This window comes from Cyclobacteriaceae bacterium (assembly GCA_025808415.1).
Taxonomy (GTDB): domain Bacteria; phylum Bacteroidota; class Bacteroidia; order Cytophagales; family Cyclobacteriaceae; genus UBA2336.
In genome coordinates this window covers 690,001-920,686 of the sequence record CP075525.1, presented here as the reverse complement: position 1 = coordinate 920,686, position 230,686 = coordinate 690,001, and the positions used below count along the sequence as shown (strand labels likewise).

The window sequence follows — 230,686 nt, the reverse complement described above, 5'->3', positions numbered from 1 at the left end:
AATTGGAAGGATTTATGTTTTAACCAATTGTTTATTTAATGAACTATGAATTAAAAAATTTGCCTGAGCGTACCAAAAAGCCCAGGCAATATGGCTTTACAATGGCCATGGATAAAGGACTGAGCATTCGTGAAGCCGAAGATTTTGTAAGCACTTGCGTTGATCACGTTGATATTGTAAAACTGGGTTGGGCCACTTCGTTTGTTACACCAAACCTGAAAGAAAAACTAAAGGTTTACAAAGATGCGGGAATCCCTACTTATTTTGGGGGCACTCTTTTTGAAGCGTTTATCATTCGCGATCAATTTGATGATTACCGCAAAGTGTTAGATAAATACGACATGGCCTTTGCTGAAGTATCCGATGGTTCAATTGATTTGGACCACGATAAAAAGTGTGACTACATCAGCAAGCTATCCGAGCAAGTTACCGTGCTTTCAGAGGTGGGCTCAAAAGATGCCGATAAGATTATTCCACCTTACATGTGGATTGACCTGATGCAAAAAGAATTGGATGCAGGTGCGTGGAAAGTTATTGGTGAAGCCCGTGAAAGTGGTAACGTTGGCCTGTTCCGCTCTAGCGGTGAGGTGCGTTCGGGTTTGGTTCAGGAAATTCTTACAAAAATTCCTTTTGAAAAAATAATTTGGGAAGCTCCGCAGAAAGCACAGCAAGTTTGGTTCATTAAACTTTTAGGCGCAAATGTAAACCTGGGCAACATTGCCCCAAACGAAGTCATCCCGCTGGAAACCATCCGGCTTGGCTTACGGGGTGATACATTTTTGCATTTCTTAGGCATTGAACGAAAGGTAGACAAGAAAACTCCCCCGTTTTACGTAGACTAATCTTGAGGCGACCTAAAGATTATATACTGCTTTATTTAAAAGGGTTAGCCATGGGCGGTGCCGATGTCATACCCGGTGTGTCAGGTGGGACCATTGCTTTCATAACCGGCATTTATGAGGAGCTATTAAGCTCCATTCGCTCGGTTGATGTTGAGGCATTCACCCTGTTGCGCACATTCCGGTTCGCAGATTTCTGGAAAAAAATAAACGGCACATTTCTTATTGTGTTGTTTGCCGGTATTTTAACAAGCCTGCTATCATTGGCTAAACTTATGCATTGGCTGCTGGCCAATTACCCCATTCAGGTGTGGTCATTTTTCTTTGGGCTTATACTTATTTCCTCTCCCCTCATTCTGCGTGAAATAAAAAAATGGCATGGTGGAATCATTTTTACTTTTATTTCGGGCATTGCGATAGCGTATACCATAACCATCCTTTCGCCTGCGCAAACACCCGATGATTTATGGTTCATTTTTATTGCAGGGGCTTTGGCAATTTGCGCCATGATCCTTCCGGGAATATCAGGTGCATTTATCCTTTTGCTGTTAAGCAAATATGAGTACATGATACAAGCCATCACAAAAATAAATATACCTGTAATTTTAGTGTTTGCTGTTGGTTGTGTATTAGGGCTGATCAGTTTCTCACGTTTACTAACATGGATACTGACGCATCATCGAAATCTTGCCCTGGCTCTATTGGGTGGCTTTATGCTAGGCTCGCTAAACAAAGTATGGCCGTGGAAAGAGGTTACTGCCTTTAGGTTAGACAGTGCCGGAAAGCAAGTTCCGGCATTTGACAAAAGTGTATTACCTTGGGACTTTCTTGCAAAAACCGGAAACGACCCTCAGATTATCCAGGCTATTGTAATGATGGCACTTGGAGTTTTTATAGTAGTATTGATTGAAAAGATTGCTGTCAGACTAAAAACAAAAATCTAAATGGAAAAAATCTATGGGCTTATTGGCGCTACCGTTAGCCACTCCTTCTCCAAATCCTATTTCGATGAAAAATTCTTTCGCGATGGCCTTCGCGATTATCATTACGAACTATTTCCGCTGGAAAAAATACAGGAAATTGAAATGCTGCTGGCCAATACAAAAGGATTAAGCGGACTAAACGTAACGTTGCCCTACAAAGAACAAATACTTCAATACCTTGATGAAGTTGACCCGGCCGCCAAAGAGATCGGGGCCGTAAATGTTGTAAAGGTTGAAAACGGCAAGCTGAAAGGATATAATACCGATTCGGTTGCATTTTTAGAAACCCTTGAAAAATGGCTTCCGAAAAACAAAACAATAAAAGCCCTGGTGTTAGGCTCCGGTGGCTCATCAAAAGCCGTACGTCAGGCACTGACTAAGCTAAACATCGAATTCAACGTTGTTTCACGCGCTAAAGGGAAGGGTAACCTTACCTACGATGAACTGAAAACAAATAGCAACCTTGTAAAAGAATCGTTGCTTGTTATCAACACAACCCCGCTGGGCATGTATCCGCAAACGGAATTGTACCCGCCCATTCCCTATGAATGCCTGACCAAAAACCACTACGTGTACGACTTGATATACAACCCGGCACGTACCATGTTTTTGCAAAAAGCCGAAATGCGCGGGGCAACCATTAAAAATGGTTTGGAAATGTTACATGTACAGGCCGAAAAATCGTGGCAGATCTGGAATAACTAACCGTTATTTGTTGTTGGCTTGTTGTTCAGCCTTATATTTTTTCGAGCAACTAACAACGAATAACCAACAACAACATTGGACTTTATCCTCACCAGCGATTACGTTCCCACAGGCGACCAGCCCAAGGCTATACAACAATTAGTCGAAGGCCTTCAACGGGGCGAATTACATCAAACCTTACTGGGGGTTACCGGATCGGGAAAAACATTTACCATGGCCAATGTGGTGGCCCAGGTGCAAAAGCCTACGTTGGTACTGAGCCACAATAAAACCCTGGCCGCCCAACTTTATGGCGAATTCAAAAATTTCTTTCCCGATAATGCCGTAGAGTACTTTATTTCCTATTACGATTACTACCAGCCCGAAGCCTACATTCCCTCCTCCAATCTCTACATTGAAAAAGATTTGTCGATCAATGAAGAAATTGAAAAGCTAAGATTAAGTGCAACCTCTTCCTTACTTACCGGCAGAAGAGACGTGCTCGTAGTGGCTTCGGTTTCGTGCATTTATGGTATCGGCAACCCGGATGAGTTTGGGAAAAATGTTATTAAGCTGAAAGTAAACGAAACCATCGCACGCAATCGCTTGCTGTTTGCCTTGGTGGATATTTTATATCATCGAACAGAAGCCGATTTTAAGCGCGGCACCTTTCGGGTGAAAGGTGATACAGTAGATATTTTCCTGGCGTATGCCGACTATGCCATCCGAATTTACTTTTGGGGCGATGAAATCGAATCCATTCAACGGATTGATCCCGTTACCGGAAAGAAAATTTCAGATGAGAAAATTGTAACCATCTTTCCGGCCAATCTCTTCGTAACCGGAAAAGATTCCCTGCAACAAGCCATTCGCGAAATTCAGGATGACATGGTTATACAGGTGGAAATGTTTGAATCAGAGAAACGTCACCTCGAAGCTAAACGATTAAAAGAGCGCACTGAGTTTGATCTTGAAATGTTACGCGAGCTCGGGTATTGTTCAGGGGTTGAAAACTACTCGCGCTACTTCGATCGCAGAAAACCCGGGGCACGGCCCTTTTGTTTGCTGGATTACTTCCCGGACGATTACCTTATTATTATTGATGAAAGTCACGTTACCGTACCGCAAATACGCGCCATGTGGGGGGGTGACCGGTCAAGAAAAGTGAATCTGGTAGACTATGGCTTTCGGTTACCCTCAGCATTAGACAATCGCCCGCTTACCTTCAACGAGTTTGAGTCAATAGTAAACCAGGTGATTTACGTAAGTGCCACCCCTGCCGAATATGAATTACGGAAATCAGAGGGCGTTGTTGTAGAGCAACTCATTCGACCAACAGGCCTGCTCGATCCGGAAATTGACATCAGGCCAAGCCGTAACCAGATTGATGACCTCTTTGAAGAAATCGATGAGCGGGTAAAAAGCCGTGAGCGGGTACTTGTTACCACACTTACAAAACGCATGGCAGAAGAACTGACCAAATTTATGGAGCGTGCTGCCATTAAATGCCGCTACATCCATTCTGAGGTTGATACACTGGAACGGGTAGGGATTTTACGCGAACTAAGGCTCGGTGTTTTTGATGTATTGGTAGGCGTCAACCTTTTAAGAGAAGGCCTTGACTTACCGGAAGTTTCTCTTGTAGCCATTTTGGATGCTGACAAAGAAGGTTTCCTGCGCAACCAACGTTCGCTGGTACAAACCATCGGCCGGGCAGCCCGAAACGTAAATGGTCGGGTAATTATGTATGCCGATACCGTTACGGAATCGATGCAACAAGCCATTGATGAAACTAATCGCAGAAGAAAAATTCAGGCCGATTATAATAAAGCTAATGGCATTGTTCCTACCACCATCATCCGCTCGAAAGAATCCATTCTAAACCAGACCAAAGTTGCTGATTCGAAAAGGTCGACTAAAAAATACTATGTTGAAAATGAAGAGGTGAGTTTGGCAGCCGATCCGGTAGCGGCTTACTTAAGTAAAGATGAGTTGGTTAAAATGGCTGATCGAACACGCAAAGCCATGGAAAAGGCTGCCAAAGAACTGGAGTTTATGGAAGCCGCCCGCTTGCGTGACGAATACCTCGCCCTGCAAAAACTGATTGACGATAAAAAGTGATTGGGATAGTTATATTTGAAAAATTTTAATCGATGATGAAGCGTATATTTTTTCTTTTCCTTATTGGTCTTTCTGGTTCACTCTATGCACAAAGTTCACAGGATTTTATGATCGGTGGCGGACTCGACTTTCTAAAAACCGATAACCAGGACCTATTTAAAAAGGCCCAAATTGGTTTTGAGGCCAACTACTTCGTTATCCGGAAATTTACCGTTACAGCCGGGGTTGAGTTATGGACAGACCGGGAATCAAGTTTTGTATTTGGTTCACGCTGGTACCTGGCAGATAAATTCTTTACGCGCTTTCGTGGATTAATAGGCCAAAACGACTTCTCCATCGGGGCCGGTGGCGCACTACCCTTTCAAAAAAACTGGCGCTTTGAACTGATTGGGGATTTCTATTTTAAAGGTGAGTTTGCCGTACGCACAGGAGTAGCCTACGTATTTTAAACCATATCGTGGAACTTAACTCTTAGTCTCAGAATTTATACCGTAAAGCTAAGCCAGGGGTGTTCGATGCAGGCACTACAATCAATTCATTGTAACGATCTATCCCCTTGCGCAGTTGGTGATGGGCAAAAAGATCAAGGGTGATATCCAACCCAAACGCAGCCACCAGGAGCGATAAAAAAGTATTGGGATTAAAGCTTGTCCCTGATGAATAGGTACCACTAAGGATATAGATTAACGGGGCAAAAGCAAGAAGCCCCCCGACATCGCTAAGCCGGGTAAAGTTTTTATAACGCCTGTTTATTTCTTCATCGTTAAGGCTCTGCAACGGTACCTGCAGGGCAAAAGGTGTTCGCACACGGTTCATATCATAATAGTACCTGAGGCCTTGCTTATAGATGGGCTTAAGTTCAACTGTTTTTAACCGCTGCGCATAGAGTGACGAACAGGCTAAAACCAGCATGCAGGTAAAAATTCGGGCATTCATAGTAATAGGTTTAAAATCTAACTGCCTTTAAATAAAAAATTCCCGATTTGTCAATCGGGAATTTAAAATACCAAGTAAAATCCAATTATAAAACCAAAACCTACAAGATCTTGAAAACCCCTGAGGTTTACTTGGTAGCTGCAAATCTTTTTGCCACTTCAGTCCATGAAACTACGTTCCACCAGGCAGCGATATAATCAGGCCTGCGGTTTTGGTAATTCAGATAATAGGCATGCTCCCACACATCGCAACCAAGAATAGGGGTGCCTTTTACCTCGGCTACATCCATTAAGGGATTGTCTTGATTTGGTGTTGATGTGATTTGCAGTTTACCTGTGCCATCCACAATCAACCAGGCCCAGCCCGAACCAAAACGTCCGGCACCAGCCGCAGCAAATTTGGTTTTAAATTCATCAAAATTTCCAAACGCAGCGTTTATAGCATCGGCCAACGCTCCTGTTGGTGCGCCTCCTGCATTCGGGCTCATAATCGTCCAGAACAAGCTGTGATTATAATGACCACCACCATTGTTGCGAACAGCCATCGGGTACTTTGAAATATTTTTACAGATTTCTTCAATGCTCAAATTTTCTTCCGGCTTACCGGCCACAGCATTGTTGAGGTTGGTTACATAGGCATTGTGATGCTTGCCGTGGTGTATTTCCATGGTGCGCGCATCAATGTGGGGTTCAAGGGCATTAAAAGCATACGGCAAATTGGGCAATGTAAACGGCATATTTAAAATGGTTTAATTGTTAAACATGTAAAGATGTCAAATATACAACTCAAACAACGGGGGATGAAATACTGTTCAGGAGAATTTTAATAGCCGCAAGCTGCTAGTTTCTAGCCAATAGCTTAGGGCTAACAGCTCGCGACTCGAGGCTATTCTACTCTCTAATTCTCTTGAAAAATTTATCAATTAGTTCCTTCGCCTCAACAGCAAACACCCCGCTAACCACTTCTGTTTTAGGATGTAGCACCTGTTGCCTAATCAGGCTATACCCACGTTGAACATCAGATGCCCCGTACACCAATTTACCAAGCTGTACCCAGGCTAATGCGCCTCCACACATCACACAAGGTTCAAGTGTAACATACAGTGTACATTCATTCAGGTATTTTGATCCGAGGTAGTTTGCAGCAGCTGTTGTCGCCAGCATTTCGGCATGGGCCGTAGCATCGGTAAGTTTTTCGGTTTGGTTATGTGCACGTGCAATAATCCTGTTTTTAGCAACCACTACTGCACCTACGGGCACCTCATCTATCGCCAGGGCTTTTTGTGCCTCCTTTAAGGCTTCGTGCATAAAATACTCATCGGTGTAAAGTTCCATCAGAACTATTTCATTTTTACACTGGTCATTATTTTCCTGGCTGTATCTTGCCACTCCAATCGCAATCTGCGCGGACAATTAAAAGAAAACACCAATGTACGGCCGGGTTCTATCCGATATTGAATGTAAGTATAATTTAAAACAGGATCGCGTTGTGATAATTCGCGCGGGTTTCCCTTTACGCGTGATTCAAACTCAAAGTATATGAACTGTTTTCCATGCACTTCATGAATGCCTTCAGAAATAAACTCAACATTATCAAACAAATTGGCAAGGCCTGCTTTAAAAAACTTTTGCGCCAGTTCAACATTTTGGTCTGGCCATTGCGTGGCCGATATATTCACACTGAAATCCACCAGGCGGTCTTCGTTGGTGTAAGCAGCAATAGGCTTTCGTACCGAGGGATAGCGTTGACCGAAATCCAGGTCGTCCATGGGCCGGAAAGTACGGGGCAATAATACCGTCATATCAGTTGATATTTTTGTGCGTACCAGCTTTACCGATGCCTCGAAAGAACCTGACCCGATAAACGCCAAAACCATTAAAACCAATCGCATACTTATATTTTTAGTCTTTCATGCCCTGATAAAAAGTATTGCTAAATTCGCCCCCCAAAGCTCTCGTATTAGAAAGCTTACGACTGGCAAACTGAACTACAAACGTCTTAACCGACAATTATTGCGCAATATTAAGTAAAAACACGCATGCTACGGACACATACCTGCGGTGAACTCCGCCTTTCGCACGTTAATCAAACCGTTACACTAACCGGATGGGTACAACGCCTGCGCGACAAGGGCAGCTTGTTGTGGATTGACCTACGCGACCGGTATGGGATTACTCAGCTGATACTGGAAGAAGGATCAACTGATGCTACGTTGATGGCTGCCGCTAAAAACCTGGGCCGTGAATTTGTTATAAAAGCTACCGGTGTGGTGAAGGAAAGGATGTCCAAAAACGATAAGATGTCCACCGGGGAAATTGAAATAAAAGTTACTGAGCTGATTGTTTTGAATGCTGCCAAAACACCGCCCTTCACCATTGAAGATGAAACCGATGGTGGCGATGAGTTGAGGATGAAATATCGTTACCTCGATTTGCGCAGAACGCCCGTACGGGAAAGTTTATTGCTCCGTCATAAAATGGCGCAACAAACCCGCATTTATCTGGACAGTCTGAATTTTACTGAAGTAGAAACCCCTGTACTGATCAAGTCAACCCCCGAAGGAGCACGTGACTTTGTAGTGCCTTCACGGGTTCATCATGGCGAGTTTTATGCCTTGCCCCAATCGCCACAAACCTTCAAGCAACTTTTAATGGTATCCGGCTTCGACCGATACTACCAAATTGTAAAATGCTTTCGCGATGAAGACTTGCGTGCCGATCGCCAGCCTGAGTTTACACAAATAGACTGTGAGATGGCGTTTATTACGCAGGAAGATATTTTAAACACGTTTGAAGGATTGGTGCGTCACTTGTTTAAATCGGTTAAAGGAATTGAACTGCCGGAAGTTCCACGCATGCGCTATGATGATGCCATGAAATACTACGGCTCTGATAAGCCTGATATTCGCTTTGACATGAAGTTTGTTAACCTTAAAGAGCTGGGGGGTGCTGATCTTACTTCAGGAAAAAACTTTCAGGTTTTCGATAATGCAGAATTAGTTGTTGGCATTTGTGCCAAAGGCTGCGCGGAATACACCCGCAAACAATTGGATGAATTAACGGAGTTTGTTAAACGTCCGCAGATTGGCGCCAAAGGCTTGGTTTACGTTCAATGCAAAGCCGATGGTACCTTCAAATCATCGGTAGATAAATTTTACACGACAGATGATTTAAAGAAATGGGGTGAAGCATTTAATGCCCAGCCCGGAGATTTACTGCTCATCATGGCTGGCGAAACGGATTCCACACGAAAGCAACTGAATGAACTTCGTTTGCTGATGGGAGAAAAGTTAGGCCTCCGCGATAAAAATAAGTTTGCTGCATTGTGGGTTCTTGATTTTCCATTACTGGAATGGAATGAAGAAACCACACGCTACCACGCCATGCACCATCCGTTTACGTCACCAAAGCCTGAAGATATTCCGCTACTGGAAACCGATCCCGGTAAGGTGCGCGCCAACGCTTACGATATGGTGTTGAACGGAAGTGAAATTGGTGGTGGATCGATTCGTATTCACGATCGGGCTACGCAGCAAATGATGTTCAACCATTTAGGCTTTACCGAAGAAGAAGCGAAAAAACAATTCGGCTTTTTGATGGAAGCATTTGAATATGGTGCGCCTCCTCATGGGGGTATTGCCTTTGGTTTCGACAGGTTATGTGCGTTGTTTGGCGGCTCAGATTCTATTCGCGATTATATTGCGTTCCCCAAAAACAATGCTGGTCGTGATATGATGATTGATACGCCATCCACGATTTCAGAAGAGCAACTTAAAGAGCTTGGGATTCAGGTAAGAGATTAAAAGTTCGTATCCTTAATAAGGAGCCGAAAAGCTTTAGCATTACCTCACACTTTCGCCTCATTGTGAGGAACCGCACTGATTGAACGAATGCATGACCTAGCAATTCCCAAGATGTTCGTAAGGCGGGCTTAACATTGTTTATCTTTATACAACTTTTAAGTCAATTGAAATGGTGACAGTCTTAGGCATTCCATTAGACGAAAATTCATCCTTCCTCGAAGGCGCCAAAACTGCACCGGAGGCTATTCGTAAAGCCTTTCACTCACCTTCTACCAACTATTGCACAGAAGATGGGATTGATCTGAGTCAGGATAAACGATGGAAAGATGCCGGTGACCTGATGCTATCACCAATGCCCGCTGCCATTGCTGAAATTGAACTGGCCGTAAAAACACAACTTGAAGCAAAACATAAAATTTTGTGCCTTGGTGGTGATCACTCCATCACATACCCCATTGTTAAAGCAGTTACAAGCCAACATAAAAATCTGAACATCCTGCACATCGATGCTCACGCAGATTTGTACGATGACTTCGAAGGAAATGCCTATTCGCATGCCAGCCCGTTTGCGCGCATTATGGAAAGCGGATTGGCAAAACGGTTGGTACAAGTGGGTATTCGCACATTAAATCCGCATCAGCGAGAACAAGCCAAAAAGTTTAATGTTGAACAAGTGGAGATGAAAGACTGGAGCGATAGCATGCGCTTTTCGTTTGATGGCCCACTCTACATATCACTTGACCTGGATGCACTTGATCCATCCTTTGTTCCGGGTGTATCGCATTACGAACCGGGAGGCTTCACCACACGACAACTAATCAATTTACTTAATCATCTAAAGGCTGACATTGTTGGGGCCGATATTGTTGAGCTCAACCCAACGCGTGATGTCAATAACATGACTGCCATGGTAGCCGCAAAATTCCTTAAAGAATTATTGGCTAAACTTATTTCGTGATGGCCGAAAAAGATTATTTCTCGGGACACGCCCAGCTCTATGCTAAATTCAGGCCTACCTATCCCGATGAACTCTACCGATTCATTTTCGGCCATTTGAAATCCTTTGATTCCGCCTGGGATTGTGCTACCGGCAACGGACAAGTTGCGCGGGTACTGTCTACACAGTTTGATAAGGTTTATGCTACAGATATCAGCCAGCAACAATTGGATCAGGCCGAACAGAATAATAACATTCTATACTCCCTGCAGCCGGCTGAGAAAACAACGCTCCCCGACAAGAGCGTTGACCTGATCACCGTGGCACAGGCTCTTCATTGGATAAACACAACCGGGTTCTATAAAGAAGTGAAACGCATCGCTAAAGCCAATGCCTGGCTGGCCGTTTGGGGTTACGCCAACTGTACCATTAATCCGGTTATCGATCAATATTTCCAGAAATTCTACAACCAAACGGTAGGGGCGTATTGGGATGAGGCGCGTAAACTGGTAGAGGACGAATACAGAAGCCTTTCCTTTCCCTTTGAAGAAATTATCACACCAAAGTTTTTTATTCGGGTAGAATGGACAGCAGAACAATTTGCAGGCTATCTAACTTCGTGGTCGGCAACACAAAAATTTATTAAAGAAAATGGCTTCAACCCTGTTTCGGAAATCCTGCATGAAATTGCTCCTCATTGGGGGAGTAACAAACCAGTAACTTTTCCCCTATTTTTAAGGATGGGAAAAATCCACGCATCATGAAATACATGTTTCTTGTTTTTTGCCTTTTTTGTATCAGGAATTCTTAAAGGCACGAGCTTTGAGTTGCGAGTTACGAGTCAAAGGATTATTTCAAACCGGAAGCTCGAAACTCAAAGCTCTAACTATTTCACATTCCCATCATCACAAACGCACCCCAATAGTAAGGGTCTTTGTATTTAGTCATAAGTTGGAGTTGAGCTTGTTTAAAAGCACGTTGCTTATTGCCCAACTTGAGCCAGTTGGTATAAAAGTTTGTCATCAGTTGTTGCGTGGCTGCATCATCCACTTTCCATAAGCTCATAATCATGGCATCGGCACCGGCCACTAAAAAGGCCCGCTGCAAACCATAAACCCCCTCACCCGATTTAACATCACCAAGCCCTGTTTCACAAGCGCTGAGCACAACCAGGTCAGTACCCTCCAGGTTCAGGTTCATGGCTTCATAAGCGGTAAGCACACCATTATCGTTGCTGGAGATATCGGTGCCACCTCCGCTAATAGACTTGCCGGCTCCTGCCAGAATCAATCCGGAACGCAGCAGCGGATTATTGGTGGCATTTTCTGCATTCACCCCAAACACGGAGCCCCCAGTACCTTCAACATCTTTCAAAAAATAACCATGTGTGGCAATGTGTACCAGTGCAGGACCTTTAATCGCTTTTACATTGGCTTCAGTAGCCTGCTTTTCCATGAACTGGCTAATCTGGTAGCCTGATGCTTTTAGCAATTTGGCCACGCCATCCACTTCGGTTTTAGTGCCCGGCAAAGATGAAATTTCACTGGTAGCATAATCAGGAAAACCCAGAAGGAAAGCACTCTTCCTTGGGGCGCCCGGTTTTTTTGCTTTCAGTGCAATTAAATCTTTTGAATTACCAATAATCACAAGGTCGTAACGATTCAACACAAAATCACCATCAGGTTTTTTCAACGTATTCATGTTAAGCTGATTGTACACACCATCGGGCGATATATAAATCATTTTCCGGTTACCCAGTTCCGGTTCAATTCTGCTCCAATACTGATCGTAAGAGTATCCATCCGCTATTTTTTCATGAATGGCGTTGCGATAGAATTTTGCGTAGCGTGTTTCCAAATGATTACCGTTTTCAAGCACCACTATGCGAGGCATGTCCAAACCCTTTTTCAGTACCAGGGCTACATAGCGAACGTCATCAGTAAAATCCTGCTTGAACCCACGCACACGTACAATATCAACAACTGCTTCTGTATCGGTTAATAATCCAAGAACTTGCTTGTAGCTGATCTTTTGCGATGAATACCCAGCCGAGAAATCCGTTGACCGCTCGGACAAGGAACGTTCCATCGCGTTGGCTTTGCGTTCCATATCGGCCAGGTCAATCTTTTGTTCTTTCAACTCTTCTTTTGAATAGGCATACAAGCGAGCTAGTTGTTCCTTCTGATCAAGCCAGTGTAAATAATCTTGTTTCAGTTTTTCGTCATTGCCTTTCAGGATAGCCTCCTTCACTTTGTTTGTAGAGTTCAGCAAAATGGCTTTGGTGGCAATGTGGTAATCATAAAAATCCTGAACCACTTGCGCTTGCTCAATATGTGCTTCAATAGCAAAATTGAAGAAACGCTGAAAGCGTGGTGAGGTGATATCCCAATACTTTGTTTTCTCCGCTTCACTCATGGGCGGAAAGTATTGATTAATGAAGTCGATGGTTTTATCCATCACCTCACGATACATCATATAGGCTTTATCCAACCGTCCGGTTTTCCAATAAAGTATTGCCATGTCCTCCTGCGAGCGGGCATAATCAGGATGGCTTATGCCCAATGTGCTTTCGCGTACGCTTAATGCCTTGTTAAGCAACGTTTCGGCTTCTGCATTGCGCCCTTGCATGCGATAGAAATTGCCCAGATCGGCCGTTACTTTGGCGAAGGATGGATGGGCCTCCGTGAATTTTTTCTTGTAAACATCCGCTGAGGTTTTCAACATAGCTTCTACTTTGTCGGTTTTGCCCATCTGGATATACAGGATACCCAATTGGTTGAGCAGGTTGGCATATTCAGGATTTTTATTTTGCCCCCGGTTTTCAAAGATGGATTTTATGTTCAGGTAAACTTTTTCCGCATCATCATATTTTCCGGCTGCCTGATAAACGTTTGCAAGGTTCGAGAGGAACTGCCGGTTGGCAAACGACTTCTTGCCCTGAAGCGCTTTTTTTAAAGCTACTTCAGCTATCCTGCTGGCTTCGGTCATTACTTGAATTGCCTCATCAAACCGACCCATAGTTTGCAACAATACGGCTTTGTTGTTCATTAAAATGGCATACTGAAGACTTTGATCACCAAACCTTTTTTTGCCAAGCTCCATGGCCGTATTAAAAGTCTTTTCCGCATCATTATACCGGCCAAGCTGCTGTTGTAATTTTGCCCGACTGTTCAGGTTGGCAATATACCCGGCACTGTTAATGCCCTTTATATTTTCGGCCGAGCCAACTGACCATTCAATAAACTCCTCAGCTTGTTGAAATTTTGACTGTGCGAGATACACCAACGCCATAGTAGAAATACAACGCAGGTAAATCACTTCACCGGTAAGGTTGTTAGTCTCCATAAAAGTTTTTGCGTTCTCAAATTCTGCCTCAGCCAGCGAAAACATACGCAAACCTGCATAATACGAGATGGCGCGCTCAAGAATATCACGCGCCTGATCGATTTTTGTTTTAGTTGTTTCGTCCTTTAGGGAATAAAATCCACGCGACCATCCTTCACCTTTCTGCTCTACGTCAAGAAACCCGGAGTTTTCATTCACTGAAATGGCAAACTGAAAGTCAACTGAATCTAGTTTGGCTTTCGATTCGGCACCCGCATCGCCCAATGCTTTTGTTAACCAATCCTGGGCATTTGAGGCTGCCGAAAAGAATATAAGTGCAGTTAAAATTGCGATACGCATGGTTGTAAAAATGGAGAGTTGTTTTATAACCTCTAAATTACTTCGTTTACGAAATTATTCCACGATAAGTTCATGAAATTAACCCGGTCACAGGCAGAAGCAATCGTTCAGGTATTAAAAGAAGTATTTGTGCATAACAAGTATGCTGACAAAGCCCTGGAAAAGGTTTTTAAAACCTCAAAACCCACCGAAAAAGACCGTGCTCTTATCGCTGAAACCAGCTACGATATTGTCCGCTATTATCGCTTGCTTACAACCATCAGCCAAAGCGATGGCTTATGGAAAATACTAGGCACATGGGCCATTCTTCATCATTACGAATTAAGCGCCTGGAAAGAATTCGGATCGCTACACGCCAAAGAAATCCACCAGCGATTTGAAGCTGTGAAAACCGAACGAAAAATCCGGGAATCGGTACCCGACTGGTTGGACGTACTGGGTGAAACTGAGTTGGGCAGCACCTGGGATGAACTGCTACCTGAATTAAACCGCATACCACCAATTTCCATCCGGGTTAACACCCTTAAAATCTCTGTAACCGATTTAATGGTAAAATTGAATGAAGAGGGAATCGAAACAGAACTGATTCCTGGATTTCCGGAAGGGCTCATGCTTCGCGAACGAAAAAATATTTTTCAGGCCAATGCTTTTCAAGAAGGCCTTTTTGAGGTACAGGATTTTGGTTCGCAACAGATTGTGTCTTTTCTGAACGTTGAGCCCGGCATGCGTGTAATTGATGCCTGTGCCGGCACCGGTGGAAAGTCGTTACAACTTGCCGCACATATGCAAAACAAAGGCAGGCTTATAACTATGGATGTGGCCGGGTGGAAACTGGAAGAATTTAAAAAACGCGCCCGCAGGGCCGGTGTTCATAACTTTGATATCCGAACGATTGAAACAGCGAAAAGTATAAAGCGCTTTCATCAAACTGCTGATCGCCTATTGTTGGATGTACCCTGTTCCGGATTAGGTGTACTGAAACGAAACCCGGATGCCCGGTGGAAACTGAAGCCGGAATACATCACCAAAATCATCAACACCCAAAAGGACATTCTTCAAAACTATTCTTTAATGCTTAAGCCGGGTGGCGTATTGGTCTATTCAACCTGTAGCGTACTTCTCTCCGAGAACGAAAAACAAGTGCAGGGCTTTTTAGAAAAGAACCAAAAACAATTTGCTTTGGAAGAAGAAAAAATAATTAAGCCTTCCGGCTTAACCGATGGATTTTATATGGCACGGATAAGACGAACACAATAAGCTTTCAACAACAAACCACTTTTACCTAAAAGTATCGTTGTTTTTTATTGAAACGTGTCTAAAGCGCTTTGAAGTGAAGCAGGAATGGTGGCCATTTTCCTTTTTGCATAATCAAAACAAACAATACCGGTCTTGCCGAGGGCCACTTCCTTGCCGGTAACTTTATTGGAAATCCGGTAAAGCATGTCAAAGCCATACTTATGAAATTCCCGAACGGCTATTTCAATAATCAAGGTATCGCCAAAAAATGATTCGGTTTTGTAAACGATGGCAGCATCGGCAACAACCTGGCCTATTGAACCCTCAATCTTTACCTCACTTTCAAATCCGAGTGAGCGATAAAATAATGCACGAGCCTCCTGCATCAGGGTAAGGATGGAATCATTACCTACATGATTTCCGTAATTCAAATCTGAAACCCGGACGGGAAGTTCAACAGCAAAAACAAACTTTTTAGGCAAATCAATTTGTATACGCACCATACCCATTACAAATAACGAATAACTAACAACTATCTACTCTTGCTCCCTGCATACAATTCATATTCCAGCAACCGGCAATCCAGCTTGGCACTGTAAAATTCAATTCTTCTTTTTGCCTTTAATCCGATTTTCTTGGCAAGGTCAAGGTTGCCGGTAAAAATATACCCTCTATAGCCCTGACAATTCTTTTTCATAAAGTCACCAATGCGCTTGTAGGTCAGTTCCAATTCAGCCAATTCGCCCATGCGCTCACCATATTCAGGATTTAAGAATACTACACCGTTTCCATCGGGTATTGGTGTTTTCTCAAAATCACAAACCGAAAAAGTAATAAGCTCCTCCACCCCGGCCATCCGTGCATTTGTACGGGAAATATTTATAGCGTCCTCGCGGTTGTCGGTAGCATAAATAACCAGGCCGGGTACTTCCTTAACTTTATTCAATATCTTTTTTAATTCATTTTCATAAACTGTATCCTCATAACCCAACACATGCATGAAAGAATAATTTTTCCGGAACAGGCCTGGCCTGCGGTTGGTGGCCAATAAAGCAGCTTCAATGGCTACCGTACCCGAACCGCACATGGGGTTAATAAATGGGCTTCGCTTATCCCATTGGGTGGCCATTACCGTTGCGGTAGCGAGTGCCTCGAGCATAGGTGCCCTTCCGGGAATTTTGCGATAGCCATGCTTGGAAAGTGTTTGCCCCGAGGTATCTAAAAAAATTTCGGCATCATTATCCTTCCAATATAAATGGATAACCGTCTTGCCCAGATCGGGACCTGAGTCAGGACGCTTGCCGGTTTGTTTACGCATTCGGTCAACAATGGCATCTTTCACTTTTACATTAACAAACAATTCATTGTTTATGGTTGGGTTATTCACGTTGCTGGTTACTGTAAAATAACCCTCGCTATCAATAATGTTTTCCCATGGATAATTGACAAGGTTCGCATAAATCTTGTCGGCATCGCTGGCTTTGAATTCTTTTAATGAAAAGAGAACCTGGCTACCACAGCGCAAGTTCAGGTTAAGCTTGATGCAATCATTAAGGGTCCCTTGCAGTTCAACGCCTGTTTGAAAGGTGTGCTCTGGAAAAAACGAAAGCTCTTCTATTTCTTGTTGAAGGCAGGGCGCCAGGCGTTTGTTGCAGGTAATAATAATGCGCGAAGACCGGGTGAACGAAAGCATTGAAAATTAATCTTTTCGAAAGTTACAGGTTCAACGATCAATCACCACTACTTTTTTTCGCCTTCCCAGCACAAAGTTATCGTTGTTCAGAAACTGCATAAGCACGCCTGTTGTAACCAATAATGCTGAGGCAGTAATTACGCCTGTATTGGCCGAATAAGGTTCATCATTGATTACTGTTTCATTGAATAAATCGCCAAGAAAAAATACGGTACCTGCTGCAATAAACGTAGCGCCTATGGCCCTCGTACGAAAACCGGAGTTGTCGCGTTCGCTCAAATCAATTTTTTCAAGGCTGTAGATCAGTGTTGTGTCTCCGCCAATCCTAAAATAATCTTTAGTCAAGCCCCCGATAAGGCCTGCCGTAAAATGATCGCGGTCTTTGCGCTTAAAACGGATATAGTCTCCTTCGCAAAACGAAGTAATTACCTTATCGCCTTTAAGGATAACTAAACGGGGTTGGGCTGCTGCACTGAAGCAAGCCAGAAAACCAAGAAGAAGAATTACATTTTTACAATCCATCCAAACGGATCGGGCTTAAGGCCACGCTTTATACCTTCCAGTTCTGCGAACACTTTGTTTGAAAATGTACGTGATTCAATTGGTGGAAGATAGTAATCCTTTCCGTTGTAACCAATCAGTTCAAGATGGGCGATAGTGGCTGCTGTGCCCGCACCAAAGGCTTCTTTTAGCCTGCCTGCATCAATGGCTTCAATCAACTCGTTAACAGAAACCTTGCGCTCTTCAACTTTCATGCCCCAACTACGGGCCATTGTCAACACGCTGTCGCGTGTAATACCGGCTAAAATCGAATCGCTTAACGCAGGGGTAACCAAGGTATCGTCAATTACAAACATTACGTTCATCGTTCCCGACTCTTCAATGTACTCGTGCGTTTTTCCATCCGTCCATAAAAGTTGATGATAACCCTTTGCCTGTGCAAGCTTGGCCGGATAAATGGCCGCTCCGTAATTCCCTCCTGCCTTTGCATACCCTGTGCCGCCTTGTGCCGCACGGGTGTAATGGGTTTCAATGCGCACCTTAACAGGGGTTGAGTAATAAGATCCCACCGGGCAGAGAATGATCATGAAGGTGAAATTATCGGAAGGTTTTATACCAATATACTCATCGGCTGAAAACATAAACGGACGAATGTACAAAGAAGACCCTTCGGTATCCGGAATCCAGGCACGATCAAGGTCTATCAACGTGGCCAGGCTTTCCATAAACAGTTCTTCCGGAATGGAAGGCATGCAAATGCGCTCACCAGAAATATTCATTCGCTTCCAGTTATCCTGGGGGCGAAAAACCAACGCTTCGCCATCGGGCCCTTTGTAGGCTTTCATCCCTTCAAAAATTGCCTGGCCATAATGGAGGGCAGGCGTAGCCGGGCTTATAGGCATGTGTCCATAGGGTATGATCCTGAAGTTTGTCCACTCGCCATCTTTATAATCGGCCATGAACATATGATCGGTGTAAATTTTACCGAACGGGATGTTCCGAAAATCAACTTCACTTTTTCTTGACTTCTTTACCCGTTCAATGGCAATTTTCATTGTTTCGACCATGCTGTAAGGTTTTAGTTGGGTTGCAAGTTAAAAGATATTTACCAAGTAGGCTAACGAATGTTAGGTGAATTTGTTTTGAATTCTATAACGCACTGCCAGATTCTTTTAATTTTAAAAATCACTGAATCTTCTCCTTATGCGCCCTTTGTTAATCTTCTTTGGAATTTTCGCCTTTATCGGAACGATTTGCCTTTTCGCAGGTGTGTACGTTTTGTTCAACACCTTGGAAAAAAATTCCTCATGGGTTGAAATATTTACCAACGGCAGGGGAAGAAAAACATTGGTACCTATTGCTGATATTATTGTTGACGGTTCCTTTAAAGTGAATGGTAGAAGCCCTTATGTAATTGTGTGTCAGTACCAAGATGTAGTGTCCAACAAGGTTTACGAATTTAAAAGTGATTACATCTGGTATAATCCTGCCAAACTTTTAGAAGACAAAAAAGAGATGGACGTATATGTTGATCCAAATGATTTGACCCGTTACTATCTGGACACATCGTTTCTTCCAAAGAAAGCCTGATTTACATGCGGGGTTTCCAGGGTGTTTCTTCAGCATTTAACTCAGCAGACATTTTCCGTGAAAGCATAAAGAGGTAATCCGACAAGCGATTAAGGTATTGGATAACGAGGTAATTAATTTTCTCCACAGCATCCAGTGCAATCACCAGCCGTTCGGCTCTCCGGCAAACAGTTCGCGCAATATGACAAAACGAAACAGATGGATGTCCTCCAGGTAAAACAAAAGAACGCATGGGCGGCAGTTGTGCATCCATAACATCAATTTCCTTTTCCAGCAAGTGGATGTCCGCATCCGCAAGTGATGGTATTTTCACTTTTTCATTACCCGATTCGGTGGCTAATATGGAGCCTATGGTGAACAGCCTGTCCTGTATTTCAATTAAAATATCCTTTCGCTTATGATTTACGTCTTGATCGCGCAGTAAACCGATGTAGGAATTCAATTCATCCACTGTTCCGTAGGTATCAATGCGAAGATCAGATTTCAAAACGCGCTTGCCGCCAAATAGCGAAGTGCTGCCGGAATCACCGGTTTTGGTGTAGATTTTCATGTACGTGAAATAACATCTAAAGTTCAGTAATAAAAACCAAACTTTTTACAGGATACTAATGCGCTGCTTCCACAGGCTTGCCCCGGGTAATATGCTCGTTCTTCTTATCCCATTCAACCAAACCATCGCGCAGGCGGATAATGCGATGGGCATAATGGGCAATGTCGTCTTCGTGTGTAACCATAATGATCGTGTTGCCCTTATCATGCAACTCCTGGAAAAGGTTCATGATATCATATGATGTTTTTGAATCCAGGTTACCGGTGGGTTCATCGGCCAGGATGATGGAAGGATTGTTTACCAAAGCGCGTGCAATGGCCACACGTTGGCGCTGGCCACCCGAAAGTTCATTCGGTTTGTGGTGCCAGCGATCGCCCAAACCCACATTATCCAATGCTGCATGGGCCATTTCTTCACGATCGGATTTACTGTACCCTGCATAAATTAAAGGTAGTGCAACGTTTTCCAGCGCAGTGGCCCTTGGTAAAAGATTAAAGGTTTGAAACACAAACCCAATTTCTTTATTCCTTACCTCGGCCAGTTCATTTTCTGTCATGTCACTCACCAGTTGATTGTTGAGCATATAGGTACCGCCTGAAGGCGTATCCAGGCATCCGACAATATTCATCAAGGTTGATTTACCGGAACCTGATGGCCCCATAAAAGCAACATATTCTCCCTTATCAATGCTAATAGATACTGATTGAAGAGCCCTGACTTCGCTCGTACCCATTATATATGTTTTTGAGATATTATGCGTTTCAATGATTTTCATATTCCTTGCTGATGATTAAATAACAGTAAAAGTTCTAAGGTTGAAATGTTTAATCAAAACTACTTTTTTAGCACCAATCCTTTTGTAATAAGGTCCTAAACGGCTTTGAATACTGGCAAACGGCTATTGATTAGTGTTATCGAGCAGTTTAAAATTACACCAAAACAATAGAATTAATCCTGGAATTGTCATCAGAAATTAAGTCAGAAATATAAATATCTGACGAATCCTGACAGCAAACCGTCAGGATTGTCAGGATTAACCCTGACATTGAAAATGAAGGAAGACTTACTTTTAGAAGCAACTTTCAACTGCTTCATTTTCAATGTCAGCACCTTGTGCAAAAAAGTCTAAGGCTTTTTTGGGTTAATTCTTTGAAACAGACGCTGGTTCCTGAACAAATGTTACTATCTCCTGAATCACCCGGTTATCTTTTAAAATACGGGTATGGCCCAATCCCCTGGTTTGCAGAAGCCGGGCCGAAGGGTGAAGTCTTATAAGCTCAAGCGGATGCTCTAAAGAAACCTCTTTATCGTCTTCATCATGCACCAGCAAAATTTCTACCGGTTGATCGATTTCCTTAATGATGTGCGAAGCAGTAAACGAATCAAAAGGCTTACCGTATTTCTGTTGAACAAATTTCTTGAAAAACATTTTTGTCTTTTCACTGCCCCCAATAGCCTTTAAATAGGTATCGATAATTTTATCGCCAATGGTTGGGCTGGCAATATTAATTATCTTCTTTACAGGAAGGCCATTCTTTGCGGCAAACAATACAGCACCACCACCAAATGAATGCGCTATGATGGCTTCGGGTTCATCGATTTTTTCATAAACCTTCTTCAGTGTCTCTTCAAATTCAACAATGGTAGTTCGCTTACCTTCCGATTGGCCATGGGCAGGGCCATCAAAACCAACAACCTGGTAACCTGCTTTTATGAATGGCTTTACAAATCGTCTGAACTGTGTTGCTCTGCCGGCCCACCCGTGCACAACCAATATGGTTTTCTCCGATTTTCCCCACCGGTAACACTGGATTTTTTTGCCGGCTGCGGTTACACAGAACTTCTCACCAAATGTTTCTGCTTTTCGTTCCTTCTCCGTGGCCTTATACCGTAAGGGTGTGAAGAATAGTGTCGTAAAAAAACGATATGCCAACGAGGGAAATATGGCTTCAACTTTAGGGTAGCCCCATCGGATTAATTTTAACAATGAAGGGGTTTTATCTTTCTTTTTGCTCATGCTTTTTCCAATCTCACCAAAACACAAGGTACGCCCTAGGATCAAAATTGTTTTTAAAGCTTTAAACTAATTGCGGCCTTTGAACCAAAAAGCCATATAATGACTGAATGTCAGCACTTTAGTTAAAAAAATCCCTTGAATTAAAGATACCTTTATCTATCAGATGTATTAATGCAGTATATTTAAGGTTCTATATTGTGCAGGTATGAAAAAAGGCTTTACTCTAGCGTTATTTCTGTGTTTTATCCTTGTGGCATACTCCCAAAACCGTTTTTGGGTTGCCGCTGCTTCCGGTAACTGGAATGACCCAGCAAACTGGTCTACTACCTCGGGTGGTGCAGGCGGGGCATCTGTACCTGGTGCCGGGAATACGGCCATATTTAATAACCTTGGTTTAGGCACTTGCATTCTTAACGTTTCACCAAACCTAAGTGCCCTGACCGTAAACGCCACGTTTACCGGAATCATTGACCTTCCGGGAAACCGGACACTTACTACTACAGGAGCAAACACTTTTGCGGGGGGCACGGTGAACTCAGGAACAGGTGCAACGCTAAGCCTAAATGCGTCAGGGGTAACCACGTTTAGTGGAACGCAATTTAATGTTCCGGTTAATGGCAGCACGGCCGGGTTGAATTTTAATGGTTCGGTTTTTAACGGAACAGTAAACCTTACTAAAACGGATAACGCAACCTATTCTGGCCAGGGGGGCAATACATTTAACAGCACATTAACAGTTACAACGCTTGGTGGCGGTGAACTCCGCTTTGGGTTTACCAACCCTGATATTTTTTCAGATGTAACCCTTAACATCAATGGTACGGGAAGCATTATAATGGCACGGAATGCCGCTGGTAATCAGTTTAATGGAAATATTGTTATCAATTATAATTCTACAGGCAGCGCGTTATTCGGACCCAATGGTGGAACATCAACCTTGGCCAATACGCGAACCATTTCCGTTAGTTGTGGGGCATCAGGTTGCAGGAATCTCACGTTGGCCAATTTTACCCAAGTGGGTTTAACTCCTCAAAGCCTAATGCTTTCCGGTAATCCCAATGCTACGCTCACCTTAGGGCCTAACAGCACCTTTAATGCCCCGCTTACTTTTACCTCTGAGGAGTTGGTATTTAACAGCAGCACATTTCTCCAGTCCTGTACGTTCACGCAAACCGGTGTTAATGCCACCGGTTCCAGGGGAGGAAATTCGTTTCAGGAAGTTACCTTCAACATTACGGGTTCAGGAGACTTTCAACTGGGCAATAACGCAGCCGATCCGGGTGATGTATTTAATGGAAATGCCACGTTTGTTGTGACCGGTGGTGGGCGTTTACGAATTGGAACGTATAACGCTGGCAATCTCTTTGCTGGAAACTTAACCCTGACGAATACTTCAACAACTGATGTTGCCAGTCGGATCCAAATAAGCCGGTTTTCTGGTGCCTCAACTACAATTCAAGGAACAACTACTATAAATAATTTTGGTAATGCCAGTGATATTCATATCAGCTTAGAAGCAGGTACATTAACAACATTCAATGGTAATGTAATTGTTAACAATGCCACCACAGCAACTGGCGATTTCGAGTTCGGCCGTTTAGGCGATGTGATACTTAATGGAAACTTAACGTTAAACAACACGGTCAACGACCATATTCAATTAAGTGCCGGTACTGGTTCTGTCACGTTTGGTAACGGAACCATAACCATTGGGGGAACTGGTTTTACAAACGGTCAGCTCACCTTCCGTAATTTTACCCAAACCGGGACCAGCGCTATCGTGTTGGCACCAACCGGAAGTACTCGAATAAATGTTGGGCCGTCAGCAATTTTTGGGGGTAATGTAGATATGCGTTCTTCTCGGTTATTCCTAAATGGTGCCACCATAACCGGCAATGCTTACTTTGAAAAGACTGGCGGAACAGAAGATACAGGTGCCGGTAACAATACGATAAACGGCACCACAACCATTGTTAATTCAGCCAATGGTAACCTGCGTACGCAGGGCAACAACACATTTAATTCAACAACAACATTAGTTAATAGCGGAACTGCATATTTACTTCTTGAATTATCCTCGGGAAGTAATTACAATGGCAATGTTACGCTCACTAACACCAGTACCAGCAATATTCGTATGGCCTATTCAGGTGCCACGGTCTTTAACGGCAACATCACTTTTAATAATCCTTCCGGAACAGGGATCATATTTTGTGAAACAGCGGGAGCTACAGCAACACTTTCGGATACCTATACCATGAACATTGGCGGTTCCGGCTTTTCAGTTGGATCGTTAAACCTGAACCGGTTTACCCAGGTAGGTTCAACCGCTCAGGCACTAACATTAACCGGAACAGCCGTATTAAACCTAGGGCCAACGGCTCAGTTTGACGGTGCGGTAAACTTTGTAAGCCCGCAAGTTTTATTGAACGGAACAATCTTTAACGGAACTGCCTATATCGAAAAAAACGGGGCAACTGGAAATACCGGTACTGGAAATACAACCTTTAACGGTACAACTACTATCGTCAATAACGGCTCAGGATTTTTTAGAACGAATGGAAATAATACCTTTAACGGAGTAACGACTTTCATTAATAACAGCTCAGCGGACATCCTATTTGAACTTGGAACAGGAAGTGCCTACAATAATGATGTTACTTTCAACAACTTAGGAAGCTCGACCATCCGTGTAGCCTGGGGAGGTACCTCAACATTTAACGGGAATATTGTAGTGAACAACCCGGTCGGAGCCGGGGTATTGTTTTGTGAAAGCGCTACTGCCTCAGCAACCCTGGCCAACGCCAAAACTATAACCATAGGTGGCTCTGGCTTCAATGCAGGGAATCTATTTCTGCCCAGGTTTACCCAACTAGGCGCAACGCCCCAAGCCCTTACTTTAACAGGAACTGGACTACTAACACTAGGCCCCTCTTCTTCGTTTGGCGGAAATGTAAATTTTGTTGCTCCCCAACTGTTACTAAATGGAACGTCATACAGCGGCACAGCCTACCTGGAGAAAACCAGTGTTACCGGTAATGATGGTGCCGGTGGAAATATATTTAACAATGATGCCACCATTGTTAATTCTGGTGATGCCTACCTGGCCACTGCAAATACTAATCCGGACATCTTTAATGGCACATTAAGAATTATCAACTCGGGTGCATCCACCATACGGCTCGCAAATAATTCTGCTGGCAATCAATTCAACGGAAACATAGAATTGAATTCAACCTTTGGCGGAGGTATTTGGTTTGGAAACGGAGCAAGTGCATCTGCAACACTTGCTTCAACGCGCACTATAGGCGTAGGCTCGTTGGGCGTTATCAGTGGCGATGTGAGGCTTATCCGTTTTACCCAGGTTGGGCCAACGCCACAAACACTTGACCTTACCGGTATCGCAATCCTCACCCTCGGGCCTTCATCATCATTTGGAGGCAATATTGATTTCAGGGCACCACAACTTTTTTTAAATGGCGTAACCGTAAGTGGTACTGCGTACCTGGAGAAAAAAGGAGCTGGGAATAATTCCGGAACGGGCGGCAATATCTTCAATGGTATTACAACGTTGGTTAATTCCGGCAGTGGGTTCTTAAACTCAGCTGATGTATCCCCTGACATATTTAACACACATCTAACAATTACAAATACAGGATCAAGCACAATTTCTATTGCCCGGAGCACTGCGGGAAACCAATTTAACGGCAACATCACGTTCAACTCAACATTGGGCAGCGGAGGTATTTATATTTCCAGTCAGGTTGGCGCAGCCTCTACGATGGCTGCTGGTGGATCGCTTCTTGTTGGCGGCTCAGGATTTAGCAGTGGCTTTCTAAGTCTTAGAAGGTTTACACAACTGGGTGCAGAGCCTCAGACACTTGTTCTCACCGGCACCGCATTGCTGGAACTTGGGCCTTCAAGCACGTTTAATGGAAACGTAGACTTCCGGTCTTCACAATTCCTGCTCAACGGTGCAACCTTCAATGGCATAACCTACCTGGAAAAAACAGGTGCGACTGATAACACCAGTAATGGTGGTAATATTTTTAATGGTGTTACAACCATCGCAAACTCCGGAAGCGGATTTTTCAGGTTCGCCAATACGGCTTTAGATCAATTCAATAACAACCTGACACTTACCAACACTGGCGCAGGTACCATTCGCATGGCCGATAACTTTCCGGGTACGGTATTTAACGGAAATATCGTTGTCAATTCAACTTTTGGTGGCGGCATATACTTCAGTGAAAGTGGCGGGGGTACTGCTACCCTGGCAGCCGGACGAACCATAACTGTTGGAGGATCAGGGTTTACAACAGGTGACTTGCGCTTAAGAAGGTTTACCCAATCGGGTGGAACAGCACAGGCATTAACCCTCACCGGAACATCACGCTTATTGCTTGGGCCAAGCCTGATCTTTAACGGTAATGTTACCCTTGAAGCACCCCAGGTGTTTCTTCAAGGCGGTACCTATAATGGAACAGCAGCAATAACCAAAACAGGTGCAACCAGCAATGACGGAAATGGAGGGAATACCTTTAATAGCACCACAACCTTAACGAATTCCGGTTCCGGCTACTTATTAACGGCCAATGTTTCACCCGATGTTTTCAATGGAAGCTTAACTGTAAACAATACCGGGTCGAGTTTGATTTACCTGGCCCACAATACAACGGGTAATGAATTTAATGGTAATGTAACCTTCACAAGCACGGCTGGTGGTGGCGTTTATATCGGTAACGGTGGTAGCGCTTCATCAACCCTGGCCAGCGGCCGCACATTGAACATAGGATCATTTACAACAGGGTCGCTTCATATAAGAAGGTTTACCCAATCGGGTGCAACCGCACAATCTTTAACCTTAACCGGAACAGCTCTTCTTCGTATAGGTCCATCCACTACATTCAATGCGGCTGTAAATTTTTCTTCTCCACAAGTTGAACTGGAAGGAGGCACATTTAACGGTACCACTTCAATTTCAAAAACCGGGGCAGGGAATAATGATAACGCTGGTAACAACACCTTCAATGGCAGCACAACCCTTACCAACAGCAGCACTGCGCGTTGGCGATTGGCCAATACCAATGGTGATACCTTTAACGGCCCAGTAACATTTGTAAAAAGTTCAAGCGGTGCTTTTGATCCTGCCTGGAATGTCACAAACCTCTTTGCGTCCAACATTACTATTAACAGCAATACTTCCCTCACGCTTGCCGGGGGAACCGGCATTGTTGAGTTTACCGGATCCAACGCACAAACTGTAAATAAAACAGGAGGAACACCTTCCCCAATTTTCCGCAGGATAAACCTGAACAAAAGCGCCAACCAGGTAACCTTGAACACGGACCTAACCGTTAGCGTTGCTGCTACCTTCAATACCGGTATTATGAACACCGATGCAGTTAACTTCTTAAACTTTGGCGACAATGCAACCGCCACGGGTGCCAACAATGCCAGCTACATTGATGGTCCCGTGCGCAAAACCGGTGACGATCCATTCATCTTCCCGGTTGGTGATAATGGTTTTTATCGCCCCATTTCAATCTCAGCGCCTACCACAACTACCCATGCCTTTACAGCCCAATACCTGAATCAAAACCATTTGCTGGGAAGCCCTGCCGTTTGGGATCCCTCCTTCTGGACAGTAAGCGGTTGTGAATACTGGACACTCGACAGAAATGTTGGTGCATCGAATGTGTTTGTAACGCTAAGCTGGAATGAAGCCGCTTGTAACCCGGGTTATATTACCAACCCAGCCACATTGCGCGTAACACGGTGGACCGGTACCAATTGGGTCAATCAAGGCAATGGTGGAACAACGGGCACAGCGACTAATGGAACAATCATTACCTCCGCGGCAGTTACCGCCTTTAGTCCTTTTACACTGGCTTCAACCAATGCCGAAAATCCTTTACCGGTTGAGTTGGTTTACTTCCGTGCAAGCCTTACCCCTGAAAAACTGGTGAACCTGCAGTGGCAGACTGCTTCGGAACTAAACAATGATGCTTTTGAAGTTGAACGCTCTAAAGATGGTTTTGATTTTACATCCATCGCGCGGGTAAATGGTGCTGGTACCACCCCTACAAAAAATGATTATGCCCTGCTTGATCAATTTCCATTGTCCGGAACATCCTACTATCGTTTAAAGCAAATTGATTTTGATGGAACATACACCTATTCACCTGTAATTTCCATTAAACGTGGTGATGATCCGTTTACGGTTTACCCTAACCCTGCCGGTAAACAATGGGTAACGTTTAACCGAAAGGTAAATGCAGCCGTGATCAATAACCTGAATCAAATAGTAGGCAATTACGAGGAGGCCGAAGGGTTTGATACATCAGACCTTGCCCCGGGCTTGTATATCATCCGCACACAATCAGGTGAAATTTTTAAACTGGTTGTTCAATAGGAAAATTGAACTCATGCTGCGTATAACCAAACGTGTTCAGATCGTATACCCGTTCGGTGAAGAACGCATTATTATCACGATCGATCAACAAGACCGTTGAGCAGCGCGTTCCGTAATCCGGACTTTTGATGAACATGGAGGAGAGCACCCGTTCACGTTCTATACCAATACCGGTATCAGGAAGTTGATCATCAAGTGCCTGTTCTTCGTTGTGCAACAAGCCGAAAAGGCGGTTTGGGTCAATCTTTTTTGATTGAACTTCTTCTGAAAACTTTACTTTGCCCTTTTCTACCTTTGGCCAGGGTGTATTGAGCAAATGGTTGCTCAGGCCGTGAATTCCCACAGGAATCTGTTGAACCGTTCCCGTATAGTTAGAATAATACAATAGTTCATCCGGCCAGCCGAAGATCAAATTAAAGCCGTTGTAGACCTCACCCTTTGCCGCGATCTTGTGCCCATATTCCTGAGGATGATCTCCATTCAATAAAAAGTCTGACACTAGATGACCTCGGGATGGGGCAACCGGTTTTAGGTTCCTCAGATCGCGGTAATTGGTTACCATGCTGATCTTGCCTTGTATGTTAATGCCCATCCACGTACCTCCGGCCTCCAGGTCGCGGCCAGCCAGAATATGCGGGTAATCATCCCAAAACCGGGCTGGTGCAGTTTTACGCCTATAAAATTCATCGCGGTTGGCAGCAACAATAAGTTTATAAGCGGGATGATTATTTAATGAAATGAAAATCAAGCACATAATACCTCAAACCATTTTGTAGTTAATCAAGTTCACCTGTAGCTATTAAACCGTTAACATGGTTGCCAAAAACAAGATTGCCCGATAGGCTATCATGGATACAGCTAAACATGGAATAAACCCAAAGGCCTTCACCAAACTCAAAACTTTGGAGTCGTGGTAAACCCTGCGTTGCATGAAGAATAAAATTGTTACCGCTATTATTACGGCAATGGAAGTATACATCGGATCAGTCAGATATCCTTCGAGGGAAATACCCATTACCGACATGATTTTTGCTGCTAAAAACATAAACCAATGCAGCAGAATATTACCGATGAATATGAACATGGTGTTAAATTCAAGTGAAACCGTGAGGTGGTCATAGAAATACAATTTTTTCCGGGCATTTAATAACGATATGAATACTCCAGTAAGTACAACAAATAAAATAAGCATAAGCTTGGCCAGGCTGGTTGATTGTTGCTCGTATTGAACCCGCAGAGTATCCAATGAAATATTTTCTTTTGCAATCTTTTGTTCAACCATAACGCGTACCATTTTGCTGTATGGCATTTGATGCATTTGCGAGTCAAACTTTGTATTATAGGTGTCTGATCCTGCCACCAGGAAATAAACAAGGTTTACCACAAAGAACATGGATATGGGCTTTACATAGGGTACGCGTATTCCCTCAATTACCTGAGCAGAAACATATCCGGGTTTCAGCACCATCAACTTTAGCGTTTTAAGAAACTTACTGTCAAGAAAGGTGATGGCATTTAACAGACTTCCCAAAAAATAGCGAAATGACTTTTCCTGAGGTTTTAAAATTTTTTCACCGCATTGATTACAAAAATCCCCATAAAAACTATGGCTGCAAGCCTTACATTCATGCGGGTGATTTATCTGCCCGGGTTGCGTGATTTGATTGCCCATCTTCAAACCGAAAATAATTCCAACTGGCGTGGAAAAAGTTGAAAACTTTTACGATGGTATGGTGATAAGCCCAGTAGCTTAATAGCATCGCGGTGGCCAGCCGTTGGGTAGCCTACATTGGTTTCCCAGCCATACCCGGGATGTTCCACGGCAAGTTTTTTCATCAGTTCATCCCGATAGGTTTTTGCCAAAACGCTGGCTGCTGCTATTGAAAGATATTTTGCATCACCTTTAATAATGCACTCAAACGGAACATCCCGATAGGGTTTAAAACGGTTGCCATCAATCAACAATAACTCAGGCTGGATGGTGAGTTGGTCAACCGCCAGGTGCATGGCTTTAAAAGATGCATTTAAAATATTGATAACATCAATTTCTTCATGCGAAACTTCTGCCACCGCCCAGGCCTCCGCATCACGAATAATTTCTTCCCGCAATGAAAATCGTTCTTCGGCCGATAACTGCTTTGAATCGGTAAGTCTTTTATGCCGGTATTTTTTGGGTAGGATAACGGCAGCCGCCACAACAGGCCCTGCCAAACAACCACGGCCGGCTTCATCGCAACCGGCTTCGATTAAGTGTTTCGTAAATGACGAACGGAGTTTGGGCATAGGTTGATCAAAAATCCATATTCACCATTCAAAATTCAAGGTTCCCCGCCATTTATCAATAATATTTTGAATCTTGAAGCCGGATATAGAATCAGCAGGTATGAACAAAAACCCGTGGACAACCCTCTCAACCCGTGAAGTATACGCCAATAAATGGATACAGGTAACCGAACATGATGTATTAAACCCATCGGGTGGAAAGGGGATTTATGGAAAAGTGCATTTTAAAAACAAAGCCATAGGCATTATACCGCTGGACAACCTAAACAATACCTGGCTGGTAGGGCAGTTTCGCTATACCTTAAATGAATATTCCTGGGAAATACCGGAAGGAGGAGGAACGATTAGTACCGATCCATTAGATGCCGCTAGGCGTGAACTGAGGGAGGAAACGGGATTGACCGCAAACAAGTGGACTTTGCTGACCCGCATCCATACCTCTAACTCAGTGACAGACGAAGAGGGATTTATATTTCTTGCCGAAGATTTAACGCAAGGTGAAGACGACCGCGAAGAAACAGAAGCCGACCTTGTAGTAAAAAAACTTTCGTTGCAGGAAGCCGTCAGGATGGTGATGGAGGGAAAAATTACCGACAGCATAAGCATGACCGGTTTACTTATGGTTGCCCGTCTGAAAGATCTACCATGACACTAAAACAACACTATAAAACCAACTTCCTTTTGGCTTACCCGGTTATGATCAGCATGCTGGGCCAGGTAATGACAGGCGTTGCCGACAGCATTATGATTGGGCGAACAGGGGCAACTCCATTGGCCGCCTCATCCCTGGCCAATGTGGTGTTTATGTTGTTGCTCACGTTTGGTATTGGTGTTTCATACGCCATTACGCCCCTGGTTGCAGAAGCCGATGGACGGCAAGACAAAAAATCCATTACGGAAATACTGCGCCACGGGTTTATTATAAACCTGGTTACCGGGTTTATTTTATTGACTATAATCCTGCTCACCGGTCCCCTGCTTCATTATATCAATCAACCCATAGATGTAGTCGCACTGGCAATCCCGTATTTATTCATCATCTCCTTATCGATTGTGCCCTTCATGGTCTTTCAAACCTTCCGTCAGTTTGGTGAAGGGCTGCACAGCACACGCATGGCGATGATTATTGTGATAACCTGCAACCTGCTGAATATTCTTTTAAACTATCTGTTGATATATGGAAAATATGGTTTTCCTGAACTTGGCTTAAATGGTGCCGGCTGGGCAACGCTGATTTCGCGTGTACTCATGGGCATACTTATGCTGGCCTATATCTTTTGTGGAAAAAAATTTATCAGTTACCGTAATGGGTTTGCCTTCGGAAATTATTCGCGCAAGCTGATCAATAAGATGCTTAACATCGGCATACCGGCTGGCATACAATTTATTTTTGAAGTCAGTGCATTTGGTTTTTCAGCCATTATGATGGGTTGGATTGGCACAACGGCATTGGCGGCACATCAAATTGCCATAAACCTGGCAACCATCAGCTACATGACCACTTCAGGTCTTGGCGCTGCTGCCACCATTCGTGTTGGGAGCTACCTGGGCAAGCGCGACATCCCAACGCTTCGAATGGCCGGCTTTACATTAATAGGCATGGCATTGATTGTTATGACCATTTGGGGAATTGCATTTATTATTTGGCGACATGAATTGCCGCTGCTGTATATCGATGATCAGTCGGTAGTAGCTATTGCAGCACCATTACTTATTATAGCCGGGTTATTCCAACTTTCCGATGGTATGCAAGTGGTATGTGCCGGGGCTTTGCGCGGCTTACAGGATGTTAAAATCCCATCCCTAATGATTTTTGTGGCTTACTGGGTTATCAGTTTGCCCCTTGGGTATTGGCTCGGGTTTAAATTGAATTATGGTGCCAACGGAATATGGATGGGCCTGCTTATCGGGCTTACCATTACGGCTACAGCAATGTTTATCCGGTTTGCTACGCTCAGTAAAAAACTGTTGCCCAATTCAGTTTCTGTAGAATAGGACTATTTTAAGGATTCCCCTATCTTCATTTTTCAAAGTTATTAACTATGCATGAAGAAGCTTTACCTGTACGGTATTCGCAAACCACGATAACGGAATTGATGATTCCAGCCTATGCCAACTTTGGCGGAAAAATCCATGGGGGCATTTTACTTTCGCTGATGGACAAAGTTGCCTACGCATGTGCCAGCAAGCACTCCGGCACGTATTGCGTAACCGTTACCGTAGATAAAGTGGAGTTTTTGCAGCCGGTGGAAGTAGGTGAACTGGTATCCATGCATGGCTCGGTAAATTATGTTGGGCGGTCATCCATGGTGGTGGGTATTCGTGTTGAGGCCTTGAATGTAAAGACACATGCTGTAAAACATACCAACTCATCATTTTTTACCATGGTGGCCAAAGACGACAGCGACAAGCCTACGCCTGTCCCCAAACTCATTCTTGAAAATACGGAGGACGTTAAGCGTTTTATTGAAGCCATGCGCATGAAGGAAATTAAAAATGCAATTCGTGGGCAAATGGACGATGCCAAATCGCAGATTGAAGTGGGGCGCGCCCGGGAAATACTAAAGAATGAACGTTGTGTGTTGAACTTAAAATCGTAAATCGTAAATCGTAAATCGTAAATCGTAAATCGTAAATCGTAAATCGTAAATCGTAAATCGTAAATCGTAAATCGTAAATCGTAAATAATTTTTATGAAGCATTTTTATTTATTGATCATTCTTTTCTCGCTCACCGCGCAAGCGCAGTATCCCGTCATCCTGTCACAACGCGAACAGGCCAAAGTAATTGACGAGCTTCTGGAAGATCGCATCCGAACCGTGTTGCCCTCACTCATGCGCAGGGAAGGATTTGACATGTGGGTGCTCATCAGCAGTGAATACAACGAAGACCCTGTTATCCGCACGTTTTTACCGGCTACGTGGTTTGCAGCACGCAGAACAACCATGCTGGTCATGTTCGATCGCGGGGCCGATAAAGAAATTGAATGCCTGGCCGTATCACGGTACGATGTAGGTAAAATTTTCAGGCGCTCATGGGATCCTGATGCCCAGCCCGATCAATGGGCGCAATTGGCAAAGCTTATTGAAGAACGTAACCCAAAAAAAATCGGGGTTAATTTTTCCGATCACTACGGTCATGCCGATGGTCTCACCTATTCGCACCACCAGAAATTAATCAAGGCCCTGCCCAAAAAGTTACAGGCCAATGTAACCTCGGCCGAAAAACTCGCAGTTGGCTGGCTGGAAACGCGCACCGAACGCGAAATGGTTATTTACCAACAAATTTGCCGCATCGCCCACGACATCATTGCCGAAGGGTTTTCACAAAAAGTAATCCATCCGGGTATTACCACTACCGAAGATGTGGTGTGGTGGTACCGTGAAAAAATGAAAGAGCTAAAGCTTGATACCTGGTTTCAGCCCAGTGTTTCCATTCAACGCAACGAATCGGAAGCCATTATGAGCAAACGACCACAACCTTACGTTATCCTGCCGGGCGATCTGCTTCATGTTGATTTTGGAATAACCTACCTAAGGCTTAATACCGACACGCAGCAGCACGCCTATGTGTTGAAACCCGGTGAAACCGATGCACCCGATTATCTTAAAATGGCGTTCAGTCGCGGTAATAAACTCCAGGATATCCTTACCAGTAACTTTAAGCTTGGCAAAACCGGTAACCAAATCCTGGCCGACTCACGCAAGCAAGCCATTAGTCAGGGCATTACACCTTCCATTTACACTCACCCTATCGGATTTCACGGCCATGCTGCCGGAAGCACCATAGGTATGTGGGACATGCAGGGTGGTGTGCCCTACACCGGTGATTACCCTTTGCATTACAATACGGCCTACTCAATTGAATTGAATGCTTCCGTTTACATTCAGGAATGGAAAAAGGAAATCCGTATTCAACTGGAAGAAGATGGCTACTTCGATGAAACCGGATTTCGTTACATTGATGGTCGTCAGCGCGAATTGCTGATCATTCCACGACCTGATGGAATAAACCGACAATAATCCTTGCTGCTGTTTTAGTCATGAAACTGGTAAGGGGCATTTATACAGGCTACGCGTTAGTGGTATTTTCCCTACTGTTCCTAATTTTTTTCCTGCTATTGCTGGTGCCCATAATATTTCCAAAAAAGTTTAAATGGATCGGGGCAATCAACCGTTGGTGGGCGTATTCGTTGTTTAGCCTGGTAGGCATACCCTGGTCAGTTGAGGTGTTGGGTAAACTTGATGCCAAACGGTCGTATATTTTTTGCCCTAATCATTTTTCCTATGCCGATATACCCGTAATGGGCTTGAACCCGCACAACACCATTTTTGTGGGTAAAAACGATATGGAGCATATACCCCTGTTTGGCTTTATGTACCGCAAACTGCACATTACCGTTAACCGCCAGGACCTTAAAAGCCGATCCAGCACGTTTAAAAAATCATTGAAGGCTATCGACAATGGAAAAAGCTTAGTGATATACCCTGAGGGTGGCATTGTAACAAAAGGAGAACCGTTAATGGGGCCTTTCAAGGATGGCGCATTTCGCATCGCTATTGAAAAACAAATCCCCGTAGTGCCGGTAACACTGCCCAATAATTGGATAATTTTACCACCGGAAGAATTCCTGATCCGGTGGAAACCGGTTAAAATAATTATTCACGAACCAATTGAGACCTGCGGCATGACAGCAAAAGATGTTGCTGCACTTAAAGGGATGGTTCGGGAAACGATTGAGCAGGAACTAAGCAGGCACATTGTATGAAGATTACACGTGAACTTTTGGATAAAATCGCCCATCTGGCCAGGCTTGAAATGCCCCAACAAGTGGTAGAAAAGATGTTAACTGATATGAGTGCCATTATTACCTGGGTTGAGAAACTGAATGAGGTGGATACAACCGGTGTGGAGCCCCTCACCACCATGAGCACCGAAATAAATGCATTGCGTGAAGACGAGGCAGAAAATAAACTCACACGCGAGCAGGCCTTACGCAATGCCCCTAAACAAGTTGGGGATTATTTTAGTGTACCTAAGGTAATCGAATAGAAATGCCTGCTTTCTGCCAGAACTTTAATTAGACTGGCGATACGTAAGATCAAACTGACCTTGGTTAACCCGGATGGTTTTATTGCAACTCTCTGAATAAGCCATAAACTCAAAGGAACCGGCAATCAGGTTTTTGCCTGCATCAAAAACGTTTACGATCAGGAGTCCGTTAAAATAATCATCGGAAGAAAACACACATGCTGAATCCTGACGCCTTATGAGAATATACCGTGAAAAGGGATCGTTCAATTCATAAACACCGGGTGCAACCACAGGTTGATCCATTACAAAAGCTATCCTGTCGGAGAAATCCCCTCCCATCCACAAGCTTAAATAAAATGTGTCTCCATCTTGTGAAAGTTCAGCCTGCACCTGCTCTTGTTGCCATACTTTACCATTGAACAAACACGTAAAGGTGTTGCTTCCGGTAGCCTCGTTATGTTGTTGGAGTTTACGTTCAGACGAAATGGAAATAGTAGTTAAACCTGTAAATACAATTACAGAAAGGGAAACGAAGAGAAAAAGTGTTATAAACCGTGTATGTAACATCGTTACAAAGGTAACGCATGAAGAAGCAGAAGCATGGCAGAGCAGTGTTACCAAAACATTTCGAAATTGTGAAGGGCTTAAGAATAAATTAACACATAAAAACCAGTAGATTGCCATCCAGTTTTTTGAGCTATGCATTCACGTTGGTTTTGGACAAGTTGGTCGCTTGATTATAGGGTTATCGGGTATATACTGGGTGCCGTTTTAATTCTTTCCATTCTTTTCATGTGGGTTGGCTATAGTAAAGGTGCCGAAAATGTTATTCACTGGGATGCCTATCACCAACAAGAAACAATCGAAACCGTTAGCCACTCGTTTGATATAGGGAATTTCGAACTTTCCATACCCATCGAATCCTACCTGACCTTCGAATATTTTAACGGAGGCAACATACAGCCAAACACCCTTGCTTCTTATATCTTTTTAGGCGGCTTGGTTTTGTGTAGCCTGATTATGCTTTGTGTTATCACCACACTGGAAAGATTTTGGTATTTCGTGGGCATGGGGCTTTTCACTCTTTTTATGGTTAGTCTACGGCTTGAGGTACTGCAACTCTTTGGATTAACCGGCAGGATGGTTCCAATAATAATCCTGTTTGGGTTTATACTTCCTGCCTTCTATTTCAATATTCTGCGCCCAACAACACCGTTTCTTTTACGGTTTTTAATTTTCATCCTGCTCACTGTTATCACTGCATTTATTGTCCATTTCTTTTCGGCCGTTGATTACCCATTTTTACACCTGGCCGTAACAGCGTACGTGCCGGGATTAGTTCTTGCCTTGATTTTTATACTGATGGTAGCACATGAAATACCTGCTGCGTTTGTATACATCACCTGTTCAGGAACCTCGTCATCGAAGAGCCTGCGGCATTTCTCCATCATTAGTGTGGTGTATATGGTAAACCTGGTATTAGCCTATATGCACGAAGCAAAACTTATCACCTGGGATTTCCTGTATATCAACTTCTATCTTTTACTTACGGTTTCTGCCGTACTGGGCATTTGGGGCTTCCGACAACGCGAAACACTTTACGATAACATTACAAAGTTTAACCCCTTTGGAGCTTACTTTATTGTTGCACTTGCTGCTATTACATTTCTTACCGGTGGCTTATTATCAGGAAACCATAACGATCCGGCCATTCGCATTTTTCGCAGCGCGATAATTTTCAGTCACATTGGCTATGGTGCCATTTTTCTGATCTACATCGTTTCCAACTTCATCATTATGATGGCAGAAAACCTCAACGCGTGGAAAGTGCTGTATAAGCCTACCCGCATGCCTTACTTCACATTTCGATTTGCCGGACTGATTGCTACCCTGGCATTCGTGTTCTACTCCAATTGGCGCGAGCTTGTATACCATGGCGTTTCCGGGTTTTATAATCACCTGGGTGATTTGTATGAATTAATCGACAAACCTATTATAGCCGAAGCCTATTACCAGCAAGGGCGCAGCTATGGTTTTCAGAACAACCGATCAAACTATGCCCTGGCTAAAATTGAAGCCCAAAAAAGCAACGTTGCAAAAGCCCACAACCATTACGAACTGGCCAATGATAAAAGACCTACACCTTTTTCGTTGGTTAACGATGCAAACTTATTGTTACTGGAAGGCAGAACATTTGAATCGATACATGCATTTTCAAGAGCCCTTAAAAAATTCCCACACCACGGTGTGATTGAAAATAACCTTGGCTATTCCTACACCAAAATCCATAAACTTGATTCGGCTATATTATTTTTTGATGCTGCCCGCAAACACAAACGATCGCAACAAGCTGCCGAAGCCAATATACTTGGGCTTATCGGACAGGAGTACTTACCGGTACAAGCCGATTCACTGGTGCGCCAGTTTAACACGCCTTCAGCGCTCACGTTAAGTAATGCCCTGGCAGTAGCATCACTTCAAAAACAATCATTTGATTACACCCTTAACCCATGGGCTGCTCAACCATTAGATATTGCCACGGCCACGTTGCTCAACAACTACTTGGTGCACTTCCTTAAAAAAATTGATACCGTTGCGCTTCATCAAATAGACCGTATAGTTTCCGACTCTTTAAATATCGATTACCACGAGGCCCTGAAGGCTACCTTGGCCCAAGCATACTATCAACAGAATAATGTAACGCGTGCCCTATCCATTATGGGTGAGTTGGCCTACCTGAGCCAGATTATGCAGGGTAAGTTCAATTACATAGCCGGCCTTTGGGCTTTGGAACAAGGCTGCCCTGACCTGGCGCTGAAGAGTTTCAATTATGCTGTACAGTTCGATTATAAAGAGGCAAGGCTCTACAACGCCATTGCACTAGCCGAGGCCCGGTACCTGCCTGAAGCAAGGATCGCGGCAGATTCCCTGCTTCGGCACAAAAATGAAAATATACGGGAGATTGGCAGGCAACTGAAGAAAATTCTCGATGCCGCAAGCATTGATAACCTGAATGACCTGGAGAAATACCAGTTCTGCCGGTACCGCATTGGTGTTGCCGATACCGTATTATTTGAACGGGTTGTAAACACTATACAGGATAACGATTTAAAAGTTGCAGCCCTTATAGAAATGGCCGAACGTCAGTTTGATGTGATGCACCACAAAGCGGCTACCCGGTACCTTATACAAACCAGTGGCATTCCTGTTCAGGATAAAAGCCTGGTTGAAAAACAAAAACATTTTGAGTTGCTGCTATTGGCTTTCAGGGGCGACATAAATGGGTTAGCCAGTCGCCTTAATAGCCTTTCATTTGACAAAAAACGAGAGCTTGAAAAAGCACTCTACGAGGCGTTGATTAGTGAGGGCGGGGGAGATACGCAAACAGCAGCGCGCAATTATGCCATACTGGCCACGTACAACCCGTTTTTCGAAGAGGGGATTATCGCATCAGCCCGGTATTTTAAAAACCGTGATCAAAATGATATGAAGGCTTATTCCATTTTGGCTGAGGCTGTTCAGCTTAATACCAATTCGTATCGCCTATGGATTGCCTATGCCGCTGAGGCCGCACGTGTTGGGTTTGATGCTTATGCAGCCAGCGCACTAGACGAAGCTGAGAAATTAAAGTCAAGAAAATAACACACCTTTTACTTAGTGCGCATGATGCGTATCAACACGTTTGGCAGTTTTTCGTTTATAATGCTTTTTCTGCTTCCCCTTTGATTTCTTTTCAATCCGCTTTTCCTTTTTGGCCAGGGTTATGTTTTCACGGATAGTCTTCCAGTAGTCGGGCCCGTAGTCAACAAAAATTTCGGCCCCGGCAGGAATATTCTTTTTTGATTCGATATAAGCCTTTAAGCCATCGGTAACGTAGTCGCAGTTGTTGGTAATGCCTTTGATTTTTGATAGGCCCTTGGCATCATTGGCGTAACGGGCCAGGTGGCGTTCGGTTTTCCAGGCATCAATAACATGGTATCGCTTCACATAAAAGATATAACCATTCTTTCCATCGTCATCTTTCACCTCCTTCCATGTGGTAATCTTGCCTTTATATTCAACAATTCGGGTTCCTTTAGGAATGGCCACTTTGGTAAACAAGCCTTTGCCGGCATTGGGTAAGGTTGATTTTTTTACAATGAGGTGTTTCTCCAGTAGTGCCATAGGTTAGTTTAAAAAATCGGGCGTGAAGATAGGGGAATTTTAACAGGCTGAAAATTTATTACAACAGTATCTCATTTTTCCTTACGTAGGTCAAGGTTATGAAATACAAACAAACGTATTGCATGAGTATTGATAAAGTCTGTTCCGGAAGGGCGCTCCAGAAAAACATTGAGGTAACCCAGGTGGGCGTTTAATCCTTTTGTGAACTGGTAGCCAAAGCCTACAAAGAAACGGTTCTGGTCAAAGTAATTATTTATGATCTCTTTTCCGAAATTGATCATGAGCTCATCGTTAATAAATACAAAGGGTGTTTTAGGTTGAACACCCCCGCTTTTAAGGGGAATAGTAAGTGCCATGTTGTAGCGAACACGATAGTTGAACTGGTAACTCCCCGCTACTTCTCCGCTTACCAGGTGTTCCTTATACCGTTGTTCAAGGCGCAGGTACTGCATCATGTTAAAGTACTTCCTTTTATCATACCATTGTACTTGCTGCCAGGGCCTGTGCTCATGCAGGTTAGGAATGTTGTCGTCACCGGAGAAGTTAGTAATGTAGGCATAGCCGGCCGTTAACCGCACGTTATCGTGCAGGTAATACACATACCCCAGCCGAACTATATCCTGGCTCATCCGTTCGGCAAAATCATCGGTTAGCCGGGCGTGCAAGTCAAGCCAAATCCCCGATCGGTGAGTGAGGCGGGTTTGATTTAAATAAGCCAACCAGGTTTGTTCACTGGTTACAATATTTTTTGTTTGGGCAAATGCCGAAAACGCTAATGCGAAAACTGTATTTACAAAAATAAATCTAAGCATAAGGCAATACTCCTAATGTAAACTGACATTTACAAGTCGGTTTACAGTAGGAGTAAAAATACTTTCTTAACTACGGTTTGCGGAGATATACTTTTCCATACTTCGACTCCAACGTATAACGAGGTCCATTTCCTGCTTTTGCCGAAACCTGTGTCCATTTGTTGTAGCCTGAGTCTGTATCTTTTGATGAGTCGAAAGGAAGATCAAGGTTGGTGAGTATTTCACCATAATGAGTACGCGCAATTAGCTCACCGGTTGAACGTGAATTTATGGTTGCATCCACTCCGCCATAAGTTGCCGTAACTTTCAAGGGAGCGTTAAAACCCAAAATTTCAACTATTCCATATTTCGCTTCTACGGTTGTTTCCATGCCTGCCGGTACAAAAATTTCAAGTTTTATTTCCCTGATTATACCCGAGGACATATAGGTATAGTTACCACCATTTTCCTCCAGAAATTTTTTCACTTCAGGATCTTTATAATCTTTGGCTTTGAAAACATATTCCATTTCACCCCTTTTTATTACGATACGTTTTGGCAGGTTATCTTTATCCTTGAGTTCAGACGTAACTAAAACAACATTGTTTTTTATGGATGTGATAAGCTCAAACGCATCGTCATTTTCACCCTTGTTAATGCTCACTTCTCCTTTTATCATAACCTCCTTCCGATCCCAGGTTTGAATTTTTATAAGTTCCGGATAATCGAAGGCAAGTTCCAGTTTTTGACTGGCTTGAACCGGAATAGATTGTTCAATTTTAGTTTGGGCAAACAATGTACCGCTCAGGGCGATCAGGCCCAGCAAAAGTTTTATTCTCATAACGGTTGGGGTTGAAAAGTCCAGTGTCATCCCTCTATACTTCAACAAGTTCAGTGCCCGGGGATTACCTTGAACTGCTAATTACTTTTTGCGTAGGTAAATACTATTGTGCGTGGAGGAAAGCTTCATGTCCAGTCCGCCACCATTCAATTTTCCATTCACTTTATTGGATCCATACTTCTTCCATTCGCCTTGGTCTTCAAACTCAATTTTGATGGATGGATCAACAAACATTTCACCGTAGCTGGTTGTCATGGCCAGGTTGGCCTTTGTTGATACCGGAATGGTTACATCAACAGGGCCATGTACAGATACGATAGATACCGGATTGTTAATGGTGCTGCCAAAGATCACATCAATACTTCCATGCACGGTTTTAATGGCCAGCGGGCCGGTAACATTATCCAGATGAACGCTGTTATGAACTGTCGATACCTCAATTTCACTGGTCAGGTTTTTAAATTTCACATTACTTCCATAGGGAGATGTGTGAGCGTACGACACTGTAACGCCCTTTGGCACCATAATCTTAACTTTCGGCCCCTCCATTTTTTTCATTTGGTATACCTCTACCGTGTTGCCCTTGTCTTGCACAGACAAACCGATACCGGTATTATCTTCCAAACCCATGGCGCTGATGGCACGCAGGCCTTCAGCGCGCTTATCCTTTTCACGTGCACCATCCATGGAAGAGAAAACGATCTCCTTTCCGTCATATCCTTCGATGGTGACGTTGTTCACTTCACTGATCATCAGTTTGCCTGAAGTTTTGGGCAGCCTATATTCCTGGGCAAAAACCCCAGCGGCAACAAGTACTAATGCTATTGCTAAAATTTGCTTTTTCATTTTTTAAAGAGTTAAATAATAATCAAACATTTATATATACATCGCGAATGTTTTCTAGGATAGTTTAAAAATCCCTGCATGTGCTTCGTCCTTTACAGCGGGCAACGACTTCTCATCTTCAATAATTTGTTTAAAGGATTTCATTGCATTTTTTTCTTTCATCTGCACTAACAACTGAATCAATGCAATCTGAATCACCGGGTCATTTTGTGTTGCTAAGGATTCGATCAGTGCCCTTCGTACTTTTTCTTCAGCAGTAAACTTACTTAATGCCTCAACCGCTGCCAACCGCACATTACTGTTACCGTCAGTATTCATAGAGGTTACAAGTGCTTCCACAATTTCATCATCGGGCTTATTGGCCTGCACCGACTCATAAGCAGCCATAACACCAAGCATGCGTTGACTGGCTGACTGATCGTTATTCATCTGTGCAAGAACCAACCTACGGGTTTCTTCCATTTCCTTTTGCAATACTATTAGCTCGTTGTGTTGTTGATTCTGTTGACTGATCCAATATCCAGTTCCACCACCAATAATAAGCAACGCCACAGCCGCTGCAACCCGATACCATGTCGGGGAGAAAAACACTGTTTTTGAATTTTTATTTAGTTCTATTTCTGCCTTTAGAAATGTATCAAAATTATTTCTAAGCTTTGCGGAGGGCTCAAGTTCTTCGGACCTATCCATCACCTTCATCACTTCCTTCAACTGTACATACAGTTTATAGGCTTCTGTCTTTTTTGCAAGCTCCATCTCAATAACTTGCCTATCAATTGTATTGAGCTTACCATCAATGTAGTCGATGATCATGCCTGATAATTGTTCCTGATTCATATCTGTTCCAGTTGAAAATAATGTTCCCTTAATTTTTGAATGGCTCTATGCACTTTTACCTTAATATTGGCTACAGTAGTACCCATAATTACCGCCACCTCTTCGTACTTCATTTGCTGAAACCGGGTGAGCACCAAAAGTTCGCGTTGTTCTTCGTTAAGCATCGCCAATGATTTATGTAGTAGTTTTTCACGCTCATCCTGTTCCACACTTTCGTACGAATCCATTATCGCTTCACCCATTTTGTCTATATCCACAAAACCTGAGGTTCTGTTTTTCGAAGCCTGGTAGTGATCTGAAAACACATTGCGGGCTACCTGATAAATCCACGATTGAAACCGCATACCATCCCGGTAGCTTCCCCGGTATTTAATAATGCGTAGGAATACATTCTGTGTCAGGTCTTCGGCCAAATCCCTATCCATAGTCATGCGTGCCAAAAAATTGAAAATGCGCTTATGGTAGCGGTCAAAAAGCACAGATATTTGCTGGAGGTGGCCATTTTTTACAGCCTCCATGAGGGTTTCATCGCTCATCAGATCAATGCTTTTTGTCAAGTTTCGTGTTCGTTACCGGGTAAAGCCAAAAAGGTTACAGTACCGAATTACGTCATTTTAAAATTGTTACAGATGGCTTACTTTTGCACACTTTCGGGGCGTAGCGCAGCCCGGTAGCGTGCTTCGTTCGGGACGAAGAGGTCGCTGGTTCGAATCCAGTCGCCCCGACAACTCCTGACTTGTGGTCAGGAATTTTATTAACTAACTGCTCCAAATGGACATACAGCAAATTCCCCTGAACGATTTACATGTAAAACTTGGTGCCAAAATGGTACCTTTTGCCGGCTTCAATATGCCGGTACGCTACTCCTCCGATATTGAAGAGCACATGACCGTTCGAAACGGGGTGGGTGTTTTTGATGTTTCGCACATGGGCGAATTTACCGTAAAAGGACCAAAAGCCTTAGATTTAATTCAACGTGTTACCAGTAACGATGCTTCTAAATTGGTGGATGGTCAGGCACAGTACTCTTGTCTTCCGAATGATAAAGGCGGGGTTGTTGATGATCTGATCGTTTATAAAATAAAAGATGAAGATTACTTGCTGGTAGTGAATGCCGGTAATATTGAGAAAGATTGGAACTGGATTTCGCAGTACAATACGCAAGGCGCAGATCTGAAAAACATTTCGGATGACATCTGCCTGTTTGCCGTGCAAGGCCCCAAAGCGGTAACCACATTGCAAAAATTAACCAGGACAGATTTAAGTACGATCAAATACTACCACTTTACACTTGGCGAATTTGCAGGCGTGCCTGATGTGATTATGTCGAACACGGGCTACACCGGTGCGGGTGGCTTTGAGATTTACGTACATAAAAACCACGCTGAAAAAGTATGGCATGCCATTTTTGATGCCGGAAAAGAATTTGATATTAAACCCATCGGATTAGGGGCACGCGATACGTTGCGTTTAGAGATGGGCTTCTGCCTTTACGGCAACGACATTGATGATTCAACATCGCCACTTGAAGCGGGCCTGGGATGGATCACAAAATTCACGAAAGACTTCACCAATTCCGCCAACATCAAAAAACAAAAAGAAGAAGGTGTAAAGAAAAAATTGATTGGGTTTAAAATGATTGATAGGGGCATTCCCCGTCACGATTACCTGATTAAAGATGCCTCCGGTAATACCATTGGAAAAGTAACCTCCGGAACCATGTCTCCTGTATTAGGCATTGGTATAGGGTTAGGATACGTTACAATCGAACTATCATCGCCCGGAAGGGAAATATTTATTGATGTGAGGGGACGGGCGCTAAAAGCGGAAGTTTGCAAGACCCCCTTTGTCTGAACCATGATCGGTGTGATATGTTTGATCCTTCATGATAAAACCTGAATACAAATATTCCGAGCTTACAGGAAAAATCATTGGTTGTGCCATGGAGGTTCATAATATCTTAGGTAACGGATTTCAGGAAGTAATTTATCAGAGAGCTTTAAGCTTGGAGTTCATACTACAAACCATTACACACGAACGTGAATATGAAATGCCTATTTTCTATAAGGAAAATCATATTGGCACACGCAGGGTTGACTTTTTAGTTGAGGACAAAATAAGTGTAGAGATAAAAGCATTGATCAAGCTAGAACCTGTTCATCTTGCACAGGCCATTAATTATTTGGAGGCATATAACCTGGAAGTAGGTTTACTTATTAATTTCGGAAACACGAAACTTGATTTTCATCGACTACAGAATAAGAAATTTATTCCATCATGATTATCATCAATATCAATCAAATCAAAGTTCTGACAATATGAAGACTATTGATGTTTGTCTTAGTCCGGATTTAATGCACCTGTATCCTGTAAATGATCGGACCGTTGTGGTAGTGGATATTCTGCGTGCTACATCGTGCATGGTCACTGCCCTGGCACATGGGGTGCAAAGCATACGGCCCTTTGCCAACCTGGAAGAATGTAAGGCCATGAAGATAAAAGGTTACTACACTGCCGGTGAACGCAACGGTGAAAAGGTTGAAGGGTTTGATTTCGGTAACTCTCCTTTTGAGTACATGGCGGATAGCCTGAAAGGACAAAAAATTGCTTTTACTACAACCAACGGCACGCAAGCCATTGCCAAATCACAAGGTGCTAAAGAGATCATCATTGGGTCATTTCTTAATCTTTCAGCTGTTACCGAATATCTGAAAAAAGGAAAAGATAGCGTGTTGGTGGTGTGTGCCGCGTGGAAAGGGAAAGTAAACTTAGAAGACACGCTGTTTGCCGGTGCATTAGTCGAAAACCTGAAAAATCTCGTTGAACCGGATTGTGATGCACCCCTTGCGGCACAGCGCTTATATAACCTCGCCAAAAAAGATATGGTGGATTTTTTAAAGGATTCCAGTCACGTGAAGCGATTGAACCGATTGAACATTCATAAGGACATTGAATTTTGCCTTACGCCCGATCAATACCAAATAATTCCTAAACTTGTTGATGGAGAGTTAGTGCGAGCATAATAATGCCAACTCCCTGATCAAATTTAATCTTTCAATTTTGGATTCTGCTGGTGACGGTCTTTATCGCGCGTATTCTTCTTTTCGATATTCTTTTGAAACGCTTCCGTGAGATTTACTCCAGTTTGATTGGCCAGGCAAATCAACACCCATAATACATCGGCCATCTCATCCCCAAGGTCTTTATTCTTGTCGCTTTCCTTTTCAGATTGCTCACCATACCTGCGAGCGATGATACGGGCCAACTCCCCTACTTCTTCGGTAAGCATAGCCATATTGGTCAGTTCGTTAAAGTACCGCACACCAATGGTTTTTATCCACTGGTCGACTCGTTGTTGCGCTTGTTCGATAGTCATATTTTTAGACGTAAATAATTAGACACAAGTAGCAAGACACAAGTAGTAGGATTATCTTTTTTGTCTTGCTACTAACTTTTTCTGTCTTACATCTACTCAAATTTCTCAAAATCAATATCCATAACTTCAAATTTCTGCCAACCATTGAAATCGAAATGCCACCATTCAGAGGCATTGACTTTAAAGCCATGCTTGTGCATGACAGAAATTATCAGGTCGCGGTTCTTTTTAATTAGCGGATCTTTTACCGGTGTAGAAGGCCAGGCCTCCTTCTTGAAAGAATCGTATTCAGTGGGCATTTTCAATTCTTCACCTGTCTTTAAATCAACTAAGGTCATGTCAATAGCACAACCGCGGTTATGCCGCGAGCCTTTGTAGGGTGAGGCCACATAGGTTGTATCGCGGTATACTTCATAGAATTTTACAGTTGCCGAATAAGGGCGATAGGCATCATAGATTTTTATTTTAACGCCATGTCGCGAAAATTCTTCCTGCGCTTTTTTCAAGGCTTCTGCCACAGGTTTACGGGCATAGGCTCTGGGAAGATTATAGATTACTTCACCAGTAAAATTATTGGTTGTTGCGTAACGGATATCCAGCACAATACCCGGAATAAATTTTTCCAGGTCGATTAATTCCTTTTCAGGATTGGCCTTTACTTGTTGCTGATACTGTTCAAGCGTTACCGGTGTAAGTCCGTATTTATACTGCGCTTGCAATAGAACCGGAAAAGAGATAAGAAAAAACAGAACGTACTTCATACTTTATTCTTTGTATCGATAACTATGGTAACCGGGCCATCATTGACGAGAGCAACTTTCATATCAGCCCCAAACTCACCACACATAACAGGCTTACCTAATGTAATTTCTAACGTCTTGATAAATTTCTCATACATCGGAATAGCAAAATCGGGTTTAGATGCTCTGATGTACGAAGGTCGGTTTCCCTTCTTCGTGCTTGCATGCAATGTAAACTGACTCACCACCAGTATATCGCCACCATCGTCTTTCACGCTTACATTCATTACCCCATCGGCATCGTTAAAAATGCGAAGGTTTACAATTTTGTTGGTAAGCCACTCGATGTCTTCATCGGTATCGGCATCTTCAATACCCAGTAATACCAATAAACCTTTTTGAATGGACGATTTGATGGTTTTATTTATTTCAACAGAACAGGAAGAAACGCGCTGGATGACGGCTATCATAATCCCAAAAATAATAAAACCTTCAAGGTCTTAAAGACCTTGAAGGTTTATAGAAAGGTTTAAAAATAAGAGTTAATGTTTTCTATTGAGCTGTTCCTGAAGCCGGAGCACCTGCAAGGCAAGTTGATCGGTTAGTGATGAAACTACAATGTCACCTTCAGGAAGTTTAGAGGAGTAATAGCCGCGCACACTCCAGATTTCCAGTACATCGGTAGCAGCGATAGCATAAGGCTCGTATTGCCGGTTATCTGAAACGAGCAGGAGCTTTCCAGGATCATCATCAAAGCGAAAAACCCGTTTGAATACAATGCCTTCCTGCTGGGTTACCAAAACGTAAGGCTTTCCGTTTTTTATAGCATCCAGGTTTTCCACATACTCACCAAACAAAACAGAGCCCGGTTGAACAGGCAGCATAGAGTCGCCCTGAATTTCGAAAGCACGATACGTTTTGTTTTTTGGCAAAACCGGAAGATTAATTTTTGGAAGTTCCGCTATGAACTCAGTATCTTGATAGCCGGCCAGGTAGCCAGCAGATGCCTTTTGAGAAACAAGCTCTACGTTTTCTTTACCTGATGGATCAACGGTAATGGCCAAAACTTCCTTTTCTGAAGCAGATGATTTCCATTCCTTTTCGGGGAGCTTGCTTAAATCTTTTCGTGTAAGCACATCCATGCTCACTTTATATATGCTGGACACGTCCAACAGCACATTGAGTGGCGGTGTGGCACGTTCTTCTTCATACGCCCCGATAACGGATTGCTTCAGCCCAAGTTTTTCAGCAAACTGCTTTTGGGTGAGTTCGTGTTTGAGTCGGAGGTGTTTGAGGTTCTTATTGACGATAGTCATATGCTATAAAGATTTAGAGTTATAACCACCCGATGCTCGGGCAATTATACACATTGAAGTCCTTCGGACTTCTTGGTTAACAATAAGTGGAAGTGGAAGCCCGAAGGGCTTCAATATGCCCAACCACGAGTGCAGCTCGTGGTAAAAAAAGAAAAGTCCAACCAACCCCGAAGGGGTTGAATGTACCACCCTACAACAAATATCACTCATCAAACTCAATTTCATGTTCCGCTAACAATGCCTTATACTCATCAATAAAGTCCGGATTTCTTGATTGCTCACGATAAACTGAAGCACGAAGGGCTTCAATGTGCCGAACCATGAGAGAAACTCATGGTTATGGGAAAAAATCCTGCACAACCCCGGAGGCCTGCCTGCCGGACAGGCAGGGGTTGAATGTCGTAGCTTATTATAATAAATATCGCTCATCAAACTCAATTTCGTGTTCCGTTAACAAAGTCTTATACTCATCAATAAACGATTTCTTTTTATGATGCTCCTTTTGGTTTTTAATGTAGTTAATAATCCGATCACGACTGCGTACTGAGCATGTAAATGCACCGTATCCTTCCTGCCATCCGATAAAGGCCGGGAATTTACCACTCTCCTTCATCCAAATACTGGTGGATACCTTGATGTCCTTTACAAAATCGGCCAAGGATACAGATGGATGCAGATCAGACAGGATGTGGATGTGGTCTTCTACTCCGTTGATGCGGTAGAGTTTACTTTTTTTGTTTTCGATTACACCGGAGATGTACTTGTACAACTCTTCGCAGTGTGCTTCTGCAATTGTAGGATGACGGTACTTGGTACCGAAGACGATGTGGTAATATATCTGACGATAGCTACTCATTATGCACAGTCAACCCCTGCCTGTACAGCAGACAGGCCTACGGGGTTGGGTGATTACTTTGTTTACGTACCATCCGATACTCGGATGGTTAGGCACAGTCAACTCCTTCGGAGTTGGGGTTATGCACATTGAAGTCCTTCGGACTTCCGTTATCATATACTGCCAATAGCTCGAGACTCTTCCAATTTACCACACTCCCCGCGTGAGGGATGGAAGCGGAAAGCCCACAGCGAAGGGGCTGGCTTGCGCGCTGGAGCGAGGACTTGCAGCGAACAGCCCGACCCCGATAGCCCGTGCGATGGCTTGCGCGCAATCGGGGACACGCCCAAAACATCCGACATGATATCCTACCCATTTCTCATTTTATAAAAGGAATGTGAAGTATCCCGAAAAAAATCCGGGGTACCCACAATTCCAGTGCGCTATGGCAAGCGATATACAAAACTAAAATATTTAGTTTAATACTAAAACTATATACTAATGTTTTTAGTTAATATCGCACTGTGGACAGAAACATTATACATCTCGATTTGGACGCCTTTTTTGTGGCCGTAGAGTGCAAAAAGCATAAGGCGTTAAAAGGAAAACCTTTGATTATTGGCGGCCAGAGCCGCAGGGGCGTGGTGGCTGCCTGTAGTTACGAGGCGCGCAGGTTTGGGGTGCACTCAGCCATGCCCATGTACCTGGCCATGCAACTCTGCCCCGATGCGTTGGTGATTTCGGGCGATATGGAGGCGTACAGTAAAAACTCGCACCTGGTTACCGAAATCATTGCCGACTCGGTGCCGATGTTTGAAAAATCATCCATTGATGAGTTTTACATTGATGCCAGCGGCATGGATAAATTTTTTGGCGCGTTTAAATGGGCAAAGGAGTTGCGCAGAAAAATTATTCATGAAAGCGGCTTGCCGATTTCACTGGGCATGTCGGTAAACAAGCTGGTGTCGAAAGTAACAACCAATGAGTTTAAGCCAAATGCCGAAAAGCAGATACCTGCTGGTGAGGAAAAAGAATTTTTGGCTCCCTTAGCCGTAGAAAAAATTCCAATGATCGGGAAGCAGACATCGGCCTTCTTATATGATATGGGTGTGCGCACGGTAGCCACGCTGTGCGAGATGCCGCTGAAGTTTCTGGTGAGCGCGTTTGGTAAGAATGGCATTTCGCTATGGAATAAAGCGCACGGCATTGACGATTCGCCCGTGGTGCCGTACAGCGAACAGAAATCCATTTCAACAGAGTGTACCTTTGAGAACGATACCATTGATGTAAAGCGATTAAAGTCGATACTAATTGCGATGGTAGAAAAAGTGGCATTTCAGTTACGCGAGCAGAAGAAACTCACTTCGTGTGTAACGGTGAAAATACGTTATGCGAATTTTGATACGGAGACCAAACAAATACAAATTCCATACACCGCGTCTGATCATGTGTTGCTGCATACCGTAACACAACTCTTCGATAAACTCTACAACCGCAGGATGCTGATACGCCTGGTGGGTGTACGTTTAAGCGGGCTGGTTCATGGCAACCATCAGATCAGCCTGTTTGATGATACGACTGAAGGCATTCGTTTGTATGAAGCCATCGATAAGATCAAACACAAACACGGGGTAGAAAAACTGGTGCGCGCCACCACCCTGGGTGTAGGCCGCAGGGTGCGGATGGAAATGAACATGTTTAAAGGAAATTTGAGATGAAAACAGGCAGGGATATTATGTTGACACAAATTGTCAAAAACCGGAATTATGTTCGTACTATGAAAACAACACGAACCATGAGAACAGCAGTGATTAAAACCCAGAACCCCGTACAGGAATTATTTTTTATGATTGCTCCACCCCGGCACATTGCCAGTGATGTGGCGGTATTGAAAGATGATGTGCACTACCTGATCGGGCACGACTTTGATGATCGCCTTTCAAAGGCGCATATCTCGCTGTTCAAGTATACAGGAAAGCACACCGAAGACATGCTGGAGTTTGTAGAAGAAAAAGCTGCTTCGTTTGAGGCCTTCAATGTGTTCCTGAAAGACTTCAATGTGTTCTATAACGGTTCGAAGCGTACTATTTACATGGATATTGTGAACAAGTACCCGATCAGGGAAATTTTTGAAAACCTGGTGAAGGAAGACCGTGATTTCACACCAAGTATCACCATTGCCAAAAATCTTTCTTCAGAAGATTTTTTAAAATGCTGGCCATACCTGAAAGAACTGAATTACAGCAACCAGCATTTTCTGTGCGACAGGATTACGGTGCTGGCACGTAATGGTAAAAAATGGGTTCATTATAAGGATATATGTTTTGGAAAATAAATTGGTTTGTTATGACACAAACCAAGGTTAAAGGAAATAACTTATCACCAGCTGTGTCTGTAACTCATCTCTTGTCTGTGTCTTAAATCACCGGTCTGTGTCCTCACAGACCGGTGATCAGACAAACAACATGAATATTCAACAATTAAAATATGGAACCCGAAATTCAAAGATGCTTCTGAATGAAGTGTACTTCTGGACGGATACAATAAAAGATTGGAACAAACTTCTTGAAGATGATCGCTACAAAATGATCATCATTAATTGTTGGAAAGAACTAACCATCCGAAAAAAGATTTGTATTTACGGATTTGTTATTATGCCTAATCACCTGCATATTCTGTGGGAGATGCTTGATCAGAATGGAAAAGAAACACCTTATGCCAGTTTTAACAAATTCACAAGCCATCAATTTTTGGGTAGTATACGTGAGCAGTCTTCGAAAAAACTGAGCGTATACCAGGAAATTACCATTGAACGCAACCATCGCTTCTGGCAACGCGATCCGCTTGCCATTAATATAAAGTCGCGGCCAGTTGCGGAGCAGAAACTGGATTACATCCATTTGAATCCATTGCAGGGGCATTGGAGTTTGGTACGAAAACCGGAAGATTACAAATGGTCTTCTGCAAGGTTTTATGAGACCGGGGAAGATGAGTTCGGAATCATTACCCACTATCGGGAAAGATTTTAACTCCGTGATCTATGTCCCTGATCTGTGTCCCTACAGATCATTAAAATTTTGACTGTGAGATGAATAGCAAATAAATGGAAATGGCCTGTTAGTCATTGTTCGAAAGTTAAAAAGACTGGAAGGAAGATCTGAAAGGTCTGTGAGGACACAGACCTTGAGGACACAGACCTTGAAAATAAAGACACAGACCAAGAAAAGACAACCATGGCCTGTGAGGGCACAGGCCAATGATTAAAGACACAGGCCAATGATTAAAAATGTTTCTCAACTGCCATACCGCCTTCAGTTTCAAATACGGCACGCTGCCGGTAGAGAAGCTTTTTGATGAAGCACGCAGGTGTGGAGTACACAAGCTGGTGCTCACAGAAATCAATAATACCGCATCGTACATTGAAATGCTGCGGCTGTGCGAAGAGCGGAAACCCGGTTCGCCCCTGGCCGCAGATAAAATGTATGATCTGGAGATTGCCGTAGGGATTGAGTTCCGGCAAGGTCATGAATTGTTGTACATCACCATCGCGCAAAACAACAACGGATTTGAAAAAATCAACCGGTTTCTCTCCCATCACAACCGCGAAAGCAAAAATCTGCCAGAACGCGCACCGGAAATTGAAAATACATTTGTCATCTATCCGTTTGGTAAAACAGAACCTGAACGGTTGCGTACCAACGAATTCATCGGGGTGCGCAAACACCAGCTTAATCAATTTGCTTTATATGCGGCCCGGAAAGAATTCCCTGAAAAATTCGTCATCCTGCACCCGGTAACATTCTTCTCCAAAACCGACTTCAATACACACCGACTGTTGCGCGCTATTGATAACAATACATTGCTAAGTAAACTTCCTGTACACGAACAGGCGCACCCTGAAGAAGTGATGATGAGAGAAGAAGAACTGGAATTTTATTTCCGCGCTTATCCGGAATTGATCCGTAACACTAAAAAACTTATTGACCAGTGTTCCATTCATTTCGATCTGAAAGAAGATAAAAACAAAAAAACGTTGTTGGGTTCACCATGGGCCGACTGGGATTTTTTAGTCACCCAGGCCTGGGAAGGTTTTCAAAGCCGTTATGACGTGAGCAACCCAGCGTTACGCGAACGCTTTGAACGTGAATTGAACATCATCAATCAAAAAGGTTTTTGTGCGTACTACCTCATCGCCTACGACCTCATTCGTTTTGCCAAAGAGCGGGGCTTCGAATACGTAGGCCGTGGCAGTGGAGCCAACAGTGTGGTGGCATATTGCCTGGGCATTATCAACGTTGATCCGATTGAACTTGATTTATATTTCGAACGGTTCCTCAATGTGGAACGCTCCTCCCCTCCCGATTTCGACCTGGATTTTTCGTGGGATAACCGTGATGAAATATACGACTATCTTTTCCGAACGCACGGACCGGATCATGTTTGCCTTCTCGGTACACACGTTACTTACCAAAAACGATCGGTGCTGCGCGAACTCGGTAAAGTATTCGGTTTACCGAAAGCTGAGATTGATGCGATCGTAGATGAACCGCATAAACATAAAAACCGCGACCACATCACAGAATTGATTTTCCGGTATGCCGATAAGATGAAAGATCTTCCTGCCAACATCTCCATCCACGCTGGCGGGGTACTGATCACCGAAAAACCCATTTATGCTTATACTGCCCTTGAACTTCCACCGAAAGGCTACCCGGTTTCGCATTTTGAAATGCACAATGCCGAAGACATGGGCATCTACAAATTTGATATTCTGAGTCAGCGGGGATTAGGCCACCTGAAAGAAACCGTAAAACATGTAAAGCGAAACCAGGACATTGATGTTAACATTCATCGCTTCAGTGATTTTAAAAAGGATGAAAAAATCAAAGACCTGATGCGCAACAGCAAGGCGATGGGCTGCTTTTATGTAGAGTCACCTGCTATGCGCATGCTGTTGGGCAAACTCCGTTGCGATGATTACCTCACACTGGTAGCCGCCAGTTCCATCATTCGTCCGGGTGTGGCCCGCTCGGGCATGATGCGTGCCTACATTGAACGTTTTCATGCCGTGCGAAATGGTGGTACATACGAAGCCATTCATCCCCTAATGGATAAACTGATGAAGGAAACTTATGGCGTGATGGTGTACCAGGAAGATGTGATTAAGGTGGCACACCACTTTGCCGGGTTAACCTTAACAGAAGCCGATGTGCTGCGCAGGGGCATGTCGGGGAAGTATCGTTCGCGCGAAGAGTTTAAGCGTGTTGAAGATAAGTTTTTTGAGAATTGTCGTGCGCGCAATTATCCCGAACACATTATTGAGCGGGTGTGGTATGAAATTGAAAGTTTCTCAGGCTATTCGTTTGCCAAGGGCCACTCAGCCAGTTACGCTGTGGAGAGTTACCAGAGTCTGTACCTGAAAGCACACTACCCGCTGGAATTCATGGTAGGCGTGATCAACAACTTTGGTGGTTTCTACAAAACAGAGTTTTATTTTCATGAAGCCCGCATGAGTGGCGCCACCATTAAAGCGCCTTGTGTCAATAAAAGTGAGTACCTTACTACCATCTACGAAAAAGAGATTTATATCGGATTTATTCATTTGAAAAGTCTGGAGACAAAGGTAGCGCAACAAATTGCTGTTGAACGAAAACAAGGTGCCTACCGCAGCCTGAATGATTTCTTGCGCAGAATACCCCTCGGATTGGAACAAGTACGCATACTCATTCGGATGGGTGCGTTCCGGTTTACCGGAAAATCAAAACAAAAATTATTATGGGAAGCCATGCTGTATTGCAGCAACACAAAAACCAAAAACAGGAATACATCTGAATTATTCGATACCGAACCCAGCGAATACCCATTACCGGCACTACAACGAAACGAACTGGAAGATGCCTTTGATGAAATTGAGTTGCTGGGCTTTCCGTTGTGTGATCCGTTTAAACTGGTTGCCACATCAAATTTTGGCGACACAAAAGCTATTGAGCTTTTAAATAAAATAGGTAAAGTAGTGACCATACTCGGATATGTGGTAACCACCAAAAACACCGGTACTGTAAAAGGTGAGCTTATGCATTTTGGCACGTTCTACGATCAGCAGGGCGAAGTATTCGATACGGTGCATTTCCCGGATGTTGCCAAGAAGTTTCCCTTCCGGGGAAGGGGATTTTATTTCATCAAGGGTAAAGTGGTGGAAGATTTTGGAATCGCAACGATTGAAGTAAGCTCTATGGAGAAAATTCCGCTGATCAATAAAAAGGAATTACCGTATGAACCGCTGCACCATACGCAACCAAAAAATTCTGACCCAGCTGCATTACACGTGTCCCCCTGAGCCTGTCGAAGGGTGACTATCCAAGTGTCATGCTTCGGCCAAACTCAGCATGGCATTACATTAAAACTGCTGAAGTTCTTTCGATTCGTGAATGAATTTCCCTTTGGAATTTAATTTCGCCATGTGAAGCATTGCCCTGGCTACTTTTACTGAATCAATGGCCTTGTATTTTAACGGGATCAAAAACCCTAAAGCTTGATACACAACGGTTGCTGCTCCTTCACCTGCGCGTTTCTCGGTACGCTCTCCTAACAACAATGATGGTCGCAAAATGTGGTATGACTGGAAACCAAGTTCATCGATAGCTTGCTCCACTTCACCTTTTACACGATTATAAAAAATCCCGGATTTAGCATCGGAACCCAACGCAGTAATGATCAGGTATTGCGATGCTCCCTGGTTCTTCGTCAACTTGGCCAACTCAAGCGGATAATCGTAATCCACTTTCCGAAATGCTGCCTGACTGCCCGCCTGCTTAATCGTGGTTCCCAAACAACAAAAAACATCATTGGCCTTCAACTGATTATGGTGCTCGGTCAAGGTGTTGAAATCGGCTACAATATTCTGAAGTTTGGCGTGCTGGATATCCAATGGCTTTCGGCTAATGGCCTTCACAACTGTGTAATCCGAATCTTCCAGCAACAATTCAAGCAATTGCTTTCCAATCAATCCGGTGGAACCGGCCAACAGCGCTGTTCTCATGAAAGCTTCAGATTGGATTGCTCCCAGATCAGAAACTTATCGATTTCCGTTTGAACGGAGCTGTACACCCACAATAAAATTGAAAAATCATCGGTCAACCCAACCACCGGAGCAAGATCAGGTATAAGATCGAACGGGTTTACGAAATAAATGATAGCCGCTAAAATCATAGCGATTGTTTTCCATGGAATGGTCCGGTAGCTGCCATTCGTATATGATTTGATGAGCCGAACCAATACATCGAGTTTGGACTTTGCTTTCCGAAAACTCAAATCCTTTTTATTCATGCGGCCCACCTTAATGGTCAGTTGCGAAAGCAACATGGCCATGCGCCCATGCCGACCGAAGAAGCCGGAAGCCTGGCGTAAAGCCGATTGATAAAAAATGTTGGTCATGTTAAAAGGTTTGTTGTATCTCCCGCTTTATCTCCACCAGCGCATGTGCAATGGAGTCGGGTTTGCTAATCATCTTTTCAAATATCTTTTTCGACAGATCCAGGCTGGTAGCCTCTTGCCCCATTTCCGATGCAGCTTCATTAATCGTTACTACCAAATCCTCCTTCGCATTGCGTACAAGTTCCCAACTGCTTTCGCTCATGAAAATCTGTTGCGATACGTTGTGGTTATACTCATTCCGTATTTCGCTCAATAAAACCTGGTGAAAATCGCGTGCAGGCACCGGCCCAGGGTTCAGGCGTACTAACAAATTTTGCGGGCTGATTCGTTCCAGGAACAGGCACATTCTTTCATAGGCCTGCAAGCGCAACGGCAGCACCGTTTCAATGCTGCGGCTTCGGATTTCAAGCTTTTTCAGTTCAATTTCCTTGGCCAGGAACGACCTTACCAACAGGTATGCCGCATACAACACTAACGAAGCGGGGATCAGAATCTTGCCAAAATCAATAAGCGCATCCATAGAATTAATTTTCACCAAAAAGTGTTGAAAATTACTAATTTTAACCATCATTATGGAAAATAAACTTAAAGAGCATCTGCTCGAAATAGCCAAAAAAATTACTGATGACACCCGTCTCGAGGATGTGTATCAGCAATTATCGCTCCTTGCAGATATTGAAGAATCCGAAAAAGAAGAGGCAGCCGGACAAACTTTAACCCACGAAGAAGTTATTTCGAAATCTGGTGAATGGTTAAAGTAATATGGACAAAGCGTGCTTTCCGGCAATTTGAAAGAGCCATTCGCTACATTCGGGAGGATCAAGGAATTTATTATGCAAGAATTGTCCACTCAAAAATTATTGATGCTATAAGCCACCTTGAAATGCACCCATTTCTTGGGGTACAAGAGCCAGTATTAGTACATAAAAAATCTGATTACAGGTTTATCGTTGTTTGGAGTTATAAAATTATCTACAGAGTAGATTCAACTCATGTAGTAATTGCCAGAATATTTCACACTTCACGGAACCCGAAAAAACTACCAGGCGTTTAAACGTCATGATCAATTTTCAACCTGTAACCCTAACCCCAAAAGCTGCTGAAGAAGTCCGCAAAATCATGCAGACAAAAAATATCCCTGCCGATTACGGTTTGCGGGTTGGAGTTCGTGGTGGAGGTTGTGGGGTTTCCCTGCTCATCGGGTTCGACAAAAAAAAGGAGAACGACCAAAGCTATACCATTGAAGGCATACCGGTTTTGGTAGACAAGCGCCACACCATGTACGTAGTGGGCAAAGAAATTGATTTCTATGAAGGCGATGAAGGTCGGGGCTTCATGTTTACCGATCCGAAAGCAACCACCACAGAGGCTTAAAATCAGCAAGTTTCAGGTTTTCCAACTAATCATAATCCATCACTTTTACAGCATAATCAAACACGTACCTTTATGCTGTTGATCAGTCAGGAACACCATATTAATTACCAGCGCATTGCGCAGGCCATCGAATACCTGGAAAAAAATGTTCACCGTCAGCCGGAATTAGATGAAGTTGCCGAACAGGTTCACTTATCACCCTTTCACTTCCAACGCATCTTCACAGAGTGGGCAGGTATCAGCCCGAAAAGATTTTTACAATTCCTGACTACCGATTTCTTAAAAAAGAAATTACAGGAGAGCAGAAATCTTGAAGAGTTAGCGCAAACAGCCGGGCTCTCAGGACAATCACGCGTGTATGATTTATTCACAACCCTGGAAGCAGTAACACCACAGGAATATAAGTTACGTGGCTCAGGCATTCAGATTGAATACGGATTTCATGAAACGCCTTTTGGCAATTGCCTGATTGGCGTAACCGAACGGGGCATTTGCTGGCTTTCATTTATAAGTCTGGATGAAGACGGAAGACATGAACTGGAAAAAATGAAGGAACATTGGCACAATTCAGTTTTTCATCAAAACCAAAACTTAACGATTGAATTCGTTGATAAGATCTTTAACCGCAAAAACAGTAATCAAAGTAAACTCCATTTATTCGTTAAGGGTACAAACTTCCAGATCAAAGTGTGGGAAGCGCTATTAAAAATCCCGATGGGCGATATAACCACATACCAGGATATTGCCGAGAGAATATCAAACCCGAAAGCCATACAGGCTGTAGGTTCAGCAGTAGGCTCAAATCATATTGCTTACCTGATTCCCTGTCATAGGGTTATTCGTAAAGATGGTATTCTTGGTGAATATCGGTGGAGTGCCATCCGCAAGAAAAGCATTATTGGCTGGGAGATGGCCAACACTGGCAGTTGATAATACGCTGAAGAAATTCTTGTTATCTTAATGGCTTAACCAGACCATTTTGAATCTGCAAAGTTTTTTCTCCAAACTCAATATAATTTTTCTTCCCGGCATCATTCTTCAATCGGTGTTGATTGGTGGCGGGTATGCCACCGGGCGCGAGATCGTAGAGTATGGTGGCAAGTTTGGCGCCAACGGATGGATGAGTGGCCTGGCCATCTTCTTTGGGTTCTCTTTATTGGCGATTTTATCCATTGAAGCATGTCGCCAATGGCATGTTTATGATTACAAATCATTACTTAAAAAATTAATCGGCAGATGGTGGATCATTTACGAAGCAGTGTATCTCTTAGGTGCAATTTTGGTAATTGCAGTGATGGCTGCGGCAGCCGGTGAAATTCTACATAATACACTCGGCTTCAATCAATGGGTTGGCGTGATCATTATCATCATTGTGGTGGGTCTTCTCAATTACTATGGCGATGAAACCATTGCACGCATGGAAACCATTGGCACCCTTGCACTGTTCGCAGCTTACATTATTTTCTCCTTCACCATTTTCATCCAAAGAGGTGAGGCCATTGCAGAAACATTTCAGCGCTGGAATACGGATTTGTCTGATACTTCCTCAGTCTGGATTGTATTGGGGACGGGGGTGTTGTATGTTGGCTATAACCTGGGTGTATATCCTTCGTCCTTTTTTACCTATCGAGGTATTCAAACAAAAAAACAAAGTGTTATGGCCGGGTTGATTGCCGGGATACTTATGACCGTTCCCTGGTTTCTCACTTACTTTGCCATCATGGCCTATTATCCTGACAAGGATATTTTGGAAGCTGCGGTACCCTGGCTGGCCATGTTAACTTCATTTCACCCTGCATTCATAATTGTATTCAGTATTGTTGTGGGCTGGACGCTTATTGAAACGGCTACAGGAATGATCCATGGCTTCATCGGTAGGATTGAAGAAGAGAGCAGACAGCGGGGTAAGCCATTAAAGAGGCTTACAAAAGCATGGATTGCGTTAAGCGCTTTACTGGCTGCCTTGATTTTATCACAGGTTGGCATTATCGACCTGGTGGCAAAAGGCTATACCATAATGGCTTACGCCATGATTGTCGTGTATGCCGTTCCGTTACTTCTGCATTCCGGCAAACTATTGATCAACAAAACCGATGAATCAACGTAAGTATACCAAAACCTGATCTTGCTACCCTATGGAAATAATGTACAATCATCTTTCAAAAACCCCGAACAGGACAAGCAATGGTTCGAAAGCTGGGTAAAGCGACTTGTAGTCAATAAACACATCACCTCTCCCCCAACACCCTCACATATGCCTGCTTATAATGCTTAATTAAATTCTGCCAGTCGAACTCGGCTGAGTGGTTCTCCACTTTGTTGCGCTGCATGATGCGCTCACGCCTGGTCTGCTTTAAAAAGTCGTACAATACATTGGCCAACTGAATAGCCGACCATTCAAAGCTTCGCTTGCCGCGTTCAATCACGTAGAGGCCGTACTGCGAAGGATCGTTGGAATGGCGCAAAATATAGTCACCAAAACCGGAGAGGTCGCTGGTAACAGCCGGCACACCGCTGGCCATACACTCCAACGGAGTGTATCCCCATGGCTCATAGTAACTTGGAAATATTCCCAAATGGCAACCGCGAACAAACTGACTGTACTCAATACCAAACAACGGGTTGGTGGCATTGATGAAATCCGCATGGTAAACAATCTTTACCTTGTCGGCAGGATGGTTGAGCATGTTGTTTTTGTACACGTACTGCAAAATGTCATCACCTTGTTCGTCCACCAGTTTGTGCGTGAAAACCAATGGCAGGTTACTGCTCTTCCACGATTGTATGGTTCTGCGGTAACGCAGTTTCCAGTATTCATCCACAAAATCGCTCAGGTTTGGCAGGCGATGGTCCTGGCTGGTAGTACTCGCATAAAATAAACGCCTGCCAATTTGTTTTTGTATGGCCTCACAGGTTTGGCGCACCTCCTCCATCACGGCCCGCGATTGCAGTACTTCGGGTTTAATGCTGTAGTACTCGCGCTTGGTTACAAAAAACATCACTACCGTTACATCGGCACCGTCTTTTTTCAGTTGATCATTGAGCAATTGCAATGCGCGCAACGTTAAATCAAATCCCTTGTTTTTATACTCGTACCGGCCTGAAGTGAAGAAGTAAATGGTCTTATCCAGATCGAACGAGTAGGATTGAAAAAAATGACCCATTACAAACTGGTTGATTTCTTCTTTGTATTGCGCATGCAAATTTTGAAACTCATGCAAGGCCACAAAGCGTTCAATGTTCAAACCATTGGGCAAAATAATTTCGGGTATACGTTTTAATAAGTGCTTACACTCCCGGGCAGTAACATCGCTTACCGTGCTCAGCATGTCCGCGTTGTTGGCACAGGCAAACTCAATTCTTGCTTCGGGTTCAATGCCAAATTTGGGTGCTTCCAGTTCCCACTTAAAAAATGGAAGGTGCGCATAAAACTGGGGCGAGTTAATGGCCAGGTGCCTGCCAAGCTGAGTGGCGTGCGTAGTGAAGATGGTTTTAACCGGTAACTTCTTATGTTTGATATCCAGAATGGGCAAACCGGCCATCCATTCATGAAAATGCGCGATCACCGGGTGATCCTTATCAGCAAATTGAATAAACGTTTCAATAAAGAGGGAGGTGAGGTAACTGAAAGCAATAACACGGTTTATCAGCGCATGATCTTCCGGAGTGGGTATGCCATATTCTTTGAAGAGATGGTAACGGATCAATCGCAATTTTTCCGGTGCTATGCTGTCGGGATTCAACAAAATTACCTTGGGCCTTCCGGTAATCAGCCATTCGGCATAGTAAGCCTCAACACCCTGATCGCGCAAGTGCTGAATCGTTAACCCAAAGGCATCGCTGGAATCTTCAAAAGGTTCAATTTCAGCCAGTATATTTTTTGAAACATATGGTCCAATAAGGCAATACGGGCCATTCCTGTGCTTCATCATGGCCGGAACTTTTGAACGTATTACCGTATAAATTCCGCCTACCTGGTTACAAACCTCCCATGCAACTTCCAGTAAGGTTGCTTTTGGAAAATCGTTCGATTCATCACGCTTCTTTTTTGGCATAGATTATTTCTTTCTAAGTCAAAATGACTGCAATTGCTTTCTAAAGCTAAAAATTTAATGACAAAAATTCCTGAAACCGGATCAAACTTTCACTGGATTATGTTTTGTGCTCAAGCGCGCTGAGAGAATACGATTATGAACTTCGAGAAATACACCATTAAATCACAGGAGGCCCTACAGAAGTCGGCCGAGATTGCCATGGGTTTGCAGCAACAGGCTATTGAACCCGGGCACATCCTGAAAGCCATACTTGAAACAGATGAAAATGTAGCCTCTTATTTGGTTAAGAAACTGGCTATCAATAAAGCTTTGCTGGATACCAAACTGGATGAGTTACTGAATTCCTATCCAAAAGTATCGGGCCAGCAACCATACTTGTCTTCGGCAACCAATGCCTTGTTGCAGCAAGCCGAAAAAGAATTGCGTGAATTTAAAGACCAATACATTGCTGTGGAGCATTTGTTACTGGCCTTGTTGGCGGGTAAAGATAAAGCCGCTTTGCTGCTGCGCGATGTTGGCTTTGAACGCTCAGCACTCGTAAAAGCAATAAAAGAATTGCGCGGTGGAAATACAGTAACCGATCAAAATGCCGAAGCGAAATACAAATCGCTGGAACGTTATTCAAAAAATTTAAACGAACTGGCCAAAAAAGGGAAAATCGACCCGGTAATTGGCCGCGATGACGAGATCAGGCGCGTGTTGCAAATCCTTTCGCGCAGAACAAAAAACAACCCGATCCTTTTAGGCGAACCGGGGGTTGGTAAAACCGCTATCGTAGAAGGCCTGGCACAACGCATCGTGAATGGTGATGTGCCCGAAAACCTGAAAACGAAAATCATTGTATCGCTGGATATGGGCTTGCTGGTGGCAGGCGCCAAATACAAAGGCGAGTTTGAAGAGCGTTTGAAAGCTGTTATAAAAGAAGTAACCGATTCAGACGGGCAGATTATCCTGTTCATTGACGAAATCCACACCTTGATCGGGGCCGGAGGCGGTGGCGAAGGTGCGATGGATGCCGCTAATTTGTTAAAGCCTGCTCTTGCCCGTGGTGAACTTCATGCCATTGGTGCCACCACGCTTAAAGAATACCAGAAGTATATCGAAAAAGATAAAGCGCTTGAGCGCAGGTTCCAGGCGGTAATGGTGGATGAACCTTCTACCGAAGATTCTATTTCCATACTGCGCGGTATTAAAGACAAATACGAACTGCACCACGGGGTGCGCATTAAAGACGATGCGGTTATTTCCGCGGTTGAATTATCCAGCCGTTACATCAGCGATCGTTTCTTGCCGGACAAAGCTATCGACTTAATGGATGAGGCTGCTTCGAAGCTTCGCCTGGAGATGGATTCGTTGCCGGAAGAGCTGGATGAACTCAACCGCAGGATCATGCAACTGGAAATTGAACGTGAGGCTATACGCAGGGAAAAAGACAAAGAGAAAGAAAAAGTTTTAAGCAAAGAGATTGCCGACCTTACTGAAGAGCGCAACGCCCTGAAAGCGAAATGGGACAGCGAGAAGGAAGTTGTACAAGGTATTCAAAAACAAAAGGAAGTTATTGACAAACTGAAGTTTGAAGCAGAGCAAGCTGAAAAAGCAGGTGACTACGGCAAAGTGGCCGAGATCCGCTATGGTAAAATAACGGAAGCAGAAAAACGTCTTAATGAATACCAGCTTCAAATAAAGCAAATGCAGGGCGATAAATCGTTATTGAAAGAGGAGGTAGACAGCGAGGACATTGCCGAAGTTGTAGCCCGCTGGACTGGCATACCGGTTTCAAAAATGCTGCAAAGCGAGCGTGAGAAACTATTGCACCTGGAAGAAGAGCTGAGCAAGCGCGTGGCCGGACAGGAAGAAGCCATACAGGCATTAAGCGATGCTGTACGCAGAAGCCGTGCGGGGTTGCAAGACCCGAAACGCCCTATCGGTTCGTTTATCTTCATGGGAACAACCGGGGTAGGTAAAACCGAATTGTCGAAAGCACTGGCCGAATACTTATTCAATGATGAACACGCCATGGTGCGCATTGATATGAGCGAATACCAGGAGCGTCACAGTGTAAGCCGATTGATTGGCGCACCTCCGGGCTATGTAGGATATGATGAAGGCGGTCAGCTAACGGAGGCTATTCGAAGAAAACCTTATTCGGTTATTTTATTGGATGAAATTGAAAAAGCGCATCCTGATGTGTTTAACATTCTGCTTCAGGTGTTAGATGACGGAAGGTTAACCGACAATAAAGGTCGGGTAGCGAACTTCAAGAATACAATCATTATCATGACCACCAATATCGGTTCGCACATTATCCAGGAGAATTTTGAAAAAATTACCGATCAGAACTATTTCGAAATACTGGAAGATACGAAAGCGGAAGTACTGTCGTTATTGAAAAAGTCGGTAAGGCCAGAGTTTGTGAACCGCATTGATGAAATTATCATGTTCCGTCCGTTGAGCCGTAGGGACATCCGCAAAATTGTGGACATCCAGGTTGACCTGGTACGCGCCCGCCTGGAAGAGGCCGGAATAAAAATCGAGGTATCGGATGAAGCCCGTGAGCGACTGGCAAAAATCGGTTACGACCCACAATTTGGGGCACGACCGCTGAAGCGTGTGATGCAGCGTGAAATACTGAATGAGCTCTCCAAACAGATCTTGTCCGGAAAAGTTCATAAAGACTCGATAATTTATGTGGACCTGCGAAACGAAAATGAATTTGTTTTCGAGAACCTTGAGGACGCTGACGTTGTTAATGAAATAGATTAAGGATTGGTAACGCTCCGTGCCGGGCCACCCGGCAACTCCCCTCCGGAGCAATTCTGCGAAAGCAAGGATTGAGGGTTTGGTTAGAGGGGTTTGGTTGAATGCCCCGCCCGGGAAACCTGGCGGGGTTTTTCTTTTACGGCCGTGAATGAAAAGTTTTTCCATCTTTGCATGGATTCCTTTACGGCATGAACATATCAGTAAACCGCCTTCTGTTTATTCTTTTTCTCTTCAGCGCAACAGGTCCAACATTTGCCCAGGGCGACATCTCCCCATCGCCATATTTTTCGTATGGCAAAGGCTTGGGCATTATTTCACCGGATAGCGTTTTCATGCTCAACATCCGCTTTCGCATGCAAAACCGTGCGGCCTTTTTAACAGAGAGTGATACTGATTTATCGATAGACCAGGTGGAAGCACGGGTGAGGAGGTTACGGCTTAGGTTTGATGGCTTCATTTACACACCCAAACTTTACTACCTTATTCAGCTTGCTTTTACGCGGGCCGATATGGATTTTGATGATACCGGGTTTCCCAATGTAGTCCGCGATGCCATGATCATTTACAGCTTCAATGAAAACTTTTCTATCGGCCTCGGGCAAACCAAGCTTCCGGGAAACCGGCAGCGTGTTAATTCTTCGGGCGACTTACAATTGGCTGACCGCTCTATCGTCAACTCCATCTTCAACATTGACCGTGATTTTGGTGCGCAGTTTTATTATAACAATTCCATTCAAAAATTTTATTACGTTTTCAGGGCAGCTGTTTCATCCGGTGAAGGAAGGAATATCAATGCATCCGACCGGGGCCTGGCCTATACCGGCAGGGTGGAATTGCTACCCTTCGGAAAATTCATGAACGGTGGTGATTATTTTGAAGGCGACCTGGTACGCGAAAAAAAACCGAAACTATCCATAGGAACAACCCTGTCGAAAAACATGAATGCCATCCGCACCGGTGGGCAGTTGGGCAGGTTTTTATATGAGCCCCGCGATATCGAGACCTTTATGTTCGACTTTCTCTTCAAATACCGGGGCTGGGCTGCGACCTCCGAATTATTAAGACGCAATACATTTGATCCCATTACCATGAATACCGATGGCGACCAGCGTTATGTATATGTAGGCCATGGGGAGAATTACCAGGCCAGCTACCTTTTTAAAACTGACTACGAACTTGTTGGAAGGTTCTCCCGTGTACGGCCCAATCCGGAAATCCAACTGTTAACACCTGAGGTTAAACAATTTACGTTAGGCGTAAATAAATATATACGGGGGCACCGCTTAAAATTACAAAGCGATTTAACGTACGAGCAAAACAACTGGATGAAGGGAAATGTAGTGGATTTTAACCGTTGGCAACTCAGGTTTCAGATCGAGGCCGGCATTTAAGTGCTAAAGAAGTTCAACCCCAAGCCCGGGCTTATCCGAACAATACATCAGGCCGTCTTTCAAAATAAATCCCCCCTTCACAACATCTTTTCCTAAATCAAGGCTTCCGTCAAGGTCGATATACTTTGTATGGGCACAGGCAAAAGCAGTATGAAGGGCAGCCGTGATACTGATTATACTTTCATCATTACAGCCCCAGAACAAATCAATACCTTCCTGAAAGGCAATGTCAGCAATTTTCAGACCTTGCGTTACACCGCCACACTTCATCAACTTAATATTAAATATACCGCAAGCACGTGGTGGCTTTATCAACTCCAATGCATCCTTGGGAGAAATGAGTGATTCATCGGCTGCAATTACTTCACGAACCTCTTCCGGCAGGTTTTTTATTTCCTGAACGGCCCTGGCAGGCAAGGGTTGCTCGATCAACTCAATTTTTAAATTCTGTGTCCTTTGAAAAAATTCTATGGTTTGTTGTGCAGTATATCCTTGGTTAGCGTCAATGCGAATGGCATAATCGTAACCAAACTGTTCGCGCATTTTAACCATGCGTTCAATATCTTCTGCCAGGTCTTTACCGAGCTTCACTTTTATGGCCTTAAATCCCTGTTTCAGGTACTCACCGGTTTCCTTGAGGGTTTCCGTAACGTTCTTAATCCCTATCGTGTTGGACGTGGGCATGCTGTATATTTTTTGGCCTAAGTATTTTACCAGCGGAATGCCCAGATATTTAGTAAACGCATCGTGCAAAGCTATATCTATGGCTGCGCGGGCGGCAGGGTTCTTGGGGAATTTTTGCCAGGTTTCAAAAGCCAGATGTTTCATTTCACGGATGTCGCGGCCAACCAGGTACCCGAGGTTTTTTTCCTGTAAAGCATCCAATGTTTGCGAAAGGTTTTCGCCCACCACATACTCGCTGGGATTACCGGAACCCAAGCCCGTCATTCCATTATCCAAAGCAATTTCAACGAAAGCATTGCGCACTTCGTCAACGGTTTTAAAAGCAATGGTATAAGGTTTGGTGTTTCCGAGGTCGGCACTCCAGATTTTAATATTTTTAATTTTCATGGGGCTTAGGCTTTATTCTTCTTAATTAATTCGGCAAACACCGCAACCAACCGGTCAACGCCATCTTCCAAGGGCAGTACTACGGGTATATTCAGTTCTGTTTCGGTTTGGCGGGCCCAATCCCTTGCTTCATCGGCTTGCATCTTCATGGTGTTTACGGTTATGCCCACAGTGGTCGCACCATAAATTTTAATCAAATCAATTTCATCTTTAACCGAAGGAATGTAGGCCGGATAGTATTCCATATCCTTATACTGCTTACGTGCCGGGTTATGTTGCAGTACCACAATATCCGCATCAGCCGACACAATCCATTCAGCACCGGCAGGCCCACTGGGATTACGCAATGCGGATTGGCCTTCAATGAACATAATGTCGGGCTTTACATCCTGATAACATTGCCACACGGCATGTTCCATTTCTCCAGATATGAAGTCGTTGAGGGTTGAGTCGAAAATAAATCCATACCGGGCGCCCTGCATCCACCCGGTTTGGCCGGTGTAAATCATTTCGGCCTTATATCCGGCTGCTGTCATGGCTTCGGTTAATATTCTTGAGGTAGTTCGTTTACCTAAGGCACAATCGGTCCCCAGTACAGCCACCTTAACCGACTTAACTTCTTTTATTTTTCCATTCCAGAAATGCAGGTCCTTGAATTTCTTGGGCTTTCGCACATCAATAATTTCAAGGCCTTTTTGATCGGCCAGGGCTTTCAGGTCTTCATGGTCAGAAACATAATCGTGCAGGCCATTTACAATGCTAAGGTTATGGTTTAAAGCCTCTACCAGCAAATCGTGGAGCGACTCCGGGATTACGCCACCCTTTGTGGCCACCCCAATAATGCAATACTGTGCTTGTTTGCCTGACGTTTTCAAAAATTCCGGAATGGAGGCATATACCGGCAAGTTTCGGTGCTTTCCATCCAGCACTTCCCCGGCATCCCTGCCAGCCGATTTGTTATCGATGATACCCAGGATGTTAAAACGCTCGGTACCCCGTATAAGTCCGTGTGCGGTTTTGGCGTTACTACTGTCGAGATAACCACCTGTAATGACAATTGCGTTGCTCTTCATACAAAATTTAAAGGCATGAAAATTGAGTTTTAATTAAGAGTTTTCAAAGGCATTGGGATTGGTTTTCGCTAATTTTGTTAAAAAAGGAGGTTGACATGAAAAGCTTACTGGTGAGTTTGATCATTCTGAGCGCGTGTAGCCTGATGGCACAAACGCTAACCGGAACATGGCAGGTGGTAAAGCAAGGCAACTGCATGGGAAATGAATTTGGCGAACCTTCTGAAACGGAGGAAGAACTCTTGGAAAGTATGTCATCCCTGGCAGGCAATGCCCCGAAAACCATGACCTTTAATGCCGATGGGTCGGGCGAAGAAAACTGGCGTTCGCGTGGAAAGAAAAAGGCCACAGCAAAAGAAAAATTTCTGTACCGCTATACCAATGAAGCCCTTTATTTTCTCGACAAAAAATCCAGACTGATCACGGACACTTTTATTATCGAAGACCTTTCTTCTTCATCGCTCAAAATGTTCAATAAAGATCGCTCCTGCGAACGTGTGGAACTGGTGCGCATAAAGTAATATGCAGGAAACCATCGAAAAAAAGGATGTACGCAAGCTCACCCTGGATGAACTGAAAAATTTTTTCGTCCGGCATGGTGAGAAACCCTTCCGGGCGCAACAGGTTTACGAATGGTTATGGAAAAAATCAGCGAAAGATTTTGACCAGATGACCAACCTCTCGTTATCCACGCGCGAATTACTAAAACAAAACTTCTCCATTAATCACATTCGGGTCGACAACATGCAACGCAGCGAAGATGGCACCATAAAAAATGCCGTTAAGCTTTACGATGATTTAGTGGTTGAATCCGTTTTAATCCCTACAAAAGACCGCATTACCGCTTGCGTGTCATCGCAAGTGGGTTGCAGCCTCGATTGTAAATTTTGTGCCACCGCTCGGCTGAAACGCATGCGAAATTTATCGCCCGATGAAATTTATGACCAGGTGGTAGCCATTAAAGAACAAGCAGAACTCTTTTTCAACAGGCCGCTTACCAACATTGTGTTTATGGGAATGGGCGAACCGTTGTTGAATTATGCCAATGTACTGGAAGCCATTGGTAAAATCACTTCACCCGAAGGATTAAACATGGCATCCAAACGCATTACCCTGTCCACCGTGGGCATTGCCAAAATGATCAGGAAAATGGCCGATGATGATGTGAAGTTTAACCTTGCTGTTTCACTTCACGATGCCATTAACGAAACACGCTCAGCCATTATGCCCATTAACGAAACCAATCCTTTGGAAGAACTTGCTGATGCTTTGAAATACTGGTATAAAAAAACGAAACGAAAAGTTACCTACGAATATGTAGTTTGGAAGGGGATCAATGACACCCCTGAGCACGTGCAGGCGCTCGTAAAATTCAGTAAACATATTCCCTGTAAAGTCAATTTAATTGAATACAACCCTATTGATGACGGGGCGTTTCAACAGGCTTCACCGGAAGCCGTTCATCTGTACCAATCCACCCTGGAAAAAAATGGTATTGTTGCCCGCATAAGAAAAAGCCGCGGCAAAGATATTGATGCTGCGTGCGGACAGTTGGCAAATAAATCGTAAATACTTCGCCCGCATAACGACTGCAACTTTTTCCTATATTCGAAAAGTCAAGTCAACCTACACATGATTATTTACGAAAAATCCAACCCGCCCTTTCTTATCCGTTTCGTTTCAAAATTTATTGATCAGCAAGTGCCATTGCTTTTGTTGGTGGGTATTCTTGTCATGCTTTCGGTTCTGCTTAAAGAAGCTTCTTTTGTAATCGGGTTGTATATAGCCGCGGGCATTGTGGGCATCTTATTTATTATCACAACGCTTGGTGTATGGCAAAAAGCTGCTGATCGGTTAGTGCTTATTGAACTTCTTAACGATACGCTTCATGTTCAGGCTCAACATTACAGTAGTTTAGTTCACAAGCAAATACCCTTAAAACAGTTATCGATAAGCGTAGCCGTGGCCACTGAAAATAAAAAAGGCTGGAGATCCTTTGAACTTGAAATAGGTGATAAATCCATCAAAGAGCAGTCGCTTGTAGCTGAATTGGATATTTACGAAATCGGCCCGATACTGGAAGCCATTCAAAGCCATAAGCTTAAAAAACCCAATAAAACAGAAATAGACATACTGGAACTTTACAACCGCAGCGGATCAAGACCATTTAATTTTAAGAAGTGGGGAATTATTTTAGGTCTTGGAGCCGTTGCTGTTTACTTGTATCTAAATAAAGAAATGACCTTACAATATCTTAAAGACTTTCAAGTGAAGCCTGGACCTGAAATTGGTGCCTGGCGAAGTGATGCCGATGGATTTCCTTACTACTTTCAGCTAAATATTGACAGTACCTGGGAAGAGAATTATTTTGACAAAACTGGCAAATGGAAATGGGTGCCCGAGGATACGATCAGCCATTCATCTCCCCAACTACATATTTTTACCACCGAATCATTTTCCTATGGCTTCATTGTGCAGCAACTTACTGACAACACGTTTGTGCTGGAAAATCCAACCAATCAGAGAGTGTACTCCTTTAGCCGGCTAAAAGGTGGAAGTTTTTCAAAACCAAACGTTACACAGAGATTCGTTCATTTCATGAACCAATCTACCTTGCTTCCTCCCGACAAAAAAAATCTTTCGGATTGGCTTCGTGCGCTGGACATTCAAGATGAGAATTTTCGGCCTGCACAAGTATTCATTCAATCGGACTCACTGTTTGCAGGGCTGTTAACACGCCAAACAGACCAAAAGCAGTTTATTCTTGGTGTTGATGATTTTAGTCAAAAAAAGTTATTTCTGATGGAATTGAGCAGCACCTCGGGTTGCAATAATTCCTTTTCCCTTTTAACGGAAAAAGGCGGGGCTGCCTTAAAGCAAGAGGAAAATTGTCAGTCGGGTAAGGCCTCAACAAAAGCCATTATCTATCAAATCAATAAAACAGGAGTTCAGCAAGTAGAAGAATAGTTACTTCTTGCTCGCGTTAAAAAGTTTCTCTTTCTCATCTTTGGTCAGGCTTTCATAGCCGTGGTCGGAGATTTTATCAAGGATAGCGTCAATTTCTTCTTGCGAGGTTTTACTGACAGATTTTTTCGATGCCTTTGATTTACGGGGCTCTTCGCTGCGGTACGTAACCTTTACTTTTGGTTTCTCTTTAACCAAATCTTTAAACCAATCCAGCGTAGCGGTTATCCATCCGCCCCAGTTAATGCCCGCCTGCAATTGCTTAATATAAATCAAGCCCATCAATGCACCCCCCAGGTGGGCAATATTTCCGCCCAGGTTAATGCCTTGCCGCACATAAAGCAGCGATAACACCACATAAAACATGGCGATGTACTTGATTTTTACCGGGCCAAAAAACAACAGGTAAAAAGTATAATTCGGTAGCAGTACTGCCGTGCCAACTACAATTGCATAAATAGCCCCAGAGGCACCCACCATACCGGCATTACCAAAAAAACCAGGATTGATATTATAGATGAGCAGATAAGAAATACCCCCCGTTAACCCACCCAGAATGTAGAGTGCCACCAATTTATCACTGCCCATATACTCAACAAACACGCGACCAAACCAATACAACACCAACATGTTAAACAGGATGTGGAAGATGTCCCACATGCTGTGTGCAAACATGTAGGTAATTAACGTCCATGGGCGTGTAAAGAATTCAGAAAGCCCGGAAGGGATCGTGAACTGTTTGTACACAAAGTTAAAAACGAATTCAATGCCTCCGATCCAGCTGAAGAGGTCAAGCACAACAAATACGAGGAAGATTGTCACGTTGATGATGATCAACTGCACATGTGCATTGTTATGCCGATGAAATGCGCTTTTAAATTCTTCAAACATTGCCCTGCACTAATAATATGAACCGCCCTGGCCGCGCCAGATTTTGATGAGGATAAACGCCACTACAATGCCACCCAAGTGAGCAAAATGAGCCACGTTTCCGCTTCGATCCATAATAAACGTTAATCCAAATAAAAAGAATACAAGGTACTTGGCCTTAATGGGAATTGGCGGAATTAGCAACTGCACCTCCATATTAGGAAACAACATGCCAAACCCCATCAACACTCCATAAATAGCACCGGATGCCCCCAGCATTATTCCGCCACCACCGCCAAAAAACAAGTCAATCAACACACTAAAAGCTGCCGCGCCAACACCGGTAATAATGTAAAATAATAAAAACCGTTTCGACCCCCAGAAGGTTTCCAGAATAGGCCCTGTAAAAGAAAGCATCAGCATGTTAAAAAATATATGCATAAATCCTCCATGAGCAAACATATAGGTAAACAACTGGTAAGGTTGAAAACAAGCGGTACGCACATTAAATAAAGCCAGGTAAGCCGTTACAGCATCCTGCCGGTAAAGCATGGAAACACCAAAGCAACCGCCAACATCAATAACGGGCGCTACCATTTGCCCGATAAAAACAATGGCATTGATCATTAACAAATTACGTACAACAGGGGTAAGGTTAAACATGTTGACAAAGGTTAGTTATGGCTTGAAGTACATTCCAATCCTGGCCAAATCTAAAATAAAATACGTTGTTTCCCCATCGGGCGAATAACCGGGCGCCTTGCAGTCTAATAAACTCTCCACCAACGATTTCATTTCCTCTGCAGTAAGCTTATCCCCGATTTTAAGTGCAGCACGTTTGGCCAGGGCGCGGGCCAGGTTTTCCTTTAACGGTAACGACAACTGCGATTGGTTAAACTTAAACTGATCGATCAAACCCTCGAACAAAGCCTTTTCGTTACCCGAAGAAATACCAGAAGGTACACCATGGATTATCACCGTGTTTTTTCCAAAAACCTCAAAGCGAAAGCCCAGCGCTTTTATCTCCTGCTCCATTTCCATGATCAGGGCAAAATCAGCCGCCTGGAAGGATACCGTTTGCGGAAACAAGCTTTGCTGGCTCTCGCCTGTATTGCTTGTTAGCCGGTGGAGAAATTTTTCGAACAAAACACGCTCATGGGCAGCCTGCTGGTGGATCAACATCAACCCGTTTTTTACCTGGCGAAGAATGTAATGATTATGTAACTGAAATAGGGGCTCGTAAACTGTTTTTGCAATATTCTCTTCCTGCTTTGCTTGCAAGAATTCAAGTTCATTTGCCGATAAATCCCGGTGCGAAGTAAGCCCCGACATTCCCTCTCCTTCAAAAAGCTTCTCCCATTGTTGCAGGTTGGAACGTTGAAGAGAGGTTTGAAATCGTTCTTCAAAGTAAACATCACGGGCCGCATCGGTGGGAGTGTTGCTCAACTTGGCAATAATGTTCACATCTTCTGCAAAATCAAGTGCAGGGGCAAGGTTGTTCGCGCCCAATGCCTGACGAACAGCCGACCGAACAACAGCATACACGGCACGCTCATCATCAAATTTTATTTCTGTCTTGGTAGGATGAACATTGACATCAATATGCTTTGGATCTATTTCAATAAACAAAACATAAAAAGGAAAAGAGCTCTCCGTTACCAAACCTTCAAATGCATTCATAACGGCATGATGTAAGTAGTTGCTGCGGATAAAACGATTGTTCACAAACAGGAATTGCTCGCCACGCGATTTACGCGCAAACTCCGGGCGGCCAATATATCCGGTAACTTTTACATAGTCTGTTTCTTCCGTGCAAGGAGCCAATTGCTCCTGGTAGGCTTTGCCGAACACATTTACGATACGGTAGCTGAGTTTACCGGAAGGTAAATCATATATCAGCTCATCGCCCTGGATAAGCGAAAGTGAAACTTCGGGGTTGGCCAACGCCAGTCGCTGAAACTCATCAATGATGTGCTTGAGTTCAACCGGATTGGATTTTAAAAAATTACGCCTGGCGGGAATGTTGTAAAACAGGTTTTTGACACTTATGCTCGTACCCTTGTCGCATGCTACGACCTCCTGTCGCTTTACTTCCGAGCCCTCCACGATTAACAAAGTACCCAACTCCTTTTCGGCCTGGCGGGTTTTCATTTCCAATTGTGAAACGGCTGCAATAGATGCCAACGCTTCACCGCGAAAGCCCATGGTTCGCAGTGTAAAAAGGTCTTCAGCCTTTCTGATTTTTGATGTGGCGTGCCGCTCCAAACTCATGCGGGCATCTGTTTCTGACATGCCCGTGCCATTATCAATCACCTGGATCAGCGCCTTGCCCGCGTCTTTCACCACCAACCGTATGGTTGTGGCCCCTGCATCAAGGGAATTTTCCATCAACTCCTTAACGGCAGAAGCAGGTCGTTGCACTACTTCACCGGCAGCAATCTGGTTAGCAATGGAATCGGGTAAAAGTTGAATAATATCAGACATGGTGGACTTACGGCTTTCGGAAAAATCTGACCCAGATATAAAACGGAATAATTAGTGCCAGAAAATAAATTGACGCGGTACCGTAGTGAAGGTAGGCCATCACCCATATTACCAATATGGTAATAATAACCAAACGTAAAATATTAGCCGAAGGATCAAAGTTTTTGGTTTGCTTGTTGCGGGCAGCGCGAAAAGACCCTGCAATGCGTGAACGATAATCGTCAGCCAGAATTTCTGCGTCATCTTTTTGCCGAAGTTCACGTTGTATGCGTTGCTCCCGTTCCCTGCGCTCTTCATCAAGGGGATCATAGTGACGCGGTGCAAAATTAAACCGCTTGTGCTTGGGTATACGCGTAAAAAGTGAAGGGATTTTCATGACTGGAAAAGTTGTTTGCCTTTGATGTAATGCAACTTTTTAAGCTGCGTCACCATTATTTTATTTGGTACTAAAACTGGTTAATTTAAAGGCCTACAAAAATGGCTCTATTCAGCTTCAATTACAAAAAAGCAAACGGCTTGAACCTTAAAAAAGTTTGGTTGGCGCTCTCCCTTGCCTGCATTGGTGTTTTACAGGTTTTTGGACAAAGTAGCCGCGAAAAATGGGTGGACAGTGTATTTCAGAACTTAACGTTTGAAGCTAAAATAGGCCAGCTTATCATGATGCCGGTGGATGCCTATGCAGGCGATTCAGAAAGAGATAAACTGCTAAACCTGGTCAATAATGTTGGCATCGGAGGCATTGTATTAACGCGTGGCGGGCCTGTAACACAACAACAGTTAGTAAAAGATCTGCAAGCAAAATCATCGGTGCCCCTGCTGGTGGGGTTAAATGCAGAGGAAGGGTTGGGTTCAACACTGGACAGCACATTGGTGTTTCCGCAAACGCTTATGTTGGGTGCCCTTCAGGATGACAGCCTTCTTTATTACTTCGGTAGTGAAGTAGGCCGTCAGCTCAAGGAACTGGGTGTACATATTACATTTGCCCCAACAGCCGATTTAAGCACCACGTTTAAAACAGATGAGCTGGTAAACCACACCTTTGGAGAGAACCCCGGGCGCGTAGCCCATGCAGCCGTACTGTACATGAAAGGCCTTCAACATGCCGGCATTATACCGGTGGCCAAACATTACCCACATTATGGCCTTAAAGTTACCGGTTATGCCAAAGGCATACCGATTATGGGCCTTGCTCAAGACGACAGGCAATCGTTATATCCCCTCCGCCAATTGATTGAAAACGGGTGCCCGGCCATTTTATCATCGTACACACATGATCCGATTTTTCCCGACCGCAGGAAAATTGTGCAAAAGAAAAAACGGATTGTGCCCGAAGCGCTGCCAACACTATACACAGCCGATTACTTGAAAAGAAATTTTAATTTTCAAGGGCTTGTTTTTAGTTATGTTCCCGATGTTAAAGTTGTACTAAAAAAACATCAACCCGGTGATTCCGAGATTTATGCTTTCCTTGCCGGAAATGACATTTTGTTATTTCCCGAAAATATCGGGGCAACCATTCGCAAGCTACGCAGGCAATTAAAAAAGAATCCCGTACTACAAGCGCAGCTCAATGAACGCGTAAAAAAAGTGTTGGCCTTTAAGTACGATGCGGGCTTACCCACACCTGAACCACAAGCCCCGGAAAATCTTTATGAAACACTAAACACCATTGAGGCCAGGGTACTCAGGCGTGATCTTTATGAAAAATCTGTTTCCATTGTATACGATGATGAGCAGTTAGTGCCCATAAAGATACTGGAGAATACAACCTTCGCCTCGCTCTCCATTGGTGAACGGAAAGAAAATGAATTCAGCAATTATCTTTCACGTTATGCTCCATTCGATCATTATCAGTTCCATCAGCCCGATGAGGACACTACACAACTACTGGAAGAGTTAAAGAAATACGATGTGGTGGTGGCTGCTGTATTCCTTACCAGTTCAGGAATACTATCCAAATACCCTGCCCTGCTGGATGAATTGGCGAAACATACCCGGGTAGTGGTATGCAATTTCGGTCCGCCATCAAAACTTAGCTTGTTCACAGCACCGAAAACTATTGTACAAGCCTTTGTTGATGATGCCCTTATGCGCAGGACAGTACCTCAGATTTTATTTGGCGGGCTGGAGGCCAACGGTAAACTTCCGCTTTCCATTAATGAAAAGATTGGCGAGGGTTCAGGCAAAATCGCGCCTTCGCTCGGCAGGCTGTCGTATGCAATACCCGAAGCTGTTGGCGTGAGCAGCCAATCGTTGGAGAGGATATCTGCTATTGTTCGCGAAGCTATTGACACGCATGCTACACCCGGGTGCCAGGTGTTGATTGCAAAAAATGGAAAAGTAATATACGAGCGATCCTTCGGGTGGCACACCTATGACAATAATCAACCCGTAACCGATGAGACCATTTATGACCTGGCCTCAATGACCAAGGTGTTAGGAACGTTGCAGGCGGTAATGTTTTTATACGATCGCGGACTGATTGACATCAACCGAAAAGTATCTTACTATCTGCCCGAACTGCGAACAACCAACAAAAAGGATATAAACCTTAAGGATGTTCTGGCACACCAGGCAGGGTTGCTCGCCTTTGTTCCGTTGTGGCCTCAAACCATGAAAAACGAAAAGGAGTTTTTGCCTTACTACTACAATTCCAAACGCACAGAAAAATATTCCTTACAGGTTTCCCCAAATCTATTTGCAGCACCGGTTATCCGCGATTCCTTGTGGAAGTGGACTTTTGAATCACGCATGATTGAAAAAACCACACGCACACCCTACACGCTTCGTTATAGCGACATTGGCTTTTGGTTAATGCACCGGTTATCCGAAAAATTGCTCAATCAACCTATGGACGATTTCCTATGGCAAAATTTATATGAACCCATGGGAGCAAGTACCACAGGGTTCAATCCGTTAAATCGCTTTCCTCCATCGCGCATAGCCCCAACTGAATACGACAAAATCTTCCGAAAGGACATGATCCACGGTACCGTACACGATGAACGTGCCGCCATGATGGGCGGTGTTGCAGGCCATGCCGGATTATTCAGCACAGCGCACGATGTAGCCAAACTGGGGCAAATGCTGCTACAAAATGGATATTATGGCGGCCACCAATACCTGAAACCTGAAACGGTTGAATTATTTACCGCCAAACAATTTGAAAATAGCCGAAGGGGGCTGGGCTGGGATAAGCCCATCCAAAGTGATTGGGCAACGCCAACCTCCCTTTTCTCCTCGCCACGCACCTTCGGGCATACCGGTTTTACCGGCACATGCATTTGGATAGACCCCGAATTTGAACTGGTTTATGTTTTCCTGTCAAACCGGGTTTACCCTGACCGTAGTTCTAAACTAATTACGGCCAATATTCGTTCTCGGATACAAGACGTGATTTATCAATCAATTTTCGACTATTGTCAGTACCCAAACCCATTCCTGTGGAGCAGATCAAGATAGGTATAGTATGTTACCCAACCTTTGGCGGCAGCGGTGTAGTGGCCACCGAACTGGGAAAAGCGTTAGCCCAGGAAGGGCATCAGGTTCATTTTATAACGTATTCGCAGCCCAGCCGGCTGGACTTCCTGAATGAAAATATATTCTACCATGAAGTAGAATTCCGGTCGTACCCGTTGTTTGAATATCCGCCTTATGAATTAGCACTGGCCAGTAAAATGGTAAGTGTGGCCATGAACGAAAAACTCGACCTGTTGCACGTGCACTATGCCATTCCACATGCCTCGGCTGCTTATATGGCCAAACAGATACTAAAGACGCAGGGCATTGTTATGCCGGTCGTTACAACCTTGCACGGAACCGACATTACATTGGTGGGCAAAGATGCTTCGTATGAACCGGTAGTTACGTTCAGCATTAACCAATCCGATGGTGTAACAGCCGTATCAGAAGATTTAAAAAGAGAAACGTTCGAGCATTTTAAAATTACCAACGAAATTAAAGTAATACCCAACTTCATCGACCTGGAGAAATTCAAAAAGCAAAAGAAGGACCATTTCAAAAAAGCCATTTGTCCCGAAGGCGAAATGTTGATCGTGCACACGTCCAACTTTCGTAAAGTGAAACGGATTGGTGACGTTATTCAGGTATTCTACAACATCCAAAAAGAAATTCCCGCCAAATTGCTAATGATTGGCGATGGCCCCGAGCGGGTTGGGGCAGAACAACAATGCCGCGACCTGGGCATCTGTAATAACATCCGGTTTCTCGGCAAACTGGAAGCCGTAGAGGAGGTACTTTCGGTGGCCGATTTGTTTTTAATGCCCTCTGAGAAGGAGAGCTTCGGGTTGGCCGCCCTGGAGGCTATGGCCTGCGAAGTGCCGGTGATTTCATCCAACACCGGGGGGATACCCGAATTGAATAGCCAAGGCGTAACCGGCTTTTTGAGCAACGTTGGCGACATTGAAGACATGACACGCAAGGCACTTTTTGTACTGGATAAAAACAACCTCCCGCGTTTCAAGCAAAATGCGCTTAACCGGGCAAAAGAATTCGACATCAGTCGTATACTACCTCAGTATGAAGAATATTATGCCAGGGTTATCGAAAAAACCAACGTAAATGCTATCCGTTAAAAACACTGATAAAATATCAAGTATTATTTTTGCAAAAATTGTGAGAACAGATGGCAACAATAGTAGAGGTGACACCGAAAAACAAAGGAACAAAGCAACTCTTTAAAAACCCGATACTCGAACGGTTAACACGCACGCACATTTCTGTACCGCTTACCGTATTTTTTTTCTATGCTGCGGCATTATTGTATTGGAGCATTACACACACATCGCTCAGCCCCGCACTAACAACCTTATTATTCTTCATCGGTTGGCTGGCATTTACCTGGGTTGAGTATAATGTACACCGGTATGTGTTCCATATGAAGGCCCACACTGAAAAAAGAAAAGAATTGCAGTATACCATGCATGGGGTACACCACGAATTTCCCAAGGATAAGGATCGGTTGGCTATGCCACCTGTGTTAAGCATAACCATAGCTACAGTGTTATTGCTATTGCTACGGTTGGTTATGGGCGACTTTGTTTTTGCTTTCTTGCCCGGATTTCTGGTAGGCTATGCCAGTTACCTGGGCGTACATTACATGGTACATGCCTATCAACCCCCAAAAAACTTTTTAAAAGCCCTTTGGGTAAACCATAGCATCCATCATTATAAAGACGGTGAAATAGTATTTGGGGTGTCCTCCCCTTTGTGGGATTACATTTATGGAACCATGAAGGAGAAGCCAAAATCCGCTTAAGCGGTTGCTTTTTTTTGGTTCAAAAAATAAAAAAGCCATCCGGTACCGGGTGGCTTTTTTTGATGCCGCATTTTAGCCGCAATCAGATTTTTGATTCTTTTACCTCGGCCTGCTTTACGGGCTTTTTAGCATACGTAGCACAGGTGTACGTAGAGCAAGAGCCTAAAATGAGGGCCAAAAGGCTTAAAACCAGTACAGACTTTTTCATAGCACAAATGTTAAAATTTTGGATCAAAAATAGGTTTTGTAAACTGCCGAATATTTTCAGAAACACGGATTATCTTACGTAGGTTCAAAAAATTAAATTCCAAAAAAGAAACAGAATCGATGAATTTGGGGTTAAAAAAGAATTCCCATAAAACACTATGGTAGGCCACCGCTTTAGTCAGTACACGCCCCCTCCCGAAAACGCCAAAAGAGATTTTGAACGCTTGCTTAAGATTTTCCTGCAATTGGCCCTCATCACCTCAGGCAATGTTGCGGAAGCCCTGCAATGGCTTACTGAACTGGATAAACAATACAAGCTTACTACCGATAACTACGGTATCGGTGATTTTATTGAGCAGCTTAAACGCGAGGGCTACATAGATGACAAGGGACCTAACGGAGAACTAACACTTAAAGCGCGAAGTGAACAAAATATCCGGAAATCGGCCCTGGAGGAAATCTTCGGCAAGTTAAAAAAAACGAAGGGTGGCGATCATAGCACTTTTCACAGTGGCCGGGGCGATGAGCAAACCACCGAACGTAGGGATTATGAATTTGGTGACACACTGGAACAAATATCGGTAACGGATTCGTTGCGAAATGCCCAAATCAATCATGGGTTGGATAGCTTTTTTATGACCGAGGACGATTTAGAGGTAATCGAAAGCGAATATAAATCGCAAACCTCCACCGTTTTGATGATCGACATCTCCCACTCCATGATTTTATATGGTGAAGACAGGATTACCCCAGCCAAAAAAGTTGCTATGGCATTGGCGGAGTTGATCACCAGGAAGTATCCAAAAGATACATTAGACATTATTGTTTTTGGCGATGACGCGTGGCAGATCGAAATCAAAGACCTTCCCTACCTGAAGGTGGGCCCATACCACACCAATACTGTTGCTGGGTTGGAACTATCGATGGACATCCTCAGGCGAAGAAAAAATCCCAATAAACAGATCTTCATGATCACCGATGGCAAGCCCACCTGCATTAAACAAGGAATCAAATACTATAAAAACAGTTTCGGGTTAGACCATAAAATACTAGGCAAAACATTAACCCTTGCCACCCAACTAAGGAAGTTAAAAATACCGGTAACAACATTTATGCTGGCCACCGATCCGTACCTGAAAGCCTTTGTGCGGGAGTTCACAAAAACAAATAAAGGCAACGCCTACTACAGCGGTTTACAGGGATTGGGCAACCTGGTATTTGAAGATTTTAATAAGAACAGAAGAAAGAATTATTAGCACACCTAAGGCATGGACATACAGAAGATAAAAACCCTGAAACAATTAAAATCCTCGGGCTATAATACAAAATCGGTAAAGGACGAACTGCGCACTAACCTGATCGAAAAAAAAAGAAAAAAAGAACCGGTATTCAGTGGCATTTGGGGCTATGAAGAAACGGTAATACCTGACCTGGAACGGGCCATACTGGCAGGGCACAACATTAATTTATTGGGTTTGCGAGGGCAGGCCAAAACGCGCATTGCACGTTTAATGATAAACCTGTTGGATGAATATATACCCGTAGTGGAAGGTTCGGAATTAAATGACGACCCGCTTCAACCCATCTCCCGATTCAGTATAGATAAAATAAATGAGCTCCGTGACGATACCCCCGTTTCCTGGCTCCACCGGAATGATCGGTACACCGAAAAACTCGCCACCCCCGATGTTTCCATTGCTGACCTTATTGGTGATGTTGACCCGATAAAGGCTGCCACACTTAAGCTACCCTATTCCGATGAGCGCGTAATCCATTTTGGTTTAATTCCACGGTCGCATCGCGGCATTTTTGTTATCAATGAATTGCCCGATTTACAGGCACGTATTCAAGTAGCACTTTTTAACATCCTGCAGGAAGGCGATATTCAAATCCGCGGCTTTAAAATACGCCTGCCGCTCGACATCCAATTTGTGTTCACCGCCAACCCCGAGGATTACACCAACCGCGGCAGCATTGTAACGCCCTTGAAAGACCGTATTGATAGCCAGATCATAACACACTACCCCAAAACCATCGACATAGGCAAGCACATTACCCGGCAGGAAGCTTCATTAAAAAAAGATCAACAAGAACTGGTTGCTGTGCATGAGTTGGCCACTGACCTTATTGAACAGGTTGCATTTGAAGCGCGTGCCAGCGAGTTTATTGATTCAAAAAGTGGGGTGTCGGCACGGCTAACCATTTCAGCGTATGAAACACTTATAGCTGCGGCTGAGCGAAGGGCGCTTTTAACTGGCGAAAAGAACACCCATGTGCGCATAGCTGACCTTTACAGCATTATTCCATCCATTACAGGTAAGGTTGAATTGGTTTATGAAGGCGAACAAGAAGGCCCAGGCATTGTAGCACAAAACCTTATTGGAAAAGCTATCCGCACGCAGTTTGTTAATTACTTCCCCGACCCGGATAAATTCAGGAAACAAAAAGATAAGAGCCCCTATAAAACCATTACCGATTGGTTTGGTGAAGGCAACAAAGCCGACCTGTTACACGAAAGTGACGACAAGGCTTATGAACAGGTACTAAAAAGTATACCCGGCTTAAAAACTCTTGTACAGGCTTATCACCCTAATCAGCCGGTTGCATTCCAGTTATTACTGATGGAATTTGCACTCCATGGCCTGGCCGAATACAGTTTAATCAGCAAACACAACCTCACCGCTGGACATCAGTTTAAAGATTTATTAAGTTCCATGTTTAATCTCCCTAACGATGATGACGATGAAACCGAAGAAGATGATGACGATGCGGCATTCGGAGGGAATCGGGGTAGATCGTGAGAAGTTAAAAGCGCTGCGCGAATTGGTAGCCAAAGGAGAAGGAGAGCACCTGGAATTTAAACGCAAAGCAACGCATCCTGAAAAAATTGCGCGGGAGATGATTGCCTTTGCCAACAGCAAAGGAGGAACATTGTTGATTGGGGTAGCCGATGACGGCAGCATACCCGGGGTTAAGTTTCCTGAGGAGGAACTGTATGCTGTGCTTAAAACTCTCTCAAAGCTAACCCGGCCCAGCATCAGCTTTAAAAAAGAAATCATCTCCATTTCACCCAACCGGTATGTCGTTTCGTTACAGGTACCTTCAGGTAAAAGAAAACCCTATTTTATCCGTGAAAGCAGGCGTAAGAAACATTGCTATATACGTAAAGCTGACATGAGCATAAAAGCAAGCTGGGAGGTTCAAAAAATCATTCAACTACAAATTAGAAAAACTGACGTTCAGTTTACGTATGGCGAACATGAGCAAAAACTTTTTCGCTACCTGGACAAATCAAATCATATCACCCTTATGGAATTTACTGCACTTAGCGGCCTAAACAAGTACCAGGCGTCTTCTCTGTTAATTCAACTTGTTCTTGCCAATCTTCTTAAAATAGAACCTCATGAAAAAGGCGATCAATACTTTATTCGCTAAAGAAACCTCTTTAACAATTTAATAATGTTGGTAGGACTATAAAGGTATCAAAAAAAATCACTTCTTAAACCCTTTCAGCATTAGGAAGGTTTTTGTTTATTTCGACAACCAAGTTCTTTGTTAAGCATGTCAAAGGGAAAAAAAGAAAAGAAGATATTCGTACTGGATACCTCGGTTATCATTTATGAACACAACTCCATACTCAATTTTGATGAACACGATGTGGGCATACCCATAACCGTACTGGAGGAACTGGACAATTTTAAAAAGGGAAACGACACCAAAAATTTTGAGGCCCGTGAGTTTATCCGCCTCATTGATAAACTCGCCAAAGATCAAATGCTTCACCAATGGAACCCCATTAACGGCAAAGGCAAAGGCGATTTTAAAGTAGTGATGGATACCGGGGGCACCGGAACACTTGATGCCAACCGTGTTTTTAATGAAGACAAGCCCGACCACCGCATATTAAATTCAGCATTGTTGCTGCAAAAAGAAGAGAAAGGAAGAAAGGTGGTTTTGGTTTCCAAGGATGTGAACCTTCGTTTAAAGGCCAAAGCCTTGGGCCTTCATGCTGAAGATTATACTACCGGCAAAGTCCAGAATATTTCTTCGCTGTATTCAGGCAATACGGTAATTGAAGATGTGGATTCAAATGCCATTAACCTTATTTACGAAAAGGGTTATTGCCCGCCCAATGAAATACTCGGAAAAGTAAAGCCTGAGAAAAACCATTATTACATATTAAAGAGCGGTAAAAAATCGGTGCTCGCTTACTATAATCCATTTAACGAAATGGTGGAGCAGGTTGAAAAACGATCGATTTATGGGGTGAAGCCGCGCAATGCCGAACAGACATTCGCCATCCATGCCTTACTCAAACCTGAAATTAAGTTGGTTTCACTTCAGGGTATTGCTGGTACCGGAAAAACACTGATTGCACTGGCTGCTTCACTGGAACAAAAACGTGAATTCAAACAAATCTATCTGGCAAGACCTATCGTACCCCTTAGCAATAAAGACATCGGCTATTTACCAGGAGATATTAAATCCAAATTGAACCCTTATATGGAGCCGCTTTGGGACAACCTGAAGTTTATCCAAAATCAATACAACGAAACCGATAAGGAGTACTCCAAAATTACCGAAATGGTAAATCAGGAGAAACTGGTTATTACCCCACTGGCTTACATACGCGGTCGAAGCCTTTCCAACATTTGCTTTATTGTTGACGAAGCGCAAAACCTTACCCCGCACGAGGTAAAAACCATCATTACCCGTGCGGGTGAAAACACCAAAATAATTTTTACAGGCGATATCTACCAGATTGACACGCCATACCTGGATGCCCAAAGTAACGGGCTGTCGTACCTGATTGACCGGTTAAAGGGCAACGAGCTTTATGCCCACATTACCCTCGAAAAGGGCGAACGTTCAGAGTTGGCCAACCTGGCTAATAACCTGTTATAACAGTTTTCGCTCAATGCAAGATTTGGGGCCATTTTAAAGCTTTCAGGCTTATGAACAGCCTGAATTGAATAGTTTTTTGGCAACGGCCAAAACAAAGGCGTAAGGTTTCCTGGCAAAAAAGATCCATGGGGTTATGAAAGTTCAATTTCCGGCAAATATTAACGTGCCTGAAAACCAAGCGATTATGACCCTATATACCCGCCTTCTATTTTTAGGGTATTAAATCAGAAAAAAGCCCATGTTTAGAAAATTGTATTTCAAGTGCCTGTCTGCTAAAAGCAAAATTTCGGCACTGCGTGATAAGGGAACCATGTTAGGAACCCGCATTAAAAACGGACGTAAAGCTTACTTATTCTTATTGAGGGATTTCTGTGCAGAGGTCATTTTTCAAAACGACAACATCAACATGCATCCTGAGAAGATCACTACCTTTTCAAGTGTTAGCGAATTTAATAATTACTTGGAGCGGGAGTTCCGGTCGGCTTTTTAAAGCAAAACTATTTTTTTAGAACTTTAAGAACAGTTTCCCCAATATCTGCAGGTGATTCTACCACGTGAATACCACATTCACGCATAATTTTCATTTTAGCTGCAGCCGTGTCATCGGCACCACCAATAATTGCCCCGGCATGGCCCATTCTTCTTCCCGGGGGTGCAGTTTGCCCGGCAATAAACCCTACTACAGGCTTTTTATTTCCAGTCTCCTTTATCCAGCGTGCCGCTACGGGCTCATAGTTACCACCAATCTCGCCAATCATCACAATGGCGTCTGTTTCCGGATCATTCATCAGCAGTTCAACAGCTTCCTTGGTTGGGGTACCAATAATGGGGTCACCACCAATCCCAATGGCTGTTGAAACGCCTAAACCAGCCTTCACAATCTGATCGGCTGCTTCGTACGTTAATGTTCCGGACTTTGATACAACCCCAACTTTACCCTTCTTAAAAACAAAACCGGGCATAATGCCAACTTTTGCTTCACCCGGTGTAATTACGCCCGGGCAGTTAGGGCCTATTAATACAACGTCCTTACTCTTAATGTACTTTTTGGCGATCATCATGTCCTTAACCGGAATGCCCTCTGTTATGGCAATAATTACCTTAATTCCGGCATCGGCTGCTTCCATAATTGCATCGGCTGCAAAGGCAGGGGGAACAAAAATGATGGAGACATCCGCACCTGTTTTTTGTACTGCCTCCTGAACCGTATTAAATACCGGGCGCCCTAAGTGTTCGGTACCACCTTTGGCCGGTGTAACTCCACCTACCACGTTCGTACCGTATTCAATCATTTGGCCGGCATGAAAAGTACCTTCCGAACCCGTGAAGCCCTGGACTATAACCCTTGAATTTTTATTCACTAATACGCTCATGGATGTGCATTTTTGATGTTCACAAAAATAGGAGAATATACCGTTCAGCCAAACCAGGCAAAACCCGATGGGACCCCAAAGGGCAGTTTAAAAAAAAGTATAGTTTGTCTGTGAAATGCTCAGTTCACTTTAAAACCGAAACGATCCAAAAACTTCTTATACTCATCCTGGTAAACATCAGGTTCCAGTGCGGCTGCTTCCTGGTATGCCGTTAAGGCATCGATGAGCATAAACTTCTCTTCAAAAAATGAAGCCAGTATGAACTTATCAAGTCCGTTGCCTTCATCTGAAACACCTAACTCTCCTACAGACTCGGACATCTTCTTCTTACGATGACCTGATAATCTTTTTACTGTGTATTGATCGGAGGAGTTTCCATTGGAAGAAGTTACCTTCACAAGAAGGTATGGGATATTTTCATAGCCTTTAGAAAGATCAACCGCATAATTGTTTTCGCTCACCTCATAGGTTGCCAACACCGTTTCCCCAAAATCCATAACAATAACTTTATAGGAGCTTGAACCATCGTTGGTCCAGGCAATAAAGAAGCGATTACCCAACAGTTCAGCTTTTGCTGCATCGGAAGGCAAGCTTAGCATGATATCCTTTTTTACATTTCGGTGAACCGCCCCGGTAGCAGCCAGTTTGTTTCTCTTTTCCTCTTCACTGCTGAGGATAAAGTCGGTATACTTATTTAATGCGCTTGAACCTTTGCCCACCTTGGCTGCAAGATCGGCAACTTTGTGGCTCCCAGGCTCCTTAACCTGAAAGGCCCTGCCACTGGCATGGGAAAGGCCCAAATAACCATTATCTGAAATTTTTATTTCATCCGATACTTTTAATTGTGAACCAACTTTAATGGGCGTCCACTGCTCACCTGATTTAACTTCGGTTTGCCCCTTGCTTTGCAAAACCAGAAAGGCATATGATTGCGACATTACTATAGCGGGCACAAACAGTCCTGCCAATAGTATACATAAGCGAGTAGTTTTCATGATCATGTTTTTAGGCCAGTTAAAATTAACAGAAGGCTATTGTATTAAAAAGAAAAAGCTGCTCCATATAAGTGGGGGCAGCTTTTCAATTGGATATTTTACGTTCTAAGGTTTTTTGAGGCCATGGCGGATCAAAAAGTCGCTATATGTTTCCTGGTAATAGGTTACGTCCGGGGCAAGCTTAATAGCTTCTTCGTAAGCAGCAATGGCATCAATGAAAAGCCCCTGTTCTTCATAGAAGCCAGCCAGGATAAATTTATTTAAGGCTGTCTGCTCACTTACTTCGCCCATAATTTCATTCAACGACTTTTGTACTTTTGCGCGCGCTTCCGGTGAAAGTTTCTTGATCAAATGCATTTTGGAAGATTGGGCAGGGTCAGCTTTGGAGCGAACATCAACAAAAATTCCTGTTTCATTCACAAATTTCGGATCGTTCAGGTTAATTTTTATACTGTTCTCAGCGGTTTCAATTTTTGCCAACTGATCTTCGAACATATTGCTGAGGGTTACAACGTATGGACCCTTTACTTTGCTGGCATCCCAGGTGATTACCGCTTCGTTGTTATAAACACCTGAATGTTGGTTTTCAGGAAGCATTAGCTTGATTGCTTTCGCCTCGGCAATATCACGGTGCACAGCTCCGGTTGCACCCAGTTTACCTTTTTTGTCATCAGAGTTGCTGCTTAAAATAAAATCGGTGTACTTGTTTAAGGCACTTGATCCACCTTTTACTTCAGCTGCCAGATCGGCCACTTTGTAAGGTCCAGCCTTTTTAACTTCCACAGGTTTTCCGGTAACGTGTATCAAACCAAGGTAGCCGTTATCTGCTAACTTTAACTCATCGCCAAGTTTAAGGCTGGCACCTGTTTTTATGGGTTGCCATGAATCGCCCGACTTAACTTCGTTTGTGCCTTTATTAGCCATTACCTTAAAAGCAACGTCTTGCGAATAGCCATCACCCATGTATGCGATCAAGCCTAAAACGATTACTATTCTTAACATTTTCATAACTGTAAACTTTTTATTAGAGGGTTAAATGTACGAATTTATTAACTATCGAGGGTTTATACCTGAGGCTCGCCTTTGGTAAACCATTTGTTTTTCAACCGTTTGGCGGAATTTTTAATAACCCCCATATAAATTTCATAGGAGTCTCCAACCAAGGCTATAGCCGCCAGGGTAATCGTGGTATCGAACTTATAGCTAAACAAGTCAAAAACCTCCACCATAATCAACGTTAAAATCACAAGTTCAGCAACCTGTATCAGCTTGGTTATACCATCATACCAGTCGGGCAACTTGATGTAGATTAGCGAAAATAATGCCACGTTTAAGTAGCACAAAACAATGGCCAAAAGCCACTCCTGCCACTCATCCATGGTGTCTACATAATCCTCGTTAAGGATCATGGATACAATATTGGCATGCACTACCACCCCAAACATATCGGGATTGGCTTTGCCGGCCATTTTGAGGTTTAACGGAGTAAAAAACTTATCGCTCCAGGAAGGATCTCCGAACTCCTTTCCCAGGAAACCAAAGATGACCACTTTTCCTTCGATCATGGAGGGCAAAAAGTTTTCGGTAAAAACATCATCTACATCCAGCGTATAAAAAACCTGTGGGTATTTTGTTTGCCCAAAAAAGTCGGCAATATTTCCGCGGTAGTTGATTACTTCTGAAAAATTATCTCGCTGCAAAAATTTTTTTGTTCGGGCAGAATCGTAGATCAAAGCCATTTGCACCGCAAAAGCAAAATGTTCCTTTCCGTTTACTTCCATTTTAGGATTAAAGGTTCTGCAGGTTTTAACATCGTCCTGATAGGCCGCCTCCGTTTCTAAACTGGCGTACCCTTCGGCAAACATTACATCCGTAAAAAGTGGATCAGACACCTCTAACGAATCATAAACATCTTCAACATCTTGCCGGCTTAAGGCTAAAGACTTAAGCAACTTGCTCACCAATACAACATTTCCGGCTTCTTTTATGGCATCACTAAGCATAATATTACCGATTGAATCCTTTAGCGGAGGGCAAAATACAGTGTCGCGCGGAAGTCCCTGGCAATTGTAGAAGCCATCGATACCAATTACTTTAGGTTTGTGCTGACTGATTATCCGGATTTGTTCGGCTACTTGTCTCCTGCTCAGTTCACCAATGTTTACTACAACAATGTTCGTGTCAAGAGGAGGATCTTCTCGAAGCTGTGAAAAGACATAATCCGTCAATTCCACATCGGCCAACGCCTGGCCAATCGAATCAAACGCATCAAATAGCCTAAGTTGTGTTAACCTGTAGATTCCTCCCATCAACAGGAAGATAAACAAGGTGGCTATTGCGGCATCAATCCAGAAATATTTATTCATGAGGGGGTTTGGTATCAGGTAAATTTAGAAATTTAACCACTTATTCATAAATCAATATACCTTGAAAGCCCGGCTTGACCTGCAAGAATATGTAAATGGAATACTTCAGGGTGACCGGGTAGTGCTGGCGAAAGCCATTACCCTGGTTGAAAGTGAACTTCCGTCCGATCGTGCATTGGCCGATCGTCTTTTGGAGGAGGTGCTGTCTAAAACAGGCAACTCCATCAGGGTGGGCATCACCGGTGTTCCGGGCGTTGGGAAAAGTACATTTATTGAAGCCTTTGGAAAGTATGTTACCGGCACGCTGAAAAAGAAAATTGCCGTGCTTACCGTTGACCCAAGCAGCCCACTGACCAAGGGCAGCATTTTAGGCGACAAAACACGGATGGAAGATTTGGCCAAAAACCCGCTGGCATTTATCCGACCATCGTCATCAGGTGAGGCCCTGGGGGGAATAACCCACCGAACGCGCGAAGCTATTCACCTATGCGAAGCGGCCGGCTTTGAAGTAATGCTGGTTGAAACTGTTGGCGTTGGTCAATCCGAAACAACTGTAAAAAAATCGGTTGATTTTTTTCTGCTGCTGATGCTGGCCGGGGCCGGAGACGAATTGCAAGGCATAAAGAAAGGCATTATGGAAATGGCCGATACAATTGCCATTACCAAAGCCGATGGTGACAATAAAAGAAAGGCTGCCGAAGCACAGGCCGAATACCAACACGCCTTGCACCTGCTTCAACGCAACGAAACAGAATGGATACCGCGTGTTGTAACCTGTTCGGCCATTGCCGGAGAGGGTATTGATGCCCTTTGGAACATCCTCTTGGAATTTAAACACACCTTGACAAAAAATGGTCACTTCGATTCCATGCGCAGGCAACAGCAAGTGGAGTGGATGCGTGAGTGCTTCGATCAACTTCTTAAAATGCGAATTCAAAAATCACCTCAATACCTTGAACAATTAAAAAAGAATGAGCTAAAGGTGCTGAACAAAGAAATTACCCCCCAACTTGCTGCGCAAAACCTTTTGGAAGAATTGATCAAGGGCCTTCGTTAAATACAAAACCATGAAACACTTTCTTTGCCTATTAATCATGTTTGCTCTCCTGGTTTCGTGTACTGCAAAGAAAGAACCTATTAAAGATGACAATTCTGGCATCACTCAAAAACACCTTTTGTACGCAAAAGGATTTACTATTTCATACACTAAAAATTCAACCTTAATTGAAGTTACACAACCCTATCCGGGCGCTGCGTTGCCGCTTAAATACCTGCTGGTAAAACAAGGGGAAGAAATACCACCATATGATAGCGAAACCCGGGTGATCACAGTGCCCATTTCAAAAATTGTATGTACCTCAACAACACACATTCCCTTGTTGGATTACCTTAACGAGAGCAATGCCCTGATTGGCTTTCCTACTACCGACTATATCAGTTCAGAAAAAATGAGGGCACGCATTGATAAAGGTGAAATAGTTGAATTGGGGATTGATAAAGGGATGGACATTGAGCGGATCGCAACACTAAAACCGGACCTTGTTATGGCCTATTCCCTGTCGGGGGATTTCGGGCAGTTTAAAAAAATTGAGGAACTGGGATCACCCGTTATTATTAATGCTGAGTACCTGGAAGAGCATCCTCTCGGCAGGGCTGAATGGATAAAATTTATTGCACCGTTTTTCAACAAAGAGAAACTGGCAGATTCGGTATTTCGGTCAATTGAACAGGCTTATCAACGAACTAAAGAAAAGGCTGCGCACACACAAACAAAACCAACCGTAATGAGCGGTATTGTTTATGGCGATACATGGTTTTTGCCGGGCGGGAAAAATTTTGCTGCCCAATTAATATCCGATGCCGGTGGGCATTACTTGTGGGAAGAAAACACATCGAATGGGTTCCTTCAGTTGAGCTTTGAATCGGTGTACGAAAAAGCATATAAGGCTGATCTATGGATCGGGGTGGCTTCTTTCAAATCATTAAAGGAAATTGAATCGGCCGATAAGCGCTACGCCAAATTCAGGCCTTTCCAAACAAGCCAGGTCTATACGTACGATGCACGCAAAGGGGCCAAAGGGGGAAGCGAGTTTTTAGAATTGGGGTATTTGCGCCCGGATTTAATACTTCAGGATTTGGTTAAAATAATCCACCCGGATTTGTTGCCTGAACACACGCTATACTTTCATAAAAAACTTCAATAAAAAAGAAAGCCACCAGTACATCGTGCTGGTGGCCGCTTTTTAAATTCATAGAAAAATGAAACTACACTTTGATTTCTACATCAACACCACTAGGAAGTTCAAGTTTCATCAAGGCATCCACAGTTTTTGCACTGTTTGAGTAAATGTCAACCAGGCGCTTATAGGTACACAGTTGAAATTGCTCACGAGACTTTTTGTTTACGTGAGGCGAACGTAACACCGTGAATTTTTCCTTTTCTGTAGGCAAAGGAATGGGGCCGCTCACTACTGCGCCAGTTGCTTTTACTGCTCGCACAATTTTCTCAGATGACTTATCAACCAAATTATGGTCGTAAGACTTGAGTTTGATTCTGATTTTCTGGTTCATGATCTAAACGTCTTTTAGATATTTATTTTGCGGCAACAGCGCCTTTTACTTCGTCAATTACTTTTTCGGCAAGGTTTTTCGGAACCGGTGCATAATGCGAGAACGTTAACGTAGCCGATGCACGACCTGAAGTAATGGTTCGCAAATCAGTAACATATCCGAAAAGTTCGGCCAGCGGAACGTCAGCTTTAATTACCTGGGCACCGCCACGGCTATCCATACCTTTCATGACACCACGTCTCCTGTTCAAATCACCGGTTACAGAACCCGTAAACTCATCAGGAGTCAACACTTCCACGCTCATGATAGGCTCCAGCAATTGCGGGTTACATTTTTTAGCAGCTTCCTTGAAACCAATGCGTGCTGCCAGTTCAAACGAAAGCGAATCAGAGTCAACATCGTGGTAAGAACCGTGGAACAACCTTACTTTCATTGAATCGATCGGGTAACCAGCAAGCGGCCCGTTAACCATAGCCTGCTCGAAACCTTTTTGTACAGGCTGGATAAATTCACGGGGAATTACACCACCAACAATATCGTTAATAAACTCAAGTCCTTCTTTTCCATCTTCGCGGGGGCCAATCTCAAACACAATATCAGCAAACTTACCACGACCACCGGTTTGCTTTTTGTAAACTTCCTTATGCTCAACAGAAGAGGTAAGCCATTCTTTGTATGCGACTTGCGGAGCACCTTGATTGATCTCCACTTTGAATTCGCGCTTCAAACGATCAATAATAATTTCAAGGTGCAATTCACCCATACCACGAAGGATGGTTTGCCCTGTTTCCTGATCGGTGTGTACGCGAAGGGTAGGATCCTCTTCAACAAGTTTAGAGATTGCCATACCTAACTTATCCACATCGGCCTGTTTCTTAGGTTCAATAGCATAACCAATTACAGGCTCAGGGAATACCATTGACTCCAATACCACTTTACGTTTCTCATCGCAAAGCGTATCCCCTGTTTTGATGTCCTTAAAACCAACTACCGCTCCAATATCACCAGCGGTTAAGCGCTCAATCTGGTTTTGCTTGTTAGCATGCATTTGGAATACGCGAGAAATCCTTTCTTTTTGATTGGAACGCGTATTAAAAACGTATGATCCTGACTCCAGCACACCAGAATAGGCACGGATGAAGCACAAGCGACCAACAAATGGGTCGGTAGCGATTTTAAATGCAAGCGCTGTAAATGGTTCTTTATCGTCAGGCTTAATGGTTACTTCCGATTCATCATCCGGGTTTGTTCCGATAATATTATCCTTATCGAGCGGTGATGGTAATAACTCCATCACGTAATCCAGCATGGTTTGAACGCCCTTATTTTTGAAGGACGAACCACAAACCATCGGAACGATGGCCATGTCAATGGTAGCTTTACGGAGCGCGGTAATTACCTCTGTTTCCGTAATGGTTTCAGGATCGTTGAAGAATTTTTCCATCAGCGACTCATCATACTCAGCCACGGCTTCCAGAAGTTTCTCGCGGTATTCCTTTGCCTCCTCTACCATATCTTCCGGAATAGGAACAACCTGGAAAGTCATCCCTTTGTCCTCTTCATTCCATATAATACCCCGGTTGTTCACCAGATCAACAACCCCTTTGAAGTTCTCCTCGGCACCAATTGGCAATTGCAGGGCCACAGCCTTGCTGCCCAATTTCTCCTTCACTTGCTTGCAAACACCAAGGAAGTCAGCCCCGGCACGGTCCATTTTATTTACAAAACCAATACGTGCTACTTTGTAATTATCAGCCAGGCGCCAGTTCGTTTCAGATTGCGGCTCAACACCATCAACTGCACTGAACAAAAACACAAGTCCATCCAACACACGCAGTGAGCGATTTACTTCAACGGTAAAATCAACGTGACCGGGTGTATCAATAATGTTGACGTGGTATTTGTTGCCTTTGTAATTCCAATAAACAGTTGTAGCAGCAGAGGTAATGGTAATACCACGCTCCTGCTCCTGGGCCATCCAGTCCATGGTTGCAGCACCATCGTGAACTTCGCCAATTTTGTGGTTTACACCAGCATAGTAAAGGATGCGTTCAGTAGTGGTTGTTTTGCCCGCATCAATATGCGCGGCAATTCCAATGTTTCTTGTGTATTTAAGATCGCGTGCCATTCGTAGTCCTGCTCCTCAATTAAAATCTGAAATGTGAAAAGGCTTTGTTTGCCTCAGCCATGCGGTGTGTATCATCTTTCTTTTTGATTGCAGCACCTTCGCCTTTTGAAGCTGCTATAATTTCACCTGCCAACTTGTCCATCATGGTTTTCTCGCCCCGCATGCGGGCATAGTCGATTAACCACTTTATGCTCAGGTTGATTTTACGCTCAGGGCGAATTTCAACAGGTACCTGAAAAGTAGCCCCACCAACACGCCTGCTCTTCACCTCTACAGAGGGCATTAGGTTGTTCATGGCACGCTTCCAAACCTCCAGGCCATTCTCATTGGTTTTTTTCTCAACCAATTCTATGGCATCATAAAAGATAGCGTAGGCAGTGCTTTTTTTACCCTGTTCCATTAAGTAGTTCACGAACTTAGTTACCAACGTATCCTGGAATTTTGGATCAGGGAGCAGGTATCTCTTTTTGGGTTTTGCTTTTCTCATGAGCTTGTATAATTATTTTTTAGCGCCTTTTGCAGGGGCAGCAGCGGCACCGGCTTTAGGGCGTTTTGCACCATATTTTGAACGGCTTTGGAGCCGACCATTAACACCGGCAGTATCCAATGCGCCACGAACAATGTGGTAGCGAACACCCGGAAGGTCTTTTACCCTGCCACCACGGATCAGTACAATAGAGTGCTCTTGAAGGTTGTGGCCTTCTCCAGGAATGTAAGCGTTAACCTCCTTTTGGTTGGTTAACCGAACCCGCGCCACTTTACGCATAGCCGAGTTAGGCTTCTTCGGTGTAGTGGTATACACACGGGTACAAACACCCCTGCGTTGAGGGCATGAATCAAGGGCTGGAGATTTTGACTTGGAAGTCAATTTTCTTCTGCCTTTTCGCACAAGTTGTTGAATGGTCGGCATTTATATCAGTTTATTATAAACCTCTTAAAAATTAGGACTGCAAAGGTATTATAAAGAAAGAAAGGATACAAAGCCTTTGGAAAAGATTTTTGGTGAGGTTTTATGCGTTTCTACGCTGTTTTGACTGTTTTTTAACTAAGCCTCGCCCATGGTACCTCCAAAATTCATGGGGAATTTTGGCATATCAGGAGTTTGCTTGATAGGGCCAAAAGAGTTCTCGTACTTGTCGATATTATCCTTAAGGGCAGCCAATAAACGCTTGGCGTGCTCAGGTGTAATAATTACCCTCGACTTTACACGTGCCTTGGGAACACCCGGCATTAAACGAATAAAATCAATTACAAACTCGCTATTGGAATGGGCAATCATGGCCAGGTTGGAATAAATGCCCTCGGCAATTTCCTCAGATAGTTCAATATTGATCTGATTTGGAGCTTGCTTATCTTTTTTGTCTTCGGCCATTCGTATTCAGATTAAGTCACTGGTCATCAGTCACTTCTTTAATAACTGATGACCAGTGGCTATTAATTTTAGTCCTGCAATTCCTTTTCCCGATCTCTCTCCTTGGTGTCAAGGGCGCGGGTAAGGTTATCATACTCATCCTTATGGGTAACGATAATGCTGTTGAACCTACGCTGTCCGGTTCCGGCAGGGATGAGGTGCCCAACGATCACATTCTCTTTCATACCCAATAACCGGTCAGCTTTACCACGAATCGCAGCTTCGCTCAACACTTTCGTAGTTTCCTGGAACGATGCAGCAGACAACCAGCTCTCGGTTTTCAACGATGCCTGGGTAATACCCTGCAACGTTGGCCTTGAAACTGCCGCCAATGCATCACGTACCTCAACCAATTTTTGGTCTTTCCTACGCAAGGATGAATTCTCATCGCGAAGTTCACGGCTGGTTACAATCTGACCGGGCTTAAACTTATCCGAATCACCAGCATCAACAACAACCTTCTTATCCAGTATCTTATCGTTCTCTTCACGGAACGAGAACTTATCAACATACTCTCCGGGCAAGAAGTTGGTATCACCCTGATCAATAATTTCAACCTTCTGCATCATCTGGCTCACGATAGCTTCAATATGCTTATCGTTAATCTTTACACCCTGAAGGCGGTATACCTCCTGAATTTCATTTACCAGGTATTCCTGAACGGCCGTGGGGCCTTTAATTGCCAGAATATCACCGGGTGAAATTGAACCGTCTGACAAGGGCTGTCCTGCTTTTACGAAGTCGTTGTCCTGAACAAGAATGTGTTTTGACAACGGCACCAAGTAACGCTTCTGAACGCCATCGCGTGACTCGATAAATATTTCCCGGTTACCGCGCTTAATTCCGCCATACGTTACAACGCCATCAATCTCACTTACTACGGCTGGGTTCGATGGATTACGCGCCTCGAACAATTCCGTTACGCGTGGCAAACCACCCGTAATGTCACGGGATTTTCCGATTGTGCGTGGTATTTTCACTAAAACCTGGCCAGCTTTGATCTTCTCACCCTCTTCTACGGCTAAGTGAGCGCCCACCGGTATGTTATACGATTTAGTCTCAACCTTGCCGTTTACAATTATCGCTGGGTTCTTCGTCTTATCGCGGGTCTCGGTGATCACCTTCTCGCGGTGGCCGGTTTGTTCATCCGATTCTTCTTTATACGTAATACCTTCAATGATTGCCTCATATCCGATTTCACCATCAAATTCTGAAAGTATCACAGCATTGTACGGATCCCAAAAACATAGCTCATCCCCTTTATCTACTTGCTGGCCATCTTTTACTTTTAAGAAAGCACCGTAAGGAACGTTGTTTGAAATCAACACACGTCCTTTCTCTTTATCCAGGATACGTATCTCACCTGTGCGGCCCATCACCACCTGAACCTTGTTGCCTTCCCTATCGGTAGTGTCAACAAAACGAACGCCTTCAAATTCAACCACACCAGGGAATTTGGCTTTGATGTTTGCATCAACGGCAATGTTTGAAGCCGTACCACCCACGTGGAATGTACGCAACGTAAGCTGTGTACCCGGTTCTCCGATGGATTGTGCGGCAATTACACCCACAGCCTCACCTACTTCAGCCATTTTTCCTGTGGCAAGGTTGCGTCCGTAACATTTAGCGCAAGCACCCATTTTCGATTCACAGGTAAGCACTGACCTGATCTCTACTTCTTCAATACTTGTTTCTTCAATGAGTTTTGCAATCTCATCGGTGATTTCAGCGTTGGCCGGACAAATTAACTTTTCGGTCAGCGGATCATAAATATCATGAACCGTTACCCGTCCTAATATCCTTTCAGATAAAGGCTCAACTATATCCTCGTTATCCTTTAATGCTGTAACCTTGAGGCCTCGCAGCGTGCCGCAATCCCCTTCTGTTATTACAAGATCGTGGGCAACATCCACTAACCTTCGGGTCAGGTAACCTGCATCGGCAGTTTTTAACGCAGTATCGGCAAGACCTTTACGCGCACCGTGTGTCGAAATAAAGTACTCCAATACATCCAATCCTTCTTTGAAGTTTGAAAGGATGGGGTTTTCAATAATGGAACCTACTGAACCGGCAAGGTTCTTCTGAGGTTTTGCCATCAAACCACGCATACCGCCCAACTGACGAACCTGTTCGCGGGAACCCCGGGCACCAGAGTGCATCATCATATAGATCGGGTTGAAACCCTGATCATCCTCTTCCAACTGGCGCATAAGCGTGTTGGTAAGCATGGTATTGGTTCTTGTCCAGATATCAATTACCTGGTTGTAGCGCTCGTTATCTGTAATCAAGCCCATCATGTAGTTGTTCCAAACGGCATCAACTTCCTTCTGTGCTTCCGATACAAACTTTTCTTTCTCTGCAGGAACTTTCACATCATTCAAGCCCATGGATAATCCGCCTTTATAGGCCATTTGAAATCCAAGGTCTTTGATATCATCGAGGAACTTAGCTGTTTTGGAAAGCCCCGCAAGCTTATACACATCAGCAATGATGGTCTGTAGTTTCTTTTTGGTCAGTAGTTCATCAACAAAACCAACTTCTTCAGGAACGTATTGATTGAACAATACCCGACCTGCTACAGTATCAATAGTTTGGTGCTTTAGTTCACCGGTATTCTTATCCCTTACTTTAACCCGCACCTTCACGTGCGCGTGTTTGGCTAGTTTGCCTTCGTTGTGCGCAACAATAACTTCCTCTGACGAAAAGAATCGTTTGCCTTCGCCCAGTACAGGTTTTTCTGCAGTACCTTTTCTTCCCTTTGTAAGGTAGTATAAACCCAGTACCATGTCTTGCGATGGAACGGTAATGGGCGCACCATTAGCAGGGTTTAGAATGTTGTGCGATGAAAGCATAAGTACTGATGCTTCAAGAATTGCTTCTTGTCCAAGCGGCACGTGAACGGCCATTTGGTCACCGTCAAAGTCAGCGTTAAACGCAGTACATACCAACGGGTGCAATTGGATAGCTTTTCCTTCGATAAGTTTTGGTTGGAACGCCTGGATACCTAATCTGTGGAGCGTTGGTGCGCGGTTCAACAGAACAGGGTGTCCCTTCAACACGTTTTCCAAAATATCCCAGATCACAGGATCTTTACGATCAACGATTTTCTTTGCCGATTTGACTGTTTTTACAATTCCTCTCTCAATAAGCTTGCGGATAATGAATGGCTTGAATAATTCAGCTGCCATGTCCTTTGGCAATCCGCATTCATGCAGTTTCAATTCCGGGCCAACAACGATTACCGAACGACCGGAGTAGTCAACGCGCTTACCTAGCAAGTTTTGACGGAAACGTCCTTGCTTACCTTTCAGCATATCACTCAACGATTTCAAGGCACGGTTTCCATCGGAGCGCACAGCATTTACTTTTCGGGAGTTATCGAACAATGAGTCAACGGCTTCCTGAAGCATGCGCTTCTCGTTACGCAGGATTACTTCAGGGGCTTTAATATCAATAAGTCTCTTTAAACGGTTATTACGGATAATAACACGTCTGTAAAGGTCATTTAAATCAGATGTTGCAAACCGACCACCATCCAACGGTACAAGCGGGCGAAGTTCAGGCGGAATAACCGGAACCATTTTGATCACCATCCACTCCGGGCGGTTTTCAACGCGTGTGTTGGCCTCACGGAATGCCTCAACCACCTTCAAGCGCTTTAAAGCTTCAGCCTTACGCTGCTGTGAAGTATCCGTTGCTGCCTGGTGTCGCAGATCGTATGAAAGTGTATCTAAGTCAAGGCGGGAAAGCAACATCTCCAATGCCTCTGCACCCATCTTGGCAATAAACTTTTTAGGATCGTTATCATCCAGCAACTGGTTTTCACGGGGTAGCTTATCAACAATATCGAGGTATTCCTCTTCTGTCAGGAAATCCATTTTGTTGATGCCGTCCTCTTCCTTTATACCCGGTTGGATAACAACAAACCGTTCATAGTAAATAATCTGGTCGAGCTTTTTAGTTGCGAGGCCAAGCAGATATCCAATTTTATTTGGTAATGAACGGAAATACCAGATGTGTGCCACCGGTACAACCAACTCAATATGACCCATGCGTTCACGTCTTACCTTCTTCTCGGTAACTTCTACCCCGCAACGATCGCAGATAATGCCCTTGTAGCGTATACGCTTATATTTTCCACAGTGACATTCCCAGTCTTTAACTGGACCGAAAATACGTTCGCAGAACAAGCCGCCCATTTCAGGCTTATATGTTCTGTAGTTGATGGTTTCAGGCTGTGTCACCTCGCCATGCGAACTCTCCAGTATTGACTCAGGAGAAGCCAGGCTGATGGTGATTTTTGAAAAATCGCTGTTGAATTTTTTATTTTTTCTGAAAGACATCGGGTTGTTGTTTTAGTCTTTAGTGATAATACTAGTTGTTAGTTGTTGGTTGTTAGTTGTTGGTTTCTCAAAACAAATAACCAACAACTAACAACGATCAACATTGGTTAATCCATTGTAATCTCAAGGGCTAACCCTCTCAGTTCATGTACCAATACATTGAATGATTCAGGGATATTTGGCTTACGCATATTCTCACCCTTCACGATAGATTCGTAAGCCTTGGCACGACCTATCACGTCATCGGACTTGATGGTAAGGATTTCCTGAAGGATGTGCGAAGCGCCAAAGGCCTCAATCGCCCAAACCTCCATTTCACCGAAGCGCTGGCCACCAAACTGCGCTTTACCGCCCAACGGTTGCTGCGTGATGAGTGAATATGGGCCAATTGAACGTGCGTGCATTTTATCGTCAACCAGGTGACCAAGCTTCAGCATATAGGCTACCCCTACGGTTACCGGTTGATCAAATTTCTGGCCTGACAAGCCATCGTACAGGTAAGTTCTTCCAAATTCAGGAAGACCTGCTTCCTTCAATTCGTTCTGAACTTCTTCCAATGAAGCCCCATCAAAAATTGGAGTAGCATATTTACGACCCAATTTCAAACCGGCCCATGCAAGCACAGCCTCGTAAAGCTGTCCGAGGTTCATACGGGAAGGTACGCCTAGCGGGTTTAAGCAAATATCAACCGGTGTTCCATCTTCCAGGAATGGCATATCTTCATCACGAACAATGCGTGCCACAACACCTTTGTTACCGTGACGACCCGCCATTTTATCGCCTACTTTCAATTTGCGTTTCTTCGCAATGTATACTTTGGCCAGCTGAACGATACCCGTAGGCAATTCATCACCTACTTCAAGTGTAAAGCGTTCACGCTTAAACTCACCGGCTATTCCATTACGCTTTACCAGGTAATTTCTTACCAACTGACCAACCAAATCATTGGTATGATCATCAGATGTCCAGTTATCCAGGGAAACGTCAGCAATCAGGTTTACTTCTTCAGGAACAGCGTAGTTGCTTTCGTCACGATAAATATTCTTGTCAGGGAAGAGATTGTTCTCAATTACCTTCGAAGAAAATTTAACACCCTTACTGATAAGTTCGTCACCAAACTTGTGCTTCACACCGTTGCTTGATTTACCGTTCAGCAAGGCGGTAAGCTTCTTGATCATCTCAGTGCGCAACTCCGAAAGCGTTTTGCTGTATTTTGATTTCAGCGCATCCAGCTCTTTCTTCGACTTGCTGCGGATATCTTTATCTCGTTTAGGCCGTGAGAATAATTTTGTATCGATAACCACTCCCTTTAATGATGGGGGTGCCTTAAGCGAAGCATCTTTCACATCACCAGCCTTGTCACCAAAGATGGCGCGGAGCAGTTTTTCTTCAGGTGTCGGATCAGTCTCACCTTTTGGAGTAATCTTACCGATCAAAATATCACCTTCTTTCACCTCGGCACCCACACGGATGATACCGTTTTCATCCAGATGCTTAACGGCTTCTTCGCTTACGTTAGGGATTTCAGAAGTCAGTTCTTCCTCGCCACGCTTAGTGTCGCGCACCTCCAATTCAAATTCTTCAATGTGAATGGAGGTGTAAACATCATCACGCACAACTTTTTCAGAAATAACAATCGCATCCTCAAAGTTATATCCCTGCCACGGCATGTAGGCCACAACCAGGTTTCTTCCTAAAGCCAGCTCGCCATTATTGGTGGCATAACCTTCAACAAGCGGCTGACCTTTTGTAACCCGATCCCCTTTTCTGACAAGCGGGGAGTGATTAATACAGGTATCCTGGTTGGTGCGCCTGAACTTCACCAGGTTATAGGTGCGTACTTCATTATCGAAGTTTACGGAACGTTGTTCTTCCGTTACATCATATTTGATAACGATCTTCTTCGCGTCAACAAATTCTACAACACCATTGCCTTCGGCCGTTATCAATGCGCGCGAATCCAACGCAATGCGTCCCTCCAGGCCAGTGCCCACAATAGGAGCTTCCGGGCGTACCAGGGGCACTGCCTGACGTTGCATGTTTGAACCCATCAAGGCACGGTTTGCGTCATCATGCTCAAGGAATGGAATCATCGAGGCTGCCACCGAAACAATCTGGTTCGGGGCAATATCCATATACTTAAGATCCTTTGGTTCAACCACCGGGAAGTCACCTTCGAAGCGGGCTTTCACCTTCTCCTCAATAAACTCACCGTTAGGCTTAACCTTAATGTTTGCCTGGGCTATGTTATGGGTATCCTCTTCCTCAGCCGTAAGGAATATGATTTCCTTACCCTTTACTTTTCCATTTTCGATTTTACGGTAAGGCGTTTCAATAAAGCCCATCTTATTCACTTTTGCATGAACGCAAAGTGATGAGATAAGGCCAATGTTCGGTCCTTCGGGCGTTTCGATTGTACACAAACGACCGTAGTGTGTATAGTGTACATCGCGCACTTCAAACCCTGCACGTTCACGTGAAAGACCACCTGGACCGAGGGCTGACATTCTACGCTTGTGCGTAATCTCGGCCAGTGGGTTAGTCTGGTCCATAAACTGTGAAAGCTGGTTTGTTCCGAAGAACGAGTTGATAACCGAAGACAATGTGCGCGCATTGATCAAGTCAACGGGTTTAAAGTCTTCGTTGTCACGTACGTTCATCCGTTCCTTAATGGTTCGGGCCATACGGGCAAGACCAACACCAAACTGGGTGTACAATTGTTCGCCAACCGTACGCACCCTGCGGTTACTCAAGTGATCGATATCATCGATCAATGCTTTTGAGTTGATCAGGCCGATGAGGTACTTAACAATAAGAATGATATCTTCTTTGGTCAGTACGCGCTGATCGTAACCAAGATCAAGCCCAAGTTTCTTATTTATACGGTAACGCCCTACTTCACCAAGGTCGTAACGTTTTTCACTAAAGAACAAGCTTTGGATAATATCCCGCGCAGTTTGTTCATCAGGGGCTTCTGTATTTCTAAGCTGACGGTAGATTTGTTCTACAGCCTCTTTCTCGGAGTTAGAGTTATCTTTTGCAAGCGTGTTGAAAATGATGTGGTAATCGGCCACGTTAACATCTTCGCGGTGTAAGATGATAGATTTCACACCGGATTCAAGAATTGTGTCTACATCCTCCTGCGATAACACGTGGTCGCGTTCCAACAACACCTCGTTACGATCAATAGAAACTACTTCACCGGTATCTTCGTCCACGAAGTCTTCCGTCCAGGTGCGCAGCACACGGGCGGCTAACTTACGGCCGGCAACCTTTTTAAGGGTATTCTTGTTCGCTTCCACTTCTTCCGAAAGGCCGAACAAGTCGAGAATATCTTTATCGGTACCGAAACCTATTGCGCGAAGCAAAGTGGTTACGGGGAATTTCTTTTTCCGGTCGATGTAAGCATACATCACTGAGTTAACATCCGTAGCAAATTCGATCCATGATCCCTTGAAAGGAATGATACGGGCCGAGTATAATTTTGTGCCATTAGTGTGCTTGCTCATGGCAAAGAACACCCCGGGTGAACGGTGAAGTTGCGAAACGATTACGCGCTCGGCACCATTGATAACGAAGGATCCTTTCTCCGTCATGTAGGGGATGTTGCCCAGGAAAACTTCTTGCTCTATGGTTTCAAAATCTTCATTATCCTCATCGTTACAAGTGAGGCGAAGTTTTGCTTTTAACGGAACAGAGAAAGTTAAACCCCTGTCAATACACTCGTCCACATTGTATTTGGGCGGGTCAATGGTATAATCCACGAATTCCAACACGAAGTTTTCGCGTGAGTCGGAGATCGGGAAGTTTTCCGCGAACACTTTATAAAGACCTTCGTTTTGTCTTTTTTCAGCGGGCGTATCTATTTGCAAAAAATCTTTGAACGACTGGAGTTGAACGTCCAAAAAATCAGGGTAATCGATAACTTTTTCGGCAGATGAAAAGTCGATTCTGCCAGTGCTATTTTTCTTTGCCAAGGTGCTTAACGTTTATGTTCAAATCCTGGACGAATTTCTGTAACTGGTACGATGCTACAGGTATAAATAGGAATAGACCTTGTCCCGATTATGCCTCGGGGACAAGGTCTAATGGAAGGCATTAGACGTACCATTGCCTTCCAGAAGAATTACTTCAACTCTACTTCAGCACCCGCTTCAACGAGTTGCTTTTTCAGGTTTTCAGCTTCGTCTTTTGGCAATCCTTCTTTGATAGTTTTAGGAGCTCCGTCCACTACATCTTTAGCTTCTTTCAAGCCAAGACCAGTGAGTTCTTTAACAAGTTTCACAATTTGAAGCTTGTTAGCACCCGGTGCCTTCAACACTACATCGAAGTTGGTTTTTTCTTCAGCAGCAGCGCCACCACCAGCAGCTCCGGCAGCAGGGCCAGCAACAACCGCAGCAGCAGCAGGTTCAATGCCGTAAGTTTCCTTTAAATAAGAAGCAAGTTCATTTACTTCTTTTACAGTGAGTTCAACAAGTTGATCTCCGAGAGCTTTAACGTCAGCCATTTTTGATAAAATTTAAAATTTTGATTCAACAATTATTTAGTACCACGTTCTTCCAGTGCTTTCACCAATCCAGCCACTGTTTGCTTTCCACTTAACAAAGCAGAAAGTACATTCTTGGCTGGTGATTGCAGCAAGGAAATAACATCGCCAATAAGCTCATTTTTGCTTTTCAGCTCGCTAAGCGTATTAAGGTTTTCTTCTCCGATAAAAAAATCAGAGTCGATAGAGGCAGCCTTCAGTACCGGTTTACCTTCCAGTTTTTTACGGAACTCCTTAATTACGCGGGCAGGAAGATTTCCAGCTTCTTTTGAGAAGAGGACACCTGAAAACCCATGCAACGTTCCGAACAACGGGGAATAATCAACACCTTCTTGCTTTTCAAGTGCTTTGCGGATCAATGTGTTCTTGTACACTTTGTACTCGATACCACTTTTGAAACAAAGTCTTCTGAACGCATTTACCTGGGCAACGGTTAACCCGCCTGCATCAGTAATGTAGAAGTGCGTGTTATCAGCAAACTTGTGACTGAGTTCCTCTATTATTTGTGCTTTTTCTTCTCTGGTCATGTTTTGTTTTTCTTAAATACCAGCAATAGAACCCGTGTCAATTCTTACACCCGGACTCATCGTAGTAGAAAGGCTTATACTTTTAAAGTATGTGCCTTTTGATGAGGCAGGCTTAAGTTTTGCAACAACCTGAATCATCTCCATGGCATTGTCCCTGATTTTTTCAGGCGAGAAGGAAGCTTTCCCGATGCTCACGTGGATAATTCCAGTTTTATCAATTTTGAAGTCGATTTTACCGGCTTTAACTTCTTTCACGGCTTTACCAACTTCCAGCGTAACAGTTCCTGATTTAGGGTTTGGCATTAAGCCGCGGGGGCCCAACACCTTGCCAAGTTTACCAACCTTGGCCATTACGGTAGGTGTACAGATGATTACGTCAATGTCTGTCCAGCCTCCTTCAATTTTTTGGATGTAGTCATCCAAACCTACGTGATCAGCACCAGCATCTTTTGCTTCCTGAACTTTGTCAGGCGTGCAAAGCACTAGCACCCGAACGGTTTTTCCGATACCATGAGGAAGTGATACAACACCACGAACCATCTGATCGGACTTCTTAGGATCAACACCTAAGCGTATGTCCATATCCACAGAGGCATCGAATTTTGTAAAGGTTATATCCTTTAGCAATTGCGATGCATCTTCCAGGGTATATTCTTTTGCTGGATTATACTTTGTAATTACAGCTTTTCTGTTTTTTGAAATCTTTGCCATGACTTTATTCGTAATCAGTCAGTTAATTATTTATCCCACGGAGGTGTACCCGATACCGTAACGCCCATACTTCTTGCCGTACCGGCCACCATTTTCATGGCCGATTCAATTTTAAACGCATTAAGGTCGGGCATTTTTAACTCGGCAATCGCCTTTACCTGATCCCATGTAATGGAACCAATTTTTACGCGGTTAGGCTCTTTGGAACCACTTTGTTTTTTCATGGTCTCCAGTATCAGGTTAGCTGCCGGAGGCGTTTTAATCACAAAGTCAAAAGACTTGTCATTATAGATCGTAATCAATACCGGAAGCAATTGTCCAGGTTTGTCTTGGGTACGCGCATTAAACTGTTTGCAAAAGTCCATAATATTTAGACCCTTGCTACCTAACGCAGGACCAATTGGAGGAGATGGATTCGCTGATCCTCCTTTAACCTGCAGTTTCAAATAGCCTGTAATTTCCTTTGCCATGATTCTTTAATCTAACTTTTCAACCTGCATATAATTCAACTCAACAGGTGTATTCCTGCCGAAAATCTTAACCATTACGTTAAGCTTCTTCTTTTCTTCAAAAATTTCTTCAACCGATCCGGTAAAACCGCTAAACGGACCATCCATTACTTTCACCGATTCACCTTTGATAAATGGTGTCTCAAGTTTCTCATCGAATGAATCAATCTCATCAACTTTACCTAAAATCCGGTTCACCTCAGACTGGCGCAAAGGCACCGGCTCTTTTGATGACCCCGATCCATTGTTACCCAGAAAGCCAATAACACCGGGTATATTATTTACCGAGTGATATGCCTCCCCATGCGACAAATCAGCAGAGATGAGCACATATCCGGGGAAGAAGTTTCGCTCCCGAACCCTTTTCTTGCCCCCTCTCATTTCATAAACCTTCTCCGATGGTATTAAAACCTGCGGGATAAAATCCCTTAGTTTTTCGCGCTCGATTTCGTTCTCCAGGTAAGATTTAACTTTCTTTTCCTGGCCACTGACAACACGCAGTACATACCACTTCAATTCGCCCATGCCTTTAGCAGGTTAAAATTCTCTATAAAACCACTCCAAACCGGTTTTAAAAACCCAGTCAATAGCACCAATTGCCAAGGCAAAAATGGTTGAAGCCACCAGCACCAAAATGGCACTGCTCTGCAACTCGTTGAAACTGGACCATGAAACCTTGTTTCGCAGCTCATCCCAGGATTCCAAGAAGTATGTTTTAACCTTCTGCATCAGTTTTTAGCGTTTTAGCACGGGTGGAGAGACTCGAATGCTGACGCTTCGGTCAGCATCCTGATCCCCGAAGGGCGTCAGGACTTCCAGGTCTTCCGCCAGTTCATTTTACTTGTTTGCACGGGTGGAGAGACTCGAACTCCCAGCCTGCGGTTTTGGAGACCGCTGCTCTACCAATTGAGCTACACCCGTTTAGGTGATTCTCGTTAGGATTTTGCAGGCTTTTTAAGTCTCCTCAACCCCTTGAACCACATTTAGTTACGTTCTTATACCTTACGCAGCCCAAAAGGACTGCAAAGGTAGAAATAGAACGATAGAAAACAAAGGCGTTTCTTAAAATTTCAGAAACGCCTTATGTTATTGATTATCAGCTTTCTGCTATTCAGCAGACCCTATTGTTCTTAGTCAAGAATTTCAGTTACCTGACCAGATCCAACGGTGCGGCCTCCTTCGCGGATCGCGAAACGAAGACCTTTTTCCATAGCAATCTTGTTGATCAACTGAACTTCGATGGAGATATTATCGCCTGGCATAACCATTTCAACACCAGCAGGCAACATGATTTCTCCTGTTACATCCGTTGTGCGGAAATAGAATTGAGGACGGTATTTGTTAAAGAATGGAGTGTGACGACCACCTTCTTCTTTTGAAAGAACGTAAACCTCAGCTTTGAACTTAGCGTGCGGGGTTACCGAACCGGGCTTACAAATAACCATACCCCTGCGGATTTGCTCCTTTTCAATACCGCGAAGCAATAAACCTACGTTGTCACCAGCCTCGCCCCTGTCAAGGATCTTACGGAACATTTCCACACCCGTAACGGTGGATTTCAAGTTTTCAGCACCCATACCAAGAATTTCAACCGCATCACCAGAGTTGATGATACCGCGCTCGATACGACCGGTAGCCACAGTACCACGACCGGTGATCGAGAACACATCTTCAACCGGCATCAAGAAATCTTTGTCGATCAAACGAACTGGGAGCGGAATGAACTCATCTACCGCCTTCATAAGTTCTTCAATTTTTTCAACCCACTTTGGCTCACCATTCAGTCCTCCCAATGCAGAACCACGGATAACCGGGGTAGTATCACCAGGGAATTTATAAGATGAAAGAAGTTCGCGAACTTCCATTTCAACCAAGTCTAACAATTCTGCATCGTCAACCAAGTCAACTTTGTTCATGAACACCACCAAAGCAGGTACACCTACCTGACGGGCCAACAGAATGTGCTCACGGGTTTGGGGCATAGGGCCATCGGTAGCAGCCACTACCAAGATGGCACCGTCCATCTGGGCAGCACCGGTAACCATGTTCTTCACATAGTCAGCGTGACCCGGACAGTCAACGTGCGCATAGTGACGGTTTTGGGTTTGATACTCAACGTGAGAGGTATTGATGGTAATACCGCGTTCTTTCTCTTCCGGTGCGTTGTCGATAGACGAGAAATCACGTTCAGCGGCAAGACCTTTAGAAGCCAATACTTTGGTAATGGCAGCAGTTAAGGTAGTTTTACCATGGTCAACGTGACCAATTGTACCTACGTTTACGTGGGGTTTCGAACGATCAAATGTTTCTTTAGCCATATTTGAAAATTCCAGTTAAAGTTTAAAGTGTATAATTAATTTAAGTTGTTACATCCCTTAAATCCCCTTTTTGAGGAGATACACCCTAAACATGATAAGCCTGTCGAATAAGGGTTTATTCGTCTGCCCAAGGGCAGTTTGGTTTCTTTTGATTTCCAAACCGATGGCGCTACTCATCCGAAATCAAAAAATCCCATAGTTTCATAGTTTCAATAAGATCAGAACTTCCTTCTGATTCAGTGAGTTTCAGTTTCCTTAACTCAGTTGAGCTGTTGATGAGAATTGAACTCACGACCTCTTCCTTACCAAGGAAGTGCTCTACCCCTGAGCTACAACAGCCTTTAAACCGTTGTTGGTTATTCGCTCTTCGATATTCGCTAAACCCGAACAACGAATAACCAACAACGAACAACTCATCAAGAGCGGGAGACGAGGCTCGAACCCGCGACCTGCAGCTTGGAAGGCTGCCGCTCTACCAACTGAGCTACTCCCGCATACCAATTCAAAATTCCAGATTCAAAATTTTAAATCTTGAATCTGGAATCTTGAATTGACTTGGTGGGGGAAATAGGATTCGAACCTATGAAGTCATAAGACAACAGATTTACAGTCTGTCCCAGTTGGCCGCTTTGGTATTCCCCCAATTGGTTACGGAATCCGAGGATTGCCCCAAAAATCCCGATCAAAACATTTCCTAGAACGTCTTAAAAAAACCGATCGATCATCTCAAAAACGGCATTTTCAAAAATTAGGAGTGCAAAATTATACGGTTTTTTGGTTTCGGCAAACATTTTAAAAAGCAGGGGATGGCTGTTTTTAAAGAATGGCAATATCGTTTAGTACGCCCGGTCCGAATTCCTTGCGGAAGAGTTCAAGAACTTTAGCTTTATGAAGGAGAAAGTCACTTTTCATGGCTGCGGTTTTAAATTCCACGAACAATACCTTGTTTTTGATAAATACCTTACGGGTTCGTTTGGCAATAGGCACACCCACCAACCTTTCCCACGAAGCCACCACTTGTGCCTCATCAAATTTGGATTCCAGGTGATATGAGTTAAGAAGATCACGAATGGCATCCTTAATTGGTAAAATATCAGACTTCTTACCCCGGCCTTTCATTGGATACTGCTTTGATGAATAATCCCCTTTTCTACACTAAAGATATCGCAATCAATATCAAGTTCATCCACCATAGCCTGGGTTCGCTCGGGGCCGGCATCCGTTATGAACGACTGACCATAATCCGCTCCTGAAATAATCCTGAGCAAACGGGCAATGCGCGTATCATCCAATTTGTCAAAAATGTCATCCAGCAATAAAATCGGGCTAAAGCCTAAATGCGACTTAATTACCTCTACCTGAGCTAGTTTAATGGCAACCAGAAACGACTTTTGCTGGCCTTGCGACCCTAAACGTTTCAATTCGCCATGGGCAAATCCAAAAACATAATCATCGCGGTGTACCCCAAAGGTCGTGCGCTGTAAAATCAAGTCCTTTTTGATACTGCTTTTCAAACCTGCTTCAAACTCAGAGGCCTCCAATTCAGAAGCATACGCTAACGTGGCATCCTCACGATTGTCTACTAACAGATTATAGGACGTGTTGAAAATGGGTAAAAACTCTGCCACAAATGCTTTTCTTTTTTGATAGATTAATCCTCCCGACCTGGCCATCTGCTGATCATAAAGATCAATCATATCATAGTCTATAGAATTGTTCTCAGTGAAAAGTTTTAATAAAGCGTTCCGTTGCTTAAGCGCATGATGATATTCCAAAAGTGCATCCAGGTAGGAATGGTCAACTTGAGCAATCATCTGATCAAAAAACTTTCTGCGTGCCTCACTGGATTCTTTTACAAGATCAACATCCAGAGGTGAGATCAACACCACCGGATATTTTCCTATATGATCACTGACCTTGTCATAATCTCTCCCGTTTTCCTGAAACACTTTCTTTTTGCCGGATTGAACCTGGCAAAAAACTTCACCTTGTTTATTCACATTGGCAAAGAAACCCCTGATAAAAAAATAATCGGCACCATAACGAATATTCTGGGTGTCGGATGAATTTGAGAAACTTTTGGTAACGGAGAGATAATGGATGGCATCCAACAGGTTGGTTTTTCCACTTCCGTTTAAGCCCAGCAAAAAATTAACCCGGGAAGGAAACTCCAGCACGAGTTCTTCATAATTCTTAAAATTCGCCAACTGGAGCTTAGTAAGATGCACGGGTTTACGGGGTAAAAATCAATAACATGGTGAAAGGCCGTATTTCAGGTAATACGCTTGGCGATTGACCAATTGTACCCTATTTTCGCAGTCCGAAATTAAAATTAGGGATATGTCCACGACCGCCAAAGCTAAGAAAACTGAAGCCTCTGAGAGCGCAGAAAAAGGTTTTTCAAAAGAAACCTACCTGTTCTGGTATGAAAGCATGTTGTTGATGCGAAAGTTTGAAGAAAAGGCAGGCCAGCTTTACGGTATGCAAAAAATTAAAGGCTTCTGCCACCTCTATATCGGTCAGGAGGCGTGCGCAGCCGGTGCGGTAACGGCACTTAAAAAAGGAGATAAGTGGATAACCGCATATCGCGACCACGCCCATCCGCTTGCATTAGGCACAAGCCCCAATGCAGTGATGGCCGAATTGTATGGAAAAGAAACCGGCTGTTCAAAAGGTAAAGGCGGATCGATGCACATTTTTGATAAGAACGTGAACTTTATCGGGGGGCATGGTATTGTTGGGGGCCAAATCCCTTTGGGGGCAGGTATAGGCTTCGCTGAAAAATACAATAAGACCGACAATCTGTGCATCTGTTACATGGGTGACGGTGCTGTTCGCCAGGGTGCCTTTCATGAGGCCCTGAACCTGGCTATGTTGTGGAAGCTTCCCGTAATTTTTGTAATCGAAAACAATGGCTACGCCATGGGTACTTCCGTAAAACGTACTTCCAACGTGCATGAGCTTTATACCCTGGCGGAATCATACGATATGCCATCGGAACCTGTGGATGCGATGAAAGTTGAAGAAGTACACCTTGCCGTTGCCCGCGCTGCAGAACGCGCCCGTAAAGGCGATGGCCCTACTTTGCTGGAGTTCAGGACCTATCGCTACAAAGGCCACTCCATGTCCGATCCACAAAAGTATCGTACCAAAGATGAGGTTGAGGAGTATAAGCAACGCGACCCGGTTGAGGTGGTGCGTAAAACACTTATGGATAGGAAAATGGCAACCGAAGCCGACCTGGAAAAAATAGAACAAAAAGTTGCGGCCCAGGTGGAGGAAAGCGTGAAGTTTGCCGAAGAATCGAACTTCCCTGATCCATCAGAAGCAATGACCGATATTTATTACGAAGCCGATTACCCCTTCATTACCGACTAACACCCTCCTTTTGTTTAGTATCATCTAATTAGTAGTTTTGCGCCCTTCCCGATGGTTTTCGGGATGTTATCAGGTAAATATTTTAGGGTAATGGCGAAGAAAGACGAAACCAAAGATTTATTGCAGAACCCGGAAGCGCTGGCGGAAAAGCTGGAGGGCGCTGAAAATTGGTTGGAGCAAAACTCAAAACTTGTAACCGGCATGGTGGGTGTACTGCTGTTGATTGTGGCAGGATATTTTGGCTTTATGTATTACAAATCCAGCCAGGATGCTCAAGCCCAACGCGACATGTTTCAGGCGGTGTACTACTTTGAAGCAGACAGTTTGAACCTTGCCCTTAATGGCGATGGTAACAACTTAGGGTTCATCGATATCATTAATGATTACAAGTTTTCGGATGCCGCAAACCTGGCTCATTTCTATGCAGGCGTTTCTTATTTGAAGCAAGGGAAATATGAAGCTGCCAGACTGTACCTGGAAGACTTTAGCTCGAACGATCTTTTGGTTCAGGCACGTGCTTATAGTTTGATTGGCGATGCTTATATGGAAGAAGAAAAATTTGAAGATGCTGCCAAATACTACAATAAGGCAGCAGGCTATAAACCCAACAAATTTTTTACACCTACTTATTTGATGAAAGCGGCATTAGCCTACGAGAAATTGAATCAGCCGGAGAAAGCAAAAGAAGCGTACGATCAGATTATTACAAAATATTTTGAGTCGGCTGAGTTCACCAATGCCCGCAAGTTTAAAGCAAAACTGGAAAGCAACTCGTAAAAGAATTTCAACTACTTTTAAGGGATAGAATTTCTATCCCTTTTTTTATGCTCACTCGTTTTTAAAACAATAGTAAAATGGCAGGCCCCTTATCATCCGGAAAAGTACTAACCCGCATAGATCTTTCCTCCACACGAATTGCTTTGGTTGTTGCTGAATGGAACGAAGAAATCACCGAGGCTTTATATCAATCGGCCGTAGCAACCTTGCTCAGCCATGGGGTAACCAAAGAAAACATTATTCGGAAAAATGTACCGGGCACATTTGAGTTATCACTTGGTGCACAATGGATGGCGCAACGCGATGAGATTGATGCTGTGATTTGCTTAGGTTGTGTTATTCAGGGAGAAACTCCGCACTTCGATTACATCTGCCAGGCGGTAGCCTATGGCATTACTGAAGTTGGATTAAAAACCGGCAAGCCGGTGATTTTTGGGGTGCTTACCACACTAAACAAGCAACAAGCCTTTGACCGGGCAGGTGGCAAATATGGCAACAAGGGTGAAGAGGCAGCGCTCACATCGATTAAGATGTTGGGATTCTAAATCAAGTCAAACAAAAAAGCCCCACAATTAATTGTGAGGCTCTTTTTGTGTAAGTTATTCGACTTACATATTCTTTACCACTTCCTGTCCAAACTCTGAACACTTCAGCAGCGTTGCACCTTCCATCTGACGATGGAAATCATACGTTACACGCTTGGTGGAAATTGCTTTTTCAAGACCACGATTAATCAGATCAGCTGCTTCCTGCCAGCCCATATACTCCAGCATCATCACACCGGAAAGAATAACCGAGCCGGGATTCACTTTATCCTGACCGGCATACTTCGGTGCTGTGCCATGTGTAGCTTCGAAGATGGCGTGACCAGTGATGTAGTTGATGTTCGCTCCCGGAGCAATACCAATACCACCTACCTGAGCCGCTAATGCGTCACTGAGGTAATCTCCGTTTAGGTTTAAGGTAGCTATTACTTCAAAATCTTCAGGGCGTGTTAACACCTGTTGAAGCGTAATGTCGGCAATAGAATCTTTGATGATAATCTTACCCGCAGCCACGGCAGCTTTCTGTTCTGCATTGGCGGCATCTTCTCCCTTTTCTTTCTTGGTCTTTTCCCACCGTTTCCAGGTGTACACTCTATCGCCAAAATATTCTTCAGCAATGGCATAACCCCAGTCCATAAAAGCACCTTCGGTAAACTTCATGATGTTGCCTTTGTGTACGAGCGTTACAGATTTGCGATTAAACTTTATAGCGTAAGCAATAGCACTGTGTATTAACCGAACGCTTCCGCTCCAGCTTACCGGTTTAATACCGATGCCAACGTTCACCTCATTTTTTACACTTGGAGCACCAACCATTTTCCAAAAAGCCTCTGACTTCTCTTTGGTGTTGAATCGAATCTTGTTGTATTCTTTCGGAAACTCCTTCGCAAGAAAATCGAGCATTTTTTGCGCTTCTGGCGACCCCGCAGCAAACTCGATCCCTGCATAAATATCTTCTGTATTTTCACGGAAGATTACCATATCCACCGCACCCGGATTTTTCACCGGTGAAGGTACACCTTCATACCAGCGCACCGGCCGAAGACAAACATATAAATCAAGAATCTGGCGCAAGGCAACATTCAACGAACGTATACCACCACCTACCGGAGTAGTAAGCGGGCCTTTTATTCCAACTAAATAGTCACGGAAAGCATCCAGGGTTTCATCGGGCAACCAGCTTCCTGTTTTGTTAAACGACTTTTCGCCTGCCAATACTTCCTTCCAGTTAATTTTCCTCTTGCCACCGTAAGCTTTTGCAACAGCTGAATCAAATACATGTTGTGAAGCACTCCAGATATCCGGACCCGTACCATCGCCTTCAATAAATGGAATGGTTGGGTTATCGGGTACTGTTAACTTGCCGTTACTGATCGTAATCTTCTGATCGCTCATTTCTATTTAAATTTAAATTCCTTTAAGAGCCCCGAAATTAAAAAAATAGGCGTACAAATGAACAGCTTTTGTGTTTTGGGGCGTTTTTTGTTTGATCATTGTCCCTATGAAAAAAGTAATCCCATTTCTGATCCTGTTCTGCGCCTTATCTGCCTATTCTCCTCAATATGCAGATAGCTTAATTTGCCTTCAGCCAGAAGAGAAAAAATTGTATGACCTTATCATGGATTATCGGCAAAGTCTGGGGCTTGAGGTTATTCCCCTGTCGGCAAAGCTTACCCAGGTGGCACAAATCCATGCCCGCGATTTAAGCGAAAATCACGACCCGACCAATGAGAAATGTAACCTGCACAGCTGGTCGAAAAAAGGAAACTGGACATCATGTTGTTACACCAATGATCACAAGCAAGCCAAATGTATGTGGGATAAACCACGCGAGATTGCCGGTTACAACAGCAATGGATTTGAAATTTCATACTATTCTTCAGCAGGCGCCAATGCCGAAGAAGGACTGGGGGGATGGAAAAAAAGCCCCGGGCACAACAGGGTAATCATCAACGAAGGCACCTGGAAACAACTTGAATGGCGCGCCATTGGCATAGGCATTTATAAAGAATACGGTGTTGTTTGGTTTGGCACACTGGAAGATGATGCTACTCTTGTAGTTTGCAATAATTAACTGATGTTACGCAAGCATGGATGTGTTGATAATTTTGCCTACTGTGCTTTTAGTGTCTTCGTGTTTTTGTGGCTGAAAACATATATCTTTCCCTTCGTCACCAAAAATATTTTATGAAAACAAATTACTACCTGTTATTTCTACTCATGGCATTGTCTTCTGCCAATTTAATCTTCGCTCAGGGTAATTATCCGAACACACCGCCAGCGGTTTCGCCCATGCCCATGAAACCGGAGATGACAGAAATCTGGGAACCTGAGGTGCCAGTTGTAACCCCGGGCAAGAACGTGGGTGACGCACCTTCCGATGCCATTATACTTTTCAATGGCGAAAATCTTGATCAGTGGGTAAGCAAGAAAGATCCGTCTAAGCCGGCTCCGTGGAAACTTGTTGACAAGACACATATGGAGGTAGTGCCCGGTTCAGGCGACATTCAAACGAAAATGAAGTTTGGTGATTGTCAGTTACACCTTGAATTCAGCGCGCCTGATGTAGTGGAGAGCCAGGGGCAGGGCCGCGGAAACAGCGGAGTATTTTTTCAAAACCGGTACGAACTTCAAATACTGGATTCGTATAACAACCGAACCTATCGAAACGGCCAGGCCGGAAGTATTTATAAAGACCACGCTCCCCTGGTTAACGCCATGAAGGGACCGCTTGAGTGGAATACGTTCGATGTAATCTATCGCGCACCGCGCTTCAAAGCCAATGGCAGCCTGGACTCACCGGCCACTATAACCGTGCTGCACAATGGCGTTTTGATCCAGAATAATGTTACCATTAACGGATTAACCTTGTACGTTGGATTGCATCATTACCCTGAAGCGCACGGTGATGATGTGATTTCACTGCAGGATCATGGAAATAAAACGCAGTTCAGAAATATCTGGATCAGGAAATTATAAAGAGAATTTAGAACCCATCTCAAAAATAGTTGTCATCGCGGACAATGATCCGCGATCCCTTTGACGGTAGTATGAAAATGGGAGATACAGGCCTGCCTGCCGGTAGGCAGGCTCAAGGCCGGTATGACTACGCCTCATTTAGTATTTTGAGATGGGTTCTAGTACATCTCTTCCTTACTCGGAAAATCTTTTGATTTTACATCGGTGATATACTTGCCTACTGCATTTGTAATTGCCGTATGCAGGTCGGCATACCTGCGCAAAAAACGTGGCTTAAAATCCTGATTGATGCCCAGCATGTCTTGCATCACAAGTACCTGGCCATCAACATCGGACCCTGCTCCAATGCCAATAACCGGTATATGCAATGCACTGGCAACCTGCTTAGCCAGCTTAGCCGGAATTTTTTCGAGCACGAGTGCAAAACATCCACATGCCTCCAACAGCTTCGCATCCTCCAGCAATTTAGTAGCTTCTGCTTCTTCTTTGGCGCGTACGGTATACGTACCAAATTTATAAATGGACTGAGGTGTTAAGCCCAAATGCCCCATCACCGGAATGCCAGCCATAAGAATTCGCTCAACGGAATCTTTCACTTCACTTCCACCTTCCAACTTAACGGCATGCGCCCCCGCTTCTTTCATAATTCGTATGGCTGAACGTAGCGCTTCACCGGAACTTCCCTGATAAGAACCAAACGGAAGGTCGACTACAACCAGTGCGCGTGTTACGGCTTTCACCACCGATGATCCATGATAAATCATTTGATCCAGCGTGATAGGGAGTGTAGTTTCATTACCAGCCATCACATTCGAAGCTGAATCGCCCACGAGTATAATATCAATGCCCGCACCGTCAATAATTTTTGCCATGCTGTAATCATACGCGGTGAGCATGGAAATTTTTTCTCCTCGGTTTTTCATTTCCTGGAGCTGGTGCGTGGTGATCTTCTTTAAATCGCTTTTGTGTACCGACATGGATCTACGATAAGTAAACAGCTGACTCTTTACCCAGCACAACTTTTACATGATCTTTAATGGTGGTGGCCAGCGCATACCCGGTGTATTGCGGATAAATTGGAAAGTTGGTATGACTACGATTGACAAGAACGGCTGTCTCAATTTTTTTGACTTCGGTGTCTAAAAAAGGTTTAAGCCCATAGGCCAATGTGCGGCCTGTGTTGAGCACATCATCTACTAAAATAATACTCTTCTTCTTTACTTCCTTCACATCGCAATCCAGAATAACCTCGCCTTGCTGGGGAGCCAGTTTATCAAGACTTACTTTCACCAGCTTTGCTTCTATCGATGATATGGATTCAATTTCCTTCGCGAGCAACTTTGCCAACACATAACCCTGGCCATCAATTCCGGCAACGACAATGGACTTCTCCTTGAAATTATTTTCGTAAATCTCGAAGGCCATCCTGCGAATCTTCTGCTTCACCTGCGCGCCATCAAGAATCAATGTTTTTTCCGAAACCATATCAGCTTGGAATAGGAAGCACCTTGCTTGATTTCATGGTAGACAAAATTACCATCGACTGGAGGCTATCCACTACATCAATGTTGGAAACTTTCTCCAGCATCAGTTGCTGATAAGCAGCTATATCGGCACAGATGATTTTTAAAATAAAATCACCGGCTCCCGTAATATGATGGCACTCGATAACCTCATCTACCTGATTGATGGCATGCATAAACTTCTCAATGTTGTCCTTATTGTGGCCTTTCAGGGTAACCATAACAAAGGTGCTAACCCCCAGGCCTACCGAAGCCGGATCAATTACGGCATGATAACTCTTAATTACTTCGGCATTTTCAAGCTTGTTTACACGCTCCAGGGTTGGCGCGGGCGACAGGCCGATTTCTTTGGCCAGCAAAGCATTGGTAATGTTCGAATTGCGTTGAAGCATTTCCAGGATTTTCCTGTCGGTAGCATCCAGTTTGATGTTTTTCATAAGTCGTTTGAGGGGATTATAAACCAAATTATATTTGGTAAAAATAAGGGAAAAAGCGAAAGAATAAACTGCGCGCTGTAGATTAATCTGCTACCAATATTCGGTGTGTCCGGATAATTGAACCATACCGGATTTGCACATAATACATACCCGACTGTAAGCCTGAGCCGGGGATTACTTCAGTATTATATCCAACAGAGGAAGTGACTTCGATTTTCTTAACCTGCTGACCCAACGAATTCACAAGCAGAATTTCAGTATTTCGATTGTCGGGAGCCACCCACTCTACGTTGATTTCACTTTGAGAAGATAGCGGGTTTGGATAAGGTGCCAGAAAAACAAAAGCTTCATCCACGCTTGCGCAGATGCGGTTGTCTTCCGGTGAGCTGTCATCAATTTCTGCTTTTACACAAACAACCTGCAAGGCAGAGGTAAACGGAAGCTCAAAATCGAAAACATGCCTGTAGATTGAATTCGGTTCGATGGAAACCGGAACAATGTCGCGAATGAAAGTACCATTCAATTCCATCCGAAGCGCCAGGTTAGCCAACACCACATTACTATTATTTTGAATCGTTACTGCCGGTTTTATTGCCTGATTAGGTAAGCGCATCAGTTCCAGTTCCGTAAGGGCAACATCAATAACAGGAATAACCACATGAATAACCCTGCTAAAAATATTCGAACAACCCTGTGCATTAAATGCCGTAAGGTCGGCTACATATTGGCCTAATGTTGTATAGGTAAATGAAGGCGAAACCAATGTGCTGGTGGAATTGGCCGGATCATTAAACGCCCAGCTATAACTGGTGGCATTAACCGAGGTGTTGGTAAACTGAACCTGCAAGGGTGGCGGCCCCACTGAAGGTGTTGCTGTAAAACTTGCCTGGGGTGCATTAATGATGTTCACATTTTTGGCTACGCTATAAACACACCCAGTTTGTGTAGTTACAGAAAGCGATACATTGAAGTTTCCGGTATTATTAAAAGAAAAATTCTGAGGGTTGAGATTGCCCGTTCCTAAACCTGCAAAGTTCCAGTTATAGGCAGTTATCGGATCGGCTGGATTAACCGTGTTGCTTGTAAATTCGGTTTGCTGATTGATGCAGTTACGCATAAAAGTAAAATCAGGTGATATTGTATTCGGCACTATCAGAGTTCGGTTTACAGATGCCACACAACCATTGGTAGCCGTTACATTAAGCGTTACACTTTTATTACCTGATGATGTAAAAGCATGCACAGGATTTGCCAGTGTATAGAACGTGCTTTCAATTTGCCATTGCTGGGATTGTAACGCACCTGTTGAAGTGTTCGTAAAACTCACCGGCACGCCAAGGCAAGGCGGGGTATTTGTAAAATTTGCTATTGGTGATTGAGAAATGGTTACCGGCTTTTCCAATACAGAAGAACAACCAAAGTTTGTTATGGTGGTAAGTGAAACATTGTATCCACCGGCATTAGTGAATGTGTGTTGCGGATTTCGCAACGTTGAAGTACCCCCCTCACCAAAATTCCATAACCATGAAGTAATGTTGCTATCAAACGGGTTGGGTGTTAAATCTGTAAATTGTGTTGGCGTGCCGTTGCACGAAAAGGGTGGTAGAGCAACTGCGAAATTGGTTTGGGGCTTGGAGTAGATGGTAATCGGCCTGCTTTTACTGTTCACACAGCCTCCAGTGTTTGTTGCAGCAAGGTTTACCTGATACGTACCGGGATTGCTAAACAATATTACAGGATTAACCACGGTAGCATTTTGTCCATCACCAAATTCCCATGCAAATGAACTTACCTCACCGGTTGTGGTATTGGTAAACGATACAGGTGCATCTTCACATTGACCAATAAAAGTAAAATCGACATCAGGTCCTTGCAAAACTGTGATGATTGATTTTATCACTTCACTCTCGCAGCCCGGTATAGCTGCTTTAAGCTTTATCTCCTGACTAACCGCATTTGCAAACAAAAACTCCAGGTTCTGATTGGTGGATACCGGGGTTCCATTCACGCTCCACGACCATGATGGCATGAGCGCAGCATCAAAAGTTGTTGAATTCGTGAACAGATAATTCTGGTTGGTGCAAATTGGCGATACTGCCGGCAATACAAAATCAGCTACCGGTTGATTGAAAATAGTAAGTTGTTCCCGTGCCAGATTGCTACAGCCATTCGATGCCGTAACCGTTAAGCGAACATCATAGCTCGCGGCTGTTGCATACACATGCGTTGGATTGGGCAGTGAAGAAGTACCGGCATCGCCAAAATTCCAATCGTAGGAAGTAATGTTGCCAGATGTATTCTCAGAAGCGAAGTTGATAGCGTGATTCGCGCAAACGTTTTGCGATATAAATGAAATATCTGGCGCAAGACTGGCGGTAATGGTGATGTTCTTACTGACAGAACGAAGTGATCCATTTGCATCCATGGCCTTCAAGGTAATTTTTTTTGCTCCACTGGTTCCGTAACTTATTAAGGGAGGATTTTGCTCAGCGCTGGTAGGAATATCGGCATCGCAGGATAAAGGAAAGGTTTGTCTGACAAGCCTTCGGTTGGCGAGATCAATGGAAAATCCATACCAATCAGAATTAACCTTCGTCATATCTAAAGCAAAATTCTCATTTGAAATTCCAAAATTTCCGAGATTTTGTCCCGTTCCGTTTTTGTCGACTATACTGCTTCCGAAAGAAAGTCGGTATTGCACCCCGAGAGCTGATTGAATAAATGCATAATAATCGCCACCATCATCAGCAATAACCACACTGGCCGGAAAACTATAGGACGTAAAAAAAGTAATTTCCCCGGTGGTTGGAGGTTGGCTTAAACCGTTTACGAAGTCAAGCCAAAAAACCTTGTTGTTGTTATACGAAGTTACCAGACCAAACCAGCGATCGCATTCGCGAGTAATGGCAATTCCGCGCAGACCAGAAGCTCCTACTACATTAAAAGTTCCTACTGCAGGATTATTAAGAATGGAAGCTCCAAAATCGAATCGGACAATTGACGCAACCCCACCGTTGCTAACAAAAACCTTTACATGTTCATTGTCCTTAGCAATAAAAATTCCATTCGGAGTATTCAACACACCAAACGAACCGAGATTTTGCACGGTAGGGATAGACTCAATATCGCTGCCGAAACTTAATCGTAATAAATTGTTACCAGTTGTATTTACCACCAATGCGAACCATTGATTCGATTCAAAGTACATTTGAAAGTCAAAGGCCCCATTAAGTAAATTGGACGGATTGCCAAGGTCGTTTACGATGGGTGTACCCGATAGGCTAGTGCCAAAATCCATACGAATTAACTTGTTAGCTGCCTGATCAATTGTAAACCCATACCATAATTCGTTATGCTTGATGATTCTTAACGCGCGTGTACGAAACAATAGATTATTGTTGGCTGCCACAGCAACCTGTGGTGTTAAATCAAGATCACCACTACAAAAATCCCAAGAATAGGATGCCTCCCCGGTGGTTTGGTTAAGCAACTCTATTCCCTGGCCGATACAACCTGAGGAAGGCAACGTAAAATCCGTAAACGGACACTGGGCAAAAGCACCATACATCCAAAAGGTAAAGATGATTAAGAGCGAACGCTGCATCAGTGATAAGTGCGGTATTAATAAATATTGATATGCAGGAGTAACCTTTAAACCAACAAATATCGAAACTATTCAACTAATGATTGATAGAGTTTAGTCAGTTTACCGGCACTTTCAGCGATAGAAAATTTTTTATAAGCCCGTATGCGTGCAGCCGCGCCCATATTACTTCGGAGTTGAACATTGTGTGCCAGTCGGAGCATAGCATTTGCCATGGCCTCAACGTCCTTAACCGGAACCAATAAACCTGTTTCTTCTTCTTTAATAAGTTCTGCAGGCCCCCCACTATCGGTGGCAATTACTGGTAATCCGGCATACATAGCTTCCAACACCGTCATTGAAAAAGATTCACAGTCAGAAAAATTCAGTAACACATCGCCTGATCGGATAAAACTTATCGTATCGTTTACGAAATCATTGAAAATTACAGAATCCTGCAAGCCATATTCATTGCATCGCTCCTTCAGTTGCCTTTTAAATCGTTTGTTACCCAATATGCCCATATCGCTTCCGGCAAAAACCAACGAGCTTTTGGAAAACTTGCGATTTAGAAGACAAAAAGCTTCAATAGCATAGTCTTGCCCCTTACCTGCAATATAGTTCGAGAGGTAAATAAATGTTACGCGATGGTTCGGCATAATCCTGCTTTCAAAAAACAATTCATCATTCGACTCATGCGTGTCATAAATCAAATTTGTTTTGTGCGGAGGAAATGAACTCGCTTTACGAACAGCCAAGGATACACAGATAATTGCATCGGCATAGCCACTAATGAGTGTTTGCCAAACCCTGTAAAATCTTTTGACATATGATTCAGGCATAAGACGTACATGATAAACGACTTTGAAGGATGGTTTCCACCATTTAATTACCACTCCGCAAAGGTTGTACAGGTCGTTAACGTGAATAATTTGTATGTTATTTCTCTCACAATACCGGATGATTCGCCAGGAATTGATGAACAATAGTGGTATGTAAAGAAGAATGGATTTTAGCGATTTTCTGATTTCGACAAAAGGTATGGTGACTACAGGTGTCTTGACCTTTTCTTTAAGTTTTGACCCGGTCGGCAAGCAATAATAAAAATTGAACCGATCACTAAGATGTTTGGTGAGTGTAGTTATAGCACGAAAGGCTCCTGTGAAGTGAACCGAATTTTCAACAATCAGTATGTTTATCTTTTTGTTCAAATCAGCAGTCAATCAGACTTATCCATTTAGAGACGTTTTTCTCTACCGAAAAATCGGATGCTCGTTTTTTTGACTGGAGCCTAAAATGTTCCCATTTCTCAGCAGAAGTCAGTAATCCGATTAAAGCTTCTGCCCATGCTTCATTGACTAACGGTGTATTCCATTCCGGAATAAGCACCCCGAATTCACACCATTCAACTTTTTGGACACTCCCTGCTTTACTTAGTTGATCATTTGGTGCCAGAATTTCCCGCGGACCATAAGGGCAGTCAGCTGCCACTACAGGAACACCCAACCCCATAGCCTCAACTACTGTGTTTGGCATACCTTCGTTGAATGAAGGCAATGCGAGTAATGAAGACCGACTCATATACGGATAGGGATTTTTTTGATAGCCCAAAAAAAAGACTGTAGCCTCACTATCCTGATTCAAGTCAACCATTGAATCATCATAAGAAATTCCTAATGATAGGATAGTGGACTTAATTTTATCCTGTTGTGGGCCATCGCCAACAAGGACCACCCTAAGACCAGGTTGGATTTTCAAAACTGCTGGAAGAATCTGGACAAATTTTTCGATACCCTTTTCAGGCGCAAGACGACCAGAAATACAAATCACTTTATTCTTCTTAAAAAATACTTCTGCTGAATCACTTAATTGAGAAGAGGCGAGTCTATTCATTTCTTCAAAGTCATAAAAATTTGGCATCACTTCAAATGCTTGATGCCTTAGCTTAAAATGGCTTTTCAATTCCTCTGCAATAGCCATATTTACAACCAATACTTTGTTGGCCCTTGAGTAAAGTATAGGTATTAAAATCTTCTTTCTTATCAGGCCGATATATCCTCTTATATTTTTATCGAATAATTTCGAACCATGTATATAAAGGTAAACACGCTCACCAATAGCTGATAGAATATTAATATAATCGGCACCCTCTAAAAAACTTATCGAAACATGGGGATTGATTTTTTTTTTAATTTTTCGTAAGCGAATAATGCGTTGAAAAAATCGCACTAACTTTACTGCTACAAAACCAGATCCAGATACACCCAAATCATTAAGATTACCTCCGAGCACAATTGGTGCAAGATTGAGTTTATTAAAAACAACTAATTGCAACTCAAAATGAGGCTTAAGCAAACAACTTAATCGAGAGAATGAATTTTGCGCTCCTCCAAAATCCAGATTTGGAATGATCATCAAAACTCTTTTCTTCTCTTGCGTCTTCAACCTATTGAATATTATTATGTAGGTATGAAACAATCTTCTTTGAACTATCACCTTTTCCATAAGGATTAGCTACACGTGCCATTAGCTTGTATTTTCGTCCGTTGTCCATAAGATCCATAACCGCCTTAACAATTTTCTTCTCAGAGGAGCCAACCAGTAAACTACACCCCGCCTTTACACCCTCAGGTCTTTCTGTTTTCTCCCGCATAATCAAAACCGGTTTCCCCAAACTAGGGGCTTCCTCCTGAACTCCTCCAGAGTCAGTAAGTATGAGATAAGACTTAGTCATCAGGTAAACCATATCATCATACGTTACGGGATTTATCAAAAATACATTAGGCAAGCTATCTAGCATATTGAAAACCACGTCCCTTACATTGGGATTAAGATGAACCGGATACACAAACGAGACCTTCGGATAGGTATGGGCTAATACTTGTATGGCTTTGCATATATTTTTGAATCCATCTCCGAAGCTTTCCCTCCGATGCCCTGTAATTAAAATCATCCTCTCATACTGATCTAATACACTAGTATATTTTGAATCAAGTACTATCAGGTTCTTCAATACTTTTTTTGTGGCGAAAACCAAGCTATCAATTACGGTATTTCCTACTACCTTAATTTTGCCCTGAACCCGTTCATATTTCAAAGCCTCTGCTGCAGTTTTTGTTGGCGCAAAATGAAAATCCGCCATTGCGCTTATCATTCTGCGGTTAACTTCTTCCGGAAATGGAGCGGTCTTGTCATAGGAACGAAGTCCAGCCTCAACATGAGCAATTTGCACTTGTTTGTAAAATCCAGCCAGCGCACCGACCATTGCTGTTGTTGTGTCCCCTTGAACAATTATTAAATCGGGTGAATGATCTTCAATAACGGTTGTGCAGGCCCTAAGTAACAACTCAGTTAATCCAACTAATGATTGATTTTTTGTCATGACTGCCAAATCAACATCCGGTTGCACTTCGAAAAAATCAAAAATTGATTTTAACATTTCATGATGCTGGCCAGTAGATACCAAAAGTGTTAACCAGCCTTTGGACTTTTTTAACTCCTTGTACACAGGAATTAATTTTATTGCTTCTGGTCTTGTGCCAATTATTAATAGTACCTTCCTCATTAATTCCCCTTTAAAAACTCTTTCAAGCTAACTATACCAGCTTCCATTACTATTTGATTTAGCCGGACATCTTCACGAACACACTCTTCGAGACCTTCCTTTCGAAATTGATGCAAAACTACTTGAGTAAGTTCAGAAGCCTGTATAGGCATCTGAATCAACACGGATGATTTAGCAAGCATTTCTGAAACCTTCACCAATTTCTCTTCAATGGCTAAACAAACAGAGGGAATGTTGAGGCATGCCGACAGAATAGCACCATGCGCCCGACTGGTAACTATCAACTTGCATTGTTTCAACTTTTGAACAAACTCAGTTACAGTGATTCTCTCAGGATTCCATTCAATCATGGAAAAGTTACTAAACCTTTCTTTATAAAATCTATCGGTATTTCCATCAAACGAAAAGAATAGGACTGGAATTCCAGAACGCTGCAATGACTGAGCTGTTTGTTCGATTGCATCAAAATCAATCTGATTGTCATAGCTCCAATCACGAAGAATAAAACCGACACAGTTTCTTTCTGATCCCGATATTTCGGAGTCACTAAGCCAATACTGTTTTAAAAAAGCCAAATCAGTTGCAATTCTTAAAGTATAAGAAAAACCGTAGCGGATAATTCGTTTAGCACTTTCTTCATCGCGCACCAGCAAAAAATCGTAATCAGAAAGTGAAATGATATCATTAAAAAATCTGGCAGAGGAATAAGTATATGAGCCAACACCAATACCCAATCCAATCCTCCCAATTGAAGTGATGCCTGTATTTCTCTTCAAACTTCGATACGCTCTATAAAATGATTTAAACAATGTGAATCCGAGTAAATGAATAATTGTATTAAGTAAATAAAACTTCAGATTTCCCTTTTTAAAATCAAAATAAACTCCACCACCACCGTCTACAATCCAGTTGGCCTTGATAGGGTCATCATCTTTAATAATCCTTACTGATTCACCCAGAATACTTATGATATAACTATTATCAAATGCACTGTTTGAGCAAACCAAAATTTCACTATCAGGGAAGCATTCCTTAACTAGTTGATACGTCACCTTAAGCAAGATATCATCTCCAAGGTTTGCAAAACCATAATAGCCTTTTAGAATTATTTTGTCAGTCATATTACTCAACTACCTCTCGTAAAAGAGCTTCCAATTTTGCAGCATTCTGGCTTGCCGAATATTCCATAAAATTTTCATTGATTTCAAAGAGATTCCTATTCTTAGCAAAAAATTGCTCTGTTAAGAATAATAAATGATCGGGTAGTTTATGAATATTTTCAGCATTAAAGCATGAACCAAATTTTTGGTCCACCAAATCATGAGTAGTGCTATTCTTACTGGTAATGGCTAGTATATATCTTCTAGCAGTAAAATAATCTAAAAGTTTAGATGGAAAGAACAGATCAAAAATCGGATCCTGCTCCAAAGCATCAATTGCCACCAAAACAGAGGAAGACTGTTGGAGCCGGATTGCTTCTTGCATCGAAAGATGCCCCATGTACTTTACATTCTTTGCTTTTGATTGTTTAATACGATCAATGTTTTTCTGGTCAAAAAAACCTGCAAAAATAAACTCAGACTGATCCTCAAACATAGGTTCAATTCTTATTGAACGCTCAATAGCATCCATTAACTGAAAGATGCTGCGGCTTCCATACAATCTTCCAGTCAATACAAATTTGATTTTTCCTATAAATTCAATGGGTGTTGTATTGATGAAAGCATCATCAAAAACATTAGGCAACAGCCGGAACTTGTGGGCATGATTGGGATACTTTTGTTGATAATACTTAACTGTTTTTACAGAAGTCAATGTCACTAACTTTGCTTGTTCAATACAAATCCTTTCTAAAAGTTTATTGCGCTTTTTAGGAAATTTTGTGAGTGGTTGAAATGGATTATCTCCCCATGGATCGCTCAAGTGCATTATCCACGGCAAATTCCAATTCCTGGAAAACTTTAAAGCCATAAGCGCTGAACTGAATGGAGCTGAACGGGAAAAAATAATTTCTGACCCTTGAGGTACTTTTGTTTCAGCAAATCTAAACAGCTTTGGAAAAATAAAGTCATCATCAGGCACAACCACAAATGGTAAAATTCTTTTGACTACCGTTAGTATTTTTGGATGAAGCATTGTAAGAGAAACATGAGAGCGTATGTTCTGCAAATACTTTTCAAGAGATTTATCTTCTGGCTCCCATCCACCTGTAACCCGCGTAGTTAAGAGGGTGACTTCATGATTCTTTGACAAGTAATAAAGATATCTTCCTGTTTGAACACTCTCGGGAGAATTTTTAGGAGGGGCTGAGATACTTATAACCAATAATTTCATTGATACTTTTTACGGTAAATGCAAGGTCGATGTAGCGTCTCTACCCGATTGTTAAACGAATCAAACTTCACTACAAAACCACTGTCTGAGACGGAGGGTGTATCAATAATTTCAAATTCACCGAACACTCGTGTATCTTCGAACCTGAAGTTACTATTATAAATAATCAACAACCCACCCTCTACAATTTGACTAGCCAAAAATGCTATACTGGCTTCGTATTTAGAAAAGGGATAGACGTTTGCACAGTTCTGCAAAAGTTTTGTGTCCTCCCATCTGCACAATACTGAGAGACAAAAAATTGCGTGGTATGGACCTAATGTCTTAATATTTGTTTCATTACTTGAGAAGAACTCAATATTCGGATCATCATTGTTGCTTTGCGCGATTCGTAAATTCGATTTATTGATGTCGACACCTATAATCCTGCTGTTGGGAAAATACCGCCTGAGAGAGAAGCATTCTTCACCGGTTGAGCAACCATACGAAAGTATTTTTGTCCCGACAGCCACATGACCTACCAATGCCTTACGTGCCTCGTCAAACAATTCCGGGTAGCGATTTTCACTTGTGGTGGAGGTAAGCTGATGTTGGTTAGCATGCAGGCTTCTGTAGAACTTCATGAGCTTATTACCGAGTAGGTTGAATTCACCTTTAACCCGGTTTAAAATCTTAACCAATAACATATCATTTCTGCTCATATCCCTATCCAACAAATTGATAAAAAAATTGCCAAAGAAAGTACCAGGTGGAATACAATTTTTTTCGTTGATAGATCTACTAATTTAAATATGTATACTAAAGTTATAAAATGAACCAATAGGGTGGCAAGCGAATAACCTAAAATAGATATCTGAACACTTCGGAAATAAACTCCCAATCCTAAACCTGCCAATTTAATGAACAACGAAACTACTTGGATTGTAAAGTTGACACGCTCTTTATTGAACAATCTAAATAGTACAGAAAGAGGTAATACAGCCATCATAAAAAAAGAGCCTAACGCAATATAACCTGCAAATTCTCCCCCCATTCGCCAGGCCTCCCCAAATAGAAAAACAAATATTCTTTCGCTCAGCAAGGAAAAAATTGTCAGCCCAAACAGACTCAAGTAATAGGAATTATTATACAAGCCATAAACCATTGTTTTTAACTCATCAGGCTGGTTACTTTTCATCTCTGCAGCTTTCTGAAGAAAAACTGTAGTTGATGACATGATGATAATGGATAACGGTAATGTGACTAAACTACTGGCAAGGGCATATAAACCAACAGCGGTAGCATCAAATTCAATGGATAGATAATAAATTGGTAAATGATTGCTTAGATTGCCGATTAGTACTCCTGAAGTTATAAACAATGGGTAACCTTTATAGTCTTTGAAGACTACCCATAGATCTTTGGCCGAAAAGTTAAACAGGACACGCCCAACATTTTGTCGAATTGACCGGCTCAGTTTTACCGAAGCCTCAACAGGATATAACATTAAATTACCCAGAATGATACCCAAAGCTGATGGCCAAACCAGCAAACCCCAAAGCAGGGTAATGCCCTTGCTAAGTACAACTGAAAAAATTTTTGCGACAGCTCCCCTTGTGAATTCCTTACTTCTTATGTTCCAGCCCAAGAGTAAATTATCAGCACCCATAAAGAAAAAATAAATCGGGATAAAGTACAGATAGGGCTTAAGTATCTCTGCATTAAAGAGTTCTAATAACGGTTCTGCGAAGAAAAATATTGCCAGTAAGGACAATATTAGGACAGTGAATATAGCTAAGATTGTTAGCCTGATTAAATTATAAAATTCGGTTTCATTTCGTGCTGCTACATATCCTCCCGGGAGTTGCAAAGTAGTTAATGGTGACAAATTATTAGTTATTGCGATAAAAAGGGAGAACAGTCCGTAAGCTTCAGGCCCATATATTCGAGCAATAAAAGGTGTTAGGATAAAACCTAATAGTTGAGCAATAACGTTTCCGGAAAATGTAATCGCAAGATTTTGCGTAAATGACCCTTTAGTCTTAAATCGCGATAGGACTTGAGCGAGATATTCTTTAAAAGTTTGCATTAAGGTTCAAACATCGCTAAAAAAAGCATATAGAGTAAAAAGTTTACACATTTATGCATTCATTCAAAAAAATTACCTTTATCGCGCCCTACTCTGACAACATTGCACCCTCCCAAAGATTTAGATTTGAACAGTACTTTGATGCTCTAAAAGAGAAGGGATTTCGCTTTACCTATTTTGGTTTTATCCCTAACAAAAAAAATAGGGGACTTTATACCCATAAAGATTCATTGAGTACATTATTGATTATTTGTATAGGATTTTTTCGCAGGATAATTCAATTGTATTCGATTTCACAATCAGACTTTGTATTTATTCACAGGGAATGCGCCCCTATTGCTCCGCCATTCTTTGAGTGGATCATTAAAAATATTTTTCAAAAGAAAATAATTTATGATTTTGATGATGCAATCTGGTTGTCAGATAAAATTGATGAATCAATTTTTGAGAAATTTATACGTCAAAGAAACAAAGTAAAAACAATTTGTAAATGGAGTTATAAAGTGAGCTGCGGCAATATATTTCTCGCAAGCTACGCCAGACAATTCAATACCAATGTTATTGTTAACCCCACCACCATTGATACAGAAAATTTACATAATCGATCCCCGTACCCTAATAAAAAAAAATCAAACCAAATAATTATCGGATGGACCGGATCTCATTCTACACTAAAATACTTGTTTGAGGTAGAGGAGGTTCTATACGAACTTGAAAAGACTTTCCCGCAGGTAACTTTTGCACTTATTGCTGACAAGCAGCTTGAAATGAAATTAGAGAGATATGATTTTATGAAATGGAGTAGAGAAACTGAAGCCTATGATCTTTCCAAAATTGATATAGGAATAATGCCATTGCCAGACGATGAATGGTCGAAAGGAAAATGTGGTTTTAAAGCACTTCAATATATGGCTATGAGCATCCCTTGTGTGGCCTCACCAATAGGCGTCAACACCACTATTATTGATCATGGAATAAATGGCTTTTTGGCATCCAAAAAAGAAGAGTGGCTGTTTTATTTAACTCAACTGATTACCAATGAACATATGCGACTAACGTTTGGGTTGGAGGGGAGAAAAAAGGTCGAGACTTGTTACTCTGTTCGCTCGAATACCGATAATTTCCTCAAACTCTTTACGTAAAAATAAATCTCTATAAGGGCTAATAAATAAAATGGAAGAAGTGGAATTTTGTACCGCGCGAGTGTTCCGAAATTAAAGGTGGATACGCCCACGGCAAAAGCAAAAGTAATACTGAAAACCAGACAGAAAATAACAGTTGGATTTCGAAATAAAAACGAGAACTTCCAGCGGGATCGGTACAGTATATATACGGTCAGAAAGAGGAGCAGAGAACTCTCTAATGCGGAGAGTAACATAAGTGGATTCTTAACTTCCCAAATATAGGGTCGAAACAAGGAAACATTAATAGCTTCAGGTGCTTTACTTAGCATTCCAAAGAATGTACCATCTAGCTCACCTAAACTATAACTGCTCCCAGCATCCTTCCCTGTATAAAATCCAATATCATAGGCTGTAATTTGTGCTGTTATGGCAATTCTATCTAATGAATAACGTGCATCATCCTTTCCTATCAGATAGATGGCGTAATATCCGGACCCAATCAATAAGAATGCAATCAAAGGAAGAATTAATATCTTAACTACAACCGAGCGAATTCGAGATAACTTATCGGCATAAATCCAAAGCAACAAAGCCGGAAGAAAACAAAGTAGTATGTATTTCTTTACTGCGTAGATGATCAGCACACTTAGAACCAGTACTATTCCTGTAACTAACGAATACCTTCTATGAATAAATATTTTATCAGCGCAATACGTCAAAATACCAACCGCAGCTAGTGTAAGTGTGTCTTTTAAAAGACCAGAACCCCAAAATATTACTGACGGGACAAACAGTGTGGCCAAAGCAACCCAACGATGTATTTGAGGCGAATGGCAATAAAAGGCAATAAACAATGCCCACGCGCCACAAAAGCTTATAACGGCAAAAAAAACTACTGTTGCCGAATAGGATGAGAAGGTAATCAGATCAAATAAGGCAGCTACCCTGATCACAAAAAATGAAGAGGGATCGGTGTAAAATGGTATCTGAGACGCATATGCATACGTGCCCTGCCCATACTCACCGCTTGACGTCAATAGCTTCCATCCCAATAGAGGCGAATCCATGAATGCCTCCCAAACGTGACGGCTGCCATGGGTATGATAGTTGAAGGTATCCCCACCATCATAATAAAACTGGTATAAAAACCCGAGGGCTAACGCACCAAAAATTCTTAGCGTAAGCGCAGGAAAAAAGTACTTCCGATTTACCGCATCGGTTACCCGCGGACGAACAAGATAAGCTATGATGTATACTAAAAGTAGAACTAAGGGGGTAGTTATAAGATCTCGTAATTCCATCCTGCCGTTATTTCCTTCTTATCCAAAATGATCCCGGCACACGATCCGGCTGTTTCTCCAATACAGGAAATACTTTTTTCAATGCTTCGTAATGATTTTTCGTAAGGAAATTCATCATGCAAATTACCTCAAACAAATTATTATTGATCATAAATGCCTCCAGAATATATTGCTCATTCCACATCCTGAAATCATCTCTTAACCATGCTACCGGATAATCATCAGGAATAAAAATATCATGAAAATGTACATACACTCCACTTTTTAATCGGGGTAATAAATCAAGAATTATGGTTACTACATCACCCCCGGGGCGAATAATATGCGAAGAATCGATAAATAAGATATCCCCACTTTCTAATGAATCAAAGAATTCAGGCGACAGTTCTTCCACTTTGGTTCGAAGCAAGTTCACGCCAGTTTGCTCCAGCCAAGGCATTTCATACGGCTCGATGCAGGTAATTTTGCAGGTATACGCTAAATCGGTTTTGGTGTTTTCTTCTACTGCCGCTAGGGCTGCACGGGTTGAAAACCCAGAGCCAACCTCAATTATTCTTTTTGGCTTAATCAACCGAATGAGTGAGTAATAAAATTCAGCATCACCCGATCCAAAAGATCCATTTTCGTAATAAAACTTTAACGATTGTCTATCGGGGCTATTCAATGGCATAGCACTCAGTTCTTCACGAAAGGAAAAGCTTGATATCAGGTTCAATTGGTTCTTGATATTGAAATCAAATCGGGCTTTTGGCTGATGCTCATGAAGTTTCCTGTAATCAAAAAGAGGATCGTAGTAATGATCCACAACTGGGTACATTCCTAATTTCAAAAACAAAGCTCGTGTAAGGGGTGTGCTTTTCAACCCCCAATACCTTGAAATACGAAACCAAACAATTGAAGTGATCGTAATGGGCAGCAGCAAAACCTCAAAAAATGGCGCAAGCGGTTTTAATACGCGTAAGAATTTCTTCATTAGTTGGTTATTAGTTTCAATCCACCTGCTCCATTTTCTTCAGCCTGCGTTTGGCATCCTTGAAAGCTTCGTCTTTCCGCTTTGATTTTTTCTTTACCAGGTTAAAATATTTTTTTGCCTCAGCTTTGTTGCCTTGCTTTTCAGCAATCTCGCCCAAGGCAATTAATGAATAAAGATAATAGCCCGATTCGGTGGCCTCAATCTCCTCAGCATAGCGAACACATAATTCATAATACTTTTTGGCGTCATTCAAATCGCGCTTGGCCTCACTGATCTGGCCCATAAAAAAAGCTGCATAGCGCCCACTGGTGGCCTCGTATCCAATCATACCGCTGTCAATCCGTGCTAATATTTCCTTACTAACAGGTTCAGCCTGCGCAAATCTGCCTATCGAATAAAGCATGCGTGCATAATACCGATGGAAAACGGGATTGTCAGGGTATGTCTCAAACAAGTATTCGCTTATCTGAAAAGCACGGGGCTGGTCATTTTCGTAGTTATTTAAAATGCGCATCAGCCAAACCATAGCCTCGGTCCGTGTGTAAAAGGCGTTATAGGAAACTTCCTTCAATTGTTCGAGGCCTAGCTTTTTGTCGCCTTTGGGAAAGAACCATAGAATGGGCTTTAGTGAAGGATAATTCTCCGGTACCCACACTGAAAAATAATTGAACAGCGCATCACCAAACAATAACTCCGGACTCAAATCCTGTCCTTGCTTGCTAACCTCCAGGTACTTCAATGCACTTTTGCCGGCTGAAGCGGCTTTGGTCCATTGCCTCCTGTATTCATCCGAATACAATCGGCCTTTAAAACCATAGGCTGCTGAGAGAAAAAACGCGGCTTCAATTTTATACTCCGGATGTTTCTTGAATAAATTTTCTGCCACAAGAATGGTACTATCCATATAGGCCATGAAAGTTTTATCATGTGCCTCATTTTTTGTGTTGGGCATAATTTTCCACCACTCAATAAGACCCATTAAAAAATACGGCAGCGGGTGCCAGCGATATTTGTACCTCAAATACCGGAACTTCCACTCGGCATCAGCAAACTTAAAATTGTAGAGGTCATTAAGGGCTTCGGTACATTGCAACTGTACACCCAGATCGGATATCAGGATAATCGTGGTATCCTTTTTCACTTCCGGCTGTGCTTTTAACGGCAAACCCGCGACTAAGCTAAAAATGATTGCCCCGAATAGTTGTGTCTGAATTGATTTACCCATAGAATTACCTAACCCGAAAAGCTGCCCCAGGTATGCAAAACGAAAACGAAACTAAGTCAATATTCGCAACCGACAAAAGGCTGCTGTTCGTACTGCTTTGCCTGATTACGCTATTGTTGCTCTACATTAAAAAGTCCTTCATTGAAAACGAAACCGCAGCCTTTGAGTTTCTGCAGGATAGGCCCGAAGGCGCTATTCTAACTTTAATCAGCACCCTACAGTTCATCTCAGTACCCCTGATTTACCTCTGGAAGTTCACCATAATTGCCTTTGTTATTTGGGTAGGTTGTTTCATGTATGGCTACCGGGTAACCTATAGCCAGTGCTGGGGCGTGGTGGTGGGCGCTGAGTTTATTTTCTTTATCCCTGAGGTATTGAAAATCCTATGGTTCCTGTTTGTTGAAACCGACCCACTCTACACCGACATCGGGGCTTTCTATCCGTTGTCTCTCATGCACTTTTTCGATTACTACGCCATCGATACACGATGGGCCTATCCGCTTAGGGCATTAAATCTTTTTGAAATTGCCTATTGTTTTCTGCTAGTAGCGGGCATCCATCATTATGCAAAAAAAGAAAAGAAAACCGTATGGTTTATTGTGGTCAGTTCCTACGTGCTGATCTTTCTTCTATGGCTTGTTTTTTATGTGATCGTGTATAAATAACTGCTTTTCCAGACACTGAGGCACATCTAAAAAAATAGTAACTTGCATGGCCATGAAAGAATTAATCTTTGTTATCGAAGAATCGCCAGAAGGTGGATACGAGGCACGTGCGCTTGGTGAAAGTATTTTTACAGAGGCTGATAATCTTAAAGATCTTAAAGTGAATATCCGGGAGGCTGTGCTGACGCATTTTGATGAAGGCAAGCACCCCCGTATAATCAGACTACATTTCACCAAAGAAGAACTCATCACATTATGAAAATTCCCCGCAATGTTTCTGCCCGGGAATTCATCAAATCACTCAGCAAAATTGGTTACGAAGTTAGTAGGCAAAAAGGAAGTCACATCCGCCTGACGTGTTCCTTTCCAAAAACCCATCATGTAACAATTCCTAATCACGATCCTATAAAAGTTGGAACCCTTTCGGCCATTTTAGCCGATATTTCGGTCAATAGAAATCAAACAAAAGAAGATCTTATCAAAGAAATATTTGGTTAAGATACCCGATGAGCCATTAAAACCGTTATCGTTATTTCATAACCCCAAAATCAGTATTTTCGCCCCTTTATCTGCCAAAAGCGTTGGCAAACACAGTGCATAAAGCTCAATAGAAGAATATGAATTTTCAGAAGATTAATAACCTTACCGGATGGGCCATTTTCGTCATCACCCTGGCGGTGTATTGGATTACCATGGAAGAAACGGCCAGTTACTGGGACTGCGGTGAATTTATTGCCGTATCCTACAAGCTGGAAGTACCCCACCCTCCCGGGGCGCCATTGTTTCTTTTGCTGGGCAGATTGTTTTCCTTTCTGGCATTAGGTGATGTTACCAAGGTGGCCTACTGGATAAACTTCATGAGCGTGCTTTCGGGTGCCTTCGCGTCACTCTTTACCTTTTGGTCGATTACCCTTTTTGGTAGGAAACTTATGAAAATCACCAACCCGGATGAGCACGGTTTTGACAAAACTCTTTTGCTCATGGGTGCTGGTGTTGTTGGCGCGCTGGCCAATACCTTTGCTGATTCCATCTGGTTCTCTGCCGTTGAAGCCGAAGTTTACGCCATGTCATCGGCCTTTACAGCCTTTGTGGTATGGGCCATGCTGAAATGGGATGTTATTGAAGATGAATCAAAAGCTAACCGCTGGCTGATTCTTATCTCCTATATGGTTGGACTTTCCATAGGTGTTCACTTGCTAAACCTGGTGACACTTCCAGCCCTTGGGTTGATTTTCTACTTCAAGAAATATAAACCAACCACGTGGGGAATTATTGCAACCCTTGGCGTAAGCGGATTGCTCATCATCTTCATCAATGATATTATCATTCCGGGTTTACCTTCGCTGGCCGGAAATTTTGAAGTGTTCTTTGTAAACACGTTAGGCATGTTCTTTGGCTCGGGGGTTATCTTCTTCAGCCTGTTAATTATCGGGGCGTTGGTTTACGGTATCCGCTACACCCATGTTAATAACAAACCTGCGTTAAATACTTTCTTGCTCTCCACCGCCTTTATTTTGATAGGATATGTTTCTTACGCGGTGGTGGTAATCCGTTCCAATTACAATCCTCCTATTGACGAGAACGACCCGTCAGACATTATGAGTTTCGTAAGCTACCTGAAACGTGAGCAGTACGGAAGCCGCCCGTTGTTGTATGGTCAGTATTTCACCGCACAGGTTATCGACATCAAAGAAGGAGCGCCTCAATACCGCAAGGGCAAAGACAAATATGAAGTGGCTGAGCGCAAAATTTCGTATGTGTACGATCCTAATCACACCACCATACTGCCGCGTATCTACAGCACCGACAGGCAGCACCAGGCGTTGTACCGATCGAAGCTTGGGTTGAAAGAGGGACAAAAGCCAACCTTTGCCGATAACCTTAGCTTCATGTTTTCGCACCAGATTTACTGGATGTATGTACGCTACTTCATGTTCAATTTTGCCGGTCGTGAAACCGATGAAATTGGTGGCGATTGGTTAGGTCCCAACAGCTGGTTTGAAGAAGTGCCCGAAATGATTTCCTACAACAAAGCGCGGAATAACTTTTTCATGATTCCGTTTATCATCGGCATGATAGGATTGGTTTATCACTACTTAAACGACAAGAAAAACTTTGCTGTTGTTGGATTATTGTTTGTACTCACCGGGGTGGCGTTGGTGGTTTACCTCAACTCACCGCCAAGTGAACCCCGTGAACGCGATTACATCTATGCCGGTTCGTATTATGCGTTTTGTTTCTGGATTGGTTTTGGTGTAATCGCCATCGCGCAAAGCATTGGCAGGCTTATTCAAAATCAAAAAGCAGCAGCCATTGCCGCCACCCTTATCGGCCTTACAGCACCCGCTATTATGGCGGCCGAAGGATGGGATGACCACAATCGTTCAAACCGATTCTTCTCGGTTGACTCAGCCAGCAACTATCTTGAATCATGTGCGCCTAATGCCATACTTTTTACCGGTGGTGATAACGACACCTTCCCGCTCTGGTACGCCCAGGAAGTTGAAGGGATTCGCACAGATATTCGTGTAGTGGTACTAAGCTACTACAACACCGATTGGTACATTGCACAGAGCATGCGCAGGCATTATGAGTCAGAGCCGTTTCCATACACCCTTACCGAAAAGCATTACCGGCAGGGAGGCTATAATGACGGACTGATGTACTATGAAACCGGAATTAAAAGCATCGACCTGGCGCAGTATATTGATTTGATTAAAAAAGAAAGCAAGAATTTAATCCACCCGCAGTACGGAACCACCAACATGGTTCCGTCAAAAGAACTTGTGCTCAAAGTTGATACTGCCCATGTAAAATCGCTGGGTATCATTCCGGATGACCTGAAAGATTTGCTGGTTCCAGAGATGCGGCTTCGGGTAAAGGGCAATAGTTTAATGAAACAGGATTTGGCGTTGCTGGACCTGCTACTCACCAACAATTGGGAACGTCCAATTTACGTGAACAACACTTCGCTTGAACAATTTAATGTTGATCTGAAACCCTTTATCGTTATTGAAGGTAATGCCTTTCGCATTTTACCCATTCGTAATCCTACACCGCAAAACAGATTGGTCAATACAGATGTTGCCTATACAAACATCACACAAAAATTCCGCTTCCGCGGATTGGATGACCCCAAAGCATTTTTCAGTCTGGATTACAGGAGTTTTGTACAAAACCACCGCTCAACGATAAACGAACTTGCCGGAGCCCTGATTGCCGAAGACGACAAAGAACGCGCAAGGGAAATACTGCTTTTAGGGCTTGAGAAAATGCCCGATAAAGGGGTTCCTTACGATTTTACCAATGCCCTGAGCGTAGAATTGCTTATGGAAGTTGGTGAAACCGAAAAGGCCGTTGAAATAGCAACGGTTATTGGCAACCGTGTGGATGAAATGGCGAGTTATATGATCCGCAGAGGAGAATTTAATCGCGACTTGTACAACAACATTGCCGTATTGGGCGAATTACAACGCGTACTTTATAAGTATGGTGAAGCCGACCTTGCCAAACGCTTTGAAGATGCCTACGAAAAGCATGCGGCTGAAATACAACGGTAGTTTTCAGTTAAATCCTCTAAGGTCTTAAAGACCTTGGAGGATTTATTTTTTTACGATCAAAAATAAATCCAACGCCTCATCGGCATTGTCGGTAACCAGGTAATGGTTGTGGGTAATGTTACGCACAAGTGCGCTATCACCAGCGTGTAGTTTATTACGGTTCAAGCGATTCATAAACTCATACGGAATGCGCAGCATCCACGCTGGTAATTTATGCTGAAGGTTAAAAATATCCCATCGCATAAGCCGGTTAACCGACTTTCTATTTTCCTCATAGTAGGCCATTACCTGTTCGTTTCCAGTAATACCCATCATCACAACTGAGTCAAAAATTTCAGCAGCTAATTGTTTTAATTCACTAGCCAGGTATTCGCGGATGTGCCATGGGTTCCGGCTCAACGATAACCTTCGGTTAGGTGTGGTAATTAAGGCTACGCCACCCGGTTTAAGCACCCGGTAAATCTCTTTCAAAAAAAAGCGATCATCCTTAATATGTTCAATTACCTGAAAAGTAATAACACAATCGTAGGCATTGTCTTGTAAACCATGAAGCGGGGGAAGGTTCATCGCAATAAATTTTGCGTCTGGAAATTTTACACGAAGGGCATTCAAGGCCTCATCAATTTTATCAACTGCCGTAAAACTTTTTGATTTTGGTTTTAACAAGGCAATGCCCCGCCCTTCACCACAACCTATCTCCAGCACATCACCTTGTATATAAGGACCGGCCGCAACATATGCTTTAAATAAACGTTGATGTATGGGGTTATCCGAAGGAATATTTTCGGATGTTATTTCAGTTGTATATATCTTAGCCATATGGATAACGTGCGCAAAAATAGCGGAATAAAGATTATGCGTAAATTCTTTTCAATCGCATCCATCCTGCTGGCAAGCACGGCTTCGCTGGCACAAGGGCTTCAAAACATCAATTACAATTACATTTATTATCCCGACCAGGAATTTTTTCTCCATTGGAAAATCGTTCATCGAAACAACCAGATTGAAATCCAATACACGCTTGAACGCAGCGGGGAAGCCATAAACCTTATGACCTATGATATTTTATGGGAGATACGTAAAGACCTGTCAGAAAAAGAGGGCACTGCCATTACCACAGCGCAGCCGGAGACCACTTCGGAAAGCTTAAAGTCCGGTCGTGTGTTTTTGGAACAATCCACTGCCGGTAAATATGCCGTGGCCAAGGTTTTGAATAATGCTAAAAAGGTAATGACCATCTTTTACAAAAAGGTTCCTGCATCCCCCACACCGTATTTGAGTCAGGGCAACAATCCTTCCGTAAAAAATTATGCGCGACTAAATACCGAAGTTTCCCTTACAGGCTTTGCCGATGAAAGACCACTATTAGTGTCGCATTATAACGAAGCCTTTCCGGCTGCCGCACCGCCATTTTCGGTGGCGCAGGCGCGCGTTTCGCCAGTCCTAAAACCCGATACGGTATTTAAGGTTGCTCCCAACGCATCCATTTCCCTTAGCCGTAATGGCTTATACCTTGCCCAGCAAGATACCACTTCGGCCCTTGGTGTGGGCTTCAGGATAGAGGACGATTATCCAAAACTGGGCAAGCTGCAAAGTCTGGCGGGGCCTATGATTTACATTTGTAGCAACACCGAATACAGCCGGCTTGCTGCCGCAGGTAATGATAAAGCCCAGTTCGATAAAGTTGTTTTGAGCATTACCGGCAATACCGACCGTGCCAAGATATTTATGCGCAGCTACTTCAGGCGCGTTGAGTTGGCCAACCTTTATTTTAGTTCGTACAAAGAAGGCTGGAAAACAGACCGAGGCATGATATATATAATTTTCGGCTTGCCTCAAGCGGTGTACCTTTTTAACGATCGCGAAGTTTGGGAGTACAAGAACACAACCTTTACCGGTAAGTTTACATTCGTAAAGGCCGCTACTATTTTTGATCCTGAAAATTTTGTGCTGCTCCGCGATAAGGCCTATGAAGCCAAATGGTATGAGATGATTGACTTGTGGCGGAAGGCAAGGTTTTAGCAATTCCTGCCTGCGACAGGCAAGCGTTGATGGATATTCGTACTTTTGAGCCATGACTAAAACCGATATGATTTACGGTACCCGGGCCGTAATGGAGGCAATTAAGGCCGGGCGGCAAATCGAACGCATCCTGATCCAAAAAGGTATTTCAAATGACCTGATCCGGGAACTCCTTCAGGTAATCCGTGCAAAAAATCTTTCCTTTAGTTACGTTCCGCAGGAAAAACTCAATCGGCTTTCCACCAAAAACCATCAAGGTGTAATTTGTCTGCTCTCCTCCGTGGAGTATGCTTCGCTGGATAATATTGTTCATGCGGCATTTAGTGAAGGGCGTGAGCCTTTTCTATTGTTGCTGGATCAAATTACCGATGTTCGGAATTTCGGGGCCATTGCCCGCACCGCGGAATGCGCTGGAATTGATGCGTTGGTTATCGGAGAAAAGGGCAATGCGCCCATCACCAGCGATGCGATGAAAACTTCTGCCGGGGCGCTTAACCACTTACCGGTTTGCCGCGAAAAAGATTTAAAGAAAACCATTACCTACCTGCGCGAAAGTGGAATTACCGTTATTGCGTGTACTGAAAAAGCCACCAAACTTATTTACGAGGTTGACATTAAAGGCCCTGTCGCATTGATTATGGGTTCGGAAGAAGATGGTATATCAGATGCCTTGCTGCGCAGTGCCGATGAACTGGTAAAAATCCCCATGAAGGGAGAGATTGGTTCATTGAATGTATCTGTGGCGGCAGGAATAGCGATGTATGAAGTGGTGAGAAAGAAATATGCTTTAGTTTAATCAGAAAGAGATTTTAAATCCGAATTACTAAAATATAAGTATAAAAATATTATGATTGAACCAACTAATAGAAAAGGAGTTATTGTAGTAAATTCAAATTCAGAAAAAATCCTTCGATAACTTTCAACATTATGGCTCAAATCCTTATCGTAGAGCAGTCTTATTGAATGCAATGGAAGTCCAATCAACTTTATATTATAAAGTCGATTAAACATCAGAAATACTATCCCTTCAAAAAAGTCCCATCCCACAAAAAAAACATATGAAACTATAGGCGATCTGAAAACAAAAACAATGGAAAGAAGGAGAATTGAAAATAAGAATGAAGTCACCAATATTGTAAATGTAAATTCTATATAAAAGAAAATGTTAGCATGCAGGCTTGTAAAACCAGAAAATTCGATCGATAAAAAAAGTGCTATAATTCCTAAAAAAGTAAAAAAAACCGAAATAATTAAACAGAAAATAATTTTTGCGGTAAAATAAAAACCTCTTGACCTAAGAAAAACGACCCTGTTGACATGGCCAATTAAAAATTCGTGTCCACACAGAATTAGTATATAAACTGGTAAAAAAAAATAAGTTTGTGATATCTTTAAGATATAGAATGCCATCGTTTCAATGTATAGACCTTCACTGATTTCATTTGCAGTTACAGAAATACGGCCAAGAACTGCAATCAATAAAGGGAACGATACGGTGGTAATAGCCAGCAGAATTACTACGTATTTTCGTCCGAATAGCTTCGAAATTTCGAATCGAAAAGTATCCATAACTACTAATTAATTCTCTGTGATTTTAGTCTCAAGTAGTTCAGAATAAGCCTTTTCAAGATCCCCATATTTTCGAATAAGGGAGTTTGTCTCTTCAGTAGCTACAACTACCCCTGCTTTAATAAAAATTACTCTGTCACAAATTTTCTCTAAATCGCTCAATACATGACTTGCTATCAAAAACGAATCTCCCAACTTTTTCCTTTCAAGGATTAATTTTCTGAGCGCTATAATTGAATCCACATCCAAATGATTTGTAGGCTCATCTAATAAGGTCAAATCATATTGTCTAAGGAAAGAAAGCAGCAATGAAACCTTTTGTTTCATACCTGCTGAAAGTTCTTTATACAAAAGAGATTTGTAGTCAATTGATAAGAAATCATACAGATCATTCAGATTTTTTATATCACCACCCCCTAAAGATGCGTACATTTTAACATTAGTCTGAACATCCATGTCCTCAAAAAAACCCATACGCGAAACTGACATTCCTAATCTTGCTCCAGATTGAATTTTTAAACTACCCAAATATGATTGAATTATGTTCATAAATATATTCAGGAGCGTGGTCTTACCTGAGCCATTGGGGCCAATCAAGCCAATAACCTCACCAGAGTCAATTTTAAGATCGATATTTTGTAATACACATTTATTTTTATACTTTTTAGAAATGCCTTTTGCTTCAATTATCATTCGTAGAATTATTTTGAAGGCAGAGACTAATTGCCTCTACCTTCAGTTATCACCATTTAATCAAACTCTTTTTGACTCTGGTATTTGGGCTTAGCAAAGATCAAAAATGCAAGCAAGCCTAAAATAGGAAAAAGAACTGATATTAGATATAAAACTGACTTTATCTCTAATCTTAAGTGTTCTGATCTATAAATCCTTACGATAACGAATAAGGCTATCGCTATATTTAGGATGAAGATAATCATCAATTTAATTAAGGCTTCCATTTCTTAATATTTTAAAGATTAGCGCAACCATCCAAAATACAATCTGCCATCTCTATTGCCAAACAAGTCCCGATAGTCGCATAGCAGGATAGTCGGGCAATTGTACGCATACTATCAATATGCCTGGCGGCACAATCCAACACATCTATCATACCATTGCATCTAAGAGAGGATTGTTTTGGGTCATCCCTAAACTCCGTCACGATTGAATTTTCAATCTTCATTCCAAAAGTTGACTTTTGATTGTAAAAGGTATAATTAGCGTAAAACCTACCTTCATTAAAAATAACCTTATCATCTGTATATACATCTTTTTCAACAGTTACTAAAAATGAACCAAAATCACCAGATGATTTTACTACTCCGATTATGAACTGATTTGATCTAGATTTTAGAGATATTGAAAACGAATTACGTTGTGATTGGGTCATTCCTCTTTGGAAACTCACTAAATCCAGATTCGACTTTTCTATACCTAAGTCATAGAATGACGATGAGTTTAAATAATTGTTCAGCATTTCATCCAGTTGAGAATCCATCTCATGGCTTGGTGAACAGGATACCACAAGAATAACTATAATAAATGAAATCACATTAAAATTTTTCATGGTTTTAAATTTATTAGTAACCCGAAATCTGTCGGGCACAGTGGGGGTTTTGCAAAACATGACTGAACGTAACTGAAAAAAATATGTATCACAAAAGGTGGATACTCATAAGGTGTAACTAATAAGGCTATTTGTATGGAATTTTCACCCCGTGAAAGAGGATGAAATTCTAAACCTTACTCTGAAGCAAATCGGTGAACGTTTGGCAGAACTTCGCAAAGAAGCTGGGTATTCAAGCTATGAAACTTTCGCGCATGACCAGGATTTACCACGTATGCAATATTGGCGAATGGAAAAAGGAAAAGTTAACATCACCATTAAAAGCCTGTTAAAAATCCTGAATATCCACGGGCTAACCCTTCCGGAATTCTTCACTTCGATTCGTATTAGAAAGGGAAAATGAATAATATTTGAAAAAAGGTATGCATGTACCATTTAAGGATATCAGGTAACAAAATGGGGTTACTGCGTTCTTAATAATTTGAAAACTTTCCTCGCTGTTTAGGAAGTACTGGCCATACCTATCAACAAAAACTCCGGGAAGAATGGGATTAGCCTTAGTTGACACCAATTCTACAAAAACTCCCCTCCACCTTTCATAGCCTTTACATCATTTACAAACTGCCGGAATAAATCTTCCCGCTCTTTTTCGCAAACGATAATTACGTTGCCAAACTCACCAACCAGGTAGCCGTTCAGGCCCTGGGCAATCAGTAACCGCCCCGGTGTAGAGGAGCGGATAATCGAGTTGCGTGTATCATATACTAATACCTGTCCGGTAGTGGTGTTATTCTCTTTGTCTTTGGCAGAGATATCATGAATGGAATTCCACGAACCCAAATCTGACCAACTGAAATTAGCCTGGCACACATACACATTGGTGGCCTTTTCCATAATGCCATAGTCGATGGAAATGCTTTTACACTGGGTGTAAATTTTTGAAATGGCGTTCTTCTCCTGGTCGGTTCCGAATTGCTCTAAATTTTCTTCAAAAACTTCTGCCATTTCAGGAAGATGCTCCTGTAGTGCAGCAATAATGGCTTTCACACCCCAGATAAAAATTCCGGAGTTCCATACAAAGTCCCCACTCTCCAGGAATTTCTTCGCCAATGATAGTTCCGGTTTCTCGGTAAAGGTTTTAACCTTTTTCAAGATTTTCTTTTCGGGAATAAACTGGATGTAACCGTAACCTGTTTCAGGTCGTGTGGGCGTTATGCCCAACGTGATCAACTTGTCATGATCCTGCGCTTGGTCAACAGCTTTTGAAATGGTACTTATGAATTCGCTTTCTTTTAAAATCAAATGATCAGAAGGGCTTACCACAATAACGGCATCGGCATTTTGTTGCCGTATTTTATAACTGGCATAAGCAATACAGGCGGCTGTGTTTTTGCGCATGGGCTCAGCCAATACCTGGTTGTCGCTAACCTCGGGCAATTGTTCCTTTACCAGATGAGCGTGTTCTTCATGCGTTACGATATAAATATTCTCCTTTGCACAAATAGGTAAAAACCTTTCGTAGGTTGACTGAAGGAGTGATTTGCCTATACCAAGCACATCCAAAAACTGCTTAGGCTTTGCATTGCGACTATATGGCCAAAAGCGGACACCCACGCCACCGGCCATTAACACTACATAAAGATTTTTTTTCATGCTTAACGTTTGAATAGGGGATTACACAATGCCCTCTTTTAATAAATCATGTAAATGGATAAACCCTGCCAGTTGGTTATTGTCCAGCACAACTAACTGGGTAATACTGTTTTCCTGCATTTGATGCAAAGCCTTTACGGCAAATTCATCTTTCGCTATAGTTTTCGGGCTGACTGTCATAATATCAGTTGCTTTGATGCCGGCAAGATTGGTTTCTTTTTGCAACATCCTTCTCAAATCACCATCGGTAATAATCCCCAACAGTTTATTCTGCTCGTCCACCACGGCTGTGCAGCCCAATCGCTTTGATGATATCTCAATGATCACATCTTTTAATGGGGCATCGGGCCTCACCAGCGGAATAGCATTACCCGATACAATATCCGACACCTTTAGGTAGAGCTGTTTCCCTAACGATCCGCCCGGATGATACTGGGCAAAGTCGGCACTGGAAAAATTGCGAAGCTCAAGCAAGCTTATGGCAAGTGCATCGCCCAAGGCCAGGTGTGCCGTTGTGCTGGTGGTAGGTGCAAGGTTATTCGGGCAGGCTTCTTCCGCAATCGTTGCATTTAAAATGAAATCGGCTTGTTGGGCCAGGTATGAATTTGTATTGCTTACCAAAGCAACAAGTTTTGAGCCCCTTCGTTTTAACAGCGGTACAAGCACCTTAATTTCGGGCGTATTACCGCTTTTTGAAATGCAGATCACAAGGTCTTCCTTTTGAATCATGCCCAAATCGCCATGAATGGCATCGGCAGCATGCATAAAAATGGCCGGGGTTCCGGTGGAATTAAGCGTAGCCACAATTTTATTGGCAATTATGGCGCTTTTACCAATGCCTGTAACGACAACGCGGCCTTTTAAAGAATAAATTTCTTTAACACAGGCTTCGAAATCGTTGTCAATTAATTGTACCAGGTTTTCAATTGCACGGGATTCATTTAATAAAACTTCCTGTGCAATGTTTTTGATATTTTTTGCTATATTCAATTCTGTTTCGGCAGTTAGCTTTGATACAGACAAAGATACAAGAAATTGATACTAACTTTTTGGAATAGACGATTATGATGGTGGTTGAAGAGAAAGATGAATTAAAACTTAAGCTAAAAGAGGTTTTTGGTTATTCCACTTTTCGGGGCAACCAGGAAACCATTATCCGAAATATACTGGACGGTAAAAATACGTTTGTAATCATGCCCACCGGGGCAGGCAAATCATTATGTTATCAATTGCCGGCTTTGATGTCAGACGGTTTGGCCATTGTGATCTCTCCGCTTATTGCCTTGATGAAAAACCAGGTTGATCAACTCTTCGGCTATGGTGTTAATGCACGCTTTCTAAATTCAACCCTTACCAAAGGGGAAATAACGCGGCTTAAAAAAGATTGTGTGAATGGCGATGTTAAATTGCTTTATGTCGCTCCGGAATCACTTACCAAAGAAGAGAATATTGAGTTTCTAAAGAAAGTAACGGTTTCGTTTGTGGCTATTGATGAAGCCCATTGCATATCCGAGTGGGGGCACGACTTCCGCCCGGAGTACCGCAAGATCAAAACCATGATTCAACAGTTGGGCAACCTTCCGGTTGTAGCGCTTACCGCTACGGCCACACCCAAGGTTCAGCTTGACATCCAGAAAAACCTTCAGATGGAAGAAGCTGATATTTTTCTTTCATCGTTTAACCGTAAAAATCTTTATTACGAAGTTCGGCCGAAAAAAGAAACCAAAAAGCAGCTGATCAAATTCCTGCGCGACAACAAAGGCAAATCCGGTATTGTGTACTGCCTGAGCCGAAAAAAAGTTGAAGAGATTGCAAACCTGTTATCGGTTAATGGATTTAAGGCAGCACCATACCATGCCGGGCTCGATGCTGATGTACGCGAAAAAAACCAGGATGACTTCCTGAACGAAGAAGTTGACATTATTGTGGCAACCATTGCCTTCGGCATGGGCATTGATAAACCCGATGTACGCTTTGTCGTGCATTATGATGTTCCCAAATCGCTTGAAGGTTATTACCAGGAAACCGGTCGCTCCGGTCGCGATGGCCTGGAGGGGCATTGCCTCATGTTCTACAGCCATAACGACCTGAACAAACTGGAAAAATTCAATAAAGATAAATCGGTCCAAGAGCGCGAAAATGCCCGCATCCTGTTGCAGGAGATGGAGTACTATGCCGAGTCACCGGTTTGCCGCAGAAGGCAATTGCTGCATTACTTCGGTGAGGAATTTAAAGAAGATAATTGCGGCATGTGCGACAATTGTGTGCACCCACGCGAACGGTTTGACGGCATGGAGGCCGTAAAGACAGTGCTGCAGGCCGTGAAACAAACCAACGAACGCTTTGGCCTTAACCATTTGGTGCATGTCATCCGTGGCGTTGAAGATGAATATGTAAAAAGTTACGGCCATTTCGATCTTCCTATTTTTAGTACCGGTAGCCATGAAGATGCAGACTTTTGGAAATCCGTCATCCGGCAAGCACTAATCTATCAATACTTAGATAAAGACATCGAAAACATTGGCGTACTTAAACTTTCGAAACGGGGCGAGGCCTTCCTGAAAAAACCAGTACCTATCGAGCTGGCCCGCGACCACGACTTTACCACTGATGTTGAGGATGAAGAAGTATCATCTGAAAAGGCACCGGTAAATGCCAAATCGTACGACAGCGCACTCTTTGAAATGCTGAAAAGCCTGCGTAAAAAAATCGCCAAAGAGAAAAACCTTCCGCCATATGTAATCTTCCAGGACCCATCGCTGGAAGAAATGGCCACTACCTATCCTACAACCAAAGAAGATTTGGCCTCGGTAAATGGGGTGGGCATGGGCAAGGTAAATAAGTTCGGAAAAGAGTTTCTCGAACTGATCCAAAACTATGTTGACGAAAACGAAATAGAAACAGCCACCGAAGTTGTTGTAAAATCTTCCGTTAATAAATCGAAAACAAAAATCCTGATCATTCAGCAAATCGATAAAAAAGTTGACCTGGAAGAAATTGCCGAGTTAACACACCTTTCGTTTGAAGAATTGCTGACTGAAATTGAAAACATTTGTTATTCGGGCACCAAACTAAACCTGAATTACTACCTGGAGGCTCTGATCGATCCGCAAAAGCAGGATGACATTCACGATTATTTTATGAATGCCGAAACCGATAGCCTCGAAGCTGCACTTAACGATGAATCGCTTGCGGATTATTCGGAAGAAGAAATCAGGCTTATGCGCATCCACTTTATGAGCGAATACGCACATTAATAACCCCAAACTCAACAGAAAGGCCTCAAATTCATATCTTTGAGGCCTTTTATTTTTTACCCCGTATGAACATCCTGATTATTGGAAATGGTGGCCGCGAACATGCATTTGCCTGGAAGATTAAGCAAAGCCCTTACTGCAACAACTTATATGTTGCCCCGGGCAACGCAGGTACAGGTTCAATGGCACAAAATGTAGCCATTGCCGTTGATGACTTTGAAAACCTGGCAACGTTTTGTCTCGATCACCAAATAGGTTTGGTAGTAGTTGGCCCGGAAGCACCACTGGTAAAAGGTATTCGTGATTATTTTGAACAACATGATAAGCTGAAATCCATTCCCGTGGTTGGCCCAGGTAAAATTGGAGCGCAGTTGGAGGGCAGTAAAGATTTCTCGAAACAATTCATGCTGCGCCACCACATTCCAACAGCTAAAGCACGCACCTTTACAGCACCTGAAATTAATGAAGCCCTGGCATACCTGGACGCTTGTAAACCGCCCCTTGTGCTCAAAGCTGATGGCCTGGCAGCAGGTAAGGGCGTTATCATAACAAACGATAAACTAGAAGCACGGCAGCTAATGACAGAAATGTTGGTAGAGAAAAAATTTGGTGAAGCCAGTGCAAAAGTATTGGTCGAAGAATTTTTGTCCGGTATTGAACTTTCCGTTTTTGTGCTTACCGATGGCACCGATTACCTCATACTGCCGGAAGCAAAAGATTATAAACGCATTGGCGAAGCCGATACCGGTCTGAATACCGGAGGCATGGGCGCTGTATCACCTGTGATTTTTGCCGACAGTGACTTCATGCAAAAAGTTGAAAACGAAGTCGTAAAACCAACCATTAGTGGCTTACAAAAGGAAGGTATAAACTACCGGGGTTTTATATTTATCGGGCTAATGAATTGCCAGGGCAACCCCTTTGTAATTGAATACAATGCGAGGATGGGCGACCCGGAAACCCAGGCAGTACTACCACGCATAAAAAATGATTTTGTACCCCTGTTGTTGGCTGCCGCGAAAGGCGAACTCCATGGAAAACGTATTGAAACCGATGACCAAACCGCGGTTACGGTAGTCATGGTTTCGGGTGGTTACCCGGGCGACTATGCTAAAGGCAAGATTATAGAAGGTCTTAACCAGCCTAATGACGCATTGGTTTTTCATGCCGGCACCAAAATGTCAGGTGAAGCGGTGGCTACTGATGGTGGTCGTGTGCTGGCCGTAACCGGCATGGCCAACGAATTGGGGTTGGCCCGGCAAAAAGCCTATCAAGGGGTTGCCAAACTTACCTGGGATGGCTTATATTTCAGAAAAGATATCGGACAGGATTTGCTGAATTATCCGTCTGATTCTTCAGTTAATCACCCAATTCAGCCTTTCAATTAATTATAATATGGGTTGTGCGTGCGGAACATCTAAAGATGGGAAAGTAGCCGGTTGTAAAAATAACGGGGCCTGCAAAACGGGCGGATGCAATAAAATGAATGTATTTGATTGGCTCTCAAACATGGAGTTGCCCGGGCAGGATACCTTCAATATTGTGGAAGTACGTTTTAAAAATGGGCGGAAAGACTTCTACCGGAATATTGACAACCTTAACCTTACCACAGGCGATGCGGTAATTGTCGAAATCCCTAATGGCCACCATTTAGGATTTGTTTCGTTGCAGGGTGAGCTTGTTCGCCTGCAAATGCAGAAAAAGAAAATCGCCAACGACAATGAGATCAAAAAAATATACCGGCTGGCACACACCAAAGACCTGGAAAAGTTTGAAGAGGTAAAGAAGAGGGAACTGCCGACATTATACCGTACCCGCGAAATTATCCGCGACCTTAAATTAAACATGAAGCTTTCGGATGTTGAGTACCAGGCCGACAACACCAAGGCAATTTTTTACTATTCTGCCGAAGACCGTGTAGACTTTCGTGAACTTATAAAAATCCTTGCCGGTGAATTTAAGATACGCGTGGAGATGCGCCAGATCAGTTTGCGCCAGGAAGCAGGAAGGTTAGGCGGCATAGGGGTTTGCGGACGCGAACTTTGTTGTTCAACCTGGTTAGGTGATTTCAAAAATGTAGCCACCAGTGCAGCCCGGTATCAGAATTTATCATTAAACCCCAGCAAATTATCCGGGCAATGCGGCCGCTTGAAGTGCTGCCTGAATTATGAGCTGGAAACCTACATGGAGGCACTTCAGCATATACCTAAAATTGAAACCCCGCTGCTCACCGAACAAGGTGAAGCCAAACTTCAAAAAACCGACATCTTCAAAAAAATTATGTGGTTTGGTTTTAGTGAAGAAAATACCTGGTACCCACTTAATGTGGATCGCGTAAACCAGGTATTGGAAATGAACCGAGCCGGCAAAAAACCCGCCACCCTTATAGCCGATGTGGCGGAAGTAAAGGTTCCGGTACAAACACTGAACAGCGACCTGGAGCGCCTGGACAAGAAATATCAGCGTACCGGAAAAAAGAAAAACAAGAAACGCAAAAATAAAAAGCGTAACCCCAACCAACAGCGAAACCAGGGATGAGAATTTCGTATTTATTTATTGCACTTCTTATTTTTTGTTTTGCCTGCGACCGCGCACGGGTTTTCGAACAAAATTACGATTTCAAAAAACGCTATTGGGCAGTTTCTGATAAACCGGCATTCAGCTTTAAAATTACCGATGCCGATCAACCCTACAATTTATACCTAACCCTACGCAACGAATCGGATTACCCGAATTCAAATATTTACTTCACCTATATCCTTACCGATACGGCTGGCACCGAGCTTGAAAAAAAATTAGCTTCCGAATTTCTTTTTGAACGCAAAACCGGCCGACCCCTTGGCAGCAGCGGCTTAGGCTATGTCTTCGAGCATCAATTTCCATTACTCATGGCTTATAGGTTCAAACACCCGGGCACCTACAGTTTACACTATGAACAGTTTATGCGCACCGATACATTACGTGGCGTATTATCCGTTGGGTTACGGGTGGAAAGGACTAACGACAAATAAATTATTCCCAACCTTTTTGGTTTACCGTTAGTCAAAACAATTTGTCACTTGATAAAAAAAAGCACTGAGTTTTGAGAAGTACACTCACACCCAGTGCTTTAACGAAGCGGTCAGCTAGTTAGGCCGGAACAGCAATTTTTTTGCCTTCCTTTTTCTCCACCTCTTTCTTTTTGTCGAGGTCAATGACAATTGGCGCTGCAATGAATACCGATGAATAGGTACCGATAACTACCCCAACAAACAGCGCAAAGGCAAAGCCCGAAAGTACCTGTCCGCCAAAAATGAGCAGCACAACTACCACCAACAAGGTGGTGCCGGCCGTAATAATGGTACGGGCAAGGGTATCGTTAATGGCATCGTTTACAATTTTTTCGCGATCATGGGTGGCGCCAAAACCAATGTATTCACGGATGCGGTCGAAAATGATCACCGTATCGTTGATAGAGTAGCCTATAATGGTAAGGATCGCGGCCACGAACACCTGGTCCACTTCATAACTTAATCCCAAAAATCCTGCAATGGAAAAGGCTGCAAATACAAATAACGTGTCGTGTATGGTAGCGATAATGGCACCCGCGCTGTATTGCCACTTGCGGAAGCGGATGAGGATGTAAACAAATATACCTACCAGTGAAAACAAGCTTGCCTCCCAGGCTGAGTTCTTAATGTCATCAGCTACTGTAGCGCCTACTTTCGATGAACTGGCAATAACAAAATGTACGTCATCAAGCTGAGAATCCTGATCGGTGTATTGTTTACCGGTAATGGATTGCAGTCCATCAATCAACGTTTGCTTCACCTTATCATCTGCGATGTCGCTGTCGTCATCAATCAGGTATGATGTAGTAATTTTTACGGAAGAGTTTGAACCGTAATTCTTTACTTCCGTACCCGCATTTTCAAAGCTTTGGCTTAACCTGATTTTTAGATCAGTAGCCACCACAGGCTTGCTGAAGTTAACCACGTACGAACGGCCTCCCTTAAAATCAACACCCAGGTTTAATCCCTTAACCAATAAAAGACTTAAGCCCAACACGATGATAACGGAAGAAGTGATGTAGGCTAACCGGCTGTTTTTAACGAACTCAAAGTGCTTACGCTTCTTAACCAAACGGGAGATGAATGAATCGAACGATATCTTGCTGGCATCACCTTTGCGCGTCATCCACTCAACAATTACACGCGAAACGTAAACCGCAGTGAAGAAGGAGGTGAGGATACCGATCATCAATGTGATGGCAAACCCTTTAATCGGGCCCTGGCCTAACATAAACAGGAAGAATGCTGTTAACAAAGTGGTTAGGTTGGAGTCGAAGATAGTCCAGAAGGCACGTTCATAGCCAACCCGGATCGCATCCTTTAGTTTTCGTCCGTGTGCAATCTCTTCTTTAATGCGTTCAAAAATCAACACGTTGGCATCCACCGCCATACCAATGGTAAGCACGATACCGGCAATACCCGGTAAGGTTAATGAAGCATTCAACTGTGCGAGAATTCCCAGAATAAAAAAGATATTGAATAACAAGGCAATGTTTGCCACTATGCCACCTTTAGAATAATAAACAATCATAAAAATGACAACCAGCGCCAGGCCGCTTAACGATGAAAGTAATCCCTGGTTTTGAGCAAGCTTGCCCAACGTAGGGCCAACAATGGCCTCCTCTACAATTTTGGTAGGGGCTGGCAATGAACCGGCTTTTAAAATGTTCGCCAGGTCTTTTGCTTCATCTACTGTAAAGTTTCCGGAAATCTGCGAGTTTCCGTTTGGAATTTCACCGTTAACAAACGGGGCAGAATACACGGCATTATCCAACACAATAGCAATACGCCCCCGTGGGGTTTTGCTTGCTGCTTCAGCAGTCATTTTTGCCCATACACGGGTTCCCGCTGCGTTCATAGTCATGCTCACCGATGGGCGCGCATATTCATCCAAATCCTGGCGGGCATCATTGATAACTTCTCCGGTAAGTTTTGGTTGGCCTGATCGGCCAAGGTCAAGAAAATATAGTTGCAGACCTTCCGTTGGTCCGAAATCTTTATCGGGCTTATTGCCCCAATAAACGCCTACGTTACGAGGTAGTAAACTTTTTATTTCTGTTCTTCTGAAAATACGATTGATCTCTGCAGTATCCTTAATAGCATAACGGAAAGTTCCCTGAGGTATGCTCTTTGCGAAAAGTGCTGATACACCAAGGTTTTGAAGGGAATCCAAACTTTGAAGAGTAGTGTCACCAACCGAAGCGGTTTGAAGTTGCTTCTCCAGTTCGGATAGTGCATCGGGTTGGGCTGTTTCTGCTGGTGTTTCAGTGGCAGGCTGTTCTGTTCTTGTTGTTCTGGCCGCTTGAACTTGTTGTTCTTTAACAAGAGCCGAATTGATAGCCATTAATGAACTGTTAATATCATTCGGTTCAATTACATCCCAAAATTCAAGGCGTGCAACACCTTGTAAAAGTTTACGAACCCGTGCTGGGTTATCGGCACCAGGAATTTCAATCTGAATTCTGCCGGTACCCGGTAACCGCTGAATGTTAGGTTGTGATGTTCCAAATTGATCAATACGATTTTTTAAAATCGTGTACGAACGATCAATGGCACGCTCAATTTCTTCGTTAACCACCGCAATCACCTGTTCATCTGTATCATTGAGGCTGATGCGCCCACGGGTGGTAGTGGAGGAAAACACAGGGGCTAGTTTAGCACCCGGGTTATCTTCGCGGTAAGCTGCAAAGAATAATGCGCTAAAGCGTTCCTGACTGCTTTTTTCCCGTACTTGTGCCTTCGTTAAGGCTTTTACAAAGGCTGAGTCTTTGCTATTTCCACTTAAACCTTTAATAATGTCAACCGGAGAAACCTCCAGGGTAACATGCATACCACCTTGCAAGTCGAGACCACGGCTAAGTTCGTTGTCCTTAACTTCTTTGTACGTAAATTCTACCCCGAATAAATTATACACGGGCTTGCTCCACACCGAATCAAGGTATGTTTGCTTTTTGTTGAGGTCGATAACCCCGTTGGCGTCAGTTGCATAGTCGATGGCATCTTGCTGTACGCTGTTGGAAACAAATGTAAACGACAGGTAATACAGGCAGAGCGCTGTAACAATCAGGGTTAGTACGATTACAAATCCTTTGTTTTGCATATTGAATTAGTTTTTATGTTCAAGCTTTAGGTTAATAGAAAAATCACTTCAGTCCTGGTCGAGTCTGAATTGGTTAAAACAAAGACTAGAAAAATCAGGGTGCGTTAGGGGAAATTATAAATTGAAAGAGCGCTTTGAATAATTTCCCTACGGATAGTTGAGGTATAAAAGGGGTAGCATCAGGCTTTTGTGAAGCAAAAAGTATTTCGTGGATAAAGGAAAGGTCGTGGCTTACCAACAGCGAGGTGGACGTTGAAGGCAGCGAATACGATGATAGCACTAACAAACTTTCACCTTCAGGCAGCGGATTTTGCTGTTCCGTTTCCGGGTTTACATCCGCCACTTTAGTAGTGGGGACATAAAGAATTTGTGAAAGCACGATTACCGTGGCAATGAGTATGCCCAGTATTAAACTTATAAAACGTGCTTTTTTCATGCTTTTCATTGAGGCCTACAAAAGTAGGGAATTGGCTTAAAAATGAAAGTGCTCGACAGAAAAATCATAAAGCACTGAAAATCAGCGCAATTTAGCCTGAATAGCGAGTATAATTATATCCAGGGCCCGTTCAAAATGGCTATTATTCGGAATGACCAGGTCGGCATTGTGCTTGAGTGGCTCAATCATTCGTTCGTACACCGGCATTACATGGTGGTGATACCGGTATAAAACATCGTCAAGGTCATAGCCACGCTCTTCGCTATCGCGCCTTATCCGCCTGGTTAGTTTAACATAGTCTTTTGCTTCTATGAAAATACTCAGGTCAAGCTCTTTCTCAATCTCGGGAAAATATTGAACGAATAAACCTTCAACAATAAGCACGGGTGCCGGTTTGAAAATAAGTTGCTTAGGCTTAACGTTGGGATTATTAAACGTGTATTCCGTTTTATGCAGTGCCTCACCTTTTTTTAGCAACTTTATGTCATGGAGGAATTGCTCGTGATCGATGGCTTCGGGCAAATCAAAATTTTTTATTCCCCTTCCATCTTCCTTTTGCCGTTCGCGCGGGTGGTAGTAATTATCCTGCGAAATAAAACAAATCTCATCTTCAGTAAAGCGATTAGCCAGGCTTTTCAAAAAATAGGTTTTGCCCGAACCACTTCCTCCGGTAATGCCAATGGTATAAGGTTTATTCATGGTAGGTTAGCGGCTACAAAATACAAACAAGGTTTATTACCTGCCATAGGTTTGCCGAAGATAATCCACTAGCTTTTTAACAGCGCGGGCCCGGTGGCTCATCGTGTTTTTTTCAGCCATGGACATTTCGGCAAATGATTTTGAACAGTTTTCAGGCACGAATATCGGATCGTAGCCAAATCCCTGTGAGCCTCTTTTTTCCGTTAATATTTCACCCCGTACAATGCCTTCAAATAATTGAATGCCTTGTGATTCAACTAAAGCAATCACTGTGCGGAATTGTGCTGCACGGTTAGTATGCCCCAAAAGTTTTTGAAGCAGCAGGTTCATATTGCCCTCGGCACTGCGTTGTGGACCGGCATACATGGCCGAATAAACACCCGGCTCGCCACGCAAAGCATCCACTTCAAGTCCGGTATCGTCAGCGAAACAAGGCACATGGTAATGATCGAAAACATACTGTGCCTTTTGAAGGGCATTTCCTTCTATGGTTGACTGTGTCTCGGGTAGTTCTTCGCGGCAACCAATTTCTTTTAAACTGCGCAATAAAAAAGATGGGCCCAATATGGACCCTATCTCTTGCATTTTGTACGGGTTATTAGTTGCAGCTACCAACGAAACCATTCTCTAATTGATCAGGTCAATCTCAAAAATAAGGTTTGAATTAGCTGGTATGGCACCTGAAGCTGCTGAACCATACCCAAAACCCGAAGGTAAATAAAGAGTAATGCGTGACCCAGCCTTAATTTTAGGTAGGATCACTTGCCACCCCAAAATTAAATTTGAAAGCGGAAATGAAACAGGGGACGATGAAGCATCAAACTGGGCACCAGTACTCAAGAGTTTCCCCTTGTACATTACGGTTATCGTATACTCTAAGCATGGTTCAACGCCATCACCCTCAATATCAATCGTATACCTGATCCCCGATGGATCTGCAATGGCTGTAATGCTATTATCCTCCAAATACGAATCAATAGTTTGGATATCCTGCTGTAATCGTGTTTGATTCAACGCGTCAATCCGGCTTTGTGAAACTACCCGGGTGCAAGGCGATTCCTTTAAACAACCTGCTAACATTGAAACAAAAATTAAGAAAGCTAAAAATGAATATCGTTTCATTGTCATCAATCCTTATTATTTAATTTCCATACACTCCAAATCAAAAACCAAAATCGAATTTTCCTTTATGACCTCGCTGCGTTGCTGCGGGCCGTACGCCAAGGAAGAAGGGATATAAAATGTTCCTTTCGAACCCTTGTTCAGATACTTTAACGCTTCATGCCAGCCTTGTATTACACCCGTTTGATCAATGGTTACTTCAAAGGGCTCATAGGGACGCATGGGATTGAAAATCCCCTTGGCCTCCGCCACTGTCTGAACACTGGAATCAAAATATTGTCCATCCAGCAAATAGCCTGAATAATTCACTTTTACGGTTTGACCGGATTTAGCGTTCTCTCCTTTACCCGGGGTGGTAATCACATAACGAAGTCCAGACTCAACTTTTACCGCATCAATTTTGTTATCCGCCAGGTATTGATCGATGGTGGCAATATCCTTGGCCAACTGCTTTTCCCTGAACTTGCTCATCATCTCCTGCTGATAGGCCATGAAATCCATTTGCTGCATAATGGAATCGACCCGGATATGGTAGCTAAGGGTAAGGGTGCTGTCCACATCCGGGGGCATGGGCGACTTCACCAGGTCTTTAAAAAACCGGGAGATGGGCATACTTACAATCACACTGTCACCTTTTGAAACCATGCGAAGCATTTGGGTCATGCCATCTTCCGATACTATGGCTGAGCTGTCGTTTGTTAAAACGGCTGCGGGCATATCTTTAGTCATTTGTGCCCACACAGAATCCTTTGAATCTTTAAAAAGGAACTGGAACACTACCACTTCACCCGGCTTTGGCAGTATACCATCTCCCTTCTTTACGATTTTAAACTTCATCCCACTGGGCGTTTCTTTTTCATTACTGCTTGTGCATGAAAAAAGAAGCGCCAGGCCAACAACAAGAACAACATTTAGAATTTTCATTTATCTGGATTTATTTGGTTAATACTTATTTTACTTCACTTAATAGTTTCTCCTTATACTCCGGTAAAATTTTCAAAAAGTTTTCGAGGGTGGCCTGAAGCGATACGGGGGAAGTACCGCCTGATGCATTTTTATGGCCACCGCCATTAAAATGTTTTCGTGCCATTTCGTTTACTGAAAAGTCACCGAGGGACCGGAATGATAACTTAACTTCATCGTTACGCTGATAAATCATAACCGACAAACGGATGCCTTCAATGGATAGCCCATAGTTCACAAAACCTTCCGTATCGCCTGATTGTGATCCGAATTTTTCCAGTTCTTCTTTGGTCAGGGTAATATAGGCCGTCTTGTACTCCGGCAGTACCACCAACTTCTCACTTAATACATACCCCATCAACCGTAAACGCTCAAGGGTATTCGTATCATAAATGAGTTTTGAAACCTTGGTCGGATTCGCCCCAAGCGATACCAAATCGGAGGCAATCATAAATTCTTCGCGCCTGGTATTGTTATGCCTGAAGCCACCGGTATCCGTTAACAAACCAGCATATAAACAATCGGCAATGTTGGCATCTATTTGCGCACGATCACCCAGCTCTATCAGAAGTTCATACACCAGCCCGGCTGTAGAGGCAGCCTTCGGATCCCATTGTTCAAAGTCGGCAAATTTTTCGGGTTCAAGGTGATGGTCAATCAATACTTTTTTAGCGTTCGATTTACGGATCATTTCACCAATGGAATTGATACGGCTTAAGGCGGAGAAATCAAGACAAAAAATGATTTCGGCTTTAGCAACCCGCTCGGCAATTTGATTTTCAATCCTATCATGAAAAATGATAACCTCATCATTTCCGGGCAACCAATTTAAAAATGATGGGTAATCACTTGGCGTGATCACCGAAACGCTATGTCCCTTTTTCTTCAGGTAGGCTGCTAACCCGAGTGAGGAGCCCAGGGCATCGGCATCGGGCTTGTGGTGTGTTACAATAACCACTTGCCGGGCACTGCTCAAAAACTCATTAAACTGCTGAAGATGTGTCATCCGTTCCTGAAAACAAGGGGCAAAAATGCTGAAAATACTCCATAGTCAAATGGAATTTGACCCGGAAGGTCAAAAACTGCTGAAAATAGCGTACGTAAACTATGCACTATGGCTTAATCCTCTATTTTTGCAGCCGAAATCAAAAGAAATAAAACAAAAATGGCAACCAACAGAACTTTTACCATGATAAAACCCGATGCGGTTAGCGCAGGAAATACCGGGGCAATCACCAAAATGATTGAAGAGGCGGGCTTTCGCATTGTAGCGGTGAAAAAGACACAATTAACCCCTGAGCGGGCAGGTCAATTTTACGCGATCCATAAAGAAAGACCTTTTTTTAAAGACTTATGTTCATACATGTCGTCAGGCCCTATTGTTCCGATGATACTGGAAAAAGAAAATGCCGTTGAGGATTTCCGCAAACTGATTGGCGCAACCGATCCGCAAAAAGCCGCACCGGGCACCATCCGTAATCTATTTGCAAAGTCTATTGAGGCCAATGCTATTCATGGTTCGGACAGTGACGCGAACGCAGAGATTGAAGGTAATTTTTTCTTTTCGAACCTGGAGCAATTCTAAATTAACAGATAACTATTAGAAACCATCTCAAAAATAAAATTATTGAAACCGCAGAGTACACAAAGGTTTGCACAAAGGCCACAAAGCGCTACCATTTCAGCGGCTTCTTCTCTGTGAACGTTGTGCGTTCCTCGTGTCCTTAGTGGTTAAACTTATTCTTGAGATGGCTATTGGTGAAAAGCGTGACGTTATGTTGCGCTTTTCTTTTTTAGCGAGGATTCTTTCGAAGGATTTCTACCAGCTTCAATTGGTTTAAGGCACGATTAAGGTTTTGACCTTCGTAAGTTGTGGTATAGTACACATCACCCTTTAAATAATCGGCCAGAAATCGCAACGCCATAATGTACGTCATCATACAGCCTGCAAAAGGAATGGCTTGAATTTCCTTCTCACTAAGCTCACTTTTCATTTCCGATAAGTAGCCTTGCAGCAGCGCATCGTAAATATCTTTCCGGAAAATAATTTTAGTTAAGTCTTGCTCCTCTTCACTCACCGGGCTCACAAAGGTGCGGACCATATCGCCCAGATCGAAAATAAAATAGCCGGGCATGAGAGTATCTAAATCAATTACACAAATAACTTTTCGCGTTAGTGAATCAAGAAGAATGTTGTTGATCTTCGTGTCGTTGTGCATTACCCGCAGTTTCAAAAAACCATTGGTAATTAGGTTATTATATTCATCAACCAGATAAGAAAAATCCTGACATGCTTGTATCGCTTCGGTTGCTTTTTTTAACCGATCAGGTTTTGCACCCGCTAAGGCCTCTTGAAATTGTTCGAAGCGCCAGTTTAAATCGTGGAATCGATCGATCGTGGGTTTAAATTTACTGACATCGCAACCGGATAGATTTTTTGCCAGTTGCGCAAAACCCCTCGCTGCCTCATAGGCCTCCAGGGGTATTCCCACTTCATTGATGGTAATGGAATTTTTAAAATAGGGCAATAACCGCCACGGATATCCCTCCTCATCATACACCATGTCAAGTCCTGTTTGTGATGGAAGGGGTGATAAAAAGAGGTAGTCTGGGTGATTTTTTTTAAGATGGTCGGAAGCTAACCGGATATTAGTCGCGATGATTTCAGGCATTCGAAATACATGATGGTTGACACGCTGAAGTACAAAACTTAACTCGCCATCATCAATTTTAAATGTGCGGTTAATGTGACCGGAACCGAAAGGCTGAATGGGCACACCTTCACGGATGCCAAAGGCGTGTATGATAGATATCGGAACGGAAGACCTACGATCTACCAAAGCTTCTGAGGATACTCCCCTTTATCTACCAGTTCCCGGATTTTTCTGGACACCTCTTCTTTGTCCTCTTTATAGGTAACACCAAACCAAATGTCTCCTCCGGAAATTACTTTAATTTTTCCTTCACCGGATTTCACCAGTTCGTTAGCAATCAGGGGTATAAAAAATTCAGCTTTGATGTTGCCGGCATTGTTCTTTAAAAAACCATGAAACATCCGTTCTGTGGCCGTAAAAATTGAAGGATGAAATCCCCAGAAGTTCATAGAGGTTTTTGCTTCGGGGTTAAGCTCTACATCACCACTTGCTTCTTTGGCAATAATTTTTCCATCAACACGGGCCACATTGGTTCGTTCAACTACGGAAGTCAGGTAGCCGTTGGCATCCTCCTCACCCACACCGCGGGATACACTGCCGTAATCGGATAAAACATTTTTTAAGGTATACCCTACCAGGGTATGCACGCCTCCTGCTGCGCCACCATCGGGCGTATTGAAAAATTTAGCCACATTTTTAAAGGCCACCGGCCCATAAAAATCATCGGCATTAATTACTGCAAAGGGCTCATGAATAACATTTTTAGCACATAGCATGGCATGCCCCGTTCCCCACGGCTTCTGGCGTTCCGCATTTTGAAATTCCTTAGGCACCAGGGTGTCCAGTGCCTGAATCACAAATTCAACTTCCACCTTATCTTTCAGCTTCGGTAAAAAAATTTCTTTTACTGTCTCCAGTATTTCCTCTCGCACAATAAACACCACCTTAGTAAACCCAGCGCGCACCGCATCATATAAGGAGTAATCCATAATGGTTTCTCCGCTTGGCCCAAAGCCATCAATTTGCTTGATGCCCCCATAGCGACTGCCCATACCTGCAGCCAGGACCAGTAGTGTTAGTTTATTGGAAGTACTCATGGTGTTTCAGTTTATTTGCTTTATTATCGAAGGCTAAAAATAGATGCTATGGATCAAAAGGCCAACCGTTACACGTACTCGATTGTCATAATCGGTGTATTATTTTTCATATTCGGATTTGTTACGTGGCTTAACGGAACGTTAATACCCTTTTTAAAACTGGCCTGCGATTTAAAAACCGATGCCCAGGCGTTGTTGGTAACCTTTGCATTTTATATGGCTTATTTCTTCCTGGCTATTCCGTCATCTTTTATTCTCACCAAAACCGGATTTAAAAAAGGCATGGCATTAGGGCTGCTGATTATGGCCGTTGGCGCACTGCTTTTTATACCTGCAGCAAACAGCCGCAGCTTTGCACTTTTCCTTACCGGGTTATTTGTGCAGGGCATGGGATTGTCCCTGCTTCAAACTGCCTCTAATCCATACATCTCTATTATCGGTCCGATTGAATCGGCAGCAAAACGCATCAGCATTATGGGCATTTGTAATAAGGTGGCCGGAGCGCTTAGTCCGGTTATTCTAAGCGCCATCGTATTGAGCGGAGCAGGTGAAATTGAATCACAAATCAATACAGCGGTTGATGAACAAACCCGATTTCAGTTAATGGATTCATTGGCCCAGCGTGTTATCATGCCGTACGTAATTATGGCCGGTGTGTTGATTTTACTGGCCATTATGATCCGCATATCGTCATTGCCGGAAATTGAAACTGAATCGGAAGAATTATCGGATACCAGTCTTTCAAAAAGCAAAACAAGCATTCTTCAATTCCCGCATCTTGTACTGGGTGCTATTTGCATTTTCGTGTATGTGGGTGCCGAAGTAATGGCCGGTGACGTCATCGGGCCGTACGGGAAAGCACTGGGCATGAGCCTGGATGAAACAAAAAATTTTACCTCGTACACGTTGTGGTCGATGGTGGTGGGGTACATCATTGGTATCATCACCATTCCAAAATACATCAGGCAGGAAGATGCGCTGAAATATTCTGCCCTGACCGGAATAATTTTTTCGGTGCTTGCTTTTTTTACAACAGGCTATGTCAGCATTCTGTTCATAGCGCTGTTGGGTTTGGCCAACTCACTGATGTGGCCCGCTATTTTTCCGTTGGCCATTGATGGGCTCGGAAGGTTTACTAAGATAGGATCAGCGCTTTTGATTATGGGCATTGCCGGTGGGGCTATTATACCCCAGGTGTACGGCTGGTTGATTGATACCGATGGCATGGCATGGAGTTCACAGACTGCGTTCTTCTGGTGCGTGCTTCCGTGTTACTTTTATATTCTGTATTACTCTTTACTTGGTCATCGTAGCGGAAAAACACAATCGATATGAAAATTATACCAGCAACAGTACTGCTAAGCATTTGCAGCTTTGCGTTGAAGGCGCAATCCAAGAAAGATTTAACCGAGTTGCACTCCTGGATGGTTGGCCAATTCAGCTCGGCTGAACAAGCTCAACGCGACAGTAATTTTTTTGATATCCGGTTAGGTGTTTACCCCATTTGGAAAGAACGCACAGACGGTTATTGGCTGTATGTGGAACAAGCTTCGGCTTCATCGCTTGATAAGCCTTACCGGCAGCGCATTTACCAACTTACCCTTACTAACCGCGGCATTGAAAGTATTATTTACACATTCGATAATCCGCTTGAGTTTGCCGGCCAGCCTCACAAAGTGGAGGCCTTGCAACGTGATAAGCTTACCACACGCCAAGGGTGCGAGGTTGTGCTGAAGCGAAAAGACAAGAAAACTTTTGTTGGGGGAACGGTTGGAAAAAATTGTGGAAGTGAATTACGGGGGGCAAGCTACGCCACTTCTGAAGCTGTTATTAGCAGCGAAGGCATGACCACACTGGATATGGGGTTCAATGCCAACGATGAGCAGGTATGGGGCTCAACGCATGGCGGTTATCAATTCAGGAAACTTGTTCGATAAGCTTATCGCAATATTCTATAATACGTGATTCTCTTTCATGGTAAGAACCACTTACCATGATGTATTCAATTTTTCTGCGCTCCAATTCATCTTTAAAAAGTTCAAACATATTTCTTCGCTGCTTTTCCTCGCCCAAATCGCGTAGCCCATCACTCACCCAAGGCACATCAATATCGAACAGAAAATACTGATCGTACTGTACCATCTTTTCAAACTCATACAATATAGGCGGAACCACTTTCAGGTAATGACGGGAATAAATTTGTGTAGTGATCAAATCCGTATCACAAAAAAGTAATTTGTTAGCCTGACGTAACTGTTTAAAAATGCGTTCGGTTTGTTTACGGCCAATCATGATGATGTCTTCGCGGTTAAATTCATTGGAGGTAATCAACTCACGCGCAACTTCCGGAACACTTACGGTATGATAATGCCCGGCCATCCTTTTGGCCATTGTGGATTTTCCGGTACTCTCCGGCCCGTAAAAGCAAATCTTTTTTACAAAATAAGGCTTGACATTATCCGGTATGTAATCCCAGTAACGAAAGGGATGCTCACGAACGGCTGAGCCGGAAACCGGATAGTTCTTTCTTTCTGAATCGAAAGAAATATGTTGTGCGCCAAGATGAGTAGCAAAAGGTTCTCCATACGGTTCAGAAGAAAATACTACATCGGTTGGTGGATATGTTTTTTTGATGAATGCAGCCCAACGTTCGGTGCGTGGTCCTATCGGTAAAGACTCGTCATCAAAATTATCCAATACCATGGCCGGCTTTATGGCTGGATTATGTGCAAACAAATCTTGTATCCATGTAAACCGTTGTTCCGGATCAATCGGATCCTGCGGTGTGTAACTCATGGAAACAATTACCTCATCGCACTGCGAAGCTGCAAATTCAATCAGTGCAATATGCCCCTTATGGATGGGAAGGAATTTACCGATGACTAATCCGCGCTTCATTTTACGGCAGGATAACTTTTGTACTCCCTGATCCAGTTAAAAAGTCCGTAGGCAGCAATAAAACAAAACACCAGGTATTCAAAGCCAACAAATTTTATTCCCTTGGCAAAATACATGTAGGTGGCCACCACATCCACAATAATCCAGATAATCCAGCTTTCAATTTTTTTCTGGATCATCAGAAACGTGGTGATGATGCTCATTACGGTAACAAACGAATCCAGGTAAGGAAAGGCACTTGGCATATTGAACACCACCGGAAACCATTCATGTAGACGGCTTGCCAGTGAGCCCACTGCAAAGGTAGCGGCAAGTCCGGAGATGGAAAGCAGGATAAGTTGTGGTGTTTTCATATAACTAACCCGCAACTCATTTTTTCGATCTTCCTCCCCAGGTTTGGGGTGTGTCCATCGCCACCAACCCATCAGGTTAGTAACAAAAAAGAACACCTGTAAAAACATATCCGGGTAAAGCTGCACCTGGTAAAACAGAAAAAAGAATAGCGTAACGTTAATCAACCCTATAGGCCAGCTCCAGATGTTTGCCCGCGAAGCCAAAAAAACCGCTACAAAACCGGCAAGGGTTCCGAAGAACTCCAGGTAGCTCATTTGGTAGCCCCAGAGTTCGAAGAAGATTTTGTTGATGTCGAAGAAACTCATTTCTCAAAAATAAGTTTAACCACTAAGGGCACGAAGAAAGTACAAAGTTCACAGAGAAGAAGCAACTGAATTGTAGCGCTTTGTGCCTTTTGTGCAGACCTTTGTGTACTCTGTGGTTTCAATAATTGTATTTTTGAGATGGCTTCTACTTACGTCTTGATACTTATATCTAAATTTTAATACACACATTCTTCGCCTCGGTAAAAAATTTCATTGCCTCCCAACCTCCTTCACGGCCCACACCACTTTGTTTCATGCCGCCAAAGGGTGTGCGCAAATCGCGGAACAACCAGCAGTTTACCCAAATGATTCCGCTCTTAAGTTGTGCTGCAACACGATGTGCGCATTTTAAATTTTCCGTCCAGAGCGTGGCCGACAAACCGTAGCCTGTGCTGTTGGCATAACCAATCACTTCATCTTCGGTATCAAACGGCAAAATGGTAACAACCGGACCAAATATTTCTTCCTGGTTGGTACGGCAAAATGCATTGAGGCCGGTAATTACTGTTGGTTCAACAAAATAACCATCCGCACAACGGCCATTCAGTTTTACCTGATTTCCCCCGGTTAAAATTGTTCCGCCTTCCTGTTTCGCCAGTTCAATGTAACTAAGTACTTTCTTCATGTGTGCTTCCGATACCAATGCACCCACTTTGGTTTGTTCATCGTTCGGATCGCCAACCGTAAGTTTCTTTGTACGCAAAACAAATTCTTCTACAAAGCGATTGTACATACTTCGTTCCACAAAAATCCGTGAGCCGCATAAACAGATTTCGCCTTGGTTAGAAAAAGATGACTGTATGGAGGTGTGTATTGCTTGATCGAAATCACAATCAGCAAAAATGATGTTCGGGTTTTTACCGCCTAGTTCAAGCGAAAGCTTTTTAAACATGGGTGCTGCTGTTGCCGCTATCTTTTTTCCGGTAACCGTTCCGCCTGTAAATGAAATGGCAACAATATCCGGGTGATCTATAATAGCCTGACCGGCTTTAGGCCCAAGGCCGTGAATAATATTCAATACCCCATTCGGTAAACCTGCTTCCATACAAAGTTTAGAAAACAGAAAAGCCGTCATGGGTGTAAGCTCTGAAGGTTTTGCTATAACTGTACACCCTGCTGCCAATGCTGGTGCAATTTTCCAGGTAAATAAATAAAGGGGCAGGTTCCACGGAGAAATGCAACCCACTACACCCACTGGTGTGCGCGTAGTGTAGTTGATCGCCTCTTGCCCGGTAATGTGTGCCTCGGATGAAAAGTGAATAGCACCCGTGGCAAAGAAGCGCATGTTGGCTGAAGCCCGGGGAATGTCAACCACTTTGGCAAGCTTAACCGGTTTACCCTGGTCGATACTTTCAGCTAAGGCAAGCTGATCTAAATCACGATCGATCAGGTCGGCAATTTTTTGAAGGATAGCGGAACGCTTTTCTACCGGCATAGTCGACCAGGCCGGAAAAGCAAAACTTGCCGCATCAACAGCGCGCTGAACATCTCCGGCATCGGAATCAGGGACAAGACTATACGGTTTGCCCTCAGCGGGATTGAAATTCTCTAAATAATTTCCTGAAACGGGATCAGTCAATGCCCCGTTTATATAGTTGCTTATTTTCTGCATGTCAACCTGTTAAAATTATAAAGCACAACGGTGACGCAAAGAAGGCACAAAGTTCACAAAGAAGATTCTTACCTGTGCAGGTTTATTTTCTGGTCACTTTAAACTCTACACGCCTGTTCATTTTACGGTTCTCTTCCGTGTCGTTTTTTACCAGGGGTTTTTCGCTGCCATAACCTTTTCCGGTAATGCGGCCGGCAGCAATACCATTTTTCACAAGATAATCTTTTACTGCGCCAACGCGTGCCTGCGATAGTGCCAATAAGCTGGTAGGGTTGCCCACATTATCGGTGTGTCCGCTGAGCATGATCTCCATGGTTGGGTTTTCTTTAAGAATAATCACCAGTCTGTCAAGTTCCGGATAAGACTCAGGTTTTAGTACCGGCTTGCCCTGTTCAAAAAAAACATTGTTGAGGGCAATGGCTTCCCCCACTTCAATCGGAACCAGCAACAAATCCTTTTTTGATTCGGTATACGTGCTCACGCTCATCAACTCCAGGTTTTCATTTACGGATAGAAATCCTTTAGCCCTGGCATGCAACCCATAGTTTGTTCCGTATGGCAAAACCACACGATAGTCGCCTGTTGCCGGGTCGGATTTAGCCTCGCCCGCTTCTTTTCGCGTAACGATATTTTCAAAAATAATTTCTGCCTGCACGGGCTTATTGGTTTTTGCATTCAACACTTTGCCGAATACCAGTACCACCGGATCGGGCTTAACCGATTGCGGCAATTTTATCCGTACAATATCGGATTTTCCAAAACCACCAGCCGAAGTGCAAAGGTAAGCCACCTCTCCGGATGCAGGCACGGTGTAGTAGGCATCAAAACCAAATGTGTTGATTTCCGGCCCCAGGTTAACCGGTTTGGTCCAGCTTGTCCATGAATCGCCTATGCGCTTGCTCATAAAAATATCCAATCCGCCATAGCCGGGGTGACCATCAGAAGCAAAATAAAGCGTACGTCCATCGGCCGCTAACACGGGCGAAGCCTCATTGCCCGGGGTATTAATAACCGGTCCCAGGTTTATGGGCGTGCTCCATTTACCATCAACGCCTTTAAGGGAAACAAAAACATCTTTCTCTTCACGGTTTTCTTTATAAAAAAGGCTGCTTTTATTTTTTGCCGTAAACAAAATTGATTTTCCGTCTGGCGCTTGTGATGCCTCAAAGTATTTATGTTCGTTTTGATACTGCACACCCAGCATACCTGCGCTGCGCCATCCTGAAGTGGTTCGTTCAAACAATTCAAAATCGGTTGCCGTAGCCATGAGTATACTGTTGTTATCCTGCCCGATTGAAACGATATTATTTACCTGCTCAGAATTTATAGGTGCACCTATATTTTTACTTGTTGTCCAGGTAACGCCATCCACAGATGTACTGAACCATATATCCGAAGCATCCTGCTCACCACCGGTGTTCGCGGGGCTATGCTTTCGGGCGAAATAGATTGTCCTACCATCTACAGATATTTTGGGCGTGACTTCGTCAAACTCCGTATTCACCATAGCGCCCAGGTTTTCCTTTACCAATCCCCTCGGCATATCGGCAGGAAGGTTTATGACTATATCCGATTTTAAAATAAAATCATCTACGAGCAACCGCATATCGGTGTAGGCAACAAACCCTAGTGTTTTGCCATACCACGAGGTAGGCTTAATGCTAAACACTTCTGCTCCATTAACAAAAAATTTCATCACCTCATCACGTTGCTCAACTTTCAACCGGTTGGCAAGGCCAAGGGGTTTAATGTTTTCAATCTTCTTCCAGTCTTTAGCATCTTTCCTGGCCTCATCATATGTCCACACTTTGGCATAACCATTCGTTGAAATAACAAAAGCATTTATTTTCGACTTCTCATCATATCCCCAAATGAAACCAAAACCATTATCGGTACTCCCGTTGGTTTGGGTAAAGCTTGCTTCAAACAAAAAATCCTTTCGTTCATCCAGGCCCGGGTAGATATAAGTCATCCATCCACCGGCAGGGGCTATTATTTCATAGTGGCCGTTTTTAATCTGAACCGAGTGCTTGTCATCCTTTTCCTCATGCCATCCCAGGTGGTTATCCTTAAAATCTTCCTGCACCAATACGGTGAGTTGAGCATGTGCGGCCACACACCCCAACAGTAGCGCTGAAATGAGAAAAACATTTACCATGAAATCAGATAAAGCCTATTAAAGTGAGCCCGTTCGGCCCCCATCTACAGGAACATTTATTCCATTAATATAGGCGGCTGCCGGGGTAGCCAAAAATGCCACCGATGCCGCAACTTCATGTGCCTCACCTATCCGGCCGGCAGGGATTTCCGCAACCATTTCGTTCATCACTTCTTCAAAGGAACGCTTTGATTTTTCAGCTTTTGATTTTACCAGCGCCTCTAACCGACCCGTCATCGTGGCACCAGGCAAAACATTGTTCACGGTAATTCCAAACGGCCCCAATTCAACCGACAATGTTTTGGCCCAACTTGCAACAGCACCCCGAATCGTATTGGAAACTCCCAAACCCCGCAAGGGGATTTTAACGGATGTGGAAATAATATTTATTATGCGCCCGTATTTTTCCTTTTTCATGGATGGAACCACCGCCTGAACCAAGGACTGGTTGCACAACAAATGCGCAGCAAATGCTTTAACAAATTCTTCTTGCCGGGCATCAATGGCCAGCCCACCCGGGGGGCCGCCCGTGTTGTTAACTAAAATGTGAACCGCGTTTGATGATACGTATTTTGTGATAACGCGATCCACCTCATCAACATTGGAAAAATCGGCCTTCAGAAATCCATGTTGTTGACCGTGTTTAACCGGCAACTCGGTAAGTACGCTCAATAATTTTTGTTCATCGCGTGCCAACAGGGTAACGGATGCACCCAAGGAGGCTAATTCAATAGCCGAAGCTTTGCCTATACCCTGCGTGCTTCCACAAACCACGGCTTGTTTTCCGGTTAAATCAATATTCATACAGCCCCATAAAGTGTTAGAAAACTACATTGAAATGTTCTTAAATTAGCAATTCTTCAATTGATCACCGACTAATTTTTAAAAATATGCCCATACGCAGACCGTTCAACCTGAACCAATGGATTACCGAAAACCGATCACTGCTTAAACCACCTGTAGGGAATAAAAATTTATATGCCGATGCCGGGGACTACATTGTAATGATTGTGGGCGGACCCAATGCCCGAAAAGATTACCATTTCAACGAAACAGAGGAACTCTTCTATCAACTGGAAGGCGACATTAATGTTCGCATACAGGAAGACGGCAAACCGGTGGATATACTCATTAAGCAAGGCGAAATGTTTCTGCTGCCGGCCCGTGTACCACACCGGCCTGAACGCCCGGCCAACTCGGTAGGACTTGTAATTGAATGCAAACGCCCGGAGGAAAATATACTGGATGGCTTACAGTGGTACTGCGACAAATGCAATAATAAACTGCATGAATACCGCTTTCATCTGGATAATATCGAAAAAGATTTTTTGCCGCGCTTTCGCGAATTCTACGGCTCACACGAATTGCGAACCTGTAAAAAATGTGGTACCGTTATGGAGGCCGACCCACGGTTTGTTTAATCCTTACATATGAACAAAACCCCAATCGCAGAACTGCTGGCCCGAAAACACCAACTTTTTATTGAGGATATTAAACGCTTGTCGGATGAAAACTTTGTCTTCTCTCCTGTAGGCAAATGGTCAGCCGGCCAGCAACTTGATCACCTTGTGCGAAGTACCAGCCCCGTTAATCTTGCCTTTTCCCTTCCGGGAATTTTAATAACCTTGTTTTTTGGAAAAGCGAACCGCCCCTCAAGAACATACGATGGGTTAGTGGAAAAATATCAAGCCAAGCTGGCCTTGGGTGGAAAGGCATCTGGCCGATTTATTCCGAAGCCTGTCGCTGTAAATCAACGTGATCAGCTTATCAGAAAATTGGAACGCCTTGTTGAATCCCTGATCAGGCGAGCTCAAAAATATCCGGAAGATCAACTGGACAGGCTGCTTCTCCCCCATCCCTTGCTGGGTAAGCTTACCTTTCGGGAAATGTTATATTTTACCACCTACCATGTTGAGCATCATCACAAACAGGTTGCGGCCCATCTAAAGGAAACGATTAAATCGTAAACCGATCATCTACCATGAAATTTGAAAACTCCTTAAGCTTCGCGAAAAAGCTCGATAAAGCCGATGTATTGAAATCGTTTCGAAACCAGTTTGAAATGCCAACGGTTAATGGGAAGAAGTGCATTTACTTTACCGGCAATTCACTGGGTCTCCAACCCAAGTCAACAAAAAAGTTTGTTAACGAAGAACTTACGGATTGGGCTAAACTTGGCGTAGAGGGGCACCTGCATTCACGAAGGCCTTGGTTGTACTATCACAAATTCAGCAAAAAAGCACTTGCACAACTAGTTGGTGCCAAACCGATTGAAGTTGTGGCCATGAACCAGCTAACAGTAAACCTGCATTTAATGATGGTTTCGTTTTACCGGCCAACAAAACAACGGTTCAAAATAATTGTTGAAGCCGGTGCTTTCTCCTCCGATCAATATGCCTTTGAGTCGCAACTAAAATGGCACAATCAAAATCCTGCTGAAGCCTTGGTCGAACTGAGCCCACGCAAAGGCGAAAACACATTACGCCTTGAAGATATCCTTACCACAATTGAAGCTCACGCATCGCAGCTTGCTTTGGTGATTTTTGGAGGTGTTCAATATTACACCGGTCAGTTTTTCAACATTAAAAAAATTACTGAAGCTGCCCACAAAGCCGGAGCGCATGCCGGTTTCGACCTGGCGCATACTATTGGCAATGTTCCTTTAAACCTGCATGGCGATGGGGTGGATTTTGCCGTGTGGTGCAGTTACAAATACCTGAACTCCGGCCCGGGTGGTATTGCCGGGGCATTTATACATGAGCGACATGCACAAAATTTTGACTTGCCAAGATTTTCAGGTTGGTGGGGGCACCACGAGAAAGAACGCTTTCAAATGAAAAAAGGATTTATTCCCATGCCCGGTGTTGATGGTTGGCAACTCTCCAACTTCCCGGTGCTATCGGGCGCAGCCCATTTAGCCTCATTGGAAATTTTTCAGCAGGCCGGAATAAAAAACCTGCGAAAAAAAAGTTTGTTACTCACCGGCTACCTCGAATTTCTGTTATCTGAAATTGATCCGAACAATAAAATCTTTACCATACTTACACCATCAAACCCTCGTGAACGCGGGTGTCAGCTGTCTGTTTACATGAAGCAGAAAGGCAAGGAAGTTTTTAAAGCGCTGACCAAAGCCGGAGTTGTTGCCGACTGGCGCGAACCCAATGTAATTCGTGTGGCGCCAGTACCACTTTACAATACCTTTGAAGAAGTATTTCGCTTCGCAGAAATTTTCAGGAAAGCAATTTAAAATATTCAGTGCTGCACCGTAAAAGGATGCTTAATTCACTGATAATTATCAGATTTTTTATCACCTTGAAAAGCTATATTCCGCAGTGATTTAATTTTCATGAAAGAAACAAAACACATCGCCATTGTAGGGGCCGGGCTTGTTGGCTCACTGCTTTCCATTTACCTGGCAAAACGGGGGTATAAAGTGTCGGTTTACGAACGCAGGCTTGATATGCGCAAGCACCTGATTGAAGGTGGCCGCTCCATAAACCTGGCTTTGAGCAATCGCGGTATTCGCGCCCTTGAGGCCGTTGGGCTGGCCGAAGTGCTCAGGCAAAATGCCATACCCATGCATGGGCGAATGATTCACGATGAAACCGGGGAGCTGAATTTTCAACCCTACGGTAAAACTGGTCAGTTTATCAACTCCGTTTCACGGGGCGGATTGAATATGGTACTGATGACCGAAGCTGAAAACCATGGGGTTGAATTTTTCTTTGAACACCGGTGCCTGGGGGTAGATTTTTCCAAAACAGAATTAACCTTGCAAGAATATGAAGCGGTGAAGCACAAATCATTTGATCTGATCATCGGGTCGGACGGAGCCTTCTCAGCCGTGCGTGGCGCCATGCAATTCACCGATCGTTTTGAATACCAGCAAACCTATATCGAACACGGCTACAAAGAATTGCGTATACCCGCCAGCGAAAATGGCGATTACCAGCTGGAGCCCAATGCCCTGCACATTTGGCCGCGCGAAAGTTACATGCTGATTGCGCTCCCCAATCCCGACAGAACATTTACCTGTACACTATTCTTGCCGTTTGAAGGGCCTTCATCCTTCGAACAACTGAATTCAAAAGAAGCTATCCAGGATTTTTTTGAAAAGAGTTTTGCTGATGCGGTGCCTATGATGCCAACCCTGCAGGAAGATTTCAGGGACAACGCCACGGCATCATTAGTCACCATCCGCTGTTATCCCTGGGTTCGAAACAAAACCTTGCTTATCGGTGATGCTTCGCACGGCATTGTGCCTTTCTTCGGCCAGGGAATGAATGCCGGCTTTGAAGATTGCCGGGTGCTGAATGAGTTGCTGGATAAGCATGGCGATAAATGGAAAAAGGTACTACCCGAATTTCAGGAACTTCGTAAGCCCGATGCCGATGCCATTGCGCAACTGGCACTCGATAACTTTATTGAAATGCGCGACCTGGTGGCCGATGAGGATTTTATCCTGCGAAAGAAAATTGAAGCCCGTTTACATGAACACTATCCCGATAAATGGATTCCGCTTTATACCATGGTTACCTTCCGCGATGACTTGCGCTACTCGTACGCATTAGAAACCGGAAGAAAACAAAAAGCTATTATGGACGAGGTGCTGAGCAGACCCGGGATCGGCAAAAACTGGGAGACCATAAACCTCGAGGAAATAGTCAGCAAACTTTAGTCGCTCCGGTCACGCTAACACCAAACCAAACTTTGTCAACTTGAACGAATTATGATTCCCCTCTCCTGCAGGCTCCTGCAGGAGAGGGGTTAGGGGTGAGGTTTTCATGCCGTAATCAAAAGCTTATACTCTTCGTAGCGGCTTAAAATTGCTTTGATATAATTTACTGGTTCTTCGCACTTACAATAGCCCGCTATAACCACCGGGTCGCGATAATATTTTGGATTTGATTTTTTTAACAGATACGACTCCACAACAGCCCACGAAGTTGGGTCCTCTTCATATTTCACAGCGAGCTTACGGGCATCGATAATATGCGTTAGTCCGGCATTGTACGAGGCCAGTACAAATTTTAAGCGCTCATCCTGATCGGCTATATCCTTCGACCAATACTTATCCAGATGCTTTAAAAACCGCACGCCACCACGTAAACTTTGGCGTGGGTTTTCAGGATCATTAACCCCAAATCGTTTGGCCGTTTCAGGCATGAGTTGCATCAATCCTTTCGCCCCGGCCCACGATTCACCTTGTGGATCAAATCGCGACTCCTGATAGATAATCGCGGCCAATAAGCGCCAGTCCCAACCCAACTCTGTGGCACCCTCCTTTATCAGTTCATCAAAAGGCGATATTTTATTACCCGCCAACGAAGAGTAATCGCTGGTAAGCCGTATGATAGATGTTCGTGGGCTGTTAAAGTACCGGTTAAAAATTACCATAAACGTAGGTTCCTTCTTTACTTTTATGAGCCATTCATTTATTGCCCCTTCCAATTCCGGAGAGTTTTTCCGTACGGCCCAGGCAATGGTTTGCGGCAAGCTGATGATAGTCTCAACATCCAGGTTGTTGTAATAGGCTGCATTTACACGGGCAATAATGTTATCGGTAATCGTGTAATCAATTTCACCTAAAGCTACTGCCCTAATTAAATTTTCTGTTTCGGCATTGGTACTATCGTGCCGGGCAATAATCTCGCCCCCAACCTCTTCAGAAAGATGTTGCAAACGTTGCGCGAAACTGGAACCCGGCATTACATATACTTCTTTGCCGATAAGCTGTGAGGGCTTGCGGATGAGTTGTGCATTTAACTGATCGCGCGTGAGCTGGCGCCAGTTTTCCGGCTTGCGCTGCACCAGCACCTGGTATGAATCAAATTGAGGATTGGTGAAGCTTACTTTTTTGGTTCTTTCTTTGGTTACCGTAAGCGGAAAGGCAAGAATATCGCCTTCTCCCTTATTCAATTGTTCTATAGCCCGTTCAATGCCTGAGGTGACCCGTATGCGAAGGTCAACCTGTAAATGATCGGCCAATAGTTTAAGCAGTTCATACTCATACCCCATTGAACGGCCTTTGTAAATGAAATAGCTGAATGAGTTGTTATCCACCAGGGCATTAATGAACCCCCGTTCTTTAATCTCCTGAAGGTCGATGGATACCAAAGGATCATGCTCCGGTTTTTGGCGGGCAAAACGGTTGCACGAAAGAAACGAACCTATGAAAACAAGGGAAAAAACAAGCCTTTTATAGAGCTGCATAGCTCATTGAAAATAGGCATTATGGGGGTAAAATAAAAGAGGCCCCAAAGGGCCTCTTTTGCATGCAATGGCAACAATTATTTTAAAACATCATCAATACGGTGCAATACCCCGGCATTGGTTAAAATGTTTGCCGTGGTAACATCAGGGTTGTTTGCTCCATCGTTTAATGTTACAGTAGCCCCTGAAATATTTATAGTAAAAGACTTACCCGCCAAAAGCGTATTTACGGTTTGTCCGTTGGTTAAATCAGTAGACAATACCCTTCCTGCAACAATCTGATTTTTAACCATGTTAGCGACTTCAGTTACAGACATTGCCTTTAATGCTGCGATAGCATCTGCCTCTGTAGCAGCTGAAAGAGCAGCAAGCCACCGCCCGTCATTAGCTGTAAAAATGGTAAAATCGGGAAGAGGAGATGAATTAGGAAGCAATGTTGTAGCCATTTCACCTTTAACTATGGCATAAACCAATATGTCAAAATCTGCCGCATTTCCATCAGCAGCAGCTTCAGCTGCGGCTAATGACGGAGTAATCGTTGGTGGGTTGGTGCCGTAATTTATACTGATGCCTAAACTGGCTAATGCACTTGCAGTAGTAACCGGGTTCAACACTTTGTTAACTGTGTGGATTACGCCATTCGAAGCATCTATATTCGTGGTTATCACTTTTGCGCCATTTCCAGCACCGGTACCGGCATTGTTTGCATTCAAAAGCACCTGCGAACCAACTTTTGAAATGGAAAGCCTACCACCTTGTTGGGTGGTGAAGACCTGCCTTCCAGATATTTGAGAAGCGACAACCTCACTACTGAAAATGTGATAGTTTAAACGGGAAGTTAACGTTGCAATATTAACCGTTGATGTTGTGCTCATGGTATTATTGATGTAGTTGATTACATCTATTTCATCCCAGGCTGGCTGGTTTAAAGCTCCCCTGAAAAATACTGTGAAGGCACTATCGTGAGGTGCAAAAACAGTAAAATTACCCGAATTCACATTGTTGTACGAACGCGCCAGTCCAGTTTTATTTAAGGCAGCAAACAAAATATTCAAATCAGGATTTGTTGAGGCTACCTGAACAATTGTAGGCCCACTGGCTGGTTCAGGTTGTTCAAACTCAGAGCACGCAGCTAAAATGCCACTAAAGGCAAGAACCGCGACAAAAGAATATAGATTTAGATATCTCTTCATGGCTTTTAAAATTAATTGTGTTGAACAACAGTGGCGCCAAGTGCCCTGTTACCAGTGCCACCTTCGATGCCGCGAATTACTACTGTATATACTTTGTCAACCAAGAATTGAACAGGTTCGCTGGTATGAATGATGTTTGTAAAAGCAGCATCTTTAGCTACTTCTACGCGGTACTGATTAGGAACACTGGCAATGTTGGTATTCTGCAGGGTGAAGTTTACACCTGTACCCGTTACAGTACGTGAACCAACTGTTGGGCTAAAGGCAGGGAAACCAAGTATGTAGGGCACGTTAGCTCCAAGTGAAATGATTGAACCTGTTGAGACTGGATTTAACCGCACCCAAAGTCCATCAGTAGTATTTCGCGGTGAGGCCTGCACCAACCTGATACCTGATTGTGTAGTATTTCCAGCGGCAAAGGTTGGGTAGATATCACGCACCAAATAAAAACGAACACCACCCGGATCGCTGGCACCAAGCGGAACTATTCCAATGGGCACCAATTTAGCCCGCTGAGCAGGTGAAAGTGCAGCCTTTTGTACAACTGAAATATAACCTCCGGATGAAGGATTAAAAAAAGTTGTGTCACCAAAGTTTTGTGCATTTAACGTACGGGCCGGACGCGGTCGTGAAATAGAATCTAAGGCGAAAAGTGAATAACGTGCCCCGTTAACAGCAGCAAAGTTATTCGTGTTATTATTTCCTGCCCTATAGATAACGTCATTCGAACCAAGAACACCACCAATAGTCCCGGAGGTTGCCTTGGCTCGGATATTTGTATTGGCAGTAAAACCTCCGGCACCGCCCGAGGTTATCGTTACAGTTGTGTAGCCGCTTTGTCCGGTACCAAAATCTGCACTGGCCCCGGTTTTAGAATTATTAATGTGCATATCCAAGGAAGGTGAACCAGGCGCAACATTTACAAAAAGAAAGTTAGCGCTAAAACCTGATGGTTGCGGATTCGGTACCGCAGTTATGTATTCAGGATCTTCACAAGACCACAATGCTGCAATTGAAAAAACACTCGCTTTAGCCAGGTTTTTCAGGTTTATATAATTTGTCATAATTTTTTTCATTAACTGTAGTGCTTAAAAAATATAACGGAAACCAAACTGAACCTGCCAACGACCGCCTACGGTTTGCAAAGGGATGTAGGAGTTGCTTAATGGAGTGCCATCTGCATTAGTATCGAAGGTATAAACAGGCTTTCCAGTGGTAGCTGACCATGGATTTCCATTTCCATCTACCGGGCTAGTTACTGTACCTGCTGTGTGCGGAGTTTCGAAACCTAAAAAGCGAATTACTTGTGTACGAGCCGGGTTCTTAATAACACCCCAGTCGGAATTCAGCATATTAAGGAAATTCTCCACATTAGCAGAAAATTGAAGCGTATTACGTTTACCCCTTACATCCACATAAAAATCCTGAAGGAAGTTTAAGCTTAGGAAATTAACCCACGGGGCGATTGCACCGTTTCGTTCAGCAAACTGCCCCCTGCGGCTATTGAGATATTTATCCTGGCTAATGTAGCTATCCAATTGGTTCCATATTTCATCAAGTGAACGGGTATCATTGGCACTACCTGTGCTCAATACGATTTCTGATTTGTTTCTGGGAATGTAAATCAGATCATTACCGGCTATACCATCACTGTTCGGGTCGCCCTGATACGTGTACGAGAAATTATTGCCCGACCGGGCTTCCAGACTAAACCCTAACGTTGACGCAAAGTACCTTGCATACTCTTTCCTATAGGAACCATAAGCAATCACCCTATGAGGAGTAAGCGTACCAGCGTAGGATAACTCAGGGCTATTAGGTCCGTTTACATGAGCTTGAGAGCTGAAAATACTTCCTGCTGTTGACGCGCTTTGCGGGTTGACTTCTCGTGCATCAGTATAGGTATAAGCTACCGATAATTCAAAGTCTCTGCTGAAGCTTTTCCTAAACTGAGTTGTTATGCTCCACTGATGGCCTTTGTTGGTGTTATCAAGCACCAATGCCTGGCTCACGTCACCTTGAACGCGCCTATCATTAGCAATAATTGCACGATCTAAAGTTGTGTTGCCGGGCACAGCACCAAACAACGGCCGTCCATCCCCATTTAGTTTAGCTACAGCCGGAGCGATGTTCGCGTCACGGATATATACTGCATTGATGTCTTTTGTGAGGATAAATTCAAGCGTTCCAACTATGCCAAAAGGTAATTTTTGATCGATGGCAACATTGCTACGCCACACTTGAGGGAACCGGAAATCCTTAACCAAGGTATTTACACCAGCAACTACTGCCGGACGACCAAAATTCCGATCAAGCGGATTTGTGATAAGTGCAGGTTGGCCAGCATTTAGATCAGCAAACTGTTCGGGTGTAGCCGCATAAGGAGTCGTTGAAAAATTGTAAGGGAATCCGTCTCCGGTTAAATCAAACGGTACGTTTGCTGAATTGAACTGTCCAAAGAATAATCCATTATTGCTAACCGCATTGGATAGCCATACGAATGGCACCCGACCTGTAAGCACCCCGGTACCACCGCGGATTTGAGTTGAACGGTCACCGTTAACATCCCAATTGATACCTACTCGAGGTGACCATAAAGGCCTTACCTGGGGCCAACCTCCAACACGTAACTGTTCACCATTAAAGTCAAGGCGGTTAACATAATTGTTCACAGGCAAAACAGTAAGATAGGTAGGAATATCCACTCGCAAACCTCCGGTAATTTTTACCTTATTAATGCCCGTGTACTCATCTTGGGCAAAAAAGCCAAGCTGTAAAGCTGACCATTCCACAGCCGATGCATCAGGGCCTCCCGGAACTGCTATATATTGAATTGTATACTGCGATGGCCTTGCTGAAGCAGTCGTAGCCGCGGTTGCATCGGCATAAAAATCAGAAAGGCTATTGTATCGGTAAACTCCATTTACCAATGCAGTAAACCTGTTCTTAAATGTGTACAACTCATTAGCTGTTCCAATGGTTATCACATGGTTCTTTTTATAAATGGAAAAGTTATTGTTGATCTGTATTACATCCTGATTAAGCAGGTTGTTTTTCGTAAATGGATCAGGCCCAAAAGAAGTCAACATTTGACCGTTGGGGCCAATAATATCAACCATAGGGAAATCCGGTACTGCCAAGCCACCGGCATTTTCACGGAAATCCCGGAAGGCACTGTACCCTACTACCAGGTTGTTTGAGTACTTTCCTTCACCAAGCATGGAGTTAAGTTCGGCTGTGACAGAATATTGATTATTATTAATCCGGTAGTACGATGAGGAGAATGAAAGTACGTTATTGTTATTACCACGACCACCCGGAGGGCCACCCACAAAACCACCTGATCCACTAGGAGGCACATCTTGAAATGCATTGGTTACATTTCCTCGAACAGTAAGCTTATGGTTTTTACTCAAGTTGTAATCGAAACGAACCACATAGCGGAGGCTATTATTCTCGCGGTTAAAGTCCTTATACACCCCTGGGTCATAGTTGTAATTGTCTATTAAAAACTGACGAAGACCAGCCAAACCGGTTTCAGGATCATTATCATCTGTTGCTTGCGTCCGCCCAACCGTTGATTCACTCTTATTTGCCCTTACCGGGTTTGTGTAAAATGGATCGGTACGCTGCTCCCATTCAATGTTAGCAAAGAAGAAAGCTTTATTTTTAATAATTGGGCCACCTAACCTAACCCCATAGTTTGAAGCCTTGAAATTGGGAATTGGGATCTCTTGACCCTCAACCTTTTTACCCGCCATACTCTCATTTCGGAAAAAATAATATGCCGAGCCACTTAATTCATTTGTTCCGCTTCGTGTTACCGCGCTAATACCTGCACCAGTAAAATTGCCCTGGCGTACATCATAAGGTGATAGCGAAACGGTTAATTCCTGGATTGCATCCAAGCTGAAGGGAGTTGTATTTGACTGACCTGCCGGAAGCGGGTTTAGACCAAATACATTATTTACTGTCGCGCCATCGATGGTCAAGTTGTTATAGAGGTTACTCCTTCCACCAAATGAGAAAGAGCTACCCCCTGCCTGAGGTGTTAAGCGGGTGATATCCCGAAAATCCCGACCAATTGATGGAAGCCGCTGGATGTCATTGGTACTAAAGTTTGATGAAGTACCTATTTTATCGGAGTTTAGTACTGCATCCTTTGTCGCTGTAACAACAACCTCTGACAATTGCGTGGCCTCATCAATGAGCACAAAGCTTAGGACCAAGGTTTGACCAAGCTGCAGGTAAACATTCTCTTGCTTTTGTTCCTTGTAACCTACGAAGGTTACGGTAACCGTGTACGGTCCCCCAACACGCATAGCCGGAAAGTTATAGTAACCATCCGCGCGTGAAGCGGCACCATATTGAGTGCCAGAAGGTACGTGTAAAGCAACAACGTTGGCACCAGGGATAACTTCTCCCTTAGTGTCTTTAACTACGCCTGTCATGGAGGCAGTAGTAACCCCCTGTGCAAAAGCCCCGAAACAGGCCGTAAGCGCAAGGGTTGCGAGTAGTAAAATTCTCCTCATAGATTTGGATTTAAGTTGTTTATCATGGGGCAACAAAATTATCCCGATTTACCGGATGTGGTTTTAAATGCGCTTTAAATCTTTCCACAATTTTATTCACAATTAATTAACAGCCCCGGCATTGGCCGCTTGTAAAAATGTGGTTAAAAGGCTTGGTAAAACACAGGCCATTTGCTCTATTTCAAACGATAAACCCGTTTTCCTATGAAGCTTTTTTACTACTCCTCCCTGTTGCTTGTACTATCGGCCGGTAGCCTTGTGGCACAACCCGACCTGTCTTATTACCTGCCCGAGGGCATAGCGTATAACCAAAGTATACCTACCCCAAAATCAATCATCGGGCACGAAGTGGGCGAATGGCACATTACCCACGACCGGCTGGTCAACTACATGTATGCCCTCGCGGCAGCCTCCGACAGGATCAGCATACAGGAAACCGGTCGCACCTATGAAACCCGGCCGCTTTTACTGCTTACCATCACCTCCCCCAAAAACCACCAACGCATTGAGGAAATACGCCAGCAACATGTGCAACTCACAGACCCCTCACGGTCCGGAACCCTGGACATAAAAAACATGCCCAATGTGGTGTACATGGGCTTCAGTATACATGGCAACGAGGCCAGTGGAAGCAATGCCGCCCTTGCCGTTGCCTACCACCTGGCGGCAGCCCAGGGGGCAGCCATTGAAAAACTTTTGGACGAAGTGGTTATCCTGTTCGATCCCAGCTTTAACCCCGATGGCCTGCAGCGGTTTTCCAGTTGGGTGAACTCCCGTAAAAGCAAACAAACCTCAACAGACCCCAACGATACTGAACATAATGAAGCCTGGCCTGGCGGCCGATATAACCATTATTGGTTCGACCTTAACCGCGATTGGCTGGTAGCCCAATTACCGGAAAGCCAGGCGCGCATCAAACAATTTCATTTGTGGAAACCAACGGTGCTTACCGATCATCACGAAATGGGTACCAACGCTACGTTCTTTTTCCAACCGGGCGTGCCCTCCCGCAACCATCCGCTTACCCCTGAGAAAAACCTTACCCTTACACGGAAAATCGGAGAATACCACGCCAAGGCTTTAGATAAAATCGGGTCGCTTTACTATACTCAGGAAGGCTACGATGATTTCTATTACGGAAAGGGTTCAACCTTTCCCGATGTACAAGGGGCTATTGGTATTCTGTTTGAACAAGCCAGTTCACGCGGCCATGCACAGGAAAGCATCAATGGCGTATTGACGTTTCCTTTCACCGTACGAAACCAGTTCGTTACAGCCCTTTCAACATTGGAAGCTTCGCAGGCTATGCGTGAAGAGCTATTGATTTATCAACGCGACTTTTTCAAGAACAACCTGGCCGAGGCCACTAAAGATCCGGTGAAGGCGTATGTGTTCGGATCGAACCAGGATAAGTACCGCAGCTTTCACTTTGCCGAAATTATTGCCCGGCACGATATTGAGATTTTCAAACTTAGCAGTAGCCAAACCATCAACGGCAAGCGCTATGAAAGCGAGGGCAGCTATGTGGTGCCCCTCAACCAAAAACAATATCGGTTGATCAAGTCCATGTTTGAAAAACGTACCTCCTTTCAGGACAGCCTGTTTTATGACATCTCCAGTTGGACACTCCCGCTTGCTTTTGCGTTGGATTATGAAGAATTAAAAACACCCTCCCCGAACATTCAGGGCGAACGCTTTGACCCGACCAAAAAGCCCGTTGGAAAAATTGTTGGTGGCACCAGCGACTACGCTTACGTATTTGAAAGTTATGGATACTATGCCCCGCGTGCTTTGTATCGCCTGCTCAGTAAAGGCATACGGGTAAAGGTAGCCAATGGCGATTTTCACTTACCCGATGGCCGAAAATTTTCTGCCGGCTCCATCCTTATCCCGTTAGGCATCCAGGATAAAAGCAACGACCTTGTTGAATACCTGGTTAAAGAAATTGCCGCTGAAGACGGCATCGATATATATGCCTTCAACACGGGGTTAGATTATAAAGGGCTCAGTTTGGGCAGCAGTAACTTTGCTGTGTTGCGCGAACCTAAAATAGCCATGCTGGTGGGCGATGGCATAAACCCGCTGGATGCGGGGGAAATCTGGCATTTGTTGGACACGCGTTTCCACATTCCGGTTAGCCTTATTCCGATGGACGTATTCAACCGCATCAACTACGATAAATACAACACGCTTATTATGAGCACAGGCACGTACACCAGTTTAAATGATGCGGCTAAAGAAAGGTTACGTACCTGGGTACAAAACGGTGGTGTTATTATTGGATTGAAAACAGCTCTTAACTGGTTAAATGCCTCCGGCCTTGGAAAGTTTGAAATGAAAAAAGACGAGAAGAAAGATGAGCCTGCCAAACCCAGGCCTTATGCCGACATTGCATTCTCCGCGGGGGCCGAAGCGTTGAGTGGGGCCATTTTTGAAATACAAGCCGACCTTTCACATCCGTTGTTTTACGGATACACCAATTCACGTCTGCCGGTTTTCAAAAGCGGGACGCTCTTTATGGAACGTTCAAAAAGTGCATTTGGAAACCCGGGGGCTTTCACGGCAAATCCTTTGCTTAGCGGGTACATCACCAAGGGTAGCCTGGATAAATTAAAAAATGCCTCCTTTGCGGGGAGTTCATCCCTCGGGCAAGGTCGTGTAATCGGGTTTACGGAAAACCTGGCCTTTCGCGCGTTTTGGTTTGGGAGCAATAAAATGTTGATGAATGCCATATTCTATGGACATACTTTAAGCAGTGGAGCCTCGCGCTAACGCTTTTTAAGAACACAACAAAAGCTGATTTTAGCGGTTGAATACAAAACGTATTTAACACAATACAACCATGCTTTGGAAGCACACCATTGGGGTACGATTTTTTGTGTTTACCGTACTTTGTTTTGCTTCACTGACAAGCATGGGGCAAGAACGCAAAAGTGCCCGCGACCGGATTGATGCAGCACGAACCAAAGCAATAAAAAGCATAACCCGTGGCGTGCAAGACAGTATTCTTCAAAAGAAAAGCGAAACTCCATTTCTGCCTTATGAAGGAAAAGTGATCCGTAACATTATTGTTGAGCATATTGGTTTTGAACGCAGCATCTACGATACCAGTAGCACCAACATCATGAAAAAAATAGGGAAGCTAGCGAACGATCTTCACCAAAATTCGCGCGAGAAAACCATACGTAACAACTTGTTTGTGCACAAACACCAAAGGCTTAATCCGTACAAGCTTGCCGACAATGAACGTTACCTCCGCGACCTGGATTTTATACTGGATGCCCGTATTGTTGCCGAGCCCGTTAACGGCAATACCGATTCAGTGGATTTATTTATTCTTACCCGTGATGTGTTTGCCCTGGGCGGAACGTTTACCCCGCGCTCACTGAATACCTATCGCTTCGGCTTATACGATGTAAATGTTGGTGGGCGAGCGCAACGCATTCAAATGAATGGGGTGTTCAATCCCGATCGCGATCCGCGGTTAGGATATCAATTTGTTTATACCAAAAACAGTATCCAGGGTAGCCTCATTGATGCCACCGTATCGTATACGCAAATCGACAATGGATCAAGCCTGGGGCTTGAAAATGAACAAGCGGTTTTGGTAAGGTTAACCCGTCCGCTGGTGTCGCCCTATACGCGCATGGCCGGTGGTTTGGAGTTAAGCCAGAACTGGTCAACCAATATTTTTCAAAAAGCCGATACAGCCTTTCGGCATTACCGTTATAATATTCAGGATGCATGGGTCGGTTATAACATCGGTATCAATACTAAAATGGAAAACCGAAACCGGCACGTTGTTGCTTTGCGGACCTTCCGCCAACAATTTATAAAACAACCGGAGCAACTTTCAGAACAAACGAATCCGCTTTACAACAACAAATCGTTCGTATTGGGCTCGGTAACATTTTTCAACCAGAATTTTTACAAAACCCGGTACGTATATGGGTTTGGGCGCACCGAAGACGTGCCCTATGGGAAAAACCTCACCTTAATGGCCGGCACGGTAAGGCAATTCGAACTTTCGCGGCCTTACATGGGGGCCGAACTGGATAAAACATTAGTGATGAAAAATGGCGACTTCCATGAATATAAACTTCAGGCAGAAGGATTTTGGGGCAACAGCGAACTGGAGGACATTACCTTGCTGGCCTCAGCCACGCTTTTCAGCAAGCTTATTGAATTCAGGCAACTTAAAGTAAGGCAATACCTGGGTATCAGCTACACAACACAAATGAACCCGCGCATAAAAGAACCGCTTACTGTTAACAGCGACTACGGCCTTACTGGTTTTGGTGCAGACAGCGTATTGGGTGCCCAGCGTCTTTCCATCTACTCGCAAACGATAGTCTTCACGCCCCTGTCCATAGTAGGCTTTCGCTTTGCGCCACTTGCTTTTGGCGAAATATCGATGATTGCACCTAAAGATGAATCCATCTTCCGGCAAAAAGCTTACGCAGGTATTGGTGGTGGCCTGCGCACCCGAAATGAAAACCTGGTGTTTGGAACAATTGAACTCAAGTTATTTTGGTTTCCAAGGGTTACGGAGGACCTGTCACATTTCCGTATTTCGGTAGCCTCAAACCTGCGGGTAAAATTCAGTGCCGGTTTTGTAAAGCGGCCGGAGTTTATTCAGTATAACTAACATTATTCTTTTATTCTTCATTGTCTTTAACCGGTATGCCAATGGAATCAAGCCAGTTATTGATTAACCGGGTTTCTTCAGGTGTTACTTTCGCATCGCGATGTAACCACAAGTAACTTTCCAAGGGCATCCAGCCTTCCGTTATAGCCTCAGAAATCTCTTCCAGTTTGTGGCTTGCCTTGTTTGCAGGGTAAGTCCTGAAAGCTGAAAAATTCAAATGCTCCTTACCTTCCTTGATATGTGAAGCCAGCCACCAACCTATGGGTTGAACATAAACATACCAGGGATAGCTCGTGTTGTTGCTGTGGCAATCGTAACACTTCTCGACAAACACCGCATGAACGGCCTCGGGCACGCTATACGTATTGGAAATATCATCCGCAGCAATCCCTTCCGATTTGTTTTTTTCAGGTTGGAGTAATTGCATAACAACCAGCACCAGCAATACTCCGGTGAGTATCTTCTTAAGCATAATGAGTTGGTTTAGGTAAACGAAAGATAATAACAGGCTTGCTGTTTTCCTATGTACAAGCTATCTTGATTGTTTCAGTTATTAAAAAACCCTATGAGAAAGCTATTCATCATCTGCAGTATTATTGTTACGGCATTAATCCTGGTTTGGGCATACTTCTGGATTTATGCCCTGTGGACTTTTGTACTGATAGGCCCCATAATTTTTATGGGCGTACAGGATATGGTTCAAACCCGCCAGTCGCTTAAGCGCAACTTTCCGCTGGCCGGCCGGTTGCGTTACGTGTTTGAAGATCTACGCCCCAAAATCCAGCAATATTTTGTTGAATCCGATACGGATGGCGCACCGATCAACCGAATCGATCGCTCCGTTATTTACCAGCGCGCTAAAAAACAACTGGATACGGTTCCCTTTGGAACACAACTCAATGTTTATGCCGAAGGATATGAATGGATCACACATTCAGTTACTCCGTTGGACCATCACAAGCTGGACCATAGTCCGCGTGTGTTGGTAGGCAATAAAGATTGCAAGCAACCCTACTCGGCCAGTATATTGAATGTATCGGCCATGAGTTTTGGTTCGCTTAGTGGTAATGCAGTTGAAGCATTAAATGCAGGCGCTAAAATCGGAGGGTTTGCACACAACACCGGTGAAGGGGGTATAAGTCCGCATCACCTCAAGTATGGCGGTGACTTGATTTGGCAAATAGGTACCGGATACTTTGGTGCGCGCGATGAAGCCGGGAATTTTTCTCCCGAGGCCTTTCGGAAAAATGCCACCCGCCCCGAAGTAAAAATGATTGAGATAAAATTATCGCAAGGCGCCAAGCCGGGGCATGGAGGCATTTTGCCGGCCAAGAAAAACACACCGGAGATTGCGGCCATCCGTGGTGTAACGCCCGGCACTACGGTTTTCTCGCCACCGTTTCACAGTGCATTTAGCACACCGATTGGCCTGATTGAATTTGTTAAACAACTACGTGAGCTCTCCGATGGAAAACCGATTGGCTTTAAACTTTGCATTGGACGCAAAAGTGAATTTTTGGGCATCTGCAAGGCAATGGTGCAACTCAACACGTACCCCGACTTCATTACCATTGATGGCGGTGAAGGAGGAACAGGCGCAGCACCACCAGAGTTTACCAACTTTGTAGGCATGCCCTTGTTGGATGCTGTTGCTTTTGCTGATGATGCATTACGAGGCTTTGGTATTCGTGAGCATATCAAGCTGGATTGTTCCGGAAAAATTCTTTCCGGGTTTCATATTTTCCGTGCGATGGCCTTAGGCGCTGACTTTGCCAATTGTGCCCGTGCGATGATGATGGCGCTCGGCTGCATACAAGCACTGGAGTGTAACAAAAATACCTGCCCCGTTGGTGTGGCTACACAAGATCCGTACTTCGCCAAAGGATTGGTGGTAGAAGACAAGAAAGCACGTGTGGCTAATTTCCACAAACACACGGTAGATAGTTTTGTTGAACTGCTTTCCTCCACCGGTTTAGATAGCCCCGATAAAATCAACCGCACACACGTGTACCGCAGGGTGTTTATGAACATGGTGAAAACCTACGCTGAAATCTATCCGCCTGTTCCAACTGGTTGCCTGCTCGACATGGCTGACTCCCCAATTGAATTCGATGTTTACTTAAACCAGGCAAGGGCAGAGAGTTTTGGGACTTAGGATTAATAATCATTTAGTAGCTTTTAAAGCTGCACTGATTGTATGCACAGTATTCCATTCTAAAGCTCAGTCATTCGGACAGGGTACGGATAGCATCCATTCACCAAGACCGACTTCATTTAAAACCATAAACACAACAGTGTTAGGCAACTTCACTGGTGAGAAACAAAAACGATGGATAAAAATTGATGACGTTACCGTTGAAACTCTCAACATAGCGTTGACCCCTGTTGAAGAGGCACTGGCCAGGGCCGAGTCGATGGAGATCAGGGCACTCCTGAAACGAGATACTGTTGCATTAAAAAGTATTTGGCTGAAGGACTTTACCCTTGATGAACTACACAACAAAGTACACCATGATCCTAATCCGTTGCCGCATTACCTTTCCTTGCACCGGAGAATTGAAAAAATTTTAGTAACAGGTGATCATGCCTATGTTTCGGGAACAGAATACGCAGTACAGGTAAAGGAAGGCAACAGTGTTGATACACAGGTTGCACGCAAGTACGCCCACATGTGGATAAAGGAGTTATTCGGGTGGAAAATGGCCAGCAAGAGTTATAATTAACCAAATTTGTTCTGGACTATATTAAAATTCAAAGTTCAAGGTTCCGTATTTAAATGCTATCCAAAATTCAGTTTGGTTAACTATTGAATTTTGAACGTTGAATTAACTATTTTTGTGAAACCTTTACGCCCGTGGTGCGCAAATTCTTTCCGCTTGATAAGAATTATGTTTTAGAACAGGCCCAACTGTCGCTGGAAAATTCCCTCCTCGAATACCTGGTAGATTACGTTAAAGTGCAGTACATGCTGCAACACAACCCCTTAGGCCTGGTAGACGAAACCATCCAACGCATCCAGCAACATCAATCAAACGATTTTACAAAATTGCACGATTTTTACATTACCCTGTCGGGGATATTCCGGTTCCGGTATTACCACCATAACCAACTGGAATTCATCTTTTCAGGCGAAGAGCCCTTTGATCGCTATTGCCGGGAATGGACTGAGGAATTCAAAAAATGGGTAAGAACCTTTTCGCAGCACAACAACTTTATCATGGGTGTGCTCGAACTTACGGTGTTTTATCCGCATGAAGCAGAAGCACAATTTATCGGTAACAGGCTCACCACATTTGCTGCACAATTCTTCGAAGTTAAAATTCATCCCCAAAAAGGGATTGTTAAAAGTGCCTGATCAAAGTAAGTAGTGCTGCACAAACTGTTCGGCTGTCAGCACTTTAATCTTAGAAAAATAAAAATCCTTTGCATCTTCAGTAACAAGGCAGGTGCATTTTGATTTTTTAGCAGCATAATATTCAATACCATCTTCAAAATCATGAATAGCTTTATCACCAGCAGCTTGCAAAACAACTTCTTCATCGATAGTACTAATATTAATCCTTTGTGTGAGCAGTTTAATCTTTTGTTTTGCCAAGTTTGCGCCACTCTTTTTTTCAGCAAAATAATATCCAATGGCCAGGCAAAGTGGTGAAGTGAATATTTTGAAACGTGTAGTGCCGGCCAGGCTTACTATACGGGCGCTGTGCACAAAAAGCGGGTACTCCTTGTTCAAAACAGAAACCAGTATGTTGGCATCCAGAAAAACGTTCATTTCCGGGATCCGTAGAATTCAGACTTAGCTGCTTTACGCGTGCGCCTACTGGTTTTGTACTCCACCTCTCCTTCCGCCAATTGCTGAACCCAATCGGCAACAGGCAGGTCTTCCAACTCCTGATACTTCGCGCTGGTGATCTTTTTATACAGAAGTTCAGTTAACCTTGAAAGGCTGAGATTATTTGCTTCTGCAAACCGTTTGGCTTTACGGATAATCTCTCGATCAAAACGCAGTGTGATCTTGGCGTCCATCGTTTCTAATTTTATACGTCATAAATATAATAATTATACGTACAACTAAAAAACGATCATATACCTTTGAACAACTCAAAACTTTCCAGGTACTGAGGTACCACTACATTCCAACCCAATTCTTTCCGAATAGTTTGTGCATACTCATCAATACCCGGACTTTCACCGTGTATGGTAAACGTAAACTTCGGTTTGTCTTTAAAATTTCCCAGCCACCGAAACAACTCCCCCTTATCGGCATGCCCGCTCATAGAGCTGATGTATTCCAGTTTACAGTTTACCGGCACTTGTTCACCAAAAATTTTAATGGTCTTTTCACCATCCAATAATCTTCTTCCGCGTGTGCCCTCTGCCTGAAAGCCTGCCATCAGTATAGTGTCTTCTTTTCTGCGCAGCCTGTGATACAAGTGATGCAGTATTCTTCCACCCGTAAGCATACCGCTGGAAGAAATGATGATGGCATTCTTCTTAATTTCATTCAACGATTTCGAGTGTTCATTGGACCGGACAAACACCACCATGTTGGTTTCTGCTTCACGCGCAAATTCTTCCAGGTTAAAACTTTCCTTCAGAAATTTAGGATGCTTGAAAAACAAATAGGTAGATGAAATCGCCATGGGGCTGTCGATGTACACGGGCACATCCGGAATCCTATCCTCCTTCATCAGCTGACGCATGTAATATAAAATACCCTGCGTTCGGCCTACGGCAAAGGCCGGAATCAACAAAACCCCTCCCCGATGAATCGTTTCGTTTACGATGCGCACAAAATCATCCGTAGGATCATCATATGCGTTTTCCTGATTGCCATACGTTGACTCCACAAAAAGCACATCCGTTTGCTCAATGGCCGTTGGAGGATGCAGCATGGCACTGGTATACCGGCCAATGTCACCGGAAAACACAAGCTTTTTTTTCTGTGAATCGCCTTCAAGAAGAACTTCGGTTATGGCCGATCCCAGTAAGTGGCCTGCATCGCGATAAATAATTTCAGCTCTGCTATGAATACGAATGTGTTCATTGTATCCGAATGATTTCACCAATGGAAATACTGCTTTTACATCACCTTCTGTATACAATGGTTTTGGATGCTCATGTTTTGAATAGCCCTTCTTCTCGGCAAACAATGCTTCTTCTTCCTGCAGTTTGGCAGAATCAAGTAATAGAATTTCCATCAAATCGGCCGTTGGATGCGTGCAATAAATGGGGCCAGTGAAACCTTCTTTTACGAGCTTTGGTAAATAGCCGATATGATCAATGTGGGCATGACTGATCACAACGCATTGTATAGTGGATGGATCAACCGGAAACTCATCCCAGTTACGCAGACGCAAGTCTTTTAATCCCTGAAACAATCCACAATCAAAAAGAAAACGAAAGTCACCGGCATCTACCAGATAACGCGAACCGGTAACACTTCCGGCTGCTCCCAAAAATTTTACACGAACATCCACTTAGCGAATAATTTTAAAATCGTTGAAATGATATAGCGTTATGCTTTCATTTACCTGAACCTCATCTACCCGGGCACGGGGCGGCCCAATCTTGCACCACGCAACCAATGCGTTTAGTTGTTCATCGCTTCCCTCAACTTCTAAGTAAACACTCCCGTCAGGTTCGTTACGAACAAAGCCACGCACTCCGATTTGCTGCGCAGCCGAAACAGCCGAAGCACGAAAGAAAACACCTTGAACCTTTCCGGTTACGCGAATGGAAATATGCTTCATTCGGGCTTACATGATGTAATCGGTACTGAGAAATACCGATTCGCGGTTGCGGATAATGGTGCTGATGATTTGCTTGTTGCCATCGGTAGCTTTTGTAGCCACCAGGGTGCGAATGGAAAACACACGCAAGGCATCGGCTACCGAAAGTGTTCCTTCTGCCGAATCTTTTCTGCCGTTGAACGGAAACGTATCCGGCCCACGCTGGCATTGTGTGTTCACGTTTATCCGGCCAACCTGGTTGGTAAACATATCAATGTAAGAGGCAATCTTTTTGCTATCGCTCCCGAAAATACTTACCTGCTGGCCAAAGTTTGAGTTAACCACATACCGTATGGCTTCCTCATCCGTTTCGAATGGCACAACAGGAATTACAGGGCCGAATTGCTCCTCATGATAAATTTTCATTTTCTCGTTGACCGGATACAGTACAGCAGGATAAAAAAACGAATTCAATATTTCACCGCCATGCTCGTTCATAACCTTGGCTCCGTGCTTTTTAGCATCCTCCAGCAATCCACGCAAGTAATCGGTTTTACCGGGCTCAGGTAAAGGCGTGAGTTGAACACCATTTTCCCACGGCATACCGGGTTTTAGTTTGGCAACTTCAGCTATAAATCTTTTGATAAATTCATCCACAATACTGTTGTGAACAAACAATATTTTCAGGGCCGTGCACCGTTGTCCGTTAAACGATAACGATCCGGTAACACATTCGGTTATGGTGGTATCCAAGTCAGCATCCGGTAATACAATAGCCGGATTTTTTGCATCCAGCCCAAGAATGGATTTCAGGCGATGGGGCTTCGGATGAAGGCGTTTTAAATCGTTGGCTCCTTTATTGGTTCCAATAAAAGCAAACACATCAACCTTACCGGTTTCCATAAGTGCCCCAACGGTATCGCGTCCCTTACCATAAATAATGTTAACAACCCCCGGAGGGAAACTTTGCTGAAATGCTTTCAACAGTGGGCGAATTAACAACACCCCATACTTGGCTGGCTTAAACACCACGGTATTGCCCATGATCAAGGCCGGGATAAGTGTACTGAAGGTTTCGTTTAACGGATAGTTGAATGGGCCCATGCACAAGGCAACACCTAACGGCACTCTTCGGATTTGGGCCATAAAGCCCTGTTCCTCCACTAACTTGGCTGAGTTGCGATCAAGTTCTTTTAAGGCCTTAACGGTATCCACGATATAATCGCAGGTCCGGTCAAATTCCTTTTCCGAATCTTTCAATGTTTTTCCGATCTCCCACATCAATAGCTTTACTACATCTTCCCGTTGTTCACGCATCAGGGCAAGAAACTTTTCAATATGCGTAATCCTTTCCGCTACGGATAAGGTAGGCCACAACCCATGCCCGAGGTTGTAAGCCTCAACTGCGGCATCAAGGGCCAGCAACGCTTCAATGGAGGTGAGCAAAGGTGTTGCGCCAATAACTTGTTGCTTGTAGTGCGTGCCTTCTTTTACAAACACGGGGCTTTGAACGGTATTTAATGCACCCGGCCAATGCCTGAGTTCGCCATTGATCAGGTACTCGCGCTGCTCAACATACGTTACGTTAATATCTTCCGGAATGGCGGAAGCCTCCGGAAACATATTCGATAAAAATTTACTCATGATTTTATACTAGGAAATTGTTACAATATTTATTCCCGATGAAGTACCCAGCCGATCGGCACCTGCTGTAATCATTTCAATTGCCTGCTCTTTTGTCTTAATTCCTCCCGATGCTTTAATGCCCACATCCAGCGGTAGTGCACTTCGCATTAAGCGAATGTGTTCAACCTTAGCGCCCGCAGGGGCAAAACCCGTTGAGGTTTTTACAAAATCCACTCCAGCATCTGCACAAAGTTTGCATGCCAGGATAATTTCATCATCTGAAAGATACGCGGTTTCAATGATAATCTTTACAAGCTTCTGGTGATCGTGGCATAGTTTGCTGCACTTGGCCAGTTCGATTTTTGTCCACGGTATGCCCGTTTTAAAAGAAGTTATATTCCACACCACATCCACTTCATCAGCCCCGTTATCGATTGCACGCTTTATTTCGTCAAGTTTTGTTTCGGTCATGTTATAACCAAGCGGAAATCCTGCTACGGTAACAAGTGCAATTTTATTTTTTCCGATTTCGCGTTGGGCACGCTTTACCCAAAAGGGCGGAACACAAACACCAAAGAATTTATTTTGAACAGCCTCCTCCACCAGCCTGTCAATATCCCTTATGGTAAGCATTGGCGACAGGTTTGTGTGTTCGATGTAATCGGCAAGGTTCATTGCTGAAATTTACGATACGCTGTTGATATTCTTCAGGGTTTCGTTAAAATCAGAAAATCAGCGGCCTGTGGGACAAAGACCAAAGGTTTAGCTTAAGAATAAAATATTAATGGCGTATGCCGCACTCTTTGCAGTACTTCATTTTATCCACCGGGCGTCTTTTAGGTGGGCGCTTATGGCCAAAATAAGAAGGGTCGGAGTACTGTGGTTTGGATAATTCTTTCTCGGCCTTTCGGTGCGCTTTAGCTACCTGCTCCATCCTGTCGTAGAAGCGGTCGCGTGCATCATAGGTAACTTTATCGGTTGATTTTTTCTTTTGGGGTTCGTAGGTACGTTTTGGGTAATAAGGCTCAACAGAACTTGGTTGGGCAGAAGGTGCCTGCGCATTCTTCTTTTTTTTAGAAGACTGGGCAAGTCCCGGTATCAGGCTCGCAAGCATCAAAATTAAAATCAGCAACCTGCTCATAGCACAAATATATTAACCACTGAAATGTGTGAAAATTGTGCCCGAGGTTATCGTTCCGACAAACAAACTTATTTAAGCGTTGGATTACCGGTTAAACACCTTTGGGCTGAAGCATGGATTGTTGCCTGCGGTATACCCAAGGGGGTGTAGGTGACTCGTGTTGCCACAAACCTGCACCTTGCTCACGCGCCTTTTGTTCAAGGCTTTTGAACTCATCGGTGGCATCCTTTTCAATTACCCATGCCAATCCGTTTGATAGTAATAATTTCCGTACATCAACACCTTTATTCGTGTAAACTATGCCAACATAATTTCCCCAACGGTCTCTTCCCTGGAGTTGTACCTGTATGGCTTTATCACGGATGGCCTTCTCCAAAAATTCCTTTGCCGTTTCCCCAAACTCCTGATCGAGCTCGGGGCTATCAATACCAGAAAGTACAACCTTATAGGTCTCATTATCCTCAGCTATAATTTCCAGGGTATTGCCATCAACCACGGAAACAACCTTGCCTTTTACAGTATTGGCCATTACGCCATAACCTGTAAGAACCATCACCAGAAATGCGCCAAACGTTTTCATTGTCCCTCCTTTTTGAAATCTCTTGCAAAGTACTTGTGGGGAATTCACGCCAGGGTGAAGTGTTGTTCGCCAACAAGCGTGTGTAAGATTTTTTCAAAAAGCGTTAGCTACAAGAATGATTCCAAAACATATACAAGGTCAATTCGATGAATCCCTTTGTTAAGGGAAGTGAATCATTCCAAAAAGGAGAATTTATTTCCTGATTAGAAAAATCGCTTACTGGAGTGATGCTACTTTTTCCGACAATATTGATCGATTTGGAACCGGGCCTTGGCATCGCCCAGTTCAACCGCCCTGCGCCAATCGAAGCAGGCCTTATCGGTTTCCTTTAACTGGTAGTAAAAGTTACCGCGCAGCTTGTAATATGATGCATTTTTAGGTTCTACACGAATGGCATCGTCCAGGTCGGAAATGCCCGCCCCAATGTCGTCCATTTCGGCTTTACAATTTGCCCGGTTGTAATAGGCCAGGCCATCATCAGGATTAATGGAAAGCACTCGGTTATAATCCAACACGGCACCTTCAAAATCCTTCAGGTCTTCCTTAATCATGGCGCGGTTAAAGTACGCATTGGTGTTATTCTTATCGATGGAAATAACGTTGCTGAGTTCCGCAATGGCCGACTTTCCATCGCCCAGGCCCAAATAGGCTTTTGCTTTGTCCAACAATAACTGAATGGAATTATCACCGGCCTTTTGTGCTGCATCAAAATCTTTGATGGCCGCAGCAAAGTCTTCCTTTTCCAATAAAACCCTCCCTCTTCGGTAGTACACATCCTTATCGTTGTAACCGGCTTTTATGAGTTTATCGAAGTACTCCAGGGCAACAACATAATTCTTTCCGTTGAAATACGAGTCGGCCAGCAGTTTATATAATTCTGGTTCAGGCTTCTCCATAAGTTTTTCCGCTGCCCGCAAGTCTTTTGATGCTTCAGTAAACTTATTCATCTTGAAGTAAGCCTGGCCGCGGTTTTCATAAGCCTTTGTAAAGTCTTTGTTAATTGCCAGGGCGGCCGAAAAGTCGCTGATGGCTTCCGTGTAGTTTTCCTGTTCAAGAAATGCCTTACCCCGGTTGTTGAACAATATCGGATCCTTCATACCCAAACCTATAGCTTGCGTATAATCCTGTATGGCACCACTCCAGTTAGCGGACCGGAACTGCGCATCACCGCGGTGAAAATAAGCAACGGCTAGCTTCGGATCTTTTGTAATAGCTGATGAAAAGTCTTCAATGGCTCCATTGAAATTTTTCGCTTCATATTTGCAGTAGCCACGCATGTCAAAGAGCGCTGCATCCATTTCGCCTTGCTGAATAGCTTTTTCCAAATCGGGCAACGCCCCGGCATAATCTTTAAGAAAATATTTTGCCTTACCACGCTTTGCGAAAACACCTGAAGATTTCTCACCACCGTCAATAGCCTTCGTCAAGTCTGCAACTGCTTTTTCGTACTCCTTTAGTTCAAGATAAGCAGTACCGCGGGTCAGTACCACGCTGTTATCTTTACTACCCCCATCGATGGCCTTTGTCAGGTCACCGACTGAGCCTGCATAATCTTTCATGTTATACCGGGATAAACCCAACAGTGCATAGTCATCTGCATCGGCCTGGTTGCGGGCAACCACCACGGCAACATCGGTTATAACCGCAGTATATTCATTCAATTGATACCGAGCCTTTGCCCTGTTTTTGTAAGCCAGTACATAATCTTGCTTGACGCCAAGCGCCCGCGTGAAGTCTTCAATGGATTCCTTTGCTTCGCCTTTGTTGAGTTTTGCTTTTCCTCTGTTGTTAAACACCACCTCATCACTGGCGCCCAACGTCACAGCCTTATCATATGATTCAATGGCTCCATCAAAATTATTTTGTTTGAACCGGGCATTGCCTAGTTGATAGTAAACGTCTTTATTTTTGCTTCCCATGGCAGCGGCCTTATCCAATGCCGGAACTGCCTCTTTATCCTTTTGGAGGTTCACATAAGCGATACCCAGTGCTTCGTAAGTAACCAAATCAGCATTGCCCTTCTTAACTACATTTTCAAGATCAACCACGGCTGCCGCATAATCTTTTAGTTGAAAGGAAGCCTTGCCGCGTTTTTCATAAATCGTGGCTTCTTTTTCGCCACCCATTTCTGCCGCAGTCAAAGCCTCAACAGCACCCTTGAAATCGTTATTATCAAAGCGAAGGTAGCCTGCATACAGCAGTGTTTTTGAATCCTTTATACCACCTTTTAGGGCAGCTTCAAGATTAGTACGTGCAGCATCTTTCATACCGATGCTATATTTAGCGATGCCCAGTTTGCGCTGTAATTCGGGTGAGTCGCCTTCTGTTGTTTTTGTTTTCTCTAAATCTTCCACGGCACCGGTATAATCCTGCACCTCGAAACGTGCCATCCCGCGGTTAAACATGGCCTTGGTATTGGTTGGGTTTAATTGCAAAGCCCGATCAAAATCCGGAAGCGCGCCTTTGCTATCGCCAATACTCATTTTTGCTTTACCGCGATTGTTAAAGACTATTGCATCTTTATCAGAACTTTTGATGGCCTGATCGTAGTATTTAATAGCCCCCTGAAAATCATTTTTGGTAAAGCGTATGTCGCCCAGGTTTTTGAACACATCAAAATCATTACCACCCATTGAAATAAATTTCTCATAGTCTTTTGAAGCATTGTCATAATCCTTTTGGATGTACAAGCTATGCCCACGGGTTAAAAAAATTACCGCTGTATTTTCACCCAATCCAATGGCGCGGCTTAATGATTCGGTAGCACCGGAATAATCCTTTGCTGAATATTGGCAATTGCCCAACTGCGTAAAAATCTCCTTGCTGCTGGCGCCCATAGATGCAGCCGCAGACAAGGCTTGCGATGCACCTTTACAATCATCAAGTTTTCCCAGGCTCAGGCCAAGCATGCTGAAAACCTCTTTGTCCTTTACACCGCGTTGCACAACTTTTGCCAATGCATCGGCCGCGCCTTTGTAATCTTGTAAGGAATATTTTGCAATGCCTATCTTTTGAAAAATCTCAACATCCGACCGGCCGGTTGATGTTACTTTTTCCAGGTCATCCACAGCGCCTTTCCAGTCTTTAAGTGCATAGCGCATCGTGCCACGAAACTCAAATAATTCTGCGGTGGCAATTCCGGCTTTTGAAGCCTGATCAAAATCTGGTTTGGCTTTTTCGTACTCTTTCAACTGAACAAAAGCAACACCCCGCTTCAGGTATGCTTCAGGGTTTGTAAACCCTGCGCCAATAAGTTGGGAAAGTTGTGCCGAAGCCTCACGGTATGCACCATCATTCAATTTATTCAGGGCATTTGTGTACTGAACCTGAAAAAGCGAGTCTGACTTTTGGGCGAACGTATGCCCGATTGCAAAAAAGCAACAAACAAAAGCGAGTTTCCGCATAACATAAATGTTCATGGGAACAAAAGTATTAAATCGGGGAAGTGGAAATAGTTAAAAAAGTGCAAAAAACTGACTTGCCGGAAAGGCGAAGCATTAATCGATGAAAAGGGAAATGATCAAATACACCGAGATAAGGATTATGATCCCCATGACCATATAACCAAACACCCTGGCGCGGGAAAAGTACGAATGAAGCGGAAGTTGCTTTTTCATAAGGTTAACGGCTTACGGTAGTAAATAACCAAAACAGAAAACAGGCAACCCAGTAAGGGCCATCAAGTGTGCAAAAACCCTTGCCCGGGCGAAGGAAAATCCAATCGGAACAACCTTTTTCATAGATAATCATACCGAAGATCTTAAAGTATAACTTTAAACACAAGGAAATGTTCTTCCAAAGAACCAATTGATCGATTAATGGCACCAAAAAGGCCATTTATGGCCATTGCATCCTTTCGAAATAAAAATGCCCTTTTAACCAGGGCATTTTTACAAATTGACTCTGTGCAACTTTTTTACAGGTGGATCACTTCACCGTAAGCTGCGGCAGCAGCTTCCATCACCGCCTCACTCATAGTAGGGTGTGGGTGTACAGATTTGATAATTTCATGACCGGTCGTTTCCAACTTGCGTGCCACCACAACCTCAGCAATCATTTCGGTTACGTTGGCACCGATAAAGTGCGCACCCAGCCACTCGCCATATTTGGCGTCAAAAATCACTTTTACAAAACCATCGGATGCGCCACCAGCCTTCGCTTTACCGGAGGCCGTAAACGGAAACTTACCAACTTTAATTTCATAGCCGGCTTTCTTTGCGGCTTCTTCAGTATACCCTACCGATGCAATTTCAGGTGAGCAGTAGGTACAACCCGGAAGGTTATTATAGTTCAATGGCTCCGGATTATGGCCGGCAATTTTTTCGACACAGATAATGCCTTCGGCAGAAGCCACATGCGCCAAAGCCGGGCCTTTCACTATATCGCCAATAGCATACACACCCGAAACATTGGTTTTGTAGAAATCATCTACGATTACTTTTCCTTTATCCGTTTTGACACCAACTTCTTCTAAACCTATTCCTTCAAGGTTAGTGCTCACACCAACAGCCGATAAAACTACATCCGCTTCGATTTTAATTTCGCCCGAGGGTGTCTTCACCGTGGCCACACAATTTTTCCCCTTGGTATCTACTGCCGTAACTTCCGAGCTGGTGTGAATGGTCATACCGGCTTTCTTAAAAGCCTTCTCCAATGTTTTTGAAACCTCCTCATCTTCTACGGGAACGATACGTGGCATAAACTCCACGATGGTAACTTCCGTACCGATGGTGTTATAGAAGTAGGCAAACTCAACACCGATCGCACCGGAACCTACCACCAGCATCTTCTTAGGCTGATTTTCGAGCACCATGGCTTCGCGATAGCCGATAATTTTTTTTCCATCAATTTTCAATGCGGGCAATTCGCGCGAACGCCCACCGGTAGCCAGGATAATATGCTTGGCCTCATAATCGGTCTTCTTTCCATCGGCTGCAGTAACTTCAACCTTACCACCCTTTTTTAGTTTCCCCAGGCCAGCTATATGATCAATCTTATTTTTCTTGAACAAAAACTGAATGCCCTTGCTCATGCCGGCTGCCACTTCGCGGCTGCGTTTTACCATGCCTGGCAAATCAGCCTGGGCATCTTTCACGGTTATGCCATAATCCTTTGCATGGCTGATGTATTCAAAAACATTGGCACTTTTTAATAATGCTTTGGTAGGAATACAACCCCAGTTCAGACAGATACCGCCCAACTCGGCTTTCTCCACTACACCAACCTTCATACCCAGTTGTGATGCGCGAATCGCGGCCACATAACCACCCGGACCAGAACCAATAACAATAAGATCGTATTTAGACATAATCGAATCAGGTTAATATTTAAGTGGCCAAAGATAAGACCAGCCGTGGCTCTTTCAAATAAAAAGGGCTTTGCGGAGACTCATAAGAGTATATAAAAATCCATGAATTTTGACGGAATTGGCTAATTTTGACCACCAAACCAGATTATCAATGAAATTACTCCAGGGAAAAACCGCACTCGTAACCGGGGCATCAAAAGGCATAGGAAGATCTATTGCACTTAAGTTTGCCGAACAAGGAGCCAACGTGGCCTTCACCTACTTATCCAGTGTTGAACAAGGCCAGGCGCTGGAAGCTGAGTTGGCCTCCAAAGGCGTGAAAGCAAAAGGTTATCGTTCCGATGCTTCCGATTTTGCGCAGGCCGATAAACTTATCAATGATGTTGTTGCCGATTTCGGTTCGCTTGATGTATTGGTGAACAATGCCGGTATTACCATGGACAACCTGTTGCTTCGCCTGAATGAAGAAGCCTGGGATAAAGTAATTAACGTAAACCTGAAGTCGTGCTTCAATACGGTTAAAGCAGCGACCAAACCAATGATGAAACAAAAAAGCGGTTCCATCATCAACATGACATCAGTAGTAGGATTAAAAGGGAATGCGGGGCAATCAAATTATGCCGCTTCGAAAGCAGGAATTTTAGGTTTTACAAAATCCGTAGCCCTTGAATTAGGTTCTCGTGGCATCCGTTCCAATGCTATTGCGCCCGGTTTTATTGAAACAGAAATGACGGGCAAACTTGATGAGAAGACTGTTCAAAGCTGGCGCGATGCCATTCCATTAAAGCGTGGTGGAAGACCTGAAGATGTTGCTGATGCGTGTGTGTTCCTTGCGAGTGATATGTCTGCTTACATTACCGGCCAGGTATTACAGGTGGATGGTGGTATGTTAACCTGATGGCATGAACGAAATCCAAAACCTAGGTAAACTTGTACAGCGCGTTTATAACGGCAAAGCCTGGCACGGGCCTTCTATTATGGACGTTTTAAAAGATGTTAATGATACCAACTGCCGGAAAAAAGCAGGTGACAGTCATAGTATTGTTCAGTTAGTACTTCATATGGTATCGTGGCGCACGTTTGTTACCAAGCGGCTGCTGGGTGATTCGGAGTTTGAGTTAACAGACGATCAAAACTTCCCACCTGAAACAGGCTGGTCCACCGCATTAAAACAACTGGAGGAAAGCCAGCAAGCACTATTGCAGGCCATTGAAACGGTGTCTTCAGAAAAACTTTGGGAAGAAGTAGCCAACCGCAAATATGATTTTTTTGTATTGCTGCATGGTGTAATCCACCATGATATTTACCACATCGGGCAGATACAGTTGATCAAGAAATATTCATAAAATCCTTCAGCGAAATGTTTTCACGCTCGCTGAAGGATTTTTGCACTTATTGCAATTGGGATATTGTTCCGTCATTGGAAAGCCTGTAGACAAACGAAACATCACCATCAACGAAGGAGTTACCATAAATACTCAGAAGCATGCCATCTTCAATACCTTTGCTTTGCACTGGCACATTGATACTGGCCCCTGTTAGAATATTCCTTGTGGATAAAATTTCAAAACTATTGCTGAGTGTTAGCCAAACTATTTTTCCATCGCCTGTATAAAATATATGAAAGCCAGAACTGGTTTTGTGATACAACGCATTACCCATTAAAGTAAAGCCCTCATCAAATATATTTTGTGTTGCCATCCAATCGCCATTCACATCGAATTCAATTTTTCTCTTTTCGTAAACAAAAACCGAAATTGTGCCGTCCGTTTCTATTTCGATGTGTTTCGGGGCATAAGCGGGTACATTATCATTGTTATTTTTTCGCCAGATTTCTCCTGACTTGTCTAGCTTGACGATCGAAAGATGCTGCTCCACGGGAGTAACCAAATACACAACACCCTGAAAGTATTTGTAAGCCGGAAAAATGGTCGGATGCTGCTGAAAATCATTCAGAATAGTTTCTGCCAAAACTTCACCTGAATCTTTATTGACGGCCACCATTCCTAGTCCCTGGCTCTTTTTACCAGTAAGCCAAAACTCGTTGTTATGCAGAAAAATATTATAAACAAAAAACTCAGTTGTCTTCTCCCACGCCTTAATACCTGAAGGAGATACATAAATAAGCTGGCCGATACCATCAGAATAGCTGGCAACCAGCGCTGAACCATCAGCCATAGGACAAATTTTGTTGGTTGATGACGCATCAACCTTTAATGAATGTATCCATTTTATTTTTCCATCATAGTCAGTCTTATAGAAATAAGACTTCATTGTGGCTTTATCTCTGCCGGTGTGGAGTAATTCACCATCATTGCCAATGAAAGTAATTATTGCAGAAGGTGATGGCTGAAATTGATCATTATCTGAACACGAAATCAGGAAGAGGAATAGAAAATTAAATACGTAAAAGACTGTCTTTTTCATAAGGGTTTTGGTTTGCTGCAGTTATGCAAAGCTTGTGCCAACATACGAAATTCAAAATCAATATCGCCTTCCGCCACCATCTTTCATGGGCACAAACATCACGCGCAAGCGACTCTTCTGCTTAAGTTTTCCCTTTTCTTTGGTGATGAGCACCAACTCCTGTTTGTAGTCTTCACCCACAGGAATGATCATCCGCCCGCCTTCCGCCAACTGTGCCTGAAGTGGTTCGGGTATTTTCTTGGGTGAACAGGTAACAATAATCGCATCAGATGGTGATGCCTCCGGCCAGCCCTGATACCCGTCACCAATACGCACTTGAATATTGGCATAACCCAACTCATGTAATAAGTTTTTCGCCCGAAGTCCAAGCACTTCTACAATCTCAATGGAGTATACTTCTTTCACTATTTCTCCCAAAATAGCTGCCTGATAACCAGAGCCCGTTCCTATCTCCAGCACCCTATCTGTTGGCTTCAGGTTAAGTGCCTCAGTCATAAAGGCTACGATGTAGGGTTGCGATATTGTCTGACCTTCACCAATGGGCAAAGGATAGTCGTTGTATGCTTCTTTCATCAAATCCACAGGAACAAAACGATGGCGCTCAACTTTATTCATGGCATCCAAAACAGTGGTTGACTTTATGCCCCGATCAGTCAATTGTTCCTTCACCATTTTGTTACGCAACACATTGAAATCCTGAGCATAAGCAGTGCATTCAGTAAGAAAGAAAAGACCCGCCAGCATCCACCTGACCAAACGATTGTTCGCTCTGCTTTTCATAATTATCTCAAAATTTTTTCGCGCTTTACTTGGAAACAATAATTCCGGCCTTTACGTTTGCATCATCAAGTCGAAGAAAGCACATCGCTCAATCGATTTATAAAGAAGCGCTGAGAGAACAGGCTCTATGACGCGCTAGCAACCCCCTCCTTGTTGGAGAAAAGGTGCTAAATCCTGCCACACGAAGGTCGTGTGGAACTATAAACCGATGAAAAAATGAAAAACATCATCAACACATTCACCGAAGCAAGCCTGAAAGGCTTACGTGCTTTGTTCTCTTCTATCACATCCCTTTACCACAGCATGACAACCGACATGCAACAGCCTTGTTGTATGTGTATTTGTTGTCCGTGTTGTTGTTAAGCATCCATTTTTTCTTAGCGTAACAACATCACGATCAGTTCACTGACCGCAACGGGTCATCGTGTATCTGCCTGTTGAACGTTCCCTGTTGAAATCAATTATTCACCAAACAAAAAACTATACCTATGTCTCAATCCCTCAAATTTTCTGTGCAGTCAAAAAGCCAATCGGCTGCACGGACCGAAGTAAGCACCCGTGGCTTTACCTTGGTTGTTGACGAGCCCGAAGCCCTGGGCGGCACTAACCTGGCGCCTAACCCGGTTGAATATGTGTTGGCCGGTTATGCCGGTTGCGTAAATGTTGTGGCGCACATTGTTGCCAACGAACTTCAAATCAAACTGCCTGACTTGCGGGTTGACATTGAAGGTGAAATCAATCCAAGCCGGCTTTTCGGATCTTCTTACACCGATCGGGCAGGCTATAAGTCACTAACCGTACAATTAAAAACCAGCGAGCCGCTTGATGATCAACTCAAAATCAAATTGCTGAAGGAAATTGAAAATCGTTGCCCTGTTAACGATAACCTGTCCAACCCAACGCCCATCAACTTTTTTCTGAACTAAAACAAAAACAATTAAAACATACTCATCATGTCAAACTATCGATTCGAAACCTTACAACTTCATGCCGGGCAGGAAGTTGATCCTGTAACACGCTCACGTGCAGTACCGATTTATCAAACCACTTCGTACACGTTCAAAGATTCCGAACATGGTGCCAACTTGTTTGCCTTAAAAGAATTCGGCAACATTTACACGCGCATCATGAACCCCACCACCGATGTGCTGGAAAAACGAATTGCTGCACTGGAAGGTGGCGTAGCTGCCTTGGCCGTTGGTTCCGGCCAGGCTGCACAGTTCATCGCACTGAACAACATTCTACAGGCCGGTGACAATTTCGTTACCACCTCTTTCTTGTACGGGGGCACTTACAATCAATTCAAAGTATCGTTTAAGCGCCTGGGTATCGATGCACGCTTTGCTGAAGGCGACAAACCCGAAGCGTTCGAAAAACTAATCGACAAGAATACCAAAGCCATTTACCTGGAGTCGATCGGAAACCCGGGCTTTAATATCCCGGATTTTGAAGCCATTGCAGCATTGGCGAAGAAACATGACATTCCACTGATTGTTGATAACACATTTGGTGCAGCAGGTTATCTGTTCCGCCCGTTAGAGCATGGTGCCAACGTGGTGGTTGCTTCAGCCACCAAATGGATAGGCGGCCATGGTACATCCATTGGCGGGGTGATTGTTGATGGCGGAAACTACAATTGGGGCAATGGAAAATTCCCGCAGTTCACTGAACCCTCTGAAGGTTATCATGGATTAAAATTCTGGGACATATTCGGTGAGGGCAATCCCCTTGGCCTGCCCAACATTGCGTTCATCATTCGTGCCCGTGTAGAAGGATTGCGTGATTTTGGCCCTGCCTTAAGCCCATTCAATTCATTCCTCTTCCTGCAAGGCTTGGAAACTTTATCGCTTCGCGTTCAACGTGCCATAGATAATGCGCTGAACCTGGCCGAATGGCTGGAGCAACATCCGAAAGTGGAGAGCGTAAACTATCCCGGATTGAAGAGTTCAACGTACCACAACCTGGCAAAAAAATATCTGAAAAATGGTTTTGGTGCCGTGCTATCGTTTACCATCAAAGGCACGAAACAAAATGCCACCAAATTTGTCGATAGCCTGAAACTGGTAAGCCACCTCGCCAACGTGGGTGATGCGAAAACACTCATCATTCAACCTTCGGCCACCACGCACCAACAACTCACCGAAGAAGAGCAGCTTTCAACTGGCGTGTTGCCTACGCTGCTGCGCATTTCCGTGGGGTTAGAACACATTGACGACATCAAGGCCGACTTGCAACAGGCTTTTGAAAACGTTTTTGCTAAAGCGTTGGTAGAAAACTAATCGGATACATCAATAGTTATGGAGAAGCACACACACACCTTTCATTACAACAAGCCATTCGAATTGGAGTCGGGAGAATTTCTTCCAGGCTTCCAACTTCGGTATACCGTGCTTGGCAAGCTTAATGCCAATCGGTCAAATGTTGTGTGGGTGTGTCATGCGCTTACCGGAAACGCTGATGTTACGGCCTGGTGGGGAAAATTATTTGAGCCCGGTTCGGTATTAGATCCGCAGTACTACCTGATTATTTCCGCCAATACATTGGGTGGATGCTACGGATCGACCGGGCCCCTCTCGGTAAACCCAAAAACAGGAAAACCATTTTATCACACTTTCCCCATCCTGACCAATCGTGATATTGTACGTGCCTACGATTTGCTCCGCCAGTCACTGGGGTTCGAAAAGATACACACGTTGATTGGCGGTTCGCTAGGCGGCCAGCACGTATTGGAGTGGGCTATTCAGCAGAATGAAGTATTTGAAAACATTGTACCGATTGCCTGCAACGCGTTTCACTCGCCCTGGGGCATCGCGTTCAACGAAGCACAACGCATGGCCATTGCTGCTGATCCTACATGGAAAGAAAGCAACGAACGGGCAGGCATTGAAGGGCTAAAAGCTGCCCGTGCCATAGCCATGCTGTCGTACAGGAATTACGAAAGTTACAACGAAGCACAGGCAGAGAAACAATTTGAAACCACCGATAATTTTCGCGCGGCCACCTACCAGCAATACCAGGGAGATAAACTCGCGCAACGGTTCAATGCGTTTACCTATTGGATCTTAAGCAAAGCCATGGATAGCCACCATGTAGCACGCGGAAGAAAAAATCTGTCCCTTGCGTTGCAAAGTATTTGTGCTAAAACGCTGGTGGTAGGTGTGGAGGGCGATGTATTGTTTCCGGTTGCCGAGCAGAAATTACTGGCGGATAATATTTTAAAAAGTTCACTCCTGATCCTTCAATCCGGGCACGGTCATGACGGGTTTTTGATTGAATTTGAACAACTGAACCACGGACTAAAAAAATTCTTTAACCAAAAACAACAAAAAGTGTATTGTTAACCTTACCCCTTAACCTCGAGAAAAATGTGTCAGAAAACTACAAGCCTCATCCATTCGGTTCCTGTTGATGAATTAACAGGCTCCATCTCCGTTCCTATTTATCAAACAGCAACGTATGTTCAGCAAGCCCCGGGCGTTAACAAAGGCTATGATTACGGGCGGTCAAACAATCCTACCCGTCATGCGCTTGAAAACATTGTGGCTAAGCTTGAAGATGGTTATGCTGCCTACGCATTTGCTACCGGTCTTGCAGCTATTGATGCGGTGTTGAAAACCCTTAAAACCGGTGATGAGATTGTAGCGGTGGATGATATTTATGGCGGTGCCTACAGGTTGTTCACACACATTTACGAGAAGTTCGGTATCACCATCCACTATGTGGATACAACCGATGCCGAAAACGTACACAACTACATCAATGAAAAAACAAAACTGGTGTGGCTTGAGTCGCCCACTAATCCAACCCTGAAAATTTCCGACATAAAAAAAATCGCAGGCATTGCCCATGCTCAGGGTGCACTGGTAGTGGTGGACAACACCTTTGCATCACCGGTTGCACAACAACCGTTAAAGCTGGGTGCGGATATTGTTATCCATAGCGGCACAAAATACTTGGGCGGGCACTCCGACCTGGTGGCAGGGCTTGTGGTAGTGGGCACACCGGAACTTGCCGAACAAATAAAGTTTATCCAAAATGCTTCTGGTGGCATTTTAGGGCCGCAGGATTGTTGGCTAACCATTCGCGGCATTGAAACGATAACCCTGCGGGTTGAACGCCAATGCAAAACAGCGCTTCGCGTTGCCGAATTTTTGCAGTCGTGCGAAGAAGTCGACAAGGTTTACTATCCGGGGTTATCGGTCCATAAAAACCATGAAGTGGCCCGTCAGCAACAAAACGGTTTGTTTGGTGGAGTGATTTCTTTTTCGCTGAAAGACGATACCGAAGAAGCAGCCATTGCCTTGGTAACCGCTACGCAATATTTCAAGCTGGCCGAAAGCCTGGGTGGTGTAAAGAGCCTGATTTGCCATCCGGCACAGATGACGCACAAATCCATTCCACGCGAAAAAAGATTGCAGTCGGGTGTTGTTGATTCGCTCATTCGTTTGTCGTGTGGCATTGAAGAGGCAGAAGATTTAATAGCTGATATCAAACAAGCATTTGAAAAAATAAAAAAAAGAGAAACCGTAGAAGTCTTTAATTAATCAGTATGAAAAAGAGTTTAAAGTTAGGCCTTTTCGGGTTTGGCTGTGTGGGGCAAGGCCTGCACCATGTATTGCACGAAACCAAAGGCATAAAAGCAGAAATAAAAAAGATATGTGTAAAAGACAGGAACAAAAAACGACCACTGCCTGAAGAACTATTCACCTTTCAAGCTGATGACATTCTTAACGATGCTGAAATTGATGTAGTGGTTGAACTGATTGATGATGCCTCCGCAGCCTTCAGCATTGTAAAGAAAGCGCTGCAAAATGGCAAGCATGTTGTAACCGCCAACAAAAAAATGCTGGCTGAAAACCTGCAAGAAATTTTTCAACTGCAGCAACAGTATGATAAATCAGTATTGTATGAAGGTGCAGTATGCGGAAGCATACCCATACTGCGCAACCTCGAAGAGTATTACGACAATGATTTGATTTCGGGCATCGAAGGTATTTTCAACGGCTCAACCAACTACATCCTTACCAAAGTTTTTGAAGAACGGAAAAATTATACTGATGCCTTACGACAAGCCCAGGAACTTGGCTTTGCCGAAAGCGATCCAAGCCTGGATGTAAAGGGATTCGATCCTAAATTTAAACTGGCCATTGCCATTACCCATGCTTTTGGTGTGTTTGTAAAACCCGAAAACATCATTAACATCGGTATTGATAGCATCAGCGACCTGGACCTGAAATTTGCCCGTGAAAAAGGATATGGCATAAAACTGGTGGCACGCGCCATCAAATCGGGCAACGAGGTATTTGGGTTGGTGGCCCCGCAATTCGTTGATGCAAATCACCCGCTGAGTTCGGTACGCAACGAATTCAATGCTGTTACGGTGCAGGGGGCATTTTCAGAAAAGCAGCTTTTTATCGGTAAAGGTGCCGGCAGCTACCCAACCGGATCAGCAGTACTCTCAGACATTTCAGCGTTGACGTACGACTACCGGTATGAGTATAAAAAACTTTACCAGCAAACGAGCCTGGCGTTTTCCAACGAAACCTCTATTGAGGCATTTGTGCGGTTTCCACACGGCACGGCCATTTCCATTCAGGATTTTGACGAATTCCAGTCGGGCTATGCGGCCAGCGGCCAGCATTATATGCTCGGCACCGTAAAACTCACTAAACTGGCCCAATGGGCTGCCTTGGAAAAGGTAGGCATTATACTGTCGCCAGAAGCAAGGTTTATTGCAAAGGCTGAGAAAAGTGAAGTGTTAGAATACACGGCTGCGTAAAAAACGTTCCCGGCATTAAACAGGGCCATAACCATCGGGAAAAAACTGTGTTTTTATATACAGTTTCAACTTTGGGAGCAATATATTTGTGACCCATAAAACCTGATTTTCAATGGTCATTGCAACGTCAATTCTAGCCTTTACATTCATTATTCTTCTATTAGTTGCCCTGTTACTGTTTGCGCAGACAAAACTGGTGCAGTCGGGCCCGGTTAAACTCGTTATCAATGGCGATGAGGCTAACCCGGTAACAGTATCAGCTGGCTCATCCCTGCTAACCACCCTGGCCAACCAGAAAATATTTATCCCCTCTGCCTGTGGCGGTGGCGGAACCTGTGCCATGTGCAAGTGCGTGGTTGAAGATGGCGGTGGCGATGTGTTGCCAACCGAGCTAGGCCACCTTAGCCGTAAAGAAAAAGCCGACCATGTTCGCCTGAGCTGCCAGGTAAAAGTAAAGCAGGATATGCGCATTCGCATACCCGAAGAGATTTTCGGCATCAAGAAGTGGGAGTGTGAGGTGGTGTCCAATTATAATGTCTCTACCTTTATTAAAGAGTTTGTAGTGAAGTTGCCTCCTGGTGAAACACTGAACTTTGAAGCCGGTGGATATATTCAGATTGATGTTCCCCCTGTTCATGTTGACTTCAAAACCATGGACATTACCCCGCATCCTGAGCTTGGCCATAAGCCCGATGTATTTCAGAGCGATTGGGACAAGTTCAAGCTGTGGGATCTTAAAATGAAAAATGATGAGCCCATCTTCCGGGCATACTCCATGGCCAACCACCCGGCTGAAGGAAATATTGTGATGCTGAACATCCGTATCGCTACACCACCGTGGGATCGCGCCAACAATAAATGGATGGATGTTAATCCGGGTATTTGTTCATCGTATGTGTTTTCCCGCAAGCCTGGCGATAAAGTAACCATATCCGGTCCTTATGGTGAGTTCCATATCAACCCTACCCAGCGCGAGATGATTTACATTGGCGGTGGTGCCGGTATGGCCCCTCTTCGCGCCCAGATTTTCCACCTGTTCCACACCGAAAAAACAAACCGTAAGGTTTCCTATTGGTATGGTGGCCGTTCTAAAAAAGAACTTTTTTATGTAGAGCACTTCCGCAAGATTGAACAAGAGTTTCCGAACTTCCAATTTAACATTGGTTTGTCCGAACCATTGCCTGAGGATAATTGGAAAGTAAAGAAAAGCCTGGACGACAAAGATGGCGATGGTTACATTGGGTTCATTCACCAGTGTTTGTACGATAACTACCTGAAGCACCACGAATCGCCCGAAGATATTGAGTTCTATTTGTGTGGCCCGCCACTCATGAACGCAGCGGTATTAAAAATGCTTGATGAGATGGGTACACCAAAAGAGAATATCAGGTTTGATGACTTTGGCGGGTAACTATAAAAACATCCTAAATCCAAGGAGAGAACAAAGTTTCTCTCCTTTTTTATTTCTGGCTATCTTCACCAATATTTTTAATCGCTATGGATTTAACCATCTTCTTCTCCCCGCTTGACGAATCCATTTATTCAACTATTAACTCGGCCTCCTCATTTTACAAAAGCATCCGTGTCTTCAGCGATAAAATGCCCGACTACAAAGATGCACACATTGCCCTGCTGGGGGTAAATGAAAACCGTGGGGCGGGAAACAATGCCGGCACCGCAAAGGCAGCGGATGAAATCCGGAAAAAACTTTACGCCTTAAAAAAAGGAAACGGTAAATACCGCATTGTTGACCTGGGCAATTTAAACCCGGGGCACGATTTACAGGAAACCTACACGCGCATCAGTGAGGTGTGCCGCATCCTGTTGGAGAACAACGTACTCCCTGTTATCCTGGGTGGTTCGCACGATCTCGACTATGGTCAGTATTCAGCTTATGAAACCATGGAAAAACTCATCAGCTTATTAAATGTTGATGCGTTTCTTGACCTGGAAGACAGTCGCGATACCCCCCCGCATCGCCAGCATATTCATAAAATTTTGTTACACGAGCCAAACTATCTGTTCAGTTATACACACCTGGCTTACCAAAGCTACCTGATTGATGCCTCTTCGGTGGCTGTGCTGGAAAAACTCTACTTCGAAGCATTCCGCATCGGGCAAATGCGCACCAACCTGCAGGAAATGGAGCCCGTTATCCGCAATGCCGATATGCTTTCGTTCGACATCACCGCTATTAAATCGGCTGATGCCCCCGGCAATGCCAACGCCCAACCCTTCGGACTATCCGGAGAAGAGGCCTGCCAGATTTGCTGGTATGCCGGACAAAATGAAAAGTTAAGCTCGGTTGGCTTTTATGAATACAATCCCGACTTTGATGATGTACACAAAAAAACAGCCAGTGTAGTAGCCACCATGGTATGGTACTTTATTGAAGGCTACTACCACCGCAAGAAAGAGCAAAACTTCCGCAGTAACGACTTTTTAAAATATGTAGTGGCCATGCCGGTGGAAAATGAAACCATTACTTTTTATAAAAGTAAATTAAGCGAACGCTGGTGGATGGAAGTGCCCTACCCTGGCGGCATTGAACGCTACGCGCGCAACAGCATTGCCCCGTGCAGCTACAACGATTACCAAACGGCTACCAAAGGCGAAGTGCCTGAGCGGTACATTAGTATGGTGGCGAAACTCGGATAATTTCTTTTCAAATTTTCATCTATTTTTTTTGAATGAACTTTTTGCATAACGATATGTACCCCATAGCGACAATATGCCTGTCGCTAACAGGAAAAAAGGAAGGACTTTTTGGGTACGCTGCTCAACATGAAGATTATCAAGTACAAAAACATCATCTTTCTTAATTCTTACCGGCTGACCGTATTTATTGGAATAAATAATAACAGAATCACCCGGCTTTAGCTTCTCAGCATAGTCACTTATATACCCCTGAAACTCAAAACCAAATCGCTCTACTTTATAATAGCCGTTCGTGGTATACCGGATTGTGTCATCATTCTCGATAACTTCAAAAAAAGTTTGAAGCTCTCCATTTTCATTTACATCCTGAACTTCCATGCTATTCACAAGGGGCTCCCATGTTTTCTGATCAACACTAAAATTAGTAAGCTCAACCCTATTCGTCCGTTCTTCACCCAGGGTTCCCATTTTAGTAAAAGCGCTCAAAATACCCTTGGTTTCTGTCATGTTGGTTTCTGTAACATAAGCTTCTTGAAGATCAGTATAGGTTATGTAGGCTAGTATGAAGCAGCCAACAGTAAAAAGAAAAATGACAATCAAATTCACAATGTTCTTCATGATAGTAAAGTTAGGACTGGTGTTTAACTATTATGGAATTCAATCCAGGAATGGATCAGGCCTGATCTCTTCTGCTAATAGCCCAAAATCCGACTAACGCAATTAACACGATGCTAAGTACTGCCAACACCCCGATGTGAGTAGTCTCAAACCAACCTGCAGCGATCAGTGTCTTTTCTACCTGGTTCAAGCCTATGAGCATTACACTTCCGAAAATAAATAACAGAACTATATTTGCCATCCAGCCTTGCCGGTAATTTTCAGCGATGAGCACTTTGGAGTTGATCAGGAATACCAACAGCGCCACCAGTAATGGTAGAATCAATCCGTTCAATGCCTGTACGGTGAGTATCACCGGTATCGGTTTTACACCACTAATTCCGAATGAAAAACCAACCAGCAATACTATTCCCCACACCCAACGCAACCTGCGCTGATCTTCCCAACCAAAAATGGTTGACGCGATAATAGCGGATGCATACGGTGCGGTGATGGAGGAAGACAATCCGGCAGCAAACAATCCAACACCCAAGGCAAGTGAACCTATCGGGCCAAGTTTTTCACGAAGTGATTCCGCCAGTTCTGGAAAAGATGAAAACGCCTGTACGGACGCACCGGCAATAAGAATGGCTGCAGTTATCATTCCACCCATCAGTACCGAAACCGTTAACCCAATGCGCATCAGCGGAATGGTTTTCCCTTTACTGATGCCCGATCCTAAAAAAATATTGTATGGAACAATAGTGGTGCCCACCAACCCCAGTATGAGCAACGCACTACCGGAAGGAAACGTTGGCGCAACCGCGTACTTGAGCACATCAACAACTGAAAAAGGTTGTTGCAAGGCGAGCACGAAAAATGCAAAGCCCATCAATCCCACCAGTATTGTCATCAACCACGAAATTACCTGACGCTTGTTGGTCCACAGTACAACGAAGGCACACACTACAATTAATATCGTAAGCGCTTTTGTATTTACTGCACTAAGCAGGTTTAGTCCGGAAACTGCGCCCAGAATATTCCCTGCCTCATAGGCCGCACAGCCTAACATAACCGTTACACCAACCAGCACCATCAACGCTTTGCCCCATGTGTTACCAAAACATTTTTGAGAGGCCTGGCCGAGATTCAATCCACTGCTGATCACAACCCGTGCTGATGTTTCCTGTAATACCAAACAACCCAACGTACCCAGCGCTACTGCCCACAACAACTGCAACTGATGGGTCGCACCCGCAGTAATGGCTGTGGTAATGGTGCCCGGTCCGATAAACGCAGCCGAAATAACCGAGTATAGGATAACGCTGGAGAGTTTTGATGGTGGACGCACGTGTAAAAATGAACATAAAACCGCAACATGTCCACTCCCGCAATCTTTCTAATAAAGGTAGATATGCGAAAATCTTCTGAATGTACTTCCGTCTATATAACCTCCCTCCCAACAAGTCCACTTGATAAAGTATCTTTGATGACAAAACTGGAACGAACGCTACCATGATACCAAAAAAAGTACAGATTACCCGCATTATCCCTCCCATCGCCAAAACGATGCTGACCAATGCCGGGCTTGAAGTAGTAGAATGGCAAGGCGATGGCCCAATGACACAACAAGAATTGATTGTGCGCGCACAACAAGTAAATGCATTGTTGTCCTTAGGTGCCGATAAACTAGACAAGCACTTCTTCAGCCAATGCCCCCACCTGGATATTGTCGCGCAGTTTGCCGTAGGTTATGATAACATTGATGTTAAGGCCGCTACCGAAGCTGGCATACCGGTAAGCAATACACCCGATGTGCTAAGCGAAGCTACGGCTGATGTAGCGTTTGGATTGATGCTGGCCGTGTCGCGCAAAATGTTTTACAACCACAAAACCATTATTCGGGGTGAGTGGAAGCAATTCGAACCTTTAAAAAACCTGGGCTTTCAATTAAGCGGAAAAACACTGGGCATTTTCGGCATGGGCCGCATTGGTATGGTATTGGCCAAACGCTGCAAAGGTGCTTTTGATATGGACATCATCTATCACAATCGTTCAAGAAACCCGGAAGCTGAACGATTGTACAGTGCAAAGTACGTAAGCTTTAAAGAACTGATCCGCGAAAGCGATGTGCTTTCTGTACACAGTATTTTGAGTGATGAAACGCGTGGGCTGTTCAATATAGAAGTATTCAGGCAAATGAAACCTTCTTCGGTCTTTATCAATACTTCGCGGGGTGGCGTTCACAACGAAGCAGACCTGATTGAGGCGCTTAACCAAGGGCTGATATGGGGTGCGGGATTGGATGTAACAAATCCCGAACCGATGAAGCCGGATAATACTTTACTTGAAATGCCAAATGTTGCTGTGTTGCCACACATTGGCTCGGCTACTGTTGAGGCCCGCAACGGTATGGCACGAATTGCAGCTGAGAATATTATTTCATTTTACCAATCGGGTGAAGTGCCCACATGCATTAATAAGCAGGTTTTGGAGCATAGGAAGTTATAGAACATTCCCAAGTTGTTCTTTGATTTTCTCCAGTTCTTCCTTCATGGCTACAACGTGCTTTTGCATTGTGGCATCGTTGGCCTTGGAACCAATCGTGTTGATCTCCCTCCCGATTTCCTGCGCAATAAAACCGAGTTTCTTTCCGTTCGATTGTGATTCATGCAAGGCTTGTAAAAAGTAGTCAAGATGGGCCTGAAGACGAACCCGTTCTTCATGGATGTCAAACTTCTCAATATAATAAATGATCTCCTGTTCTAACCGGTTTACATCATAACCCTGTTCACCAAAAAACGAAACCACGTTGCCCTTCAATTTTTGTCTTACCTTTTCTATCCTTCCGGCATCCAATGCAATTACTTGTTGTAATGCTTTTGCTATCGAATCACAATAAGCTTTCATTTTCTGCTCCAATACTTTTCCCTCATCTTTACGAAAACCATCGCACTGGTTCAACGCATCGGTTATTGCCTTCTTTATTGCCACCCATTCACTTTCATTTTCACCTTCATTTAACTTATTCTGGATAACGTCAGGTGCATTTAATGCCAATTCAAATAACCCTTCGTATGGCGCCACAACTTTATCGGCCAGTTTTTTCAAGCCCGTATAGTACGCAGTAAAAAGAGCCTCGTTGTAGGTTTGTTTTACTTCAACCGTATTGGCACGCTCTACTTCAACGGCAAGCGTAACTTTGCCCCGTTCAAGTTTTTCGCTTACCAGGTTTCGTAATTCCAATTCTTTATCGGATAAAGTTTTGGGCAACCGCAGGCTCAGGTCAAGAAACTTCGAGTTCAGGCTTTTTACTTCAGCGCTGATCTTCAACTGGCCGACATCAACGGTTACCTGGCCAAAGCCTGTCATGGATTTTATCATAAAGAAATAGGATTATGCAGGAGGCAAAGGTAAGTGAATCTGCAAACCAAGCGAACGGGAACTTTAAAAAGTATCAGAAATCAAACCCAAGGGTAAAAATGAATTGAGGCTTACCGGCCTGGTAATTCTCCACCGGCCAGGCCAGGTCGAATTTCATGTAGTACCCGAACATGACCGTGCGCATGCCGGCACCATAACTATACAACCAAGGGTTTAAAAAGTTTTTAATGTCGATTTCAAAAGGCCCGTTCTTGATGCGGTCAATCCGTACGCTGGTGCCTGAATTAAACGGTGGCGGTCCTGACCAACTCGTACCGATATCATAAAAGGCGATAAACTGCATGTTGCGGAAAAAGTTCGATGAAATAGGTGAACTGCTTAAAGCACGTGCCAGGGGAACACGGAATTCAGCATTCATCAGCACTACGTTGTTACCAAACAGGGTTGCATAACGGAACCCACGCAGGTTGGTAGCAAACTCCGCAAATAAAATATCCTGGTTTTCCGATCGTGTACCCACCACATTTTCATTTCCTTCGCTATCCCGGCCGCGGTTGGATATCCGATTGAATGCCCAGTTGTCCATACCGCCCAATAAATATTGTTTGGGCGAGCGACCAAAGAACGAGCCCCCAAAACCACGCACGGCTAACACAATGCCCCTGTAAATTTTTTGGTAATGGCGAATGTCAAGTGAAACCTGGCTGAAACTGTTTTCGGATTGATCAATGCCCTGGTAATGATTGAAAATTAGTTTGCCCCGTGTGCCTTCAATAATGTTAAGGCCACTGGTAACTGAGTTGTCGTACACCAATTCGGAACGTACACCTGCATAATAATGGTTAACAGGGATGGCCGAAGGCGGATTGATCGGGAAAGATGAAAGCCCCTGGTTAACCGATCGGGTTAATGCCCCGAACGGTTTTACCGCCAGCCGCAACCGATCGGTAATGGGTATGGCCGCGCCAACTTCTATTTTTTGCAGCGAGTAATGATAAATATTGGCATCGCGGTAAGGTTCCCAGCGAATGGCCTTTCGATCAAACCGGGCACTGAAATCGATAAAGGATGGCAGGTATTGAAACTCGGCAAAAAAGTCGGCATTGCGTAAATCAATGGAAGACATAAGCCCGCCATAAAAACGATAGTTCTCCAGCATGTCGTTCATTTGGGTTTCCAATGAAAAACCCAAACCGCGCAGCGGATCGATGACAAAAGATGTAACAATATTGTCAGCACTGAATTTCGATTCGTATGGGAAGGGCCCCATGATGCGACTCTTTTCGCGGGCACGCATGTAGCGGTTTAAAAATGTTTCGCTTGGCTGGGCCTGGCGAACCACTTCATCTTCAAATACATAATTATCGGTATTGATTACAGTGGGCTTTTTGGTAGGCACCGAGTCATTCCGAACAGTTATGCGGGCTGTATCGGATTTTAATTGAGGGATGGATGTAGGTATTGAATCATTCTTTACTGATGTAGAGTCGGTTTTTCCCTGGGCTTCTTTTAAACGTGCATTAATTAAATCTTTAATGCTCATTTTCCTTTCTTCCTCTTGCTTTCTCCGCTCCTGCAGCACTTTAACCTGTTGCAATTCGCGCCTGCGCGTGGCGGGTGTAAAAACACTTCTGTTAAGGTTGTAGTCTTTGCTCAGGTAAATGTCATCCTTCATACCATTGCGAAGCGTTAAGGCAATGGTACTTTGGTCAAAATTAAAATCGTACTCACGGATGCTGGAGGAGAAATTTGAAACCTGTGTATAGATACCGGTAGAACGGTCGTATTTAAAGAGGTTTATTATGCCGCGTTGGTCACTGAGGTAAAAGAATACATTGTCGTTGAGTGCCTTCGGTGCGTAGTCCTTGCTTAATGTATTGGTAATGCGCGAAACAACAAGGTTGGTGGTGTCCAGGTCAAATACAAACAAATTATAGTTGTTGGTAAGGTCGCCCAACGATTTCTTTTCACCTGTTGACAGGGTATCGGACACTCGGTTTGAACTGAACACAACACGGTTGGTACCGGGGATAAATGAAGGGTCAAGGTCATCGTACGCATCGTTGGTTAACCTGCGTACCCGGTCTCTTCGCGTACTCAATAAAAACAAATCACTTTGTCCCTCAAAATCGCCACTTAGTACAACCAACCTTCCGTTGGATGAAAACGTAAAACTGCGCACATTACTAAACCGATCTAACTCGCGTGGCAATTTGGTTTTTGTGGTCAGGTCGTAAAGCCAAAAAGTATACTCACCCCGCTTTACGCCAACAACCCCTAAGGTGTTCGCATCCGACCAACTGATGATGGGAAGGCGATAATCGACCCGCTGCCCAATAACCCGTGTACCGCCCGACAAAACAACCGTTTCTTTTCTACTCGCCAGTTCCTGCACTTTAACTACATACCGTCCGCGATCATTTTCGGCATAGGCAAGGTAGCGGCCATCGGGGCTTATTTTAATGGTTGTAAATTCGGTAGTTACGTTATGGTTACGTGAAAACTTAAGGGAATCGGCCGGGCGGACATAAGATTTGTTAACGGTCTCGCTCATTTGGTTGTAGTACTGGTACCATTCGTTAACCAATTGGTTGTAGCTCACGCCCAAGGTAATCAAAATGCTTTTTTCCTCATTGCGGGTAACACGCGTATAATTCAGTATGTTCGAAATACTGCTTTTGCCGTATCGTTCAACAATAAAATTCCATACCGATTGACCGATATAAGCGGCTTCCGGGCCATTAAACCGGCTTATCTTTTTTACATTTCGTGTTTTTATTACCTGGCGGATGTAGTCATCCATTTCGGCTGTCCATCCGTGCGCCACATACAACGCTGCCCCGTTTACGAACCACTCAGGTAAATTCATAAGCAAAGCGCTCTGAAAAATATCTTTCAGGTTTCCGCCATACATCATTTCATTCAACAGCAGTTCACTGATCTTAAACAGCAATTCGCTCTTTAATTCCTGTGCCGTGCCCATGTGTGCAACCTCTACGTACGGTTTTACAAAGTCTGTTTCACCACCAATGTTATAATACGTTTTATTAAGCCCTACATTGCTCTGGCGTAAATCGCTGAGGGAGTTGTACAGAAAAATTTTTGTTTTGAAGTAAGGCGGGTAGCCAATCAGGTCAGTCATCCGATCAAACTCCAGTTCAAGAAACTGTAGTGCTTCGTTGGCAATGGCACGCCTGTTGTCGTAGTAGTACACATCGAAATTTTCACCGCTCAGGTACTGCCAGTCAAATGTCCGAAACTGTTGCCTGTTTTTACCAAAAACCTCACGGGCTTGTTGTGCCTCTACACCGGCAGCGGCAATAAAAACAAACAGGACCAGCAGGGATACAACTCTCACAGATCTCACAGAAAACATCATTGCTTAAGCAGATTTCGAATATAATGATTTATAACGACTAACCGACACCGATTGGTTTATGGGCTGGCCATTTTCCATCCAGCAGGTCAATTCGTCCGAAAAATAAGGTGCCAGGCTCACTCCTTTAGTTCCCAGACCATTAAAAATTACAATTTGGCTATACACGGGGTGCGGCCCCAGGATAGGCCTGCGGTCGGGCGTGGTTGGCCGAAAACCCCAATGCTGGTTGGTGATGGTATATGGAAACACGATCAGGTCGCGGAGTTTCACCATCAATTCAATCCTCCCTGCTTCGGTGGTACCGGGTGTTACGTCATGGATATTGTAGGTAGCGCCTGCTTTCCAAAGAGTAGGCACTACATAAACACCCCGGTTGTAAATCATATCCACCTGCTCATCGGTAGCCAGGGTCAACGTTTCTCCCTTTAATGGCTTAATGGGTAGCCAGGAGAAATAAGGAGTGTTTGAAGTACTATCGCCCGTACAGAAGATAACCCGGCTCGCCTGCCAATCCTTATAGACAACAGCATCGTGCTCCAACTTCAAATCAATAGCAGCAAAGTCTTCATCCAGAAGCGAATCGGTATGGCGTAAATAATCCCTTAAAGCATTTGTAAATGCTGATGTATCCACATAGCCGCATTGCTTTAGCAAAAGTCCACCATATGGGTTCTTAACCTGGTGCCCCAGTTGCGAAGTGACATAAAGCTGTTGAAAATATGAACTGTATGTTGAATCGGCACTTCGGCCCATCCATTCATTTTGTTCTTCAACCGAAATAAAAGGCCGATACAAAGGCATCGGGAAAAAGAATTTTGAAGCCAGAAAATTCTCTGCCTTCGGGTAAAATGTGTGGAGATACGGGAACAGTTCATCGGCCAACCAGGTCTTCACCATTTGTCGTCCGGTTATGGGGTTAAACAAGCCGGCTGCCACGCGTGTGGCTGAATGCTCCTTTACGCGGTCAATCACCAGCACACGCTTCTTTCGAAAAAGCAATTGCAACGCAAGGCACGACCCGGCCAGGCCTTGCCCTACAATAATATAATCTGCCTTTTTCAAAGCCATGGGTACAAATTGTATTAACTCAATAAAATCCGGGTTAATTTTACCGGCAACTTTTTTGAATATGCTGCAAATTAAAAGTTTTGAATTCAATCCATTCCAGGAGAACACTTATGTACTCTATGATCAAACAAAAGAATGCGTGATAGTCGATCCGGGATGTTTTGAAAAGCAGGAAGAGGAAGCATTGGTCAACTTCATTCGGGCAAACCAATTAACCGTTACCAGGCTTATTAACACACACTGCCATATTGATCATGTGCTGGGCAATGCTTTTGTAAAGCAACATTTCAACGTTAAGTTATACATCCACCCTGCCGAGGAGGCGATGTTACGGGCTGTTAAAACATATGCCCCCAATTATGGATTCTATCAATACCAGGACTCAACACCGGATGGTTTTATTGACGAAAAAAATAATCTTGCTTTTGGGCAACAATCGCTTCAGGTGCTTTTTGTTCCAGGGCATAGCCCGGGCCATATAGCGTTGTATGACAAATACTCAAAATCATTGATCGGGGGCGATGTGCTTTTTCAAAACAGCATTGGCCGAACAGATTTACCCGGGGGCGACTACGAAACCCTGATTGCCAGCATTCATAATAATTTTTTTACCCTGCCCGATGATGTTACCGTATATTGCGGCCATGGACCGAGCACTACCATTGGCTTCGAGAAAAGAACCAATCCGTTTTGTGCATTAACACTATAACCATGATCCGACACCTTCCCAATTTTCTAACCTGTTGTAACCTGTTTTGTGGAAGCGTAGGGATTGTTTTTGCCCTGGAAAACCGGCCAATACCGGCAGCTTATTTTGTTTGGGCCGCATGCATATTCGATTTTTTTGATGGGTTCACCGCCCGAAGCCTGAAAGTGAGTTCACCGATCGGCAAAGAACTTGATTCGCTGGCCGATGTTGTAAGTTTTGGATTACTGCCGGCCATCGTTATCTATAAGCTATGGGGTGCAGATGCAGGTGGGTACCTGCCACTCTTATCCTTTTCCATAGTAATCTTTTCCGCTTTACGCCTGGCCATTTTTAACATTGACGATAAACAAAAAGATTCGTTTCGTGGCTTACCAACACCTGCCAACGCTCTTCTGTTAACTGCCCTTCCACTACAAGCACCCCTTGTATTAGAGTGGCTTAGAAACCCGTGGATACTTTCAACAATCGTTGTGCTTTCATCGTGGTTGCTGGTTTCACCGATTGAATTATTTGCCCTCAAATTCAAAAATTTCACCTGGCAGGAGAACAAAACCAGGTTTACCTTCCTTATGCTATCGGTATTAGTACTGGCCTTCTGGCAGGCGACAGCATTGCCAGTGATTATAATTTTATATATCGCTTTGTCGTTAGGCGTACAGTTGTTATCAAAATAAGAAGATAAATTTTCCGGATTCGTGCAGAAAACCCCTACCATAGCCTGGTGTAATAGTTTTGTCTTCTCCATTTTATTGATGGGTGTTGCCCTTTGGCACGACAGTTCAGCACAAAACTCTGTATTGGCTACCGGTACCTGGTACAAACTGGCCGTTGATAAAGATGGTGTCTACAAGATCGATCAGGCGCTGTTCAGAAGAATGGGCTTTAATACAAATCAAACTGATCCGCGCAATATTAAAATTTATTCGCAGGGCGCAGGCATGTTGCCACAACGAAACAGCGACCCACGACCAGTTGATTTAGCAGAGTGTGCAATTTTTGTACATGGAGAAGCCGATGGGGTGTTCCATACGCAAGATTACATTTTGTTTTACGCACAAGGAGCCGATAAAGTATCGTTTGACGCAACACGACAAATATTCCGGTATGAAAAAAACCGATATGAAACTGAAAATTTCTATTTCATAACCGTTGGCAACACACCCGGCAAAAGAATTTCAACAGCGGATAACCTTGCCGGAGAACTTCCGGTTATCAACACATTTGATACGTATCAATACTATGAAGTCGACCGGTTCAATATCCTGAAATCAGGCCGGGAATGGTTTGGTGAACGTTTTGAATTAACAACCGATCAAACCATTCGCTTTAACCTTAGCCACGTTGCCGAAAATTCTTCTATTAAAATTGTTTCGCGGGTAATGGCGCAATCCCTTTCAGGTACTTCTTTTACGGTTTCACTAAATGGTGTACAAATAGGACAACAAATCCTTGCTCAAATTCCAAATGCCCAATATGGAGTGAAAGGACAGGTAGCCGCTGACACTTTTTTTACCACAAGCATTCTGGCAGGGGCGGTAGGCCGCACCACGCAGGAACTTCGATACCAGTATAACAGGCCTGCTGCAGGTAGTGCCGTTGGTTACCTTGACTATTGTTTGATCCAGGCCCGCCAGCACCTCAGGTTGTATGGTACGCAAACCCAATTCCGCTCGGCTGCCAGTGTGCTACAGCCTGTTTCAAAATTCGAAATCGGTCAAACTACTGCACAAGTAGTTGTGTGGGACATCACCAATCCCATGGAAGCAAAACTACAGGCATCAGGTTTTAACAATTCAACCACCACCTTCTCTACTGCAACAACTGCATTAAAAGAATTTATTGTTTTTCAACCCAACGCCCCGGCCCCAAAACTAATTGGTAACATACCCAACCAAAATTTGCGCGGTGTACCGGCAGTTGATTTGGTGATCATCGTACATCCTGATTTTAGAACAGAAGCCATGCGGTTGAAAGCGCACCGTGAAAACCACAGTAACCTGGATGTGACCATCGCTACAACAGCAGAAGTTTATAATGAATTCTCAGGCGGTAAGCAGGACGTAACAGCCATCCGCGATTTTGTAAAGCATGTGTATGACAAAAATCCCGGTAAACTAAAGTGGTTATTGTTGTTTGGTAAAGGCTCGTATGATTACAAAGACATTCTCGTAGATAATAAAAATTTTGTTCCTACTTATCAATCGGTTAATTCCTTACATCCATTGCTAACGTACTCATCCGATGATTTCTTTGGCTTTCTTGAAAACCATGAAGGCGAATGGCGTGAAAACCCGGCCGACCAACATACCATGGACATTGGTGTAGGGAGAATCCCTGTTAAAACCCTGAATGAGGCAAGAAATGTTGTTGATAAAATAATCCGCTACGATACCGATTCGAAACTTTTTAACCGGTGGAGAAAAAATATAGTTTTTGTTGCCGATGATGGCGACCTGATTGCCCCCAACCTCCATCAAAGCCAGGCCGACCAGATGGCGCGTACTATTGACCTTAATCATGCATACTTTGATGTAAAGAAAATTTACCTGGATGCCTTCCCGCAAATACCCGGGGCCGGTGGGCAAATTTCACCTGAAGCAAAAAGGGAAATAGACAAAACTTTTGCCGATGGTGCTTTGATTATTAACTATACCGGTCATGGCAGCGAACGCCAATGGGCGCAGGAAAGGATTTTTGATGAAGTGCAAATCCAAAACTTAAAAAATGATCGACTGCCGTTGTTGGTTACCGCAACATGCGAATTTGGCCGGCAAGACGATCCGGTTTTTCCTTCGGGTGGCGAACTTTGCCTGCTGCAACCCGGTGGTGGGGCCATTGGCCTTGTAACAACCGCGCGGCCTGTAAATGCCGGTACTAATTTTGAATTAAACCGGGCTTTCTACGATGCCTTCTTCCTAAAAGAAAACGGAAAGAATCTTTCATTAGGTGAAATTTTCAGGCACACAAAAAACAACAGCATATTCGGGGTCTCCAACAGAAACTTTTCACTAATTGGGGATCCATCATTATACCTTGCCATTCCTGAACACGCCATAAAGGTAAACACCATCGAAACGCTTGATAACAGCAACCTTCTTAAAGCACTTTCCAGCGTAATTGTAAAGGGAGAGATTGTGGATAGCGATGACGAGCGTATTGAAAGTTTTAACGGAACACTTTACGCTACATTATTTGATAAAGAAACAGCATTTGTTACACTTGGAAATGAAAACCCTCCCTTCCATTACAAGCAATGGTTCAATGCGCTTTTTCGCGGAAAGGCAAGCGTAATAAACGGAGCCTTTGAATTCGAGTTCCTCTTACCAAAAAATATTTCTTACGCTGTAGATGAAGGAAAGCTCAGTGTTTATGCTTTTGATAACAACATCCATTCAGATGCATCGGGCTATTCAAAAGATTTTAGTGTAGGCTCAAGCGAACCAAACCCGGGTCTCGACACAACACCACCGGCAATATCGCTTTACATAAACGACAAATCGTTTATAAACGGTGGACTTACCGGTTCATCAGCCCTGCTACTGGCTACCTTATCAGATAATAGTGGGATAAACATTTCTGGCTATGGCATTGGAAACAGCATTGTTGCCGTGTTGGATGAAAATGAAACCTTCGTACTAAATGACTACTATGAAGCTGACCTCGACAACTTTACTAACGGAGAGATACGCTTCCCAATGTTTGGCTTAAAACCCGGTAAACATTCGGTGTTACTAAAGGCGTGGGATACCCATAACAACCCTGGCCAGGCAAGAATCGATTTTTTAGTTACGGATGGAAATGAGTTGATCGTTGAAACATTCCTCAACTATCCAAACCCCGTTTACACTTCAACAAAATTTGCGTTTACCCATAACCAGGCAGGCAACGATCTGGAAGCAAGCCTCTTTCTTTACGATTATACTGGCCAGGCCATTCAGCAGCTAAACTTTGCCATTCCACAAAGCAACTACGAGGTAATATTGCCTGAGCTTGTCCTTAGCGATGATTTCAACAAAAAACTTAATCCGGGCTTATACTTAGCCCGGTTAATTGTGCGTTCTTTAGCCGATGGCTCTAAAAATGAGCGGGTTACAAAACTTATTATATCGAATTGATTATCTTTAAGCCCTTGAAAAAGAAGCAGATGAAGCTAACAGGCCTTGCCGTACTTGCAGCCATATTACTTGGTAATTTATCCTTTGGTCAATCCATCACAGGTCGCGATTCAACCAATAAAGTCATAACTACAGCCGTTCCATTCCTTACCATAAGCCCCGATGCGCGCAGCGCAGCCCTTGGCGATGCGGGTGCAGCTTCGGCCCCCGATGCGAACGCAGCGTTTTGGAACCCCGCAAAGCTTGTATTTGTGGACCAAACTTATGGCGGTTCGATTTCATACACCCCATGGCTTGGTAAGATTATTAATGACATGTGGATATCCTACCTCACCGGTTATTATAAGATAACACGCGAACAAGCTGTTGCCCTCTCGATGAAATACTTTGATTTGGGAGACATCAGTTTTCGCGGTACAGGCAACGAACCCCTGGGCGATTTCAGGCCAAGGGAATTCTCACTCGACCTAACATATTCGAGAATGTTAACCGAAAACCTGAGTGTTGGTTTAACAGGAAGGTATATCCATTCAAACCTAACCGGTGCGTTTACTGCACAAGGAGGTGCGGTTGATGCCCGGCCGGGAAGAAGTGCAGCGGCCGATATTGGTGTTTACTACAACAAACCCATGAAAGGCACAAAAAACAATACGCTTGCATTGGCCGCAGTTATTTCAAACATAGGGGCAAAACTTTCCTATACCGATAATGATAACACCGACTTTCTGCCAACAAATTTAAGACTTGGTGCCGCCTACACTACAGAGGTTGACATGTTCAACAGTTTCTCGTTCATTTTGGATTTTAACAAACTCATGGTACCCACAATCGATAACGGACAAACGGTTTTAGGAGGCATGTTTAGCTCCTTTACGGATGCTCCCGGTGGTTTTGCTGAAGAAATGAAAGAGTTCATCGTTAACACAGGTGTTGAATATTGGTACAATAAAACCTTTGCAGGTCGTGCAGGCTATTTTTTAGAAGCACGGGAAAAAGGCAACCGAAAATACATGACCTTAGGCGTAGGCTTCCGAAAAGATCGTTTTGGTATAGACGTAGCTTACATCGTGCCCACAAACAAAAGAGAGCACCCGTTGGCTGAAACTCTTCGCTTCTCGCTGCTGCTCCAGGTTGAGGGCAGTGACCGCGACAAGAAATCCGTGACTGACTAACCATGCTCGATAGGAAATCTCCGCCTGCATTCATTCAGGATACAAACTTCAAATTATTAAAACCAGAAAACCAAAACCTTAACGGAGATAACAAGGTACTGTTTATAAATGGTGGCGACCAGGAAGTTGTTAAGGTAGAACTTGTCTTTAATGCCGGCCGTTGGTTCGAAAGCAAATCCGGCATATCTCATTTTACTTCCATCCTTCTTCCTAAAGGAACACCTTCCTTAAACAGCTATCAAATCTCCAGCATCTTTGATTTTTATGGTATTCATTTGGAGATTAACCCTGGCTTGGATTTTACTTCCATTAATCTTTATGGCCTTTCCAAAAACATTACTGCCGTTCTTGATTTGTTGATTGACATGTTAACCGTGTCATCATTCCCCGAAACCGAATTGCATCAAGCCAAAGAACAATATGTGCAAGGGCTTAAAATCAATCTGGAAAAAACAAGCTATTTGGCAGCCCGTCATTTTAGGAGAATTCTGTTCGGAAATACACATCCCTACGGAAAAGATTTTGAATTAACAGACGTTCAGAACCTCAACCAAGATGAGCTTAGTGGATTCAGGGATAACTTCTTCAAAAATTTTTCAGCATTTGTTTCCGGAAAAACCCCTGATGCTACCAAACAGCAAATTGCTAATAAACTCAATCAGTTAATACCAATAAAAATTCATAGAAAGCAACATTTAAAATCCCCTGCAGCAGAGCGAAACCAGCATATAGATAAAGAAGGAAGCATCCAAACATCCTTACGCATGGGCAAACAAGTAATTGGTCGAACGCATCCAGATTATCCTGGGCTCCTACTGCTAAACCATGCTTTTGGCGGTTTCTTTGGATCACGATTGATGAAGAACATCCGTGAAGAGAAGGGGTTAACTTATGGGATCCACTCCACCATTCACCCACTAAAACACGAGAGTTATTTCGTAATCAGTGCCGATGTAAACCGCGAAAACCGTTCGCTAACCATCAATGAAATCAAAAAAGAATTAGAAAAAATTTGTACACAGCCCCTGCAACAAAATGAAATAGACATCGCCCGAAATCACTTCATTGGGAGCCTCCAATCCGATATGAGTACACCCTTTGCACATGCGGACAAAATTAAAGCCATCGAACTCTTCAATCTGGATGCAGAATACTACCAGCGACTTATTAACGAAATAATAAAGATCAATACAAAGAGCCTTCAGGGTTTGGCAGAAAAGTACTTTGCTGAATCCGATTTCTACACAATTTCAGTCGGCTAGGCTCACCTATCTTTATCCAATAGATAATCTATCTGAGCATAAAAAAAGCCCCGTAGGGTTACGGGGCTTAGGGATAAAAAATAGGCAACGACTTACTCTCCCGGGTTTTACCCCAGTACCATCAGCGCATGTGGGCTTAACTGCTCTGTTCGGAATGGGAAGAGGTGATCCCCACCGCTATAGTCACCTTAAGATCTTTGGTGATTGAGCTATTTTACTTAGCTCGTCCTGACAGCCAACGGCTCGTCAGGATCACCAAGATTAGTGAGCCCTTCCGGCTCAATATCAGTTGGCACACTGGTAAGACAAGTAGACAGATTGTTTTGTCGTTGTAAAGGTTTCGGGCACATAGGGGCGTGCCGAAAAGAAGTTATCGGGTTATTAGTACTGCTCAGCTTTGACATTCCTGCCTGTACACCTGCAGCCTATCAACGTCATCATCTCTGACGTCCCTTAATGGAAGTCTCATCTCGAGGTGGGTTTCGCGCTTAGATGCTTTCAGCGCTTATCCCGTCCCAACATAGCTACCCAGCGGTGCAGCTGACGCCACAACTGGTACACCAGCGGTTAGTCCAACCCGGTCCTCTCGTACTAAGGTCAGATCCTCTCAAACTTCCTACGCCCATCACAGATAGGGACCGAACTGTCTCACGACGTTCTGAACCCAGCTCGCGTGCCACTTTAATAGGCGAACAGCCTAACCCTTGGGACCTTCTCCAGCCCCAGGATGTGACGAGCCGACATCGAGGTGCCAAACCTCCCCGTCGATATGAGCTCTTGGGGGAGATCAGCCTGTTATCCCCAGAGTACCTTTTATCCTTTGAGCGATGGCCCTTCCATACAGAACCACCGGATCACTATATCCATGTTTCCATCCAGCTCGACCCGTCGGTCTCACTGTCAAGCATGCTTATGCTATTGCACTCCACGTACGGTTACCAAGCGTACTGAGCATACCTTTGAAAGCCTCCGATACACTTTCGGAGGCGACCACCCCAGTCAAACTACCCACCACACACTGTCTCCTGCTTTAAGCGGGATTAGACATCAAGAAAACGAAGGGCGGTATTTCACCGTTGGCTCCCCCGAACCTAGCGGCCCGGGATCAATGCCTCCCGCCTATCCTACACATCATTTACACAATGTCAATGTGAAGCTATAGTAAAGGTTCATGGGGTCTTTCCGTCCCGTGACGGGTACACGGCATCTTCACCGTGACTACAATTTCACCGAGCTCATGGCTGAGACAGTGCCCAGATCGTTACACCATTCGTGCAGGTCGGAACTTACCCGACAAGGAATTTCGCTACCTTAGGACCGTTATAGTTACGGCCGCCGTTTACTGGGGCTTCAGTTCAACGCTTCGCAGTTACCCACTAACGTCCCCCCTTAACCTTCCAGCACCGGGCAGGTGTCAGGCCTTATACTTCATCTTTCGATTTCGCAAAGCCATGTGTTTTTGTTAAACAGTCGCCTGGGCCATTTCTCTGCGACCTCCCCGATTGCTCGGGGGAGGCATCCCTTCTTCCGAAGTTACAGGATTAATTTGCCTAGTTCCTTAGCCATGATTCACTCGAGCACCTCAGGATTCTCTCCTTGACTACCTGTGTCGGTTTGCGGTACGGGTACCATTATAATTAACGCTAGCGGGTTTTCTTGGAAGTCTGCTTACGCTCTCTATCCCTTTGGCCGAAGCCTCCAGGTACTATTGGGTTTCAGCATCTTTTACGGATTTGCCTGTAAAAGATCTACCTACGCCTTTCAACGAACTGTTTCGTCAGTTCGCGGAGCTGTCACTCCTCCTTCTCCACTTCGCTTATAACGGTAGTACCGGAATATTAACCGGTTGTCCATCGACTACGCCTCTCGGCTTCGCCTTAGGTCCCGACTTACCCGCGGTTGATTAACATTGCCGCGGAATCCTTAGTCTATCGGTGGGCGGGTTTCTCACCCGCCTTATCGTTACTTATGCCTACATTTGCTTTTCTAACCGCTCCACAACCCATTACCAGGCTGCTTCCCCGCTGTTAGAATGCTCCCCTACCAGTGCTGACTGTTACGTCAGCAATCCTAAGCTTCGGTAGTACACTTGATGCCCGATTATTATCGATGCTCTGTCGCTCGACCAGTGAGCTGTTACGCACTCTTTAAATGAATTGCTGCTTCCAAGCAAACATCCTGGCTGTCTAGGCAACTGAACCGCCTTAGTTCAACTTAGTGTACATTTTGGGACCTTAGCTGTAGATCTGGGTTCTTTCCCTCTCGGACACGGACCTTAGCACCCATGCCCTCACTGCAAGGTATATTTAACACCATTCGGAGTTCATCTGGATTTGGTAGGATGTGACTCCCCCTAGTCCAATTGGTAGCTCTACCTGTGTTAAACTTAACCCTCACGCTGCCCCTAAAGGCATTTCGGGGAGTACGAGCTATTTCTCAGTTTGATTAGCCTTTCACCCCTACCCTCAGCTCATCCAAAAACTTTTCAACGTTTACTAGTTCGGACCTCCATCAGGTGTTACCCTAACTTCATCCTGGCCAAGGGTAGATCACAAAGTTTCGCGTCTACTCCCACTGACTGTGCGCCCTGTTCAGACTCGCTTTCGCTCCGGCTGCATGACTTGAGTCATTTAACCTCGCCAGTGACAGTAACTCGTAGGCTCATTATGCAAAAGGCACGCGGTCACTCCATTACGGAGCTCCCACCGCTTGTAAGCGTACGGTTTCAGGTTCTATTTCACCCTCCTGTTCGGAGTACTTTTCACCTTTCCTTCACAGTACTGGTACACTATCGGTCTCTCAGTAGTATTTAGCCTTACCGGATGGTGCCGGCAAATTCAAACGGGGCGTCTCCGACCCCGCCCTACTCAGGATACCACCTCTCCATACCATTTTACGATTACGGGGCTATCACCCGCTTTGGCCCGGTTTCCCACCCGGTTCATCTTCATGGTATTTCGATTACGTGGTCCTATAACCCCCCGCCAGCCTTGACTGGAAGGGTTTGGGCTCTTGCGCGTTCGCTCGCCACTACTGGCGCAATCACTGACTTGTTTTCTCTTCCTCCAGGTACTTAGATGTTTCAGTTCCCTGGGTTTGCCTGACATATTGCTATGCC

202 protein-coding genes, 5 tRNA genes, 2 rRNA genes and 1 riboswitch (1 of these 210 cut by a window edge) are annotated in these 230,686 nt (G+C 43.8%); of the genes, 90 read left to right on the top strand and 119 right to left on the bottom strand.

Annotated elements, in window-relative coordinates:
• The first annotated feature begins 38 nt into the window (after positions 1–38).
• The 5 genes from KIT51_04285 (at position 39) to KIT51_04265 (ending at position 5,076) form a co-directional block, all read left to right on the top strand.
• Positions 39–842, top strand: a complete 804-nt coding sequence (locus tag KIT51_04285) for a phosphosulfolactate synthase (GenBank protein ID UYN87493.1) — start codon at positions 39–41, stop codon at positions 840–842.
• 2 nt (positions 843–844) lie between these two features.
• Complete coding sequence (locus KIT51_04280) at positions 845–1,783, top strand: DUF368 domain-containing protein (GenBank protein UYN87492.1); 939 nt, start codon at positions 845–847, stop codon at positions 1,781–1,783.
• Positions 1,784–2,527, top strand: a complete 744-nt coding sequence (locus KIT51_04275; protein UYN87491.1) for a shikimate dehydrogenase — start codon at positions 1,784–1,786, stop codon at positions 2,525–2,527.
• Between the two features lie 75 nt (positions 2,528–2,602).
• Positions 2,603–4,627 (top strand): excinuclease ABC subunit UvrB, encoded by a 2,025-nt coding sequence (gene uvrB, locus KIT51_04270; GenBank protein ID UYN87490.1) that lies wholly within the window; start codon positions 2,603–2,605, stop codon positions 4,625–4,627.
• A 32-nt stretch (positions 4,628–4,659) separates the two neighbouring features.
• Positions 4,660–5,076: a hypothetical protein gene (locus tag KIT51_04265; GenBank protein ID UYN87489.1), complete on the top strand. Its 417-nt coding sequence runs from the start codon at positions 4,660–4,662 to the stop codon at positions 5,074–5,076.
• Between the two features lie 28 nt (positions 5,077–5,104).
• On the opposite strand, the gene KIT51_04260 is transcribed toward KIT51_04265, so the two are convergent.
• From KIT51_04260 to KIT51_04245, 4 genes are all read right to left on the bottom strand, one after another.
• Positions 5,105–5,563: a hypothetical protein gene (locus KIT51_04260; GenBank protein ID UYN87488.1), complete on the bottom strand. Its 459-nt coding sequence runs from the start codon at positions 5,561–5,563 to the stop codon at positions 5,105–5,107.
• 127 nt (positions 5,564–5,690) lie between these two features.
• Positions 5,691–6,299, bottom strand: coding sequence for a superoxide dismutase (locus tag KIT51_04255; GenBank protein ID UYN87487.1), 609 nt, complete (start codon positions 6,297–6,299; stop codon positions 5,691–5,693).
• Between the two features lie 154 nt (positions 6,300–6,453).
• On the bottom strand, positions 6,454–6,897 hold the full coding sequence (locus KIT51_04250; protein UYN87486.1) for a nucleoside deaminase: 444 nt from the start codon (positions 6,895–6,897) through the stop codon (positions 6,454–6,456).
• A gap of 5 nt (positions 6,898–6,902) precedes the next feature.
• Complete coding sequence (locus KIT51_04245) at positions 6,903–7,454, bottom strand: hypothetical protein (GenBank protein ID UYN87485.1); 552 nt, start codon at positions 7,452–7,454, stop codon at positions 6,903–6,905.
• A gap of 147 nt (positions 7,455–7,601) precedes the next feature.
• On the opposite strand from KIT51_04245, the gene aspS reads away from it, so the two are divergent.
• From aspS to KIT51_04230, 3 genes are all read left to right on the top strand, one after another.
• Entirely contained in the window at positions 7,602–9,365 is a 1,764-nt protein-coding gene (gene aspS / locus KIT51_04240) for an aspartate--tRNA ligase (protein ID UYN87484.1), read from the top strand.
• Between the two features lie 169 nt (positions 9,366–9,534).
• Positions 9,535–10,323: an agmatinase gene (gene speB, locus KIT51_04235; protein ID UYN87483.1), complete on the top strand. Its 789-nt coding sequence runs from the start codon at positions 9,535–9,537 to the stop codon at positions 10,321–10,323.
• Positions 10,323–11,066, top strand: coding sequence for a methyltransferase domain-containing protein (locus KIT51_04230; protein UYN87482.1), 744 nt, complete (start codon positions 10,323–10,325; stop codon positions 11,064–11,066). Before speB ends, KIT51_04230 begins: the two co-directional genes overlap by 1 nt.
• 127 nt (positions 11,067–11,193) lie before the next feature.
• Here the strand turns inward: KIT51_04230 and KIT51_04225 are convergent, their stop codons facing one another.
• Positions 11,194–13,986, bottom strand: a complete 2,793-nt coding sequence (locus tag KIT51_04225; protein ID UYN87481.1) for a CHAT domain-containing protein — start codon at positions 13,984–13,986, stop codon at positions 11,194–11,196.
• A 72-nt stretch (positions 13,987–14,058) separates the two neighbouring features.
• Here KIT51_04225 and KIT51_04220 point away from each other — a divergent pair, with 72 nt between their 5' ends.
• Entirely contained in the window at positions 14,059–15,243 is a 1,185-nt protein-coding gene (locus KIT51_04220) for an RsmB/NOP family class I SAM-dependent RNA methyltransferase (GenBank protein ID UYN87480.1), read from the top strand.
• 44 nt (positions 15,244–15,287) lie between these two features.
• Here the strand turns inward: KIT51_04220 and KIT51_04215 are convergent, their stop codons facing one another.
• Genes KIT51_04215 through KIT51_04200 form a run of 4 tightly spaced genes read right to left on the bottom strand, consistent with a single transcriptional unit; the run spans position 15,288 to position 18,483 of the window.
• On the bottom strand, positions 15,288–15,725 hold the full coding sequence (locus tag KIT51_04215) for a thioesterase family protein (GenBank protein ID UYN87479.1): 438 nt from the start codon (positions 15,723–15,725) through the stop codon (positions 15,288–15,290).
• A gap of 29 nt (positions 15,726–15,754) precedes the next feature.
• Positions 15,755–16,915: a class I SAM-dependent RNA methyltransferase gene (locus KIT51_04210; GenBank protein ID UYN87478.1), complete on the bottom strand. Its 1,161-nt coding sequence runs from the start codon at positions 16,913–16,915 to the stop codon at positions 15,755–15,757.
• 30 nt (positions 16,916–16,945) lie between these two features.
• Positions 16,946–17,437 (bottom strand): hypothetical protein, encoded by a 492-nt coding sequence (locus KIT51_04205; protein ID UYN87477.1) that lies wholly within the window; start codon positions 17,435–17,437, stop codon positions 16,946–16,948.
• Positions 17,419–18,483, bottom strand: coding sequence for a branched-chain amino acid aminotransferase (locus tag KIT51_04200; protein ID UYN87476.1), 1,065 nt, complete (start codon positions 18,481–18,483; stop codon positions 17,419–17,421). The genes KIT51_04205 and KIT51_04200 overlap by 19 nt, the downstream gene beginning before the upstream one ends.
• Before the next feature lie 136 nt (positions 18,484–18,619).
• Here KIT51_04200 and KIT51_04195 point away from each other — a divergent pair, with 136 nt between their 5' ends.
• Positions 18,620–19,006, top strand: coding sequence for a hypothetical protein (locus KIT51_04195; GenBank protein UYN87475.1), 387 nt, complete (start codon positions 18,620–18,622; stop codon positions 19,004–19,006).
• Between the two features lies 1 nt (position 19,007).
• Here the strand turns inward: KIT51_04195 and KIT51_04190 are convergent, their stop codons facing one another.
• The 3 genes from KIT51_04190 to KIT51_04180 form a co-directional block, all read right to left on the bottom strand.
• Positions 19,008–19,556 (bottom strand): cob(I)yrinic acid a,c-diamide adenosyltransferase, encoded by a 549-nt coding sequence (locus tag KIT51_04190; GenBank protein ID UYN87474.1) that lies wholly within the window; start codon positions 19,554–19,556, stop codon positions 19,008–19,010.
• Between the two features lie 55 nt (positions 19,557–19,611).
• Positions 19,612–20,325, bottom strand: coding sequence for an ABC transporter ATP-binding protein (locus KIT51_04185; protein ID UYN88494.1), 714 nt, complete (start codon positions 20,323–20,325; stop codon positions 19,612–19,614).
• A 372-nt stretch (positions 20,326–20,697) separates the two neighbouring features.
• Positions 20,698–21,573, bottom strand: a complete 876-nt coding sequence (locus KIT51_04180) for an alpha/beta hydrolase (GenBank protein UYN87473.1) — start codon at positions 21,571–21,573, stop codon at positions 20,698–20,700.
• Positions 21,574–21,823: 250 nt separating this feature from the next.
• Between KIT51_04180 and KIT51_04175 the strand changes: the two genes are divergently transcribed.
• Complete coding sequence (locus tag KIT51_04175; protein UYN87472.1) at positions 21,824–27,988, top strand: hypothetical protein; 6,165 nt, start codon at positions 21,824–21,826, stop codon at positions 27,986–27,988.
• Here KIT51_04175 and KIT51_04170 read toward each other — a convergent pair.
• The 3 genes from KIT51_04170 to KIT51_04160 all read right to left on the bottom strand — a co-directional run bounded on the left by KIT51_04170 (position 27,969) and on the right by KIT51_04160 (position 30,271).
• Positions 27,969–28,742, bottom strand: coding sequence for an NRDE family protein (locus KIT51_04170; protein UYN87471.1), 774 nt, complete (start codon positions 28,740–28,742; stop codon positions 27,969–27,971). The genes KIT51_04175 and KIT51_04170 overlap by 20 nt on opposite strands.
• A gap of 45 nt (positions 28,743–28,787) precedes the next feature.
• Positions 28,788–29,456 (bottom strand): DUF3667 domain-containing protein, encoded by a 669-nt coding sequence (locus KIT51_04165; protein ID UYN87470.1) that lies wholly within the window; start codon positions 29,454–29,456, stop codon positions 28,788–28,790.
• A 206-nt stretch (positions 29,457–29,662) separates the two neighbouring features.
• Positions 29,663–30,271 (bottom strand): ribonuclease HII, encoded by a 609-nt coding sequence (locus KIT51_04160; GenBank protein ID UYN87469.1) that lies wholly within the window; start codon positions 30,269–30,271, stop codon positions 29,663–29,665.
• Positions 30,272–30,371: 100 nt separating this feature from the next.
• On the opposite strand from KIT51_04160, the gene KIT51_04155 reads away from it, so the two are divergent.
• The 6 genes from KIT51_04155 (at position 30,372) to gatC (ending at position 35,323) form a co-directional block, all read left to right on the top strand.
• The gene (locus KIT51_04155) at positions 30,372–30,920 is read left to right on the top strand and encodes an NUDIX hydrolase (GenBank protein ID UYN87468.1); all 549 of its coding nucleotides are present in this window, start codon (positions 30,372–30,374) and stop codon (positions 30,918–30,920) included.
• Complete coding sequence (locus KIT51_04150; protein UYN87467.1) at positions 30,917–32,266, top strand: MATE family efflux transporter; 1,350 nt, start codon at positions 30,917–30,919, stop codon at positions 32,264–32,266. Before KIT51_04155 ends, KIT51_04150 begins: the two co-directional genes overlap by 4 nt.
• A gap of 47 nt (positions 32,267–32,313) precedes the next feature.
• Positions 32,314–32,871: an acyl-CoA thioesterase gene (locus KIT51_04145; protein ID UYN87466.1), complete on the top strand. Its 558-nt coding sequence runs from the start codon at positions 32,314–32,316 to the stop codon at positions 32,869–32,871.
• A 93-nt stretch (positions 32,872–32,964) separates the two neighbouring features.
• A complete protein-coding gene (locus KIT51_04140; GenBank protein UYN87465.1) occupies positions 32,965–34,293 on the top strand; it encodes an aminopeptidase P family protein in 1,329 nt (442 codons plus the stop codon).
• 20 nt (positions 34,294–34,313) lie between these two features.
• Complete coding sequence (locus tag KIT51_04135; GenBank protein ID UYN87464.1) at positions 34,314–35,039, top strand: 1-acyl-sn-glycerol-3-phosphate acyltransferase; 726 nt, start codon at positions 34,314–34,316, stop codon at positions 35,037–35,039.
• A complete protein-coding gene (gene gatC, locus KIT51_04130) occupies positions 35,036–35,323 on the top strand; it encodes an Asp-tRNA(Asn)/Glu-tRNA(Gln) amidotransferase subunit GatC (protein ID UYN87463.1) in 288 nt (95 codons plus the stop codon). The genes KIT51_04135 and gatC overlap by 4 nt, the downstream gene beginning before the upstream one ends.
• Positions 35,324–35,347: 24 nt before the next feature.
• On the opposite strand, the gene KIT51_04125 is transcribed toward gatC, so the two are convergent.
• The gene (locus KIT51_04125) at positions 35,348–36,010 is read right to left on the bottom strand and encodes a hypothetical protein (protein ID UYN87462.1); all 663 of its coding nucleotides are present in this window, start codon (positions 36,008–36,010) and stop codon (positions 35,348–35,350) included.
• On the opposite strand from KIT51_04125, the gene KIT51_04120 reads away from it, so the two are divergent.
• Entirely contained in the window at positions 36,005–38,947 is a 2,943-nt protein-coding gene (locus KIT51_04120; protein UYN87461.1) for a hypothetical protein, read from the top strand. The two genes, KIT51_04125 and KIT51_04120, sit on opposite strands and share 6 nt — an antisense overlap.
• 12 nt (positions 38,948–38,959) lie before the next feature.
• Here the strand turns inward: KIT51_04120 and KIT51_04115 are convergent, their stop codons facing one another.
• From KIT51_04115 to KIT51_04090, 6 genes are all read right to left on the bottom strand, one after another.
• Positions 38,960–39,469 carry an SET domain-containing protein gene (locus KIT51_04115; GenBank protein UYN87460.1) on the bottom strand — a complete coding sequence of 170 codons (510 nt, stop codon included), beginning with the start codon at positions 39,467–39,469 and terminating at the stop codon, positions 38,960–38,962.
• 71 nt (positions 39,470–39,540) lie between these two features.
• Positions 39,541–40,281 (bottom strand): DUF2490 domain-containing protein, encoded by a 741-nt coding sequence (locus KIT51_04110; protein UYN87459.1) that lies wholly within the window; start codon positions 40,279–40,281, stop codon positions 39,541–39,543.
• A 70-nt stretch (positions 40,282–40,351) separates the two neighbouring features.
• Positions 40,352–41,101, bottom strand: coding sequence for a hypothetical protein (locus tag KIT51_04105; GenBank protein ID UYN87458.1), 750 nt, complete (start codon positions 41,099–41,101; stop codon positions 40,352–40,354).
• A gap of 81 nt (positions 41,102–41,182) precedes the next feature.
• The gene (locus KIT51_04100) at positions 41,183–41,947 is read right to left on the bottom strand and encodes a DUF4097 family beta strand repeat protein (protein UYN87457.1); all 765 of its coding nucleotides are present in this window, start codon (positions 41,945–41,947) and stop codon (positions 41,183–41,185) included.
• Between the two features lie 54 nt (positions 41,948–42,001).
• The gene (locus KIT51_04095) at positions 42,002–42,784 is read right to left on the bottom strand and encodes a HEAT repeat domain-containing protein (GenBank protein ID UYN87456.1); all 783 of its coding nucleotides are present in this window, start codon (positions 42,782–42,784) and stop codon (positions 42,002–42,004) included.
• A complete protein-coding gene (locus KIT51_04090; protein UYN88493.1) occupies positions 42,781–43,320 on the bottom strand; it encodes a sigma-70 family RNA polymerase sigma factor in 540 nt (179 codons plus the stop codon). Before KIT51_04090 ends, KIT51_04095 begins: the two co-directional genes overlap by 4 nt.
• A 115-nt stretch (positions 43,321–43,435) precedes the next feature.
• Between KIT51_04090 and KIT51_04085 the strand changes: the two genes are divergently transcribed.
• From KIT51_04085 to KIT51_04070, 4 genes are all read left to right on the top strand, one after another.
• A tRNA-Pro gene (locus tag KIT51_04085) sits at positions 43,436–43,509 on the top strand.
• Between the two features lie 46 nt (positions 43,510–43,555).
• A complete protein-coding gene (gcvT, locus tag KIT51_04080) occupies positions 43,556–44,638 on the top strand; it encodes a glycine cleavage system aminomethyltransferase GcvT (GenBank protein ID UYN87455.1) in 1,083 nt (360 codons plus the stop codon).
• A gap of 31 nt (positions 44,639–44,669) precedes the next feature.
• On the top strand, positions 44,670–45,065 hold the full coding sequence (locus tag KIT51_04075; protein UYN87454.1) for a GxxExxY protein: 396 nt from the start codon (positions 44,670–44,672) through the stop codon (positions 45,063–45,065).
• 37 nt (positions 45,066–45,102) lie between these two features.
• On the top strand, positions 45,103–45,807 hold the full coding sequence (locus tag KIT51_04070; protein ID UYN87453.1) for a 2-phosphosulfolactate phosphatase: 705 nt from the start codon (positions 45,103–45,105) through the stop codon (positions 45,805–45,807).
• A 23-nt stretch (positions 45,808–45,830) separates the two neighbouring features.
• On the opposite strand, the gene KIT51_04065 is transcribed toward KIT51_04070, so the two are convergent.
• The 5 genes from KIT51_04065 to tnpA all read right to left on the bottom strand — a co-directional run bounded on the left by KIT51_04065 (position 45,831) and on the right by tnpA (position 49,072).
• Complete coding sequence (locus KIT51_04065) at positions 45,831–46,160, bottom strand: nucleotide pyrophosphohydrolase (GenBank protein UYN87452.1); 330 nt, start codon at positions 46,158–46,160, stop codon at positions 45,831–45,833.
• 92 nt (positions 46,161–46,252) lie between these two features.
• On the bottom strand, positions 46,253–46,921 hold the full coding sequence (locus KIT51_04060) for a M15 family metallopeptidase (protein ID UYN87451.1): 669 nt from the start codon (positions 46,919–46,921) through the stop codon (positions 46,253–46,255).
• Entirely contained in the window at positions 46,918–47,370 is a 453-nt protein-coding gene (gene dtd, locus KIT51_04055) for a D-tyrosyl-tRNA(Tyr) deacylase (protein UYN87450.1), read from the bottom strand. The genes KIT51_04060 and dtd overlap by 4 nt, the downstream gene beginning before the upstream one ends.
• A 72-nt stretch (positions 47,371–47,442) precedes the next feature.
• Complete coding sequence (locus KIT51_04050) at positions 47,443–48,216, bottom strand: LexA family transcriptional regulator (GenBank protein UYN87449.1); 774 nt, start codon at positions 48,214–48,216, stop codon at positions 47,443–47,445.
• A gap of 409 nt (positions 48,217–48,625) precedes the next feature.
• Positions 48,626–49,072: an IS200/IS605 family transposase gene (gene tnpA, locus KIT51_04045; GenBank protein UYN87448.1), complete on the bottom strand. Its 447-nt coding sequence runs from the start codon at positions 49,070–49,072 to the stop codon at positions 48,626–48,628.
• A 503-nt stretch (positions 49,073–49,575) separates the two neighbouring features.
• Between tnpA and dinB the strand changes: the two genes are divergently transcribed.
• The 4 genes from dinB to KIT51_04025 all read left to right on the top strand — a co-directional run bounded on the left by dinB (position 49,576) and on the right by KIT51_04025 (position 55,388).
• Complete coding sequence (gene dinB / locus KIT51_04040) at positions 49,576–50,769, top strand: DNA polymerase IV (protein ID UYN87447.1); 1,194 nt, start codon at positions 49,576–49,578, stop codon at positions 50,767–50,769.
• Between the two features lie 77 nt (positions 50,770–50,846).
• On the top strand, positions 50,847–51,386 hold the full coding sequence (locus KIT51_04035) for a 2'-5' RNA ligase family protein (GenBank protein UYN87446.1): 540 nt from the start codon (positions 50,847–50,849) through the stop codon (positions 51,384–51,386).
• A 172-nt stretch (positions 51,387–51,558) separates the two neighbouring features.
• Positions 51,559–52,080, top strand: coding sequence for a transposase (locus KIT51_04030; GenBank protein ID UYN88492.1), 522 nt, complete (start codon positions 51,559–51,561; stop codon positions 52,078–52,080).
• A gap of 257 nt (positions 52,081–52,337) precedes the next feature.
• Positions 52,338–55,388, top strand: coding sequence for a DNA polymerase III subunit alpha (locus tag KIT51_04025; protein ID UYN87445.1), 3,051 nt, complete (start codon positions 52,338–52,340; stop codon positions 55,386–55,388).
• 60 nt (positions 55,389–55,448) lie between these two features.
• On the opposite strand, the gene KIT51_04020 is transcribed toward KIT51_04025, so the two are convergent.
• From KIT51_04020 to KIT51_04010, 3 genes are read right to left on the bottom strand one after another with little or no spacing between them, the layout of a single operon-like run.
• Positions 55,449–56,090 carry an oxidoreductase gene (locus KIT51_04020; protein UYN87444.1) on the bottom strand — a complete coding sequence of 214 codons (642 nt, stop codon included), beginning with the start codon at positions 56,088–56,090 and terminating at the stop codon, positions 55,449–55,451.
• Positions 56,087–56,485 (bottom strand): DUF1232 domain-containing protein, encoded by a 399-nt coding sequence (locus tag KIT51_04015; protein UYN87443.1) that lies wholly within the window; start codon positions 56,483–56,485, stop codon positions 56,087–56,089. Before KIT51_04015 ends, KIT51_04020 begins: the two co-directional genes overlap by 4 nt.
• A gap of 1 nt (position 56,486) precedes the next feature.
• Positions 56,487–57,005, bottom strand: a complete 519-nt coding sequence (locus tag KIT51_04010) for a hypothetical protein (GenBank protein ID UYN87442.1) — start codon at positions 57,003–57,005, stop codon at positions 56,487–56,489.
• Positions 57,006–57,054: 49 nt separating this feature from the next.
• Between KIT51_04010 and KIT51_04005 the strand changes: the two genes are divergently transcribed.
• The 5 genes from KIT51_04005 (at position 57,055) to KIT51_03985 (ending at position 59,966) form a co-directional block, all read left to right on the top strand.
• The gene (locus KIT51_04005; protein UYN88491.1) at positions 57,055–57,246 is read left to right on the top strand and encodes a hypothetical protein; all 192 of its coding nucleotides are present in this window, start codon (positions 57,055–57,057) and stop codon (positions 57,244–57,246) included.
• A complete protein-coding gene (locus KIT51_04000; GenBank protein ID UYN87441.1) occupies positions 57,234–57,539 on the top strand; it encodes a type II toxin-antitoxin system RelE/ParE family toxin in 306 nt (101 codons plus the stop codon). Before KIT51_04005 ends, KIT51_04000 begins: the two co-directional genes overlap by 13 nt.
• A gap of 5 nt (positions 57,540–57,544) precedes the next feature.
• The gene (locus KIT51_03995) at positions 57,545–57,859 is read left to right on the top strand and encodes an iron-sulfur cluster assembly accessory protein (protein UYN87440.1); all 315 of its coding nucleotides are present in this window, start codon (positions 57,545–57,547) and stop codon (positions 57,857–57,859) included.
• Positions 57,860–57,931: 72 nt separating this feature from the next.
• Complete coding sequence (locus KIT51_03990; protein UYN87439.1) at positions 57,932–58,789, top strand: methylated-DNA--[protein]-cysteine S-methyltransferase; 858 nt, start codon at positions 57,932–57,934, stop codon at positions 58,787–58,789.
• Positions 58,790–58,838: 49 nt separating this feature from the next.
• Positions 58,839–59,966, top strand: a complete 1,128-nt coding sequence (locus KIT51_03985) for a hypothetical protein (protein ID UYN87438.1) — start codon at positions 58,839–58,841, stop codon at positions 59,964–59,966.
• 121 nt (positions 59,967–60,087) lie between these two features.
• Here the strand turns inward: KIT51_03985 and KIT51_03980 are convergent, their stop codons facing one another.
• The gene (locus KIT51_03980) at positions 60,088–61,914 is read right to left on the bottom strand and encodes a glycosyltransferase (GenBank protein UYN87437.1); all 1,827 of its coding nucleotides are present in this window, start codon (positions 61,912–61,914) and stop codon (positions 60,088–60,090) included.
• Between the two features lie 135 nt (positions 61,915–62,049).
• On the opposite strand from KIT51_03980, the gene clpB reads away from it, so the two are divergent.
• Both clpB and KIT51_03970 read left to right on the top strand, forming a co-directional pair.
• Positions 62,050–64,677 carry an ATP-dependent chaperone ClpB gene (gene clpB, locus KIT51_03975; GenBank protein UYN87436.1) on the top strand — a complete coding sequence of 876 codons (2,628 nt, stop codon included), beginning with the start codon at positions 62,050–62,052 and terminating at the stop codon, positions 64,675–64,677.
• A gap of 185 nt (positions 64,678–64,862) precedes the next feature.
• On the top strand, positions 64,863–66,065 hold the full coding sequence (locus KIT51_03970) for a porin (GenBank protein ID UYN87435.1): 1,203 nt from the start codon (positions 64,863–64,865) through the stop codon (positions 66,063–66,065).
• 3 nt (positions 66,066–66,068) lie between these two features.
• Here the strand turns inward: KIT51_03970 and KIT51_03965 are convergent, their stop codons facing one another.
• Together KIT51_03965 and KIT51_03960 are read right to left on the bottom strand one after the other, a co-directional pair.
• Positions 66,069–67,136, bottom strand: coding sequence for a dipeptide epimerase (locus KIT51_03965; protein UYN87434.1), 1,068 nt, complete (start codon positions 67,134–67,136; stop codon positions 66,069–66,071).
• 5 nt (positions 67,137–67,141) lie between these two features.
• Positions 67,142–68,209: a DUF1611 domain-containing protein gene (locus KIT51_03960; protein UYN87433.1), complete on the bottom strand. Its 1,068-nt coding sequence runs from the start codon at positions 68,207–68,209 to the stop codon at positions 67,142–67,144.
• A gap of 95 nt (positions 68,210–68,304) precedes the next feature.
• Between KIT51_03960 and KIT51_03955 the strand changes: the two genes are divergently transcribed.
• From KIT51_03955 to KIT51_03945, 3 genes are all read left to right on the top strand, one after another.
• Positions 68,305–68,727 (top strand): hypothetical protein, encoded by a 423-nt coding sequence (locus KIT51_03955; GenBank protein ID UYN87432.1) that lies wholly within the window; start codon positions 68,305–68,307, stop codon positions 68,725–68,727.
• Position 68,728: 1 nt separating this feature from the next.
• Positions 68,729–69,775 (top strand): 23S rRNA (adenine(2503)-C(2))-methyltransferase RlmN, encoded by a 1,047-nt coding sequence (gene rlmN / locus KIT51_03950; GenBank protein UYN87431.1) that lies wholly within the window; start codon positions 68,729–68,731, stop codon positions 69,773–69,775.
• Positions 69,776–69,838: 63 nt separating this feature from the next.
• On the top strand, positions 69,839–71,173 hold the full coding sequence (locus KIT51_03945; protein UYN87430.1) for a hypothetical protein: 1,335 nt from the start codon (positions 69,839–69,841) through the stop codon (positions 71,171–71,173).
• Here the strand turns inward: KIT51_03945 and KIT51_03940 are convergent, their stop codons facing one another.
• Genes KIT51_03940 through KIT51_03925 form a run of 4 tightly spaced genes read right to left on the bottom strand, consistent with a single transcriptional unit; the run spans position 71,174 to position 74,900 of the window.
• On the bottom strand, positions 71,174–72,061 hold the full coding sequence (locus KIT51_03940) for a rhomboid family intramembrane serine protease (GenBank protein ID UYN87429.1): 888 nt from the start codon (positions 72,059–72,061) through the stop codon (positions 71,174–71,176). It abuts the gene before it with no gap.
• A gap of 9 nt (positions 72,062–72,070) precedes the next feature.
• Positions 72,071–72,703 carry a rhomboid family intramembrane serine protease gene (locus KIT51_03935; protein UYN87428.1) on the bottom strand — a complete coding sequence of 211 codons (633 nt, stop codon included), beginning with the start codon at positions 72,701–72,703 and terminating at the stop codon, positions 72,071–72,073.
• A 15-nt stretch (positions 72,704–72,718) separates the two neighbouring features.
• On the bottom strand, positions 72,719–74,524 hold the full coding sequence (gene mutL, locus KIT51_03930) for a DNA mismatch repair endonuclease MutL (GenBank protein ID UYN87427.1): 1,806 nt from the start codon (positions 74,522–74,524) through the stop codon (positions 72,719–72,721).
• A gap of 7 nt (positions 74,525–74,531) precedes the next feature.
• Complete coding sequence (locus KIT51_03925) at positions 74,532–74,900, bottom strand: hypothetical protein (protein UYN87426.1); 369 nt, start codon at positions 74,898–74,900, stop codon at positions 74,532–74,534.
• A 101-nt stretch (positions 74,901–75,001) separates the two neighbouring features.
• Between KIT51_03925 and KIT51_03920 the strand changes: the two genes are divergently transcribed.
• From KIT51_03920 to KIT51_03885, 8 genes are all read left to right on the top strand, one after another.
• On the top strand, positions 75,002–77,986 hold the full coding sequence (locus tag KIT51_03920; protein ID UYN87425.1) for a serine hydrolase: 2,985 nt from the start codon (positions 75,002–75,004) through the stop codon (positions 77,984–77,986).
• The gene (bshA, locus tag KIT51_03915; GenBank protein UYN88490.1) at positions 77,977–79,119 is read left to right on the top strand and encodes an N-acetyl-alpha-D-glucosaminyl L-malate synthase BshA; all 1,143 of its coding nucleotides are present in this window, start codon (positions 77,977–77,979) and stop codon (positions 79,117–79,119) included. Before KIT51_03920 ends, bshA begins: the two co-directional genes overlap by 10 nt.
• Positions 79,120–79,169: 50 nt before the next feature.
• Entirely contained in the window at positions 79,170–79,802 is a 633-nt protein-coding gene (locus KIT51_03910; GenBank protein ID UYN87424.1) for a sterol desaturase family protein, read from the top strand.
• Between the two features lie 365 nt (positions 79,803–80,167).
• Complete coding sequence (locus tag KIT51_03905) at positions 80,168–81,265, top strand: hypothetical protein (protein UYN87423.1); 1,098 nt, start codon at positions 80,168–80,170, stop codon at positions 81,263–81,265.
• Between the two features lie 12 nt (positions 81,266–81,277).
• Positions 81,278–82,810, top strand: coding sequence for a sigma 54-interacting transcriptional regulator (locus KIT51_03900; protein UYN87422.1), 1,533 nt, complete (start codon positions 81,278–81,280; stop codon positions 82,808–82,810).
• Positions 82,752–83,444: an ATP-binding protein gene (locus KIT51_03895; GenBank protein ID UYN87421.1), complete on the top strand. Its 693-nt coding sequence runs from the start codon at positions 82,752–82,754 to the stop codon at positions 83,442–83,444. Before KIT51_03900 ends, KIT51_03895 begins: the two co-directional genes overlap by 59 nt.
• A 126-nt stretch (positions 83,445–83,570) precedes the next feature.
• Positions 83,571–84,914 (top strand): PhoH family protein, encoded by a 1,344-nt coding sequence (locus tag KIT51_03890; protein UYN87420.1) that lies wholly within the window; start codon positions 83,571–83,573, stop codon positions 84,912–84,914.
• A gap of 238 nt (positions 84,915–85,152) precedes the next feature.
• Positions 85,153–85,404 carry a hypothetical protein gene (locus KIT51_03885; protein ID UYN87419.1) on the top strand — a complete coding sequence of 84 codons (252 nt, stop codon included), beginning with the start codon at positions 85,153–85,155 and terminating at the stop codon, positions 85,402–85,404.
• Positions 85,405–85,411: 7 nt separating this feature from the next.
• On the opposite strand, the gene sucD is transcribed toward KIT51_03885, so the two are convergent.
• The 4 genes from sucD to KIT51_03865 all read right to left on the bottom strand — a co-directional run bounded on the left by sucD (position 85,412) and on the right by KIT51_03865 (position 89,648).
• Positions 85,412–86,287 (bottom strand): succinate--CoA ligase subunit alpha, encoded by an 876-nt coding sequence (gene sucD, locus KIT51_03880; protein UYN87418.1) that lies wholly within the window; start codon positions 86,285–86,287, stop codon positions 85,412–85,414.
• A gap of 119 nt (positions 86,288–86,406) precedes the next feature.
• Positions 86,407–87,282 carry a hypothetical protein gene (locus tag KIT51_03875; protein UYN87417.1) on the bottom strand — a complete coding sequence of 292 codons (876 nt, stop codon included), beginning with the start codon at positions 87,280–87,282 and terminating at the stop codon, positions 86,407–86,409.
• A 105-nt stretch (positions 87,283–87,387) separates the two neighbouring features.
• Positions 87,388–88,290, bottom strand: a complete 903-nt coding sequence (locus tag KIT51_03870) for a hypothetical protein (protein ID UYN87416.1) — start codon at positions 88,288–88,290, stop codon at positions 87,388–87,390.
• Positions 88,291–88,346: 56 nt separating this feature from the next.
• Entirely contained in the window at positions 88,347–89,648 is a 1,302-nt protein-coding gene (locus tag KIT51_03865) for a CHASE2 domain-containing protein (protein UYN87415.1), read from the bottom strand.
• Positions 89,649–89,709: 61 nt separating this feature from the next.
• Between KIT51_03865 and meaB the strand changes: the two genes are divergently transcribed.
• On the top strand, positions 89,710–90,705 hold the full coding sequence (gene meaB / locus KIT51_03860; GenBank protein ID UYN87414.1) for a methylmalonyl Co-A mutase-associated GTPase MeaB: 996 nt from the start codon (positions 89,710–89,712) through the stop codon (positions 90,703–90,705).
• Between the two features lie 37 nt (positions 90,706–90,742).
• A complete protein-coding gene (locus tag KIT51_03855) occupies positions 90,743–91,852 on the top strand; it encodes an ABC transporter substrate-binding protein (GenBank protein ID UYN87413.1) in 1,110 nt (369 codons plus the stop codon).
• A 61-nt stretch (positions 91,853–91,913) separates the two neighbouring features.
• Here the strand turns inward: KIT51_03855 and rpsJ are convergent, their stop codons facing one another.
• From rpsJ to KIT51_03755, 20 genes are all read right to left on the bottom strand, one after another.
• A complete protein-coding gene (rpsJ, locus tag KIT51_03850) occupies positions 91,914–92,219 on the bottom strand; it encodes a 30S ribosomal protein S10 (GenBank protein UYN87412.1) in 306 nt (101 codons plus the stop codon).
• 22 nt (positions 92,220–92,241) lie between these two features.
• Complete coding sequence (gene fusA, locus KIT51_03845; GenBank protein ID UYN87411.1) at positions 92,242–94,347, bottom strand: elongation factor G; 2,106 nt, start codon at positions 94,345–94,347, stop codon at positions 92,242–92,244.
• A 19-nt stretch (positions 94,348–94,366) separates the two neighbouring features.
• Positions 94,367–94,834: a 30S ribosomal protein S7 gene (rpsG, locus tag KIT51_03840; protein ID UYN87410.1), complete on the bottom strand. Its 468-nt coding sequence runs from the start codon at positions 94,832–94,834 to the stop codon at positions 94,367–94,369.
• 12 nt (positions 94,835–94,846) lie between these two features.
• Positions 94,847–95,257: a 30S ribosomal protein S12 gene (gene rpsL, locus KIT51_03835; GenBank protein ID UYN87409.1), complete on the bottom strand. Its 411-nt coding sequence runs from the start codon at positions 95,255–95,257 to the stop codon at positions 94,847–94,849.
• Positions 95,258–95,392: 135 nt separating this feature from the next.
• Positions 95,393–95,719, bottom strand: coding sequence for a DUF3467 domain-containing protein (locus KIT51_03830; protein ID UYN87408.1), 327 nt, complete (start codon positions 95,717–95,719; stop codon positions 95,393–95,395).
• Positions 95,720–95,787: 68 nt separating this feature from the next.
• Positions 95,788–100,101 (bottom strand): DNA-directed RNA polymerase subunit beta', encoded by a 4,314-nt coding sequence (gene rpoC / locus KIT51_03825; GenBank protein ID UYN87407.1) that lies wholly within the window; start codon positions 100,099–100,101, stop codon positions 95,788–95,790.
• A gap of 107 nt (positions 100,102–100,208) precedes the next feature.
• A complete protein-coding gene (gene rpoB / locus KIT51_03820; protein ID UYN87406.1) occupies positions 100,209–104,078 on the bottom strand; it encodes a DNA-directed RNA polymerase subunit beta in 3,870 nt (1,289 codons plus the stop codon).
• A 149-nt stretch (positions 104,079–104,227) separates the two neighbouring features.
• The gene (gene rplL / locus KIT51_03815) at positions 104,228–104,608 is read right to left on the bottom strand and encodes a 50S ribosomal protein L7/L12 (GenBank protein UYN87405.1); all 381 of its coding nucleotides are present in this window, start codon (positions 104,606–104,608) and stop codon (positions 104,228–104,230) included.
• Between the two features lie 32 nt (positions 104,609–104,640).
• Positions 104,641–105,174, bottom strand: a complete 534-nt coding sequence (gene rplJ, locus KIT51_03810) for a 50S ribosomal protein L10 (protein ID UYN87404.1) — start codon at positions 105,172–105,174, stop codon at positions 104,641–104,643.
• Positions 105,175–105,186: 12 nt separating this feature from the next.
• On the bottom strand, positions 105,187–105,885 hold the full coding sequence (gene rplA, locus KIT51_03805) for a 50S ribosomal protein L1 (protein UYN87403.1): 699 nt from the start codon (positions 105,883–105,885) through the stop codon (positions 105,187–105,189).
• A 26-nt stretch (positions 105,886–105,911) separates the two neighbouring features.
• Positions 105,912–106,355, bottom strand: a complete 444-nt coding sequence (gene rplK / locus KIT51_03800) for a 50S ribosomal protein L11 (protein UYN87402.1) — start codon at positions 106,353–106,355, stop codon at positions 105,912–105,914.
• 6 nt (positions 106,356–106,361) lie between these two features.
• Positions 106,362–106,919, bottom strand: a complete 558-nt coding sequence (nusG, locus tag KIT51_03795; protein ID UYN87401.1) for a transcription termination/antitermination factor NusG — start codon at positions 106,917–106,919, stop codon at positions 106,362–106,364.
• 12 nt (positions 106,920–106,931) lie between these two features.
• Positions 106,932–107,123 carry a preprotein translocase subunit SecE gene (gene secE / locus KIT51_03790; GenBank protein UYN87400.1) on the bottom strand — a complete coding sequence of 64 codons (192 nt, stop codon included), beginning with the start codon at positions 107,121–107,123 and terminating at the stop codon, positions 106,932–106,934.
• A 119-nt stretch (positions 107,124–107,242) separates the two neighbouring features.
• A tRNA-Trp gene (locus KIT51_03785) sits at positions 107,243–107,315 on the bottom strand.
• Between the two features lie 209 nt (positions 107,316–107,524).
• Positions 107,525–108,712 carry an elongation factor Tu gene (tuf, locus tag KIT51_03780; protein ID UYN87399.1) on the bottom strand — a complete coding sequence of 396 codons (1,188 nt, stop codon included), beginning with the start codon at positions 108,710–108,712 and terminating at the stop codon, positions 107,525–107,527.
• A 267-nt stretch (positions 108,713–108,979) separates the two neighbouring features.
• Positions 108,980–109,051 (bottom strand) — tRNA-Thr (locus tag KIT51_03775).
• A gap of 82 nt (positions 109,052–109,133) precedes the next feature.
• Positions 109,134–109,206 (bottom strand) — tRNA-Gly (locus KIT51_03770).
• 62 nt (positions 109,207–109,268) lie between these two features.
• A tRNA-Tyr gene (locus tag KIT51_03765) sits at positions 109,269–109,354 on the bottom strand.
• Between the two features lie 174 nt (positions 109,355–109,528).
• Entirely contained in the window at positions 109,529–109,831 is a 303-nt protein-coding gene (locus KIT51_03760; GenBank protein ID UYN87398.1) for a DUF721 domain-containing protein, read from the bottom strand.
• Positions 109,828–110,940 carry a DNA replication/repair protein RecF gene (locus tag KIT51_03755; GenBank protein UYN87397.1) on the bottom strand — a complete coding sequence of 371 codons (1,113 nt, stop codon included), beginning with the start codon at positions 110,938–110,940 and terminating at the stop codon, positions 109,828–109,830. The genes KIT51_03760 and KIT51_03755 overlap by 4 nt, the downstream gene beginning before the upstream one ends.
• A gap of 112 nt (positions 110,941–111,052) precedes the next feature.
• Here KIT51_03755 and pdhA point away from each other — a divergent pair, with 112 nt between their 5' ends.
• From pdhA to KIT51_03740, 3 genes are all read left to right on the top strand, one after another.
• Positions 111,053–112,090 carry a pyruvate dehydrogenase (acetyl-transferring) E1 component subunit alpha gene (gene pdhA, locus KIT51_03750; GenBank protein UYN87396.1) on the top strand — a complete coding sequence of 346 codons (1,038 nt, stop codon included), beginning with the start codon at positions 111,053–111,055 and terminating at the stop codon, positions 112,088–112,090.
• A 90-nt stretch (positions 112,091–112,180) separates the two neighbouring features.
• Positions 112,181–112,867, top strand: coding sequence for a tetratricopeptide repeat protein (locus tag KIT51_03745; protein UYN87395.1), 687 nt, complete (start codon positions 112,181–112,183; stop codon positions 112,865–112,867).
• A 77-nt stretch (positions 112,868–112,944) separates the two neighbouring features.
• Positions 112,945–113,412 (top strand): 6,7-dimethyl-8-ribityllumazine synthase, encoded by a 468-nt coding sequence (locus KIT51_03740; GenBank protein UYN87394.1) that lies wholly within the window; start codon positions 112,945–112,947, stop codon positions 113,410–113,412.
• A 63-nt stretch (positions 113,413–113,475) separates the two neighbouring features.
• On the opposite strand, the gene icd is transcribed toward KIT51_03740, so the two are convergent.
• Complete coding sequence (icd, locus tag KIT51_03735; protein UYN87393.1) at positions 113,476–114,807, bottom strand: NADP-dependent isocitrate dehydrogenase; 1,332 nt, start codon at positions 114,805–114,807, stop codon at positions 113,476–113,478.
• Positions 114,808–114,913: 106 nt separating this feature from the next.
• Between icd and KIT51_03730 the strand changes: the two genes are divergently transcribed.
• Positions 114,914–115,486, top strand: coding sequence for a CAP domain-containing protein (locus KIT51_03730; protein ID UYN87392.1), 573 nt, complete (start codon positions 114,914–114,916; stop codon positions 115,484–115,486).
• A 113-nt stretch (positions 115,487–115,599) separates the two neighbouring features.
• A complete protein-coding gene (locus KIT51_03725; GenBank protein UYN87391.1) occupies positions 115,600–116,391 on the top strand; it encodes a DUF1080 domain-containing protein in 792 nt (263 codons plus the stop codon).
• 158 nt (positions 116,392–116,549) lie between these two features.
• Here the strand turns inward: KIT51_03725 and panB are convergent, their stop codons facing one another.
• The 11 genes from panB to KIT51_03670 all read right to left on the bottom strand — a co-directional run bounded on the left by panB (position 116,550) and on the right by KIT51_03670 (position 129,901).
• Positions 116,550–117,368: a 3-methyl-2-oxobutanoate hydroxymethyltransferase gene (gene panB / locus KIT51_03720; GenBank protein ID UYN87390.1), complete on the bottom strand. Its 819-nt coding sequence runs from the start codon at positions 117,366–117,368 to the stop codon at positions 116,550–116,552.
• Between the two features lie 4 nt (positions 117,369–117,372).
• Positions 117,373–117,876 carry a phosphoribosyltransferase gene (locus KIT51_03715; GenBank protein UYN87389.1) on the bottom strand — a complete coding sequence of 168 codons (504 nt, stop codon included), beginning with the start codon at positions 117,874–117,876 and terminating at the stop codon, positions 117,373–117,375.
• A 1-nt stretch (position 117,877) separates the two neighbouring features.
• Positions 117,878–118,351, bottom strand: a complete 474-nt coding sequence (locus KIT51_03710; GenBank protein ID UYN87388.1) for an Lrp/AsnC family transcriptional regulator — start codon at positions 118,349–118,351, stop codon at positions 117,878–117,880.
• Between the two features lie 82 nt (positions 118,352–118,433).
• Entirely contained in the window at positions 118,434–121,955 is a 3,522-nt protein-coding gene (locus tag KIT51_03705) for a PKD domain-containing protein (GenBank protein ID UYN87387.1), read from the bottom strand.
• 68 nt (positions 121,956–122,023) lie between these two features.
• Positions 122,024–123,145 carry a glycosyltransferase family 4 protein gene (locus KIT51_03700; GenBank protein UYN87386.1) on the bottom strand — a complete coding sequence of 374 codons (1,122 nt, stop codon included), beginning with the start codon at positions 123,143–123,145 and terminating at the stop codon, positions 122,024–122,026.
• 1 nt (position 123,146) lies between these two features.
• A complete protein-coding gene (locus KIT51_03695; GenBank protein ID UYN87385.1) occupies positions 123,147–124,439 on the bottom strand; it encodes a glycosyltransferase in 1,293 nt (430 codons plus the stop codon).
• Positions 124,381–125,499, bottom strand: coding sequence for a UDP-N-acetylglucosamine 2-epimerase (non-hydrolyzing) (wecB, locus tag KIT51_03690; GenBank protein ID UYN87384.1), 1,119 nt, complete (start codon positions 125,497–125,499; stop codon positions 124,381–124,383). The genes KIT51_03695 and wecB overlap by 59 nt, the downstream gene beginning before the upstream one ends.
• Positions 125,499–126,620 (bottom strand): polysaccharide pyruvyl transferase family protein, encoded by a 1,122-nt coding sequence (locus KIT51_03685; protein ID UYN87383.1) that lies wholly within the window; start codon positions 126,618–126,620, stop codon positions 125,499–125,501. Before KIT51_03685 ends, wecB begins: the two co-directional genes overlap by 1 nt.
• A gap of 1 nt (position 126,621) precedes the next feature.
• A complete protein-coding gene (locus KIT51_03680) occupies positions 126,622–127,833 on the bottom strand; it encodes a hypothetical protein (GenBank protein ID UYN87382.1) in 1,212 nt (403 codons plus the stop codon).
• Positions 127,830–128,456 carry a class I SAM-dependent methyltransferase gene (locus KIT51_03675; GenBank protein ID UYN87381.1) on the bottom strand — a complete coding sequence of 209 codons (627 nt, stop codon included), beginning with the start codon at positions 128,454–128,456 and terminating at the stop codon, positions 127,830–127,832. Before KIT51_03675 ends, KIT51_03680 begins: the two co-directional genes overlap by 4 nt.
• A gap of 74 nt (positions 128,457–128,530) precedes the next feature.
• Positions 128,531–129,901 carry an oligosaccharide flippase family protein gene (locus tag KIT51_03670; protein UYN87380.1) on the bottom strand — a complete coding sequence of 457 codons (1,371 nt, stop codon included), beginning with the start codon at positions 129,899–129,901 and terminating at the stop codon, positions 128,531–128,533.
• Between the two features lie 53 nt (positions 129,902–129,954).
• Between KIT51_03670 and KIT51_03665 the strand changes: the two genes are divergently transcribed.
• Positions 129,955–131,043, top strand: coding sequence for a glycosyltransferase family 4 protein (locus KIT51_03665; protein UYN87379.1), 1,089 nt, complete (start codon positions 129,955–129,957; stop codon positions 131,041–131,043).
• Here KIT51_03665 and KIT51_03660 read toward each other — a convergent pair.
• The 3 genes from KIT51_03660 to KIT51_03650 are packed head-to-tail and all read right to left on the bottom strand — an operon-like array spanning position 130,995 to position 134,512.
• Complete coding sequence (locus KIT51_03660) at positions 130,995–132,326, bottom strand: hypothetical protein (protein UYN87378.1); 1,332 nt, start codon at positions 132,324–132,326, stop codon at positions 130,995–130,997. The two genes, KIT51_03665 and KIT51_03660, sit on opposite strands and share 49 nt — an antisense overlap.
• A 7-nt stretch (positions 132,327–132,333) precedes the next feature.
• On the bottom strand, positions 132,334–133,299 hold the full coding sequence (locus KIT51_03655) for a class I SAM-dependent methyltransferase (protein UYN87377.1): 966 nt from the start codon (positions 133,297–133,299) through the stop codon (positions 132,334–132,336).
• A 16-nt stretch (positions 133,300–133,315) separates the two neighbouring features.
• Positions 133,316–134,512 carry a tol-pal system protein YbgF gene (locus KIT51_03650; protein UYN88489.1) on the bottom strand — a complete coding sequence of 399 codons (1,197 nt, stop codon included), beginning with the start codon at positions 134,510–134,512 and terminating at the stop codon, positions 133,316–133,318.
• Positions 134,513–134,556: 44 nt separating this feature from the next.
• Here KIT51_03650 and KIT51_03645 point away from each other — a divergent pair, with 44 nt between their 5' ends.
• The 4 genes from KIT51_03645 to KIT51_03630 all read left to right on the top strand — a co-directional run bounded on the left by KIT51_03645 (position 134,557) and on the right by KIT51_03630 (position 138,749).
• On the top strand, positions 134,557–135,189 hold the full coding sequence (locus KIT51_03645) for a hypothetical protein (protein UYN87376.1): 633 nt from the start codon (positions 134,557–134,559) through the stop codon (positions 135,187–135,189).
• A 52-nt stretch (positions 135,190–135,241) separates the two neighbouring features.
• A complete protein-coding gene (locus KIT51_03640) occupies positions 135,242–135,448 on the top strand; it encodes a 2-oxoisovalerate dehydrogenase (GenBank protein ID UYN87375.1) in 207 nt (68 codons plus the stop codon).
• A complete protein-coding gene (locus KIT51_03635) occupies positions 135,445–135,687 on the top strand; it encodes a type II toxin-antitoxin system HicA family toxin (protein ID UYN87374.1) in 243 nt (80 codons plus the stop codon). Before KIT51_03640 ends, KIT51_03635 begins: the two co-directional genes overlap by 4 nt.
• Before the next feature lie 119 nt (positions 135,688–135,806).
• Positions 135,807–138,749 (top strand): DUF2723 domain-containing protein, encoded by a 2,943-nt coding sequence (locus tag KIT51_03630; protein UYN87373.1) that lies wholly within the window; start codon positions 135,807–135,809, stop codon positions 138,747–138,749.
• A gap of 42 nt (positions 138,750–138,791) precedes the next feature.
• Here the strand turns inward: KIT51_03630 and KIT51_03625 are convergent, their stop codons facing one another.
• Entirely contained in the window at positions 138,792–139,568 is a 777-nt protein-coding gene (locus tag KIT51_03625) for a class I SAM-dependent methyltransferase (protein UYN87372.1), read from the bottom strand.
• On the opposite strand from KIT51_03625, the gene KIT51_03620 reads away from it, so the two are divergent.
• Together KIT51_03620 and rlmB are read left to right on the top strand one after the other, a co-directional pair.
• On the top strand, positions 139,569–140,771 hold the full coding sequence (locus KIT51_03620) for a GWxTD domain-containing protein (GenBank protein ID UYN87371.1): 1,203 nt from the start codon (positions 139,569–139,571) through the stop codon (positions 140,769–140,771). It begins immediately after the preceding gene.
• A 52-nt stretch (positions 140,772–140,823) separates the two neighbouring features.
• Positions 140,824–141,567, top strand: coding sequence for a 23S rRNA (guanosine(2251)-2'-O)-methyltransferase RlmB (gene rlmB / locus KIT51_03615; protein UYN87370.1), 744 nt, complete (start codon positions 140,824–140,826; stop codon positions 141,565–141,567).
• A gap of 782 nt (positions 141,568–142,349) precedes the next feature.
• Here rlmB and KIT51_03610 read toward each other — a convergent pair.
• Together KIT51_03610 and KIT51_03605 are read right to left on the bottom strand one after the other, a co-directional pair.
• Entirely contained in the window at positions 142,350–143,033 is a 684-nt protein-coding gene (locus KIT51_03610) for an ABC transporter ATP-binding protein (GenBank protein UYN87369.1), read from the bottom strand.
• Positions 143,034–143,310: 277 nt separating this feature from the next.
• Complete coding sequence (locus tag KIT51_03605; protein UYN87368.1) at positions 143,311–143,907, bottom strand: hypothetical protein; 597 nt, start codon at positions 143,905–143,907, stop codon at positions 143,311–143,313.
• 166 nt (positions 143,908–144,073) lie between these two features.
• Between KIT51_03605 and KIT51_03600 the strand changes: the two genes are divergently transcribed.
• Positions 144,074–144,310, top strand: a complete 237-nt coding sequence (locus KIT51_03600) for an XRE family transcriptional regulator (GenBank protein UYN88488.1) — start codon at positions 144,074–144,076, stop codon at positions 144,308–144,310.
• A gap of 170 nt (positions 144,311–144,480) precedes the next feature.
• Here the strand turns inward: KIT51_03600 and KIT51_03595 are convergent, their stop codons facing one another.
• Both KIT51_03595 and KIT51_03590 read right to left on the bottom strand, forming a co-directional pair.
• Entirely contained in the window at positions 144,481–145,560 is a 1,080-nt protein-coding gene (locus tag KIT51_03595) for a mannose-1-phosphate guanylyltransferase (GenBank protein UYN87367.1), read from the bottom strand.
• A 21-nt stretch (positions 145,561–145,581) separates the two neighbouring features.
• The gene (locus tag KIT51_03590) at positions 145,582–146,550 is read right to left on the bottom strand and encodes a KpsF/GutQ family sugar-phosphate isomerase (protein UYN88487.1); all 969 of its coding nucleotides are present in this window, start codon (positions 146,548–146,550) and stop codon (positions 145,582–145,584) included.
• 77 nt (positions 146,551–146,627) lie between these two features.
• On the opposite strand from KIT51_03590, the gene recQ reads away from it, so the two are divergent.
• From recQ to KIT51_03570, 4 genes are all read left to right on the top strand, one after another.
• A complete protein-coding gene (gene recQ / locus KIT51_03585; GenBank protein ID UYN88486.1) occupies positions 146,628–148,817 on the top strand; it encodes a DNA helicase RecQ in 2,190 nt (729 codons plus the stop codon).
• Positions 148,818–148,882: 65 nt separating this feature from the next.
• On the top strand, positions 148,883–150,205 hold the full coding sequence (gene purD, locus KIT51_03580) for a phosphoribosylamine--glycine ligase (protein ID UYN87366.1): 1,323 nt from the start codon (positions 148,883–148,885) through the stop codon (positions 150,203–150,205).
• 7 nt (positions 150,206–150,212) lie between these two features.
• Positions 150,213–151,355 carry a Signal peptidase-like protein gene (locus tag KIT51_03575; protein UYN87365.1) on the top strand — a complete coding sequence of 381 codons (1,143 nt, stop codon included), beginning with the start codon at positions 150,213–150,215 and terminating at the stop codon, positions 151,353–151,355.
• Entirely contained in the window at positions 151,352–151,828 is a 477-nt protein-coding gene (locus KIT51_03570) for a gliding motility lipoprotein GldH (GenBank protein UYN87364.1), read from the top strand. Before KIT51_03575 ends, KIT51_03570 begins: the two co-directional genes overlap by 4 nt.
• 118 nt (positions 151,829–151,946) lie before the next feature.
• On the opposite strand, the gene secDF is transcribed toward KIT51_03570, so the two are convergent.
• The 7 genes from secDF to KIT51_03535 all read right to left on the bottom strand — a co-directional run bounded on the left by secDF (position 151,947) and on the right by KIT51_03535 (position 159,193).
• The gene (gene secDF, locus KIT51_03565) at positions 151,947–154,967 is read right to left on the bottom strand and encodes a protein translocase subunit SecDF (protein ID UYN87363.1); all 3,021 of its coding nucleotides are present in this window, start codon (positions 154,965–154,967) and stop codon (positions 151,947–151,949) included.
• A gap of 94 nt (positions 154,968–155,061) precedes the next feature.
• Positions 155,062–155,403, bottom strand: coding sequence for a hypothetical protein (locus KIT51_03560; protein UYN87362.1), 342 nt, complete (start codon positions 155,401–155,403; stop codon positions 155,062–155,064).
• Between the two features lie 81 nt (positions 155,404–155,484).
• Positions 155,485–156,102 carry a uridine kinase gene (locus tag KIT51_03555; protein ID UYN87361.1) on the bottom strand — a complete coding sequence of 206 codons (618 nt, stop codon included), beginning with the start codon at positions 156,100–156,102 and terminating at the stop codon, positions 155,485–155,487.
• Between the two features lie 36 nt (positions 156,103–156,138).
• Complete coding sequence (rdgB, locus tag KIT51_03550; GenBank protein ID UYN87360.1) at positions 156,139–156,726, bottom strand: RdgB/HAM1 family non-canonical purine NTP pyrophosphatase; 588 nt, start codon at positions 156,724–156,726, stop codon at positions 156,139–156,141.
• 3 nt (positions 156,727–156,729) lie between these two features.
• Positions 156,730–157,182: an FKBP-type peptidyl-prolyl cis-trans isomerase gene (locus KIT51_03545; GenBank protein ID UYN87359.1), complete on the bottom strand. Its 453-nt coding sequence runs from the start codon at positions 157,180–157,182 to the stop codon at positions 156,730–156,732.
• A 57-nt stretch (positions 157,183–157,239) separates the two neighbouring features.
• Positions 157,240–158,148 (bottom strand): FKBP-type peptidyl-prolyl cis-trans isomerase, encoded by a 909-nt coding sequence (locus KIT51_03540; GenBank protein ID UYN87358.1) that lies wholly within the window; start codon positions 158,146–158,148, stop codon positions 157,240–157,242.
• Positions 158,149–158,173: 25 nt separating this feature from the next.
• Positions 158,174–159,193, bottom strand: a complete 1,020-nt coding sequence (locus tag KIT51_03535; GenBank protein UYN87357.1) for a bifunctional oligoribonuclease/PAP phosphatase NrnA — start codon at positions 159,191–159,193, stop codon at positions 158,174–158,176.
• A 159-nt stretch (positions 159,194–159,352) separates the two neighbouring features.
• Between KIT51_03535 and KIT51_03530 the strand changes: the two genes are divergently transcribed.
• Positions 159,353–159,772 (top strand): nucleoside-diphosphate kinase, encoded by a 420-nt coding sequence (locus KIT51_03530; GenBank protein UYN87356.1) that lies wholly within the window; start codon positions 159,353–159,355, stop codon positions 159,770–159,772.
• Between the two features lie 208 nt (positions 159,773–159,980).
• Here KIT51_03530 and KIT51_03525 read toward each other — a convergent pair whose 3' ends face one another.
• Both KIT51_03525 and KIT51_03520 read right to left on the bottom strand, forming a co-directional pair.
• Positions 159,981–161,027, bottom strand: coding sequence for an aminoglycoside phosphotransferase family protein (locus tag KIT51_03525; GenBank protein ID UYN87355.1), 1,047 nt, complete (start codon positions 161,025–161,027; stop codon positions 159,981–159,983).
• Complete coding sequence (locus KIT51_03520) at positions 161,021–161,938, bottom strand: nucleotidyltransferase (protein ID UYN87354.1); 918 nt, start codon at positions 161,936–161,938, stop codon at positions 161,021–161,023. Before KIT51_03520 ends, KIT51_03525 begins: the two co-directional genes overlap by 7 nt.
• 48 nt (positions 161,939–161,986) lie before the next feature.
• Here KIT51_03520 and KIT51_03515 point away from each other — a divergent pair, with 48 nt between their 5' ends.
• Both KIT51_03515 and KIT51_03510 read left to right on the top strand, forming a co-directional pair.
• Entirely contained in the window at positions 161,987–163,273 is a 1,287-nt protein-coding gene (locus KIT51_03515; GenBank protein UYN87353.1) for a sugar MFS transporter, read from the top strand.
• Positions 163,270–163,875 (top strand): chromophore lyase CpcT/CpeT, encoded by a 606-nt coding sequence (locus KIT51_03510; GenBank protein ID UYN87352.1) that lies wholly within the window; start codon positions 163,270–163,272, stop codon positions 163,873–163,875. Before KIT51_03515 ends, KIT51_03510 begins: the two co-directional genes overlap by 4 nt.
• Here the strand turns inward: KIT51_03510 and KIT51_03505 are convergent.
• The 5 genes from KIT51_03505 to KIT51_03485 all read right to left on the bottom strand — a co-directional run bounded on the left by KIT51_03505 (position 163,856) and on the right by KIT51_03485 (position 170,069).
• Positions 163,856–164,836: an AAA family ATPase gene (locus KIT51_03505; GenBank protein ID UYN87351.1), complete on the bottom strand. Its 981-nt coding sequence runs from the start codon at positions 164,834–164,836 to the stop codon at positions 163,856–163,858. The two genes, KIT51_03510 and KIT51_03505, sit on opposite strands and share 20 nt — an antisense overlap.
• Complete coding sequence (gene pnuC, locus KIT51_03500; GenBank protein UYN87350.1) at positions 164,833–165,495, bottom strand: nicotinamide riboside transporter PnuC; 663 nt, start codon at positions 165,493–165,495, stop codon at positions 164,833–164,835. Before pnuC ends, KIT51_03505 begins: the two co-directional genes overlap by 4 nt.
• 169 nt (positions 165,496–165,664) lie before the next feature.
• On the bottom strand, positions 165,665–167,107 hold the full coding sequence (locus tag KIT51_03495) for an aldehyde dehydrogenase (GenBank protein UYN87349.1): 1,443 nt from the start codon (positions 167,105–167,107) through the stop codon (positions 165,665–165,667).
• A gap of 82 nt (positions 167,108–167,189) precedes the next feature.
• Positions 167,190–169,265, bottom strand: a complete 2,076-nt coding sequence (locus tag KIT51_03490) for an OmpA family protein (protein ID UYN87348.1) — start codon at positions 169,263–169,265, stop codon at positions 167,190–167,192.
• Positions 169,266–169,283: 18 nt separating this feature from the next.
• Positions 169,284–170,069, bottom strand: a complete 786-nt coding sequence (locus KIT51_03485) for an SDR family oxidoreductase (GenBank protein ID UYN87347.1) — start codon at positions 170,067–170,069, stop codon at positions 169,284–169,286.
• A gap of 86 nt (positions 170,070–170,155) precedes the next feature.
• Between KIT51_03485 and KIT51_03480 the strand changes: the two genes are divergently transcribed.
• The 4 genes from KIT51_03480 (at position 170,156) to KIT51_03465 (ending at position 173,943) form a co-directional block, all read left to right on the top strand.
• Positions 170,156–170,686, top strand: coding sequence for a 3-hydroxyanthranilate 3,4-dioxygenase (locus KIT51_03480; GenBank protein UYN87346.1), 531 nt, complete (start codon positions 170,156–170,158; stop codon positions 170,684–170,686).
• A gap of 9 nt (positions 170,687–170,695) precedes the next feature.
• Positions 170,696–171,232 carry a DinB family protein gene (locus tag KIT51_03475; protein UYN87345.1) on the top strand — a complete coding sequence of 179 codons (537 nt, stop codon included), beginning with the start codon at positions 170,696–170,698 and terminating at the stop codon, positions 171,230–171,232.
• Between the two features lie 14 nt (positions 171,233–171,246).
• Positions 171,247–172,512: a kynureninase gene (kynU, locus tag KIT51_03470; GenBank protein ID UYN87344.1), complete on the top strand. Its 1,266-nt coding sequence runs from the start codon at positions 171,247–171,249 to the stop codon at positions 172,510–172,512.
• A gap of 99 nt (positions 172,513–172,611) precedes the next feature.
• Entirely contained in the window at positions 172,612–173,943 is a 1,332-nt protein-coding gene (locus tag KIT51_03465) for an FAD-dependent monooxygenase (GenBank protein UYN87343.1), read from the top strand.
• 104 nt (positions 173,944–174,047) lie between these two features.
• Here KIT51_03465 and KIT51_03460 read toward each other — a convergent pair whose 3' ends face one another.
• From KIT51_03460 to KIT51_03445, 4 genes are all read right to left on the bottom strand, one after another.
• Positions 174,048–175,478 (bottom strand): transporter substrate-binding domain-containing protein, encoded by a 1,431-nt coding sequence (locus tag KIT51_03460; GenBank protein ID UYN87342.1) that lies wholly within the window; start codon positions 175,476–175,478, stop codon positions 174,048–174,050.
• Positions 175,479–175,555: 77 nt separating this feature from the next.
• On the bottom strand, positions 175,556–176,671 hold the full coding sequence (locus KIT51_03455; GenBank protein UYN87341.1) for a fasciclin domain-containing protein: 1,116 nt from the start codon (positions 176,669–176,671) through the stop codon (positions 175,556–175,558).
• Positions 176,672–176,682: 11 nt separating this feature from the next.
• Entirely contained in the window at positions 176,683–177,747 is a 1,065-nt protein-coding gene (locus tag KIT51_03450; GenBank protein ID UYN87340.1) for a hypothetical protein, read from the bottom strand.
• A 12-nt stretch (positions 177,748–177,759) separates the two neighbouring features.
• Positions 177,760–181,203: a carboxypeptidase regulatory-like domain-containing protein gene (locus KIT51_03445; GenBank protein UYN87339.1), complete on the bottom strand. Its 3,444-nt coding sequence runs from the start codon at positions 181,201–181,203 to the stop codon at positions 177,760–177,762.
• Positions 181,204–181,407: 204 nt separating this feature from the next.
• On the opposite strand from KIT51_03445, the gene KIT51_03440 reads away from it, so the two are divergent.
• The gene (locus KIT51_03440; GenBank protein ID UYN87338.1) at positions 181,408–183,975 is read left to right on the top strand and encodes a zinc carboxypeptidase; all 2,568 of its coding nucleotides are present in this window, start codon (positions 181,408–181,410) and stop codon (positions 183,973–183,975) included.
• Positions 183,976–184,045: 70 nt separating this feature from the next.
• Positions 184,046–185,851, top strand: a complete 1,806-nt coding sequence (locus tag KIT51_03435; GenBank protein ID UYN87337.1) for a hypothetical protein — start codon at positions 184,046–184,048, stop codon at positions 185,849–185,851.
• A 10-nt stretch (positions 185,852–185,861) separates the two neighbouring features.
• Here the strand turns inward: KIT51_03435 and KIT51_03430 are convergent, their stop codons facing one another.
• Positions 185,862–186,323, bottom strand: coding sequence for a heme-binding domain-containing protein (locus tag KIT51_03430; protein ID UYN87336.1), 462 nt, complete (start codon positions 186,321–186,323; stop codon positions 185,862–185,864).
• A gap of 93 nt (positions 186,324–186,416) precedes the next feature.
• Here KIT51_03430 and KIT51_03425 point away from each other — a divergent pair, with 93 nt between their 5' ends.
• The 3 genes from KIT51_03425 (at position 186,417) to KIT51_03415 (ending at position 189,206) form a co-directional block, all read left to right on the top strand.
• On the top strand, positions 186,417–188,006 hold the full coding sequence (locus KIT51_03425) for an FMN-binding glutamate synthase family protein (GenBank protein ID UYN87335.1): 1,590 nt from the start codon (positions 186,417–186,419) through the stop codon (positions 188,004–188,006).
• A gap of 139 nt (positions 188,007–188,145) precedes the next feature.
• On the top strand, positions 188,146–188,574 hold the full coding sequence (locus tag KIT51_03420) for a nuclear transport factor 2 family protein (GenBank protein ID UYN87334.1): 429 nt from the start codon (positions 188,146–188,148) through the stop codon (positions 188,572–188,574).
• Between the two features lie 131 nt (positions 188,575–188,705).
• Positions 188,706–189,206, top strand: coding sequence for a hypothetical protein (locus KIT51_03415; GenBank protein UYN87333.1), 501 nt, complete (start codon positions 188,706–188,708; stop codon positions 189,204–189,206).
• Here the strand turns inward: KIT51_03415 and KIT51_03410 are convergent, their stop codons facing one another.
• The 10 genes from KIT51_03410 to lpdA form a co-directional block, all read right to left on the bottom strand.
• The gene (locus tag KIT51_03410) at positions 189,207–189,623 is read right to left on the bottom strand and encodes a PIN domain-containing protein (protein ID UYN87332.1); all 417 of its coding nucleotides are present in this window, start codon (positions 189,621–189,623) and stop codon (positions 189,207–189,209) included.
• Positions 189,620–189,877, bottom strand: coding sequence for a hypothetical protein (locus tag KIT51_03405; GenBank protein ID UYN87331.1), 258 nt, complete (start codon positions 189,875–189,877; stop codon positions 189,620–189,622). The genes KIT51_03410 and KIT51_03405 overlap by 4 nt, the downstream gene beginning before the upstream one ends.
• A 56-nt stretch (positions 189,878–189,933) precedes the next feature.
• Positions 189,934–191,331, bottom strand: coding sequence for an MBL fold metallo-hydrolase (locus tag KIT51_03400; protein UYN87330.1), 1,398 nt, complete (start codon positions 191,329–191,331; stop codon positions 189,934–189,936).
• Positions 191,332–191,604 carry an acylphosphatase gene (locus tag KIT51_03395; protein ID UYN87329.1) on the bottom strand — a complete coding sequence of 91 codons (273 nt, stop codon included), beginning with the start codon at positions 191,602–191,604 and terminating at the stop codon, positions 191,332–191,334.
• Between the two features lie 6 nt (positions 191,605–191,610).
• On the bottom strand, positions 191,611–193,227 hold the full coding sequence (locus KIT51_03390) for an NADP-dependent glyceraldehyde-3-phosphate dehydrogenase (protein ID UYN87328.1): 1,617 nt from the start codon (positions 193,225–193,227) through the stop codon (positions 191,611–191,613).
• Between the two features lie 9 nt (positions 193,228–193,236).
• A complete protein-coding gene (gene deoC / locus KIT51_03385) occupies positions 193,237–193,884 on the bottom strand; it encodes a deoxyribose-phosphate aldolase (protein ID UYN87327.1) in 648 nt (215 codons plus the stop codon).
• Positions 193,885–193,990: 106 nt separating this feature from the next.
• Positions 193,991–194,350, bottom strand: coding sequence for a hypothetical protein (locus KIT51_03380; protein UYN88632.1), 360 nt, complete (start codon positions 194,348–194,350; stop codon positions 193,991–193,993).
• A gap of 91 nt (positions 194,351–194,441) precedes the next feature.
• Positions 194,442–194,930, bottom strand: coding sequence for a thermonuclease family protein (locus tag KIT51_03375; GenBank protein ID UYN87326.1), 489 nt, complete (start codon positions 194,928–194,930; stop codon positions 194,442–194,444).
• 230 nt (positions 194,931–195,160) lie between these two features.
• Positions 195,161–198,349 carry a tetratricopeptide repeat protein gene (locus tag KIT51_03370; protein UYN87325.1) on the bottom strand — a complete coding sequence of 1,063 codons (3,189 nt, stop codon included), beginning with the start codon at positions 198,347–198,349 and terminating at the stop codon, positions 195,161–195,163.
• 497 nt (positions 198,350–198,846) lie between these two features.
• Positions 198,847–200,238: a dihydrolipoyl dehydrogenase gene (gene lpdA, locus KIT51_03365; GenBank protein UYN87324.1), complete on the bottom strand. Its 1,392-nt coding sequence runs from the start codon at positions 200,236–200,238 to the stop codon at positions 198,847–198,849.
• A gap of 151 nt (positions 200,239–200,389) precedes the next feature.
• Between lpdA and fabG the strand changes: the two genes are divergently transcribed.
• Both fabG and KIT51_03355 read left to right on the top strand, forming a co-directional pair.
• Positions 200,390–201,136, top strand: a complete 747-nt coding sequence (gene fabG, locus KIT51_03360) for a 3-oxoacyl-[acyl-carrier-protein] reductase (GenBank protein UYN87323.1) — start codon at positions 200,390–200,392, stop codon at positions 201,134–201,136.
• Between the two features lie 4 nt (positions 201,137–201,140).
• Positions 201,141–201,584 (top strand): DinB family protein, encoded by a 444-nt coding sequence (locus KIT51_03355; protein UYN87322.1) that lies wholly within the window; start codon positions 201,141–201,143, stop codon positions 201,582–201,584.
• Positions 201,585–201,630: 46 nt separating this feature from the next.
• Here the strand turns inward: KIT51_03355 and KIT51_03350 are convergent, their stop codons facing one another.
• Together KIT51_03350 and KIT51_03345 are read right to left on the bottom strand one after the other, a co-directional pair.
• Positions 201,631–202,665, bottom strand: a complete 1,035-nt coding sequence (locus tag KIT51_03350) for a hypothetical protein (GenBank protein UYN87321.1) — start codon at positions 202,663–202,665, stop codon at positions 201,631–201,633.
• Between the two features lie 57 nt (positions 202,666–202,722).
• Entirely contained in the window at positions 202,723–203,409 is a 687-nt protein-coding gene (locus KIT51_03345) for a protein-L-isoaspartate(D-aspartate) O-methyltransferase (GenBank protein ID UYN88485.1), read from the bottom strand.
• Between the two features lie 130 nt (positions 203,410–203,539).
• Positions 203,540–203,652, top strand: a riboswitch (SAM riboswitch).
• 281 nt (positions 203,653–203,933) lie between these two features.
• Between KIT51_03345 and KIT51_03340 the strand changes: the two genes are divergently transcribed.
• The 7 genes from KIT51_03340 (at position 203,934) to KIT51_03310 (ending at position 211,882) form a co-directional block, all read left to right on the top strand.
• Entirely contained in the window at positions 203,934–204,371 is a 438-nt protein-coding gene (locus KIT51_03340) for an OsmC family protein (protein ID UYN87320.1), read from the top strand.
• 27 nt (positions 204,372–204,398) lie between these two features.
• Positions 204,399–205,724, top strand: coding sequence for an O-acetylhomoserine aminocarboxypropyltransferase/cysteine synthase (locus tag KIT51_03335; protein ID UYN87319.1), 1,326 nt, complete (start codon positions 204,399–204,401; stop codon positions 205,722–205,724).
• 18 nt (positions 205,725–205,742) lie between these two features.
• Complete coding sequence (gene metX, locus KIT51_03330) at positions 205,743–206,786, top strand: homoserine O-acetyltransferase (protein UYN87318.1); 1,044 nt, start codon at positions 205,743–205,745, stop codon at positions 206,784–206,786.
• A gap of 24 nt (positions 206,787–206,810) precedes the next feature.
• Positions 206,811–207,989: a PLP-dependent transferase gene (locus KIT51_03325; protein ID UYN87317.1), complete on the top strand. Its 1,179-nt coding sequence runs from the start codon at positions 206,811–206,813 to the stop codon at positions 207,987–207,989.
• A 5-nt stretch (positions 207,990–207,994) separates the two neighbouring features.
• On the top strand, positions 207,995–209,224 hold the full coding sequence (locus tag KIT51_03320; protein UYN87316.1) for a homoserine dehydrogenase: 1,230 nt from the start codon (positions 207,995–207,997) through the stop codon (positions 209,222–209,224).
• 112 nt (positions 209,225–209,336) lie between these two features.
• A complete protein-coding gene (gene nqrF / locus KIT51_03315) occupies positions 209,337–210,635 on the top strand; it encodes an NADH:ubiquinone reductase (Na(+)-transporting) subunit F (protein ID UYN87315.1) in 1,299 nt (432 codons plus the stop codon).
• Between the two features lie 86 nt (positions 210,636–210,721).
• On the top strand, positions 210,722–211,882 hold the full coding sequence (locus tag KIT51_03310) for a formimidoylglutamase (GenBank protein ID UYN87314.1): 1,161 nt from the start codon (positions 210,722–210,724) through the stop codon (positions 211,880–211,882).
• 15 nt (positions 211,883–211,897) lie between these two features.
• On the opposite strand, the gene KIT51_03305 is transcribed toward KIT51_03310, so the two are convergent.
• Entirely contained in the window at positions 211,898–212,500 is a 603-nt protein-coding gene (locus tag KIT51_03305; protein UYN87313.1) for a hypothetical protein, read from the bottom strand.
• Between the two features lie 55 nt (positions 212,501–212,555).
• Positions 212,556–213,830, bottom strand: coding sequence for a divalent metal cation transporter (locus KIT51_03300; protein UYN87312.1), 1,275 nt, complete (start codon positions 213,828–213,830; stop codon positions 212,556–212,558).
• A 164-nt stretch (positions 213,831–213,994) separates the two neighbouring features.
• Here KIT51_03300 and KIT51_03295 point away from each other — a divergent pair, with 164 nt between their 5' ends.
• Positions 213,995–214,990 carry a D-glycerate dehydrogenase gene (locus KIT51_03295; protein ID UYN87311.1) on the top strand — a complete coding sequence of 332 codons (996 nt, stop codon included), beginning with the start codon at positions 213,995–213,997 and terminating at the stop codon, positions 214,988–214,990.
• Here the strand turns inward: KIT51_03295 and KIT51_03290 are convergent.
• The 3 genes from KIT51_03290 to KIT51_03280 form a co-directional block, all read right to left on the bottom strand.
• Positions 214,985–215,863 (bottom strand): YicC family protein, encoded by an 879-nt coding sequence (locus KIT51_03290; GenBank protein UYN87310.1) that lies wholly within the window; start codon positions 215,861–215,863, stop codon positions 214,985–214,987. The genes KIT51_03295 and KIT51_03290 overlap by 6 nt on opposite strands.
• Positions 215,864–215,936: 73 nt before the next feature.
• Positions 215,937–219,230 (bottom strand): translocation protein TolB, encoded by a 3,294-nt coding sequence (locus KIT51_03285; GenBank protein UYN87309.1) that lies wholly within the window; start codon positions 219,228–219,230, stop codon positions 215,937–215,939.
• A 15-nt stretch (positions 219,231–219,245) separates the two neighbouring features.
• Positions 219,246–220,310: an FAD-binding oxidoreductase gene (locus KIT51_03280; protein UYN87308.1), complete on the bottom strand. Its 1,065-nt coding sequence runs from the start codon at positions 220,308–220,310 to the stop codon at positions 219,246–219,248.
• 61 nt (positions 220,311–220,371) lie between these two features.
• Between KIT51_03280 and KIT51_03275 the strand changes: the two genes are divergently transcribed.
• Genes KIT51_03275 through KIT51_03255 form a run of 5 tightly spaced genes read left to right on the top strand, consistent with a single transcriptional unit; the run spans position 220,372 to position 227,568 of the window.
• Positions 220,372–221,019, top strand: a complete 648-nt coding sequence (locus KIT51_03275) for an MBL fold metallo-hydrolase (GenBank protein ID UYN87307.1) — start codon at positions 220,372–220,374, stop codon at positions 221,017–221,019.
• A gap of 2 nt (positions 221,020–221,021) precedes the next feature.
• Positions 221,022–221,693, top strand: coding sequence for a CDP-diacylglycerol--serine O-phosphatidyltransferase (gene pssA / locus KIT51_03270; GenBank protein ID UYN87306.1), 672 nt, complete (start codon positions 221,022–221,024; stop codon positions 221,691–221,693).
• Between the two features lie 21 nt (positions 221,694–221,714).
• Positions 221,715–225,134, top strand: a complete 3,420-nt coding sequence (gene porU, locus KIT51_03265; GenBank protein UYN87305.1) for a type IX secretion system sortase PorU — start codon at positions 221,715–221,717, stop codon at positions 225,132–225,134.
• A 29-nt stretch (positions 225,135–225,163) separates the two neighbouring features.
• Complete coding sequence (gene porV / locus KIT51_03260) at positions 225,164–226,306, top strand: type IX secretion system outer membrane channel protein PorV (protein ID UYN88484.1); 1,143 nt, start codon at positions 225,164–225,166, stop codon at positions 226,304–226,306.
• A gap of 2 nt (positions 226,307–226,308) precedes the next feature.
• A complete protein-coding gene (locus KIT51_03255; GenBank protein UYN87304.1) occupies positions 226,309–227,568 on the top strand; it encodes an insulinase family protein in 1,260 nt (419 codons plus the stop codon).
• 79 nt (positions 227,569–227,647) lie between these two features.
• Here the strand turns inward: KIT51_03255 and rrf are convergent.
• Positions 227,648–227,759, bottom strand: a 5S ribosomal RNA gene (rrf, locus tag KIT51_03250).
• Between the two features lie 170 nt (positions 227,760–227,929).
• Positions 227,930–230,686 (bottom strand): 23S ribosomal RNA (locus KIT51_03245); it runs 150 nt beyond the window's last position.

Bases quoted from the DNA above. Each gene is read 5' to 3' on its own strand.
- KIT51_04275 (UYN87491.1), top strand. From the start codon at position 1,784: ATGGAAAAAATCTATGGGCTTATTGGCGCTACCGTTAGCCACTCCTTC.
- KIT51_04105 (UYN87458.1), bottom strand. From the start codon at position 41,101: ATGAGAATAAAACTTTTGCTGGGCCTGATCGCCCTGAGCGGTACATTG.
- KIT51_04120 (UYN87461.1), top strand. From the start codon at position 36,005: ATGCATTCACGTTGGTTTTGGACAAGTTGGTCGCTTGATTATAGGGTT.
- KIT51_03680 (UYN87382.1), bottom strand. From the start codon at position 127,833: ATGAAATTATTGGTTATAAGTATCTCAGCCCCTCCTAAAAATTCTCCC.
- KIT51_03660 (UYN87378.1), bottom strand. From the start codon at position 132,326: ATGGAATTACGAGATCTTATAACTACCCCCTTAGTTCTACTTTTAGTA.
- tuf (UYN87399.1), bottom strand. From the start codon at position 108,712: ATGGCTAAAGAAACATTTGATCGTTCGAAACCCCACGTAAACGTAGGT.
- KIT51_03305 (UYN87313.1), bottom strand. From the start codon at position 212,500: ATGAAGAACATTGTGAATTTGATTGTCATTTTTCTTTTTACTGTTGGC.
- KIT51_03575 (UYN87365.1), top strand. From the start codon at position 150,213: ATGGGTTGTGCGTGCGGAACATCTAAAGATGGGAAAGTAGCCGGTTGT.
- KIT51_03325 (UYN87317.1), top strand. From the start codon at position 206,811: ATGTGTCAGAAAACTACAAGCCTCATCCATTCGGTTCCTGTTGATGAA.
- KIT51_04155 (UYN87468.1), top strand. From the start codon at position 30,372: ATGAACAAAAACCCGTGGACAACCCTCTCAACCCGTGAAGTATACGCC.
- KIT51_04205 (UYN87477.1), bottom strand. From the start codon at position 17,437: ATGGATTGTAAAAATGTAATTCTTCTTCTTGGTTTTCTGGCTTGCTTC.
- KIT51_03640 (UYN87375.1), top strand. From the start codon at position 135,242: ATGAAAGAATTAATCTTTGTTATCGAAGAATCGCCAGAAGGTGGATAC.
- KIT51_03295 (UYN87311.1), top strand. From the start codon at position 213,995: ATGATACCAAAAAAAGTACAGATTACCCGCATTATCCCTCCCATCGCC.
- KIT51_04060 (UYN87451.1), bottom strand. From the start codon at position 46,921: ATGAAGTACGTTCTGTTTTTTCTTATCTCTTTTCCGGTTCTATTGCAA.
- fusA (UYN87411.1), bottom strand. From the start codon at position 94,347: ATGGCACGCGATCTTAAATACACAAGAAACATTGGAATTGCCGCGCAT.
- rpsL (UYN87409.1), bottom strand. From the start codon at position 95,257: ATGCCGACCATTCAACAACTTGTGCGAAAAGGCAGAAGAAAATTGACT.
- clpB (UYN87436.1), top strand. From the start codon at position 62,050: ATGAACTTCGAGAAATACACCATTAAATCACAGGAGGCCCTACAGAAG.
- wecB (UYN87384.1), bottom strand. From the start codon at position 125,499: ATGAGGAAGGTACTATTAATAATTGGCACAAGACCAGAAGCAATAAAA.
- KIT51_03885 (UYN87419.1), top strand. From the start codon at position 85,153: ATGTTTAGAAAATTGTATTTCAAGTGCCTGTCTGCTAAAAGCAAAATT.
- KIT51_04265 (UYN87489.1), top strand. From the start codon at position 4,660: ATGATGAAGCGTATATTTTTTCTTTTCCTTATTGGTCTTTCTGGTTCA.
- KIT51_04260 (UYN87488.1), bottom strand. From the start codon at position 5,563: ATGAATGCCCGAATTTTTACCTGCATGCTGGTTTTAGCCTGTTCGTCA.
- metX (UYN87318.1), top strand. From the start codon at position 205,743: ATGGAGAAGCACACACACACCTTTCATTACAACAAGCCATTCGAATTG.
- KIT51_03440 (UYN87338.1), top strand. From the start codon at position 181,408: ATGAAGCTTTTTTACTACTCCTCCCTGTTGCTTGTACTATCGGCCGGT.
- KIT51_03980 (UYN87437.1), bottom strand. From the start codon at position 61,914: ATGCCAAAAAAGAAGCGTGATGAATCGAACGATTTTCCAAAAGCAACC.
- KIT51_03655 (UYN87377.1), bottom strand. From the start codon at position 133,299: ATGAAGAAATTCTTACGCGTATTAAAACCGCTTGCGCCATTTTTTGAG.
- KIT51_03900 (UYN87422.1), top strand. From the start codon at position 81,278: ATGGACATACAGAAGATAAAAACCCTGAAACAATTAAAATCCTCGGGC.
- KIT51_03380 (UYN88632.1), bottom strand. From the start codon at position 194,350: ATGAGCAGGTTGCTGATTTTAATTTTGATGCTTGCGAGCCTGATACCG.
- KIT51_03340 (UYN87320.1), top strand. From the start codon at position 203,934: ATGTCTCAATCCCTCAAATTTTCTGTGCAGTCAAAAAGCCAATCGGCT.
- KIT51_03665 (UYN87379.1), top strand. From the start codon at position 129,955: ATGCATTCATTCAAAAAAATTACCTTTATCGCGCCCTACTCTGACAAC.
- KIT51_03865 (UYN87415.1), bottom strand. From the start codon at position 89,648: ATGAATAAATATTTCTGGATTGATGCCGCAATAGCCACCTTGTTTATC.
- KIT51_03745 (UYN87395.1), top strand. From the start codon at position 112,181: ATGGCGAAGAAAGACGAAACCAAAGATTTATTGCAGAACCCGGAAGCG.
- KIT51_03925 (UYN87426.1), bottom strand. From the start codon at position 74,900: ATGAAAATCCCTTCACTTTTTACGCGTATACCCAAGCACAAGCGGTTT.
- KIT51_03425 (UYN87335.1), top strand. From the start codon at position 186,417: ATGAGAAAGCTATTCATCATCTGCAGTATTATTGTTACGGCATTAATC.
- KIT51_03645 (UYN87376.1), top strand. From the start codon at position 134,557: ATGCAAAACGAAAACGAAACTAAGTCAATATTCGCAACCGACAAAAGG.
- KIT51_03935 (UYN87428.1), bottom strand. From the start codon at position 72,703: ATGTTTAACCTTACCCCTGTTGTACGTAATTTGTTAATGATCAATGCC.
- KIT51_04160 (UYN87469.1), bottom strand. From the start codon at position 30,271: ATGCCCAAACTCCGTTCGTCATTTACGAAACACTTAATCGAAGCCGGT.
- speB (UYN87483.1), top strand. From the start codon at position 9,535: ATGGTGACAGTCTTAGGCATTCCATTAGACGAAAATTCATCCTTCCTC.
- KIT51_03955 (UYN87432.1), top strand. From the start codon at position 68,305: ATGAAAAGCTTACTGGTGAGTTTGATCATTCTGAGCGCGTGTAGCCTG.
- KIT51_04200 (UYN87476.1), bottom strand. From the start codon at position 18,483: ATGGTCGAAACAATGAAAATTGCCATTGAACGGGTAAAGAAGTCAAGA.
- KIT51_04125 (UYN87462.1), bottom strand. From the start codon at position 36,010: ATGCATAGCTCAAAAAACTGGATGGCAATCTACTGGTTTTTATGTGTT.
- KIT51_03945 (UYN87430.1), top strand. From the start codon at position 69,839: ATGATTATTTACGAAAAATCCAACCCGCCCTTTCTTATCCGTTTCGTT.
- panB (UYN87390.1), bottom strand. From the start codon at position 117,368: ATGTCGGTACACAAAAGCGATTTAAAGAAGATCACCACGCACCAGCTC.
- KIT51_04215 (UYN87479.1), bottom strand. From the start codon at position 15,725: ATGGTGCGTATACAAATTGATTTGCCTAAAAAGTTTGTTTTTGCTGTT.
- KIT51_03855 (UYN87413.1), top strand. From the start codon at position 90,743: ATGTTTGCTCTCCTGGTTTCGTGTACTGCAAAGAAAGAACCTATTAAA.
- fabG (UYN87323.1), top strand. From the start codon at position 200,390: ATGAAATTACTCCAGGGAAAAACCGCACTCGTAACCGGGGCATCAAAA.
- KIT51_03560 (UYN87362.1), bottom strand. From the start codon at position 155,403: ATGAAAAAAGCACGTTTTATAAGTTTAATACTGGGCATACTCATTGCC.
- KIT51_03405 (UYN87331.1), bottom strand. From the start codon at position 189,877: ATGGACGCCAAGATCACACTGCGTTTTGATCGAGAGATTATCCGTAAA.
- KIT51_03490 (UYN87348.1), bottom strand. From the start codon at position 169,265: ATGGTAAATGTTTTTCTCATTTCAGCGCTACTGTTGGGGTGTGTGGCC.
- KIT51_03480 (UYN87346.1), top strand. From the start codon at position 170,156: ATGCCCATACGCAGACCGTTCAACCTGAACCAATGGATTACCGAAAAC.
- sucD (UYN87418.1), bottom strand. From the start codon at position 86,287: ATGAGCGTATTAGTGAATAAAAATTCAAGGGTTATAGTCCAGGGCTTC.
- KIT51_03670 (UYN87380.1), bottom strand. From the start codon at position 129,901: ATGCAAACTTTTAAAGAATATCTCGCTCAAGTCCTATCGCGATTTAAG.
- KIT51_03605 (UYN87368.1), bottom strand. From the start codon at position 143,907: ATGAAAAATTTTAATGTGATTTCATTTATTATAGTTATTCTTGTGGTA.
- KIT51_03495 (UYN87349.1), bottom strand. From the start codon at position 167,107: ATGCAGAAAATAAGCAACTATATAAACGGGGCATTGACTGATCCCGTT.
- KIT51_03965 (UYN87434.1), bottom strand. From the start codon at position 67,136: ATGAAAATTAAAAATATTAAAATCTGGAGTGCCGACCTCGGAAACACC.
- KIT51_04135 (UYN87464.1), top strand. From the start codon at position 34,314: ATGAAACTGGTAAGGGGCATTTATACAGGCTACGCGTTAGTGGTATTT.
- KIT51_03370 (UYN87325.1), bottom strand. From the start codon at position 198,349: ATGAACATTTATGTTATGCGGAAACTCGCTTTTGTTTGTTGCTTTTTT.
- KIT51_04065 (UYN87452.1), bottom strand. From the start codon at position 46,160: ATGACTATCGAACAAGCGCAACAACGAGTCGACCAGTGGATAAAAACC.
- KIT51_03450 (UYN87340.1), bottom strand. From the start codon at position 177,747: ATGAAAAAAATTATGACAAATTATATAAACCTGAAAAACCTGGCTAAA.
- KIT51_04195 (UYN87475.1), top strand. From the start codon at position 18,620: ATGCGCCCTTTGTTAATCTTCTTTGGAATTTTCGCCTTTATCGGAACG.
- porV (UYN88484.1), top strand. From the start codon at position 225,164: ATGAAGCTAACAGGCCTTGCCGTACTTGCAGCCATATTACTTGGTAAT.
- KIT51_03635 (UYN87374.1), top strand. From the start codon at position 135,445: ATGAAAATTCCCCGCAATGTTTCTGCCCGGGAATTCATCAAATCACTC.
- KIT51_03460 (UYN87342.1), bottom strand. From the start codon at position 175,478: ATGCAGCTCTATAAAAGGCTTGTTTTTTCCCTTGTTTTCATAGGTTCG.
- KIT51_03530 (UYN87356.1), top strand. From the start codon at position 159,353: ATGGCAACCAACAGAACTTTTACCATGATAAAACCCGATGCGGTTAGC.
- KIT51_03540 (UYN87358.1), bottom strand. From the start codon at position 158,148: ATGAAAATTCTAAATGTTGTTCTTGTTGTTGGCCTGGCGCTTCTTTTT.
- KIT51_04050 (UYN87449.1), bottom strand. From the start codon at position 48,216: ATGACTATCGTCAATAAGAACCTCAAACACCTCCGACTCAAACACGAA.
- KIT51_03725 (UYN87391.1), top strand. From the start codon at position 115,600: ATGAAAACAAATTACTACCTGTTATTTCTACTCATGGCATTGTCTTCT.
- recQ (UYN88486.1), top strand. From the start codon at position 146,628: ATGGTGGTTGAAGAGAAAGATGAATTAAAACTTAAGCTAAAAGAGGTT.
- KIT51_04015 (UYN87443.1), bottom strand. From the start codon at position 56,485: ATGACCAACATTTTTTATCAATCGGCTTTACGCCAGGCTTCCGGCTTC.
- icd (UYN87393.1), bottom strand. From the start codon at position 114,807: ATGAGCGATCAGAAGATTACGATCAGTAACGGCAAGTTAACAGTACCC.
- KIT51_03995 (UYN87440.1), top strand. From the start codon at position 57,545: ATGATCAATTTTCAACCTGTAACCCTAACCCCAAAAGCTGCTGAAGAA.
- lpdA (UYN87324.1), bottom strand. From the start codon at position 200,238: ATGTCTAAATACGATCTTATTGTTATTGGTTCTGGTCCGGGTGGTTAT.
- KIT51_03610 (UYN87369.1), bottom strand. From the start codon at position 143,033: ATGATAATTGAAGCAAAAGGCATTTCTAAAAAGTATAAAAATAAATGT.
- KIT51_04090 (UYN88493.1), bottom strand. From the start codon at position 43,320: ATGAGCGATGAAACCCTCATGGAGGCTGTAAAAAATGGCCACCTCCAG.
- KIT51_03545 (UYN87359.1), bottom strand. From the start codon at position 157,182: ATGTTAGCAGGTTGTTTAAAGGAATCGCCTTGCACCCGGGTAGTTTCA.
- KIT51_03990 (UYN87439.1), top strand. From the start codon at position 57,932: ATGCTGTTGATCAGTCAGGAACACCATATTAATTACCAGCGCATTGCG.
- secDF (UYN87363.1), bottom strand. From the start codon at position 154,967: ATGCAAAACAAAGGATTTGTAATCGTACTAACCCTGATTGTTACAGCG.
- KIT51_04075 (UYN87454.1), top strand. From the start codon at position 44,670: ATGATAAAACCTGAATACAAATATTCCGAGCTTACAGGAAAAATCATT.
- KIT51_03960 (UYN87433.1), bottom strand. From the start codon at position 68,209: ATGAAGAGCAACGCAATTGTCATTACAGGTGGTTATCTCGACAGTAGT.
- KIT51_03740 (UYN87394.1), top strand. From the start codon at position 112,945: ATGGCAGGCCCCTTATCATCCGGAAAAGTACTAACCCGCATAGATCTT.
- deoC (UYN87327.1), bottom strand. From the start codon at position 193,884: ATGAACCTTGCCGATTACATCGAACACACAAACCTGTCGCCAATGCTT.
- KIT51_03710 (UYN87388.1), bottom strand. From the start codon at position 118,351: ATGAAAAACATCAAACTGGATGCTACCGACAGGAAAATCCTGGAAATG.
- KIT51_03510 (UYN87352.1), top strand. From the start codon at position 163,270: ATGAAAATTATACCAGCAACAGTACTGCTAAGCATTTGCAGCTTTGCG.
- KIT51_03730 (UYN87392.1), top strand. From the start codon at position 114,914: ATGAAAAAAGTAATCCCATTTCTGATCCTGTTCTGCGCCTTATCTGCC.
- KIT51_04145 (UYN87466.1), top strand. From the start codon at position 32,314: ATGCATGAAGAAGCTTTACCTGTACGGTATTCGCAAACCACGATAACG.
- KIT51_03255 (UYN87304.1), top strand. From the start codon at position 226,309: ATGCTCGATAGGAAATCTCCGCCTGCATTCATTCAGGATACAAACTTC.
- tnpA (UYN87448.1), bottom strand. From the start codon at position 49,072: ATGAGTAGCTATCGTCAGATATATTACCACATCGTCTTCGGTACCAAG.
- KIT51_03940 (UYN87429.1), bottom strand. From the start codon at position 72,061: ATGTTTGAAGAATTTAAAAGCGCATTTCATCGGCATAACAATGCACAT.
- dtd (UYN87450.1), bottom strand. From the start codon at position 47,370: ATGATAGCCGTCATCCAGCGCGTTTCTTCCTGTTCTGTTGAAATAAAT.
- KIT51_03410 (UYN87332.1), bottom strand. From the start codon at position 189,623: ATGAACGTTTTTCTGGATGCCAACATACTGGTTTCTGTTTTGAACAAG.
- KIT51_04170 (UYN87471.1), bottom strand. From the start codon at position 28,742: ATGTGCTTGATTTTCATTTCATTAAATAATCATCCCGCTTATAAACTT.
- KIT51_04225 (UYN87481.1), bottom strand. From the start codon at position 13,986: ATGCGTATCGCAATTTTAACTGCACTTATATTCTTTTCGGCAGCCTCA.
- KIT51_03905 (UYN87423.1), top strand. From the start codon at position 80,168: ATGGTAGGCCACCGCTTTAGTCAGTACACGCCCCCTCCCGAAAACGCC.
- KIT51_03630 (UYN87373.1), top strand. From the start codon at position 135,807: ATGAATTTTCAGAAGATTAATAACCTTACCGGATGGGCCATTTTCGTC.
- KIT51_03390 (UYN87328.1), bottom strand. From the start codon at position 193,227: ATGAGTAAATTTTTATCGAATATGTTTCCGGAGGCTTCCGCCATTCCG.
- KIT51_03395 (UYN87329.1), bottom strand. From the start codon at position 191,604: ATGAAGCATATTTCCATTCGCGTAACCGGAAAGGTTCAAGGTGTTTTC.
- KIT51_04285 (UYN87493.1), top strand. From the start codon at position 39: ATGAACTATGAATTAAAAAATTTGCCTGAGCGTACCAAAAAGCCCAGG.
- KIT51_03870 (UYN87416.1), bottom strand. From the start codon at position 88,290: ATGAAAATGTTAAGAATAGTAATCGTTTTAGGCTTGATCGCATACATG.
- KIT51_04110 (UYN87459.1), bottom strand. From the start codon at position 40,281: ATGCTTAGATTTATTTTTGTAAATACAGTTTTCGCATTAGCGTTTTCG.
- KIT51_03895 (UYN87421.1), top strand. From the start codon at position 82,752: ATGAAACCGAAGAAGATGATGACGATGCGGCATTCGGAGGGAATCGGG.
- KIT51_03430 (UYN87336.1), bottom strand. From the start codon at position 186,323: ATGCTTAAGAAGATACTCACCGGAGTATTGCTGGTGCTGGTTGTTATG.
- rpsG (UYN87410.1), bottom strand. From the start codon at position 94,834: ATGAGAAAAGCAAAACCCAAAAAGAGATACCTGCTCCCTGATCCAAAA.
- rpsJ (UYN87412.1), bottom strand. From the start codon at position 92,219: ATGAACCAGAAAATCAGAATCAAACTCAAGTCTTACGACCATAATTTG.
- secE (UYN87400.1), bottom strand. From the start codon at position 107,123: ATGCAGAAGGTTAAAACATACTTCTTGGAATCCTGGGATGAGCTGCGA.
- mutL (UYN87427.1), bottom strand. From the start codon at position 74,524: ATGTCTGATATTATTCAACTTTTACCCGATTCCATTGCTAACCAGATT.
- gcvT (UYN87455.1), top strand. From the start codon at position 43,556: ATGGACATACAGCAAATTCCCCTGAACGATTTACATGTAAAACTTGGT.
- KIT51_04070 (UYN87453.1), top strand. From the start codon at position 45,103: ATGAAGACTATTGATGTTTGTCTTAGTCCGGATTTAATGCACCTGTAT.
- rlmB (UYN87370.1), top strand. From the start codon at position 140,824: ATGACTAAAACCGATATGATTTACGGTACCCGGGCCGTAATGGAGGCA.
- KIT51_03830 (UYN87408.1), bottom strand. From the start codon at position 95,719: ATGGCCGAAGACAAAAAAGATAAGCAAGCTCCAAATCAGATCAATATT.
- KIT51_03555 (UYN87361.1), bottom strand. From the start codon at position 156,102: ATGAATAAACCTTATACCATTGGCATTACCGGAGGAAGTGGTTCGGGC.
- KIT51_04245 (UYN87485.1), bottom strand. From the start codon at position 7,454: ATGCGATTGGTTTTAATGGTTTTGGCGTTTATCGGGTCAGGTTCTTTC.
- KIT51_04020 (UYN87444.1), bottom strand. From the start codon at position 56,090: ATGAGAACAGCGCTGTTGGCCGGTTCCACCGGATTGATTGGAAAGCAA.
- KIT51_03715 (UYN87389.1), bottom strand. From the start codon at position 117,876: ATGGTTTCGGAAAAAACATTGATTCTTGATGGCGCGCAGGTGAAGCAG.
- KIT51_03465 (UYN87343.1), top strand. From the start codon at position 172,612: ATGAAAGAAACAAAACACATCGCCATTGTAGGGGCCGGGCTTGTTGGC.
- KIT51_04030 (UYN88492.1), top strand. From the start codon at position 51,559: ATGCTTCTGAATGAAGTGTACTTCTGGACGGATACAATAAAAGATTGG.
- rplJ (UYN87404.1), bottom strand. From the start codon at position 105,174: ATGACCAGAGAAGAAAAAGCACAAATAATAGAGGAACTCAGTCACAAG.
- KIT51_03875 (UYN87417.1), bottom strand. From the start codon at position 87,282: ATGAAAACTACTCGCTTATGTATACTATTGGCAGGACTGTTTGTGCCC.
- KIT51_03435 (UYN87337.1), top strand. From the start codon at position 184,046: ATGCTTTGGAAGCACACCATTGGGGTACGATTTTTTGTGTTTACCGTA.
- KIT51_03445 (UYN87339.1), bottom strand. From the start codon at position 181,203: ATGAGGAGAATTTTACTACTCGCAACCCTTGCGCTTACGGCCTGTTTC.
- KIT51_04095 (UYN87456.1), bottom strand. From the start codon at position 42,784: ATGAATCAGGAACAATTATCAGGCATGATCATCGACTACATTGATGGT.
- nqrF (UYN87315.1), top strand. From the start codon at position 209,337: ATGGTCATTGCAACGTCAATTCTAGCCTTTACATTCATTATTCTTCTA.
- KIT51_03675 (UYN87381.1), bottom strand. From the start codon at position 128,456: ATGAAGTTCTACAGAAGCCTGCATGCTAACCAACATCAGCTTACCTCC.
- KIT51_04165 (UYN87470.1), bottom strand. From the start codon at position 29,456: ATGGTGCTGAAACCCGGATATGTTTCTGCTCAGGTAATTGAGGGAATA.
- KIT51_03970 (UYN87435.1), top strand. From the start codon at position 64,863: ATGAACATATCAGTAAACCGCCTTCTGTTTATTCTTTTTCTCTTCAGC.
- rpoC (UYN87407.1), bottom strand. From the start codon at position 100,101: ATGTCTTTCAGAAAAAATAAAAAATTCAACAGCGATTTTTCAAAAATC.
- KIT51_03695 (UYN87385.1), bottom strand. From the start codon at position 124,439: ATGGAAAAGGTGATAGTTCAAAGAAGATTGTTTCATACCTACATAATA.
- KIT51_03520 (UYN87354.1), bottom strand. From the start codon at position 161,938: ATGAGTACTTCCAATAAACTAACACTACTGGTCCTGGCTGCAGGTATG.
- KIT51_03345 (UYN88485.1), bottom strand. From the start codon at position 203,409: ATGCTGGCGGGTCTTTTCTTTCTTACTGAATGCACTGCTTATGCTCAG.
- rplL (UYN87405.1), bottom strand. From the start codon at position 104,608: ATGGCTGACGTTAAAGCTCTCGGAGATCAACTTGTTGAACTCACTGTA.
- KIT51_04210 (UYN87478.1), bottom strand. From the start codon at position 16,915: ATGCTTTCGTTCACCCGGTCTTCGCGCATTATTATTACCTGCAACAAA.
- KIT51_03350 (UYN87321.1), bottom strand. From the start codon at position 202,665: ATGAAAAAGACAGTCTTTTACGTATTTAATTTTCTATTCCTCTTCCTG.
- KIT51_03705 (UYN87387.1), bottom strand. From the start codon at position 121,955: ATGCAGCGTTCGCTCTTAATCATCTTTACCTTTTGGATGTATGGTGCT.
- KIT51_03570 (UYN87364.1), top strand. From the start codon at position 151,352: ATGAGAATTTCGTATTTATTTATTGCACTTCTTATTTTTTGTTTTGCC.
- pdhA (UYN87396.1), top strand. From the start codon at position 111,053: ATGTCCACGACCGCCAAAGCTAAGAAAACTGAAGCCTCTGAGAGCGCA.
- KIT51_04180 (UYN87473.1), bottom strand. From the start codon at position 21,573: ATGAGCAAAAAGAAAGATAAAACCCCTTCATTGTTAAAATTAATCCGA.
- KIT51_04140 (UYN87465.1), top strand. From the start codon at position 32,965: ATGAAGCATTTTTATTTATTGATCATTCTTTTCTCGCTCACCGCGCAA.
- rplK (UYN87402.1), bottom strand. From the start codon at position 106,355: ATGGCAAAGGAAATTACAGGCTATTTGAAACTGCAGGTTAAAGGAGGA.
- KIT51_03685 (UYN87383.1), bottom strand. From the start codon at position 126,620: ATGACTGACAAAATAATTCTAAAAGGCTATTATGGTTTTGCAAACCTT.
- KIT51_03595 (UYN87367.1), bottom strand. From the start codon at position 145,560: ATGAAAAAAAATCTTTATGTAGTGTTAATGGCCGGTGGCGTGGGTGTC.
- purD (UYN87366.1), top strand. From the start codon at position 148,883: ATGAACATCCTGATTATTGGAAATGGTGGCCGCGAACATGCATTTGCC.
- KIT51_03625 (UYN87372.1), bottom strand. From the start codon at position 139,568: ATGGCTAAGATATATACAACTGAAATAACATCCGAAAATATTCCTTCG.
- KIT51_04025 (UYN87445.1), top strand. From the start codon at position 52,338: ATGTTTCTCAACTGCCATACCGCCTTCAGTTTCAAATACGGCACGCTG.
- pssA (UYN87306.1), top strand. From the start codon at position 221,022: ATGATCCGACACCTTCCCAATTTTCTAACCTGTTGTAACCTGTTTTGT.
- KIT51_04035 (UYN87446.1), top strand. From the start codon at position 50,847: ATGAGAACAGCAGTGATTAAAACCCAGAACCCCGTACAGGAATTATTT.
- KIT51_04100 (UYN87457.1), bottom strand. From the start codon at position 41,947: ATGAAAAAGCAAATTTTAGCAATAGCATTAGTACTTGTTGCCGCTGGG.
- KIT51_03890 (UYN87420.1), top strand. From the start codon at position 83,571: ATGTCAAAGGGAAAAAAAGAAAAGAAGATATTCGTACTGGATACCTCG.
- KIT51_04220 (UYN87480.1), top strand. From the start codon at position 14,059: ATGAAATTAACCCGGTCACAGGCAGAAGCAATCGTTCAGGTATTAAAA.
- KIT51_04010 (UYN87442.1), bottom strand. From the start codon at position 57,005: ATGGATGCGCTTATTGATTTTGGCAAGATTCTGATCCCCGCTTCGTTA.
- aspS (UYN87484.1), top strand. From the start codon at position 7,602: ATGCTACGGACACATACCTGCGGTGAACTCCGCCTTTCGCACGTTAAT.
- KIT51_03310 (UYN87314.1), top strand. From the start codon at position 210,722: ATGGATTTAACCATCTTCTTCTCCCCGCTTGACGAATCCATTTATTCA.
- pnuC (UYN87350.1), bottom strand. From the start codon at position 165,495: ATGAGTTTCTTCGACATCAACAAAATCTTCTTCGAACTCTGGGGCTAC.
- KIT51_03920 (UYN87425.1), top strand. From the start codon at position 75,002: ATGGCTCTATTCAGCTTCAATTACAAAAAAGCAAACGGCTTGAACCTT.
- KIT51_04255 (UYN87487.1), bottom strand. From the start codon at position 6,299: ATGCCGTTTACATTGCCCAATTTGCCGTATGCTTTTAATGCCCTTGAA.
- KIT51_03375 (UYN87326.1), bottom strand. From the start codon at position 194,930: ATGAAAACGTTTGGCGCATTTCTGGTGATGGTTCTTACAGGTTATGGC.
- KIT51_03455 (UYN87341.1), bottom strand. From the start codon at position 176,671: ATGAAGAGATATCTAAATCTATATTCTTTTGTCGCGGTTCTTGCCTTT.
- KIT51_04250 (UYN87486.1), bottom strand. From the start codon at position 6,897: ATGGAACTTTACACCGATGAGTATTTTATGCACGAAGCCTTAAAGGAG.
- KIT51_03335 (UYN87319.1), top strand. From the start codon at position 204,399: ATGTCAAACTATCGATTCGAAACCTTACAACTTCATGCCGGGCAGGAA.
- KIT51_03910 (UYN87424.1), top strand. From the start codon at position 79,170: ATGGCAACAATAGTAGAGGTGACACCGAAAAACAAAGGAACAAAGCAA.
- KIT51_03290 (UYN87310.1), bottom strand. From the start codon at position 215,863: ATGATAAAATCCATGACAGGCTTTGGCCAGGTAACCGTTGATGTCGGC.
- KIT51_03320 (UYN87316.1), top strand. From the start codon at position 207,995: ATGAAAAAGAGTTTAAAGTTAGGCCTTTTCGGGTTTGGCTGTGTGGGG.
- gatC (UYN87463.1), top strand. From the start codon at position 35,036: ATGAAGATTACACGTGAACTTTTGGATAAAATCGCCCATCTGGCCAGG.
- KIT51_03280 (UYN87308.1), bottom strand. From the start codon at position 220,310: ATGGCTTTGAAAAAGGCAGATTATATTATTGTAGGGCAAGGCCTGGCC.
- KIT51_04150 (UYN87467.1), top strand. From the start codon at position 30,917: ATGACACTAAAACAACACTATAAAACCAACTTCCTTTTGGCTTACCCG.
- KIT51_03535 (UYN87357.1), bottom strand. From the start codon at position 159,193: ATGACACATCTTCAGCAGTTTAATGAGTTTTTGAGCAGTGCCCGGCAA.
- KIT51_03355 (UYN87322.1), top strand. From the start codon at position 201,141: ATGAACGAAATCCAAAACCTAGGTAAACTTGTACAGCGCGTTTATAAC.
- KIT51_03485 (UYN87347.1), bottom strand. From the start codon at position 170,069: ATGAATATTGATTTAACCGGAAAACAAGCCGTGGTTTGTGGAAGCACG.
- KIT51_04230 (UYN87482.1), top strand. From the start codon at position 10,323: ATGGCCGAAAAAGATTATTTCTCGGGACACGCCCAGCTCTATGCTAAA.
- KIT51_03275 (UYN87307.1), top strand. From the start codon at position 220,372: ATGCTGCAAATTAAAAGTTTTGAATTCAATCCATTCCAGGAGAACACT.
- KIT51_04000 (UYN87441.1), top strand. From the start codon at position 57,234: ATGGTTAAAGTAATATGGACAAAGCGTGCTTTCCGGCAATTTGAAAGA.
- KIT51_03505 (UYN87351.1), bottom strand. From the start codon at position 164,836: ATGAAGCGCGGATTAGTCATCGGTAAATTCCTTCCCATCCATAAGGGG.
- rdgB (UYN87360.1), bottom strand. From the start codon at position 156,726: ATGGTTTCGTTGGTAGCTGCAACTAATAACCCGTACAAAATGCAAGAG.
- KIT51_03760 (UYN87398.1), bottom strand. From the start codon at position 109,831: ATGAAAGGCCGGGGTAAGAAGTCTGATATTTTACCAATTAAGGATGCC.
- rlmN (UYN87431.1), top strand. From the start codon at position 68,729: ATGCAGGAAACCATCGAAAAAAAGGATGTACGCAAGCTCACCCTGGAT.
- kynU (UYN87344.1), top strand. From the start codon at position 171,247: ATGAAATTTGAAAACTCCTTAAGCTTCGCGAAAAAGCTCGATAAAGCC.
- KIT51_04190 (UYN87474.1), bottom strand. From the start codon at position 19,556: ATGAAAATCTACACCAAAACCGGTGATTCCGGCAGCACTTCGCTATTT.
- KIT51_03515 (UYN87353.1), top strand. From the start codon at position 161,987: ATGGATCAAAAGGCCAACCGTTACACGTACTCGATTGTCATAATCGGT.
- rplA (UYN87403.1), bottom strand. From the start codon at position 105,885: ATGGCAAAGATTTCAAAAAACAGAAAAGCTGTAATTACAAAGTATAAT.
- KIT51_04115 (UYN87460.1), bottom strand. From the start codon at position 39,469: ATGGCACTACTGGAGAAACACCTCATTGTAAAAAAATCAACCTTACCC.
- nusG (UYN87401.1), bottom strand. From the start codon at position 106,919: ATGGGCGAATTGAAGTGGTATGTACTGCGTGTTGTCAGTGGCCAGGAA.
- KIT51_03620 (UYN87371.1), top strand. From the start codon at position 139,569: ATGGATAACGTGCGCAAAAATAGCGGAATAAAGATTATGCGTAAATTC.
- KIT51_03475 (UYN87345.1), top strand. From the start codon at position 170,696: ATGAACAAAACCCCAATCGCAGAACTGCTGGCCCGAAAACACCAACTT.